This is a genomic window from Spirosoma rhododendri, assembly GCF_012849055.1.
Classification (GTDB): Bacteria; Bacteroidota; Bacteroidia; order Cytophagales; family Spirosomataceae; genus Spirosoma; species Spirosoma rhododendri.
Genome location: NZ_CP051677.1, coordinates 5,169,403 through 5,396,867, shown reverse-complemented (window position 1 = coordinate 5,396,867; position 227,465 = coordinate 5,169,403). Strand labels below are relative to the sequence as shown.

The window sequence follows — 227,465 nt, the reverse complement described above, 5'->3', positions numbered from 1 at the left end:
AATAATTCGACCATCGTTTAATTCAACGAATATACGTTCGTCGTCAAACCAAACCCGTTGCGCGGTGAATTGATCTGTGTTCATATGGCCTGTTTATTGATGAAAGAATTCTTTCCACCGTTGGGCAATGATGTCTTCATTCTCTTCGATTAAGCCCTCTGCAATTTTCAAATCTTTTGGTTTCATTCCCCTGTTGTCAATGAGCTGTACTGGGTTAACAGAGAACCGCGCTTCGCCGTCACTGTTTCGAACATGGACATGAATAGGTAAGTGATCGTTACTGTAGAAGAGAAACCGAAAACCGAAAACTCGGAAAATTTCAGGCATAAATGGGTGGGATGAAGCTATAAGTTAGCGAGCCAAAATTACACTTCTCTGTGCGCCAACCAAGCCCGTCGGCCGGAATGAGATTTTATGGACAGGATTACAGGATTTTGACGATGCCCAGCTATCAAAATTCTGTAATCCTGTCGAAAAACCTTACACGTACCGCTCGGTAATGTGCGCCGTTAGCTCGGCGGTTTCAATCAGCAGCGGATGGCGGGGCTGCGTCAGGCCAGCTTCCAGTTCGGCGATCGTGTCGCGAAACAGCAGATACACCGGCACGTTGACTGACTCTGTCTGACTTTTCTGATAAACCAGTTGCGGCCGGGCCGTACCCGAAGCTGCCAGTTCGTTGTATTGCTGCTTGGCCGCTACCCATTGGTCATCTGTCGGCCCAAATACCACCGACTGATCGGGTAGGGGTGTTTGCTTCCGGTCGGCCAGCCGCTGATCGAGGTCGGCCAGCATCCGCTTCAGGTGGGCGGTGTCTTTTCCCGTACGAATGCGTTCCCGCAGCGATTGCCGTATCAGGTAAGTAAGGGCGTCGGTCAGGTTGAGTCCGATTTCAGCCATCTGCTTGAAAATCAGCGACGACGGCGACATACCCGGAATCGTATTGGGGTCGTGGAGCAGCACATCGCCAGCGGGGGTTAGAAAACCGTCGATGCGGGCATATACGTTGATGCCCAGCCGCGTAAATACATCCGATACGGCCAGCTGAATCTTGCGATTATTCTCCAGACTGGTTTCGACCGGGATCCGCTTTTTTGTCGTGCTGAGTTTGTATTTCGACTCGAAGTCGAAGCTCGTCACGTTGTAGATTTCCGTTGGGGGCAGCGCGATCGCTACCTGATCGTCGTCCTGAATGACGCCACACGAAAACTCCTGACCGCTAATAAACTCTTCAAACAGTACTTCGTCCTCTGCATTAACGGCCGACAGAGTAATCGTGGGCAGGCCGTCGGTAAGTAGCTGATCAAGGATCTGTGCAAATTCTGCCGGGTGGCTGATGTGATCGCCCGTCTGCTCGATGACAATTGGAAAGCTGATACCCGCATCCAGACTCGTCATCTGCTGCGCCAGCGATTCTTTTTCGGCCGCCGATAGACTCGACCACTCACCGAGTTTCGACCAGCCATCGGGCTGAATAGTTGTCGTAAAAAAGCATTGCTCAACGGCCCGACAGAACTGCGCCAGGTCGTTTTCGCGCACGATAGAAACGCCGATACTTGAGCCCTGATGGGGTGCTTTTATCACGATTGGCAGACCCAGATGCGCCGTTAGCGATTGAAAAAACTGCGCTTTGTCGGTCTGTTCGTAAGCGTCGCGGTTGATCGTCGCCGTCTTTTTCTGTTGGCCATTCGCCAGCGCGATCAGCTCGTTTTGTAAAATCTTGTTGATTCCGACCGCCGAACCCGCCAGTCCCGGACCCGTGTAGGGCATCTTGTACCACTCCAGCAACCCCTGAATGGCTCCATCTTCGCAGTCAGGGCCGTGCATCGCCAGAAAGACCATGTCGAAGTGCTCACGAAACTGTTCGGGGCGAAGTTCGGGCATTGCTGCGTCGACGCGATCGACCGGCCGCGATTCGTCGTAGACCGAGAAGCCGGTTTCATCCTGCGGCAGCACATCGCGCAGGGAGTTGCCCAGCAGAAAGTCGGGCTCTACAAGCCGGAATCGGCCCCGCCCGTCGACAAACACGAGGACAGGTTCAAACAGGCCCTTATCAAGATTTGCCAGGGCGGTGCGGCCACCTGCGTACGAAACTTCCCGCTCACGCGCCGGGCCACCGAAGAAGATACCAATTTTCACAGAGTAAACAGTCAGTTGTACCAGCGCAAAGAAACAAAAAAAGCCGTCTGAAACGAGCAGACGGCTTTTTATTGCGGTGTCAGTATAACCACTTTGCCCGGCGGAGGGGAGAGAATGGTATCGAAAAGCTGGTTAAAAATAGGTTGGATATCTTCGTATCTAGTCGTCTTGACGTTAAGCACCACGACAGTCACCGAAAAATTATCTAGATTCTGCTGTTTGTATAGACTTTTATCAATGGTAATCAGTAGGTTGAAACCATTAAGCGTTAATAAGCCAAGCAGTTCCCCGTTTTTTCGTCCGGTCCAGCCCATATCACGAACAGTCTGAACCTCAGTCACACCAAGTCTGGATTTTAATCGAAAACGAAGCTTTTTCGGTACATTTTCATCCAATAGAATCTTCATCCCTTCGCTTCATTCACGATAGAAGCAAGGGCTACCTCAAGCAGCGAAACAGCTTGATCCCTTGAAACTGATGGGAAGTCATCGAGGAATTCTTCGATGGGTATGTTTCCTTCGATATGATCGATAAGCGACTGCACCGGTACGCGCGTACCGCGAAAGACGGGCGTACCACCCATCACCTCAGGGTCTATGTTGATTAGTTCCTTCGCGGTCATGGGATGAGCCGTTAAAACGCGGGTGTGATGTTGACAGCTTCTACTCTCGTGATTTCGGGTACAGCCTTCAGAATAGCTTCTTCCAGCCCGCCTTTGAACGTCATAGCCGACATGGGGCAGGAGCCGCATGAACCCATGAGTTCCAGCCGTACGGTGCCATCGTTGGTTACTTCTAAAACCTTCACGTTCCCGCCGTCTGCTGCCAGGTAAGGCCGCATGCTGTCGAGGGCGCGATCTATTTTCGTAATCAGTTCGTCTTGATTGACTACAGTCTCCATTGTGTCCTGTGATTTACCGTAAATTTATCATTCAGCGGCTACTTACGCAACCACTACACGTTTTGTCTGTTCAACAGCACTGTTGCGAATGGCGACCTGCTGCGCCAGCGCCTGCGCGGCCGACTGAAACGCTTCGCCAACGATTGGTTCGCTGGCACTGAATGCCGGCCGGCCATCGTCGCCAGCTTCGCGGATGCTCTGCACAAGCGGAATCTGCCCCAGCATCGGTACGCCAAACTGATCGGCCAGTTGCTGACCACCGCCTTTCCCGAAAATAAAATACTGATGATCGGGCAGTTCGGCGGGAGTGAAGTACGACATGTTTTCCACCACACCCAGCACCGGCACGTTGATCTGCGGTTGCTTAAACATAGCCAGCCCTTTGACGGCGTCGGCCAGCGCCACCTTCTGCGGAGTTGTCACGATGATGGCACCCGTAACCGGCACCGTCTGCACCAGCGTCAGGTGAATGTCGCCCGTGCCCGGTGGCAGGTCGATCAACAGATAATCGAGTTCACCCCAGTCGGCGTCGGAAAAGAACTGTTGCAGAGCCCGCCCCGCCATCGTACCCCGCCAGATAATTGCCTGACCCGGATCAACCAGAAAACCCATCGACATAATTTTGATGCCGAACTGCTGAATCGGCTCCATCCGGTTCTGCCCGTCGACCTGGAAAATGCGCGGCCGGATGTCTTCCGCCCCGAACATCGTCGGCATTGAAGGGCCGTAAATATCAGCGTCGATGATGCCAACTTTAGCGCCAGACTTATGCAGTGCCACGGCCAAGTTCGCCGTAACCGTCGACTTGCCCACGCCCCCTTTTCCCGATGCCACGGCGATAATATTCTTGACACCGGGCAGCGTAGGCGCATTGACACGGGTCGACGTTACATCCGACGTCATGTCGACCTGCACCGTAATCTGCGGGCCGATATGCGTATGGATGGCGTCTTCGCAGCGCTTTCGAATCACCTCCTGCAACGGGCAGGCGGGGGTAGTCAGTACAACAGTAAACCGCACGGAGTCGATACCCAGCGTAACGTCGCGCACCATGTTGAGCGAAACAATGTCGCGCTTCAGGTCGGGCTCTTCGACGGTGCTCAACGCCTGCAAAACAGCGTCTTTGTGTAAACGATAATCAGACATAACAATAGAAAAAGCAGGGCTGCTTACGCATCAGGTAGTCAGCGTGTTCAATTCGTTTTGATAACCTGCCTGTATACGCAGCAAACGGCTGCGTACGTCACTCAGTTCCGCCGACGTATCGACGCGCTCAGCCAGTTTTTCCAGTCGGGCTACCAGCTGAGTCAGGAATTGCCGGTCGGCGGTGGTTGTGCCGCCATGCAGTGGCCGATGGTCGAGTGCCTGCCGGACACGTTGCCACTCGGCGACGAACGCACGAAGTTCGGGAGTAAAGGCGCTCTCCGCAAACTTTCCAAAAATATAGTCATGCGCCTGCGCATTAGGGTGAATCAGATCGGCGTCGTAGAAACGGTAGTCCCGCAGGTCGTCCATCATCAGTTCGTAGGCGGGAAAGTAATGGACGGTGTCTCGCCAGCTAGTCAGTTCATGAGCCAGCACCCGCAGCATCGACTTACTAACCTGATTGAGCGGCAGCGTGTCGCGCGTGTGCCGCACTGGGCTAACCGTCACCACAATTCGCAGCGCCGGGTTTGCCCGGCTCAATAGTCTGACCAGCGTAGTCAGCGAGTCGCGCAGGTGGTCGATCTGGTACAGGTATTTCTCGAATAACTGCCCCGGCATCTTGTGACAATTGGCTACTACCTCGCCCGTTGCCTTGTGCCGATACACCACCGCCGACCCCAGTGTAAGCAACAGGCAATCGGCCCTACGGAGCGCATCTCCGGTCTGTTGCAGTGTCCGTACAAGCTTCGTTTCCAGCTCATCACGGCTGTGCGCCCAGAGCGACGAGTGAAAATCATAGTGAAACCAGATCCCGTCGCGTTCCAGATAGCCGCTCTCAGCAGGTGCCGTACCGCTCAGGGCCATCGTAACCAGCTTGCTGATCGATACCGGGTTGAAGATTGTACCAAACGGGTTGTTCAACACCATCAGTTTAGCGTCGAGTAATCGCTGACCCATTACATCGGCAAAGCAGGAGCCGAGCGTAACAATCCGGCTGTTCAGATCAAGCTGGCAAGGCAATGAATCGGGTGTAAGTTCGGTGTGAAACTGCATACTAATTCAACAAAAAAGCGGTCCGGTTAGGTCCGCTTTTAGAGAGTTTTATGTCGTTTAATTAGCTGATTATTAATTGGAAAGAATGGTTGACAATGCCTGCATATTGGCAGCCTCGTCGAACAGTGACAAGACGGGAACACGGAAACCGGCTACCTGCTGCGCGGTTAATTCATCTGAACCGATAACTGTTCCGACGAGGGCATATTCGCCGGTTTGAGCGTCGAGTGTGTATTGTTCCACGAACCGCTTACCGGGGTTGACGATCCAGTATTCTGCGATTCCGTTTGCTGCGTAGTCAGTGAATTTGATACCGCGATCCGTGCGGGCTGTACCCTTCGACAGTACCTCGACCACCAGATCCGGAGCCGGGAATTTCATCTGTTCGGCCGTAAACTGCGCGGCTTTTTCCTGCTTCCAGAAGCAAACGTCTGGTTCGTAGTCGTTTCGCTTCAATGTAATCAACGCCTTCTCCGACGCAACCCGCCCCAGTTTGTTTTTGATGACGTAAGCGCGTAACAGGCTGTGGATATTACCAACCGCTGTCCAGTGCCGCTCCTTGACCGGCGACTGCATGACGACGTGGCCGTTGATAAACTCGGCTTTTACATCCTCCTTGAGCCACGCATAGAACTCATTCCGCTTTCGTGATTCCTCCCGTAATGCCCGTTGCGCCTGCTCGATGAGTTGCGGCAGGTTGGGAATCTCCATCAATTGCTCCAGGTTTACCATTACGGTATGGTGTGTTTTTACTCAAATATACAAAAAAACCGACCGGCCTGCCATAAGCAAACCGGTCGGTTCAATAGGGGTGATTCGTTGTGCTTATTCAGCCGAAACGACGTCGATTTTTACCTTGTGCTTCACGTCCTTATGCAGGTCAAGCGATGCCTCGTAGGTACCCAGGTTCTTGATATCGTCGATCGTAATTTTCTTCCGGTCGATGTCGAAGCCTTTTTCGCGTAGTGCGTCGGCTACCTGCGTGTTAGTTACGCGGCCGAAGATCTTACCGCTGTCACCCGCTTTAGCTGGGATCGTCAGCGTCAGATCGCCGAGGTTATCGGCCATCGCCTGCGCGTCGTTCTTGATTTTCTCCGCTTTGTGAGCCGCCTGACGGATGTTTTCAGCAACGATCTTTTTGTTCGAATCGGTTGCCATCATGGCGTATCCCTGCGGGATAAGATAATTGCGGCCGTAACCGGGCTTCACCGTAACGGTGTCGTTCTTATAGCCCAGACCGGCGATATCGGTTTTGAGAATGATGTCCATTTTAAGAAAGTGGTTGTCGAGTTATAAAGTCGTATAGTTTTAACGTTGTAAAGCGTTTGCGTCAGCCAACTCTACAACTTTAGAACCCAATAACTTTACAACTTTATTTCAGTGAATCGCCTACGTATGGGAGGATGGCCAGGTGACGGGCGCGCTTGACGGCCTGAGCCACTTTGCGCTGGTTTTTCAGGCTGGTGCCGGTCAGACGGCGGGGCAGAATTTTGCCCTGCTCGTTGAGGAGCTTCAGCAGGAAGTTACCGTCTTTGTAGTCGATATACTTGATACCAGCTTTCTTAAAGCGGTCGTATTTTTTGCGGGTCTCGGTCTTCGAGACAGATTCGTTTTGCAGACTCATGATTACTTAGCCTCGTTTTCGGTTTGTTTTTTCTTGCCCACCAGTCCGTTGCGCTTACGGTCGTTGTAGTCAACGGCGTGCTTGTCGAGCGATACCGTCAGGTGACGGATAATGCGCTCATCACGGAGATACTCGGTGTTGAGTTTCTCGATGATCGTGCCGGGAGCCTTAAACTCGAAGAGTTGGTAGTAACCCGTGTTTTTGTGCTGAATTGGATAGGCCAGCTTACGCAGACCCATGTTCTCTTCGTGAACCAGTTCCGCGCCATTTTCGGTCAGCACATTACGGAACTTGTCAACGGCGTCCTTCATCTGAAGATCAGATAAAACGGGAGTTAAAATGAACACCGTTTCGTAATTATTGGGAAACATTGTGTAATTGGTTTGAAATGAGGGCGCAAAGGTACAACAAAAGTTATAAAGTTATAGGGTTGTATGGTTATAAAGTTGGCTGACGCCGGTATTGTATACGTCAGCCAACTTTATAACCATACAACCCTATAACTCTCCAACTCCAAACTACCGTACCGTAAACTCGCCTTCGCCGATTCGGAAGCCCTCGCAGTACACTTCGACTACGTGTTTACCTTCTGAAAAACGCTGTGCCCCCCGCCCGTATATGAAGTCGATTTCCTGCCGGTCGTTGGTGAACGTGAAGGATTGTTTGGCGGTGTAGATCGTGCCCTGTCCGTTGTAAGTGAATTCACCGGAACCCGTTGCCATGTCGGAGATGACGGCACCGTTGGGGTCCAGAATGCGCATGTACATCTCTTTCTCGTTCTGCTGAGCCAGTCCGTTGGGAGCCAGTTTTACCGCCACCTTTATTTTTTCAATGCGCTTGGCTTTGTAGCTGCCGCCGTCTTTCTCCTTGCCGCGCCGGTTGATGGCGTCTACGTTGATTGACTCGGCCCGGAGGGCGGCTGCTATCGTGACTTTCTCGTTTAATTCGCGGTTACGGGCCGAGTACGAGCTTACTGAATCGTTGAGACTCTGTCGTTCATTGCGGAGCGTACTGTTCTCGGTGCTGAGCGAGTCATTTCTGGCGACCAGAACCCCATTTTCTTCTTTCAGTCGGGCGATTTCCTGGTCTTTCTGTGCCAGCAGCGACTGGTAATTTTTGATCTTCTGATCGTATTTCTTGCTGTTGAAACTGGTGACGTTCCGCAGTTCCCGCTTGTCGATTTCAAGCTGCGCCTTCACTTTCATGAGTGAATCAACGCTACCACCCAGCCGCTGAATCTCGGCAATTTTAGCATCCAGTTCATTGGAGATCGAGTCGAGCCGGGTTTTTACGGCAAGTACTTCTTCCGTCTTGGCTGCGATAGTGGCATCCTTGTTTTTGTTGAGCTGGTGTTCCTGGTAGTAGAAGTAAAGCAGTAGTACGTTCAGAGCAGCCAGCACCAGCAGGGCAACCAACAGATAACTGCGGCTGTTGTTAGTCTGAGTTCGGGGTCTTGATTCCATAGGAAGGTTGTCAGGATAAGTAGTGAAAATATTGACATCAACAACGCTGCGAACATAGCTACTTATTGTCGTTGCGCCGATAATATACCTTAGCGGGCCAAAAACTACGGGATTCTGCGTAGTTCTCAAACCTATCTTTGCACAATAGTAACGAATGGACAGGGGCTTACCTGCCCGGAAATACGCATGATTGCAGCTAGTATACACACGATTGAGCAGGAAATAGAAGGCCGTGCCCGGCTGATTGCGGTGACGAAAACCAAACCGGTCTCGATGCTACAGGAAGCATACGACGCCGGTGCCCGGCTCTTTGGGGAGAACAAAGTGCAGGAAATGGCTGAGAAACAGCCGCAATTACCTGCCGACGTTGAATGGCATCAGATCGGGCATTTGCAGACCAACAAGGTCAAATATATTGCCCCCTTCGTAAGTCTGATTCATTCGATTGACAGTCTCAAACTGCTGGACGAGGTGAACAAGCAGGCAACTAAAAATGACCGCGTTATCGACTGCCTGCTTCAGATTCACATCGCCGACGAAGAAACTAAATTTGGTCTTCTCCCCGACGAAGCTGAGACCTTACTTCGCTCACCTGAGTTGCGGGCTATGCAGAACGTCCGGATTGTGGGGCTGATGGGGTTAGCAACGAACACCGACGACGAAACGCAAATACGGCAGGAGTTTCGCGGCTTGAAACAACTGTATGACAAACTGGCGACGCTTTCGACCGCCAACGTACAGTTCAGCGAACTATCGATGGGCATGAGTGGCGACTACCGGATTGCTGTCGAAGAGGGTAGCACGCTGGTACGCGTCGGTAGCGCTATTTTCGGTGCGAGAAGCTGATTGTCTGAACTATGATTCGTCTGATTGTTTGATTGCCCTGATTTTCTTTTTTGAAATCACAGCCTATCAGCGTAATCAGCGTCAATCATAGTTCAGACAATCCGAACAACCATAATTCAGACAATCATTATGAAGTTCTTTATTCAGGCAGGGGCAATTTTGGGTGTAGTAGGTGTTGCGCTTGGTGCGTTTGGAGCCCACGCCCTGCGGGCAATGCTGGAGTCGACGGGGCGGGCGGCTACGTTTGAAACGGCTGTTAAATACCAGTTTTACCACGCGCTGGCGCTGGTGCTGGTGGGCATACTGATACAACTGGTGGGTAGCAATCCGACAGCTGTCCGGCTGCTGGGCTGGGCGGGGTACTCGTTTCTGGGCGGGACGCTGATTTTTTCCGGTTCGCTCTACGTCCTGTGTTTCACGGGTATTACGTGGCTGGGGGCTATTACGCCACTTGGTGGTGTCGCGCTGATTGCGGGCTGGGCACTGCTACTTTGGGCTTTTTTGTAAAAAATTCTGACTATGTTGTTACCAGGCTTGGTAGAATGCGTCTGAACCCCGTAATCCGAACTAAAGACATGTCTCTCCAACCTGAAACCTATCATCTACTAATCTACATCGCAACGCTGGGCGTAACGCTACTCGCTGGGCTTTTGCTGGGTACGCTAACCAACGGTTGGCAGTACAACAAACCTCGTCCGCAGAAGGTAACGCATCGCCACTAGGGTACCGTACACACAAATCAGCCATACTTTTTCTGATTGACACGACAGGCCCGACCGTATTTTCATGGCCGGGCCTGTCGTTTTGTAGCGGTGGTTGACCGGGCAACTGTCTTTGCTTTTTCGTATCTTTGCATCCTGATTCTGAGAATAATGCAAACGAATATACAGGCCGAAACCGCTCGTCGACGGACTTTCGCCATCATCAGCCACCCCGACGCTGGTAAAACGACGCTTACCGAAAAACTGCTGCTTTTTGGTGGGGCTATACAGACGGCTGGAGCCGTCAAATCCAACAAGATCAAGAAAACGGCCACGTCCGACTTTATGGAAATCGAGAAGCAGCGCGGCATCTCGGTGGCTACGTCGGTAATGACGTTCGAGTACGACAATCTAAAGATAAACATTCTCGACACGCCCGGTCACAAAGATTTCGCGGAAGATACGTACCGTACGCTGACGGCCGTTGACAGTGTTATTCTGGTTATCGACTGCGTGAAAGGCGTCGAAGAGCAGACGGAGCGGCTCATGGAAGTGTGCCGCATGCGCGATACGCCGGTGATCATTTTCATCAATAAACTGGACCGCGAAGGGCGAAACCCGTTTGACCTCCTCGACGAATTGGAGGAGAAGCTGAACATCCGCGTTCGGCCGATGACGTGGCCGGTCAATATGGGGTCTGACTTTAAAGGTGTTTACAATCTGATCGAGAAAAAATTATATTTCTTCAAGGTCAACAAAACGAAAGTCGAAGACGACGTAATGGCCATCGAGCTGGCCGATTCGATGCTCGATAAGAAAGTGGGTGAGCGCGACGCAGCTCAGCTACGGGAAGACGTCGAACTGATCGAAGGCGTGTACGACGCGTTCGACCGGCAGGCGTATCTCGACGGTAAACTGGCCCCCGTATTTTTCGGGTCGGCGGTCAACAACTTTGGCGTGAAGGAGCTGCTCGAAGGGTTCTGCGATATTTCACCCGAACCCATCGCCCGCCCGACTGATAAGCGGGAGGTGCTGCCGGAAGAGAAAAACTTTAGCGGTTTCGTCTTTAAAATTCACGCAAACCTCGACCCGCGTCACCGCGATCGTATCGCGTTTCTGCGGATTTGTTCGGGCGTGTTTGAGCGGGGTAAATTCTACCACCATACCCGGCTCGACAAAAATGTGCGCTTCGCATCGCCGTTCAGTTTCATGGCCGATAGCAAAAGCGTAGTCGAAGAAGGTTTCCCCGGCGACGTGGTGGGGTTGTATGATACCGGCACGTTCAAAATTGGCGATACGCTGACGGAAGGGGAGGAGCTACAGTTTCAGGGTATTCCCAGCTTTTCGCCCGAAATTTTCAAAGAGCTTATCAACCTCGACCCGATGAAGGCGAAGCAGCTCGACAAGGGTATTCAGCAGTTGACCGACGAGGGCGTCGCGCAGTTGTTTACGCTTGAAGTTGGTAACCGGAAAATCGTTGGTACGGTGGGTGAGCTTCAGTTTGAAGTTATTCAGTACCGGCTCGAAAACGAATACGGGGCCAAGTGTCGCTGGGTGGGTCTGAACTACACTAAGGCTTGCTGGATTACCTCCGAAGATCCGTCGAAGCTGGCCGAGTTTATCCGGCTGAAGGGCAACCAAATTGCGTACGACAAAGACAACCGGCCGGTGTTTCTGGCCGAATCGGACTGGATGCTGCGCATGAATCAGCAGAACAACTCCGATGTACAGTTTCACCTGACCTCAGAGTTCGACATGGTTGTCTAGATAACCACTATAGATTCTGGTCTGATTTTTTAAACCACCGGCAACGAGTGGCGTTATCATAACAACGAACCTAAATCGCTCACTATGAAAACGCCACTCGTTTCGTTTGCGCTCGCGTTGCTGCTCAGTTCAGCTGCGTTGGCACAACAACCCGCGAAAAAAAGTAAGTCAACCAGCAAAACCGGCGGTACTATGTCAGAGATGGATGCAAAGCGGTCAAATCAGTCGGCTTCCAACGCTTATGACGGGCTACCCGCCGGCACAGGAACCACCATGGAACAGACACAGGCTGCCAAAACGCCAACGCAGCCCACTGCAACCGATGCCCGTAGCAGCACCATGACGGGGCCATCGTCGGTGAAAGCCCGAAAAAATCCGGCCAAGCGCGGTAACTAGGTTAAAGCAGGTTTAATAAATATCGCCCAACATTTTCAGCGATAGCCGGGTTAATACACAGATTAATCTGATTTAAACCATACACTCTAATGAAAAAGTCACTGATTGCTTTGGTCGCTGTTGTAATGATGTCGGGTGCTGCTTTTGCGCAGGATGATGCAAAAAAGGCGCACAAAGAGATGAAGAAGGAAGCTAAAGAAATGAAGAAAGACGCCAAGCGTGCCGGCGACGACACGAAGGCGGAAGCGGCCAAAGACATGAAGAAAATGCACAAAGAGATGAAGAAGGACGCCAAGAAAATGGACAAGTAGTTCTTCATGGTGCCAATACAAAAAGGGCTTCCCAATTATGGGAAGCCCTTTTTGTATTGGCACTTCTGCTGATTTATAACGCAGCCAGTGTTGATTCTTTGAAACGGTAGATCGACAGGTTTGGCTCTAGGTCGGCAAGGGATACCTGCGTGTCGGTGAGTTGCCCGTTGGCGAGGTCATATACCCAGCCGTGAACCTTGATGTCTTTGCTTTCAAACATCCGCTTCTGCACAAACGACAGCTTCATCACATTCAGGCACTGCTCCCGGACGTTGAGTTCGACCAGTTTCCGGTGCCGGGCGTCTGCGTCTTCAATCGAATCAAGTTCGTCGCGGTGAATACGATACACGTCCTGGATGTTACGCAGCCAGGTGTTCATGTACCCGTAATCTTCGTGCGATACCGATGCTTTGACGCCCCCGCAGCCATAGTGCCCACACACGATGACGTGTTTTACTTGCAGGCTCTCAACAGCGTATTGCAATACGGCCAGCGAACTGATATCGTTGTTTGGTACCAGGTTGGCAATGTTCCGGTGAATAAACACGTCGCCCGGCTTGGTGCCCATAAACGCGTCTGGCGACACCCGGCTATCAGAACAACCGATATACAGAAAATCGGGGGTCTGATTTTTAGCCATTTCAGAAAAATAGGAGGGGTCGAGATCCAATTGCTTCTGAACCCACTCTTTATTGTGACTGAATACCTGATCGTACAAGCTCATAAGTTTCTTTGATTTTTTAATCCAAAACTAACACTACTCGGTGGTATTGCGAAGTCTTTTTCTAACGGAGAACGCGCCGGATTGTTACTCAGCCGGCTATAAGTTAGGAATCGGTGACTGGTATCCCCTCGCGGATGCCAGTCGCAGTGGGCGTGGCTGATTCGCTGCTGACCGATTTGTTGGGCAAGCAAACCCGGAACGTAGTTCCTTTGCCGGGCGATGAATGCACGTCGATCGAGCCCTGATGAATTTCGATAATGCGCTTGGTGAGGGCCAGGCCGATACCATAGCCGCTGATTGTCATGGTTGAGTCGGAGCGGTAGAACGGCTCGAAGATACTCGGCAAGTCGCTGGCGGGAATACCGTAGCCCTGATCACTGACCGTCACCTGAATTTGCTGCGACAGAAACGAGATCCGCACCATGACCGAATGGTCGGGTGAATATTTACACCCATTTTCCATCAGATTCTGAAACGCAGTCTGTAGCAATGATTCATCGCCAAGGATTACCAAATCGTCTTCCTGGTTGGGCAGCTCATCGAAATCGATATTGATCTGGTAATCGGCCTTCTTGTGCGTAAGCTGGCTCTGCGCCTGCCAGAGTAACTCATCGAGCCGAACCGCGTGCTTGGGCAGGTTGGGAAAGCCTGTATTGGCGCGGGCCAGTTCGAGGAGTCCGTTTACCAGCCGAATCATATTCTGCACTTCATCGAGCAGCCCGTCGATTGCGGTTTCGTACTCGGCAACGGATCGGGGCTGGAGCCGGGTGACTTCGATTTGCCCCATCATAACCGTCAGGGGAGTCCGCAGCTCATGCGAGGCATGGGACACGAAACTTTTCTGCGACACAAACGCCTTTTCCAGCCGACTGAGTAGTTCGTTGAACGTACGGGCAAGATCGGCAAGCTCGTCGCGCTGACGACCCACTTGCAATCGTTTGTGAATATTGGTTGCCGAAATCGTGTTGGCCTGATCGATCAGTTCGGCCACGGGACGCAGGGCATCAGCGGCAAACAGATAACCGGCGATAGCAACGATGACCAGACAGAGCAAGCCTCCAAACAGCAGAATATTACGAAGTCGTTCAAGCTTGGAGAAGCCATACCGGTCGTACGCCGATGCGACCGAGATCGAAATTCGGCCACTGTTGCTGGCATTGGTATAGCGGACGCCCACCGTTTCCCGATCGCCCTGCCTGACATACGGGGTTTCCCCCAGAAGTACCTGCCGGAAGAAAGCCGGCGTGAACGCATACCGACCCGACGGCTTTCCCCGGCTGTATAAAATCTTTCCTTTATCGTCGTAGATAGTAACCTGTTCGGCAGCCAGAATAGGCAGGTCGGCTGCGGCTACTTCGCCCGCATCATTTCGCAGACGAACCGTTGTCGTTGCCAGCTCCTGAAGTCGTTTCTGAAATTCCTGCTCTCTGAACTGACTGTATAGGTAATAGACAGACACCGAAAACAGCAACAGGATAGACCCTACCAGCAAGCCGAACAGCAATGTTAGACGAACGCGGATGTTCATGAAGTGAGGCATACGGTGCTGGCGACAGAAATAGCCCCGGTGCTATTCATCTTTCAGCATGTACCCCATACCAATTACGGTATGAATCAGCTTTTGTGGAAAATCTTTGTCGATTTTCTTCCGAAGGAAGTTTACGTAGACGTCGATAACGTTGGTGCCGGTGTCGAAATGGATGTCCCACACTTTCTCGGCAATGTCGATCCGCGATACAACCCGTCCCCGATTACGCATCAGATATTCAAGCAGGCCAAACTCCTTAGCCGTCAGTTCGATCCGGCGGCTATCCCGGCGGGCAATCTTCTCGTTCAGGTCAAGCTCCAGGTCGGCTACTTTCAGCACGTTGGCCTGAATTCCGTTTTCGCTGCTGCGCTTGGTGAGCGCTCGTAGCCGGGCCATCAGTTCGCGAAACTCGAACGGTTTGACCAGATAATCATCAGCACCCGACTCGAAACCCGTCAGTTTATCGTCGACCGAGCCCATTGCTGTTAGCATCAGTACGGGTGTGTGATTCTTTTCCTGTCGTATCGACTGTACTACGTCGAAACCATTCAGCTTCGGCAGGTTTACGTCAAGTATGATAACGTCGTATGGATTACTGAGCGCCATGTTACGCCCCATCTGACCGTCGTAAGCCACGTCGACTTGGCATGACTGTTCTTCCAGACCTTTTTTTACAAACGACGCCAGCTTTGGCTCATCTTCAACGACCAGTATTTTCATAATCTAGTATAAACAATTGTGGGGCATATTACTGAAAACGCGCAGCTATCACATTAGTTTACGGCACCTTTTAACTACCTTTTAAAAACGGCGGTTAGAGACGCATACAACATGTGTATATACGTTGCGGAACAGGTACAAAAAAGCCGCTCCGAAGATCGGGGCGGCTTTCCGCTTCTATCCACACCATTTCGGGAAATAAGCCAGATAGACCTATTGTCCCGATTGTTCAACCTTCCCTTTGTAAAGGATTAATTGCTAAACTAGTCAAAGCTTCCTTAAGTTCAAAATTGATCAAAAGTCTGTATGAGTTGTAACTCCTTCGAGCTAGACTAAACAATCTATATTACTAACGCGGTGAGCGTATAGAAACGTATACCGCAACCGATTATAAATCCAGAAACTTACCGCGATAAAACGAATAGAATATGAGCGGGAAAATGAACAGCGTTAGCAGAGTAGCCGTAATCAAACCACCAATTACGACGATCGCCAGCGGGCGCGCTGTCTCCGACCCGATACCGTGCGAAAGGGCGGCTGGAATCAGGCCAATGCCGGCCATCATGGCGGTCATCACCACCGGGCGGATGCGCGAAATAACACCCTGCCTGATCGATTCGTTGAGTGACAGCCGGTTGTGCAGGTTTTTCTTGAATACCGAGATCAGGATGACGCCGTTCTGAATGCAGATACCAAACAGCGCGATAAACCCGATACCGGCCGAGATGCTGAAGTTGACGTGGGTGACGAGCAGGGCCGCGATGCCGCCGATGATGGCAAACGGTACGTTGACCAGCACCAGTCCCGCATCTTTCACGTTGCCGAACAGCACAAACAGGATAAAGAAAATGGCCAGCAGGCTGATCGGCACAACCTGCTCAAGGCGTAGCGTGGCCCGTTGCTGATTCTCAAAATCGCCCGCCCATTTAATGGTGTAACCCGGCGGCAGCTGCACGTGCTCCTGCACGTTTTGCTGCGCTTCGGCTACCGCCCCGCCCATATCGCGGCCCCGAACCGAAAACTTGACGGCTCCGTACCGCTGACTGCCTTCCCTAAAAATCAGTACCGGGCCCGTCTGCGTGTACACATTAGCGATCTCCTTGATCGGAATCATGGAATTATTCTGGGTAGGCACCATCAAGCGGCTGATCTGCTGTTCACCCGACCGGAATGGCTGCTCGTAACGAATACGCAGGTCAAACCGGCGTTCACCTTCGTAGATCTGCGTGGCCGCCTTGCCGCCGATAGCCATCTCCACAACCGCTTCGGCATCGGCCTTGTCGACGCCATACAGCGCGATCTTACGTTCGTCGAGTTCGATACGCATTTCGGGCTGACCAGTTGTACGGATAACGCCCAGATCGTCAATGCCCTGCACGCGGGCGAGCTGCTTCCTGACTTCGTAGGCTTTGTTTTCCAGAATGGTCTGATCGGGACCGTAAATCTTGACGGCAATCGAGCCTTTTACCCCCGACACAGCCTCCTCGACGTTATCCATGATGGGCTGCGAAAATCCGAAATTAACCCCCGGGAATATGCGCAGTTTATCCTGCATCTGATCAATAAGTTCTTCCTTCGTGAGCTTACTTTTCCACTCCTCCTGCGGATAAATATCAACCAGAAATTCAATGTTATAAAACCCGGTTGGGTCGGTACCGTCGTTGGGGCGACCTGTCTGGGAAATTACACCTTTTACTTCGGGAAATTGCCGAAAAATCTGCCGCATCTGAATCGTTTCCTGCACCGATTCCGGTAAGGAAATACTCATCGGCATTGTCGCCCGCACGTAGATCGAACCTTCGTTCAGTTCCGGCAAAAACTCGGTTCCCAGTAGGGGGAAGCCTGCCAGACCAACAACGACGATTAAGGCGGTTGCAATCAGGCTAGTACGCCGATGTGAAAACGTGAACGTGAAAATTCGGGTCGACCATTTCGTGATAAAATTCACGAACGGATTGTGCTTCTCGCGTACGTTTTTCTGTAGCAGAATACTGGCCAGTACGGGTACGAGCGTCAGGGTAAAAATCAGCGCACCCAGCAAGGCAAAGCCCAGTGTCCAGGCAAGGGGAGAAAATAGTTTGCCTTCAACTTTCTGGAATGAAAAGATGGGGATCAGACAGGTGATGATAATGAGTTTGGAAAAGAATATGGCCTTCCCCATTTCTGTACCCGTCCGGCGCAGTACGCCCATCTTGGCCAGCCGGTTGAACCGCGCCATACCAACCCGGTGCGCCAGTTCGTCCATCGTCACAAAAATACCCTCGACCATGACCACGGCTCCGTCTACGATGATGCCGAAGTCAATAGCACCCATGCTGAGCAGGTTGGCCGACATACCTTTGAGCCGCAGACAGATAAACGCGAACAGCAACGCCAGCGGAATCACAATCGACACGGTCAGCGTTGTGCGCCAGTCGGCCATGAACAGAAAGACGATTACCGTCACGAAAATAATCCCTTCGATCAAGTTGTGCGTAACCGTATGAGTAGAGAAGTCGATCAGGGTTTCGCGGTTGTAAAACGTGTCGATCTGCACGTCGCCGGGAAGCACCTGCTCGTTGAGGTCCGTAATTTTGGTTTTGACGCGCTGAATAACTTCGCTGGGGTTTTCGCCCTTCCGCATAATCACGATGCATTCCACTACGTCGTCGGTAGGGCCGCGCCCGGCCTGTCCCAGCCGGGGTAGGGCCGACTCCGACACCTGCGCCACATTGCCAACCATGATTGGCGTACCGTTGACGTTCTTGATGATAATGCTTTCGATATCGCGCTGATTGCGGAGCAGACCAATGCCGCGCACGACGTAAGCCTGCGAGTTTTTGTTGATCACGTCGCCCCCGACATTGACGTTTGAGGCTGCGACAGCCTTGTAAAGTTCGAGCGGGGTAATGTCGTAATCGATCAGCCGGCGGGGGTCGAGCGAGATTTCGTAGGTTTTTACTTCACCGCCGAAGCTAACGACGTCGGCCACGCCCGGCACACCTTTCAACTGCCGTTCGATCACCCAGTCCTGCAATGTTTTCAGCTCGCGCGAATTGCGGGTGGGGGAGCTGAGTGTATAGCGGAAGATTTCCCCCGTTGGGCCGTAGGGGGGCTGTACGTCGGGCCGGATGTCTTCGGGCAGTTCGATACCATTGAGCAGGTTGTTGACCTGCTGCCGGGCAAACGTATCATCGACCCCGTCATCAAAAATAATTTTAACGACGGACAGCCCGAACAACGAAGTCGACCGGATATCGGTGCGTCGCTGAACGGGGTTCAGGCCAATTTCAATGGGGATGGTTACAAATTTTTCGACCTCTTCCGCCGACCGGCCCGGCCACTGGGTAATCAGCGTGATCTGCGTGTTGGTAACGTCGGGGAAGGCTTCGATGGGCGTGTTGCGGTAACTGATAACCCCCGCTACGACCGCCAGAAATGTCAGGAAAAAGATGAAAAACTTATTCTTCAGCGAAAACGACAGAATGCCCTTGATAAACTTGTTCATGTACGGCGAAATAGGAGGGCTTAGTTACCCAGGGCGTTGTAAATCAGCAGCTGATTCCGGCTGACGACGCGGTCGCCGGGGGCCAGGCCACCCGTCAGGTACGTTTTATCGCCTACCGTGCGGTAAAGGCTTACCTCCCGGACAACGGGATTGTGCTGCCGGTCGACGGTGACGACGTAATTGCGGTTTTTGTCGAACACAACCGCCCCGGCCGGAATCGTTACCCGCTCATCTTTGCCGGCATACGTCACATTGACGTTGGCAAACATTTCGGGTTTCAGGCGGTAGTCGGCGTTATCAAGCGTTACCCGGACTTTCATGGTCTTACTGCCGGGGTCCAGCACGTTGAAAATCTTGTCGATATGGCCTTTGAACACTTTGTCAGGATACGAGATCGTCGTAATCAGAGCGGGGTCGCCTTCGTGCACGTGCGACAGGTCGGACTCATAGACGTTGGCCAGTACCCATACCCGGTCGAGGTTCGAGATAGTGAACAGATTTTCGGGATCGTCGGAGCGGAGTTCCATACCGGCCGAAGCTGATTTTTCAACAATGAACCCGCTCATCGGTGCTTTCACGACGTACGAAGACCCGCTGCCACCCAGAATCCGACGTCGCTCAGTAACCCGGTTTACTTCACCCTTGGCTGCCTGCAACTGTTCCCGACTCGCTACCAGATCGCGCTCCGAACTAAATCCGGCCTTGTTCATGCCCTCCGTTACCTGCATATTTTTCTGCGCTACGGCCAGTTCGCCACGCGCCGTCACGGCGGCCTGTTCCAGGTCGGCCAGATCTCCCGACCGGATTATGGCCAGTACCTGTCCTTTTTTGACGTAATCGCCCAGATCAACCCGCAACGCTTCGATATGACCACCCACCAGCGGAAACACCTTAACGACCTGATCCTGATTGAACGACACCTTGCCCGTCAGGCTAAGTTCGTTGTTTGTCCGCTCCAGCCGGGCCGTATCCAGTGTAGCTGAACGCAACAGATCAAGATGTTTTCTGGCTGGCCTGTTGGCTTGCTCGGGTGTGGCTGATGAGCCGCAGGCACTTAAAAAGGCCCCAAGCACCACGCAGGAGAGCCACGAACTCAACGATGAGTTTTTGGGCAATATGAATCGATAAATCGGTGAAGTTAAGCGGAGCAACATCAGTAGTGCGTTTACGGGTGGCTACCAAGCCAGCCACAAATGTGCCTAACAGTTCTTAAATATTACTTAAGCAAGAATTAAAAGTATATTAAAGGACAGGAAACACAAAAGAGCCCGCCAACTCACGTTGACGGGCTCACTATACTTCACTTGACTAATCTATTCTAGCTTGCCTTCAAGGAATCTTTAGCCTTGTCGACGCCTTCTTTCGCGCTGTCAGCCAGATCGTCTACTTTGTCGTTGTAGACCGATTTGTCTTTCTCAAACTGGTTCTGCGCGTCGCTTTTGGCCGCGTTGAACTGCGATTTCGCCTGGTCCGCGTATTGGTTAACCTGCGTCTTCGCCTGATCGGTGTACTGGTTAACCTGTGTTTTTACCTGCTCGTAGCCTTCTTTCGCCTGAGCAACGCCTTTATCCCACTGATCTTTCAGCCCTTCGCTACGCTTGTTAGCTTCATCGACCAGTTTCTCGCGTGTTTCTTTACCGCTGCGGGGGGCTGTCAACAAACCGATAACAACACCCGTAATGATACCTGTGAAAAAATCTCTCGTGCTTCTCATGATTTCCCTGCTTTGACGGTTACTAGGTTGAATCAATATTTTACCTTACGCTTCAGTTCGTCGGCAACATCTTTCGACTTAGAACCGGCCTGATCGACGAAATCATTGTACTGACTCTTGATGCTGTCAAGACCGTCTTGCAGTTGATCCTGCAAATCGCTGAAGAATGAATCTGACTCCGACGAGATACGCTTCCGCGTTTTCTTGCCGCTTTCAGGAGCCAACAAAATACCAACAACAGCACCAACGGCCAGTCCTACCAAGATTCCGGGTAACGATCTCATTTTTTTATGATTTAGTGAGTGAATAATTTCAGTCTATAAATAGATAAATTGATACCAATGTTTTTGATTTTCTGATAAAATACTGATATTCAGATGTTTATTTGGTAATTGTAGGCGATTGTTGACCAGCTACGACGAGGATAAAATTCCCCATATCTGCCTAATAATTCCTCAGTCCGCTCTACACCGCATTACGCAGGATGAGTCGGATAAATGATAAAATGTAACCTGATAAATAAGATCAGATTGTGTAGCAAAGCGGTTGGTGGGGGCCGAAAAAATAAAAATCCCTACGCTCAAATTGGCGTAGGGATTCCGTACCCACCGTAACTTGTACTTAACCTAAAGTCTAAATGCTGTTTTCGAACATAAGGTTCCGAAACTAGCTATATCTGTGTGTCGTAATTCGACAGAACAATTCGTTTTTATCAAACGCCACGCCCTTGTATAAGGCGTAGGACGATGGCAATTACTGCAATCACCAGAAGTATGTGAATCAAACCGCCAAGACCGAAACTGTTGAAACCCAAAAAGCCGAGTAACCAAATGATGATCAGCACTACGGCTATTGTGTACAACAAATTTCCCATGACGTTTCAAATTGAGTAAATCAGAAGTGTCTCGTTGCTATCTAACTAGAAAAAGTTGTGCCAGAGTATCCCTATACGTTATCCGGATAAATGGTATCCCGCATACTACTGTAAATGAGTCTATAAACAGCGTTGTGTGCCTGTTTATGGAGCTAATAGCCACATTGGGATACGTGGACGTTGTGTAGACTTTTTTCTACGGTTGTGGAATTAGTGTAGAAAAAGCACACGGCGCTAACCGCTCGGTAACAGGGCCTGGCCGGTTTGCGTATATGGACTGATGACCGAAAATTCAGTATTACTCATTATTAATGGTCGGAGAGGCTTTTATCAACGAAAAGGACGGTTAAATGACAAACCCGGCATAGAATTATAGGGGATGTAGTCAGGTTGGAAAAACAACCACACGCTAATGGTAAGTATGATGATGCGAACGAATGTCGGTCCACAACCGCTGACGACCCCTATAAAATCCGCCAATGCTGCAACGAAGCGGGTTCTGATAATAGATGACGAATCGGATATCTGTCTGCTGCTTTCGGGCTTGCTGCGCAAGCTAGGATACATTCCAACCTGTGCTCAGTTCATCGAAGAAGGTCGTCAGTGCCTGTCAACTCAACAATACGACGCGATTTTTCTGGACTTAAACCTTCCCGACGGACTGGGCTTCGACTTGCTGCCGGTGATTCGCGAAGACCAGGTGAATGCCCGTGTTATCATGATCAGCGCCTTCGACGGGCAGGCTGAACGGCGCCGTGCGGAGGAGCAGGGGGCCGACTTTTTTGTGGGCAAACCATTCACCCGGCTGTCGGTTGAGAAGGCTTTGCAAAGCACACAGGTTTAAGTATCTTTGTTGACAACGGAAAACCAGCCTGCCAATCCTGACAGGCAGTATCCGTTACCTGTTACCGGCTACATAAACCGGCGGGTTTCTCTTTCATGGAAAAAATTCTGATCGTTGACGATAATCATGATATCTGTCTGTTGCTCGAGCGGTTTCTGAGCAAACAGGGGTATAAAACAGCATCGGTTCAGCGGGGAGAAGATGGTCTGACGTTACTGCGAAAAGAGGCTTTTGAACTGGTAATCTGTGATTTCAAGCTGCCTGATATCGACGGGTTGGAAATGCTTCGCCGAATCAAGGTGCTCAATCCGGCTACGGCTGTCATCATCATCACCGGTTATTCAGACGTTCGTATCGCTGTGCAGAGTGTTAAGCATGGTGCTTACGACTACGTAACAAAGCCACTGTACCCCGATGAAATTCTGCTGACCATAAAAAGTGCCCTTGAACGGCGCGCGCAGACGCTCAAGCAGCAAACAGCGAGCGACGGCCAACCGGCTGCGCGTTCGGCTGCTAAGTCAACTAGCGGCAAGGCCAGTGCCACGACCGATGGCAAACGCTTTATCTTTGGTAAAAGCCGGGTGGCTGAACAGCTTCAGAAACACATTGACCTGATTGCCCCGACCGATATGTCGGTGATTATTACGGGTGAAACGGGTACCGGTAAGGAGTTTGTGGCCAACGCCATTCACTTGCGTAGCAAACGGGCCGACAAACCGTTTGTCGCCATTGACTGTGGCGCGTTGAGCAAGGATCTGGCGGGGAGCGAACTGTTCGGGCATGTAAAAGGGTCGTTTACCGGTGCGATGTCCGACAAGGCGGGTAGCTTTGAATACGCCAACGGAGGCACACTTTTCCTCGACGAGATCGGCAATCTGTCGTACGACAACCAGATCAAGTTGCTGCGCGTGTTACAAGAGCGTAAGATTCGCCGGATTGGTTCTAACCAGGATATAGCGGTCGATGTACGGATTATTGCCGCTACCAACGAAGACCTGCGCGACGCTGTCCGGCAGGGTCGCTTCCGGGAAGATATCTATCACCGGATCGATGAATTTGAGATTCATCTGTCGCCCCTGCGCGATAGAAAAGCTGATATCATGATCTTCGCTGATCACTTCCTCGATCTGGCCAATCGTCAGCTGGAGAAAAATATCAGCGGTTTTGACGAAGCTGCCCGCGAGAAACTGAAAGATTACTTCTGGCATGGCAACCTGCGCGAACTGCAAAACGTAATCAAACGGTCGGTGTTGCTGACGCAGGGTGATGTGATCGAAACCGACGTACTGCCGCGCGAAATCATCTCTCCTCAGTACCTGACAACGGAAGATACGGGCGTCAGCGCGCCGATGGGTGTCGATGCAGTCCGGTCGGCGGGGGCACCGAATGGCCAACCGGGGGCTAACCTTAAATCGGTTTCGGAGAATGCGGAACGGGCGGCTATCCTGAAGGTTCTGGAAAAGACCGGCTACAACAAAACGAAAGCCGCCGAGGTGTTAAACATCGATCGGAAAACGCTGTACAACAAGCTGAAAGCCTACGATATTCATCTGTAATCAGTAAAGGTTACTACCCATACGAACAAAGCCCGGCATTGGCCGGGCTTTGTTCGTATATACACATACGGTACTTCGTTAATTGATGCTGAACCCGACCGATAACATACCGACGGAGTTCTTGGCATTGCCCAGCAGGGTAGAAGCTGCTCCGCTGTTCGCGATCTTTTGCAGACCCTGACCGTAGCGGGCACCGATGAACGCCTTCCCGAAGTAGAAGTTCAAGCCACCGGCCAAGCCGTAGTCGAACCGGTTGAAGTTGTCGGCGTTGATGCCTGAAGTGCCCGTACCAAACGACCCGTTCGAGTTTACGTTGGAGTTGATCAGATAGGCAGCATACGGGCCAGCCTGTAGTTCGACGGCCTGCCCCAGCTTAAACGTGAGCAGAACGGGAAGCTCGGCGTAGTTGAGCCGGAATGTATTACGACCATTCAGGCCCAGCACATTGTAGTCGGCCGATGCGCCTTTGGTGGTGTAAAGTAATTCGGGCTGAATGGCCAGAAATTCGCCAAGGGGTGCCTGTGCAAATACGCCCAGGTGAAAGCCGATGCGTTCGTTCTTGTTTGATACGCCCTGACTGTCATAAAACAGCGAACTGGCGTTCAAACCACCCTTTACACCGATACGGGTTGTACCCTGTGCGAGTGTATCGGTATTGGTCAGACAAAGAGCACTTGTTGCGAGGAGTGTAGCTGCGATTAGCCTGGTGGAAAATTTCATAACATGGTTCGATTTACCAACCGGAAACACGTTCCGTGTGGCGTCATGCCTTGTAATATCGTGCCACAGCCAGCAGAATTACCCTTATTGACTGTCTATCAACTAACCAGAGTCTGCCCGGCACGGGTGGGCCGGGTGGCGCGGTGACTACCGATTGCGGACGGAACTCCACACAATGGGGAAGAAAAAGTAACATTACCGCAGGCCGATTGGTTGACATATAACGGGTTGCGACACACGGTGCCGAAAATCGTGCCGACCAGACTGTAAAATACCTATAGTAGCTTACCGCAGTGATGTATGATAATTAATGGGACCCATCAGTGATTGTCAAGCTGTTTCAGCTACTTTTGAGATAGGATCGCTCGAAAGCAAATGCGTTGGCTACAGATCATCGCAATAGCCTGTCTGAGAATGCCCTACCCGTAAACCGTACTTATTCTTAACTGAAACTCATGGATCGTAAAGTGACAACAATTCTGATTGCAGACGACGATCAGGACGACCGGATGTTTCTGGAGCAGGCCATGCGAAAATGTGGTTATACGCAGTCCATTCACTTCGTTAACGACGGCGAAGACCTGATGAACTACCTCAACCGTCGGGGTATCTACACCGCAGAGAACGCCCCCTGGCCGAACTTGCTTATTCTCGATCTGAACATGCCACGAAAAAATGGCTTTCAAGCGTTAAAAGAAATAAAGGAAGACAGCAACATGCGTCGGTTGCCGGTGATCGTGATGACCACATCGGCGGCTGATGAAGACGTCGCTAAATCCTATAATCTTGGTGTAAACTCCTTCGTTACCAAACCATTCCACTTCAGCAAACTGGTTGAAATGATCAGTGCATTAAAAGTTTACTGGATGGATATCGTCAGGTTACCTTAGTCAGACCAGCTTATACGATCCATCGGTTACCATTTTACTGCCTACGATGACTAATGACTCTCTGCTTGACGCACCCGTAAAACAATCAAAAATCAACGTTCTGCTCGTCGAGGACGACGAAGACGACTATATGCTGACTCGGGCATTGGTATCGTCGCGCGAGAACGCCAACATCCGGCTCGACTGGGTCGATAGCTACGAACGGGCTATCGAGATGATCCTGGCCGGGAAGCACGACGTGTACCTGATCGACTACCGGCTTGGATCGCACACGGGTATAAATCTGATCCAGGAAGCGTCGCAGATGGGATGCCGCGCGCCTATGATTTTGCTGACCGGACAGGATGACCTGACCGTCGATCAGTCGGCGCTGGAGATGGGAGCCGCCGATTACCTGGTGAAAGGTCGCATCGACGCGCAGTTGCTGGGTCGCAGCATCCGCTACGCAATCCGGCAGGCAAACGTGCTGTCGGAAGTGGCCGATAAGGAAAACAAGTACCGGTCGCTGTTTGAACGATCGATCGACGCCATTTTCGTAATCGACAACGACCTGCGGTTTCAGGATGCCAACTCCTCGGTGGAGCAGCTACTGGGTTACACCCGCGAACACCTACAGGTGATGAATCCCGCCCGGCTGTTTGCCGACCTGAACTGCCTGCGCGAGCTGCGTTTCAACGTCCGGGAGCACGGACAGATCAAAGATTTTGAAGCGATTCTGCTGACGCGGGAAGGCCGCAAGCGTATCTGTCAGGTTTCTCTCTGGGCGGTCGATGACAGCCGGGGCGGCCCGAGTGGTTCCAGGGTATCGTGCGTGACATCACGGAGCAGAAGAAAGCGCAGCATGACCTTATTCTGGCTGAAAAACTTAGCATGACCGGCAAAATTGCCCGGAGTATCGCCCACGAAGTTCGGAATCCGCTGACCAATCTAAGCCTGGCGCTGGAGCAGCTCAAAGACGAGTTGCAGACGGACGACGAATACGTGACGATGTTTACCGACATCATCGGCAGAAACGTCGATCGGATTGGGCAGCTGATCACCGAAATGTTGAATTCGTCGAAGCCGCGCGAACCGGAGCGCCGACGGCAGGATTTGAACGAGGTTGTCCGGTCGACGGTGCAGATGGTCAATGACCGGATAAAACTCAAACGGATGCGGCTGGAAACAAGCTATTCCAATGAGAACTGTCAGCTACTGCTCGATCGTGAGCAGATAAAAACGGCCATCCTGAATTTGCTGGTCAACGCGGTCGAAGCAATGGAAGAGGGCAAAGGTATTCTGACCGTCCGGACAGGGACTACGGAGGGCAATAAGGTGTTTGTGCAGATAACGGATAACGGGGGAGGTATCAGTCCCACAGTCCGGCAGCGGCTGTTCGACCCATTCTTTACGGGCAAGTCCGGTGGAATGGGACTGGGGCTGACGGCTACGCAAAACATTGTCAGTAGCCACAAGGGTACAATCGACGTAGAGAGCGAAGTTGGCGTCGGTACGACGTTCCGGCTGACGTTTCCGCGCTAGCGTCAACGCGATTAGTTTCGCCTGTAAAAAGGTCGGCCTGTTCTGAGCCGACCTTTTTTGTGGAATTATATTGTTCCCACTGAGTAATTTTTTACACACCACACAGCTACGGTACAGCGGCTGCCTGCGGGTGAAGCTACCGAATTATAAAGCAAAAAACGTGTAAATGGTTGTTATACAAAGTATTGTGATACAAATATGGGTTGTAAGGGTAGCTATATGATAGAGATGGCATAGAAATAGACCTGTTGAACGTATGATCAGTTCAGCTACGACTATGTGGACACCAACACACTTCCCGGCAGCCATGCGCTCGCTCAACCCGACGACGCGGGCAAAAGCAATCGAACTTGCCAATCAGCTGTTGGTGCAAGGTCGTATTGACAAGCAACAGGCAGTACACGACAGTGTCGCGGAGGCCCGGCGGTGGGCGCGGGAAGCGTCTCACGTATCCGACAAAGCGTTTTCAACTGCTCAGCATTCAGCCTTATGATCAATCAAGCAGCCATACACGACTCGCTGCTTCAGTGCGCTGTCCAATGTCGGGAGTTTGTTCTAAGCAACCGGCATAACGCCGATCTGTGCAGCGAAACGATCGTTCTGGGTATAGACTGCGCCGAGCTGTGCCGACAGATGTCGGTGCTCATTAGCCACAAAACAGAGAAGAGCGCTTCCGTCGCAAAACTGTGCATCCGTGCCTGTGAGAGTTTGTTGCGCCAGTTAACGTTTTCTGCTGAACCGTCGGCACAGCCGCTGATCGACAGCTGTGTGCAGGCCCGGCGGTGCTGTCAGACCGTGGTTGACCAGCATATGGTACCCGATCAGTTCGCGCCTGCAAAGTCGTCCGTCGTGTGTTACGGAATTACGCTGCCCGTCAGTGTTTATCGGGCCTAGATCAAACAAGTCGATTCGAGGCTTGTTTAATACACTATACTAAGTTTGCTACCATAGGTTATGAGCACAACAACGCAAGACCCAAAATCAATAGAGAAGGTTCTCGACCTCATCAAGGATATTCACATCGCGATGATGACAACCGTCGACGAGCAGAAGAATCTGGTTAGTCGGCCGATGGCTGTTATTCACACGGATGCAGACGGCTCGCTGTGGTTCTTTACCAAGAAATCATCTCCCAAAGTCGATCAGATCGAAGACAACGATAGCCGGGTGAACATCGCGTTTGCCGACACCGACAACTCGACGTATGTATCGGTATCGGGGACCGCAACTGAGGTAGACGACCGGGCGAAAATCAACGAATACTGGACCGCTGAAGCGAAACCTTGGTTTCCGGCGGGCAAAGAAGATCCCGAACTGACGCTGTTGAAGGTAAATACCGAGATGGCTGAATACTGGGACTCTAATTCGAGCCGTATCGTTCGTTTGTTTCAGATGGTAAGCGGAGCAATCACCGGGACACCACCCGACATGGGCGAAAACGAAAAGGTGTACAACTAGTTACTCTTCCAACGACTGGCTGTTGTTGATTATAGATCTATAAGAAGCAGGGACTTGAAATACGGTCCCTGCTTTTTTTATTCCTCTTACCAAAAATGATTGTACGACAAGTTGATACTGGCTGGCAGCTCATCAATCAGCCAGCACACGGGCTGCTGGCGTTTGACCTGGCGATGCACTGGGCTACCGACAAACGCCCTGATTTCTGGGCCGAAACATTAATTGCGCTGACCGAGCACGACGACGGACAGCCCGGCTGGTCAGGCCGGAGCCACCTTACGGCGGCTGGCACACCGCTCGATTTCAAGATTCTTGAGTACTCCGTTGAGCAGTGCCGCAACCTGATCGACGTGGCCTTGCAGAAAAGCCGCTGGAACGCGCTGATGGCGTCGATGCACACGACGTTTCTGTACCACGAAAAGCGGGGCACCGACAAAGCCCTCGACGAATTTCTCGACCAGCAAACTACCAATCAGGCGAAATGGCGAAAGGAGTACGGAGCTACCAAAAAAGCTGCCCAGTATGCGTATGACTTTGTGCAGTGGTGCGATGCGCTGTCGCTCATTCTATGTCAGCAGCAGGTACCCATGAACGGCCGCAAACTGGAAATCAGTGTGGGGCCCGATGGCTCGACGTATTTCATCAGTCAGCGCAGCGACGATACACTGTGCCTCGACCCGTGGCCATTCGCTGACGATACGTTTGCGGTACACGTGGAAACATTCATCGTTGAACAGGTCGTGTACCAGAGCGATGACGAATTGTACCGCGCCATTCAGGATGCGCCCCTTCAACGGCAGGAGTGGGTAATGAGAAAATAAATGCTGGGGGGATGCTTTTTGTCATCCTGAGCCTGCGAAGGATCTTCGCTATGAGGAAGAAAAACCGCCTGTTACCGAAGATCCTTCGCAGGCTCAGGATGACAAAAAGCATGTTCTTGATCAGAATAACCTTTCCTAGACAATCTCACACAACAAAAAGCCGCTGGCAGCATTGCCAGCGGCTTTTTGTTGTGTGATGAAAAATCTGCGCGGCCTAACTCAGGCTCAGCAGCACCGACGAACGGGCGGGAATCGTGTATTCGTGACCACCAGTAACGGGTTTCCACTCTGGGCTGAACTCGCCCGTCGAGGTGTCGACGACAACTTTCCAGTTCGATTTCTTCCGGCCGATTTTAGGCAGCATAAACGGAATATCTTCCCAATAGGCGTTCAGCACCCAGATTAGCTGCTCATCGCCAACGTCCTGCCCGTCTTCGGTTTGCTCATCGACCCGCATACCGTCGATAAACAGGGCTACGCAACGGGTGTCCGGGTTTTGCAGGTCGTGCTCGGTCATTTCTTGACCATCGGGGCGGAGGAACGAAATCTGCTCGTTACCGTAGAACTTCCGGCGGCTGAGCAGCGGCATGTCCCGACGCAGGGCGGTGAGTTGACTCGTAAAGTCGAACAGGGCCTGCTGCTTCTCGTTCCAGTCCCAGTTCATCCAGCTGATTTCGCTGTCCTGATTATAGCCGTTGTTGTTGCCGTGTTGTGTCCGGCCACACTCGTCGCCCATAACGATCATCGGCGTCCCCTGACTCAGCAGCAGTGTCGACAGGAAGTTGCGTTTCTGCCGCTCGCGCAGTTCGTTGATGGCCTGATCGTCTGTTGGGCCTTCGGCACCACAGTTCCAGCTTGCGTTGTCATTAGAACCGTCTTTGTTGTCTTCGCCGTTGGCTTCGTTGTGCTTGTCGTTGTAGCTGACCAGGTCGTTCAGCGTAAAGCCATCGTGCGCCGTAATCAGGTTGACACTGTTGGCGGGTGAGCGACCGTCGTTAGCGTACAGATCGGGCGAGCCCAGCATTCGCAGCGATACTTCGTTGGCTTTGCCTTCGTCGCCTTTCCAGAACGCCCGGAACGTGTCGCGGAACTTACCGTTCCACTCCGACCACTGCACCGGGAAGCCACCTACTTCATACGACTCGATATCCCAGGGTTCGGCAATCAGTTTGACGCGCGTCAGAATGGGGTCCTGTGCAACCGTGTCGAGGAATGACGATACCCGGCCTGCGTCTTCGTCGGAGCGAATCAGCGTGGCGGCAAGGTCGAAGCGGAAGCCGTCGACGTGCATCTCCGTCACCCAATACCGCAGGCTGTCCATAACGAGCTGAAGCGTACGGGGCTGGGTAAGATCGAAGGTGTTGCCCGTACCGGTAAAGTCACGGTAGTACTCCGGCTGCTCGGTCATTTGCCGGTAATACACCTTATTGTCGATACCCTGAAACGACAGCATCGGACCAAACTGATTTCCTTCTGCCGTATGGTTATAGACGACGTCCAGAATAACTTCGATGCCTGCTTTGTGCAGGTCTTTCACCATTTGCTTGAACTCCGTTACCTGCTGACCGTCCATACCCGACGACGAATACGTGTTCTGGGGAGCGAAGAAACCGATGGAGTTATAGCCCCAATAGCTTTCGTTGGTAAACTGGTGAATCGGCAACAGTTCGATCGCGGTGACGCCCAACTTTTTAAGGTAATCGGTGCTTTCCGGCGTACCGAGGGCGGCATACGTACCCCGAATTGACTTGTCGATGGTGGGGTGGAGGTGCGTAAAGCCTTTTACGTGCATCTCGTAAATCACCGAGCGATGCAGTGGCACATCGGGTGCTTTGTCGTCTTCCCAATCGAACGATGGGTCGATAACCACACTCTTGGCCATACCGGGGCCACTGTCTTCGGTGCTCATCACCAGATAACGGTCGTCGGCTTTGCTTTTATAGTCATACCCCAGACGGCTGTTGTCGTCATTGATCGGCGCGCTGATTGCTTTCGCGTAAGGGTCGAGCAGGAGTTTGTTAGGGTTGAAGAAATCGCCTTCTTTCGGGTTGTATGGACCATCAACCCGGTAGCCATACAACTGACCTGGTTGCAGCCCATCAACGTAGACGTGGTAGATAAGCTCGGTGTATTCCACCATCGGGATACGGGCAACCTCTGTCTCTGGCTCGGCCACGTCGTACAGGCAGACGTAGGCACCGGTTCCGTGCTCGCTGAACAACGCAAAGTTCACACCTTCACCGTCGAAGGTAGCACCGAGCGGGTAAGCTTTTCCTGGTTTTGTTGAGTAGTCGTGAGCTTGTTTTAGCTCGGCATCTTTAGCCATGTCGTGGAGTGAGTAATGAAATGAATGTCTTAACAAGTAATAAAAGAACCGGGCGTAACCAATGATTGTTTGGCTGGCCGTAAAAAACGAATCGCTGCCACGAACGAGTCGTAACAGCGATTCACTACAAAAAAAGCCCACCCCCAAGTGGGGGGGGCTTTCCGATCCCACCATTCACTACACTGTCATTGCCAGACGTGCCATCGACGAGTGGGCTGTGTCGATAGCCTGCTTCTGGCGCAGCAGCAACTCACGGGTGCTGGCTGCCAGATCGGTCTCCTGCAACACGTTGTTGTAGGTGTCGAGGGCTTCTTTATCACCCCGCTGACACTCTTCAACGGTTGCTTTATCATCGTTACTTGAGAATACTGATTTCAGATTAATCCAGGCCCGGTGCAGATCGGCAGCAACGCTCGTACCACCGTCGGGCTCGCCACCCAATGCACGGATTTCGCGGTCCAGTTCAGTCCCAAACTCGCCCCGTTGCTGAGCCTGCTTGGTGAACAAACTTTGTAGCTCGCTACCTTTTGCATTTTTGGCAGCTTCCTGATACCCTTCTTCGGCATCGTGGCTGATGGTCAACAAACGATTAAGCTGATCGAGGATTTCGCCCCGTGTTTCCTTGACATTCATAGCGTTGATTGGTTTGATTGATTAGGAAAATTAAGTGTACTGACTGGGGAAAACCCACATAGTATCAGTAACTAGCTGTGTGGGTTAATTGTCTAATAGTTCTGTAGATTAATTAGCCAACTTGCCATCTTTGGCGTCATTCTGCATTTTTTTGTTGGCAAAAACGGCAATGTCGACCCGGCGGTTCTTGCTTCTGCCCGATTCGGTCGAGTTGTCGGCAATGGGTTGTTCTTCGCCGTACCCGATTTCGTCCAACCGACCTGATGTGATATTTTGCGTTTTCAGGTAGTCGCCAACAGCGTTAGCCCGCTCACGCGACAGCTTCAGGTTGTAATCTTCAGGCCCTGTTGCGTCGGCATGCCCTTCGATCCGAATGTCGGTGTCAGGGTATTTGTTAAGCGTCTGCGCGAAATCGTCCAGCTGCCGTTTGGTGGCTGGCTTCAGCGAATACGAATTTACGTCGAACAGGATGTCGGACCCGAAGGTGATTTTGATACCCTCGCCAACCCGCTCCACCTGCGCATTCGGCAGCTCTCTCTTAAGCTCCTCGGCCTGCTTGTCCATCCGTCGCCCAATAATGGCACCGGCTGCGCCACCTACCGTTGCGCCAATGATTGCACCGATAGCCGTGTTACCCGTCTTACGACCGATAATACCGCCTACCAGAGCACCACCACCGGCACCGACAGCTCCCCCTTTCTGGGTTTTGTTCATCGGCTTACCCGACTTACAACTCGTTAGCACATTGCCCGACAGCGTACTGACGGCAAGTAACACTAACATTGGTTTTACACATGCTGATTTGAACTGACGTATCATTGTAGTGAATGGATAATTTGTAATTATTTCAGCCAAATGCTGTACCAGTATAGATGGCAGCGAGTGTATCGAGGTTTAAAACATATTGTAAGTAGTTGATAGTGAGTATTTTGTTTGGGTGTGTTTTAGTGGGTACTGTAATTTGATTATAGCTTGCGAGCGGTAGAATGACAGGCGCGTGGGCAGTCGTAGACCTAGTTATGTGGAAGGGGTTCTACAGTCTGCGAACAGATCGGCGACGGACAAACGAATTGGTCGGGCCGATCGTTAACTACGTATAGTCACGACGTTATCACCCCGTTTTTCTCCTATTTGCACTATGCACTTTTTTAAGACAGGCGCACTATTGCTGCTGGTAAGCAGTGCGCTTTTATTCGTACCTGCCGGGTGTAATCCATCGGGTGGCCCCGACCCCGTAACGCCGGTTACCAATACGCTTGTCAGCAGTACGCTGATTGGGCAGTTCACAACCGATCAGCTGCGCAGTCGCTTTACGGGGTCAAATGTTGGCTTTCAACTATTCATTCGGTACCCGATCAGCGTGTATCGCGTTACGTACACCACGACCAATACAGACGGTAAATCGATTACGGCGTCGGGTGCGCTGATGATTCCGACGGTCAACAGCACTACGGGTATTCCAATGCTGAGCATTCAGCACGGAACCATCACCAGCGACGACGGAGCACCATCCAACTACCAGTCGGGCAGCGAAGCCTACACGTTTGGGTCGGTGTTTGCCTCACAGGGGTACATCATCGCGGCCCCCGACTACATTGGGTACGGTGCATCGAAAGACCTGCCGCACACCTACGAACACCGCAACGGACTGGCGACGGCCTCGCTCGATATGCTCCGGGCTGCCCGCCAGGTGCTGACCGACAAAAGCGTCAACTGGGACAAACGACTGCTGATTGCGGGCTATTCGGAAGGCGGCTACGCGACGCTGGCGCTGCAAAAGAAAATCGAAGAAGAAACCGGTTCGGAGTTCAACCTCGTCGCGTCGAGTTGCGGGGCTGGTGCCTACGACAAACCGGCGTTTATGAAGCAGATTCTGAACAACACGACCAGCACCGATCCCAGCATCAGCCGGTTGTATTTGTGGGTACTACTTACCTACGACCGAATTTACAACCTGAACCGCCCGGCTTCTTATTACTTCAAAGAACCCTACGCTACCCGCATTGCGGCCAGCGGCTACACCGCCAATCTGGGGGGGCTGAGCTTTAACCAGGTTGTGACGGATAGTTTCAAACAGGCTATCAACAACGGTACCGATACCGACTTTATCAAGGCCGCGCAGGACAACGACATCCATGATTGGAAGCCCCGCACCAACACGCGGCTCTACCACGGCGATGCCGACGATACGGTGCTGTTTTTAAACTCGCAGAATGCTTACGACGCCATGCGCGCACGTGGGGCCACTAATGTGCAGCTTATCCGGCTCAGCGGGGCAAACCACGCGACCGGTATTCTAGGCTACATCACCGGCACCTACGATTTTTTCAGTTCGCTTCAATAGCTGACAAAGGCAAACGATTTGCTGTCAGGCGACCAGCTTGGTACGTTGATCGTTCCCTGACCACCGGTAAAACGGGCCAATTCGCGGAGTTGGCCCGTTTTTACGTTCATGAGCCGCAGCATCACAGCTTTGTCGGCGGGATGGTTCGAGCCCTGATCTTCCAGATAGCTGATAAACACAAACCACTGCCCGTCGGGTGAGGGGTGGGCAAACCAGTTGGAGTAGGCGTCGTCGGTAAGCTGTTTCGGTTGCGAACCGTCAGCGTTCATGCGCCAGATCTGCATCCGTCCCGACCGCACGGAATTGAAGTAAACAGACTTGCCGTCGGGTGAATACTCCGGGCCGTCGTCGAGGCTGGGCGAGTTGGTCAGGCGGGTTTCGGGGCCACCGGTACGGGGGATGGCGTAGATGTCAAAATTGGTTTTGCCCGCTTCGCCAGTGGATCGTTCGCCGGTGAACACCAATGTTTTCCCGTCGGGCGATACACCATGCCAGTAGGAGTGCCCGGCGGTTGTGTCGGTCAACTGTTTCGGCTGACCACCCGCCAGCGGCAGCGTCAGTATCGTCGACGTGCTGCCCTTTCCGCTGGCCTTTCTGACGTTGTTGCTGATGATGAGCGTCTGGCCGTCAAAGGTCAGGCCGTGGTCGTTGTTGCAGTTTGTCGCCGAGCCCGTATTGATCTTGGTTTTCTGGCCATCGCTGATGCGAACGCCATACAGCAATCCCTCCTGGTTGATGATGAGCCGACCGTCACGGGTCCAGTTGGGGGCTTCAAACCGGACACTGTCCTGCCGCACCACCCGACGGCTATTCGTCGCCAGATCGTAAATTTCCAGCCGACTGACGACGGGTTTCTGCGCCAGTGTAGCAGTCGTCAGACCGAGGAGCAGGGAAATGGTTTTCGGTAAATAAGTAATAAAGCGAGCAGGCATAGAGCAGAGTAGGTTAGCCCCCTCAAAAGATAGCAGCACTGACTTTATACCGGTCGTGTAGCGTGGACCGGTCCGCCAGCCACCGTGGCGCGGTGCGGTCCACGTCCGGGTGGGCGCGGAGCAACCGAAAAGCTACCGCCTGAATCTATTGCCCTAACGGGCACCAGACCTGGAGGTCCAGGCTACATTCTCTACTTCACCGTAACAATCGTGTACGCGGCCTGATTGGCCTGCCGGACGCGCCGGCCGACGAGGGTTGGAAAGCGATCGTCGTCGTGGATGAGCAACAGCCGGTCTTTGTCGATAAACGTTAGATCTTCGGCTTTGTGGTTGACGTGCAGCGGATCGCCGTTGGCGTTGCGGATTAGATGAAACGGCTTGTCGGCGAACAGATCGTTTTTCGAAATAACCCACAGATACGCATCAACCTGCCCCTTGCTTTCCAGCGACGTCAGCAGCCAAAAGCACTGCCGGGCGGGATCGTATTCCAGACTCGACAGCCCCAGCGGGCGGGGCAATTTCTGATCCGCCGTTTCGGGCTTAAAATCAGCAACAACCTTCCAGTCGTTGCTCAGCCGTATCCGATCGTTGGCAACAGAGTACGACACCGCCACAATTTTATCGACGTGCCGGAAATTGTCGTAGGCTTTACCCGCTTCACGAACGCCAAACAGCAGCTTGTTTTCCGTAGCGGCCAAGCCCTCGATTTTAAAGTACGGCAGCGAACCGGGATAGTCGCTGTCGGCGAGCGCGGCTGCCAGCGGTTGCCGTAGCGACACCGACGTACGGGCTGAATCGCCGAGTGTCAGCACGTGCGGATGCTGTTCGTCACCTTTGCGCCAAAACAGAATCGTGTTGTAGTTGTCCCAACTGCCGCCGGGTTTGACGCGGTCGAAAGCGGTGCTGAGCAGCACAAATTTGCCGTCGGGTGTCTGCGCAAAATCTTCGTATTTGGTGCCGTTGCTGAACGTGGCCTGCGGCAAATAATCGGGCAGGCGGGTAGAATCGGCCAGCGACACAAGCGACTTTGTAAACACCGACGACTGACCGGCGGGCATGTCTTTGTCGTTGGCAAAAAACAGTTTGTTACCATCGTACCATACTGCCGACGCTTCGCACCAGACGGGTTTCCCATCGACGGCGGTGCCGGGGGCGAAACAAGTCAATAGCCCTTCGCCGGTGATAGTACCAATCGTTGGGAGTTTGTGGGAAAACGGCAGGCGAATGCTCTGGCAGGCCAATGCCAGTAGCAGCAGCGCAACGGCTGTGAATCGGGTAGGGGAAATGGTCATCGTAAGTGGTGTCGCGCTGATGGCGGTAGTAGTCTGCAAATAACAACAAACCCGGCTATCGGGCCGGGTTTGTTGATGAGTGGGCAATGAAGGGCGGTTTTTGGTAAACCGAAAACCGACTACTTGTCACCCAGTTCGTATTTCATTTCGCCCCGGTCTTTCTCGACGGCCGTACGACCTTCCTTCATCCAGACTGGCATGGGCGCATCTTTCAGGAAGTAATCGAAAAACTGGTACAGCCGGATGCTCAGGTCTTTGGCGTTGTGGCGCTGCGTCAGGTTGTGGCCTTCACCGTTGTAGACCAGCATCCAGACGGGCTTGTTCAACCGGCGTAGGGCCGTGTAGAACTCGATACCCTGATACCAGGGGACGGCTCCGTCGGCGTCGTTGTGCGTCATCATCAGGGGCGTCTCGACCCGGTTAGCGAAGAACAGGGGCGAGTTTTCGATGTAATTCATCGGCTTGTCCCAGAGCGTACCACCGATGCGGCTCTGCGTTTTTTCGTACTGAAACTGCCGCACGATACCCGTTTCCCAGCGAATACCGCCGTAGGCCGAGGTCATGTTGGCAACTGGCGCACCGGCTTCGGCCGCGCGGAACAGGTTGGTGCGGGTGATGATGTAAGCCGTCTGATACCCACCCCAGCTTTGGCCCTGAATGCCCAGCCGGTCGCGGTCGACGAAGCCCTTGTCAAGCAGGCTCAGCACACCCGGCACGATGCAGTCATACGCGTTCGGCCCCGGCTGACCGGTGGTGTAAACGATGTCGGGTACGAATACCAGATAGCCGTTCGAAACGCAGTACGGGATATTGATCGTCGAGCGGCTGGGCGATGGAGCGCGGTAGTCGTTGAGCGTTTCGGCGTTGCGTTCGTAGAAGTACGTCAGCATCGGGTACTTCTTCTTCGGGTCGAAGCCTTCGGGCTTAAAGAGTAGTCCCTCCAGTTGCACACCGTTGGTGCCCAGCCATTTGACGACTTCGGCCGATCCCCAGCGAATGCTGTCCTGCTGCGGATTTACGTGGGTAAGCTGCATGGGCGATGCCAGCGTCGTATCGGTGCGGAACAGGTTGATTGGTTCCTGATAGTTACCCCGGTAGAAGGTCAGCGTACCGGCGTTCTTGGCTTTGTTCAGGCCGAAGTAGCGATGGTTGCTGTGCGTCAGCGTCGTTGGTTCGCTGGCCGCTAGGCCGTTTTTGCTTTTCAGAATCCCCGTTGATTTGTCGCTTTCCCAGATACCGGTCAGGAACAGTTCAGCTTTCGGGTCGATGGCTTTTTCAGGGGCAAAACGGCCCGGTGTGTCGTCATTATCGAGTTCGGCGTAGCGCAGTCGGATGCGATTTTTGCGGCCCCAGCTTGATGTCAGGTTCAGCGGCTTCTCGCGGCCCGTCGGGTCGATTTGCCAGATGTCGTAGCGGTCGTACAGCCAGACGTGCTTGTCGTCGGCAGTCCAGCCCGCTGATCCGTAGGCACCGGGTAGGCTAGGGGTGTCGTGCTCTTCATCGAAGAATTTGCTGGGCAGGCCCTTCGTCAGGTCGATGCGCTTCCCGGCGGCAACGTCCCACGCCCGCCAGAGCGAATCGCGCTCATCGAACCAGTAGGCATACTTCCCACCCGGCGACAGCTTGGGCTGCGATGCCTGCGCGTCGTTGGCGATGCGCTTTTTCTCGCCCGTCTGTGCGTCGATCAGGTACATATCCGTATGGCCGGGGTCCCACGACGACTGCACCTGATAGGGCAGGTCGCTCAAGCCCAGCAGGTAGCGTGCATTCACTTTCGGGTCGAACGAAACGGTCGGCACTTCGCGGCTGGCGAGGGGGATCGTTTTGCCGGACGGCAGGTCGAATACCGTCAGGAAACCGCGTTCTTTTTCTTCCTTGAGCCGCTTCTGCTGCATGGGTTGCAGGCGGGAGTCGGTCCAGCTCCAGATGTCCATTTTTACCTTTTCGTCCTCCGGCGTCAGCGTGTCCTTCGTCGGTTTTGGTGCGATGGGGGAGGTGGAGAAGTACAGCCGCTTGCCATCGTCAGAAAACTTGGGTTCGCGGTATTCGTTCACCGACCAGCCTTTGGGCAGGGCTTTGGTCATCGTGTCGGCCAGGACGCGGAACGGCGCTTCGAGGGGCGTCATCTTCGCCCGTTTACCCTTTGTGGGCGTGGCAGGCTGGAGGTTTTTATAGTAGAGTGTAAACACCTTGACGTCCGAACCCGCGCTATCGGCCGACGCCATCCACGCCAGTTGCTGCCCCGTCTTGTCAACGGTCAGACCCTTGTAAATCTTCCGTGTTGAACTCGTGTCGACCAGCGTCGTCTGCCCCGTGGCGGGGGTAAACATAAACACACCCGGCACGGGCGCGTCGCCGGTTTTCAGCGAATCAACGGCGGAGTCTTTGCTGTAAAAAATCACCCGGCCATTGTCGGCCACCGCTACGCCCGACACATAGCGCGTCGTCCGGCGGGTGCCGTCGGCCATGTTGAGCAGCACCAGATCGTCACCTTTTGGTTTGCGCGCGTTCTTCCGGGCGGTCGCCGTTGTCGATACGGGGGGCAGCGGGTTCAGCGTGTCTTTCGTGTCCCGGCGGGGCGTTGGGCGGGCCGACGCCTGTTCGCGTCCGCCTTTCTCGTCCTTACGTTCCTGCAACACCGCGACCCAGTTGCCCGCGTCCTTACCCAGCGTAAACGACTTCACGTTCGGGAGTTTGGTGATTTTGCCCGTCGCCAGCGTAAGCACTGCCATACTATCGCGGGGTAGTTCGTCGGCCTTCTTTTTCTTGAGTTTAGCCTTGCGCGTGTCGGCATAGGGAGCTTTCAGGCGCATCACCAGAAACTGATTGTCGGGCGTGAACTGCGCCATGTAGCCCCGCGCAAAGGTGTATTTGGGCGTAGCCTGACCGGCGGGTGTCACCTCCAGCCGCCCGTCGCCCTCCTGAAGGTCGACCTGATAAGCAATCCATTGGCCGTTGCCGGAGATTTTCTCAGACCGAACGCTTTGCCAGCGGTCATAGTCCGACGCGTTAAGCGGCCGTTTCTGGGCGGTCGTGAGGAAGGGAATGAGGAGTAAGGTAAAAAGAAGTCGTTGCATGAAGCGGGTTGTATTAGTTGAGCGAAACAGCCCGAAACTACGAAAAACCCCGCTTTTTGCCGAAGAATTGTTGCTGAATCGCCCGAAACGTTGCCGGAATCTATGGTTTGTTACTAAGTCTTGTCTCAAACAGCATCTTGCTGTTTGTTTTGATTAATGCATATCAAGCAAACAGCAAGATGCTGTTTGAGACAATCCAGATTTACTCCCGTACCAGCTCAGCCAGGCCAACGCCGGAGTCGGCGGCACCGTAATAGACCCAGATGCGGCCGTCGGGCCAGCGGACCCAGCCGTTGGCGAAGACCACGTTGGGGAAAAAGCCTTCTTTCTCCCACGGTAGTTCGGGCATGAGTAGGGGCTCGTCGGAACGGTCGAGGACGATGGATGGGTCGTTTTTATCGAGCAGGGCGAGGGCCAGTGAATACGCGTGGGTTGGGTCGGCACCGTGGTAGCAGACGAGCCAGCCGTCGTCGGTTAGCAGCGGTTCGGGACCGGCCCCGATTTTACCCCCTTCCCAGGCGTAACGCGGATCGGTTAGGCCGCGCCCGCCGAACAAAAACTGATGCTTACCCCAGTGAACGCCATCAGGCGACTGAGCCAGCCAGACTGACGGCTTGCCGATGTCCGACACCATCGGCCGGTGGAGCAGGTAGTACTTGCCGTTGATACGCTGCGGAAACAGGGCTACATCTTTGTTGGGCGGGGGCAAAATCATGCCCACCCGTTCAACGTCGGTGAAGTCGGTCGTGACGGCCAGCCCAACCCCCGGCCCGTGCTCCGACACCGCCGTGTAGGTGATCCAGTATTTGCCGTCGAGAAACGTGATCCGGGCGTCTTCGATACCGAATGACTCATCCATTCGGGCCGGAAACAGAAACGGCTTGTCCTCAATTGTGAAGTGAATACCATCGGTGCTACGGGCGAGCCGGAGATGGCTGAGCGAGGTCAGATACACCTTACCGTCGAGCGTAATTACACGCGGATCGTAGGGTTGAGCGGGTTCGGGGAAGTGTTTGACGGTTAACGTTGGCACACCGTCGCGGTTTTCCAGCAGCGGCACACTGATTATGCCTGATTGCGATTTTGGGGCTTCAGCCACCCGCAGCAACATAACCACTTCGTTATCAACCAGACAGGTCGCCGGATTGAAAGCGCCCAATACCTCGAAGCCTTCCATGGCGGGTCGAACATCGCTTGTTTTTAGAATTGGCTGGTCGGAAAGTCGGTGAAGTTTATAGTTTTGCATGGTAGTTGTTCCGCACGAATTGGCGCGTATAGCCGCTCAGTCAACGAAGACGGTGCTTTGTAAACCAAAAACGGCACGCTGAGTTTAATTTGTCGGGCCAACTGCCACGTTCCCCGTTGCTGCCGGGTAAAAGGCAGTGTACTATTAATTAATAACGAACCTTTTTAGCCATGAAGACCCAGCCTGCGTTTGACCGGGATGAAGACGTGCTGATGATGAATCCCGATCCGGAAACGGCCGCTTTCGAGGATGACGACGACGATGATTTCGATGGTGGAGCCGAGTTTGATGAACTTGGATCAGGTGCTACCAGCGGATACGGCGAAGACGATCTGGCCGATATCGAAGACGAAGAGTTTGACGAAAAAAATCTGGACGAAGATCTGGATGATGACGATATCGACGACGACCTGGACGACGACGATACCCTGTAGTCAACCGGACCGAAGCTGAACATCCCAGCGGTTTCGTCGTTTATCGGTTAACCAATCGAAACGAATTATGTCACCTGAGGAAAAAGACGCCACAGAACAGGAAAAGGTAGCCCCTGCATCGACGAACGACGGACCAGACGGCACTGCCCCCGATTCGGAAACTCAATCGTCAGCAGCTAGTCAGGACGGTGGTCGTACCGCACCCGGTGGGTCGCGGGCACCCAACGATCCGGCTGAAGGTGCCGAATAGTGCTCTCAGTACTTTCATTTACGCCCCCCGCTCCCAAAATGGGAGCGGGGGGGCGTGTTTTTTTTTAGCCTCTATTGGCTTGGGTAGATCGGTGGAAGCGGAAAAACTGCTTCAACTATCTGTAGACAGTCAGGCAACTATCGGGGTGAGTAACGAATGAGCGTTAGGGACTAGTTGACAGTGTTGATTACGTCTGTCGGGCAAAATTGATAAACTGCCGGGCAGAATCGGTATGGTTGATGATGAGCTGGCCGACGAATTTTGTGTCGTTAAGAAAGCACACAAAAATTCAGTACTATCATGCTACAATTCACAGTTCCAACCCGCGATCAGGTATCACCTGCAACTCAGACAGCGTTCGACGGTCTGCAAAAAATGGCTGGTTTCGTGCCCAATCTGTTTGCTGCGTTCGGTCATTCCGAAAACGCGTTGCCCCGCTATCTCGCCTATCAGAGTGCAAAAACGTCACTTAACAACAAAGAGAAAGAAGCCGTCAACCTTGTCGTTAGTGAGGTAAATGGGTGCCGTTACTGCCAGAGTGCGCATACTGCCATCGGTAAAATGAACGGCTTCTCGGAGGAAGAAACGCTCAACATTCGCGCTGGTCGCAGCACCGACCTGAAATTGAACGCCCTGGTGGTGCTGGCCAAAGATATAACTGAAAATAAAGGCCGCGTAGCAGCCGAACACCTGGAAGCGTTCTATGCGGCTGGTTATAATCAGGGTAATCTGGTGGACGTAATTTTGCAGGTGAGCGATAAAATAGCCGCTAACTACCTGCATAATCTAACCGATGTTGCGATCGACTGGCCGCTGGCGGCCGAGCTTGAAGCATCAGCGGCTTAGTACAGCGTCAGTAGCTGGACCCTGCCCCCGACCGGTAGTTCACAAGGACTGGTCGGGGGGCAGGGCCCGGCTACTGGCTTAATGAGGTTTCCTATGCTTGCCATCTACCGCGACCCCACCACCAACGGAACGATCCGACTGATCGAAAATGAAGCGGGCTTCTACCGCCAGTTTTTCGATGAAACTACTGCCGCCGATCAGGTACAGACCGGTCGGCAGCAACGGCTGCTGACGGTTGTTTGGAATACGGGAGCCGATCAGCGTGTTGTCATCGACGGTCTGGCGTATTGGTTGCCAAGCCAAACGGTGCTGCCGTTGGTCGTGAATCAGACATTTCGTTTCGAGCGGGCCGAAACCATCGTAGCCTGGCAATTCGACCGCGAGTTTTATTGCATCATCGACCACGACCGGGAAGTGTCGTGTTCAGGTTTACTGTTCTACGGTCGGCCCGAGCCGCTGTTTCTCCACCTGACAAGCAGCGAGCAGACCAAACTAGAGGCCCTGCTGGTTGTATTCAACGACGAGTTTGGTACCCGCGACACCATTCAGGGCGAAATGCTTCGGATGTTGCTCAAGCGATTGATTATCAAGATGACTCGGCTGGCAAAGACTCAGTACCTTGTAGAAACGCTATCTGATTCAGGGCTGGAACTGATTCGCCAGTATCGAATGCTGGTTGAGCAAAACTACCGCCAACAACATCAGGTGGGTTTTTACGCTGATAAACTCAACAGGTCACCTAAAACGCTTACCAACGTTTTCACGTTGCACGGACAGGATAGTCCGTTGCAAATTATCCATGACCGACTTGGACTGGAAGCGCGACGCTTGCTGACCTTCACGGACAAATCAGCCAAAGAAATTAGCTATGAGCTTGGGTTTGACGAGTTGTCGAACTTCAGCCGGTTCTTCAAAAAACTAATCGGCGTGCCGCCATCTGAATTTAAAGAGCAGTCGCGCAGGGTAGATAAGTCACCGTCGGCATTTTGATTGATTAGCCGCTACTAGTCTGTTAATCGCCCAGCACCGATAGCAGGGTCTGGCATTTGAGTTCGGTTTCCTGCCATTCGCGTTCCGGCACCGAATCTTCCGTCAGGCCTGCACCGGCATAAAGCGTCGCCAGCTTGCCTTCCAGCTTCATGCAGCGGAGGTGTACAAACAGTTGGCTCGACTGACCCTCTTCACTCATCGGGTAATTGACGGGGCCGAGAAAACCAGCGTAGAGTTCACGGTCGTGGGGTTCGTGTTGCTTAATAAAGTCCATCGCCCGGCCGCGCGGGGCACCGCAGACCGCCGAAGTTGGATGCAGCAATCGCAGCATCACCGTACTCAGCTGGGGGTAGTTTACCGCCTGTATGTCGACGGTGAAGCAGGTACTGAGGTGCATCAGGTTGCCGGCAACGATCGTTTTAGGCCCCACTTCTACGTATTCGCGCAGCCTGATCTTTTTGAAGCACTCGATGATGTATCGGCAAACCAGTGCCTGTTCTTCTATTTCTTTCTGCGACCACATAGCCTCGCCCGGACGCTTTGGTGTGCCGTCGGGCTGCGTAGCCGACTGCGTACCGGCAAGAGCCATTGTCTCGAAGATACCATCGGCCCGCTGACTGATAAGCCGTTCGGGGGTGGCGCTCAGCCAGATTTGCCCCAGCTCGGGAATAGAAACGGCGGATATAAAAGCTGTAGGGTACTTGATACAAAGCCGGTCGAACAGCGTCACGGCATCCGGCAAATCGGCGAAATCGACCTGCTTGGTCCGCGACATTACCACCTTCCGCAGGTCGCCCTGCTGAATGGCGTCGACAGCCTGCGACACACTGGCGACGTAGGCTTCGTGCTGCGTATCCGGCCGAACCGTTATTGGATTTGGGCGCGTGGCCGACCGCCTTACCGACTTGGCCAGCAACTGGCGAAACGCACGGGGTGGTTCCGCAGCATACGTCAGTTGGGCGGGGCCGTGCTCCGGGAAAACGGCCTGCACGTCGGCGCGCAGAAACAGCGACCGGGCGGGCTGATCGGGCCCCTCATCCTGACTGTCGAATCGGCTGACGACAAACCCGGCGGGCAGTTCGTCGAGATCGACTACGACGTGGGGCAGTCTTTCTTCAAACGAAACAATACTGTGTTTGTCGCGCTGATTGGGTAACCGCCACAACGCTGCCGGTAAGCCCAGGCTACGGGCGGTTTCCCAAAGGTCAAGCGTGGTGGGCTGGCTGGTTACGGAGGTATTGGTAGTTACGTCGGCCTGCATACGAAACGGTCGCCGTTAGCAGGCGACTGATAGGGTAACAGTATGTGCCGCGTTTTTGTGCGGAAACTGGTTATTTCTTACAAATACCCGCTGTAGTTTGTCAGATGAACTGGCCAGTTACGTTGTCCCCGGCAGCATCCTGCTGTCGGGGACGACGGATTCGTTCCAGATAGTAGTTGCGGCCCCGCCATATCAGATATGAATACCTTCCGTACGTATCGCCTGATACACCGGAAAGGCTGACTGCTGAAGTTTGTGCGACGAAACGGGGAGTATCGACACCGCAACATGATGACGAATGCCTATTTCCGTGCTGTACGGCGTGATACGCAGAATTTCCGCTGATGCCGAGAACGCGTCGTCCTGTAGTACCACGGCGAAATCGACGTCTGACTCGTCGTGAAAGGTGTTCCGGGTATAGGAGCCAAACAAGATCAGATCGCGGAATTGGGGTCCGTACAACTGCCGGAGAGCAACCTTCAGCTCGTGGCCGACTGTTGACGCGAGTGAATTCATAGCCAGACTATTTCAGGCAAACATACAACGATTTACACACTGATAATTGCGACGGTCAGGCGGCTGATACAGACGAGTTTACCCTGCTCATCGGTGATACGGATGTCCCAGACGTGGGTTGTGCGGCCGGTGTGGATGGGGGTGCAACGGCCATAAACCCAGCCCGACCGCACGGCCCGCAGGTGGTTGGCGTTGATTTCCAGCCCTACGGCACGTTGCTTCGTGGGATCATCGAGCAGCATCCAGGATGCCACGCTGCCCAGCGATTCGGCCAGCACGACCGATGCCCCGCCGTGCAATATGCCAAAGGGCTGATGGGTCCGCCCATCGACGGGCATCCGGGCAATCAGATAGCCTTCGCCAGCTTCGACAAACTCGATGCCGATATGCTTGGTAATCGTGTCGACATCGGCAAATTGGAGGGAACTCAGATCGAAGCCAGCTTTCATAAAGGTGGGTTTTTGCGTAGTTTTGCACCCGATTTTCGGGATTGACAAAATTACGGTCTTGCAGCAAAAAACGATCTACCTGATTCGCCACGGCGAAACCGATTTTAACCGCCGGGGTGTGGTGCAGGGCAGCGGTGTCGACTCCGATCTGAATGGGATGGGGCGGGCGCAGGCGCAGGCTTTTTTTGACACCTACCAGCACGTGCCGTTCCAGAAAATCTACATTTCTGGTCTGAAGCGCACCTTTCAAACTGCCGAGCCATTCATCAACCTCGGTATTCCCTACGAGAAGCTGACGGGCCTCAACGAGATCAGCTGGGGGATAATGGAAGGCCGTGCGCCCGGCAACAACGACGACGAATACTACCACAGCCTCACCAGCGCGTGGGCATCGGGCAACACGGCCCGCACGACCGATGGGGCGAAAGCCCGGATCAGGTGGCGGCCCGGCAGCGCGAGGCCATGGCCGTAATTCTGTCGCATACCGACGAAAACCCCGTGCTGATTGCCATGCACGGGCGTGCTATCCGGATTCTGCTTTGCTGGCTGATGGGCAGACCCCTATCAGATATGGATCAGTTCGAGCACAGCAACCTGTGTTTGTATCTGCTGCACTACGACTACGATACGCAGACCTTTACGATCGAACTGGCCAACGATACGGCGCACCTGCTGTCGCTGGCGATGCAATGATCGGCTGTCGGGGGATGTTCCTTCCCTCGACGTATATTTCCTTTCTTACCCTTATTTTTCCACTACTGTAAAAACCGACGACGATCCGGCAGGGATCGACGTACATTCGTTTTTAGACAAGAAGGGGCGCGTATAGATGGGGATGTCGAAACGAAGGGTTTACTGGGTTTGTCAGATTTTTGGCTGGACGAGTCTCATCCTGGTCGAGTATCTGGCTTATCTGTTTCAGGAAGGCTTCGACCCTAACGCTCTGTACCTCGCCATCGCCAATATCGGCTTGGGTATCTCGCTGACGCACCTGTACCGGCTGATGATCCGGCGGCTCAACTGGGTGCGGTTACCGTTTCTGCAACTGGCTCCCCGCGTACTGCTGTCGGTGTTTGTGCTGGCGCTCATCATGACTGCCGTAAACCTGCCCATCGACCGGCTGATCGTACCCACCTACTTTGTCGACGAACCCTGGATTGTCATGGGCTATATCATGACCTGGGGCAAAACCATGCTGGCCTGGGTACTCAGTTACACGGTCTACCACTACGTCGAACGGACGCGGGATGCTGAAATCGAGCAGATTCTGTTGAAAACCAGCATCCGCGATACCGAAGCCAAAGTGCTGCGGTCGCAACTGAATCCGCACTTTATGTTCAACGCGCTCAACAGTATCCGGGCGCTGGTCTACGAAAATCCGACGAAGGCGCAGCAGGGTATCACGCAGCTATCCAACCTGCTCCGCAATTCGCTGCTGGCCGACCGGCGCAAAACCGTTGAACTGCGCGAAGAAATCAAAACCGTCGAAGATTACCTGTCGCTGGAGAAAGTGCGCTACGAAGAGCGGCTGCAATCGCATATCGAACTCGACCCGCGCACGCTGTTCTGGCAGGTGCCGCCGATGATGCTGCAAACGCTGGTTGAAAACGCGATCAAGCACGGCGTCTCGAAAGCGGTCAGTGGTGGATTTGTGGACGTAACCTCGCAACTCGACAACGAAAAGCTGCATCTGGTTATCCGTAATACGGGCGTGCTGGGCGACAAGGAAGCATCCGGCGGCTTCGGACTGGCCAACACCACCCAACGGCTCGAACTGCTGTACGGCCCCGACGCCCGGTTCAGCATTGGGCAGGAAGACGACAACATCGTCCGTGCCGACATCATCATCCCCATTCAATCCGACACCATCTTCCGCCGACGGGAGGCAGTTCAGAAGGGAGTTTAAGGTTTAGCGTATAAGGTTCAAGGTTCGCCAACGTCAACTTTAAACCTTACACGTCAAGCCTTGAACGCTAAACGTTAAACCAACATTCATGAAAACACTTATCGTTGACGACGAACGGCTGGCGCGCAATGAACTCCGCCGACTGCTGGAAAACTTTCCCAAAATTCAGATCGTAGGCGAAGCGGCCAATGCCGACGAAGCCTTGCCCATGATCGACGAACTTGAGCCTGATCTGCTGTTTCTGGATATTCAGATGCCGGGCAAAAACGGGTTTGAACTGCTACAGTCTATCGAAGGGAAAGCGCCGGAAGTGGTGTTTACGACCGCTTACGACGAATACGCCATCAAAGCTTTCGAGTTCAACGCGCTCGATTACCTGCTCAAACCCGTCGAACTGGCGCGGCTGTCGGAGGCTATTCACCGCATCGAAGAAGAGCTGCACGTCGGCGAACCGGCTGCGACACCAGCCGGGCAGGGGGGCACAAAGCACTGGGCGAAGCCGATCAGGTATTCGTAAAAGACGGCGAAAAATGCTGGTTCGTCAAGCTCGGCAAGGTGCGGCTGTTTGAGTCAATGGGCAACTACGTCCGGCTGTATTTCGACGATCAGAAACCGCTGGTGCTCAAATCGCTCAATGCGCTGGAAGACCGGCTCGACCCGGCTACGTTTTTCCGCGCCAACCGCAAACACATTATCAACCTGCAATGGATCGAGAAAATCGAGCCCTGGTTCAGCGGTGGGCTATTGGTGACGCTGCGCGGGGGCGATAAAATTGAAATTAGTCGGCGGCAGGCTATTCGGTTTAAAGATTTGTTAAGTTTGTAGAGGGCCGGTCGGCGCAGCACAGCGAATCGACGGCCTTTTCTCTCTCTCGTTGATGGATAGCCGACCTCGTCGGCTGGTGTCGCTTTCTACCGACAGTATGCGTACGCTTTTTTACCTGGTACCGGGGTGTTTCCTCTTTCTGACCGCCTGTACAACTACCCCCTCCGGGCCACCCAAACTCGACCGACAGCAGTACACGCTCGACAGCCCGTATCACTGCGACACGATAACCAACAAAGGCATTGACGTATCGGTATCGTATTTTCAGCTGGCCGACGAGTCCGACGCGGGCAAGCGTATCAACGACAGCCTGAAATTGTTGAGCGTGGGCAGCGTTACGAGCTGGCTCGATAGTGCGTCGCTGGCGGGCCACCCCGATGCGCGTATGGATCTGGCGAAAGCGGGTAATCTGTTTCTGGCCGATTACCAGCAGGTGATGGCAGACATGAACGGGATGGGGGGCTGCTGGGACCTCGACACCAAGCTCGACACGCTGTATACCAGTCAGAAAGTGCTGACGGTGCGGATGGAAAATTACGCGTATACCGGTGGAGCCCACCCCAACACCAACGTAATGTTTATGAACTTCGACCGGCAGACGGGCAATGTGCTGGCGCTGACCGACATGGTTTCCGATACGACGGCGTTGCTGACGATCGTGGAACGGGCCTTCCGGAAGGATCAGGGCTTGTTGCCGCAGTACAACCTTGAAGAGCGGGGCTACTTCCTGCGCGACGGTCAATTTTTTCTGCCCGCCAACATTGGTATCGACCGCAAAGGGCTAACGTTCTATTACAACCCCTACGAAATCGCGGCCTACGCGCTCGGCCCCATCGAAGTAACGGTACCCTACGAGCAGCTGGGCGGTATTCTTAAACCCGGCTGGCACTAAATCGGGTCGATTGGTCCGACTTTGGCAGGCAGTTGGGTGGCAGAACCGTGTCCCGGATGAGCCTGCGGCCCTAACAATTCATGAAAACATGGTAGGTTTGCGGTCTGACTTACGGGATTACGGCCCGGATTCGTCAGCACCAACACCATTACCAGTAATGATGCCTACCGCGTACCACTGGCGACGAACAGTTTTGCTGTCGTCGCTACTGTTGCTACTGTTTTTTGGCTTTAAAATCGGCCGGTTCCAGTCGCTCTATTACACCTTCAATGACATGTATATCTTCATTCAGTCGTCGTGTAGCTGGCTGGATGGACGACCGGTACTGTACGAAAATATCTGGGGCTACGACAGCCGAATCCATAACAATTACATCCTGCTGCTGATTGGGCCGCTCATCTATCTGGGCGGAGTATACGGTGCTTTCGCTGTGCTGACGGGGTTGCTCCTGCTCAGTTACGGGCTGTTGCTGCGCACACTGGCCGGGCGGGGGCAGTGGTTCCTCTGGCTTGCCTTCGCCGTGCTGCTGTTCGGCCCGGTCTGGTTCTGGTTCAACGACCATCCGGGCATCGGCTGGCACCCCGAATTGCTTTATTACCCGCTGGTGCTGCTGCTTACGCTGGCCCTGTTTTACGCCGAAACAGCCTGGTACTTCTGGGTGACAGCATTGCTCATTGTGCTGGTTAAGGAAGACGGGGCGCTTATGGCCGGAACGGTTCACCTGTCTTACCTGTGCCTGACGTACCTGCGGGCAAACTCCACCCGGTCGATACTGGGCATACTGAGCAACCGACGCTTCTGGCTGACGGCCGCTGGCTGGGCGCTGGTTTTTGTGGCGGGGATGCTGTTTCTGTCGTATAAAAACCAGTCGGTAAAACCCGAACCCCGGCTGGAGCAGGCACTGACCGCGATCAGGACTGGCCTGACCGACCCGACGTTTATCCGAACCAACCTGCTGCTGCTGGGGCAAACGCTGGCGCTGTTGCTGCCGTCGATCGTGCTGCTGTGGGTCGTGATGAAACGGGCTGATTTCCGGCAGTCGGGCAGTGTATGGCTGATCTACGCGGTGGCGCAGCTGGCACTGCTGGCGTCGAACTGGGTGCAGGGCTCGACGTACTATGGGACAAATCCGCTGTTTTATCTGGTGTCGCTGACCTGGCCCCCGCGCTTCGTTCTGAACTACGCCTTTTCGGTGAGCTTCGTCGTCGCGTTCTGGCTGCTCGTCGGTGCCGATGCCCGCCCGCTGCCGCGCCAATGGGTTATCGGTCTAGCTGTCGTTCTGTTCGTAGTTCAGGTACCGATTGTCAAGCTGTCGCGCCCCGACGTCGATTACAAAACCACCCTGATCGACACGTTTACACACCGGTTCGATCCGTTTAAGGAGCGGCTGTTGCCTGCTGAAGATGTAGCTGTTGTCGAACGGCTGGTCAGGCTTATTCCGCCCCGATCCAGTGTCTTCATGTTCGATTTTCTGATTCCCTTCTTTCATCGGCATTACAACATCTGGCTGACGGGCAAGCAGTGGAAAAATGCGGATGTCGCCATCGTGCCGGTCGATGATTTTCAGGGTTTGACGACCCATTTGCCGCAGGTTATGAAACAACCGTACCGGCGCATCCGGTTACGTATGTACGAAGTGTATGTAACGCCCGCCTACGAACGATACGTAAACCAGGCCATCCATGACAATTGACGAATTTCGCGCATCACTGACGCAGGCGCAGCCACCCGCTGGTGTGTCGCCCCTGTTGGAGGCCCTCTGGTACGACGCCAACGGCGATTGGGAAGCTTCTCACAACATTGCCCAGGCGCGGGAAGGTGAGAAAAACCACGACCGGCTACACGCTTACCTGCACCGCAAGGAAGGCGACGAGTGGAACGCTGGCTATTGGTACCGTCGTGCCAAAGCCCCCGTCTTCACCGGCTCCCTCGACGATGAGTGGAAGGCGCTGGTGACGCAGTGGCTGTAGTTTTGGGAGAAGAAAGAGACACTAAGAAAGAGGATAGATGAAAGATGCTGGCGCAAACCCGCTTTTCATCTATCCTCTTGCTTATTGCCAAAAAAAAAGGCCGCTCTCCGAAGAAAGCGGCCATCGTCTGTCGATGAAAAAGTAATGCTATAATTAGGCTAACGCACTTTCGGCGGTCAGCACGGAATTGACATCGGTAAGGGGCAGGCCAAACGCTTCGGCTACACCGGCGTAGACCACTTTGCCCTCGACTACGTTCAGACCCAGTTGCAGGTCCATGTTGTCGCGGCACGCCTGCTGCCAGCCTTTGTTGGCCAGTTGCAAAGCGTAGGGGAGGGTAGCGTTGGTCAGGGCCACGGTGCTCGTGTAGGGTACCGCACCCGGCATGTTGGCTACGCAATAGTGCACCACGTCGTCGATGATGAACGTCGGATCTTCGTGCGTCGTGGGGTGGCATGTTTCGATACAACCACCCTGATCCACGGCCACGTCGACCAGCACCGTACCCGAACGCATCAGTTTCAGCATGTCGCGGGTGACGAGGTGGGGGGCTTTGGCGCCCGGAATCAGTACGGCACCGATAATCAGATCGCACTCTTTCACCATCGCCCGGATGTTGTATTCGTTCGACATCATCGTGTCGACGTTCGGGGGCATAATGTCCGACAGGTAGCGCAGACGTGGCAGGCTAACGTCCATGATCGTAACGTGAGCACCCAGACCAGCCGCCATTTTTGCCGCCTGCGTCCCGACGATACCACCGCCTAGTACAAGCACGTTGGCGGGTTTCACGCCCGGTACGCCACCCAGCAGGATACCCCGGCCTTTCAGCGGTTTCTCCAGGTATTTGGCACCTTCCTGCACCGCCATCCGGCCCGCTACTTCCGACATCGGCACCAGCAGCGGCAGGCTGCGGTCGGGCCGCTCGACGGTTTCGTAGGCCAGGCAGACAGCTCCTCTTTCCAGCATCGCATTTGTCAGTTCTTCCGACGATGCGAAGTGGAAATACGTGAACAGCAGTTGGTTTTCTTTAATCAGGTTGTATTCCGACGCAATCGGCTCCTTCACCTTCATGATCATCTCGGCAATGCCGTAGACTTCTTCGATGGTTGGCAGCATCTGCGCCCCGGATGCGATGTATTCAGCATCTTCAAAACCGCTACTTACCCCCGCGTTGACCTGCACATAAACGGTATGCCCGTACTTGCGCAGTTCTGTGACACCGGCGGGCGTCAGCGCCACGCGGTTTTCATTGTTTTTGATTTCTTTCGGAACACCAATAACCATGAGGGTAGCCAGATTGAAGTTGATTGCTATTGACAGTACAAAGGTAGGTCAGGTACTATAATTTTCTAGTTAAGGCGCCGTATTTAGGAAAAACGTGTGTTATAATGGATTTATGCAGGAAATAAGTCTGAACATTGATGCTTTACGGGCATATTGCCGTAAAATATCCCGTTGCTCATGATTGACCGTATTGACCGCCAGATTCTCGACCTGCTCCAACAGAACGCCCGCCTGACCATTCAGGAAATCGGGCAGCGCATCAACCTGTCGAAAACGCCCGTTCACGAACGGATCCGACGGCTCGAGCGCGAGGGCATCATCGACCGATACGTGACGATCCTGAACCGAAAAAAGATCGATAATTCGCTGCTTGTCTACTGTCAGGTTACGCTCGACAAACAAACCCGCGATAGCTTCGACACCTACGAAACCGCCGTAAACACACTGTCGAACGTGCTGGAGTGTAATCGCGTATCGGGTACGTTCGATTACCTGATTAAGATCGTCGCCCGAAACATGGAGGACTACAACGAATTTTACCAGGAACAGCTTTCCGTCATACCCGGTACGCTGCATATCAGCAGCTTTTTCGTCATGGCCGAAGTCAAGAATTCGACGGTCGTGCCGGTCGGGTAGGGGTGTGCGTATGGTTCCCGAATCGTCATAGGTTCCTCGCCGGTGTATCAGTAACTCAACCGGTATCAGGAATATGAGACGTTGATTCGTGAGATAACAAGTTGAGACTATGATCAACTCATAATCGGTGCAGTCGATGGGTACCCGCCGACTATCGCCTAAAACGGGCGTTTCAGCATACGGGCAAGACCGATTCACCCTCACTCCTGGCTAGCTTTGTTCTTTTTGCTCTGACGCGGCTTGTAGAGTTGGGCACGGGCATGGTTGCCAGTCGCCTTGACGTCGCGTCGATGATGGGGCGGGATAGTCGACGCCGATATGAAAGTGAAGGGCGTCCTGTTCGGCTACGGGCATCGTCCAGGGGGCGTGGATGTAGGCCGTGGGGCAAACGACCAGTTCGGGTATCCACTGTTTAATGAATACCCCCTCTGGGTCATGGGGCGAGTGGGCGGTTGACGATTATAAGACGGCCCTCAGCGGCAAACTGCTCGTGCCGGAGCCGGGCGCATTTGGGCCTGATTTTGTCATCGAAAAGATAGGGACCGGGCTTTTCGATATACCGAAGGGCAATCATAAAGGGCAGGTAGTGAAGGCATTGAACCCGCTGTCGAGTGCGGCTAAAGCGGGCCTGAAAGAGGGCGATGTTTTTACGTAGACCCTCGATCTGACACCTTTCTATGCCAGCTACGACAAACCGATACAGGTGACCGTTAACCGCAACGGGTCTTTACTATCCTTCTCGTTTCTCCCCCACGGCGAACGGGTCGAGGCCTGGAAATGAACTTTAAAAGAACCCGTCTCTCGGTAAAACGAGCGGGTTATCCTGACTGGTAAAAGCCTTCCGCCACAGGAGCATCATTAGCTGGTTTCGCTCAGCAACTGCAATCCGCGTTTTAGAAAGAGTGCTTTGTCTTTTTTTATCTCGGCTACAATCGCCTGCTGTGTATCACTGATCGTAAAATACTTTTCGGCCCACAGATTGATCTCCGTCATCACGGGCAGCAGGTCGATACCTTTCTGGGTGAGTTTATAGAGCACTTTGGCCTTGCTCTCCGGGTGGTCCAGTTTGGTGATTAACCCGCTCTCTTCCAGCATCTGAAGTCGGCTTGCCAGAATGTTGGTGGCAATTTTCTCCTCTGATTTCAGAAAGTCTCCGTAGGTACATTGTCTTGAAATCATGAGGTCTCTGATAATCAGCAGTGACCACTTATCTCCCCAAATGTCGAGCGAGGAGCTGATGGGGCAGTACGATCTTCTCTTTTTGTCTGGCATAAACTTTTTTCGTCAAATCACTTGCACTATGCAAGTAGGTGTCTACATTTGCACTTGCATAATGCAAGCAAATTTACAGAATAGACGCCGAATACACAATGGCAGACACGTTAATTTTTGAGCCTTACACCCTGAACGGGTTGACGTTATCAAATCGGATGGTGATGGCACCCATGACCCGCAGCCGCGCCAGCAACCCCGGAAACGTGGCGACCGAACTGACCGCCGAATACTACCGCCAACGGGCCACCGCAGGCCTGATTATCACGGAAGGTACGTTTATCAGCCCCGAAGCGGTGGGCGTCATCAACGTACCGGGTATCTACACCCCGGAGCAAATCGACGGCTGGAAGCTGACAACGGATGCCGTGCATCAGGCAGGAGGAACGATTTTCGCCCAGCTCTGGCACACCGGTGCGTACTCCCACCCTGACCTGCACGGGGGCGACAAGCCGCTTGCCCCGTCCGATGTCAATCCGAATCAGCAGGTGTTCACGGCCGAAGGGTTCAAGCCCTCGGAAGCACCGCAACCGATGACACAAACCGACATCGAGCGTACCATTGCCGATTTTCGGAAGGGTACCGTCAATGCGTTCAAAGCTGGTTTCGACGGCGTTGAACTGCATGGTGCCAACGGGTATCTGCTCCAGCAGTTTTTCAGCAAAAACGCCAACCAACGCACCGACGCGTATGGCGGATCGGTGGAAAACCGCGCCCGCATCCTGTTCGATATTCTGGATGAACTCGATGAGGTGATCGACCTGGGCCGCGTGGGTGTTCGGCTCAACCCATCCCTGCACGGCATCATGGGCATCTTGGTCGACGATGAAACGATTGCCCTTTACGAGTACATCGTTGGTCGACTCAACGAGTATCAACTGGCCTACGTCCACCTGATCGAACCGTTTACCGATGTATCTGGCAACCCGGATGCGGTGCCCGACGTGGCCAAACATTTCCGCAATGTCTATAACGGGACCATCATCATCAACCGGGGCTTTACTAAACAAACTGCCAACACCGTGCTGGCCGACAATGACGCTGATCTGGTCTCGTTCGGCGTACCCTTCTTGGCCAATCCTGATCTGGTGGAGCGGTTCAGAACCGATGCTCCGCTGAACGCCCCCGATCAGTCGACGTTTTACACGCCGGGCGAAAAAGGCTACACCGATTACCCCGTTCTCGACGCCGTCGCCAGCTAACGAGCATCAGCCATTTCGCTAAAAAAAGAGCACCATGAACACCTCCGGAAATACGGTATTTATCAGTGGCGGCAGTGCCGGCATCGGTCTGGCCATCGCCAAAAAATTCAGTAAAGCGGGCAACACCGTCATTATCAACGGGCGTAGTGAGGAGCGGTTGCAACAGGCACTGACCGAACTGGATCATGCCGTAGCCATCCAGGGCGATCTATCGGTGGAGGCCGACCGAATCCGGATTGCCACCCAGTTGAAAGAAGCGCACCCTGCGGTCAACATCATCGTCAACAACGCCGGTGCGGCCTTCGGATACCTGCTGAGTGAGACCACCAACGCTCACGAGAAAGCGGCTATCGAAATGAATACGAATTACTTCGCCGTCATCCATTTTACGGAACTGATGCTCCCGCATTTGCTCCGGCAGGAAGAAGCGGCCGTTGTGAACGTAACGTCGATTTCGGTGTTTGGCAGCCACAAATTTTTGCCCACCTACGGGGCCACCAAAGCCGCCCTGCACAGCTATACGGTTGCCCTGCGCTACACCTACGAAGAAAGCAAAAACGTGCAGATCTATGAACTGTACCCGCCGTTGGTGAACACCGAATTCTCGGCCGAAATAGGTGGGGCCAACGGTATTCCGCCTTCGGAAGTCGCCGACGAACTGCTGATTGGGCTGGAAAACAATCAGTTCGACGTACCCGTGGGTGATACGAAACAGTTTTTCCAAACGGCATAGTAAAGACCACACAAACCGCGTCTGAATTAATGACCACACAAACCTACGCTGCGGTTCCGACCGAGTTTATCACCGCTGAAAACGGCATTACCTACGCCTATCGCCGACTTGGCGCAAAGCAGGAAGTTCCCATCATTTATTTCGGTCACCTGGCCTCCAACCTTGACAACGCCGACCCCAGGGTGATGGACGGCATGGCCACGCAGCACGAAATTATTTCGTTCGATTACCGGGGCGTCGGCGCGACATCAGGCGACGATGCCGCATCCATTGCCGACATGGCCAAAGACAGCCTTGCCTTTATCAAGGCACTGGGCTACAACAAGGTCGATATCATGGCTTTCTCGATGGGTGGGTTCATCACGCAGGAATTGATGGCCCTGGAACCAACGTTGGTGCGTAAACTCGTGCTGGCTGGCACCGGTCCCCGTGGTGGCGAAGGTGTAAGTGATGTTGTGGGGCTTACGTACATCGATATGGCCAAGGCACTTTTCACATTCGTCGATCCCAAGTATTATTTATTTTTTACGTCGACCGATAACGGCAAGCAGGCAGCTCACGCATTCTTAGACCGCCTGAAGGAGCGCACCGAAGACCGGGATATCGAGGTAAAATTCAAGACCCTACAGGCCCAGCTTCACGCGATTCGCGACTGGGGTCATGAGCCGCCCGCCGATCTGTCGGGGTTCGACCTGCCTGTATTCATTATCAATGGTGATCACGATCGGATGGTGCCGACACCCAATTCGTACGAGTTGGCGAAACGCTTTCCGAATGCTCAACTCCACATCTACGAAGACGCCGGACACGGGGGCGTATTTCAGTTCCATGATGACTTCGTGAAGCGGTCGCTAGCCTTCTATGCGGCCTGACAGAACGGGTACGTAGCTCAGAACAAGCTATGTACCCGTTTTTTAACCACCCCCTCAACAGTGTACAATCGAACCGTCATCATGAAATCTATAGTAGCCATAGCAACCCTGGTTGCGTGGAATCTGACAACTGGTGTGAGCGTAGTTGCTCAACCGGCCGCACCCCAAAAAATAGCCACCGAGGTTAACTCGGAGGGCCACCTTTCCTCATCCATCCTGCTCTGGATGCGGACCGACAAACCCCGGCAGGCAGGCATGGACCGCTGGAAAGGGCCGCACGCAAAAATCATAGCTGCCACCAAAGGACTGGAAGAATACCGTCAGCTCCACCTGGCCGAAAACAATCCCGGCTTGTGGCCGGCCATCAACGGCGTTGAAACAACAATTCCGACGGAGCGTAAAATTGACGGGGTGGCCGATGTTACGGTAAAAAGTATTTTTTCTCCCAGAGAAGGGAAAAAACAAACTAGGCTGGCCTACAAGGATGAAATAAATCTGTTTAAGCGAACCATCCTGTACGCGGCCCTGGGCGGTTCATCGCGCTGGTACGATTTAGCTCAGCCCAAGGCGAACAGCGACGCCGGAAGCATCGTTTTTCTGCGAATGAAAGACGGCGTCAACGAAGCGGATTTTAAGGCATTTATTAACGACGAGCTGGCCCCCACATTAGCCAACATGCATGTGCTCCGTGAATTGAGAAGCAAGGCGTATCTGCCTTGGCAAGTAAAGCAGTGGAACACGCCCAATGTACTGCATGATAATCCGAAAGAGGTGCAGTTTCAGGGATCGCTGATGCTGGGTTTTGCCAGCAATAACGAGATGGATGCTTTCTTTAAAAGCGATGGTGTCAGAAAGCTGGCCGACCGACTAGCCGTTTTCTGTTCGGCGGTCCACGCGTATGAACTGACAGAAGCCATAACCTTCGTGGAGAACGGCAAAATCATCCGATAAGCCTCCGGAAAAAAAGCAACGTGATGCGGTAACGTCAGCCGCTACTAACCAGACATAAAAAGCGGTCATTTACCGGGAAAATTTACTGACAACGCACTGATAATCATGAAGCTGAAAGAAAAAAGAATACTCATCACCGGGGGGGCGTCGGGGATCGGGCTGGAAGCAGCCAGGCAGTTTTTAGCCCTCGGAGCTACCGTTATCGTCACCGGCCGAAATCAGGCCAAGCTGACCGCCGTGAAGCAGGCCTACCCCACCATCATCACGATTCAGAACGATGTGGCCAACCCGGCCGATTCCGTCGCGCTTTTCGATCAGGTGAAACAACTGGGCGGCATTGACATTCTCTACCACAATGCTGGCGTGGGCGTGCCGCCCCTGAACCTGGGCGTGGCTAATGACGGCCATCATCAGGGAGCCACCTACGAAATGGAGGTGAATTATCTGGGCGTTATCCGGCTGACAAATCTGTTTATGGACATGCTGAAATCGCGCCCGGAAAGTGCCATCATCACCACCACGTCGCTGTTGAGCCTGGTCCCCTCCATCCTCGAAGCGACGTACTCGGCCTCCAAAACGGCGTTGGCGTTCTACACAAAATCGCTACGGACGCATTTGCAGGTTATCGGCAGCTCCGTAAAGGTGTTCGAACTGATCCCCCGCTGGTCGATACGGACATGGTCGCCGACCGGCCTGACAAAAAGCTAAGTCCCGATAAGCTGGTAAGAGCCCTCATCGCCGGGTTGCAGAACGATGAATACACGATCCGGGTAGGCGACACCAAAACCGTCTATCTGATCAATCGCCTTTTCCCCAAACTGGCTTACGAGCTGGTCAATCCGAAGAAAGCCCACCAATCCCTACGATAAACCAATCAGTATGAAAGCCTTTTTTATCAGTCGTTACCAGAAGAAGGAGCCGCTACAGTTTGGGGACATGCCGGAGCCGAAATTGGGCGAAAACGACGTGCTGGTCGGTATTCACGCGACCAGTATAAATCAACTGGATGCCAAAATCAGGGACGGTGAGTTCAAACTCATCCTACCCTACAAACTGCCGCTTATTCTGGGCAACGATGTAGCCGGGGTCGTGATCCGGGTCGGGGCGCGGGTGACCATGTTTAAAGTTGGTGACGAGGTCTACGCCCGGCCCGACAAAGACCGAATCGGTACATTCACCGAATTTATCGCGCTCCACGAGGCCGATATGGCCCTCAAGCCCAAAAACAGCAGCATGGAAGAAGCGGCTTCCATACCCCTTGTCGCGCTGACGGCCTGGCAGGCACTGGTCGAATGGGGCAATCTCAAAAAAGGGCAGAAGGTGTTTATTCAGGCGGGTTCAGGGGGCGTGGGTACGATTGCCATTCAACTGGCAAAGCACCTTGGTGCCACCGTAGCCACCACAACAAGCGCGTCGAACGTTGAACTGGTGAAACGGCTGGGGGCCGATGTCGTAATCGATTACAAAACCCAGGATTTTGAAACCATCCTGAGTGGTTACGACCTTGTTTTGAATAGTCAGGACGCCAAAACGCTCGAAAAATCGCTGCGTATTTTAAAGCCGGGCGGCACGCTCATCTCGATTTCCGGCCCACCCGACCCGGCCTTTGCTGAGGAAATGGACCTGAGTTGGCCGCTTAAAATCGTGCTGACGCTATTGAGTTACAGCACCCGGAAAAAAGCCAGCCGTCTGGGCGTGAATTACTCGTTTCTGTTCATGAAAGCCAGCGGCAACCAGTTGGCCAGGATCACGGCACTGATCGAATCGAATATTATCAAGCCAGTTGTCGACAAAATTTACCCCTTCGAGTCGACCAATGAGGCTATAGCCTACGTAGAAAGCGGCCGGTCGAAAGGGAAAGTCGTCGTCAAAATAAACTAGCTGATAAAGAATTAAGTTGGCCAGCGGTTCTCATCGAACCGGTCGATTGGAGTACTACGAGCCATCACAAAGTCAACGGCTTAGGCTTTTTGGCGAACAGATTGGTTTGATACCGCTTACTCTAAGTCAGAAACACGATCAGCTTTTCGATCCCAATCGGTTCTGTTTAGGAACGGTCGTTGTTTCCAGACAGAACCGATTGGGGTAACGTTTGAGGTTGAATCACCGGATGGGTCGTCAGGTTGCCGGAGGGTCGAGGGACTAGCTACCTATCTGTGAGTTATGGCCAATAGTCTCGCAAAACGCTCATTCAAACATACATTTTCTAAACTACCCGAAAAGGCTACGTAGTTATATCTAATCTTTGCTTCTACAGATACCTATTAAATTAGTAAAGAAGCAATGACCATTACGTTTGAAGATAATGAGCGCTTTCATAAGGATTTGCACATTAGTGTACCAGAACTAAATGAAAACATTCGTGCTGATACCTACTTCTTTGTGCTCGATCAGGGGCTGCTACCTGATGAGGAAACACCAGAGAAAGTGAAGGTTGTACTCCGTTTTTTGTTGAATCATTGGCTCCAGGAAGTCGAATCGCTCGCGGAGGGGAGAGTGCGTTTCTGTTATATGATTTTTCCGATCAATACACAGGCGCTCTGAAAGTTCAACGTCAGGGATATGAAGTGATAATCCGGCTGAGCTGGAGCACGGTCCATTACTCCAGTTATCCCACATTTATTAGTCAAGTCACCATGAAAGACGAAGATTTCAATGTATGTATCGGCAGTTATACAGTTTCGATTGAGCAGTTTTTGGGAGAGATTTGCCGGGAAATAGACAAGATTAATTGAAGTGTCTCTCGTCTCATGGATGAGGGAATGGCTGACAACCCCACCTGGTTGGGCCGTAGCCTTACTTAGAAGGTAAGCCGCTCACCTCTGTAGGGCTGAGGTTGGTTAACTGGTAACGAATGGCCCCGTTTCTATGAAACACCAGTCGCCGGAGTTCGCGTCAGCATGACCCAGATTGTGAAGCGCAACCTCTGGGCAGTACTCGATACCCTGGAACATCACGAGCGTGGTGTTTCTTTACCAACTAATCCATCTACGGTCTTATGAGCTACTCACGCATTATCCAGTACTCACCTGATGCGGGCGAGCCGAGCCCAAGCGAATCGGAGTCCAAATACGCGCCGGAGAACAGCGAAAGCTTAGCGCAGACGCGCCATGATAAGGCGCCTGTGACCAGTAGCCCCGGCGAGGAGCCCTACACCGGCAGCCATGCTGATAACTACCAGCCCGAAGCGGTGCCCAGCCGCAACGTACCCGATGACGGTCCTAGCGGGGAAAACACAGCGAATGAGGGCGAAAACGGTGGGGGGCTGTGGACGAGTGGCGGGCAGATAACTACCGGCACGCCCTACCATGACGAAGATTGATTTAGTCATCCGACTGGATAATGAGGTAGTAGCCTTCCGGCCGGTAGGGCGAATCAACTGGCGGCCCTGCGGAAAGGTCGTATGGGTAGGTCCTGTACAATCAACAGGCCCCATGTATCAGGCAAGAGAATGCGGTAGTTACGTCTGAATTGAAGACGCTGACTAACTACTTATTCATTTACAATGCAGTAAGTGGCCCCAAGGTATCGTTGCGCAATACGCTTGCCATCTCACTAATCGCTCACATCTCGATCAGGCTGCGCTATGAGACAAAAGAGTGACCTAATTGGCTACAGCTACCCGGCTAGACCGCCCTCTCCTGCGCTAGCCGATCAAGCCAGTTCGTTGTAGTTTGGCTCGTGCTGTGGGCCAGGTCTAAGCACTGCTGAAAATAATCCAGCGACCGTCGGCACTGGTCGAGTAGCCGGGTTCGGTAGGGCTCCCGCAGTACCGTAGCCTGTATCTGCTGGTAGCGTTGCTGAGTAACCAGCAGGGCGTTTTCCAGTCGAGTCGTGTGCTGATGCTGGTAGTGTCGCTGCTGGTGCAACCAGCCAGCAAGCCATGCCCGGTGAGCAAATTGCTGGTCTGCTGACCGGTCCAGCAGATCTGGAACCGGCTGGCGTAGTATGTCAGGCAGTCGGTTGGCAGCCGTAACTCCATCAGCGGTATGCTCAGCAGTGGCCGAGGTGACAAACCGACTCGCCATGTCAATGAGCGCTCGTTGAATTGACGGCTCTGCGCTGCCAATTAAATGACCGGCAATGCTAAACACGTAGTGTTCTAGCTGCTGATTGATTTCCTGGGGCGAACGCTTAGCCATAAACGAGTAGTAAGCGAGCAACGCTGTTTTTGTATACAGTCAATTAACTGAGGTGGCTTACTAATGCCCCCAATCCATTACCAATTTGTCAGCGTGCCAATCGATATAATTGGTACCTTGTTGACATAGTACAGCAAGTATATCGCTTCTTCTGGTAATCGTGTGTAGGTATGGACTCTTTTTTGTCAGATGGTCAGCCATCACCCTCGAAGCAGGCCAAGGACAACTGGATAGTACAGAAGTGGATGGTGGCTGTCGACACATTTTACGATTACTATATCCAGCTGGGTATCTACGCCAACACCTACTACGCCCAGGAGTCGATGGGTCTTCACCCCGCGGCTTACATCGGGCAGTGTTCAATTGATCAACTGGAGGAATTGTTAGCTAGCATGCAGCAACTGCTCGACGAACTAGCGCAAGATTTACCTGATTCCGGTCAGGCAAGGGCTCAATGGACTGAGGCAAAGCTGTTAGAGCACATCCAGTTGTTAACTCAACTCAATCAGCAAGCGCAGGCGGTTTGTTATTTGGCTGGTCAACCAGCTACTTAAGTGGTTTGTCCTACTCCATCAGTTTGACCAACCCTCATGGTTATCAACTTATCAACCCTGGGGCCGGTACACTAACCACGTTTTTTGTAGACAACCTCAGCAAACGCTCGATTTACTGGACTTGTCATTGACTAACATGTACCCGAGCGTATGTTATACCTCGATCACATCGCCGTGGGTATGCTGCATGATCTGGCGGAGGGCCAGGCGGGCAATGGCAAAAGCGCTAAGTGCCAGTTCGGAAACGATCGGACTGCCGAACAGCTTCTGGACTGTCCGGCCAACCCACAACCGCCGACTAAAGCGGCCTGACCATTCGCGCTGATACGTCGTTTCAAGGGCCGAACGGGTCAGCTGACCGACCAGAAACGCATGGGTTAGCTGACTGACGAGTTTGGCGCCGTGTATCGCCATCGCCATACCGTTGCCGCAGAGGGGGGTAATCAGTCCGGCCGAATCACCCGCCATCAGAATATGGTTGTCGACGGCCTGCTTGGGGGCAAACGAAATATCATTGATAACCTCGGGCCGTTCGTACAGATGCGTCGCGTCGGACAGGACGGCTTTTAGCTGCGGATTTTTGTACAGCACTGCCTGTTCCATCGCCGGAATGCTGCCGTACCGACGCAGATTTTCGCGCGTTGTCAGGTAACAGACGCAGTAGGCGTCGTTCTCAATAGCCGACATGCCGCAGTACCCATCGGCGAAGTTGTGCAGGGCAATGCGGTTGCGCGGGAAATCCATCCGGACGTGGTACTTGACCCCCACGTAGGGTGCAGGCTGCCGCACAAACGCGCGATCGAGCACTTTGTCGAGCCGGGTGCGCTTGCCGAAAGTACCAATCACCTGACGGCACCGGATTACTTGCCCGTCGCTGAGCGTGACCACGAATCGATCGGTCGCAAACTGCACATCATCGACCGACAGACCCGTCAGGAACGATACACCCGCCCGCTGCCCCAGTTGGTACAGCGTGTAGTCGAGCTGGTAGCGGCTGATGCCGAAGCCGCCGAGATCGAGCGGAGCCGTTAACTGCCTGCCCGATGGCGACGAAACAACAAATTCGCTGATCGAAGCAGCCCCAAGCCGGGTCAGATCGACGCCCAGCGATTCGATATAATCCCGCACTTCGTTGGACACGTACTCGCCACAGACCTTGTGAAAAGGGTATGTTTTGCGTTCGACCAACGTCACCTGATGCCCGCATCGCGCTAGTTCGAGCGCCGATATGAGCCCCGCCAGCCCACCACCCACTACAACTACATCCGGATCAGTCATTCGTCACTTGCTTGTCTGTTCACTGCGTGAATGGTTCCCTGCATAGGACAACCGAAGCTGGCCTTTGGTTTTCTGAAAAGGAGTTTACATTTGCTACATGACTTATGATATGAACGAGTTGCTGGATCGCTGGCAAAAAAATCATGCGACGTATATGGCTGCTTATCAGTCGGGCCGTACGTCGTATGTTGACCATCTGCTGCCGCAAACAGCCATAGAACTGTCTGTGTATCAGGTGTTGGAAATGCTTCACAAACGGCTGGGCAATGATACGCTCCGCCGGGCACTCGACCCCTATCAAACCATTGCCAGTCCTGTAAGTAATCAGCCCGACAGCTCGTGGCTGAAGAAAAGCAACATGGTGGGCGTCAACGTCCGGACGATCAGCTCGTTCTGGCGCGTGATCGGTTACGCGCTTACGCTGCCCGCTGCCCACGACAGTATTCATCTGCTGCCCATCTGGGAGCCGGGGGTGGTCGGCAGCCTGTACGGCATGGTTAGCTGGCAGATCAACCCCGAATTTTTCGACGTCGACCTGGCCCGTTACGTGCCGGGGCTGGATACGGTGGAGAAGCAACTGCGCGTGGTAATCAATCTGTTGCACGCGATGGGGCGCACCGTTGGGATGGACGTGATTCCGCATACCGACCGCTTCTCGGAGATGGTGCTGGCCTGCCCGTCGCTCTTCGAGTGGGTCCGGCGCGACGGTTCGACCCTGGCCGATCATGGCAGCATGGTGTACCGCTACGTCGAGGAGTCGATCTGGCAGTTTCTGCGGTCGGCGGGCGCGGCTGATGGCTCACAGATTCTGTTTGCCCGCGACGTGTTTTTCTCCACCGACCTGTCGACACTGACCGACGATCAGCGGCTGCGCATTTTGTTCGGTTACCCGCAGGATCATGGCGGGCGGCTGCGTCGGCGTATTCAACTTATCCGCCACCTTACCGCTCAGGGTTTTGAAACGCTGCCGATGACGATGGCCCCGCCGTACCGGGGGCTGCACATCGACGCCGATGACTTTACCATCGATGAGTACGGACAAACCTGGTATCAGTACGCGTTCAATAAGCCCGAGGCCATGTCGCGCGTGTTTGGCCCGCTGGCCCGGTACCGGTTCTATGAATCGAAGAACGATAATCGGGACTGGGAGCTTGCTTTCGACCGCCCCAATTACCCCGCCTGGCAGTATATCAGCCGGAAAGTGGCCGACTGCCAGAAAGCCTACGGGTTCGATTTTATGCGGGGCGATATGGCTCACGTGCAGATGCAGCCGCAGGGCGCGCCAACCGACCTCACCGGTGATCTACGCTATTACGATCCGCTGCGCGCGATCAAGCACTACGTACAGGAAACGGGTGTGCCGTATTTTGGCTTCTTCGCCGAAACTTTCCTGGCGCCCCCGGCGTGATGGGCTACGGTGATGAAGACGACCACCTCGACGCGATCGATGCCGACTCGACGCTGGGCGATTTGCAGTCGATGGTTGTGACCGACCCCGAATTCAGCCAACAGCTCAGCCGGTATTACCAGTTGCTGAAAACGCGCCGGTTTGCGCCCAATTTCACGGTGATGACCGCCGACAAAGACGACCCGCGCTTCGACGAATTCTACCGGACCGGCAACCTGTTCCGGTATTTCACGGCCCTGTTTCTGACCGATATGCCGAGTTACGTTGGGCTGGGCTTTGAAACGCGTAACCTGCACCTGGAGCGTGGAGCCAACGAAGAGTATTCAAAGCTGTACGTGTTCCAGATCGGCGACGACCGCCAACCCGACAAGGTGACGCACGGGCCGTATGAGTGGGGGCAAAACGCCGATCAGTTCGAGGCTATCAGCCAGATGCGCGCTTTCGCCGAGTTGATATGGCCCGCCATCGTTGGGCGCGAAACGAAGTGGCTACTGGCTCCAGGTGAATCAGATGTGCTGGTCTGGACCCACGCGGAGCCGACCGGGTACACGTTTGCGGTGTCGCTAACGGGCGAATTGCCGGAGGTAATACCGGGGCTGGTTCCTGCCGGTAATGCCATATTTTCCGGGGCGGGATACCGGGTCTGGCTGGCGGAGTAAGTAGCTGATTGACTGCTTGTCAAGCCAATTAATCAAGAAATTCAGGCGGTTACTCCTGTTGGTGGGTAGGGTTTGAAAAATTGTGTAGATTTACTGCTCGCACCCGGCGGTTTCGCCAGCGCGAGCAGTAAAACCCAAACTTCATGATAACCACGAATCCGGTAGCTTACCGCGTACGAATGCTGGCGACCTGGCTGTTTGCCATCGGCCTGACCGGCATTCTGCTAGGGTATCAGACAACCTTACTGACTGATCCAACGCCCAGTCAGCCGGAAGAACTGATGCTATGGCTGACCAGCCGGGGTATGCTTGTTCTGACCATGATCTGCGGTTTTCTGGGGGCTGGCAGTTACCAGCGGTTGCTGGCGCGTCGGCCGCGTCGCGCAAAGTTGATTATCGCCTGCTGGCTGACGGGCCTGGGTGCGCTGGCTGTTGGGTATTACCTGCTCACGGGCGACACGACTTTTCTGAGCCTGACCGTAGCCGGTGTTATGCTGGTGAGTATGATGGCCGTGCGGGCCCGCTGGGCACTGCTGGTTCTGATGATATTGGTGCTGAATCTGCCCGGTCAGGTAGGGCGCTGGATACAGGCCAACCGCAACTATCCCATGCCTGTTTCGGAAGAAGTGAATCTGTACGAAGCCAACCAGCGTGCGCTGCGGCACGAGCGGGCCGTGGTGACCCAGTACTGGCTCGAAAGCAATTACGCCCCACTGGTGCGGTACTACGCGTCAGTATGGCCCGAGCAGTGGCTCGAACAAAGCAGCCGCTGGTCGCTGCTAATCGGGTCGGTACTGCTGGGAATGGGTATCCGGCGCTGGCTTCGCCTGCTCACCCGGCACCTGAATACAGTGCTGGTCAGCGTTGTCGGGCTGTGTACGCTCACCACGTTTCTGGAAATAACCTCGGGTCGGGTTTATACCACAACGCTCCAGCGTTACGCCGACAGCTACCGCTACCCCGGCTATTACGTGTTCGACGTACCCGACGCTCTTTACCTGACGGTTGCCGATCTGGCCTGTCTGAACATGGCCCTGCTGGTCAGTATCGGGCTGTGGCTGTTTTTCCGGCTACCATTACCCAACTGGATACCGCTGCGCCGTCCGGCCCTGTAGGTTACAACCACCGGTGAAAGGCCAGAAATAAGGCGTAGGCCAGCCCGATGGCGGCCGGTACGGTGAGGAGCCACGCAACGGCAATATTTCGCAGCGTGCCGTAATTCAGATTTTTCGTACCACCCGACGCGACCATTGCCCCGGCTACCCCGCTCGACAGCACGTGGGTGGTACTGACGGGTAAACCGGCCAGCGTACTCAGCCCAATCGTGCTGGCCGCAACCAATTCGGCGGTAGCGCCTTCGGCATATGTCAGGTGTTCGTTGCCGATCCGTTCGCCGATGGTCGTTACAATGCGTCGCCAGCCGATCATTGTTCCCAGTCCCAGCGACAGCGAAATAGCTACCAGTACCCAAATGGGCGCAAAATCGGTAGCCTTATCCAATTGCCTGATCTGTTCATTCAGCCGTGCCCGAACGTCCGCCGGTAGGGCCGTATTTGATTCGTCGGTAATCGTTTTCAACTGAGTGGTCAGGTGCTGAAATTCCCGCCGGAGCGCGTACTGTTCCCGTGTTTGCTGCCCCTGATGCTGCCGTACCTGCTGGCGTAGCTGGCTGGTGGCCCGTTCGGCCTGCGTCAGGCGGGTGGCCTGTGTGGGTGTCGATGGGCGGGTTTGGTGGAGCAGTTGTTCCGTGTTCAGTAGCAGCGTGTTAAGTTGCGTGGGCGACGTGTCTGGATTTAGCGCGAAGCGGGCGGGCAGGAACGTGATCAGGACCAGCATCAGCAGGCCGACGCCTTTCTGACCATCGTTGCTGCCGTGAAAAAAGCTGACCAGCGTACAGGTCGTCACCAGTAGCAGCCGGATGGGAAGGGGCGGGTGTTCGTGGTCGTGGCTGGGGGCACGAAACAACAGGCTGTTTTTCAGCACTTTCTTTTCCCCGTAGAGCAGCAGCAACGAGCCGACGAAGCCGATGATAGGCGACAGTAGCAGCGACAGACCAATTTCCTTCGCCTGCGCCCAGTTAACATTGCCACCGTAGTACGTCGAAAAGCCCAGACTCGCGCCGATCAGCGCGCCAATCAGCGTGTGCGAACTCGATAGGGGCAGTCCGACGTACCAGGTGCTGAGGTTCCAGATAATCGACGCCATCAGAACGGCCAGAACCAGACTGGCTCCCACGTGTACCGGCAACCGGATAAACGCATCGAGTGGCACCAGTTTGAGCAGGCTCATCGCCACCGCCGTACCAATGACGAATACGCCGATGAAATTCCAGAACCCCGACCAGATGATGGCGACGGTTGGCTTGAGCGTGTTGGTATAGATAACCGTCGCGACGGCGTTGGCCGTGTCGTGGAAGCCGTTGATGACTTCAAAGCCGAGCACGGCCAGCACGCAGATACAAAACAGGGTAAACGATAAACCGCTCAGCGTGACCGCACCAACGAACGGCAGCGTGGTATCCAGCAACAGACAAAGCATACGGGCATGGGGTCGTACAAGGGGTAAACGCAACCGCTTGAGTCGGGAACGCCGACCGGATGTTGGGTAAACCCGATTCGATGGGCCCTGTCGGCTCGCAGCGCGTTATCAAATTGTTACGCCGGGCCGTCGTTGCCGATGCGTTGGATGCTGACCGTTGTCGTGACGTACAAATGGCGATACGGGCGCGAATTCCTCGTAAGTTTGCGGCCGGGCCGGAGGGGGCCCGCTGAACTATGAAATCGCACTACGCTTCGTGGCTTATCGCCGGACTGTTTCTTACGCAAGTTGCCTGTCAGTCGGGGCAGAAAGATAAAACGCAGACCGCCGATTCGGCCGCTGTAACGGGTAAAGTAGACCCTGCCGTCGACTATGTCCCTGAAGCCATGCCGACTCGTCTGGCCGATCTGGGCCTGACCCGCGACAGTCACTGGCGGGGTGTCAACCTCGGGGACCCCTTTACAGCGGTAGCCGAACACGAACACGAAAAGCCGTTCGAACAGGACGCCAACCATGTCGGGTACACGGTCGAGTTCAAAAACCTGGAATCAGCGGATATGCTGTATTACCAGAAGGACAGCAAGGTATCGGGTATCGACGTTGACCTGTTTCTGAATAACAAATCGGCGGTAGATACTTACGCGAAAGAGCTGACGCCTTACTTCACCACCCGCTATGGCCAGCCTAAAACCGAAAATAACGTTACAACCTGGAACGGCTCCGACGGGGCGCAGGTAACACTGAAAGATGTTTCAAAAGGCAAGGACTACGGCTTGAAAATCAAATTCCGCCCCATCTCGACGGTGCAATAGTATGGATTGTGAGGGGCGGTAGAGAAGAAAACCAGCTCACGATCATGAAGAAGCCAACCTGCACAACTGCGAACACCAGACAAACTTGTCCTGATGGTGGGGTGTGAAAGGTAAAATCTACCCCGTCGACAACGGCTCCCATCACCGAGGGAATCACCATACCACCCTATGCAGGGGGAAGGCTGTAACTTGGCAACTGACTAGCTACACGCAGAATTGAGGGGCCTGAAAGAGGTCAGTAACATCAGGCTTCACCCCTTTTTATGTTCGGGTCAATAGTCTCTGAAATAGCATTTTCCAGGGAATGCTACACATCTACGATTACGATAAGGAAAAAAACGCAGCATTCAGTCCTCGTCATGGGCCTTACGGAAAGTTATTGCAGCGGTGAGTGCAACTCTGTGACGGGCAGGATTAACTTGCACTATCCGAATAACCTGTACTTCTATGACTGCTGGCCAACAGCCCGTCAATTCTTCGTCAGATCAACTGCAACAACCTGACCCCACCTTTGCCCTGCAAGCTGCTGGGATAGGTACCTGGGATCTGGATATTACTAACCAGCGAGTCTGGTGGGATGAGCGCTGTAAGCAGCTCTACGGCTTCGACAAAGACGATGTCGTGCCTTACGATCAGGTGCTTTCATATATGCATTCGGAAGACCGATCTCAAGTCGATACAGCCGTTCAATGGGCGCTAAATCCAAAATCCGAAGGATACTATGATGTTCGATTTCGGACCATTGGAGCCGCAGATGGACGTCTGCGATGGTTACACTGCCGGGGACGGGCTTTCTTTAATAACCAACAGATAGCCTACCGCTTTTCGGGCATTGCCCAGGATATTACTGAACTAATGCTGACCCGTCAGGAGGCAGATGAAAGCGAGCTAAAACTACAATCCGTACTTAATCAAGCTCCTGCCGCCATCGCCATTAGTATGCTGGTAGGCCCCGATTTAATCGTTACTGCGCCTAACCAAACCTTTATGGATACGGTGGGCAAGGGAAACGATATTGCTGGTAAGTCGCTACGAACACTCATGCCGGAGCTGGAAAGCCAGCCATTCCTGCAACTCTTCGACTGGATATTTGCGTCTGGCGAGTCCTTTCATAGCGTTGCTCAACCGGTGCGGATCGTTCAGGAAGGAGAGGAGAAAAATTACTTTTTCAACGTGGCGTTCTCCCCACTCCGCAACCCGCAGGGTGAAATATATGCGATTCTAGGCCTCTCTTTCGATGTCACTCAGCAGGTCCAGGATCGCCAGACGATCGAAGACAGCGAAGAACGCTACCGATTGCTATCAGAGCAACTGGAAGAGCAAGTCCAACAACGAACTGAAGAGTTAGCGGCTTCCAACGAAGAACTGGTTGCGGGCAACGAAGAATATGCGGCCATCAACGAAGAATTAGAAGAAGCAAACAGCTTGCTGGTTCGTTCCAATAATAATCTGCAAACATTCGCTTACGTGGCCAGCCACGACTTACAGGAGCCCCTGCGTAAAATTCAGCAGTTCGGTGATTTATTAAAAACGCGCTTTGTCGAATCAGTGGGTGGAGACGAGCTGGTTTACGTCGAGCGAATGCAGATAGCCGCTAGTCGGATGTCGACGTTGATAAAGGATTTGCTGGACTTTTCCCGGATTACCACTCGGCGCAATCAGGAGGGGGTGGTTCAACTAAGTGTTGTTATTGAGGATGTACTGTCTACACTCGACGTAACAGTCGCCGAGACGGGGGCCCAAATCCAGGTCGATGCGTTACCCGACGTGTTGGGTGATGCAACTCAGTTTCGGCAGTTATTCCAAAATTTGCTTAGTAACGCCCTCAAATTCCGCCGTTCAGATGTGCCTTCGCATATTCGTGTTACCAGTCGAGTACTAGCAGCCGATGAACTACCTCCGACCGTCAAGCCAACTCGCCGGGCAACCGACTATTATCTGATTACCGTAGCTGATAACGGTATCGGTTTCGATGAAAAATATTTAGACCGCATCTTCCAGGTCTTTCAGCGGCTGCACGGCCGGAGCCAGTATGCCGGTACGGGTGTAGGATTGGCCATCTGTGAAAAGGTCGTTACGAATCACGGGGGCGTAATCACGGCTACCAGCCAACCTAACCAGGGCGCTACGTTCATGATTTATTTGCCAGCCCACATATAATCGGTTGCTATGTTATTGTCATAAGCCGTAAGACAGTTTAACAAATTTGTCTTACAGCTTAATTTTTGCGTCTTACATTCTTGCTCACACGGTGGATCGTGGAGCCGGTCTGCCGGTGCGGGTGGCGGGCTTTCCATCGTCGGCTAGCGAAAGACTACGAAGTAAAAGAGTCTCACGCTGAAGCTATTATCTATTGGACGATGATTCGGCTGATGTCCGGAAAAATTCGTGACACACAATCCCGGACAACCTCTTAAGGGGAGCAGCCCAGGTCACAACTGCCAGCGGCCCCACTCGATAGTCAGAATCAGATCGGCCATTTAACCAGGATAGTTGAGGGCATTGCTACTTGCTTACCGGAGCAGGGTAAAACGTCAGTATGGCAACGGCTTTTTGGTTAGATCAACTTTCTTCCCCTTTGTCGCTAAGCCAAATACCCTGGCTGTATAACTGCCAGCATTCTTGACCTGCCATAAGCGGCTCCGTAATGCTGGCGGTTAACTACATCAATTGCGTGCAGCCCCGCCACTGCGGCAAATTAGTCAAGGTTTTGGTCTTGAGCTTATTACCACCGCACCTGCCCGTCACCGGTGACGATCCATTTTTCGGTGACCAACTTTTCGAGGGCGAACGGACCGCGCGCGTGAAGTTTTTGTGTGGAAATACCGATCTCCGCGCCCAGCCCAAATACACCACCATCGGTGAAACGCGTCGACGCATTGGCGTAGACAGCAGCCGCGTCAACTTCGCGCAGGAACTGATCGATCAGCGATTGGTTTTGCGATACAATAGCTTCCGAATGCCGCGACGAATACGCCTGAATGTGCGACAAGGCTTCGTCGAGTCCGTCGACGAGCTTGATAGCCAGCTTGTAATCCAGAAATTCACGCCCGAAATCGTCGGGTTGTGCGTGCTGTAGTTGTTCGTAACCCGCATCGTACAGGATCGCGTACGACGACTCATCGGCAAACACCTCCACGTTCCACTTCCGTAGATCGTCGATCAGCATCGGCAGAAACTGACCCGCAATCACCGTATCGACCAGCATACAATCCAGGCTGTTGCAGACCGACGGGCGCGACACCCGGCCGTTGATAACGATGGCAGCCGCTTTGGTGAGATCGGCTGTAGCTTCGACGTATGCGTGGCAAACGCCCGCGCCGGTTTCAATCGTTGGCACCAGCGAGTTTTTGCGGACAAACTGAATCAGGGATTCCGACCCGCGCGGAATAATAATGTCGACGTAGCGAGTTGCCGTTAGCAGTTCGCCGACGACGGCCCGGTCGGGTGGGAGCAGGGTAACGGCGGCTGTCGGTACGTCGAACTCGGCCAGCACCGATTGAATCAGACCGACGAGGTAGCGGTTGGAGAAGTCGGCTTCTTTGCCGCCTTTCAGCACGCACGCATTCCCCGACCGCAGACAAAGCGACGCTACGTCGATAGTGACGTTGGGTCGGGCTTCGTAAATCACACCCACTACGCCCAGCGGTACCGCAATTTTTTTGAGTTGCAGCCCCTGTTCAATCGTCCGGTCGATGAGTACTTCCCCCGCCGGGTCGGGCAGTACGGCAACGTCGCGCAGACTCGTGGCCAGCCCGTCGATACGCGCATCGGTCAGTTTGAGCCGGTCGTATTTCGGATCGGATTCGGGCATCCGGTCGAGGTCTTTCTGGTTCTCGGCCAGGATGTCGATTTTGTGGGCAAGCAGTACGTCGGCCAGGCGGTTGAGCAGGTCGGTTTTACGGGCCGGGCTAAGCCGCCGGACGGCCGCAGCCGCCTGTTGCGTTGCCTGTAGGAGTGGGGTAATAGGAGTCATAGAATTACAAAAGTACAATATCGCTGGCATTGGCGACGTCGACGTTCTGCTGATTCAACTGTTGCTGAAGCTGTTCCGACGAAATCCGTGCCCGCGCTACGGCGACTGCCACCTGTTGCTCGTCCAGAATCTCGACCATTTCGCCAGCCGCAAACTCGCCCAGAATGGCGCGTACCCCCACGGCCAGCAGGCTCCGGCGCTGGGTCAGTGCCCGCACGGCCCCCATGTCTACCTGAAGCCGCCCGACCACCAGCGAGCCACTCGCCAGCCAGCGGTTGCGGGCGCTCATCGCCGTTTCGCTGGCGGGAAATTCGGTGCCCGTTTCACCCGCCAATGCCCGGCGCAAACTGTCGGGTTCACTCAGCCCGAAGATGACCACCCGAATACCCATGCGCGTCGCCAGTTTGGCAAACGTCAGCTTCGACGCCATACCGCCCAGGCCCAACGACGATTTGTCGGTGCGAACTACGCCGAACACCTGCTCGTCAAACCGCTCGACCCGCCGGATAATCTGGTTGTTGGCGTCGAGCAGCCCACCCACCGACGTGCAAAGCATCAGTACCTCGGCCCCGAAACCAACGGCGATTAGCGTGGCCAGTTCGTCGTTATCGGAAAATTTCAGCTCGCGGCTGCTCACCACGTCGTTCTCGTTGGCAATCGGAATCAGGCCGTTGGCCCAGAGCTCTTCGTAGGTTTGTTTGAGTTGCAGAAACTGATCCCGATTGGCGAAGTGCTGCCGTTCGCACAGGCTCTGGGCGATATGAACACCGTAGATCGAGAAGAAACGCGAATACTGGTTCAGCAGCAGCAGATTGCCCACGGCGGCAGCGGCTTTGCGCTGCGTGATGTCGCCCCGATAGTCGCGGATGAGGGCTTTTCCGGCTCCCACTGCCCCCGACGATACCAGCACGATGCGGTAGTGGGGGTGGAGCGCGGCCACCTGCCGGGCAATGTCGACCATGACCGGTTCGTTGGGCTCGCCGGAGGGACGGGTGATCGACGCCGTGCCGAATTTCAGGACAAGTACGGGTTTACTCATGCCCGCAAAGATAAGATTCCGGCAACAGCATCCGGCCCGTTAATCGCCCGGATGGTTGCGAAACAGATGCTCGACCAGCGGCTCGGTGAAGCGGGCCTTTTTTCGCATGGCTGCTTTAAGCCGTTTGTGGTAATCGGCTTTCGGGATTTCGATAGCCCCGTACCGACGCACGTTATCGTTGATAAACTGGGTGTCGAGTAGTTCGTAGCGTTGTTGCCGCAGCGTCATAATCAGGTAATGAAACGCCACTTTCGACGCGTCGCTGACCCGGTGAAACATCGATTCGCCGAAGAAAGCCGCACCCAGCGATACGCCGTACAACCCACCTACCAGTTCGTCGTTCTGGTACGTTTCCACGCTGTGGGCCAGTCCCATGCGGTGCAGTTCGGTATACGCCTGGATGATTTCGTCGGAGATCCAGGTGCTGTCGTCGGCGGAGCGGGGGAAGGAGCAGTTCCGCATGACCTGTTCGAAATTCGTATCAAACCGCACCTCGAAGCGCTCCTGATTTAGCGTTGGTCGCAGCGACTTCGCCGGTTTGTAGGTATCGATGGGGATGATGGCGCGCGGGTCGGGGGCATACCAATAGAGCGTTCCGTCGGCGTCGGCCATCGGAAAAATACCGTTGATGTACCCGTAAATCAATTCGTCGGCCGTCAGCTTGCTCATTATCGCGGGAGATAGCCCTCCTGACAAATATAGAAAAAATGCTGAGTTTACATTGTTACGGCTGGATCAAGTTTTGTAACCCATTTGGTATATTGCATCGATTACGTCCACCTGTCAACTCATATGATCAAACGTTTTACTGTTCGTTCCAAATCCCTCTGTCTGTTCACGTTAGCCTTACTTTATGCACTGACCAGCTACGCCCAGAAAGGCGACCGTGCAAAAACCGGCGATTCCGCGCCGGTCGTGAAATTCGGGCAGGCAGCGCCCGCTGATTTCTCCAGTGCGTCGATGGATTCGGCTGGTGCCGTCGTGCTGTACAAATACGGCGAAGTCCGGTTCGACGTCATTTCGGATCAGCTGTGGCTTATCACGACCCACCACGTCCGAACCCGGATCAACAAAAAGTCAGCCTACGATCTGGCGACCATCGAACTGCCGGTCCGGCGGGGGAAGGCCGGTCAGCACGAGCACATCAACTATTTTGAAGGCTACACCTATAACCTGGTCAATGGGCAGGTCGAAGAAACCAAACTACCCAGAGCCGGGCATTTTACCGACCGCGCCGACGATGCGTACCAAATCGAAAAATACACGCTGTCGAACGTGCGGGAGGGTTCGATCATCGAGTACAAGTACGAACTGCGCACCCCGTTTGCGATCAGTCATACGCCCCGCACCTGGTATTTTCAGCAGAGCATTCCCGTGAAGTGGAGCGAGTACCGGATTACCATTCCTAACTACTTCTACTACAACATCATTCAGACGGGCTACCTGCCGATCGCCGTCAACGAGCACAACGAAGGCAGCATGACGCTGATTCCGGGCGAACACCAGATTGGCTATGTAGCGTATCGTTTCGCGGTCAAAGATGCCCCCGCCTTCCGCGACGAAGCGTACATTACCACCGACGAAGATTACCTGTCGAAGATCGATTTTGAGATGGCGCGGTACATTTTGCCCGGCAATCATCAGCAAACGTTCTCGCTCAACTGGACTGACCTGGACAACACGCTGCTGGGCGACGCGTCGTTTGGGGGGCAACTGAAGCGGGGCGGGTTCATGCGCGAAACGGCGCAGACGATAATCCGCGACCATGCTGATACGCTGGCCCGCGTTACGGCGGCCTACGACTTTATCCGGAAGCGGATGAAGTGGAACAACAAAACGTCGATCTGGTCGAACAACGTTAAAACGGTTTATGAAGCGGGCAAAGGCGACGCGGCCGACATCAACCTGCTGTTGATTGCGATGTTGCGGGAGATGAACCTCGACGCCAATCCGGTTATTCTCAGCACGCGCTCCCACGGGCGCATCGATGAGTCGTTTGCGCTGCTGAAAAAATTCAATTACGTCGTGGCGCATGTGTGGGTGGGCAACAAAGACCTGCTGCTCGATGCCACCGACAGCCACCTGATACCGGGTATGCTGACGCGCGACTGCCTGAACGGACAGGGACGGCTGATTCACCCCCAGAAAGCCCGGTTTATTGCGCTTAACCTCGCCGAACGATCCGTCGAAACGGTTACCGCCAGGCTGTCGATCAGCGAGGAGGGAGACGTTAGTGGTGCCGTGCAGATGCTGACGGGTGGACACGCGGGCTGGGAAACCCGGCGCGAAATTGCGACGAATGGGCGTACCAAATACAACGACGAACTGCGCAAGGAACGTCCCGGCTGGCAGTTCGACTCCGTATCTGTCGATAATAGCCGGGCTGGTACGACGGCCGTCGTCACCAGTTGCACCGTGGCCATTGCCAATGCCTGTTCGCAGGCGGGCGACCGGCTATATTTTCGCCCCATGCTGACTGAAGGGCACCATCAGAATCCGTTCAAGGGCACTGAGCGGCTGTATCCGGTCGATTTTGGCGTGCTGGTCGACGAAACCTTCACCGCTACCTACACGCTGCCAGCGGGCTACAAGGTAGAGGAACTGCCCAAACGGGCGCTGGTGGTGATGCCCAACAACGGTGGCCGCTACGCCTTCGACATTAGCGTCAACGAGCGCAACGAACTACAGGTGCTGAGTCGGCTGGCGCTGCGGCAGCCCGTTTACCCGGCTGTGGAATACGAAGCACTCCGCGAGCTATTTGCGCTCATGGTGGCCAAACAGGCTGAGCAGGTTGTTTTGAAACGCACGACCACAGCCGCCAAATGATCGCCATGAAATACACCCTGATCGGCCTGCTCTGCCTGGGCGGTAAGCTGGCCTGCGCACAGTCGGAATACCAGAGCAGTACGCTACCTGATGCACTCCGGGAGAACGCTCATAGCGTCGTCCGGCGACACGAAACCCAGTTTATCGTCAAATCGCCGGGGGAGGCCACCAAACGCGTTCGCCGGGTCGTGACAGTGCTCGACGAACAGGGCGACGATCAGGCCGTACAGGTGGCGGGCTACGACAAGCTGTCGGCCATTGATGAGTTTACCGGTGCATTGTACGATGCCAGCGGGACGCTGATTCGCAAGCTGAAAAAAGCGGACATTGCCGATCAGAGTTCACAGTCGACGCAGGGCTTTTACGACGATCAGCGGTATCGGTCGGCTTCGTTTCCCAAACAGCCGGGCTACCCCTACACGGTGGAGTTTGTGCTTGAAACGACGGAGAAAAACCTGATGCTGTACCCGACCTGGATACCGCAGAACGACGAGCATCTGAGCGTCGAACAGGCTACGTTTACGGTGCAGATGCCCAAAGGACTGACGCTGCGCCACAAAGCCGTGAACATCTCCGCACCGGTATCCGTCAGCACCACTTCCGACGGGCGGCAGTCGTTTACCTGGACGCTGGCCAACCTGCCCGCCCTGGTACTCGAACCGCTGTCGCCCCCGGCGCGTGAGCAGCTGCCCATCGTGTACACGGCCCCGTCGGCTTTCGACGTACAGCGGTATTCGGGCAACCTGTCGACCTGGCGCGATTTGGGCCGGTTCTACCACACGCTCAACGCCGGTCGGGATCAACTGCCCGAAGCGGTGCAGCAGGAGGTTGTTGACCTGGTGAAAAGCGAACCGACGACGGCGGGCAAAGTAGCCAGAATCTACCGCCATTTGCAGGATCATACCCGCTACGTCAGCATTCAGTTGGGCATCGGCGGCTGGCAGACTATCGACGCGGCCAGCGTGGCCAAAAGCCATTACGGCGACTGCAAAGCCCTGACCAACTACATGAAAGCTATGCTGACTGTAGCGGGTATACCGGCTTATCCGGTGCTGGTGCGGGCGGGTGAGAACGAATCCGACGCGCGAATCGACTTCCCCAGTTTTCAGTTCAACCACGTGGTGCTGTGCGTCCCCAACGGGCGCGACACGACCTTTCTGGAATGCACCAACAACCTGATGCCGCCGGGCTACATGAGCGATTTCACCGGCAACCGCCACGGGCTCCTGGTACTACCCGACGGGGGGCGTATCATCCAGATGCCCGTTTACCGACCGGCCGACAACCGGCAGCAGCGGCAGATTCAGGTCACGATCGGCAGCGACGGCACCGCAACGGCGGCTGTACGAACCCACTACACCGGCTTGCAGCACGACACTTACGCGCAGGCCATGCACGCCCTAAGCCACGACGAACAGCGTAACTGGCTTATCAAACGAATATCGATTCCGTCGTTTGAACTGGGTGCGTTTGGCTACAAAGCGGAAGTCGGCCCCCTGCCCGCCGTTACCGAAAACCTGTCGCTGACGGCCCGGCAGTGGGCTAAGACGAGCGGGAGCCGGTTGTTTTTACCACTAAATCTGCTGTCGGCCCAGACGACCGTTCCCCCGACGCTGAGTACCCCCCGCCGGACCCCACTGGTGATGAACACCAACTACGATTACGAAGACACCGACACAGTGGTGTACCAGGTACCGGAGGGCTACGCGCCGGAGTTCAAGCTCGACCCGACCGTGATCGAATCGGCCTTCGGGCGGTATTCGGCGCAGGTCGCCGTCGAGGGAAAAAAGGTCACCTACATTCGCCGGATGAGTATGCACGGCGGGCGTTACCCGGCTACCACCTACACCGACTGGGTGGCGTTTCGCCGGAAAGTGGCCCGTGCCGACCGCGCGCAGCTGGTGTTTGTGAAAAGCAATTAAACCAAACCCTTTTGCCCCTGTCGAACGTTTACCACGAAACGATTCACGTACATCATGAAGAAAGTACTTATCCTGAGCCTGCTGGCTCTGCCGCTGCTGCTGGCCAGTTGCGGTCTTAACAAACAGATTTCGCAGGCTAAAACCCTCGGTGACTGCCGCTACAGCATAAACTCCGTCGACAGCATTTATCTGGCGGGTATCAACGTAAAAAGCCTTCGCAAGCTTGAAGACCTCGACCCGGTGAAATACCCCCGGCTGGCGGCCGGTCTGCTGACGCGCAATGTACCCCTCGACGCTAAGCTGAACCTGCAAATCACCAACCCGACTAACCGCGTGGCTGGTATCAATCAGCTGGAATACAAGATTTTGCTGGCCGGGCAGGAGCTGTTCAATGGCTTCCTGAACCAGCGGATCGAAGTGCAACCCGGCGGGGGCAGAACCGTTGTGCCGGTGCGGCTCAACACCAACGCCTACCAACTGCTGACCGACGCCAAAACCCGCGATGCGTTTACGCAACTGGTGCAGAATATGGCGGGGTCGAGCAATACGCAGCCGTCGAAGCTGACGATCCGGATCAAGCCAACGCTCGATCTGGGTAGCAAGCAGATTAATTACCCCGGCTATATCACGATCGATCAGGACGTGACGAACAAAATCCTGACGGGTCGCTAGATGCGCAGAAACTGGCTGTTCCGACAGAATCGCCAGCTATGGGTAATATAACACTGGCCCCGGCTTTTAGAGTCGGGGCTTTTTTGTGCCCGTCTGTTGCTGAACTGACTAACTATGCGCCGACTTCTTTCCGTTCTTCTGCTGCTGAGCGTAGCTACACCCATGCTGGCCCAGAACCGCATCCAGCTCACCCACTCCGAAGCCGACAAACGCGTTACCGTCATGGTCGACGGCAAGCCGTTTACAGCCTATATATACCCCGGCCCGGATGTCCTGAAAAAGCCGGTGCTGTACCCGATTCGGTCGGCGGGGGGGCATTTCATTACGCGGGGCTGGCCAATGGACCCCCGGCCCGGTGAACGCGTCGACCACCCGCACCATGTGGGTATGTGGTTCAACTACGGCGACGTCAACGGGCACGACTTCTGGAACAATTCGACCGCTATCGGACCGGAGCACAAAGGGCCATTTGGTACCGTCGTGCATACGGGCGTCAAGTCGATGAAGAGCGGCAAAGACAACGCCGAACTGACCGTCACGGCCGACTGGCTCGATAAAGACGGCAAACGAATGCTCGAAGAAACGACGATGTATGTCTTCCGGGGAAACGCCAACAGCCGCACCATCGACCGCCTGACGACGCTCAAGGCCGACGGGCAGGACGTGGTTTTCAAAGACAACAAAGAAGGCATGATTGCACTACGCATGGCCCGGCAACTCGAACAGCCGTCGACCAAGCCCGAACTGTTTACCGACGCGCAGGGTGTACAAACGAAAGTGCCGGTGATGAACAACGACGGGGTAACGGGTATGTATCGCAGCAGTGAAGGCGTCGAAGGCGATGCTGTCTGGGGGACGCGCGGCAAGTGGATGGCCCTGTCGGGAACGGTTGAGAACGAGCCTGTCACGGTAACGCTGCTCGATCACCCCAAAAACGTCGATTACCCGACGTACTGGCACGCCCGTGGCTACGGTTTGTTTGCCGCCAACCCGCTGGGCCGGTCGGTCATGAGCAGCGGCAAAGAACCCGCGCTGAACTACACACTGCCCGCCGGAAAGTCAGTTACGTTTCGCCACCGGTTGCTGATTCAGTCGGGCAAACCCGACGACGACTACAACAAGCAGATGACAGACTTTGCGCGTTAAGGGTGTATCATCAACGACAAAACCCGGTTACAATACGTAGCCGGGTTTTGTCTTTTTTGGGGAAACGGAAAACAGTCGCTGCCAAAACCGGGCAGACGTGTATCGTGGATTTATCCAATTCAGGTTTAATTCAGATGTATCAGTGCTGACCGGTAAACGCGGCTGTTCTGCGTAGTCAGCCAGGTACGAAGCGTCGCGCTATCGTCGGTGGCCCGGTTGAATTCCGCGTCTATTTGCCGGAGCAGAAAAAAGAGCTGGTGCACGTGCTGCCATTGCCGGGCCAGGATCTGTGCATCGTCGGTGGCGCGCGGGGTAGTGTGAACACTCTGCGTAAGCTGTCGCAGGCTCATCTTGAGGTGATAGCGCAGCACCATCAACCGACCCGCCATGCGGGTTTCGGCCGGAAACCGTTCGAGATGCGCTATACACCGGCCAAGTACGTTGTTGCGCTGCTGAAGCTGATCCGACACAACCATCCAGGCGTGTTCAGCTTTCATTGATTCGTAGCTAGCTGTTTTCTGACTCATAGTACAGTACGGATTATAAACAAATATATAATTTACTGCCTAAAAAATTTGCCTACTGTCAATATTGTAAAATTTTAATTTGTCTATCAACTAATAGGCCAATGATTAGAGTTGTGAAAAAGAACAAGGTTTAACGGAGATTTATTGTTTTTCGATGGCTCATAAGCCGACCTCATTGATACATCAATGGTTGAGTAAACAATCGTACGGGCTAACCGTAAACTGATAGACGTATATAGTGTCGGCCACCAAAAACCGTAACTTGCGGTATGGACCCGATGTACAAAGTGCTGATTGTCTGCACCAGCCACACCCTATACCCGCGAAAGTCGCATAAAACAGGACTTTGGCTGAGTGAGGTGACCCACTTCTGCGATGAACTGACCGACCGAAACCTGCCGTTCGATATAGCCAGTCCGGCGGGAGGAAGCATTCCCATCGACGAAAAAAGCGTCGACCGGCGCGACACGACCAACGAAAAATGGTCGCACAACCCGGTGTTTCAGCAAAAAATGGCGAATTCGATACCGCTGAGCGATATCGACCCCAAGCAGTACCAGATTCTGTATCTGGCCGGTGGGCACGGCAGCCTGTGGGATTTTCCGCAAAACGAAGCGTTGCAGGCTATCACACGGCAGATTTACGAACGCGGAGGTATGGTAGCGGCCGTGGGTCACGGTGTGAGCGGGCTGCTCAACGTGACCCTGTCTGACGGTACGTCGCTGATTGAGAACCGGCAGGTTACCGGTTTTGCCAATGTAGAAGAGAAGATTGCCCGGCTCGACGATCAGGTGCCGTTTCTGCTCGAAGATAAATTGCGGGAGAAAACCAGCCTGTACAGCAAAGGACTGATTCCGTTTCTGACCCACATCGAAGTCGACGACCGGCTCGTCACGGGCCAGAACCCCCTCTCGGCCCGCAAGGTAGGGCGGAAGGTGCTGGAGGAAATGTATGAGAAATAGTTTAACGTTTAGGGCTCAATGTTTAAGGTTCATCCGCCGGACAAACCTTAAACATTGAGCCCTAAACGTTAAACCCAAACCCTAAACTGCTACGTGGGGGAATACTTCGCGGAGCGTTAGTAGCTCCTGGTCTTTGTCCGACACAATGGGATTTTTGACGCCCCAGTCAATATTGAGGTCGGGGTCGTTCCAGATAATGCCCGACTCCGACGCCTTATTATATACGTTGGTGCATTTGTACGTGAAGATGCTGTCTTCCAGCGCTACAAAACCATGCCCGAAGCCTTCAGGAATGTAGGCCATGTTGGCTAGCTTGGCGTCTAGCAAAAACGTTTCGTACTTGCCGAAGGTGGGGGAATCAGGGCGCAGGTCGACGGCGATGTCGAGTACCTGTCCGCTTGCTACCCGCACCAGTTTACCCTGTGCGAAGGGCTCATTCTGCATGTGCAACCCCCGCAGTACGCCCTTTACCGAGAACGACTGATTATCCTGCACGAAATCCATGGGTAGACCCAGTGAAGCAAACAGGGGCTTGTTGTACGACTCGAAAAAGTAACCGCGCTCGTCTTCAAATACGCGGGGAATCAGTTCAATCAGGCCCTCGATGGCAGTGTGCCGAACTTGCATAAGCAAAAAGTGTACGTCGCGTACCGGTTTGATAAAGAGTTGTTACTGGACAAAACTACGAAAAAGTACGCAGGCCGTGCCATCCTGTCTACCTTTGCGGGACATTCACGCAGCATTCTGCCGCCCCGTTTTCTATGACGTTCGACGAACTGAGCCATCAGATTTTCAAAAAACAGTCGTATCTGTGCGTTGGCCTCGATACTGACCCGCGTAAACTGCCCGCCCACCTACTGACCGAGCCTGACCCGGTTTTTGCCTTCAACAAAGCCATTATCGATGCAACGGCCGATTTCGCCGTCGCCTACAAGCCCAACATCGCGTTCTACGAAGCGCAGGGGCCGCGCGGGTGGGAGAGTCTACAAAAAACGCTCGAGTATATTCCCGGCGACTGCTTCACCATCGCCGACGCCAAACGGGGTGATATTGGTAATACCTCGGGCCTGTATGCGCGCGCTTTCTTCGACCCCTCAGCTGCTGGCCTTGACTTCGACTCAATAACGGTTGCGCCCTACATGGGGCAGGATTCGGTCGAACCCTTTCTGGAGTACCCCGGCAAATGGGTGATTCTGCTGGCGCTGACTTCTAATGCGGGCAGTGCTGATTTTCAGCGGTTGCCGACCACGCCCGATGGCGACGTTGAACTGTTTGAAGCCGTTATGCAGACGGCAAAGACCTGGGCCGGGGCCGATCGGATGATGTTTGTCGTGGGTGCCACCCAATCGACGGTGTTCAGCCGAATCCGCGAGTTGACCCCCGACCATTTTCTGCTGGTGCCGGGTGTTGGGGCACAGGGGGGAAGCCTGGCTGATGTTTCGAAATGCGGATTGACCGAATCGGGCGGGTTGCTGGTCAATGCGTCGCGGAGTATCCTATATGCGTCCGACGGAACCGATTTTGCCGATAAGGCACGGGCCGAAGCGCAGGCGCTGCAAACGGAAATGGCAACTTACCTGGGGCAGTACTGCTCACGCGCATGACCAACTTCACCATCGCAGTAGCCGCCAGCGCCGACGTGCCGGAATTGAATCAACTGGTCAACAGCGCGTACCGGGGCGATTCGTCGCGACAGGGCTGGACGACCGAGGCCGACCTGCTCGACGGGCAGCGTACCAGCGAGGCCGATCTACTGGATTTATTATCAAAGCCGGCAGGCCAAATTCTGACCTACCGCGTCGGGGGAAAACTGCTGGGTTGCGTTTATCTCGAACAGACGGGGAAAAAAGGGTATCTGGGTATGCTGACCGTAGCGCCCGACGTACAAACGGCCGGTATCGGCAAGCGGCTGCTGGCGGAGGCCGAAGCGGTCGGACGAGCGGCTGGTTGCCAGACGATTACGATGACTGTACTGACGCAACGACACGAGCTTATCGCTTGGTACGAACGGCGCGGTTACCAGTCGACCGGCGTAACAAAACCGTTTCCCGACGACCCACGCTTCGGTCTCCCCAAACAGCCACTGACGTTTGTTTTCCTGAGCAAATCACTGGTCTGAACATAGCCTAAATCATTGTCAGATATGAACAATCTGTCAGGTGATGCAGTTAGTTATGACTGATTAATCAAACAGGTTGACTAAACCCTGCTAGCGCCGGATTGTCTTAGTCACGTTACCAATGTTTAACCTAATCACGATAAGACTATGAAAACGATTCATGCTTCCGCCCTGCTTGTTCTGCTAACCGTACTGACATTGGTGCAATCGGTGCAGGCACAGGAACGTCGGAGATGGAGGCCGCAGGCCAAGGGAGCCGCTATCGGCGGGGCCATTGGCGGAGCGGCCGGTGCCATCATCAATAAGCGCAACCGGCTGGTCGGTGGGCTGATCGGTGGCGCGGTAGGTGGTGCCGCCGGGTACGCTATCGGTAAGCGCAAAGACAACAAGAATAAGCAGGAAGCGGCCCGTATTGCAGCCGCCAACCAGGCTATGGCCGAGCAGCGTGCCCGCGAGGAAGCTGCTAATGCCGCTGCGGAACGCGAACGTATTGCCGCCCGCGAAAAACCGAAGCACGGGCTGGGTGTAGCGTCTACGGTTCCGGTGGCCATCGCTGCTGTCCCCGCTACGCTGGCGTCATCGACGCAGGTCATTCCGGCTTCGTTCCTGCCCAACCCCACGTATGGGCAGGCCGACACGCCTTATGCGTCGTCGCAGTACCTGCGCCGTAGCTGGTAATTTTTGTTGGTTCAAGGTTTGTGCCGGGCCGCCGGGCGGTTCAACGTTCAAGGTCAGGCCCGATGGCCAATCTCACATGTTGAACTGCCCGGCGGCCCGGCACAAACCTTAAACTAAATAGTCACCATTCAACCAACACAGTTATGAAAACGATGATTTATGCCCTGGGAATCGGGGCAATGCTAACGGGCTGTGCCAAGCAGGAAGAACCCGCTAATGTTCAGTCGCTGAATCAGCAGTTTATCGGTGCCTGGAACAGCCGGGATGCCAGCAAAGTGACCGGATTTCTAGCCGATGATGTTGACTTCGTACAGGGCGAGGTGCATTACAAGGGCAAAGCCGAAGTAACGGACAAGTGGGTCAATGCCACGATGGCTACTACGAAAGATCTGAAGACGAGTGTAGTCAGTTCGGCCAACGATACGCAAACGGCCTACGAAGCCGGTACGTTCTCGGTAGACGTGTTGCCACAGGGGGCCGGTGAAAAGGCAGGGTATGGCGAAGGCAACTATATGCTGCTTTGGAAAAAAGCCACCGACGGCACCTGGAAACTCAGCTACGCCCAGCTCGAAGACCTGCCAGTCCAGGTGAAGCAGTAATTTTTTGGGTTCAACGTTTGTGGTTCAAGGTTGTTCAGAAACCGGTTTTGTCATCCCGACGACAGGAGGGGTCTTCGCTAACAAGCGGTTTTTAATGCATTCGCTGAAGATCCCTCCTGTCGTCGGGATGACAAAAAAACTATCTCATGTATTCCTGAACAAGGTTTAGGGTTATCCCAACGGTCAACCTTAAACCTTGAACCACAAACGTTGAACTATACTTCAAACGAGTCGTGTTCGCCACGCACGATCTCAACGGCGCGGTCAATCAGTTCGTCGTCGACGCCGTCGATAAGCAGATTGTCGTTGGCTACGTCGCTGACGATGGTGATTGTCGACAGGTTGATGCTGGGGTCGAGTTGCTGGAAAGCATCGCGAAACTGCTGTTCGATTTGACGATCCTGTATCTTGTTGGCTTCGTCTTCCAGCTGACGACCGATATTTTCGTTACTAGCGTCCTGATTCATAGTTGACATGGCTACTGTTGTGGCTCTGGTTTTGTCCAGAATCAACTGGGCAGTGCAGTTAGGTTAATTAATTGCGTTGTACAGAACGGCTAAATAACGGAACCGCTACCCCAAAAAAAAGCCGGTTACGTACTTTTGTCGGCCCGTAGCTACATTTCTTCCCAGCCAGCCTTGGCCCTTTTCCTGCCGGTCAGCCCACGTACAGGTAGTAAATTCTACGGGTTTGCCAGCGCCCAGGCGACCTGAAACAACAGTGTCGCCCGTTTCTGAAGCACATCGTACCGGATTTTTTTTGCCGTATCCGTAGGGCGGTGGTAATCGCTGTGTTCGCCGTTGCTGAACAGCAGTGCCGGTATACCGGCCAGCGCGAAATTGTACTGATCGGAACGCTGAAAATGATTGTCTGGATCGTCGACTGCATCGTACCCGCCCTGATTAAGCTGTAAGCCAACCGTCTGCGCGTTGACAGTTTCGACAATCTGCTTTAGCCCATTCCCGTTGCTATCCGTAATGACGTAGCAGTAATCCGGCGCATTACGATGTGCCGCGTCGACCCGGCCAATCATATCAGCATTAAGGTTGTACAGGATTCGCCTGGGGTCGACGGGGGAGTGATTGATGAAATAGGCCGATCCGAGCAGGCCGTCTTCTTCACCAGAAAACAACATAAACAGCACTGTTCGCCGACTTCGGATACCTAACTGCGCCAGACTGTCGAAAACGGCCGCTACCCCCAGCACAGCCGCCGTACCCGACGCATTGTCATCGGCACCGTGGAAGATGCGCCCACCCGACGCACCCAGGTGGTCGTAGTGAGCCGACAAAACAATAATCTCCCGCTTCAGATCAGTTCCCGGAATCACTCCGCCCACGTTGATGCCAAACAAGGCCCGGCTGCTGTCGCGACGGGACATGGGGCGATTGACTAATTCGGCTTGTTTTTCGGTCGGTACGTAGGCGCGATCGGAATGCAAACCGGATGGTGGGCCGTACGTGGCTATTGGTTTGATCGTGATCGGGAATGTTTGCCGGTGAGATAGGCGCGTTGAATCGATCGGGAACGGGGCAAACAGATGGCACGTACGGATGGCATACGTGCAATAGGCTACGGCTTTGTGCTGGCCAATCGTGCCCGTTTTTCGACCCAGTAAACTATCGGATGCCAGGGTGTAGACGTGTTTCCGAAGCACCGAATCAGACACGGTTACCCGGCTTACAAAGGACTGAGATAGGGAAGGGGTTTGTCCGACTACGATACAAAGCAGAAGAAACACTAAAAAACGAAGCAACGAAACGGGCATGAAGCGCAGGTTAGGGCTTGCAAAATAAGCCCTAAGCCCGTACTTTTGACTTAGATTTAGCCTGATGCACCGTTCGTATCAACTAAAGCTGAGTAAGTTGGTCCCGTAGCTCAGCTGGATAGAGCATCTGCCTTCTAAGCAGACGGTCAAGCGTTCGAATCGCTTCGGGGTCACAACAAAACAGCCGGTCAGCGCATTGCTGACCGGCTGTTTTGTTTTCAAAGAAACGGGCTTACGCTAACGCGTCTTCGACGCTGGATTTCGCCCGTTTGTAAGCTCCTTTTACTGAATCGCCCGCTGAACTCAGCGCGCTTTTGGCGTCGTATTCGGCTTTTGCGGCTTTGAGTTTATATTTGGCTTTGTTGTAGGGGCTCACTGATACGGCCGACGGCTTATAGCGCGACAACGCCCAGATACCACCGACGATGATAATGCCAGCCGCGACGGCCAGCGTAACGGCCTGCTTCTTCTTCTCGGCGTCTTCGTCTTTTGGCATCATGTCGCTACGGACGCTCGCTGCAACAACCGTGTCGGGTAGCACGTGCGCCATCGCCACGCGGGCTTTGTTCATCCAGCCCGCCACGACGTGATCTTTTCCCGCCATCAGGGCTTCGTAGCCATCTTTCGCAACCTGCGCCGGGTCGGCCGTTTTGTTCGGATCGGCACCTTTGGCGTTTTCGGCCCCGGCGATTTTAAAGAAGTTAGTATTGGTTGCGCCCGGCATCAGCACCGTCACCGTCACGTTGGTGTCTTTCAGCTCGTTGCGGATAGCTTCGCTGAACGACTTGATAAACGCTTTCGTCGCGCCATAGACCGCCATCATCGGGTTGGGCGATACCGATACTTCCGAGCCCAGCATGAGAATTTTGCCCTCATTGCGGTCGACCATGTCGCGCAGGTACAGCTTGGTCAGGTGCATCAGCGCGACGGCGTTGACTTGTACCACGTTCAGCTCTTTCTGAATATCGGTTTCCGTAGCAAACAGACCGTACTCGCCAAAACCCGCGTCGTTGACCAACACGTCGATCTGTACGTTTTTGCCGGTCGTTTCGGCGTAAATCTGATTGGGAGCGTCGGGGTCGGTAAGGTCCTTGTTGATGATTGTCGTCTGCGTTCCGTACTGATTGTTGAGGTTGTACGCGTGCTGATTGAGCGCTTCTTCATCACGACCAACCAGAATCAGGTTATAGCCGTCTTTGGCAAACAGGCGGGTCAGTTCGCGACCGATACCGCTACTGGCACCGGTAATCAGGGCAGTTTTTTCGTTCATTGTTGAGTTGGTTTAATGTTTATGGTTTAAGGTTCGAGGTTGGGCGATCATGGCGACACAAAGGGCATAAGCGATAACGTTAAACCTTAAACATCGAACCTTAAACGAGACTGCGTCATGGTTTCAGAATTACTTTCGTACAATCGTCCTGCTTGGTTTTGAAGATGTCGTAGCCGCGCGAAATTTCGGCGAGGGGCAGCACGTGCGATACGATGTCGTCGAGCACGACCTTGCCTTCCACGACGAGGTTGAGCAACTGATCGATATTCTTGTGAACCTGTGACTGTCCGTACCGTAGCGTCAGGCCCTTGTCGAAGATGCGGCCCAGCGGGTAATTGTCGAACGGGGTTCCGTAAACGCCCACCACCGACACGATACCACCCCGGCGCACGGCCCGCAGGCAGGTTTCCAGCACGGTGTCTGTTCCTTTTTCCAGATTGAGTGCTGCTTTGGCTTTGCCGAGAATTGTACGCTCGGCCTCCATGCCCACCGCATCGACGCAGAGGTCGGCCCCGCGTCCTTCGGTCATACTGCGGATAGCCTCCACCACGTCGACCTCGTGCGGATTCAACGTTTCAACCTTGTTGACGCGCCGGGCACGTTCGAGCCGGTATTCGACCGGGTCGATGGCGATAACGCGTTTGGCCCCTTGCAACCAGGCCGATTTCTGGGCCATCAGCCCCACCGGTCCCGACCCGAAAATGGCGACCGTTTCCCCACCTTTCAGTTCGCCCCATTCAATAGAGCTCCAGCCGGTCGGGAAAATGTCGGTCAGAAACAGTACCTGTTCGTCTTTCAGACCGTCGGGCACGTGCCGCAGCCCGTAGTCGGCGAAGGGCACCCGGACGTATTCGGCCTGCCCACCGTTGTAGCCGCCGTACAGGTCGGAATAGCCAAACAGGCCACCACCTTTCTCGGTCAGCAGGCCACCGTCAGGGCCGTAGAATTCGGGGTTGGAATGCTCGCAGTGCATTTGTAGCTGGTGCTGGCAGAAGAAGCACTGCCCGCAGGCAACGGTAAACGGCACAACGACGCGGTCGCCTTTCTTGAAATTGGTTACGTCCGAACCAACTTCTTCAACGATGCCCATAAACTCGTGGCCGAGTACTTCTTCGCGAAGCTGGGGCAAAAAGCCGTCGTAGATGTGCAGGTCAGACCCGCAGATGGCCGTAGAGGTCACGCGCAACAGAACGTCGCGCGAGTGTTCAATTTTAGGGTCTTCCGTCTGTTGGTAACGGATGTCGCCCGGTTTGTGAAATACGGCTGCTTTCATCGGGGTTGGGTTCAGGTAAGGGTTACTGTCTGATGTCTAACCCAGCCCGGCAAGCATGGTTTACAAATAGTAAGTAAATGGGTAGTTTTTGTAGAGTAATAACCGGTATTTGACTTGTGGTAGATTTATCAAGCCACGGAGATCATTTTCGAGTTAACCGTTTAAAACGGTCCTCGTATGTGGTGGATATACGCGTTGCTGTCGGCCCTGTTTGCTGCGCTGACGGCCATTCTGGCGAAAGTGGGCATCAAGGGCGTCAACACGGACCTGGCAACGGCCATCCGTACAGTCGTAATTCTGGTCGTAGCGTGGGGGCTGGTGTTCTGGCGGGGTGGTATCGAAACGCTGCCAACCCTGACGCGGCAAAACTGGCTTTTCTTGGCACTGTCGGGCGTGGCGACGGGCCTGTCGTGGATCTGTTACTTCAAAGCACTGCAACTGGGCAAGGTGTCGCAGGTGGCCCCGGTCGATAAACTCAGCGTCGCCATTGCGATCATCCTGTCGGTGCTGTTTCTGGGCGAGGTGCTGACCTGGAAAACGGCTCTCGGCGCTACCCTGATTATCGGCGGCACACTCGTGCTGATTCTGTAAGGTACGCGCTTACGAATTGCTGCCAATCGTCATTTACTATCCACTGATGCAGCTAGTTCAGCGAAGGGAATCTCAGTTTTGACGCCCATATCAGCAACGGGCCACGATTGAATCACCGTTCGGACGGGGATGCCCAGTTGCTGAATGGCCCGGTATAATCCGGTCTGCCGGGTACTGATTCGGGTCGGTTTACCGGTTTTGGGAATCCATACCAGATCGTCCTGAAATAAAAGCTGCTCGCTGGGGAAGTAGTAAATCAGGTAATCGCTGGTGTGGGCCGACTGGCTGCCGATGTGGTAGATGTCCATGCTGAATTGCCCGTCGGTGATAGTTTTTCGGGCACCAACGGCTTCCAGTTTGAGCGGTTTCGGGGCCATTGCCAGACTGTCGGGCTTGAGCCGGTGCGGAGCCTGAACGAGGTAGGTTACGTAATCATCGTTGCCGGGGCTGCACAGAATTGTCGCGCCCTTGTGCACGAATGGGCGCACCCCGCCGAGATAGTGGGGGTGATGATGCCCGAACACGAAATAACGGATTGGCTTGTCGGGGATCAACTGGTGGGCCTGCTGAATAATCAATTCCCCGTTTTCACTGTTCAGCGGAGCTTCGGCAACCAGCACAAAATCCGTGAACTCAACCAGCATGACCCGGTCGTCGGTGTGGGGCAGCGTAACGAAGTAAACGTGGTCGCTGTACTTTTCCGACCGGGCGGTGGCAACCGGCGTCGGGGTCATGTCGAGCCTGTAATCAGCGGGTGTGTCGAGCAGCGTAGGTGCCTGATCCGTTACTATCGACTGGGTGAGCCTGACCTGATCGCGCACCTTCCCGTTGACTTTATCGACGATAACCCGGGTCGGCTGCTGACTCGGTCCGACTGCCGCGTAATCCTGGTACGTCAGGGTCGTCAGTACATCGCCCAGCATATCGTCGGGAGCCAGCAATGTCGCCCGGTCGAGCAAGCCGTCAGCCCGCCGGATGAACAGGCTAATCACCGTCTGATTGATGGTTGTGCGGTAGCAGGTTGCCTGGTTGGTGCTCGATGCGGAGTCGGGCCGGAGGTGGTGCTGATACGCGTACTCGATCAGCCGGATGGGGGAGTAGCGGGCAGCCGTCAGGGGGTGTTCGTCCAGCATCGCCCGACTGACGGAGGTTAGCTTGTCGTCGCCGTGCTTAACCAGTAGCGTCTGCGTATCGGCCTGCGTTTTGGTGAAGGACGTCCTGTTGCGGGTGGTGTTGCGCAGCGTGTCGATCTGCCGGAAGTTCGTCGCGTTGACCCAAATCGTACCGGACGCCTGATAGGGCGTTTGTTGCCACGGTTCGGCACTGTGTTCCAGTTCGTTGCGCTGCTCCTGATACGACAACTGCACGAACCGGTTTTGCAGCGGTTTCACCTGATTATTCCAGCAGATCAGGAGTGGGTCGGAAGCGACGGCGGGTGCTGAATCAATGGGCAGCAAGAACCAGCTAAACAGCAGACAGATGACAAATGGCATACGAGAAAGGGACGCTACGGTGTGTCGTGTAAAGCTATATCAGACAGCGGGTTTGTCCTAAAAAACCGCGTCGACCGTGTGCAATCTGTAGCCCGTTTGGCTCAATGAGGTATGTCATTCCCCAGCACCGGCCACCCGGCTCCGTGGGAATGACGGGAAAGCTGGTTCGGCAAATACTGATACCATCAACGGTGACCATAACCTGATTGAACTGAACCGGTTTCCACCCGTACCTGAGCACAACTAGCCGACCCGATGGGCGCACCAAAAACAAATGACCCGCCGAACCGGATTAGGTAAGCATGAAGCAGAACGAGTGGAAAGCACTGGCGGCAGAGTGCATCGGTACGGCGCTGCTGCTTTTAGGCGGACTATCGGCGGTGATTTTCGATTTCGGTACCGGAAGTCCCGTTGCCAACTGGTTGCCCGATCCATTCTGGCGTCGCGTACTGACGGGTTTTCTATTCGGGTCGACCGGTTGTCTGATTACGCTGTCGCCCCTCGGCCGAGTGAGCGGGGCGCACCTGAACCCGGCCGTGACGTTGGCTTTTTTTGGTCGCGGCCTGATGCCGTGGCGCGGATTGCTGGGGTATGTGCTGGCGCAGGTAGCCGGGGCGGTACTGGGGCGTGGGTGTTGGCGGCCATCTGGGGCGCAATGGGCGCGAGTCAGCGGGAGGGCGTTACCGTGCCGGGGGGCAACTTGCCCGCTGCTTTTTGGGGTGAAGTGTTGTCGACGTTTTTGCTGGTCAGCACCATTCTGTTGTTTACCGCCCATGACCGACTAAAACCATACACCCCGTATACGATTCCGATCTTGTTTGCCGTACTCGTCGGACTGGAAGCCCCGCTGTCGGGGTGCAGTGCCAACCCCGCCCGCAGCTTTGGCCCTGCGCTGATAACGGGTATTTGGACCGATCAGTGGCTATACTGGCTGGCTCCATTTACGGGTACGGCACTGGCACTGCTGTTGTTTGCCTTGCCGATTCTCAACTGGCTCCGCAACGACATCGCCAAGCTCTATCATTTTGCCCACGACGAAACGGGTTTCCTGCGCGGTCAGGAAAAGCCAGCGGGGGTGTAATTGCCACTTGTTGACTCGTTAACTGGTTTTTAACCCATTGATGAATTTTGATAGATTGTTGATAATGAGCGATTTGACTATAGGGCGTGCTCAGTGTCTTCCCTTATGAATCAACAAGCGCTCCGGGCGACTGTTATACGTTGACAAAGCGAATTTAACCAACTCAACGTACCACGACAATGGCTAAAACTGGCGCTGACCTGCTGGTCGAACGATTACTGGAATGGGGTGTCGACACTGTATTCAGCCTGCCCGGCGACGGTATCAACGGCATCTACGAATCATTGCGGACGCACGAAGGTAAGATCAGGCTGATTCAGGTGCGGCACGAAGAAGCGGCTGCGTTCATGGCCTGCGGTTACGCCAAATTCACCGGTAAGCTGGGCGTCTGCATTGCGACGTCGGGCTGTGGGGGTATCCACCTGATGAACGGCCTGTACGACGCCAAATACGACGGGCAACCCGTGCTGGCTATCACCGGCGGCACGGCCCACGACATCAGCGGCACCTTCTACCAGCAGGACCTCGATCTGGTTAAAGTCTTTACCGATCTGGCCGCCTACAACGAACGGGTGATGGGTCCCGACCACGTCGTGAACGTACTCGATCAGGCCGTTAGGACGGCACTTGGTCAGCGTACCGTAACGCATATTTCGTTTCCCAAAGATTTTCAGGACTGGACCGTCAGCGACGATACGCGGTCGCCGTCCAACGTGCCCGACCACAGTAGTGCCACGAAAACGGTTTACTCGGTAGCACCGTCAGTGGATCAGCTACGGCTGGCGGCCGAGGTTATCAATGCTGGCGAGAAGGTAGTGATTATGGCTGGCCGGGGGGCACTTGGCGCGCGTGAGGAAGTAATTCAACTCGCGGAAGCTGTGGGTGGTCCGATCGTGAAAGCCCTGCTCGGCAAGGGCGTCGTGCCCGACGATAGCCCCTACACGACGGGTGGGCTGGGCCTGCTCGGGACGGCCCCGTCGCAGGATGCGCTGGAGGAGTGCGACACGCTGGTTATGATCGGGACGCACTTCCCGTACTTTGAGTTTTATCCCAAACCCGGACAGGCCCGCACCGTGCAGATCGACCTCGACGCGTCGCATATTGGGTCGCGCACACCCGTCGAAGTGGGGCTACTCGGCGACTGTAAAACGGTGTTACAGGTGCTGCTGCCCTTGATTCAACGCAAAACCGACCGGAGTTTTCTGGAGAAAGCGCAGGAGCGGATGGGCTACTGGCGCGAGTTGCTGACGCAGCGCGGTACGCAGGATACGATGCCGATGAAGCCGCAGGTTATTCCGCACAACGTTAGCCCGTTGCTGGCTGATAACGCCATTGTTACCTGCGACTGCGGCAACAACACGACCTGGGTGGCCCGGCATATTCAGATGAAAGAGAACATGCTCTTTTCAACGTCTGGCCTCCTGGCGACGATGGCGTCTGGTTTTCCCTATGCCATTGCCGCGTCGGTCGCGTATCCGAATCGGCAGGTAGTGGCCATGGTGGGCGATGGTGGTTTTACGATGCTGATGGGCGAACTGGCAACGGCCGTCAAATACAAGCTGCCGATCAAGCTGTTTATTTTCCATAACAACTCCTACGGGCAGATCAAGTGGGAGCAGATCGTGATGGAAGGGAACCCCGAATACGGCGTCGAACTGCAATCCATCGACTACGCGCAGTACGCCCGTGCCTGTGGCGCTACCGGCTTTACAATCAGCGAGCCCGTTGATGCCGAGCGTATTATTCGCGAAGCCATGGCTCACGATGGCCCCGTTTTGATTGATTGTATCGTAGACCAGAACGAGCCGCCCATGCCGGGAAAAATCACGACCGAACAGGCGATAGAGTTCACGAAAGCGATGATTAAAGGCGAAGCCGACCGGGGTAGCATCATCAAAAACTTCATCCGTAACCAAGTGAAGGAAGCCGTCGCCACCAAAGGCCGCAGCCTGATCGACCTTATTCCGGGTACGTAAGCAAAGCACGGTAACTGCTTATACAGTCAATGCCGCTCCATAAGCAAGAGCGGCATTGACTGTGTACGGCCAATCCTACATGGTTGCCACTTTCCGTTTGTTTTTGGGGAGAACCGGCGTAGTGGCGGGCGGATGCCGGTGGTGCGTAGCCTGTTCGTAGGCATAGCAAAGCCGAACGAGTGTCGGTTCACTAAACGGCCGTCCGAAGAACTGCAAGCCTGCCGGTAAGTCGTTGTACGTAAAGCCCATCGGTACCGTGAAGGCTGGAAAGCCAGTAGGGGGCGACAGCGCATTGTTATTCGTGCCAGAGGGCGTATTCAGGTCGCCGATCAGCCGGGGCGGGTAGCTGAACGACGGATATACCAGCGCGTCGACGCCCGTTGAGTCCATCGCACGAAGCAGTAGCTGCCGCAGTCGTGCCCGTAACGCCATGTTTTTTGCCCAGCCTTTATGCGCTTCCGGAGATAGCGTATCGGCGTCGGCATCGAGCAGCGTCTTTTCGATAGATGGGTGGAACTGCCTTGATTTGATAATCGACCGCAGCGACTTATGGGGTGCGTTAGGCCCCAGATTAGCCAGATACAGGTTGAAATCGCGCCGGAGTTGCGGAATGGTGTCGAACGACTTATTGATCGTGTCCAGCTCCGGAACCCGTACCGAGTCGATAACGATAGCGCCGGCCATCCGCAGTTCATCCAGTGCTTTGTTGAAAAGTGCGTACACCTGCGGATCCGCGTTTTTGGGTGTAACCAACTGGCGAAACACACCGATTCTGGCTCCTTTCAACCCGTTTTTATCCAGAAATTGCCGATACGAAGCCGGAACGTTTCCCTTGCTTCGTTGGGTCACGGTGTCGGCCTGGTCGTAACCTGCGATCACGTCGAGTAGTCGAACGGCATCGTCGACGGTCCGGCAGATTGGCCCACCTGTGTCGTTGGTCATGGCGAGCGGGGCAATGCCATCCCGACTGACCAAGCCCAGCGTTGGCCGAAACCCCACCAGGCTCTGATGCGACGAAGGCCCTCGAATAGAACTGCCCGTATCGGTGCCTAACCCGATGGTGCCAAAATCGGCAGCTACTGCTGCTGCGGTTCCCCCGCTCGACCCGGCCGTTGTTCGGCGCGTGTCGTACGGATTATGGGAATAGCCGGGCAAAATCGAACTTACTGAAAAATGCCCCGATGTGGCAAATTCGGCCAGATTCGACTTGGCAATGATGATGGCCCCCGCATCCCGAATTCGCTTGATAACAAACGCATCGCGGGGTGGTACCGACGTCTTCATCGCCAGTGTCCCGTTGGTAGTGGGCATATCCGCCGTGTTGTAATTGTCTTTTACAATCACCGGAATCCCGTGGAGCGGCCCCACAAATTTACCTGTCGCTTTGTAGAGTGAATCGAGCCGGCGGGCTTCGATCAGCGCCTTCGGATTGACCATGATCAGCGCGTTGATAAAAGGCCCCTGTTTGTCGTAAGCCTCGATCCGGTCGAGATAAAGCTGAACCAACTGAACCGCCGTGAGCTTACCCGCCTGCATGGCTGTATGCAACTGCTCGACGGTGGCTTCGCGCAATTGCTTTGGCTTAAACGATTGCCCGTAACAGACGACAGAAAAAGTAACGAACAGAGCGATCAGTACTCGTTTTTTCATTCGGTAGGTACCACAGGCAGGGGTAAGTGTAGGGGCTGTACTAGCGCCTGTGGTAACCAAGATAAGCTATAGGACCAATGAATAAACTGATTTACAGGAAAAATGCAATACAATATTCGTTGATGATAGTCTGAGGCAAACTATTCACTTGTTAAGAAATCTCTGTTGTGTAAAACGGCCTACCGCGTATGCCATTTGGGCTGGTCGAGCGGGAGTCGTCGACCGTCGAAGTTGACGGGGAGGGGGCCGTAGTGCTTCACCAGATAATCGAGGATTGGCTTTTCGGTTTCGCCCAGATCCCACAGCTTTTGCGTGCGCTGCATCCAGCGGATACGCTCAATCCACTTGTCGCGGTCGAAGTGGCTTTGCAGCACCAGTTTGCTGTTGTGGCAAACGGTACATTGCCCTTTCACCAAAACCATGTTATCGTCGACGGCCAGCCCGGTTTCCGCATCGACCACCACGCCTTGCGGGTTGACGGCCGTAGCGGCTGTCGGAAGCGTTTCGGCGGTTACAGGCCCGGTTTCTTTCCTGGCCGTAGCTGGGCGGTGCATGACGCGTGTTTTGGGAGATGCCTTTTTCGCCGGAACCGGTTGCTGGGCAACCGGTTGCCGGGCCACCCACGCGCATAATAGCCATATGCACAGACTAGCGATTAGCCAGCGGTAGTTCGGGTTTGTTGATAGCTTATACATGACTTAGTTGAAAGAATATCTTGTCTCAAACAGCATCTTGCTGTTTGTTGCCGGTACAGTTACGCAAACAGCAGGATGCTGTTTGAGACAATTCGCGGTAGTCAGGACTTACACCACCTTTACCGCGATACGATGGCAGGCGTTGTTGATGTAGCCTTCGGGGTTCCACTGCGGCATGACCATTGGTTGCGATACGCCTTTGTCGTCGGTGGCCCGCGCCCACACTTCGTAGTAACCTTGCGTCGGGAAGCTCACGTCGGCGGTCCAGTGTTGCCACGCCAGGCGGTTTTTGGGCGCTTTCAGTTCCGCCTTCTGCCATGTTTCGCCGAAGTCGATCGAGACGTGCAGCTCCTTCGCGACCCGGTCGCCCGCCCACGCATGGCCCCGCAGCGACAGCTTCTGACCCATTGGTAGCTCTATGCCTGTCTGCGGAAACGTAATCACCGACTTGATGGGCATCGACTCGATAATCTTGAACTGATCGGCCGGTGGGTCAACGCCCGGTTGGACGGGATGGATGGGAACCCGGTAGCTTTTGCCGGTCATCTTGGCCCCGTCGTGGACTTTGTTGCGGACGGCTATCGTGTGCAGCCATTTCCCCGATACCGACGCGGGCCAGCCGCCAACGACCAGCCGTAGCGGGTAGCCGTGAACGAGCGGAATATCCTGCCCGTTCATGGCCCAGGCGATGAGCGTTTCGTCTTCGAGGGCTTTCGCGATGGGTACACCCCGCGAAATAACGGGTTGTTTTGGGTCGCGACTCAGGTGCAGGTCCTGCCCATAGTAGCCGATGTACACGGCCGTGTCGGTGATACCGGCGTCGGCCAACAGATCTTTCAGCCGGACGCCCGTCCATTCGGCACAGCTAACGCCCCCTTCGGTCCACTGATTACCGGCGGTTTTAGGAAAGTACCCGGCCCGGCCGTTGCCCCCGCATTCGAGCACCAGCTGGTAGGTGTAGGGTTTGAACTTGGTTTTGAGGTCGGCTAGCGTGTACGTTTTCGGCGCTTTTACAGACTCGCCGTTGATGGTCAGTGTCCAGTTTTTTACGTCGATCGATTCGGGAATCAGGCCGTTGTTCCGAATAAACATCTTGTCGGCGGGCGTCACCGCATCGTCGAGCAGATAGGCTGGCGTTTCTACATTCCACGGCTTGTCGTTCAGCACCACCATGTTCTTGTTTTTGGTGGCCATGGGGTCGATTTGCCCGTCGAATACCAGCGGTAAGTAATGCTTCGGCAGCCGGTCGGCGAAGACGATATTTGTGCCTAACAAACTTGTCAGCGTTGCCAGCGATGATGTTTTCAGAAAGCCCCGCCGGTTAAACAGCGCAGATTTGGGTTGAGTACGATCCATGTGAAATGAAGCAAAAGGGTTATGCAATTTACTTGAGATAGCAGAAAGACACTAGCTGAAAGACGGTATCATCGGCCCTGTTTTCTCCTATCGCACATCGTTCTTCGTTCTAAAATGCCAGAATCGCCCAGAGTGAAGCGGCTGAAATGAGCCCCCACAGCAGAATACCCTGTGCCAGCGGTTGCCAGCCCACCGCCCGGATGACTTTGCCCGATAAGCCCGCACCGATCAGAAATAGCGTCAGCGTCAGGCCGATGTGCGCCAGCTTCACCAGTACGTCGGCTACGGGCTGAATGGCGGGGAGATAGGTATGCACAATCATCGCCAGCACGAACAGGCCGATGAAGTAGGGGATGCTGATTCGGCCCTTGCCGGTTTTGAAAAGGGTCGCTGTACCGAGCGCAACGGGGATAATCCAGAGTGCCCGCGCCAGCTTGACGGTCGTCGCCACCTGCACCGCTTCCGGGCCGAACCGGGCAGCCGCCCCAACCACCGAACTCGTGTCGTGAATAGCCAGCGCGCACCACAGCCCGAATTGCTGCTGCGTCAGGTGCAGCCACTGCCCGATGGCGGGAAAAACCAGCAGCGCAACCGAATTGAGAATGAAAATGGTACCCAACGCAACGGACAACTGCTTTTCGTTTGCCCGTACCACCGGCGACAGCGCGGCAATGGCACTCCCGCCACAAATAGCCGTACCAGCCGCAATCAGGTGGGCCGTCACCCGGTCGATTTTCAGCCAGCGGCCCAGCAAAATCCCGACGGTCAGGGTGCCGGTTATAGACGCAACGGTAAACAGAACGCCTTCTTTACCCGCCTGTACGGCACTGTGTACGTCCATGCCGAAGCCCAGCCCGACCACCGACGCCTGCAAGAGCCAATGCGTGGCTTTACCATTAAGATGAATGTATGGATGACCGACGAACTGCGCGATAAGTAGACCAAGCAGCAGCGCCAGCGGGGGCGGCATCAGGGGTGTCAGGCAGAGAAGCACGGCCCCGAAAAATAGTAGTTGACGGGTGGTAAAACGGTGGTCGAGCAGCCGCTGCGCCTGTTGCTGCCAGGGGCGTGGGCGGGCGGTGTCGGTGGGTGGGTGCGCGGTGTTCATAGCCTGTACTATTTGTCGGCTACAAAGGTGCAAGGTGCGGTCGTGCCGGGCCAATCACGGCTACTGATACCCGATTACCGACGGTTATGCAGGTTGTTACGGTGTGGGTAGAAATGGCTATTCCCGGCGTTTGCCAGCTATGAACTCCCGGCAATCTCCCCCATGTTCGACGCCGTTATCGACATAATCGGTGTGAATCCGTTCGTAGCCGTACCCGACGATATACTGACTACCATCTTTGTTCAGTCGGGCAAAACCAGCGGAGCTATCCCCGTTGCCGGGCTACTCAACGGCCGACCGTATACCCAGACGCTTGTCCGCTACAAGGGACTTTGGCGGCTGTACATCAACACAATGATGTTGAAGCAATCGCCCCGGCGCGTGGGCGAAACGATTACGCTTACAATAGCCTACGACCCGATAGATCGAACCATAGCGGCACATCCGAAATGGGTGGAAGCATTGGCTGATAACCCCGAAGCACGCACCGTTTACGACGCCATGAGTCCGTCTCGACAGCAGGAGATGCTGCGCTATTTTGCCAAACTAAAGTCGGAAGAGCGCGTACTGGCCAACGTGGCAAAGGCTATCGGGTTTCTGTTGGGAAAGAACAGGTTCGTCGGCCGCGACAAACCCTGAAATCAGTAAGGCGACACACTCACTGACGTAGTATGCCTGGCCCGACTTTGGGAACAAAACTGTAGTACGTCGAACAGGTTGGTGTAAAGCCATCTATTATGAAAACCTGGTTGACCGTGCCGGTTAACGTAGTATATTGGGCTATAAACGAATACGGTATGTCTGTTCTGGAACAAATCGACGCGAAAGTCAGCCAGCTATCCCCCGAACTTCAGGCAGAGGTTTTGGATTTTGTAGAATTTTTGAATTACAAAAAAGCAAAAGATCAGCCGGTGAAAACTGACCCCACGCCCCAACTACCGAATAAGTTTGGTGCTGGAAAGGGATTAATTACATACATCGCAGAGGATTTTGACGCTCCACTAGATGATATGGAGGAATACATGCGATGAATCTACTACTGGATACGCACGTTGTCATCAGGTACATAACTGGCGACGAAAGTCTGCCGGAGCGCTGGCGCGAAATGACACACGTGTTAGCATATCAACAGCTGCCACTTCACCACCGCGACCCTTTTGATCGCATGTTGATTGCACAAGCGCAAGTCGAGCAATTAACAGTTATGACGCAGGACGCTAACTTTCCGCTTTACGACGTCGTGCTATTCCGATAGAGTTCCGATCATACCTAGTATAGTCGGGCCAGACACACTCGCTGATGTAGTGTGCCTGACCCGATTGAAGAAATAAGATTACTGCTCAAAATAAAATCCCGCGTTGAGGTCGCTGAGCAGGTCGGGGTGGGTGGGTTCCCAGCCCAGTTGGTCCCGCGTTTTCTGGTTCGATGTAGGGCAGTCCATGCTGGCAAAGTGCGCCATCCAACCGAAATGACTGGCTGCTTCATCGGGGTCTACGGACACAACGGGCACATTCAGGCGTTCGCCAATCAGTGCTGCAATTTGGCGGAATGTCAACCCTGTTTCGGCCGTTCCGTTGTAGCGGCTACCCGCCGTCCCGTTTTCCAATACCAACCGATACAAGCGGGCTGCGTCGAGCCGGTGTACGCCGGGCCAGCGGTTTGTACCATCGCCAATGTAGGCTGAAACACCTTTGTTGCGGGCAATGGTGATGAGCGCCGAAATAAAGCCGTGGTCATCGCCGGGACCGTGTACCGACGGAGCCAACCGGATCACCGACGTTCGGACGCCCAACGCTGTCTGTGCTATGGTAGCCGCTTCTGACAGGCGAACCGGCGAGGTTGAGGCATCGTCTTCCGTAATCAGATCACCGTTGCCGGGCTTTATTCCCAGTAAACCGCCCGTGGTGATGAGCGGGCGATCTGAACCCGCGAGTGTTTCGCCGAACGCTTCGATGACTCGCTTATCCGCAGCGGCTGCCGCGGCAAAGTTGGCGAAGTCGTGAGTGAAGGCGGTATGGATAACGGCATCGGCCGCATCGGCTCCGCGCGTCAGTCCGGTGATATCGTCGAGACTACCCATAAACGGTTCGCCCCCCGCTTCGGTAAGGGCTTTGGCCGACGACTCGGAGCGGACCAGACCAACGACCTGATGCCCGGCCCCGATTAATTCCCGAACAATAGCGGAGCCGACAAACCCGGAGGCTCCCGTAAGAAAAACACGCATGATAAGTTGAGATAATGATTGCTGACCTGGGTGGAACTTGTTACTTTCCGGTAGCAAAATTGCCGCAGTCAGTGGCTCCAATGCGAGGACATTTGTCACAAAAGCAGGCGCCGAGATCGAAGCGGACGTTTGCACCATCTGGCGCGATTTGCCGTTTACGCTGCAACCGGTTTAACCAACTTATGAATCAGCTCGATCTGTACCTACGCTCGAAAGGCCAGTTTACCGACGATGATCTGCTGCGCATACAAGCCTGCGCCACACCAGTATCCGTACGAAAGCGTCAGTCGCTGCTGTGTGCAGGCGATGTGTGTCGTCATAAGCTGTTTGTGCTCAGTGGGTTGCTGCGGGTCTACCGGGTTAGCAAAGACGGAGCGGAGTCAGTCATGCGGTTTGCCGCCGAAAGTCAGTGGGCAATCGACCCGGAAAGCTATGTCAACGAGACGCCGTCACACTGCTACATTGAGGCACTGGAAGATACGACCCTGCTGCTGTGGACGAAGGAAACCATGAACGAGCTGTTCGCGGCTATTCCTACGTTCAGGCAACTGTCGGACCGGGTGCGGGAGGAAAGTCACAACGAGAGCTTACAGCGAATTTTCGCCAACATCAGCTACACGGCCGAAGAGAAATATGACGCGTTTGTGGCCGAGCAGCCCGCCGTTCTCCGACGCGTACCGTTGCACATGGTGGCGTCGTATCTGGGTGTGACGCGGGAAACGCTGAGTCGTGTCCGGCAGAAGCATCACCAACTCCGGTAGTGCCTCACCGCCGGGCGTACTGCTGCCGGGTGAAACGCATAAACGTATCGGCCAGCCCCTCGCCGACGCCCTGCAACTGAATCGAATAAAAGTCGCGCCGAATGGTCAGGGCCGCTACGTCCAGTACGCGCAGGGTGCCGCTTTTTAGCTCGTCCTGGACCGCGAAAATCGAAATGAACGCCATACTGTCTGAGCTGCTCAGGTACGATTTTATGCCCTCCGTACTACCCAGTTGCAGGCCCAGCTTCAAATCTGTCAGGCGGAGGCCCGCTCCGCGCAGCGCGTGTTCAACCACTTCCAGCGACCCCGACCCGCGTTCGCGCAGTACAATCGGCACCGTCTTTAGTTCGTCCAGCGAAATCTCGTCGCGGCTGGCCAGCGGATGGTCAGCGCGGCAGACGAGCACCAGCTCATCCTTTACAAAGGGCGTGTAGCGAATGTCGCTGTGGTGCGTCCGCCCTTCCACCAGCCCCAGGTCAATATCATTGTTTAAAAGGGCCTGCTCGATCTGGTCGGTATTGCCGCTCAGCAGCGACAGCGTCACGTCGGGCGACTGTTCCTGAAACCGCGCCAGCACCGCCGGAATCACATATTGGGCAATGGTCGAACTGGCGCCCAGCCGCAGCCGCCCACCGGGTTGCCCCTTCATCGCGTTGAGGTCGAACTCGATCTGCCGATACACCCCCATAATCGTTTCGGCATGGCGCAGCAGCACGTTTCCCGCCGTGGTGAGGCTGATCTGATTCCCCCGCCGGTCGAACAGCGCCATACCCAGTTGACTCTCCAGTTCCTGAATGTGCTTGGTGATGGCGGGCTGGGTCACAAATAGTTCAGCGGCTGCTTTGGTAAAACTCAGCCGCTTGGCAACGGTATAAAAAACGGTCAGGCGAAAATCGAACATGTGGCAAGTTACAGAGAGCGAGGGATTCGAACTCGCAGTACCATTACGGCTACTCCAGCAGCGTGAAAATAGTGCGTTGGTTCACGGCGTGCTATTCGCGAAATACTATCACGGCTTAACTTCGTGAAAAATACAAAATCTATGACGATGATACAGACTATCGACGCAGCCGAACAGACGTGGGAAACCGTAACCGAAGGCGTTGAGAAAACGATGTTACGTAGTTTGCCGGGTGAAAAACGGACGCTGATTCGCATTGGCGCCGGGCGGGCCTTCCCCGTTCATGCCCACTCTGTTCCGGATGAGGTGTTCGTGGTCGATGGTGTGTATGTCGATCCGCAGGTAGAGAATGGACGCGAATTTGGGCCGGGCGCTTACCTGTATTACCCCGTCGGGACGGAGCACCACGCCACCAGCCCCAGCGGCTGCACGATTCTGGTCTGGAACGCCAACCGGTAGCTGGTTTTGCTTGTCATTCCGAGGTACGAGGAATCTTCGGATATTAGTGTAAACCGTTTGCTACCGAAGGTTCCTCGTACCTCGGAATGACAAAAATTAATGACTATGGAGCCAGTCTGTAGCTACTTCGCGATCATAAACAGCCCGGCGGCACCGATAAGGTAAACGATCAGCACCACGAACGAGTCGAGACCCATCCGGGCGATCTGGCGTTTCGGGCGAAACAGGGCACCGTAGATGTACGGTACCGTAACGAGTATGCCCAGCCCCGTCAGGTAAATGTCGCTTTTCTGGGCGGTGGGCAGCACGGGCTTGCCCGAAATGATCGTTGCCAGTGCCAGCAGGACGGGTAAAAAGGCGTTGCCACCGAATATGTCGCTGATGGCCAGCGTGTAATCTTTGTTTTTGATAGACGCGAGGCCCGTCGAGACTTCGGGTAGGGAGGTGGCCGCTGCCAGCACCGTGGCGCCGAAAATAACGCCGTCCATACCCAGCTTTTTCGACATCGCACCGCCACTTTCTTCCAGCGCAACCCCACCTGCCAGCGTTGCCAGCGCGGCAATGCCAAACAGCAGTACCGTTTTTCCCGTGCTACGTTTGTCGGTGTCCGACTGCCCCTTGCCGGGTGTGGTAGTGGGGGAACTGGCTTGCCAGGCTAGCCCGTTGTGCGACTTACCTACGAGCCAGACGCCCACCATCCAGACCCCAATCAGCAGGATACTGACCGGGGTAAGTCGGGCGAAAACAAGATCGTCGGGAAGCTGATGGCCTATCACAACCAGCGTGAGCATGGCGATGACAAGGGCGGCTTCCAGCACCGGCGTCAGCGACGATTGCTTGCTCGTCAGCGTATCCTGTTTGCCCACGCCGAAGGCATCCAGCAGCACCAGCACCACCGTTTGCAGGGCAATGCCACCCAGAATATTCCCCACCGCCAGTTCAATTTTGTTGCTCAGGGCAGCACTGACGGTAATAGCAATTTCGGGCAGGTTGGTCACGACAGCCAGTACGATGGTGCCGCCCAGTGCTTCGCCCAATTTAAAGCGTTTGTCGAGTGTGTCGGTGGTATCGGAAAGTGATGTACCGGCCCACCAGACAACGGCTGCGGCTACGACAAAAATGAGCAGTAGAACGAGTAGAGAGAGCGATTCGAACATAAGTGGCCGCGGGGAGCCAGCCGGAAATGCGTACAGCGCGACTAGTAGACGGTTCTAGTGATAACGCCGGAATCGGGCAGTGGGTTACGCCGGTACTACTGTCAACAAGCCAGAACAGCCGGGACAGGAGGCAGGCGTATGATTTTCTAGGGTGCGATCCATACTCGACCGTTTACGAATATGATTGTAGTGGGTTGCTTGTCAGGGATTTATATTTGATAGCAGGTGGTCTGGGGTTCAGGCCAGCCGCAACTTCCTCTTAAAACAACTCATGTTATGCGCTACAAACTTCCTGTATTGCCGTTTTTGCTGGCTGGGTGCGTTCTCTCCAGTTGCCAGGATCACCAGCTTACCGCCCCCATCCAGCCGACAGTGACTACACTGGTCAGGGGGCTGGTGGGTCCGATTGGGGTAGAAACCGACGCCAGTGGGCGGGTCTTTGTGAGCGAACAGGGAACGGGTAACAATGACGGTCGCGTATCGGAAATTGCGCCGGACGGTACGATACGGCCTGTGGTTACGGGCCTGTACTCGTTCAGACGCCCCGACAACGAGCTGGATGCAACCGACCACCTGCTTGCCGCCGATGGGATGCTGTACATCCTGAACGCGAAGGGGCTGTACACGATTAGTCTTGCTTCAATCAACGCTGGTAATGCGTCGGTTGCCGCAAGTAGTCTAACTCCGGAAAATATTCAGCAGTTTGTGATCGACTACAACTTCGCGCAGGACACGGGCGAATCGCACCTGTACAACATGACTCTGGGCCCCGATGGCGCACTGTATTTCGCCGACGCAGCCGCAAATGCGGTCATCAGGCGGTCGAAAACCGGGCAATTGAGTGTTGTGACGGCGGTGCCGGGCATCCCCAACCCAACTCCTGTTGGCCCACCGGTTATCCAGTCGGTTCCGACGGGGATTACCTACGATAGCCGACAGTTTGCCATGAGTACCTTGCTGGGTTTTCCCTTCCCGGCTGGCAAGGCGATGATCTACCGTATGGACCTCGGGGGTAACACCACCGTGTTCCAGCAAACGTTCAACAGTCTGGTCGATATTGAGAACGACGGAATCGGTAATTATCTGGTGCTCGAATTTGGTACGTTCGGGGCGCAGGGATTCACGCCAAAGACGGGCCGGTTATTACGGGCAAAAGGCTCCAGCAGCGACGTGATTCTGGATAACCTCAATATGCCGACCGACCTGAAAGTGGCCGACAATCACACCGCTTACCTACTGAGCATGGGCGACGGAACGCTGTCGAAAATCACGTTTTAAATACGGTATACGGTTTACAGTTGGCGTCATCACGCACCGGTCGCCCAGCGGGGAATTACCACCGTAAACCGTATACCGAAAACTGTACACCTACACAGATAACGTCTTCATGTACTCAGCATCGTTTTTCATGCTGACCAATACCTCACCGGGGTATTCTTCCTGCTCGACGATGTAATACTTCATGCCGTTTTCCATCGCGACGCGCAGCGTCTTTTTGAAGTCGACGGCTCCTTTGCCGAGGTCGTTCTGCACGGGTTTGCCATCCACTTTCTTGTAATCCTTGATGTGGCAGAGTTCGTAGCGCTTGCCGTACTTTTTCAGGTGCGCTTCGGTGTCCTGACCCGCTACGTCGATCCAGCACAGGTCCAGCTCGAACATCACGTTCTTGGGGTCGGTATTGGCCAGCAGGTACTCCTGCGGAATCTTGCCGTCGAGTGGTTTGAACGAGTAGTCGTGGTTGTGATAGCCGAATTTCATCCCGCTTTTTCGGGCCATTTCGCCAACGACGTTGAACCGGTCGGCAATGCGTTTCCAGTCGTCGAACGACTTCTGCGGGCCGATGTACGGGCAGAGGATATAGGTCAGGCCCGCGCCTTTCGCCATATCGAAGCTTTTTTGCAGTTCGCTGTCGTTGTCTTTCTGCTGGCCGTAGTTGAAGTGCGTGCTGACCATATTGACGCCGATGTCCTTGAGGAATGACTTCATCTCAGCGGGCGTCATGCCCCACAGAAAGCCCTGCTGACCGCTGTAGCTTTCAAACTGTTTATAGCCCATCTGAGCCAGCTGCGTCATCACGCCTTTGGGGTCTTTGCCGATAACGTCGCGTACGCTGTATAGCTGTACGCCGAATGGACTGATGGTTTTAGCAGGAGCACCAGCCAGTAGGCTGGTTTGGCTGAGGGTAAGAGCGCCAGCGGTCAGCAGGGCTGACTGCCGGATAAAATCGCGTCGTTGCATGATAAAAGTTGAGAATACTGAGGTAAAACGCGAATGTAAAGCTTTTCTACCGCTGAACGACTGTTTAGAAATTCACCGGCAAGGTCAGTACATTCGTTCGCGAAAAGCCTTTAAGGAGTCAGAAAACCGATAACACACCGAAAGCCGGTGCCTTCTTAACACAAGCTCCTATGTTTGTTTCAACCCGATTTCTGCTGACCGTACTAACCGGTGGCTTACTGATGATGAATAGCTGTTCCCCCAAGAAAGATGCTGAGCAAAAGGCCGGTATCGAAAAAGCGTCGTTCGGAACCCTGTCGGATGGGCAGGCCGTCGATCTGTACACCCTGCACAACGCGGCCGGTATGACCGCCAAAATTTCTACGTACGGCGGTGCCATCGTGTCGCTGACGGCCCCCGATAAGGAGGGCAAGTTTGAGGAAGTGACGCTGGGAATGGATTCGCTGGCGGGTTACGAAAAAGGCGTTCCGTTCTTTGGGGCGCTGATCGGCCGCTACGGCAACCGGATTGCGAAGGGGAAATTTACGCTCGACGGTAAGGCGTATACGCTGCCAACCAACAACGGCCCCAACAGTCTGCATGGTGGCGCGAAAGGCTTCGACAAACGCGTTTGGGCGGCTACGCCCATCGATGGCGACGAACCGGCGCTGAAACTGACCTACGTATCGAAGGATGGTGAAGAAGGTTACCCCGGCGCGCTGAGTGTGGAAGTGACCTATACGCTGCAAAAAGACAACGCGCTGAAGATCGACTACAAAGCCACGACCGATAAGCCGACCGTCGTAAACCTGACCAACCATACGTATTTCAACCTGACGGGTGGTGTGAAGCGCGATATCCTCGATCATGTCGTAACGATCTACGCCGACAAATTTATCCCCGTCAGCAAAGACCTGATCCCGACCGGGCAGCTGCAACCCGTAGCCGGTACACCCTTCGACTTTACCCAGCCCCGCGTCATCGGCAAGAGCATCAACGACTCGACCGACGTGCAGATCAAAAATGGCGGTGGCTACGACCACGCCTGGGTGCTGACCGACAGCAGCAAGACAATGAAAAAGGTGGCTACCGTGATGGAGCCAACGAGCGGCCGGGTGATGGAGGTGCAGTCGACCGAACCGGCGGTGCAGTTCTACACCGGCAACTTCCTCGACGGTACGCTGGAAGGACGGGGTGTAACGTTTAAAAAACGCTTTGCCCTTTGCCTCGAAACCGAGCATTATCCTGATTCGCCGAACCAGCCCAACTTCCCTTCGACGGTGCTGCGGCCGGGTCAGACATACCAGACCACGACGATCTATACTTTCTCGGCTAAATAAGGTCGAAGTGCCTGTAAGACAGCGATTTTGTTAAGATGCTGTTAAACCCGGCACAATGTTCCAACCAGGCCGGGGGCTTGTCCGTTTACCCGGAAATCGGGGGCGGCAAGCCCCGGCCGTTTCGTTACTAAACTGTCTGCCACCTTATGCCGATCGAATCATGAAAACTGTCGTTGGTGTCGTCATTGCGGTCATAATGGTGTTGCTGTCAGCCTACAGCGGCTTTGCTCAGGGCAAGTTTTCGCTGTCGGTCAGCGGGGCCCCAACGTACAGTTATTTAAAAGCTAAACAGACGTTTTTACTGCCAGGTAACAGTAACGGGAATATAATTCCTGTTGACGTTTCCAGTCGGATAACTGGTCGGGGGTATACGGTTGGGGTGATGGGTAAGTATGAATTTGTGCCACGCTGGTCGGTGTCGACAGGTGTCTGGATGAGTTATACCCGGACGGATATGCCAAGTGTTGAGACAAATACACCCAGTGTAGACTTTATTGTTGGTCAGACTCGTGGGCGTAATGTTCAGGTACCGGTACTGGTCAATTTTCAATCATCGACCCGGCGACTGTCGCCCTATTTCTCGGCAGGAGCTTTACTGAGTTTTCGGTCAACAAACTACCTGAACATTGGCAACGATCAGGAGATACGGATTAAGACGGGTAAACATGCCGTGACGGTCGTGCCAACCGTCGGGGTGGGGGCTATTTACCGAATGAGCAATCACCTGTCGCTGGCCGTTCAGCCAACGTTCAATTATTACCTGCCACAAGGTACGTATTCGTCGTATTTTTCGGGCCGGGCCAGTCTGCAAACGCAGGTGTTTTATACGTTTTAAGCAATGTCGATAGTTCGATTCTTATTGTTTTTACCGCTGCTGTTTCTCTCGATTAGCGGTCAGGCGCAGAAAAAACCGTCTTTCCGGGTTATCGCGTTCTACACCGCAAAAAACGATCAGGCGCACATCAGCTTCGTGCATGAAGCCAACCGCTGGTTTCCGAAAATGGCAGCACAGCACGGCTTTCAGTACGATTCAACCAGCGACTGGACTAACCTGAACGCCAATTTCCTGTCGCGCTATCAGGTCGTGCTGTTTCTCGACACGCGTCCCGACGACCCGGCGCAGCGGGCGGCATTTCAGCAATACATGGAGCGGGGCGGGGGCTGGATGGGCTTTCACTTTTCCGCCTTTGCCCTGACACCATCGACTTATCCGCAGAACTGGAACTGGTACCACGACACGTTTTTGGGCTCGGGTCAGTACGGCAGCAACACCTGGCGACCGACCTCGGCCATTCTGCGCGTCGAAGACCCGAAGCATCCCGCTACGCGCCACCTGCCGCGAACGTTTAAAGCGTCGCCGAATGAATGGTATCGCTGGCAGAACGACCTGCGGAAGAACTCTGACATCGACATTCTGCTGGCTGTCGATTCAACGAGCTTTCCGCTTGGTACTGGTCCCAAACCGCACGAAATCTGGCACAGCGGCTACTACCCCGTCGTCTGGACGAACAAGCGGTACCGCATGCTGTACCTCAACATGGGCCACAACGACATCGACTACGAACACGGTACCAATCAGGAGCTATCGTCGACCTTTAGCAGTCCCGAGCAGAACCAGCTAATTCTGGATGGGTTGCTGTGGTTGGGAGCGAGGTCGCACTAGTCCTGACTGCTGTGGTCGCTGATGATGAACCACTGACCTTTTAGTTTGCGCCACAACAGCGTGAAATGGCCGTCTGCATTGCCGACCTGCGGGCGGGTCAGGTGGTAGGCGCCGATGACGTAAGCGATGTTTGGGGCCGGAAAGTCGATCTGGAGAATGTCGAATTTAAGCTGGCCCATAGCCGCCCGGCTGGGATAGCGTTTTTTGTAGTTGGCGAGCGTGGCTTTGTAACCGTAGGTGATGCCCGCTTTGCCCACAAACGTCAGCGAATCCGAACGCCAGTAGCCATTCATAAACCGCTCAGTCCGGCCGCTGTTCCAGTCGACAGTTTGCTGTTTCAGGATCAGCAGAATGGCCCGGCGATCTTTATCGGCGGAGGTTTCTTTTTGCTGGGCAAAGCCGGGCAGCGTGAGTAACAGAAGTACGAGAACGGACAGGTAGCGCATAGTAACTGGTTTTCGGTAAAACTACAGTACCAACGCGTTTGCCAAACAGGTGACGGCCCGTTTGCCGGGAAAAGTGCCCATTTTGCCCACATTTTCGCGTAGTTTAGTGCATTGTTAGCGCGTGTAGCGCACAGGTCCAGGCTACGCAACTGCGCCAGTCACCGTAAACTGTAAACCGAAAACCGTATACTGCTCCACTATGAAAGCGATCCTCTGCCAGCAGTATGGCCCGCCCGAAACGCTTACGCTAGCTGACCTGCCCGACCGGCAACCCGGTGCCGGACAGGTGCTGATCGATGTAGAAGCCTGCGGGGTCAACTTTCCGGATACGCTCATCATTGAAGGGAAATACCAGATCAAACCGCCTATGCCGTTTGCGCCGGGGGGTGAAGTGGCTGGGCGCGTAGTGGCTGTGGGGGAGGGGGTTACCCGGTTTAAGACCGGTGACCACGTCTTTGCTATGACTGGTTACGGTGGTTTTGCCGAACAGGTCGTGGCCGATGCCAATGCTACGCTGCCCATGCCCGATGGGATGGATTTCGTCACGGCCGCGTCGACGATGTATACCTACGGCACGTCGTACCACGCGCTGAAAGACCGGGCCAATCTCCAGCCCGGCGAAACGCTGTTGGTGCTGGGTGCTGCCGGGGGCGTTGGGCTGGCGGCTGTGCAACTGGGTGTGCTGATGGGTGCCCGGGTCATCGCGGCTGCGTCGACCGACGAGAAACTGGCCGTTTGCCGCCAGCTGGGGGCATCGGAAACAATCAATTACACCACCGAAGACCTGCGTGAGCGTGTCAAAGAACTGACCGCTGGCAAGGGTGTCGACGTCGTGTACGACCCCGTGGGTGATCGCTTTGCCGAACCGGCCATCCGGTCGCTGGCGTGGCGGGGACGGTACCTGGTCGTCGGTTTTGCAGGGGGCAGTATTCCGAGCATCCCGCTGAATCTGGCGCTGCTCAAAGGAGCGGCCATCGTAGGCGTGTTCTGGGGGCGTTTGCCCAGCGTGAGCCGAAACTGAGCATGCAGAATTTTAGTCAGTTGCTTCGCTGGATTACGGACGGGCAGCTGAAACAGCATATTTACAAACAGTATTCCTTAACCGAGGCCCCTGCCGCCCTCCGCGATCTGCTCGATCGGACGGTGATTGGCAAGGCGGTCGTTGTCATTGATAAACCATGAGACTTGAAAATCGGGTTGCCATCATTACCGGAGCCGCACGCGGTATCGGGCGCGGAGCCGCCGAACGGTTCTGCCAGGAAGGAGCCACCGTTATCATCTGGGACGTGCTGCCCGACGGTGAAGCCACCGCCCGCGAGCTGACCCAACAGGGCTATCGCTGCGATTTTATGACCGTCAGTACCACCGACGTGCCCGCTATCGAAGCGGCTGCCCGCGACGTGATCGATCGCTACGGCCGCATCGACATACTCATCAACAACGCGGGTATCACGCGCGACAAAAGCCTGCTCAAAATGTCGTACGGCGAATGGCAACAGGTGATCGACGTGAACCTGACGGGGGTGTTCAACTGCACGAAAGTCGTAGCACCCTATATGGTCGAGCAGCAGTACGGCCGGATCATCTGCACCTCGTCGATCAACGGCGTACACGGCGCGTTTGGGCAAACCAACTACGCAGCCGCCAAAGCGGGCATTATCGGCATGGTACGGTCGTGGGCGAAAGAACTGGGACCGAAAGGCATCACGGCCAACGCTGTTGCGCCCGGCTTTATCCAGACCGCCATGACCGACGCTATGCCGGAAGATGTGAAAGCCAAAGCCATCGCCACGATTCCTGCCCGGCGCATCGGTCAGCCCGCCGACATCGCCAACGCATACCTGTTCCTGGCGTCCGACGAGTCATCCTTCGTCAACGGTCACGTGCTGGCCGTCAATGGTGGGCAGGCGATCTGACGATAGTTTAAGGTTTAGGGTTTAACGTTCAAGGTTGCGCTGGGTACTGCGACGACCTTGAATCACAAACCTTGAACGTTAAACCTTAAACGTTGAACCAACTCATGAACCCCATTCGCAAATTCTATCAGGACTACAAGCCGTACATCTTTTCGGATGGCTGGTACTATGTCTTTATTCTGGTCTTTATCTTGTTGCTGTTTATTTTCTTTAGCTAGATGGCTGCATTACCGGCCGTTCTGGCCATTATCAATCCGCTGTCGGGTACGGCCTCTCCGGGAGCTAAAGCGCGGCTGAGCGACTACATCATACGGCAGGCCGAAGCGACCAGCTATGTGCCCGAACTGATTGTGACGGAAGGGCCCGGCCACGCAACCGAACTCGCCACCGATGCCGTAAGGCGGGGTATCACCCGCGTCCTGGCCGTGGGGGGCGACGGCACTATCAACGAAACGGCCCGCGCCCTGCGGCAATCAAATACCGCCCTCGGTATCGTACCGATTGGGTCGGGAAACGGGCTGGCCCGGCATCTGGGCGTACCGCTCGACCCGCAGCGTGCCGTGCGGGCCGCCCTCAGCGGTCGGCCCGTCGTGATCGACAGCGCGACGATCAACGATCACCCATTTTTCTGCACGGCGGGATTTGGCTTCGAAGCCTATGTGGCCCATGCCTTCGCCCGGCAACCGGTGCGCGGCTTGCCGACGTACATTCGCACCTCGTTCGATGCGTTTCTGCGCTACAGGCCGGAGCGGTATGTGGTCGATGGGGCGGAGAAAGAGCTGTTTTCCATGACGTTTGCCAACGCCGGGCAGTTTGGCAACAACGCCTGGATGGCACCCACCGCCAACATCGCTGATGGGCGGCTGGAGCAGTGCGAAGTGCGTCCGTTTCCGATGCAGGCGGGGGGGATACTGGCGTGGCGGCTTTTCAACAAAAGCATCAATCAGTCGCCCTACTGGCGCGGCACGAGTATCAAACACGCGACGGTGCAGGCCGACCGCCCGTTGCTCATCCACGCCGACGGCGAACCGCTCACCCTGCCCGATGGCCGCGCCGACATCCGTATCCTGCCCGGTAGCCTGCTGGTGCTGCTGTGAGCACATTACCAGCAATCTGACTATGTAACCCCCCACCGTATGATCCATATCTACTGTTTTGTTAGCCGTTCGTATCGGCTGTGTATGTTGCTGTTGCTGGCCTGCGTGACTCTCGCCGAAGCACAGGTAAATCAAGTCCCGACGATTCAGTGGCAGCAACTGCTTGGTTCGTCGCGAGGATCAAGCCCATATCAGGCACGGGTAGTTCGCGCCAGTAGTGACGGTTTTGCTGTTCTACACGGAAAGGTGATTCGCCTGAACGAGTCAGGTAATACGATCTGGGAGACTACGCTACCCAACCCACCCGAATACCCCGGTTATTCTACTATCACGACCCACATTGCCGCAGCGCCCGACGGGGGTTTTGGCGTGCTGGCCTACAATCGGTTTAAGTGGTCGTTGTTTCGCCTAAACGCAGACGGCAGTATTCGCTGGAATAAATCATTTGTTGAGAGCACAGAAACATCGACTTCGGCAACACGGGAGTTTTACTCGCTGATTTGCACGGCTGACGGTGGGTTTCTGGCCGTCTCCACCATGGGCTATTCACGAAGTTCGTTCGGAACGGACTTGTATAAGTTTGACGCGGATGGAAATAATACGATAAAGAGTGATGTCGACATACCTGCCGGAAACGAGCCACGGACTTATTCCGACGCAAAACAAATTGTACAGATGCCAGACGGTACGTACATACTGGTCGGCAAGGCTAACGGAGCCTCCTCTTCACCAGCCGACTGGGTAGTTAAACTGAACTCCCAACTGGCCGTGATCTGGCAGAAAAATAAGGGTGGTCGTGGCTTGGACAACGTCATTATAAGCCCCTATGATAACACCGCCACGATTGCTGTTGGCTCGACTACGGTAGCTGAAACGCGAACGGTTAGAATCAGTACGAATGGCGATTTGGCTGAGGATAGCCCCCTGTCTAATCGAGTAAATTTCACCACCTCATTTCTGGTTGCCGGTAACAACCCGGCCAGCCATACCACCGCTGATGTCGTCAATGAGCGGCAGGGAGATATTCGGATGCAGACGGTTGTGGGTAAAGATTTGGCCTACCAGCAAAAGCTGGGCGGTTCCGGTACCGAAACCGTTACAGGGGTTGTTGCGGGGGCTGATGGTGGCTTTTTAGTGATCGGAACCACCACATCAACCGATGGCGATATACAGGGAAAAACGAACACGGACGCAGTGGTCTGGCTTGTCAAAGTAGGGCCGATTTCAAACGACATATATTCGGTTAAGTCGGGCAACTGGAACGACCCCACCGTCTGGTCCTGCAACTGTATACCCGCCAGCTACAGCGACGTGACGATCAAAGACCCGCACATCATTACCCTCGACTCGACCATGCCGATGGCGATCTGTCAGAATCTGGAAATTATCGGTACGTTTTCGATGCAGGGCGGTTCGCTGTCGATAAATGGCACGCTACTTACGCTGGACGGTGATAACCTGACGACGAATTAGCCAACCTATCGGCGTATAGCGGGAATCGTTATGTAACTGTTTTGCATATGAGTGGCGAGTAGTTTCATATGTACGTGAAGGTACGCTAATTTTATCAACAAATTATTGCTGTTCAGGCACGTGTTGTAGCAGGATAGGCACATTTGTTGACCGAAAGAAAGGTGGAGAATTTGTGTACTGAGGGATGAGGGTAGACGAGAAGCAACTACGATTGCTTAGGATGATGGACGAGATCGATAATCACGCCATTATTCTGCTGGACGAACAGGGCAATATTGAAACCTGGAACAAGGGAGCTGAGAAAATAAAAGGGTATACGGCCAGTGAGATCGTTGGCCGGAATTTTCGGGTTTTTTATCCCGAAGCTGATTGCCAGGCTGGCTTGCCCGCTCAACTGCTGGCCGAAGCCGCAGCCACGGGCAAAGTGTATCACGAAGGCTGGCGGCTCCGGCAGGACAAAACCCGGTTCTGGGGGGCCGTCACAATCACCGCTTCGCGTAACGAACAGGGCCAGCTGATCGGATTTGCCAAGATTACCCGCGACCTGAGCGAGCGGATGGCAGCTGAAACGACAATCCGACTGCACGCCCAGGACCTCGAAACGCGGAATAAAGAACTGGAACAGTTCGTCTACATCGCGTCGCATGATTTGCAGGAGCCGCTGCTAAACGTGGGTAATTTTGTCGAGTTGCTCCAGCTCGAATATGCCGATAGCTTCGATGATGGAGCCAGGCTATATCTGGACATTATCAACCAGAGTACCTACCGGATGCGTAACCTGATCAAGGGGTTGCTGGATTATGCCCGGATCGGGCGGGAGAAAACGTTTGTCGCGACCGATTGCCAGGAGCTGGTCGACTTTGTGAAGGAGGACCTTACGGCGAAGCTGGCCCTGACGGCGGGAACGCTGCGGTACAGCCAGCTGCCCCAGGTGATGGTCTACCCGACAGAACTACGGCAGCTGTTTCAGAACCTGATTTGCAACGCCCTCAAATTTACGAAACCGGGCCAGCCGCCGGTCGTGACGGTCGCGGCCGAGATGCGGGGTAAGTACTGGCAGTTTTCCGTCAACGATAACGGCATAGGGATCGAGCCAGCCTACCGGGAGAAAATTTTCAAAATTTTTCAGCGGCTGCACACCCGCGAAACCTACGAAGGCAACGGCATTGGCCTGGCTCACAGCAAAAAAATTGTGGAGATGCACGGCGGAGAACTGTGGGTCGAGTCGGTGCTGGGTGCGGGTAGCACGTTTTTCTTCACCATTCCTGTGCATCAGTCAGGCCATCCAACTAATCAGACAGCATGAAAAAATTCACCGATCTGAACAGCATTCTGCTGGTCGACGACGATAAGTTTACCAACCTCGTACACACCAAGGTAATCGAGCGTACCAAGTTGGGCGTGTCCGTAAAGGCGATCAACAACGTCACCGACGCGATCGCTTTTCTGACGCAGGAGAAGGCAGCCACCGATCAGCCGAATATTATCTTTCTGGATATTAATATGCCCGGTCTGACTGGCTGGGATTTTATGGCACTCTACGATCAGCTTGACGAGCGCCACAAGGCCAACGTGATTGTGGTTATGCTTACTACCTCGCTCAACCCCGACGACTACCAGCGGGCTAAACTCAACGGGCACATCGTTGATTTTCTGCACAAACCACTCCGACCTGATATGCTGCTTGACGTTGCCAGCCGGTATTTCCATGCTGAAGATGCTGTGGGCGAGTAGCAGGTTTACCGCACCGGGACCGGGCCTGCCCGTTCGGTTCGTGAAGTCAGTGACGAACAGGTACTAGCGCGGTTGGGTCGTCGCTGGTTTTCTGCGCGCAGACCGCCGATGTTGGCGTATTTTCCGCCGATAAGCCCGATATTTGCCCGCCAACACTATCCCGACGGTGGGCAGGCAGTCGCCCGGCGTCTTTCGCATAATGTCTCAGAAAAAAGTAGTTCTTGCCTTTAGCGGGGGTCTCGATACCTCCTTCTGCGTTAAATACCTGACCGAAGACCGAGGTATGGAAGTATATTCCGTGCTGGTCGATACGGGCGGTTTTTCGGACGATGAGCTGAAAGCCATCGAAGAACGGGCCTACTCGCTGGGCGTGAAGTCGCACACGACGATCTCCAAAACCGACGATTACTACCAACAGTGTCTGAAGTTTCTGGTGTTTGGCAACGTCCTGAAAAACAACACCTATCCGCTGAGCGTCAGTGCCGAACGGATTTTTCAGGCTATCGCTGCGGCTGAATATGCCCGCGAAATCGGCGCGTCGGCCATTGCCCACGGCAGCACCGGTGCCGGTAACGATCAGGTGCGCTTCGATATGGCGTTTCGGATTATCGCACCCGATGCCGAGGTGATCACGCCCATCCGCGATTTGAAACTGTCGCGCGAAGCGGAGATTGAGTACCTCAAGGCAAAAGGAGTCGATCAGGAGTGGCACAAAGCGGCCTATTCGATCAACAAAGGGTTGTGGGGAACATCGGTAGGTGGTAAAGAAACGCTGACCTCCGATCAGTTTCTGCCCGAGTCGGCCTGGCCAACGCAGGTGACGAAGACCGAACCCGAAACCGTCGAGCTAACATTCGAACACGGCGAAATCAAAGGGATCAACGGTGAAAAATACAGCAATCCCGTCGATGCCATCCGCAAGCTGACAGAAATGGCTGGGCCATTCGGCATTGGCCGCGATATCCACGTGGGCGATACCATCATCGGTATCAAAGGACGCGTCGGTTTCGAGGCACCGGCTCCACTGATTCTGATCAAGGCGCACCACCTGCTCGAAAAGCACGTGCTGGGCAAGTGGCAACTGTACTGGAAAGAGCAGCTGGCCAACTGGTACGGCACGATGCTGCACGAAGGGCAGTTTATGGACCCCGTCATGCGCAACATCGAGGTGTTCCTGAATGACACGCAGGCCCACGTAACGGGCAAGGTTCGGGTAATGCTGGCTCCGTACCGCTTTCAGGTACTCGGCATCGAATCGGACCACGATCTGATGTCGGCCAAGTTTGGGTCGTACGGTGAGATGAACAATGCCTGGACCGGCGACGACGTGCGCGGCTTCTCGAAAGTGGCGTCGAATCAGGTCATGATCTACGAAAAAATTAGTGAACATAACGGTTGATGCCAGCCCACTGGGCATCGGATTCTACCACCGGCAGGCGCAAACGGGCGTCAGCCGGGTGGTGGAAAAACTGGTAGCGGGCCTGCACCGGGATCCCTCGGTGCGGCTGACGCTGGCGGCTCCGACGCACCTGAGCGGCACCATGCGCTATGCGGACACCACCTTTGGCGCACAGGCTCCCCCGTTTGTAAACCGGCCGGTCGAACAACGACTGGCGCGGGTTGAAAACGGACTGCTCAGTCCCTTCGTGTGGAACAGTATGCCGTCGAAACTGATTCGGGAAGGGTTCTACCGGATGCGTCGACAACTGGACATGGAAACGGCCCGGTTCGATGAGCGTCAGTTTGCCGAACAGGCCATTTACCACTCGCCTTTCTACGCCATACCACCCGAAATCGGGGCCAGTAAACGCATCAAAAAGCTGCTGACGGTACACGACCTGATTCCGGTGCGGCACCCGGAGTGGTTTCCCGATGGTGAGCGGGCCGTTCGTCAGGTGCTCGAAACGCTGCCGCCCGATGCCTTCGTAACGACCGTTTCGGAAGCGACGAAGGTCGATTTTTGCGAGTACACCGGCTTCGACCCCGCCCGGGTTACGCCGATTCGGCTGGCTGCGTCGCCCGACCTGTTTTATCCCGCAACCGACGAATCGCGGCAGCAGGCCGTCCGGCAGAAGCTGGGGCTGGGCGATGGACCTTATTTGCTGAGCCTGGCAACGCTGGAACCGCGCAAAAATATCGATCACCTGCTACGTTGTTTCGTAAACCTGGTCGAAGCGGGCGAACTGCCCGATGAACTGAATCTGGTGCTGGTGGGGGCGAAAGGGTGGAAGCTCGACGCCCTGCTGGCGGAAATCGCCCGGCACGATCGCATTCGCAACCGGCTGGTATTCACGGGATTCGTTGCCGACGACGACCTGGCCCCGCTCTACACCGGTGCGCTGGCGTTTGTTTATCCGTCGCTCTACGAAGGGTTTGGGTTGCCACCGCTGGAAGCCATGCAGTGCGGCCTGCCGGTAATTACGTCCAACGTATCGTCGCTGCCCGAAGTGGTGGGCGATGCCGCGTTGCTGGTGCCGCCTACCGATGCGGCTGCGCTGTCGCAGGCGTTGCTGACGGTGGTCAATTCCGCGACTGTCAGGGCCGATTTGTCGGCCCGGTCGCTGGCGCGGGCACGGCTGTTTTCCTGGGAGAAGTTTAGTCAAGAACACATAGCGCTGTACAAAACCATAGCATGACGACATTCAACATTGGTATCGTGGGCGGGGCTGGCTATACGGGGGGCGAACTCCTGCGTATTCTGCTCAACCACCCGTTTGTAACGATCACATTCGTCCATAGCAACAGTCAGGCGGGGAAACCCATCTGGACGACGCACACCGATTTGCTGGGCGATACCGACCTGACTTTTACCGGCGAGGACCTGAACGGGCTTCTGGCCGACGATAGTCTCGACGCCGTTTTCCTGTGCATGGGCCACGGGGCATCGCAGACGTTTATGACCGAGTACGACGTGTCGGACGACATTACGATCGTCGACCTGAGCACCGACTTCCGCGATGAGCACGACGACTTCGTGTATGGCCTGCCCGAACTGCAACGCGACCGTATCCGGGAAGCGACGCGGGTAGCGAATCCGGGCTGTTTCGCCACGAGTATTCAGTTGGCCCTGCTGCCGCTGGCCAAAGCCGGTAAGCTCACCGATGCCGTGCAGGTCAGCGCCATCACGGGCAGCACCGGTGCCGGGCAGGCCCTCGTGCCGACAACGGGCTTTACCTGGCGCAACAACAACGTATCGATCTACAAGGCGTTTACCCATCAGCACCTCGCGGAGATTCGGCAGAGCCTGAATCAGTTTGATCCCGATTTTAAAGCCGCCATCAACTTCGTACCCTACCGGGGCGACTTCACGCGCGGAATCATGGCGAATGTGCATACGCCGTTTGCCGGTACGATTGAAGAGGCAAAAGAGTTGTACAAAAGCTTTTACGCCGAACATCCGTTCACGCACGTCAGCGATGCCCCTATCGACATCAAGCAGGTTGTGAACACCAACAAATGCCTGCTGCATCTGGAGCTTCACGACGGGCAACTGCTCATCACGAGCGTGATCGATAACCTGACGAAAGGAGCCGCCGGGCAGGCCGTGCAGAACTTCAATCTGGTAACGGGCTTACCCGAGGATACGGGATTGCGGTTGAAAGCCGTCGCGTTTTAAATGAAAAGGCCAGCCTGATGGGCTGGCCTTTTTAATGACCAAGTGTTCGTGAACAAGTAGCTGTCTCACGTACATGTAGCGTGTAACAAAAAAGGGTTTTTGGGTTGATGAAGTGAGTTTTTCTTCCTTACTTTTTGGCGTCATTTTACCACGACCAACCACAATCAACTACGTTCCTTTTATGCACTCATTTACACGACTACTCAATCTGGTTGTCATTGTTTCACTGCTTGGGCTGGCTGCCTGCCAACGGCCTTCACCAGCGTTATTCATGCCCGAACGGCACGTAGCCGCAGCCCGCCTTGCAGCGACGCCATCGGCCGAGCCGGTAGCAGCAAAAGCGGCTGAAACTGTCGCTCCGGCAACTCCCGTAGCGGTCGTGGAGGAACCCGTCACTGTGCTGGCTACGACAACGACTGACGTAAGGCCTTACCAACGGCTGAACATCGAGGGCCGTCACAACCTGACAAAAGCAGCCCTTCCGCAACCGGAGGTCAGGCGGGCGGTTACCTCCATCGATAAAGCATCGCGAAAAGAGTTGAAGCGACAGTGGCGGCAGCGGATGCGTCAGTCGGGCAGCACCGTTAGCGGGCTGGCGATCGCGTCGCTGGTGTGTGGTATTCTGGCCTTTTTCCTGTTGGGTATCGTACTGGGTATCCTGGCCATTATTTTCGGGGGCGTTGCGCTATCGAAAATTCGGAAAAACCCGGAGGTGTCCGGGCGGGGTATGGCCGTTGCGGGGATGATACTGGGCATTGTGGCTACCGTTGTCACCGTGATTTTCCTGGCCAGCCGATAAGTAATAAACTGCTATTCATTAAGTAGATGCAATGCCCCGAAATTGATTTCGGGGCATTGCATTTTAGAATTTACGGCACCACCGGCCAACCGGTCTTGTCCCAGCGTAATTCGCGGATCAGTAGTTTAGACTTGCCCTTGTCGGCTGCATCGTAGCCGTGGTAGATCAGGTAATCGGCGTTGTTGACCGTGTACACGGCATTATGGCCAACCCCCTGCCAGTTGGCATCGCCCTGCAACACCGGCGTACCACCGCCCTGCTTCATCTGTTTGCCGGATTGGTCGAGGTAAGGGCCGGTGATTTTTTTGGACCGCCCCACCCATATTTTGTACGTGCTGTTGACGCCCCGGCAGCAGTAATCGACCGATACAAACAGGTAATGATAGCCGTTGTGTTTGAACAGAAATGGGGCTTCGATGGCACCGTTCCCCGCGTTACGAACGCCGGTCGAGTCGGTGCGGGGGCGGCTGGCGATCGTGTGCAGGTTGGCGTTCGCGGCTGGGGCGGTCAGGCTATCGTTGAGTCGTACGAGCTGAATGCCACTCCAGAACGAACCGAATGTCAGCCAGCCCTGCTTTTCGTCGTCAACAAACAGGTTGGGGTCGATGGCGTTCCAGTTGTCTTGGCCCGGCACCGACTGAATCACCAGCCCCCGGTCGGCCCAGTGGTAGTTCGGGTCTGCCGGGTGCAGCGTTGTATTGGTCGCCAGCCCAATCGCCGACGAATTTTTACCGAACACCGACGACGAATAGTAGAGGTAATACAGGCCGTTGTGGTACGAAATATCGGGTGCCCAGAGGTCGTTGGGCCGCGTGGCGGGGTTGGCCTGTAGAGTCCAGGCGGGGGGCGTATCAAATACGGGCTTCTCCGCTTTCCAATGCTGCCGATCCGGCGACGACCACAGGCGAAGGCCCCGGCCTGTCGCGAAAACATAGTACGTACTGTCCTGCCGAATCATGACCGGATCGTGAACGGAAATCAGCGGGGGTGTCTGCGCGCGGCCGGTAGCCAGACAGGCAACGAGCAGGCAGAGCACAGGGAGAAAGGAACGCATCGGCAAAAGCAGTAGTTTTCGAGTCGAAAAGCGGTTTTGCCAAGCTGTCTAACCAAAACCGAGTACCGTAAACCGACACCGTTTTGCCTGCTACCATCCTCCTCATCGACGACGAACCCCGCCTGCGCAGTTTATTGGCCCGTATCCTGAGCCTGGAAGAGTACAGGGTGCTGGAAGCGGAGGACGCCCGCAGTGGCCTGAAAACCCTCGAACGCGAAACGGTTGAGCTGGTCATCAGCGATGTCAAGCTGCCCGACAAAAACGGAATTGCCCTCGCGGAAGAAATCAAAAAGCGGTACCCGGCCACCGAAATTATCGTTTTGACCGCTTACGGAACCATCGCCGATGGGGTGACGGCCATCAAAAACGGCGCGTTCGATTACATCGTCAAAGGCGACGACAACGAGAAAATAATCCCGCTCGTGAGCCGGGCTGTCGAGAAAGCGCAGTTGCAGTTCAGGATTCAGCGGCTGGAAGCGCAGGTCAACAAGCAGTACAGTTTCGACCCCATCGTGGGGCAGTCGCGGGTCATTCAGCAGGCCGTCGACCTCGCCCGTCGCGTTGCCGTGACCGATACGACGGTGCTGCTGATGGGCGAAACCGGTACGGGAAAAGAAGTGTTTGCGCGAGCGATTCACGGTGGTAGCCCCCGCCGGAAAGGCCCGTTTGTCGCGATAAACTGCGGAGCGCTGGGTAAAGATATTCTGGAAAGCGAACTGTTTGGCCACCGCGCCGGTGCCTTTACCGGTGCCAGTCGTGACCAGAAAGGGCTGTTTGCGGAAGCAGACAAGGGAACGATTTTTCTGGATGAAATCGGGGAGATGCCGCTCGATTTACAGGCCAAGCTGCTGCGCGTGCTGGAAACGCACGAGTTTCTGCGCGTTGGCGATACCAGACCTACCCATACCGACGTGCGCGTTGTGGCGGCCACGAACCGGCATCTGGCGCAGGAAGCCGAGGTGGGCCATTTCCGGCTCGATTTATACTATCGACTATCGGTATTCAGCATTGACCTGCCCCCCCTGCGTGAGCGGCTCGGCGACGTTCCCGTACTGGCCGAGCAGTTTGCCCGGCAGGAAGCCGCCAAGATTGGTCGGCGCGACGTTCGGCTGAGCGATGGGTTTGTGCAGCGGCTGAAACAGCACTACTGGAAAGGCAACATCCGCGAGCTAAAAAACATCATCGAACGGGCCGTTATCCTGTCGGACTCATCGGAGCTGACGCCTGATCTGCTGCCCTACGACATGCAGACGGGAGCAGCCGCAGAGCCGTCGAACGATGCTGACACGTTCGACCTTGCCACGCGTGAACGGCAACTGATTCGCCGGGCACTGCGCCATACCAACGGCAACAAAACCGAAGCCGCCCGTCTGCTCGGTATCGGCCTGACGAGCCTGTACCGCAAACTGGCCGAAATGGACGCCGATACGCCGACGTCCTGACGTCCTATCCAAATTGACACCCTATCAAAACGGCAAGCCGACCCTACCAAAATGGAAAGGTCGGCTTGCCGTTTTTGGTGCTGGCTGAACAATCAAGAGATATAACTAACTGTTAGTCTGAACGTTGCCTACAATCTATTGAGCCTGTCTCGCTCTGGTCTATTTCTTGGCATGGGTAGTCCGACAACTTGATGTACCACTGTTTATGGCAACCCTGCTGCTTCTTATTGTGTCGGCCCTGCTTTGTTTCGTGGCCTTTTACAAAACCATCGACTGGTTCGAAAAAATATGATTACTCTCCTCTTCGTCGTAGCCCTGCTGGTGTTTGCCTACATGCTCTACGTGCTCATCAAACCGGAAAAATTCTAGTGTCAAAGAGCGAAAGAATGAAAGAGCGAAAGAGCGAAAGCTCATGCGCTGGCTCTTCGTTCGCTCTTTCACTCATTCACTCTTTCGCTCTTTAAAAACGATATGACTTCCGAATGGATTGGGATATTCGCCATGTACGGCCTGACCGTGCTGCTGGCCATCCCGCTGGGCAAGTACATCGCGAACGTGTTCGCCGGAAAGCCCAACCGCACCGGCGGACCGGTATTTGATTTTATGCGGCCGCTCGAACGGCTGATTTACCGGCTCGGCGGCATCGACGAAACGCAGGAGATGAGCTGGAAAGCCAGCCTTGTCGCCCTGCTGACGATCAACGCTGTGTGGCTGGTGTACGCGTTTTCGCTCCTGCTGACGCAGGGAAGCCTGCCGCTCAACCCCGACGGGAACCCGTCGATGACGCCTGACCTGGCATTCAACACCGCGATCAGCTTCCTGGTCAACTGCGATTTGCAGCACTACTCCGGCGAATCGGGGGCCACGTATCTGACGCAGATCGGGGTGTTCAACTTCCTGATGTTTATGTCGGCCGCAACCGGTATTGCCGCGCTGATTCTGATTGTCCGGTCGTTTCTGCCCAAAAGCGTCGATACGGTCGGTAATTTTTACGTCTACTTCGTCAAATCGATCACACGGATTCTGCTGCCGTTCTCGCTGCTGCTATCTATCGTGCTGGTATTCAACGGGACACCCGCCAGCTTCGACGGTAAAGACAGCGTCGTGACTATGCAGGGCGATACGGTTGGCGTGTCGCGGGGGCCGGCGGCTGCGCTGATCGGTATCAAACACATCGGGACCAACGGTGGGGGTTACTTCGGGGCCAACTCGGCGCATCCGCTCGAAAACCCCAACTACCTGACCAACATGGCCGAGATGATCGCGCAGGTGATTCTGCCGATTGCGATGATCTTCGCGCTGGGTTTCCTGATAAACCGGAAAAAATTCGCCTGGATGATCTACGGCGTAATGACGGTTGGGATGCTGATGCTGCTCGTACCGACGCTCATCAGCGAACTGCACGGCAACCCCGCCATTGCCCGCATGGGTGTTGCCCAGCCGACGGGCGCGATGGAAGGCAAAGAGGTTCGTTTCGGACCGCTGGCGTCGGGCTACTGGAGCATCGTCACGACAATCATCTCGACGGGTTCGGTCAACTCCATGCACGATTCATCAATGCCGGTGTCGGGAATGATGCAACTGCTGGGTATGATGACCGGCGCCTTCTACGGCGGCTGTGGCGTCGGTATCCTGAACTTCTATTACTTCCTGATTATCGCGGTCTTTATTTCGGGCCTGATGGTAGGCCGGACACCGGAGTTCTTCGGTCGAAAAGTCGAAGCGCGGGAGATCAAGATCGCGTCGATTGTCGCGCTGGTCAGTACGCTGCTCGTCAAGGGTGGCACGGCACTGGCGGCCTGGCTGTTCGTCAACTACCCCAACGCTGATTGGGCGGTGAAGCCGTCGGCTTGGCTGAATAACCCCGGCTACCACGGTTTTTCGGAGATGCTCTACGAGTTCACGTCGGCCAACGCCAACAACGGCTCCGGCTTTGAAGGACTGGGCGACAACAACTTTTTCTGGAACTATGCTACGGGTATCGTGCTGCTGCTGGGTCGTTTCCTGCCAATCATCGGCCCCGTCGCGATTGCGGGTCTGCTGGCCCGGAAGAAGTACGTGCCTGAATCGAGCGGTACGCTGCCAACCGACAACGGTACATTCGGGCTGATGGTCTTCGCAGTTATCATGATCATCACCGCGCTGTCGTTCTTCCCCGCTCTCACGCTGGGTCCGCTGGCCGAGTATTTCAGCCTGAAGTGATGCGCTGGGCGATAATGGTCAGTACATCGGCCAATGTCATCGGCTTGGAAGGCTGCACGTTTTCTTCCGAACCGACGTGCTGGTGAAAAGGAAACGTTTCGATTTGCTCGTAGTGAAGAGCGTTATCCCAACGGTGAATCAACACATTGTCAGCCGTTTGCCATTGATAGCCGTAGCGGTAATGATTGTCAGGTTTATGCAGCTTCTCGAAAATAGACAGCGAACTGCCATTCCGGAACAGAATGCGCGCTTTGCGAAAACTAACGACACTATTTTCTTCCTGAGCGGTGATGATCCAACTGCTAATCAGATCTGGATACGGTTCAATGGCTGCTTCCATCAGCTAAGTACTTGCAGTTCGTCAGTGTAGCCCTGAACCATTTCAATGCTTAATTCCCACTCCATGTCGTCATCTTCTTTCTCGATGATGCCGAATTTGGATAGATGCGAATCCGTTTTGTCGACCACGCGACGACGAAACTCAATGAAGTCCATACCGTACTTCTGCTGGTAGTAATCGATGCGACTCTGATAATACGCCATCTTCTGTTCGACGGCATGACGAAGTTGAATACGCGTAAAATCAAACACACTCCGATAGCCCAGCGATTGGGCAAGGTTGTCGAGCCGATCTGTTGCAAGAGGAGCCGTCATAACAAACTCTGTTTTTTCAAAGATAACCAAAATGACAACCAGCCAATCAACTTTCGGGTACCAGCCGCTGGGCGATAATGGTCAGTCGTTTTTCAATACCTCGCAGCTCGATCAACTCCGCCCGCCAATCCATGATGTCGTCTTCGCGTTCAAACAAACCAACCTGTGTCACCTCGTTGAAACGCTTGTCGAACTCCTCATAGCGCATGCCGTATTTCGCTTCAAACGCGTCGATGCGGTCGCTGCACACTTTGAGTTCACGCAGCAATTCTTCCTGCATCTTTTTGATCGTGTAATCGGTGCTCGATGAGTAACCCGCCTTCTGAAAGACCTGCTCGATAGAAGCCTGTTCGACCGTCATAACAAACTCTGTTTTTTAGTAAAGATAACCAAAATGGCAAATCAATCTTCCCCGTCACTGTTCCAGGGCGCACTCGTTCGAACGGCCATCCGGGAGTCATTCGTCAAGTTAAATCCGGCTATTCTCATCAAGAATCCGGTTATGTTCACCGTCGAAATCGGCACGCTGATTATGGTGCTGGTAACGGTCTACATCGGTGTGTCGGGCGATCAGACGCAGGGGTCGCTGGGCTACAACATCACGATCACGTTTATTCTGCTGCTGACGCTGCTGTTTGCCAACTTCGCCGAAGCCATCGCCGAAGCGCGGGGTAAGGCGCAGGCCGAATCGCTCCGCAAAACCCGACAGGAAACTCCGGCCAAAGTGATCCGGGCGGTGGGGAATATGTACACCAACGAGATACAGACGATCTCGTCGGCCCAACTCAAAAAAGGCGACGTCTTTGTCTGCGAACCGGGTGATATCATCCCCTCGGACGGGGAAATCATCGAAGGGCTGGCTACCATCGACGAATCGGCCATTACGGGCGAATCGGCACCGGTTATTCGCGAAGCGGGGGGCGACAAATCGTCGGTGACGGGCGGTACGAAAGTGCTGTCGGACTATATTAAAGTGCAGGTGACGACGCAGCCGGGGGAATCGTTTCTCGACAAGATGATTGCACTGGTCGAAGGTGCGTCGCGGCAGAAGACACCGAATGAAATTGCCCTGACGATTCTGCTGGCCGGTTTTACGCTGATTTTCATCATCGTCTGCGTCGCTCTAAAACCCTTCGCCGATTACGCTAACACACCCATTACCATCGCGGCCCTGATTTCGCTGTTCGTCTGCCTGATTCCGACCACCATCGGCGGGCTGCTGTCGGCTATCGGTATCGCGGGGATGGACCGCGCACTGCGGGCCAACGTCATTGCCAAGTCGGGCCGGGCGGTGGAAACGGCGGGCGACATCGACACGCTGCTGCTCGACAAAACGGGTACGATCACGATTGGTAATCGCAAAGCGACGAATTTTTACCCGGCACCGGGTATCAAGCAGGCCGATATGGTGCGCATTGCCGCCCTGAGTTCGCTGGCCGACGAAACGCCCGAAGGTAAGTCGATTGTGGAACTGGCCGGATCGGATGTGACGCGGCACCTGAACACGACGGGGTCTAAACTCATCAAGTTCACGGCTGAAACCCGCTCGTCGGGTATTGATCTGGCTACCGGCGAACGCATTCGCAAAGGAGCAACCGACTCGATCCGTACTATTGTGGAACGGGTGGGAAATCACTTCCCGCCAGAGACTGACGCGAAAGCAAAGGAGATTGCAGCTAACGGTGGAACGCCACTGGTCGTGACGGAAAACGAGGAGGTGAAAGGTGTCGTCGAGTTGCAGGATATCATCAAACCCGGCATCGCTGAACGCTTCGACCGTCTGCGGAAAATGGGCGTCAAGACGGTGATGGTAACGGGCGACAACCCGCTGACCGCCAAGTTTATCGCCGAAAAAGCAGGTGTCGACGACTTCATTGCCGAAGCCAAGCCGGAAGATAAGATGCAGTACATCCGCCACGAACAGACGGGTGGTAAGCTCGTCGCGATGATGGGCGACGGTACCAACGACGCCCCCGCTCTGGCCCAGGCCGACGTGGGTGTGGCGATGAACTCCGGTACGCAGGCCGCCAAGGAAGCCGGTAACATGGTCGATCTTGACAACGACCCGACGAAACTGATCGAGGTAGTCGAAATTGGGAAGCAGTTGCTGATCACACGCGGTACACTGACGACGTTCAGTATCGCTAACGACGTCGCCAAGTACTTTGCTATCGTTCCGGCCCTGTTCATCACGTCGATTCCGGCCTTGCAGGCACTGAACATCATGCGGTTGCACAGTGCCGAGTCGGCCATCCTGTCGGCGGTGATTTTCAACGCGATCATCATCCCGATGCTGATTCCGCTGGCCCTGCGTGGGGTTGAATACAAGCCCATCGGTGCGTCGGCCCTGCTGCGCCGGAACCTGCTGCTCTACGGCGTTGGTGGCGTCATTGCCCCCTTCATCGGTATTAAACTGATCGATCTGCTGGTCGGGGTGTTTGGGTAGACCTCACGGCAGCGGCCGTTGACCTCACCCCCATCCCCTCTCCTAAAACAGGAGAGGGGTAACTATCAGAAAATTTACGTTCGAATACTTTGTAAAGAAGTAAGCAAAATAAAACTTCCGAGCCTGCCCCCCTCTCCTGTTTAGGAGAGGGGCCGGGGGTGAGGTCAATCCCATGAAAACGAATCTTATTCCCGCTATCCGCCTGACGGTGGTCATGCTTATTCTGACATCCGTTATCTATCCGCTCGTGGTGGCGGGTATTGCCAAACTTGCACCCGGTGGTGGTAAAGGCGTTACGGTCGAAGCCAACGGTAAAGTGGTTGGTTACGCGCTCGTCGGGCAGAAATTTACCGACGATAAGTATTTCAATTCGCGCCCGTCGGCGGTTGAGTACAACGCGGCTGGCTCGGCTGGCTCGAACAAAGCACCCTCGAACCCCGACTACCTGAAAGCCGTTGAGGCCCGTATCGACACGTTTATGGTGCACAACCCGACGGTGAAAAAAGCGGATATCCCCGCCGAACTCGTGACGGCGTCCGGCTCCGGCCTCGACCCCGATTTGTCGCCTGAAGCGGCTAAAATTCAGATTGCCCGGGTTGCGAAAGTACGCGGTATATCGGCAGAGCGGCTTACCCAACTGGTCGATGAACACACCCACGGCCCATTGTTTGGCGTGTTTGGCCCGTCGACGGTGAATGTGCTAAAACTAAACGTCGCGCTGGACGCGCTCAAATAACGAAACGTACCGGTGATGCCGGTGAACCACCGGACTCACCGGGGTAAATCGGGAATCAATGCGTAGTGAGTTAATTGGTCTGGCCCTGTTGTTTGGCGCGGCCGTTGGCCTGTCGATCCTGATAGGTCGGTATCTGAGCCGGGTATTCGGGCATGAGCGCAGTCTGCTGGACTGGCTGGCCCCGGTTGAACGAACCCTGTTCCGGCTAATCGGCGTCGACCCCGGCGTGTCGATGCGCTGGTCGCAGTACCTGGGGGCGGTGGGGGTAACAAGTGTGGTCTGGCTCGTACTGGCTGTGGGGCTGCTGATGACACAGGCCCGGATTCCGGTCTGGAATCAGCAGAACATCCCGTCGATGGAATGGACGCTGGCGCTGAACACAGCGATCAGTTTTCTGACCAGCACCAACCTCCAGCACTATTCAGGCGAAACCGGCGCGACGTATTTTTCGCAGATGGTTGTGCTGATGTTTCTGCAATTTGTATCGGCGGCAACTAGTCTGGCAGTAGGGGTGGCACTGGTGCGGTCGTTACGGGCCGAGTCCGGCACGAGCCCCGGCAACTTTTATGGCGATCTGATGCGCTCCCTCACGCGGGTGCTGCTGCCCTTATCGCTGCTGGTCGCTATCGGGCTGGTGTTTGCCGGGGTACCCATGACGTTTGCGCCCTACGACACCGTGCAGACGTTGCAGGGCGACACCGTAACCGTTGCGCGCGGACCTGTGGCGGCTATGCTGCCGATCAAGCATTTGGGGTCGAACGGGGGCGGGTTCTTCGGGGCCAACACGGCGCACCCGTTCGAGAATCCGACGATGGCGACGTATTGCCTGCACCTGATTACCGTGTTTCTGCTGCCGATGGCATTTGTCTGCTTCGTTGGTTTCTACCTGAACCGGCGCAAGCTGGGCGTTATCATCTTCACGCTCATGACCGGGTGCTGGCTTATGCTGACCATTCCAATCATGCAGCAGGAGTGGGCGGGTAACCCGGCCATCAGTGCGCTGGGTATCAATCAGTCAGCGGGTAGTCTGGAAGGGAAAGAAATGCGGTTTGGTACCTTGGCATCGGCGTTCTGGTGCGGGGTTAATATCGTGATTCCGGCGGGGGCGCTTACCTCGATGCACGACAGCTACACGGCCCTGTCGGGGTTGTTTATGCTGCTGGGTATGCAGATCGATGCGTTCTACGGCGGAGTCGGAACGGGGTTTATGTACCTGTTTCTGTACATCATCATCGCCATTTTTATCGGTAGCCTGATGATCGGTCGCACACCCGAACTGCTGGGCAAAAAAGTTGGCCAAATCGAAATTCAGCTGGCAACGGGTATCATTGTCGCGCAGCCGCTGTTGTATCTGGGGCTGACGGCCGTTGCCGTACTGGTTGCCCACCAATCGCCCGACGGCGGGGTGTCGCTGGGCTGGCTTAGCAGCCGGAACGCCGGCCCGGTCGGTTACCACTGTTTTACGACGATGTTGTACGAGTACGTATCGTCGGTGGCGGGGAATGGATCGGGCTTCGAGGGGCTGGGCGACAACACTCCGTTCTGGAACCTGACGACTGCGCTCGCTATGCTGCTGGGGCGGTTCATCCCGATTGTCGGAACGTTGCTGATTGGTGCGCTGCTCTACGAAAAGCGGTTTGTGCCGCCCTCGCCAGGTACGTTGCCCACCGAGTCATACACGTTCGGTGCGCTGCTGTTTATCGTCATCGTCATCATCGGTGCACTGTGTTTCTTTCCTGCCCTGGCCATCGGCCCCATTGCCGAATACCTGACACAGACGAAGTAAGTTTAGTTTTTTAGTGAGTAAGTGAATACAACAAAACCAACGTGTCCGTCGCTGTGCGGACCATCAACCATGAAACGTATTGCCCAATTTTTCTCCCTTGCTGCCGTACCGTTGCTGACGGTGTCGGCCATTGCCCAGACCACCGATACCACGCTTACGTCGGCGGTTACATCAGCCGCCACCACAGCCGCGCCCAATGCTGGCCTGACGCTGTCGGGCTATGTTGAAGCGTATTACAGTTACGACTTTACGGCCCCAAAAACCGATCAGGAGCGGCCCGGCTTTCTGTACAACCACAAACGAAATCGGGAAGTCAACGTCAATCTGGCGTTTCTGAAAGCTGCCTATGCCGGGGAGCGCGTCCGGGCGAATCTGGCGTTGCAGGTTGGTACCTACGCGCAGTACAATTACGCGGCTGAACAGGGCCTGCTCAAAAACGTGTTTGAAGCCAACGCCGGGGTGAAACTGTCGAAAAGCCGCGATCTGTGGCTCGATGCGGGTATCTTCTCGTCGCATATCGGTTTTGAGAGTGCTATCTCGAAAGACTGCTGGACACTGACGCGTAGTATACTGGCCGAAAACTCACCCTACTACCTGTCGGGGGCCAAAGTGACCTACAACACCGGAACGCCGGACCGACCTAACGGCAAATGGACGTTTGTTGTATCGGTGCTCAACGGCTGGCAGCGCATTGCCAAACTGCCGGGTTACAGCGGTATGGCGATCAGCACGCAGGTACAGTACCGCCCCTCGTCGATGCTGACATTGAACTGGAGTAGCTTCCTCGGCTCCGACCGGCCCGATTCGCTCCGGCAGGGTCGGTTCTTCAACAACCTGTACGCGATTATCAACCCAGCGGGTAAATTCGGCGTTATCCTCGGTTTCGACATCGGTGCGGATCGCAAGCCCGTGGTGCAAACGGGGTCTGATGTACGGCAGGATGGGGGCGGCAGTTACGTCTGGTACTCGCCCGTGGTGATTGCCCGCTACAAAACCTCGGACCGCAGCTATATCAATGGCCGGGTGGAATATTACGACGACAAAAACGGGGTAATCATCGCTACGGGTACCCCGAACGGCTTCAAAACGTTCGGCTATTCCCTGGGCTACGACTATGGGATTCTGCCCAATGCGCTACTGAGAATAGAAGGGAAGCTATACGACAGTAAAGACGCGATTTTTTCCGCCAGCAACGGTCTGAGCAAAACAAACACCTCATTAACAACAAGTTTAGCGATTAGCTTTTAGTGAATGAGTGTGTAGCCTGGACCGGCCCGCGCCGGCGGCCACCGCGCCTGCGGGCCGGTCCAGGCTACACCGCCGTAAACCGTATACCGAATACTTTAAACTGACATGCTTCCCGACGAACGCGACCAATCGGCTGACAACTTCCTCCGGCTCATTCAGGAGTCGCGACGGGGTAAATTCAAGGTATACATCGGCATGAGTGCGGGCGTCGGAAAATCGTACCGGATGCTACAGGAGGCTCATGCCCTGCTGCGGGGTGGTATCGACGTGCAGATTGGCTATATCGAAACGCACAACCGCGCCGAAACGCACGCCCTGCTGGATGGGTTGCCCATCGTGCCGCGCCGAAAGCTGTTTTACAAAGGCCGCGAACTGGACGAAATGGATGTGCAGGCGGTCGTGAACCGGCACCCCGAACTGGTCATTGTCGATGAGCTGGCGCATACCAACATTCCCGGTTCGAAAAATGAAAAACGCTGGCAGGACGTCCTCGAAATCCTCGACGCCGGTATCAATGTCATCAGCGCGGTAAATATTCAGCACATCGAAAGTCTGTACGACGAGGTGCAGGCCATCACGGGCGTCGACGTGACTGAGCGCGTGCCGGACCGGGTACTTCAAACCGCCGATGAAGTAGTAAACATCGACCTGACTGCCGACGAGCTGATTACGCGGCTGAAAGAAGGTAAGATTTACGACCCCGGCAAGGTGCAGATGGCCCTTGCCAACTTCTTCCAGACGGAGAAGATTCTGCAACTGCGCGAGTTGGCCCTGCGCGAAGTAGCGTCGGCAGTAGAGCGGAAAATCGATACGATTCTGCCCCCCGGCACCCAGCCCAAAAACGAACGGTTTCTGGCGGCTGTCAGCAGCAATCACCAGACCGCCCGGCGCGTCATCCGCAAGACGGCCCGGCTGGCGGCTTACTACAATTCGCGCTGGTTTGTGCTCTACGTACAAACCCCGTCGGAGAGCGCCGACCGCATCAAACTCGACGTGCAGCGACACCTCATCAACAACCTCAAGCTGGCCACCGAACTGGGTGCCGAAGTGATTCAGGTCAAAAGTGATAACATCTTTATCAGCATTATCGAAGAAGTCAACCGGCGCAACGTAACGACAGTATGCATCGGTAAGCCGCATTTTAGCCTGATTCAGATAATTTTGCGCACCAATGCCTTCAACCAGCTACTCAACAAACTCGCCGACTCCGACACAGACCTGATAATACTTTCCTGATCAAAGAGCGAAAGAATGAAAGAGTGAAAGAGCGAAAAGCCGGATCACTTTTTCGCTCTTTCACTCTTTCATTCTTTCGCTCTTTGCCCCATGTCCCTCAAAGCCAAAATATCGACTGCGCTGGTCTTTGTCTTCGTCATTCTGCTGACGTTGGGTGGCCTGAGTATGTATTACCTCAACCAACTGGCCGACGACTCGCAGGCTATTTTGAAGGATAATTACATCTCGCTCGAATACGTCAGCAGTATGCAGAAAGCACTGGCCAACCGGGCCGATCCCGACGCGCTGACTACCTTCGAAAGAAACCTGAAAAAGCAGGAAACCAACATCACCGAAGCGGGCGAACAAACGCCGACCGATGCACTCCGGCGGGAGTTCGACCGGTTGAAAGCGAGGCCGACCGATTCGATGCTGGTGCCGCGTGTGCAGCAGCACCTGTTCCAGATCGACGACCTCAACCGGCAGGCTATCGTGCGAAAAAGCGACACTGCCAAGCGAACCGCCAAGGAAGCCCTCGGCTGGGTAGCGGTTGTCGGTACGTTTAGTTTCCTGATTCTGTTTTCGTTTATCGTCAACTTCCCCGGCTACATCGCCGATCCGCTGCGCGAGCTGACGCGCGGTATCCGGCAGATTACCAGCCGCAACTTCGAGGAGCGGCTCCGGTTCAAGTCGAGCGACGAGTTTGGCGAACTGGCGCGGTCGTTCAACTCGATGGCCCAGAAACTCGACGAATACGAACACTCGAATCTGGCGCGGGTGCTGTTCGAGAAAAAACGCATCGACACGCTGATCGAAGTCCTGAACGACGGCATTATCGGGCTGGATGAAAACCGGCGGATCCTGTTTATCAACCCCGTTGCCGAGCGGCTGCTGGGTGTGCAGCGGGAGCGGCTCGTCGGCCGGTACGCCCCCGACGTAGCTACCACCAACGATCTGCTGCGTACCCTTATTCAGGGGCTTGTCGACGGCTTTGAAGCAACCAATGCCGACGAACATAACGTGGCAACGGGCGATACGATGCTGAAAATTTACGATCCGGGCACGAACGGAAAAGGGCGCGAAAGTTACTTCACCCGGCAGGTTAGCCCCGTGGAAGTACCGCGCACCGGCGAAACCGAACCAACGCTGGCGGGGTATGTGATCGTGCTGAAAAACGTGACCTCCTACAAAGAACTCGACCTGGCCAAAACTAACTTCATCGCCACCGTTTCGCACGAACTGAAAACGCCACTGTCGAGCATAAAAATGAGCCTTAAACTGCTGGACGACAGTAGGGTGGGGGCGATGAACGAAGAGCAGACCAGCCTGATCGGTAACGTACGCGCCGACACAGACCGGCTCCTCAACCTGACCGGCGAACTGCTCAATATGGCGCAGGTTGAATCGGGGCAGATTCAGTTGCAGGTACGGCCCGTTGGCCCGGCTACACTCATTCAGACGGCCATCGGCGCACTGCGGATGTCGGCCGATCAGAAAAACGTTCGCTTCAGTGAATGGCTTGCCCCGAACCTGCCGTCTGTTCTGGCCGACCCCGACAAAGCATCGTGGGTGCTGATTAATTTCTTGTCGAACGCAGTGCGGCACAGCCCGCCCGACAACCGCATCGACGTGTCGGTGAAGCCCCTGGGCGACCGGGTGGAGTTTCGGGTGCGCGACCACGGGGCAGGTATCCGGCCCGAGCACCGCGACCGCATCTTCGACCGCTATTTCCGCGCCCCCGGTACCAACGGGCAGGCCAGTGGTACGGGGCTGGGACTGGCCATTTCCAGCGAGTTTATTGCCGCCATGAACGGACAGATCGGGCTTGACGACAGCGTCACCGACGGAGCCGCGTTCTATTTTCTGCTACCGGTAGCGTAAACAGACCGGCACAAATGGCGGGTTTGGTGCCGATTGCGTAGTTTGCGGGTATGCTCGATTCGTATTCCCCTGTGCCGTCGGCCAACGGCTGGCAACTTACCACCGACCGGCTGCTGCTACACCAGCTTACCATCGCCGATGCACCGTTTATGCTGGCGTTGCTCAACAGCCCGCCCTGGCTGCGCTTCATCGGCGACCGAAACGTGTATACCCTCGAAGCCGCCGAACAGTATATTCAGCACGGGGCCATGCGGAGCTACGAGCAGTACGGCTTCGGTACGTACCGGGTGAGTCTGCGCGAAACGGGCGACGCCATCGGCACCTGTGGCCTGCACCGGCGCACCGGCCTCCCCGACGTTGATCTTGGCTTCGCCTTTCTACCCGGTTTCAACGGTAAGGGCTACGGCTTTGAATCTGCATCGGCCGTGCTCTCCTATGCCGCCAACGAGCTAAACCTCTCCCGCCTGACGGCCTTCTGCGACCCCGACAACCGGGCGTCTGTCGCGCTGATCGAAAAGCTGGGTTTTGTCTATGAAAAGCGTATTCAGTACGGTCAGAAAGAGAGTCTGCTGTACGGCAAGTGCATAGGCTGAGACAGCAAGACATACAACTAATATTCGTACCAGTCGCCCCACCACTTTTGCAGGCTGCGCCGGATTTCGGCTTCGCGGGCGTTCTGCCCCGGTTCGTAGAGTTTGTGGCCTTTCAGATCGTCGGGTAGGAAGTTCTGCTGGGCGAAATTGCCTTCGTAAGCATGGGCGTACTGGTATTCTTTGCCGTAGCCGATCTGCTTCATCAGCTTCGTGGGGGCGTTACGCAGGTGCAGCGGTACGGGCAGATGCGCCGTCTGCTCGGCCAGCGCAATAGCGTCGTCGATCGCGACATAACTGGCGTTGCTCTTGGGCGACGTAGCCAGATAAACCGCTACCTGCGACAGGATAATCCGGCCTTCGGGCATCCCGATTGCCCGAATCGCCTGCACCGCTTCCGATGCCATAATCATCGCCGTCGGGTTGGCGTTGCCGATGTCTTCCGATGCCAGAATCAGCATCCGCCGGGCGATGAAAACTGGGTCTTCACCGGCTACAATCATCCGGGCCATCCAGTACAGAGCCGCGTTGGGGTCGGAGCCGCGCAATGACTTGATAAACGCCGAAATAATGTCGTAGTGCTGCTCACCGGATTTGTCGTAGCGGGCGATGTTCTGCTGCGCGACGCTCGTCACCCCTTCGTCGGTAATTACCAGCGGATCGCTCGACACGTGGGCCGACGCTACCAGATCTAGCAGATTGAGCAGCTTCCGCCCGTCGCCCCCCGACAGCCGTAGCAGGGCGTCGTAGGATTCGACCCGGATCTGCTTCGATTGCAGAAAACGGTCCTCCGCAATTGCCCGGTCGACGAGTTGGACGAGTTCGTCGCGGCTGAGGGCTTCCAGGATGTAAACCTGCGAGCGCGACAGCAGAGCCGAGTTGACTTCAAACGACGGGTTCTCGGTCGTTGCGCCGATCAGCGTGATCTGTCCTTTCTCGACCGCCCCCAGCAGTGCGTCCTGCTGCCCTTTGTTGAAGCGGTGAATCTCGTCGATAAAGACGACCGGCGGAAACATGCCGGTGGGGCGGCTCAGCACGTCGCGGATTTCCTTGACCCCCGAATTGATCGCACTGAGGGCGATGAAGGGCCGCTTGACGGCTTCAGCCAGCAGCAGGGCCAGCGTGGTTTTGCCCACCCCCGGCGGTCCCCACAGAATCATGGACGGCAGACGCCCGGCATCGACGGCCCGGCGCAGTGCGCCACCGGGACCAATCAGTTTGCGTTGACCAATAACATCATCGAGGGTGCGCGGGCGAACCCGTTCGGGCAGGGGTGTTGAGTCGGTATTCATCCAGCGAATTTACCAGAATCCGGCGGGGCCTGCAAAAGACAAAGCCCGCTACCGTCGTGGGCGACAGTAGCGGGCTTTCGGTAAAAAGGGCGGAATAATCAGTACAATCAGAGCGATACCGTCTCGGGGGTGATCTGCCGCTTGAGGTTGCTCATCGCACCAAAAATCAGGTTGTAAACCGACTGAATGTTGATGTGCATGAGGGCCGAAATTTCCTCATTGCTCATGTTTTGGAAGTACCGCAGATGAACCGCTTCGCGCTGCCGCCGGGGTAGTTTGTCCAGAGCCTGATGCAGGCAGTTGTTCATAAACGAATCTTCCTCGTGGCTGATGAGCAGGTTTTCGTGCGACGGATCAGCGCCGGGCAGCATGTCGCCCACCCGACGTCCGTTCGTGATTTCATCCTGACTAACCAGCTTCTGCTCGGCGGTCAGGTGGCGAACCAGTTTGCGCTTGATCGACGCCATCAGATAGAACCGTACCGACGTGGTCGGGCCAATAGTAGTGCGGTGTTTCCAGAGTTCAACGAAAAGGTCGTGGATGCAATCTTTAATCAAGGCGCGGTCGGTAGCGAAGTGAGCGCAGTAATGATAAAGCGCCTGAACGTAGTTTTCGTATAACCGGGCAAACGCGTTTTCGTCGCCATCGCGAAACATGTTCCAAAGAGTTTCGTCGCTGGGTCCTGACTGATTACGAGAGCGAGCCATGGGGCGTTAAGGAAAGGAGAAGGAGTTAGAATTAGCTAGGCGTCTGTAAACATACCGATAATTAATTAGATTTAATACAGCATTTTGAAAAAAATTTGAATAGTCTCACCCGGTAATTTGTAGCTGGGTAAATGAGAACCGGTTTCCGTCAAATAAAGCTAAGTCGCTAAGCTTTAACGATGGGATAACCAGTAAGGCCATGAAACTGAGCGTCATAAACGGAGCGGCCAGCGTACTGCCCAGCGCCTGCTTGGCGTAATTATCGAGGGCTGAATACTGCGCGGCCACATCGTAGCCATCTGCATCGGTCATCAATCCAGCCACGGGCAGGGGTAGTAGCTGCCCCTGTTCGGACGCATCAGCAGAGACGGCTGATAAACCGCCCTGCGCGTTGATAACCAGGTTAATCGCGCGGCAAAGGCTCTCGTCGTCGCAGCCGACGGCCGTGATATTGTGCGAATCGTGCCCTACCGACGACGCGATGGCCCCCTGTGTCAATCCGAAGTTTTTGATGAACCCCACTGACGGAGGGGCGTCTTTGTATCGATTGACAACCACCAGTTTCAGCACATCCTGCCCAATGTTCGGTACGACTTTTCCGTCGACTATTGTGCTCTCAACCAGGAGTTCATTCGTTACCAACTGACCGTCGAGCGCTTCGATGACACGAATTTGCGTTGCGCCTGCTTCCGCCAGCACTGCCAGTTGATCGGGCGTTTTGGGGGAGCAGCTGAATTGGTTGACGTGTTCGCTGCGTAGATCGGGAATGTGCGAAAACCCGTTTTCGGCCACCGTTTCGCCATCGATGACGGTACGTAGTATACGAAAGTCGGTTGTTGAGTCGACAACGATGAAGTCGGCTGGGTCGCCCTCGCGCAACAAGCCGACGGGTAGCCGGTAGTGCAGCACCGGATTCAGGCAGGCGGCCCGCAGCACGTTCCAGAGCGAATGCCCCTGCGCCAGTGCCCGCCGAACCAGTTGGTCGATGTGGCCCATTGCCAGCGTGTCGGGGTGTTTGTCGTCGGAGCAGAACATGATCTGGGTAGGAAACTCAGCCAGCAGCGGAATCAGCGTGTCGAAGTTGCGGGCTGCGCTGCCTTCCCGAATCAGAATCTGCATCCCCCGGCGGGCTTTATCGAGTCCCTCTTCGTAGGTAAAGCACTCATGGTCGGTGGTGATTCCTGCGTCTGTATATTGCTGGGCGGCATCGCCGGTCAGGCCGGGGGCGTGGCCGTCGATGGGTTTGTTGAACGCTTTCGCCAGCGCGATCTTGGCCATCATGTCGGCGTCGCCGTTGAGCACCCCCGGAAAATTCATCACCTCGGCCAGATAGCCAATTTCTTTCAGCCCGAGCAGGTAGCGCACGTCGTTGGGGGTGATGGTCGCCCCGGCCGTTTCGAACGGTGTCGCCGGTACGCAGGAGGGGGCACCAAACATGAATTTGAACGGCACCCGTTTCCCTTCCGCAATCATATATTCGACCCCAGCCACGCCCAGCACATTACCGATCTCATGCGGGTCCGACACGGTCGCGACGGTGCCATGCACGACGGCCAGCCGGGCAAACTGCGGGGGTGTCAGCAGTGAACTCTCAACGTGTACGTGGGCATCGACGAAGCCGGGCAGCACATACGGTTCGCCCGGCCGTTCGGGACCCAGTTGGTCGATGCGGTCGATACGGCCGTTGGACACGCTGATGCGGGCATAGGTGATTTTCTGGTCAAACAGGTTTAACAGGTTGGCTTCCAGCATGGGTCAGATTCGGATAAAGAGTCGGCGATTGTACATCCACCGGAGGATCAGGTAAAAAACGGCCAGCGTCAGTGCACCGGTCAGCAGGGGCTCGTAGGCCGCACCCAGCACCTGAAACGGCGCGCGGCCGAAGTGAATGTGAAACGAGTCGATAATAAACCGATCGATCAGGTGTACAAGGATGTAGATGGCGATGGAGTTCATGCCGACCACAATTAGTGGCTTTAGCCGAAATCCCCACACGTCGATGAGCCCGTAGAAACCAGCCAGCAGCCAGCAGCACAAGCCTCCGCTGAACAGCACCCAAGCCGGGGTCCAGATGCGTTTGACGACGGGGCAGATACCCAGTAGCTGAAGAATCAGGCCGCCGATGATGCCGATAAGTCCCGCAAAAATCAGCTGGCGCAAAAGCTTGTTCGGTGCCCACTTCAGCCGGAGCCATCGGCCCACCTGCAAGCCTAGTACCATCGTTGCCAGCGTCGGGATGAAGCTCAGCGTCGCGTAGCCGCCCCCGTTGAACCGAAACGGACTTTCGCGCGGAAACAGGTTCAGAAACCAGGTGTCGAACGCCCAGGCGAGGTTGCTGTTTTTGTTGAAATGCGCCATTCGTCCAGTAAAGTGTTCCGGCCAGTCGGGCGGAACGCCAACGGCGGCATAGTCGAAGGCAGAATTGGGGGCGGGATACAGCACAAACGCCAGCCAGTAGCCGACCAGAATCAACCCAAACGCCAGCCATGTTTGCCGGGTTGAGGCTCGACCCAGCAGAAACAGCAACGGATACCCCAGCCCGATCTGCGTAAGGGTGTCTTCAAATGTAAAATACGTTTGCTCCTGATGCGTCGAGCGGAGAAAAATGCCCAGCAGAATCAGGATCAGCGACCGGCGCAGGGCGTGCCAGAACTGACTGCCGAACGATTCGCCCCGGTTGGCACGACTGGCCACGGAGTAGGGCAGGGCTACCCCCACCAGAAACGAAAATGACGGCTGAATGAGGTCGTGCAACGTGCAACCCACCCACTCGACGTGGCTTTGCTGCCGCGCCAGAAACGCCCAGATCGTGCTGTGCGGTAGTGCTTCATGGACCGCCTGAAACTGAAGCAACTCAGCGGTCATCAACGTCATGACGAAGCCCCGATAGGCATCCATCGACATCAATCGGTCGGGCAGCACACCGGCAGTGGCTTCGGGCGAACGGGGAATCATGAAAGGTTGAGAGTAAGGACCGTCAAAACTTGGGATTGAGGGGCAGAATAGCAAGTTTTTGCCAGGATTACAGGATTAACAGGATTTGATGGCCATAGTGGTGTCGGTGGTGTCGGGTCTGGAACGCCAGTCCGCCCCGACACCACCGACACCATGTGAATCCGCGATCATCCGTCAGGATCCGCGTACCCGTAAATCCTGTAATCCTGTCAACAAAACGCGATTAGCGGTATATTTCGGCGGTATTGGTCTCTTTACCACAAAAACAAGTTTTGGCATGTCAGCCCGCGTATTGAAAGTTCACCCCGCCGATAACGTCATTGTCGCCCTGCGCGACCTGTCGGCCGGGGAATCTATTGAGTTTGACCAACAGATTTATACCCTGCCGTATGCGGTGGGAGCCAAGCATAAATTCGTGACGGAAGACCGCCAGCCCGGCGACCCCATCACGATGTACGGGGTGCTGGTGGGTAAGGCTATGCAGCCCATCCGGCGCGGTGAACCCATCACCACCTTCAACCTGAAACACAGTGCTGACCGTTACGGGATCGACAAAAAACAGCCCTACACCTACCAGCCGCCCAACGTGTCGCGCTGGCAGAACCGCACCTTCATGGGCTACCACCGGGCCGATGGCAGCGTCGGTACGCGCAATTACTGGCTGGTAGTGCCGCTGGTGTTCTGCGAAAATCGTAACGTGCTGATTCTGAAGGATGCGTTTGAGCGCGAACTTGGCTACGCTCAGCCCGAAACCTACCGCGAGCAGGTCCACGAGCTGCTGAGTCTGTACAAGGCGGGCGATCTGGACGTTATTAAAAAGATGCAGCCGTTCGTCGATGAATCGCAGAATAAAACGCTGCACAACGCGCCGGCCGAGAAACGCCCGTTCAAAAACGTCGACGGCATCAAGTTCCTGACCCACGAAATGGGCTGTGGCGGCACCCGGCAGGACTCCGGTGCGCTGGGTGCGCTGATTGCGGGATTTATCAACAACCCCAATGTGGCCGGGGCAACGATCCTGAGCCTGGGGTGCCAGCACTTGCAGGCCGACATCGTTGAGCAGGAAATCCGGCGGCACAACCCCAAATTCGATAAGCCGCTGCTCATTTTCGAACAGCAGGCCGGAACGGAGTACGCGCTGATGGCGCAGGCCGTTAAAGAAACGTTTCTGGGGCTGACCCAAATCAACAAAATCGAGCGGCAACCGGCTCCGCTCAGTGCGCTGACGGTGGGCCTGAAATGCGGTGGCTCCGACGGTTTTTCGGGTATCTCGGCCAACCCTGCGCTGGGCCAACTGTCGGATACGATAGCGGCACTGGGCGGCAAAACAGTACTGGCCGAATTCCCCGAACTGAACGGTGTTGAGCAGGAACTCATAAACCGCACCGTCGACCCGGCCGACGCGGAGAAATTTATCAACCTGATGGGTACGTACTCGGCGCAGGCTGAAGCCGTCGGGTCGGGTTTCGATATGAACCCCTCGCCCGGCAACATCAAAGACGGCCTGATTACCGACGCGATCAAGTCGGCGGGGGCGGCTAAGAAAGGCGGCAACTCGCCCGTTGTCGACGTACTCGACTACACCGAACCGGCTGTCCGGCCCGGTCTGAGTCTGCTCTGCACCCCCGGCAACGACGTGGAGGCCACAACGGGCATGGCGGGGTCGGGTACCAACGTCATCCTGTTTACGACGGGTCTCGGCACACCAACCGGCAACCCGATCTGCCCGGTCGTGAAAGTATCGACCAACACGAAGCTGAAAAACCGGATGCCCGACGTGATCGACTTCGACTGCGGCCCCATCATCGACGGCGAACAGACCATCGACCAAAGCGCCGATGACCTGCTGGAGTACATCATCCGGCTGGCATCGGGCGACGAAATTACCAAAGCCGAGCAACTCGGTCAGGACGACTTCATCCCCTGGAAGCGGGGCGTTTCACTCTAAATTTTGAATGATTGAGTGATAGAATGATTGAATGAAAAACGCTTGCTTCAGCCTATTCAATCATTCTATCACTCAATCATTCTGTCATTGCTTATGTTCTCTCTACAAAATAAAGTTGCCATCGTGACGGGTGGGGCCAGCGGGATCGGGCTGGCGATTACGCAGGCGTTCGCCAAGGCGGGGGCTACGGTGCATATTCTCGAACTCAACGAACAGCTCGCCCGGCAGGTAGCCGAGTCGATCAACAGCGAGGGCGGGCGGGCCGAAGCCCACACCGTCGATGTGTCGGATCAGGCGCAGGTCGTGGACGTGATTGGGCAGATTGCCAGCGCCGGAGCGATCAATATACTGGTCAACAATGCGGGGGTGGCGCACGTCGGGAAAGCCGATACGACGTCCGAAGCCGACTTTGACCGGATTTTTCGGATCAACGTCAAGGGCGTGTACAACTGCCTGTACGCGACGATTCCGCACCTGAAAGCGGCCGGGGGCGGGGTTATCCTGAACATGGCGTCGGTGGCGTCGTCGGTGGGGATTCCCGACCGGTTTGCCTATTCAATGAGCAAAGGGGCGGTGCTGACGATGACCTTATCCGTGGCGAAAGACTATCTGGCCGACAATATTCGCTGTAACTGTATCTCGCCCGCACGGGTGCACACGCCGTTTGTGGACGGTTTTCTGGCGAAAAACTACCCCGGTCAGGAAGAAGAAATGTTTGTCAAACTGTCGAAGACGCAGCCCATCGGTCGCATGGCGCAGCCGAAGGAAGTGGGCGCACTGGCCCTATATCTGTGCTCCGACGAAGCTGGTTTCGTCACCGGCTGCGATTATCCCCTCGACGGCGGCTTCATCCGGCTGAATAATTAAGCGGAAAGCGGTGAGACAAACAAAGAAAGATTAGTTTGCAATAACCTCTTTGTTTTTTGTCTCACCGTTCTCTGTTCCACCCATGGTTATCCGGTTCGCTACTCCCGACGATGCGGCTGCCTTGCTGGCTATATACGGGCCATACGTCACAGATTCCATTATCTCGTTTGAGTACGACGTGCCAACCGTCGCGGAGTTTCGCGGGCGGATCGAAGCCATTCAGCAACAGTTTCCGTATCTGGTAGCCGAGGTCGACGGGCGGGTGCTAGGCTACGCTTACGCGTCGCGGCACATGGACCGGATGGCGTATCAATGGTCGGTCAACACGTCGGTGTACGTTCACCCGGACGGGCACCGGCAAGGTATTGCCCGGCAGCTGTACACCCGGCTGCTCGATCTGCTTCGTCAGCAGGGTTATCACAACGCATACGCTGGCATCACGTTGCCCAACCCCGCCAGCGAAGCCTTTCACGCGTCTATGGGTTTCACCCCGGTCGGTACGTACCGCAACATTGGTTACAAGTTTGGCGCGTGGCACGACGTAATCTGGCTGTCGCTGCTGTTGCAACCCTATCAAAACGATCCAGCTCCGCCAGTTTCCATCGGTAAACTGGCCGACTCTGGCAACGGCTAGCGGTTGATGTATTGCACGGTAAACGACGAGCCGGACAGCGTGATTTTTGACACCGCTCCGTAGTCCAGATTGAGCCGGTAGGCGTTTTGCAGGGGCAGTTCCAGAAAGAAACACAGCAGCGCCCGGATGATCCCACCGTGCGACACAATCAGCACCGGCCGGCTGTTGCCGGTCTGGATTAGGGGCAGGATACACTCCCGCCAAAACGCCTTTACCCGCACCGAAACGTCGTTGAAATTTTCCCCGTTGGGCGTTGGGATGGTTACGAAGTCTGCCCGCCAGGTGGTTAGTGCGTCGTGGTCGATATCGGTCCAGGGTACCATTTCCCAGTCGCCGAAGAAAAATTCTTTCAGCCGGTCGTCGCAGCGAATCAGCGGGCGGTGAGCGTCGGCGAGAGCTGTCTGGCCCGGCGCCGTTTCGATGGCACTGCCCGTTGTCAGGGATTGGGCCAGATCGTCGGCCAGTCGGCGGCAGCGGGAGAGGGGCGAGGTAAAAATAATAGCCGGAGCCGGGGGCAGGTGTCTTGACAGCTGATCGCGCTGTTCAGCATACGAATCGCTCAACGCTACGTCGGTTTGTCCGTAGGCGACGCTGCGCCCAACTGCCACTTCGGTGTGGCGAACCAGGTAAATGTCCAAGCAGGTTTACGGTTTGATGTGTAACGTTTAAGGTTGCTGCTCCCTGCTTGACAAGCGGATTAAGATGTGAGGGCAGCACTTTAAACTTTAGACTATAAACCTCAAACCTCACAAAGTGTCTTTGGCCGCGTTTAAGTAGACGGATTTTTTCAGGTAGTCGTCGTTGGGCGCGTAGACAAACAGGCACGAACCATCTTTTACGGCCAGAATAATCGGCTTCGACAGCGCGTACGGTACCGCCGGGCACCCTTCGCTCCAGCCCAGCCGCCCTTTCAGCCGGACAGTATCCTCACAAACGTAATTGGCCCCGTGCAACACGATGTTCCGGTCCTGCACGTTGGTATTGAATCCCTTTTCCAGCCCCTTCAATTGCAGCGACAGGCCGTGTTTGCCCATGTACGTACCCAGCGTGCGGTAAAAACCCAGACTGGTTTGCCAGGAAGAGGGCGTATTGGAAAAACGATCAGGTACCAGACCACCGGAGTTGCGGCCGTGGGCTACGTAGGTGTTGAACAGTAGTTTATGCGCTTTCAGGTCGATAACGTACAGCCGTTTTTGGGTCGACGGCTGGCTCATGTCGGCGATGGTCAGCACGGGGTGATGGTTGCCGAGGTTCCGGCGACCCGTGAGCGCGTACTCGAAAACGGCCTGGGCCAGCCCGGCCTGTTCCAGCCCCAGCTCGTTATACAGCGGATTGTCGGGAAGGGCCGGTGAGGTAACGGCGGTAATTCGTGCTGGCTGATCGGTGGTGGAAGCCGGTGCTGAACTACAGGCGTAGGCTAGTCCGGTAATCAGTAAAAAAGCAACAGCGCGTAGAAACGTGGACATAGACAGGACGAGCGGCCGACGAATGCACCAAACGGGTGCGTTGTCGGTTTAGCATGACGAAACTACACCTTTTTAAGCAGCTATCCGCCATGTCGACGTATGAAGAATCGGTGCGCGCTGAACTGATTCAGTGGCAGCAAAATATGCAGCGCAACCCGTCGGCGTTTGGCCGGGTATCGTCGGCGCTACAGCGACGAATCAATCGGCTGATTCCCCGCCGGGTGCATCAGGTTGTCACGGCGGCTATCAAACAAATGACCCGGGCCATGCTGTTTGGTGCCGAAGCCCTGAATCGCCCGGCCGTTGAGGATCAGACGTTGCCGCAGCGCGAAACGAGCGTTGTGGCTCGTATCGACTTTTACAAACGGACGGGCGCGGCCGAAGGGGGCATTACCGGGGCGGGCGGCCTGCTGCTCGGCCTGGCCGACTTTCCGCTGCTGATGAGCCTGAAAATGAAGCTGCTCTTTGAGATTGCTGCGCGCTACGGCTACACCACCCGCGACTACCGCGAACGGGTGTTTATGCTCTACGTGTTTCAGCTGGCGTTTTCGAGTCAGGAACGTCGGCAGTTCGTGTATCAGCACATCGCTGACTGGCCCACTCACAGCGCCCAACTGCCCGACGACATCAATCAGTTCGACTGGCTGACGTTCCAGCAGGAATACCGCGACTATATCGATCTGGTAAAAATGGCGCAGCTGATTCCCGGTATCGGTGCTGCCGTGGGTATCGTCGCCAATTACCGCCTGATCGATCAGCTAGGCCACACCGCCATGAACGCCTACCGCATGCGCTGGCAAGCTGAGGGAAAGCTGTGAGCGGGTTTAAGGTTTAACGTCTTAGGTTTAAAGTTATCTGACTGCCAAAACCTTAAACATTGAACTCTAAACCTTAAACCCAAAACCTAAAACCCAACCACCGCCTGCACCTGTAAGCCTAGTTCGAGCGATGGGCTGGTGGTGGTTGATCCACCGAACCGGCCGATGGTGTAGGCGAGGGTGGGCTGCACGATCAGGGCATACCGGTTGCTGAGCTGGCAAAAACCACCCGCCCCAAGCTGGGCTGAAAACAATGGATTGATCGAGTTGCGGACGCGTAGCTGCTGTGTAGGTTCGCCCGTGCGGGTGGCTGTCAGGCGAGTGGTGAGTGGGAAATCGGTGAGCAGGGCCAGCGTAAAATAAGGTGACAGCGGCTTGGGCGACGACTTGAAATTGATGGCTACCGGCAAGCGTACCGATCGGTAGGTTACCCGCGTTGAACCTTCACCGGCAGCGGGTAATCGTTGCTGGCGCATCCCCGATTGCTGGTAGAGCAAACCCGCACTGACCGTCCAGCCGGGGGCGTAGGTGTAGCGCAGCGATACGCCCGCGACGAAGCCCGGTGCACTTCGCTGACCCGCCAGATGAACCGGCTCGACAACCTGACCGTCGCTGTCGGGGTAGAGCGTTTGGCGCGCGTAGTTGGTCGTGGTATAGGTCGGAGCGACGGTAGCCGACAGGGCCAGATTGCGTTGTCCAACAGCTGCCGATGCGATCAGCAACTGACCGCTAAGCACTGCGCACGAAAGCCAGTTAAAAAGCCTCATCAGGTGAAGTAAGCCAAAAAAGGGACGCCGACTCATAGCCAGCATCCCTTTTTGTGTTCGTGGTTCGCGATTAATTGCTGTCGGGAGCAGTGTCTGTGGCAACTGCTAATTACAAACCACCTACTGCTAAGTATCAGAACAAAAGGAATTTAACAAGTCACAGAGAACGTAGCTACAAACTGATAGTAAACTGCTGCTTAGTCGTCAATCGAATGGCTGCGTTCTCTGTGACTCTGTGTTGAGCCACTTTTTCAACCCTATTTCATATCCTGTTTCAGCGTCGTGACGCGTTCCAGGTGCCCCTTGATAACCGATGCCGTTTGGGTAGCAAACGATTTAAGGTCAGGGTCTTTCAGGTCTTTCGACGCCTTCTCAAACAGGTCCATGTCATCTTCATGGTCGTCGGCCATCATATCGACAAACTTCTTGTCGAACTCCTTACCCGACAGCTTGGCCAGTTCATCGATGTGCTTTTGCTGCTCTTCACCCATCGTGCTGGGCAGGTTGATGTTTTTGCTGGTGGCAATGCTTTTCAGCTCGTCGTTCGCTTTCGTGTGATCTTTCACCAGCATGGCACCGAAGTCTTTAACGGCCTGGCTCATGCCTTTTTCTTCGGCCATTTTACCGGCGGCTACTTCCAGCATACCACCGCTGGCGGCTTTGACGGCAAATTCGGCCCCGTCTTCCGACACGGACGTCATTTTGTCGTCAACTTTTTTCTCGTTCATTTCCTCCGCCCGTTCGGTGCTGTCTTTCTTCTCGCTTCCGCACGATTGTACGGTCAGGCCACTGGCTACCAGGAAGGCCAACAGGACTATCTTTTTCATTGCTTCGCTTTTTGTTGAGTTTGAGTGAATACCACTACAAGAACTGTGAGTGAATCGCAATGTTTAAAGCACCCGATCGGGGTACCCTCAGAAACGATCTGTCAGGCTTTCGCCTGCCTGGGCTGCGCGACCGATGTCACCAGCCGACCCAGGGTAAGCCCCTGACCCACGATGGAGAACAAAACCAGGCAGTAACAGCTCGCCAGAATAACTTCCTTATAGTCAGAATCGGGTAGCGACAGCGCCAGGGCGATGGAAATGCCACCCCGCAGACCAGCCCACGTCAGAATCCGCAGGCTGCCGGGCGTTTGTTGTTCCCGCCGAAACTGAAGCAGAAACGGCAGCGCGATGCTCAGCCCGCGTGCCAGCACCATCAGCGGAATGGAGAGCAGCCCAATGAGCAGGTAGTCAGACAGGACGGGCAGCACAATGATCTGCAACCCGATCATCACGAAGAGAATCGTATTGAGCATCTCATCGATCAGGTGCCAGAACCGGTTGAGGTACGCTTTGGGCGAGTTCTGGTCTTTGGAGCCCGACAGGCGGGTGCCCAGCAGCAGACCGGCTGCTACTTCCGCCAGCGGTACCGATGCGTGTACTGCCGTCGTGAAAACCGACAATACCATGACCAGCGCCAGCGACAGGAGCACTACGGTCTGAAAATCGTCGGTCGCTTTGATCAGGCGATACGCCACGTAGCCCATCGCCAGCCCGAGACTGATACCGCCGATAACTTCACGGGCGAACAGCAGCAGCGCATCGGAAAACCGGAAATCGACGTTCGGGTCGGCCACTTCCTGTAATGACACAAACAGTACCAGCCCCACACCATCATTGATGAGCGATTCGCCGGTGATGATCGTTTCCAGCCGATGCGGAATGGGCGACTGCCGCAAAACCGCCCCTACCGCAACCGGGTCGGTGGGCGAGATCAGTGCCCCGAACATAAAGCAGAAAATAAGCGGCATGTCGATGCTCAGGGCTCTGGTGAGAAACAGAAACCCGAACGCAAACAAAACCGTCGACAGAATAACGCCGACCGTGCCCATAACGAGCACCGGCTTGAACTGCGCTTTCAGGTCGTTGAAATCTACCTGAAGGGCAGCGGCAAACAACAGAAAGCCCAGCATGATTTCCAGCAGTGTGCGGGAAAAGTCGATACGTTCGGTGAGGTCGCGCAGCAGTGCAGCGAAACTCGCCGACAGGCTACCCAGTACCAGCGACAGGATCGTGATGACCGACGCCAGTACCACGATGCCGATAGTACCGGGCAACCGGATAAAGCGAAGGTTGATGTACGATAAAAGTGCACCGAGGGCCACCAGAATGCTGATGGCGGTATAATTGTCCATAAATCAAGTAGTTAGGCTACGATGAGGAATGCGTAGCTGGCAGCTGACATAAGTAGTAACTGCACGATGTCGACTGTGGTTTGGCATTGTGAGGGCAAACGGCGTACTATTCACGGGCGGTCTGCTATCTTGCGGCTTTCGTTTTTTCTGCTTCGTCAATGCTTTTTCTACTGCTGAGCATCGTTCTTTCGGTACTGCTGCTCCTGAATTTTCGGTTGTTTCCCCGCTACGACATCAACACGTTCCAGGCGATCGTTTTCAACTACCCGGTCTGTTTCCTGACGGGCTGGCTGCTGATGCCAGCGGGCGAATCCACGCCGGGCCAGTCGTTCAGCATCGATCTGCACCAAACCTGGACCTGGATGGCGTTTGCGCTGGGCGTGGGCTTTATCGTGACGTTCCTGCTGGCGGGTGCGTCGACCCAGCGAATGGGCATCACCGTGACCTCGCTGGCGAATAATCTGTCGCTCGTGATTCCGGTCTGCTTTAGTTTGTTTGTATTCAGCAGTGGCAACGCGGCACGCTTCGATGCGCTGAATTACATCGGGCTGGTGCTGGCTATCGTAGCTGTCGGGCTGAGCACGTACCGACCATCCGCGCCGGTGGCTGCTACCGAAGGGCCTGCCCCTGACAGCAGTCCCAAAACCCGCCGATCGCTGGGGGCGGTGTTGCTGCCCGTCGCCGTATTTCTGTGCTACGGGGCCACAAATACGACGATCAACTACATGAACATCAACTACATACCATCGGCCGATAAGACCGTGCAGGTTACGCTGACGATGGTGCTGGGGGCTATTGTTGCCGGGGCCGTTATGCTGCTGATCCGGCTGGTACGTGGGCAGGAGACGTTGCAGCTGCGCAGTCTGGTTGGTGCCGTAACGCTGGGTATTCCCAACTTCCTGAGTTTTTACACCCTGCTGCTGGCGTTATCGGCGTTCGGCGGTAACGGCGCGCTGGTTTACCCGATTTATAACATTGGCGTTATTCTGGTAGCGTCAGCGGTGGCGGGGCTTTTCTTCCAAGAAAAATTAAGCACGGCCAACCGCGTAGGACTCGGACTGGCCGTGCTGGCTATTGGGTTGCTGTCGTGGCAGCAGTTTGTGTAGACGGATTATTTGGGCAATGCGGCCGTACTGTCAGCTATTCGCTTGGCTTCTTCCTTGTCCCGCTTCTTGAAATAGCCCCGTAGCAGGAAGTTGTTCTGGGCCGCTTTCAGGTCTTCGTTTAGCAGCTTAGTGCCCGTGTTGAGGTTGCGCAGCGTGATGCGCAGGTTGGTGGCCGTTTCCTGGTCGGTCAGCAACACGCCCAGCGGACTGTTGTTGTTATTTAGTTTCTCCGACGCCCGGTTCAGGTTCTGCGATGCTTCGCCTAGTGTACCCACGGTTTTATCGGCATTGCTGGCTACGTTTTCCAGCTTGCTGGCCGACCGGCTTAGCCGCCGAAATACTGTCGTATCCGTAACGAGTTCGTTAGCCAGTGTGCCTTTGGTGTTCAGTTTGGCGGCAAAGCGCGATACCGAACTGGTGATCGATGCGGTATTGACCGACGCTTTTTCCAGATTCGCCATCGCCATTTTGAAGTTGTTGGCCACCAGCGAGTCGGTCAGTACCGCACCGACGGTGCCTTTGCCGCGCCGGATATTGCCGACCAGGGCTTTGAAATCCTGCGTGACCCGCACGAGGTTGCGGTTGTTTTCCTGCAACGTTTCCAGAATCTGATCGGAACTGAGCGCGGCTACGGTCTGGAGACGATCGCCCTCTTCGATTTCGGGGTGACTGATGGTGCCGCCCGTAATCACAACGATCTTGTTGCCGATCAGTCCGTCGGAGCCGATCGTCGCTTTGGCGTCTTTGCGGATGTACTGCTGCGAACTCTGCTCAACGTCCATGTCGACTTCAACCTGGGAGTTACCGAAGAAGCTGATTCGCTTAACGGTGCCTATTTTGACCCCCGAAAACCAGACGTTGTTACCGGCTTTCAGACCGCTGATGTCGTTGAAAACGGCCATGATCCGAACGCTTCGGGTGAAGCGCTTCTGCTGACCGCCCAGTACAAATACCCCGGCGACGAAGATGATTAGCCCCACCAGAACAAAAATACCGACAGTGACCGAGCGTTTGGTTGATTCTGAACTCATTCCAGTTGATGCGTAGTAAAGATTGGTGGACAGCGCGCTGCGATCCGGCAGAGAGAAAACTGCCGGGGTGGGCGGCAGGTTTAATTCACGAAGTTATAATTGTAAAACTGCTGCACCCGCTTGTCGGGGTCGGCAAACACCTGATCGAACGTGCCGACGCGCTCAAACTTACCGTCGAGCAGCATCGCTACCCGGTCGCCGGTCGCTTTAGCGCAGGTCAGGTCGTGGGTGATGATGATGGACGTGGCTTTGTAGCGGTCTTTCACTTCGTTGATGAGGTTGTTGATATCAAGGCACGTAATCGGGTCCAGACCGGCGGTAGGCTCGTCATACAGCATGATTTCGGGTTTGAGAATCAGCGTCCGGGCAATGCCGATCCGCTTCCGCTGCCCCCCGATAGTTCGGACGGCATCTGATTGATCGTCTGCGACAGACCCACATCATCAAGTGCTTCTTCGACGGCCCGGTCAATGTCGGCCCGGCTCAGGTTGCGCACGTTGCGAACCAGCGGGAACTCCAGATTTTCGCGGATGCTCATACTGTCGTAGAGCGCGCTGTTCTGAAACGAAAAGCCAACTTTCTGCCGAAACTGATCCAACTCACGCCCTTTCAGACTCTCGACCTCCTGCCCCAGCACCGATACAAAGCCCGAATCGGGTTTGAGTAGCCCGACCAGTATCTTAATCAGTACCGATTTTCCCGTTCCCGACCGACCCAGCACCACGACGTTTTCACCCTGATCTACCGTCAGATCGACGCCCTGCAATACGTGCAGGTTGCCAAACGACTTCCGCAGGTTTTTTATAACGATGACTGGTTCGGAGGACATAAAATCAATGGCAGAATGATGGAATGACAGAATGATTGAATGAAGTATTGATTGAATGCATTGGTTGCGTCAGCCTATTCAACCATTCAGTCATTCTATCATTCACTCATTAAACTCAGCTTCCCCGCAGGGCACCGATGATTTGCAGGGCAAGGAGTTCTTCAATAAATATCAAAAACATCGACGTCACAACGGCGGAATTGGCGGCTTTGCCAACGCCTTCGGTGCCTTTCGAGGAGTGAAAACCTTTGTAAGCACCAACCATACCGATCGTGAAGCCGAAGACGATGGACTTGAACAGCGATGCGAAAATGTCGAGGAACGTAACGGCGCCGAACACTTCCTGCATGAACGACGAAAAGCTCGTTTGTTCGTTGGCGCTAACGTTGATAAACGCACCGATCAGTGCCACAAAAATGGTGTAGAACGTCAGAATCGGAATTGTGAACGACGTGGCGATCACGCGGCTGACGACCAGAAACTTGAACGGGTCGGTGCCCGACACTTCCATGGCGTCGATCTGTTCGGTAACGTTCATCGACCCCAGTTCAGCCCCGATACTCGACCCTACTTTACCAGCGGCAATCAGGGCCGTAACCAGCGGCCCCAGCGCCCGCACAATCGCAATGGCGATCAGGGAAGGAAGCCACGACGTAGCCCCAAACTCCGACAGCGACGGCCGCGACTGATTGGTAAACACGATACCGGTAATGAAACCCGTAGTCGATATCAGCAGCAGCGAACGGTAGCCAACCTCGTAGCACTGCCGGATAATCTCGCCAAACTCGTAAGGCGGCAGCAGGGCTTCCCGAAAGAACCGCCCGACGAAAGACGCTACGTCAGACAGGGCAAGGAATAGACGGGTCAGCCGCCCCGGCTCAGCAGGTTTCTCTGTGGGCGGTGCGGGAGTCTGTTTCGTATCGGATAGCATTCAGGAGCGAGATAAGCAAACCAAAAGCGGGTAAGATGGTAAACCAATTTGACTGCCCGGAAGTTTGCCCCCGCAAATATAATGGGGAGTGATTGAATGATAGAGTGACTGAGTGATTGAATAAACCGGCCAAAACCAGTCAATCATTCTATCATTCGATCAATCAACTGCTAGGCTGTCTGCGGCAGAGGTGTCAGGAACGATAAGTAATCGTTGGGGCGCGACATCACTTCTTTGTAGACCAGCACCCGGAACAGGTAATAGCGGGTTTCGCGCGGGAGCGTCATGCTGTAATAATCGGCCTGACTGTTGCGCCGGAGCTGATTTTTCAGATGGCCCGGCCCGGCATTATACGCAGCCGCCACCAGCGACCATGACCCCAGCTGAGTATACAGGTCGCGCAGGTATTTGCAGGCGGCTTCGGTGGCTTTCTTCGCGTTGAACCGCTCGTCGACCCCTTTGCCAACTTTCAGTCCTAGTGCCCGCGCCGTACCGGGCATCAATTGCCAGTAACCAGCCGCGCCCGCGTGTGAAACGGCGCGCGGTTGCAGGTCGCTCTCGGCCATCGGCACGTACCGAAAATCGTCGGGAATGTCGTACTTGGCCATGATCGGTTCGATGATTGGGAAGAAGGCATCGGCGCGTTCACGGAGGGCGTCGAGACTGCGGGCCTGCGGGCGAAACAGCGTAAAAACGTGCTTCCAGCGGCTGACAACTTCGGTCTGATGAAACGGCATACACTCGCCACAGAAATCGACGTCGAGCAGGGGGAGTTCGGGTTTGCCGAGAAGCGGTTTGAGCCGGGAAGCCGTGGCATCGGCCGGAACAATTTGGCTGGCCGGAACCAGGTTTGGGGGGAGGATGGGGCCCGCCGTTAGCTTGGCGGCAATGGTAAGCGACGGGCGCAGGGCGGCCATCAGTACCGATAATCCAACTCGTTTAAGCAAAACATATTCTGGATGGTAACGGGAACTTAACGACGAAAGCGTCCGGTTTAGTGCCATGACCGTCAGACGAATAGCCGTTGAACGGGGTTCACACAGCCTGTGTCAAGCCCCAAAATCCCCCTGACGTGTTCTATTCCCAACATATGACAACTCCCGAAAAATCGACGATAACCCTCGAATATTGCCCCAAATGCGGCTGGCTGATGCGCTCAGCCTGGATGGCGCAGGAACTGCTGACGACCTTCACCGACGACGTGCATGGGGTGCTGCTACAGCCCTCGGAAGTGAGTGGCCGTTTCTCGGTGCGGGTCGATGAACAGGTTATTTTTGACCGTAAAACTGTCGGCCGTTTCCCCGAAATCAAAGAGTTGAAGCAGCTCGTTCGTGATGTGGTGGCACCCGAAAAATCACTGGGCCATTCCGACCGCAAGACGGACTGATCTGTCCAAAATCAGTCGTCGATAAAGAGTTCGAGCAGGGCGTAGCTGAGGGTTTTTCCGTGCGTGTCCATGGTCAGCGACGTCGTTACCCCGCCGGTCAGTGCCCGCTGGCAGACGAAGTGAAGCGCGGGCAGATTCGGCAGTTCATACCGCGTAATCGGCCCGGCGACGATCGCCTGCAAATGCGTTTGCACGACCTCGGCCGTTACGCGATCGCGCAGGAGCGGATAGTCGGCGGGGTCGTACGGAATCAGCGACAGAGTCAGCGTATTGCCTTTGTCGCCCGCCCGGCTGTGGGCGATGTCATACAGTTTGATGCTCATGCGGTTATCAGCGTAATCTGAGGGTTTACCCGGCTGCGGTCGAGCAAGGTCGATACAATCCCGACGACTTCGTGTACGTATTTGCGGGCACCACCGCCACCCGCCGGGCCGTTGGTGTACAGGGCTTCGACTTCTTCGCCGACCTGTGCCGCCTGCTGCGCGGTCGTCGCCCGGCCCGCCACCCGCAGCCGAATCTCGTAGGGGTCGGGAGGCTGATTGAAATTGGTACGGTGAACGGACGTGCTACCGATGTAGTCGATACGCAGGTCGCTGAACCGGTCCTGTAGCCGCTCCTGCATGATGCTACCCGCCAGTTGAGCACGGCCCAGCGCATTCGCGCCAGCGTAGGAAATTTCGCCCTCGCCGATAAAACCACCGTCGTAACCCACGCTGACCTTCAGCGTATCAGGGCGGCTGTTTCCCCGCCCGCCTGTCGCGCTGATCTGGTCGGGGCCGGTTTCCGTCAGGCGGACCTGCGTAAAATCGGCTACCACGTCAGGTGTAATGTATTGGCTGGGGTCCATCACTTCGTAAAGCAGTTGCTCCTTCGCCGTTGCCAGACTCAGGCGACCACCCGTGCCGGTCACTTTACCGAAAACAGCCATACCGTCGGCCGTGACATCCACGAAAGGATGGCCTAGTTTCGCCATGTCAGGCACGTCTTTCCGGTCCAGGCCCGGATCAGCAAAGTAGCCGCCCGTCAGTTGCCCGGCACACTCCATGAGATGGCCTATCACCGTAGCCTGGCCAAGCTGGTCCCAGTCCGTCAGCGACCAGCCGAACGTATGCACCAGCGGGGCTACAAACAGCGATGGATCGGCTACCCGGCCGGTAATGATGATCTGCGCGTCGGTCGCCAGAGCGGGCAGTATGGCGTCGGTGCCGAGGTAGGCGTTTGCCGATAACAACGGCCCCGACGCTCGTAGCGGCTGGCCGGTTTCCAGTGCTGTTTCGTCGCCCGAAAGCTGATCAAACACGTCGTCGCCGGTCAGGACAGCAACGGTTACCGAAAGGCCCAGCCGCCGGGCGATGGCGGCAATTTTCTCGGCCGCTGCCAGCGGATTAGCCGCCCCCATATTGGTGATGAGCCGGACTTTATTGGCCAGCAACAGGGGCAACAGCCCTTCCATCCGCCGTTCGAGCAACGGGTCGTAACCCTGCGTAGGGTCGTGGCGTTTGCGTTTCTGCGCCAGCGCGATGGTACGTTCGGCCAGACATTCCAGCACCAGATAATCCAGTTGCCCGTACTGGGTTAGTATCAGGGCAGGTTCCAGGCGGTCGCCGGAAAAACCGGCGGCACAGCCAATGCGAATGCGCTGTTTCATAGATGAATAGAGCCGGTAAGTAGTGCTACGATGGTCATAACGATTGTCGTGCCGAACGCCCATTTGAGCGTAAACCGCTGATGGTCGCCCAGATCGACCTCGGCCAAGCCAACCAGTAGAAACGTGGACGCGGTGAGTGGACTAAGCGGGAAGCCGACGGTCATCTGACCTAACAAAGCCGCCCGCCCAATTTCGAGCGGATTGATACCAAACTGCGCGGCCGACTGACTAACGATGGGAATGACACCGAAGTAGTAAGCATCGGGCGTGAAGAGCAGGCTGGCGGGCATACTCGTAATGGCCGTCAGCGTCGGTATCCAGGCGGCATGATGCGCCGGAATAGCCGACACGAGCGAGCCTGCCATCGCGTCGATCATCTTGGAGCCGGTCAGGATACCCGAGAACACCCCGGCGGCAAAGATCATGCTCGACACCATGAAGATGTTGTTGCCGTGGGCGCGTAACACCTGCTGCTGTTCGGTCAGTTTCGGGTAATTAATCAGCAGTGCCAGCGCACTCGCCGTAACAAACAGGGCCGGGGCTGGCACCCAGCCTTTCATCAGCGTAAGAATCAGGCCGATGGTCAGTATGGCGTTGAGCCAGACCAGTTTAGGTCGCCGAAGCTGCCGCTGCGTGTCGGTCAGGTTATCGTGGTGAACAAACGTCAGGGCGTTGACGCCGAGTCGTTTGCGCTCCTTCAGACCAAACCAGTACGCTACGGCCAGCACCCAGACGATCCCTGCCAGAATAGCCGGAATGTTGGGCGCAATAAGTTGAGCGGCATCGGTTTTAAGCGTGGAAATGGCCCGCGCCGACGTGCCCGACCAGGGGACCAGGTGCAGCGGCCCGACGCTCAGAGCCACGATGCCCGGCAGAATCAGCCGATTGATCCGCAACTGCCGATAGATGGGCAGAAAGGCCGACATCACGATCATAAACGTAGCCGTACCGTCGCCGTCGAGGTGCACGATCATCGTCAGAATGGCCGTGCCGACGATGACTTTGAGCGGGTCGCCCTGTACGTAACGAATGATGGCGGCAATGACCGGATCGAACAGCCCGGCGTCGAGCATGGTGGCGAAATACAATACGGCGAACATCAGCAGAATACCCGTCGGGGCTACCTGCTTGATACCGGCCAGAATCATCTCGCCCAGTTCCTTTGGTGAAAACCCGGCCAGAACCCCCATCGCCAGCGGTACCAGTACCAGCGCGGTGTTGACCGATAACCGTTTGGAAATGATTAGCAGCAGGAAAATGGCGATGGTCGCAAAACCAAGCAGGGCAAGTAGCGGATTAGCAGGTTCCATAGGGCATCGAGAGGCAGCGAACCGATAGACAGCACAGCACAAGGCGTAATTGGGCGGGCACAGGCATCGGAGTTGGAGGATTACTCGCTAAGCAAAGTAAAAAGGAGCCGTTGCCTACCTTTACGCCAATGGGTTGTGCGCGAAAACCGGAACATGATCGGGCTGGAAACCGCACCCTGCCAACGACAAACTGACTACCAATGCCTTTACGCTCGCAGGACTGGTTCGGCCGCACCGGAAAAGACGGCTTCATTTACCGCGCCTGGATGAAAAATCAGGGCTTTCCGCACCACGAATTTGAAGGAAAGCCCGTCATCGGAATCTGCAATACCTGGTCGGAACTGACGCCCTGCAACGCCCACTTCCGCGAACTGGCCGAAGCCATCAAGCGGGGTGTCTGGGAAGCAGGCGGCTTTCCGCTCGAATTCCCGGTGATGTCGCTGGGTGAGTGCCAGATCAAACCCACAGCCATGCTGTTTCGCAACCTGGCCAGTATGGACGTCGAAGAAAGTATCCGGGGCAACTCGCTCGACGGCGTGATCCTGATGTGCGGCTGTGACAAAACGACCCCGTCGCTGGTGATGGGCGCGTGTAGCGTCGACATTCCCACGATGGTTGTGTCGGGCGGGCCGATGCTGGCCGGTCGTTTTCAGGGACGTAAGATCGGTACGAGCGACCTGTGGCGGTTTGCCGAAGCCTTCAAAATGGGCGAGATGAGTCAGGCTGAGTTTGTGGCGGCTGAAGCGGGGATGGCCCGTTCGCAGGGGCACTGCGCCGTCATGGGAACGGCCTCTACGATGGCCGCCATGGTCGAATCGCTGGGACTGGCCCTGCCCGACAATGCCACGATCCCCGCTGCCGATTCGCGCCGGAAAGTGCTGGCCCACCTGACGGGTGCGCGCATGGTCGAGCTGGTACGCGAAGGCGTAACACCGTCGCAGCTACTGACGCGCAAGGCGTTTGAAAATGCGATTATGATCAACGCGGCCCTCGGCGGATCGACCAACTTTATTCTGCACCTGACGGCTATCGCGGGGCGCGTCGGTATCGAGCTGTCGCTGGACGATTTCGACCGGCTTTCGGCCCAAATCCCCCTGCTGACCAACCTGCAACCATCGGGTGAACATTTCGTAGAAGACCTGTTCTACGCCGGTGGCCTGCCCGCCGTGATCCGCGAACTGGAGAATTTCATCCATACCGACGCGCTGACAGTCAACGGCCATACCATCGGTGAAAACTGCGCCGACGCGCAATGCTATGACCCGGCTGTGATTGGTAGCGTTACAAAGCCGTTCAAACCGGAGTCGGGCATTGCTGTGCTGCGGGGCAACCTGTGCCCGAACGGGGCCGTGCTGAAACCGTCGGCGGCAACGCCCGCGCTCATGCAGCATACGGGCCGGGCGGTGGTGTTTGAAAACATCGACGATTACAAAGCCCGCATCGACGACCCCGCGCTCGACGTCGACCCCGATTGTGTGCTGGTGCTGAAAAACGTAGGGCCGAAGGGCTATCCGGGTATGCCCGAAGTGGGGAATATGCAGCTCCCCGCCAAAATTCTCGCGCTGGGTGTTCACGACATGGTTCGTATCTCCGACGGGCGGATGAGTGGTACGGGCTTCGGCACGGTGGTGCTGCACGTGTCGCCCGAATCGGCGGTTGGCGGCAACCTCGCCCTGGTGCAAAACGGCGATCAGATTACGCTCGACGTAACAAACCGCAGCCTGCATCTGCATGTATCGGACGAGGAACTGGCCGAGCGTCAGTCGCAATTTATCGCGCCTGATCTGGGCTACGGGCGGGGCTACGTGAACCTGTACATTCAGCACGTCACGCAGGCGCACGAAGGGGCCGACTTCGACTTTCTAAAAGGAGGCTCCGGCAGCATCGTTCGGCGCGATAGTCATTAATTTATTGACAGGATTACAGCCGGGCCGCCGGGCGGATTGACATGATTTTATAGAAGTGAGAAATCCTGTCAATCCGCCCGGCGGCCCGGCTGTAATCCTGTCAATAGAAGCTTTGTTGTCAATTGGCAGTAGTATGGTTGCTAAAAAGCAGTTACTTTTACTTAACTAGTTGAACCTATGGCTGCGATCCCCCGACAACAACAAAGCAGTTACCAACCCAGGCGCGCGTCTGGCTTTACGATCATTGAGCAGGCGCAGCAACGGGTTGGTACGCAACAGGCCGACCAACTGGCAAATCTGCTGGGTCTGACGTTTAAAGAACTAGCCCTTGTTCTTCAGATCGCCGAACGGACCCTGCATCGCTTTCGGAGCGAGGGACTACTGGATAGCCCATCGTCGGAGCGGTTGCTGTTGCTGGAAAATCTGGCCGCCCACGGGCTACTGGTGTTCGACGGGCGGACCGATGCGCTGGCCAACTGGTTACGCTACCCATTACGGGAGTTGAAAAATCAGCCACCACTTGCGTTGCTGAACACAATCAGTGGCTTTACGCTGGTTGACGACGTGCTGACCCGCATCGAATACGGAGTGTACGCCTGATGCTGGTTTATCGCTTATACAAAAGTGCGTACATCAATGATCCGCTGTCGGCCGAAGGCGCGCGCCGGGCTGGTGGGCGGTGGAATCCGAAGGGGGTTCCCATTCTGTATACGTCGGCCACGCCCGAACTGGCCCTACTGGAAATCATTGCGCACCTGAATCCGGCTTTTGTCCCCGCTTTTCAGTTGCTGGTATTGGAAATCCCAGACGGCCACCGGGCCGTGTCGATAACCGATCTACCGGTGGACTGGCAGGCCGAAACAGAGGTTGAATCAGTACAAGCCTATCTGGCTGACTGGCTGTCGACACCCAACGAGTTGACCGTGTCTGTGCCGTCTGCCATCGTCAGCCGGTCCCGCAATTATCTCATTCACATACTACATCCCGATTTTCGTACTGCCGTGCGGATCATTGAAAACATACCGTTTGCTATCGATACCCGCCTGTTATCGTAATCCTGTCCAGAAAAGTTACCGCTTTGCAACCTGGGCGCGGATACGGCTCAGCGAGGGGCCTTTGATACCCAGGTACGACGAAATATGGCCCAGCGATACGCGATTCAGAATGTCGGGGTGGTTATCGAGCAGGTCGATGTACCGTTCTTCGGCCGTCTGGGTCAGTAAACTTTCCGACCGACTCTGGTTGATCATGAAGTACTGCTCGGCCAATAACCGGCCGAAGTGCTCCCAGCCGTGAGATTGCGTGTAAAGCTGTAACAAACGATCATAGTCGATCACCAGTAGTTCGCAATCTTCGAGGGCTTCGATCAGGTAGGGGCAGGTTGTCTGGGTGAGCAGGCCCTTCAACGACGTCAGGAACGTGTGCTCTGCCAGAAAATACATGTTGTGTTCCTGATCGGTACGCGGGTCGACGTAGTACACCCGGAAGAGGCCTTTTAAAACAAAGCCAAGCTGCCGGCAGACGGAATTGGTAAACGTAAACAGGTCAGGGCGGGCCATGTGACGAACCTGCCAGAAAGGATCCGCCAGTTGCCTGTCGGCTTCGGACAGACCCGCAAATTGATAAAGGTGCTGGTGCAACACGGCTTGTTGAGCAGAAGTCATGTCAGGGAAAAGAATAGGGCTCGACGCTTTTTAACATAGGTGAAAAAACGGGCGGATAGGCGGCTTTACCTTTGAACCATCAATTTAACATAACACAAGCTAAACAGAGTTATGAAAATCGCACGTAAAGCGTCTGCACACTGGGCTGGTGCAGGCAAAGATGGCAAAGGTTCGCTGACAACTGACAGCACTGTTTTAAATAAAACTCAATATTCGTTCAACACTCGTTTTGAAGATGGTGTTGGTACGAATCCTGAAGAACTGGTTGCTGCTGCCCACGCTGGCTGTTTCGCCATGCAACTGGCCTTCAATATTCAGCAGGCTGGCTTTACGGCCGATACGCTGGACGTTCAGTGCACGATCACGCTGGAGGACGGAGCGATCACCAGCTCGAAGCTGAAACTCGACGCTGCGGTTCCGGGTCTCGACAAAGCGAAGTTCGACGAACTGGTTGACCACGCTGAACACAACTGCCCGATTTCGAAACTGTTCAACGCCGAAATCAGCGTTGAATCGACACTTGCTTAATCTACCGTAACCTGTGATAATAGCCTTTGATTTGGTGCCCGAGCATTGGGGAGTAGACTAGGCGGTCGAGGAGATAATGCCCGGCATCAAATCAGAAATTTACCCCCGTATCTAAGTGGTTAGCCTGAAGCGGATGGAGTTTACTCCGTCCGCTTTTTTTGTGCCCTACCGTACTGAATCTGCCCCATTGGATAAGGCCGGTATACGACGGGCTTGGCCCACAGCGTATTGAGAAATACCTTTGTCGCTTATTGTCTCGATCTGTGCTGTTGATTCGTTTCCTACTGTTTGCCCAACTGCTGATCGGCTGGGTGCTCCTTACCCCGCAGTCGGCCGATGCGGCTACTCTTGCCCATCGCCCACCACACGAACGCTCGCACGGGCGTACCGCGCCGAAAAAACGGGTTACTCACTCTGCCCTTCGCAAACCGGTACTCGGTAAGAACCGTAAGCAGCCCGGTCGGGGTAAACTCATTGTCAGGCGACAAACGGTCAAACTAAAAACAAAGAAAGGGCGTGTCGCCACCCGGATTCCAGCCCGACGAATCAGCAAATCAAAATCGTTGCGGGGAACGGTTTACTACCTGGCATCGGGCCACGGCGGCCCCGATCCGGGCGCGATCGGGCGGTATGGCCGGTTTCGGTTGGCCGAAGATGAATATGCCTACGACGTAACGATGCGGCTGGCGCAACTCCTTAAACAACAGGGGGCAACCGTGTACATGATGGTGCGCGACCCCAACGATGGCATCCGCAACGATGCCGTGCTGAAACTGGATAATGACGAGGTGTCGTATTCGGGGCAGCGCATTCCGCTGAATCAGCTCGCCCGGCTGAACCAGACAACGTCGGCCGTGAATCGGCTGTATGCCAGGCACAAAGGGGCGTATCAGCGGCTGGTAACGATCCACGTCGACAGTCGAAGCCGGGGGCAGATGATCGACGTATTTTTCTACCACCATGCCAACAGTGCCGTGGGCAAACGGTTAGCGGATCGTATTCATAAGCGATTTGCATCGAATTACCGGCGCTACCGGCCCAGTCGCCCGTACGTGGGTAATGTCAGCACGCGTAGCGAGTTGTACGTGGTGCGGAAAAGTCAGGCCCCAACGGTGTTTATCGAACTGGGGAATATCCAGAACCGACAGGACCAGAAACGATTTCTGCTGGCCAGCAACCGGCAGGCACTGGCTACCTGGCTGGCGCAGGGACTGCTGGACGACCACAACGCACAGTAAAACCCGGCCCCGCGTGGCTTAGTTGCCTGGGCGGTCTAAGCCAAGCCGTTTAGTTGAATTGATTGTGTTGTTCCCAACAGCATCCTGCTGTCGGAGCCGCGATAGCGGCTAAACTAGCCAACCGCACTTAGCCTACGGCTCCGACAGCAGGATGCTGTCGAGGACAACATAACAACTACGTTTCTTTTCTATGCTGACGAATGAATCGACGGCCGTGTCCCGGACGGCAATCATCACCGGGGCGGGTACCGGCATTGGTTTCGCCATCGCGCAGGCACTGGCCCGGCAGAGAACGCAGGTGCTGCTCAACGATTTTGACGCGGCATCGGCCGAAAACGCTGCGGAAACGATCCGGCAGGCGGGGGGCGTCTGTGAAGCCTGCCCCGGCGATGCATCGGACGTGGCTTTCGTGCAGCACATGGTCGATACCGCTGTCGACCGGTTCGGGTCGGTTGATATGGCGATAGCGAACGCGGGTATCACGGTTTTCGGTGATATTTTCACGACCACCCCGGAAGCCTTTCAGAAAATTGTTGATCTCAATCTGCGGGGTAGCTTTTTTCTGGCGCAGCGGGCGGCCATGCAGATGCGCAAACAGGCGAACACGTTGCGGGAGCGCGGGGGGCGTGTGCTGTTTATATCGTCGGTGGTGGGGCATATCGGTCATCCCGGCTTACCCGTCTACAGCATGACCAAAGCGGGACTGGAGATGCTGGTAAAGCAACTCGTTATCGACTTTTCGCCCCTCGGTATCACCGTTAACGCGATTGCGCCCGGTGCCACGCTGACCGAACGCACGCTCGACGATCCGGATTATATCCCCATCTGGTCGCGGATTACGCCGATGGGTCGGCCTGGCACGGTCGAGGATATTGCCAATGCCGCACTGTTTCTGCTGTCGCCCGCATCGGGTCAGATCACCGGGCAGAGTCTGGTAGTCGACGGAGGCTGGTCGAGCGTAGGTATTCCTCCGGTTTAAGGAGCGGTTAGGGAGGGTATCAATACTCAATAATCTGCCAGAAAATCCTTTTCCTAAATTCGTCTTAAATACGTTGTTAATCAGGTGTTTATACGGTGTTCGTGTGTGCTGGGAAGCGTTACTTTTGGGCTTTCCTTCCTCTACGAACCATGAACCGCTATTGTCTGACACTACTGTTGAGCCTGCCGCTTTGCCGGGTGATGGCTCAGGAATTTCCCGCCCATTTTTCGATGCCTGTCGAACTGGCGCAAGGCTTCGCTAAGCCCGATGGGCAGAACCCACTTTACCTGCTGACGCTACAGGCGGTGCCGCAGGTGACGCTCGTTCCCAAACGGCTTCGGCTGGGGGCTGTGCTGGGCGGCTTCTACCCGGCTACGCAGGTCGGTGTGCTGGCAGGCCCCCGGCTGACGCTGAAACTGCTGGAAGGGGGTACTATCCTGACGGCAACATCCTTCAACGTGCATCTGCTGGGTGAATACCTCTGGGCCACCGGCCCCGAAAACGGGCGTCGGCTGGTAGGGGGCGGGATCGGGCTGGGCAGTTCCGACCTGATAACCGTTGCGTTCAAACTGCACCGCGATCTCAGTCAGTCGTCGACCTGGTTTCAGGTGGCCATCGGCTACAATCTGGTGAAACCCCGCGCCCCGGTGCTGTGATGCAGTGGCCGACACAATGGGCCATTCGGCAAAATAGCTTACCCTTCCACTTCATAACCAACACCCAATCATGGCAAAAACAGCACTAGTAATCAGCGGGGGCGGCTCGAAAGGGGCGTTTGCCGTAGGCGCATTGTCGTACATACACACCCACGTGCGTCCCATCGATCAGTTCGATATTTACTGCGGCACCAGCACCGGGTCGCTGATTGTTCCGCTGGCGGCTATCGGCGAGCTGGATCTGCTCAAGCAGATTTACACCACAACCACCGAAGATCAGGTCCTGAACATCGGCGGCATCCTCAACCTGCTCCGGCAGGTGTCGCTCCACGACGCGTCGCCATTGAAGCATCTGATTGAAACCGTCGTGACGGCTGATCGGTATAATCGGTTGAAAAACAGCAATAAGCCGGTGTTTCTGGCTACGGTCTGCCTGCAAACGGAGCGCCTTACTTACTTCGCCACGCAGCCCGCCAACACCACACCCAACTACGACGTCCGTGCGATTCAGTCAGCGACCGACTTGCAGCGGGCCATGCTGGCGTCGTCGTGCCAGCCGGTATTTATGCAGCCCGTCGAATGGCGCCCGGGCAGCGTTCCGGTGCGGCAATATTCCGATGGGGGTGTGCGTGAACTGACGCCTTTCCAGGCGGCTGTTGACGGTGGAGCCGAGGTCATCATCTCGATCACCAACAGTCCGGTGCAGACGCCCGCCGACAATCAGCTGATCACGAGCGCACTGGGTATGCTGGGCCGGACGCTCGATCTGTTTTCGGAGGACGTCAACAACAACGACTACCGCCTGACCCGGCTATATAGTCAGACCAGCGTGTACCTGCAAAGCATCAGGCAGACCCTGCTGGCTCAGGGGGTATCGTCGGCCCTGATCGACGCTGCGTTTTCAAAGGGTACTAACCCGATAGCGGGTACGGCCCTGCGCCAGCTGATCGATATTCGCCCGGTCGACAAACTGGCGGAAGGCGGTCCCGGCGGTCTCACCTTCGACCCCGCCCTGATGCAGCAGATGTTCCAGAAAGGCATCACGGCCGCACAAGCCGCTTTCCCCCCGGTGCCGGTGGTGGCTTGATGTGAAAGAGCGAAAGAGTGATGGCGCCGGATGGTCGCTCTTTCACTCTTTTGCTCTTTCACTCTTTGAATTTCTCCCCAATGTAATCAGTACCACCCCGGCAAGGGCGATGAGCGCGCCGATGAGTGACTGGGTCGAGAAGAGTTCACCGGCGAAAAGCGAACCGAGCAGCATCGCCACGACGGGGTTAACGAATGCGTAGGTCGACAGTAACTGGGGTGGGGCATTACGGGCTAACCACGAATAAGCCGAGAAGCCGATGATGCTACCGAAAATGACCAGGTAGAGCATCGATCCGATGGCTTTGGGTGGGGCTACCAAGAGACTCCAGGGGGTTACCGGCTCAACAAGCAGGCTGATCCCCAGTAACACAAACCCACCCACTAGCATCTGTATACCGCTCGACAAGGCACCGCTGGGCAACGTCAGGCGGGGTGTCAGTAGTGTGCCGATGGCCCACGAAAAGTTACCGGCCACGACGAGTGATGACCCGATCAGGTTGGCCTGTGCTCCGCCCATCGACTGAAGCCGGTCGGGTTTTATCAGGAAGAATACGCCGATGAGTCCAAGCAGTAGTCCCATCAACGCCAGGTTAGTAGGGCGCTGCCGACCGAAGGAAATCCAGTTGAGACTAAGCAGAAAGACGGGTAGCATGCCCCCTAGCAGAGCCGCCACGCCCGTCGGGATGTACTGAATGCCCACCGTCAGGCAACCATTTGATATAGTCAGCAGCAGTACGCCGATGATCGATGCCGACCGCCATTCGGCGCGGGTAGCACGCGGGGTACCCGTCAGCCGGGCGTAGCTGTACAGAATCGTACCCGCAACGATATACCGCATCGACGCCATATAGAGCGGGGGCATCCGCTCGGTCATGAAGTGAATAAACAGGTACGTCGATCCCCACAGAATGTACACAGCCAGCAGGGCCGACCAGAGGGTTACGCGATTGGGAGATGGACTAAGTTGAGTAGAGGTTGCCTGCATCGGATAACGGGTAATACCCGGCTAACAGCCTTATCACCACTTTCTATCCAGCACGCGTAATTTTTTTGCGATAGTAGGTCATGTACATGTAGCCTGTAGTTGCGTAGCCTGGACCGGCCCGCGCCACGGTGGCCGCCGGCGCGGCTCCAGGTCCGGGTGGGCGCGGTAGCGACCAACAAAGCTGCCGCTGTAAACAGTTGCCCTGACGGGCACCCGGACGTGGATCGCACCGCGCCACGGTGGCCGGCGCACCGGTCCAGTCTACACTTCTACACAACTCAATAAAACACCTCGGTTTGGCGGGCCTGTAGCTGCTGAATCTGTGGCGCATACGGACTGCTCATCGCTTCCGAACCGAACAGTGGATTGCTGCCCAGATAGACCCGCTTGAGTGTCTTGATCGAGTTGAGCACCGTCGGAAACTCCTGTATGTTGTTGTTGTTCAGATCGAGTTCGGAGAGGGCGGGCAGGTCGGCCAGGATGGGCGGGGCTACCGTAATCCAGTTGTAACCCAGGTTGAGTACGCGCAGCGTGCGCAGTTGGCTGAACGTGGCCGGTAGCTGACTGATGCGGTTGTGGTGGGCGTATAGCTGCTGAAGGTGCCGTAGTCGCGCCAGTGCGGACGGTAACTCGGTCAGGTCATTGTGCGACAGAGCCAGTTGTTCGAGCCGTTTGAGTTTGCCCAGTTGCTTCGGCAGGGCCGTCAATTTGTTGTAATACAGATCAAGTACCGTCAGATGGCGCAACCGCTTTACCGACGATGGCAACGTGTTCAGGCCCGCGTTGTACAGATTCAGGTCGGTGAGCCGACGCAGGCGATGCAGCGGTTTGGTATTGAACTCGTTCAGGTTGTTGTTGCCCATCCACAGACTTTCCAGTCGCCGGTTCAGTCGCACCGATGCCGGAATGCGCGTGAGCAAATTGCCCTGAAGTGTAAGCGCCCTGAGGTGGGTGTTTTTGGTGAAGAAGACGCTGTCGTCGGGAATGGCATTGTGAAGCACAGTCAGCCGACGGAGCCGGGGTAGGTCGGCTGTCAGGCGGGCCGGTAACTGAGTCAGCGCATTGCGCGATAGGTCGAGTTCTTCAAGATTTGGGAAGCGGTACACTTCGTCGGGAATGCGGGTCAGGTCAAGCTGGTTGAGGGCTACTACTTTGACGGTGTCGGGGCGGGTTGTTTGCCGGGCGGCAGCCAGCGAGTTGATAACCCCCGGCCCCCGGTGAACGGTACGCTTGGGTTTGGGCGTACCCACCTGCGTGTAGTGCTGCTGCCAGAAACCGGCTTTTGTTTTCAGCGGAAACGGATTCGCTGCATACCAGTCGGCTATCAGGCTAAGTAATGCTATTTCCTGTTCGCTGGTCAGCGTATCGCTCGAAAACTGGCAGAATACCCGGTCGTAGGTCCCGTCGGGATTCACGAACTCCTGCGTTTCTACCCCAATGCCCTGTACGGGGATTCGTTTCTTTCGTGCGTCCATGAATCGGTAAAAGCGTTGGCTCAGCGCATTTACCGTATCGAAATACTGTCTCGGCCGACCCGTAAAAACTGCCTTCGGGCGCTCTTTTTCCGTTTTGGCGAGTGCCTGTGGGTAGCGTTGCCGTAAGTCGTGGGGGGAGACGCCCAGCCGGATTGTATCGCGTAGTAGCGCAATGCGATCCTGTGCCTGACCAACGTCGATCAACACCAGCAGCAACAGGCAAAGTAGTATCGATTTCATAGCACAACGAAAAGTTTAGTTCCAAGATGCTGTTGCCTGCGGATTTCCACAACTTATCAGAAAAAGAAACCTGAATACGTGTGGAACGTAGTGAGTATACGGCGTTCGATCAAAGATTAATCGCTATTTAATTGGTATTGAAAGGGTCTTAAATTTTGATGTAAAAAATTGATTTTCAGCGAGTTGTTTCAATGAATTTTGTTTTTGTTCAACAAGTTTTCCTGGCGGAACCTCGTCATCAGTGGGTCGCTACAAACATTTAATTTCAAAAGGCTTTTGTCAACGTAATGAGCACTTGTGCTTACCAATTTACTCAATGTTAATCACTGAAATCGTATATGGAATTCGCCGAGAAATTTCTACCAACCGCCGGGCTCGTGGGCATACTGCCGATGATCACCTGGTTTTCGATGCTTGTTGCCTTTTACGCCTTTGTTGGCAACGTCATTTTTGCGGTTATGAGCCGAAGCAGTGTCGCGCCTGAGCATCGCGTGTCCCGTAATTACACGGCAATTATCGCGGCCATAGCAGGTATTTCGTATTTCCTGATTCAGGACTACTACAAAGACATGCTTCATGAACTGGCCGCCATCGATAATGAAGAAGCGCGGGGCGCGTTGCTTCGAACGTCTTACAATGCCATCGGGCAATTACGGTACATGGACTGGCTCATCACAACCCCGCTGCTGCTGCTGAAAATGACGGCTATGCTCAAAGTGCATTACCGCAAGTATCGGGGGCTGATCAATATGCTGCTGCTGGCCGACGTGTTTATGATTGTAACGGGCTATATCGGTGAGCAGCAACTGACGCCCGACAACGAAATTCTTGTCGCGCCCAAACTGATCTGGGGAGCAATTTCGACGATTGGCTACGTCGTCGTCGTGTATATTCTCTACAAGATCTGGCGTGACTGTAGTACGGAATCACATGTGAAGGAGCCGGAGCGCTGGGCTTACAAGGTGATGGGAATTATGGTTGTGACGTTCTGGGGCGTGTACCCGATCGGCTACATTCTGACGGCCGTTACCAACATCGACACCAACTGGATTCACCTTTCGTTTTCCATCGCCGACATAATCAATAAAGTTGGCGTAGGCGCCATCGCTTATCAGGCAGCCGATGCCATACTGGAAGAACGGCTGCCCATGGAAAGTACCGCGCCATACCGCTCGGTTAGCTAACAGTGATTTTTCAGTTAACAAAAACGGCGTTAGTAAGAAACCGACGCCGTTTTTGTTAACTGAAAAATCACTGTTAGCTCTTTCTGCCACCAACTGCCGATGCGGGCTGCCTGGCGATTACTTCTTTGACGGCCTTTGGGTAGGGCACGAAAAAAGCCGGAGCAGTGCCCCGGCTTTTGTACTTTGTATAGACTGTAACTAAGGTTACATATCGGCTACCTGCTTACGGATTTCGTCCTGCGTCTTGCCGGTTTTTTCTTTCAGTTTGCCCCACATTTCGTCTTCCTTACCATCGGCATAGGTAAGATCGTCGTCGGTCAGGTCGGCATAAGCCTGTTTGATTTTACCTTTCAATTGATCCCAAAGGCCGCTTGCTGTTGTCTCGTTCATGGTCGTAGTGTTTTATGAATGACTGGCCAGTCGTTCGACTGACTGCATGATTATAACTATGCCGGGACGGAATTGTTTTGAGCGATGTGAGATGTAACTGAATTTGCTTCCCGGTTGATGCCATACAGTATTCCCGCCGATGAGGTGGTGTAACCGACGAAGTACAGCCCCCGCAGATCGGGCTCGGCAAACCAAAGGCGTTTGGGATAGCCCCGTTCGTTGAGTATCCGCCGGGACAGGTCAGCCCCGAGCAAGTCGCCAAGACCGGGCCGGTAGCCCGTAGCCAGCACGATAGCATCGAAGGGGAGCTCCTGCCCGTCGGCGAACGTGACGGTGCGGGCGTTGACCTGCTCAATCGCGGGCACAACCCTGATCTCGCCCGACTTGATTTTATCGATAGTGCCGACGTCGATAACCGGAATTTTGCCCCGGCGTATGTCGTACGAAGCAGGATGCGTCGGCTTGCCGAGGCCGTAGGGCGACAGGTCGCCGATTGTCAGTCGCTGCGACACACCCGACACCAGATCGTAGAACCAGTTGGGGAAGCGACTCATGAAAATAGCTGTCGGCTGGGTGGGTCGCCCAAATGAATCCCGCTGGGCGACGTTTACTGGGCCGCGCACCGAGATAACCGGCCGGGCACCGTAGTCGAGCAGGTCGAGCGCGAGTTCAGCACCCGTATTGCCCATACCGACAACGAGCACGTTTTCGTCGCGGAAGGGTGCGCCGTTGCGGTACTCGTAACTGTGCCATACAATACCCCGGAAGTTGCGCTGACCGGGCAGGTCGGGAATGTTGGGTACGCGGTTGTAGCCCGCTGCCACTACGACACGTTCGGCGGTAAACGTATCGGTCTGCGTCTGCACGATCCAGCCCGCCGTGGCCTGCCGGATACTGACGACCCGCTGATTGAACTGCGGCTGTATCTTGAAATGAGCCGCGTACTGCTCCAGATATTCGACCACCTGTAGGCGCGACGGATACGTGGGGTAGCTGGCCGGGAACGGGAAATGGGGGAGGGCGGAGTATTCTTTAACCGTGTGCAACTGTAGCCGGTCGTAATGCTGCCGCCAGCTGTAGCCCACGTACTCACTGGCTTCAATAATCGTGAACGGCAGATTCCGGTGGGCCAGTTCTCCCGCCACCGCCAGCCCCGCCGGTCCCGCTCCGATGATGAGGGTGTGCATTTTTATAGAGTTTTAAAGTTATAGAGTTGGATAGTTATAAAGTTGCTACCGCGTCAGCCCATCCGGCATTAGCCAGTATGCGCCTGCAACTATACAACTCTATAACTATACAACTTTAAAACTTTATTTTACCCGCGTCCAGACCTGGGTTTTGCCGAGCAGGGAGATACCGACGTAGCCGCGCACGTTGAGGGTGTTGGGGTCGGTGAGTGTCATTTTGCAGTTGTATTCCTTACCGTCTTCGGGGTTGTAAATCTTACCGTCGCTCCAGACGTTGTCGCCGTCGTATTTGAAATTGTACATCAGCGGCATGTTCATCATTGGCCGCGACCGTTTCGAGGGATCGGTGTTTTTCTCGTCGGTGCGGGGCTTACCGGTAGTCGGATCGTTGGGTTGTCCCAGCCAGACCAGTTTGCCAAAATAGGTGCCGCCTTTCTTGTAGATTTCGACGTGACCTTTCTTGGTGCCGTTAAGCCAGGTGCCCAACACGGCGTCGGGGTTATCGGCTTTGGGAGCGAAGCTGGTCAGCGATGTGAGCAGGAAAGCGAGTGCAACGAAGGGCAGGATGAAGCGTCGTCCGTTCATAGAAATAAACATTGGTTTTTTTGTACTAAACGCAAATATGTAGCCTGTGATTACACGGACGCGGAATCTAGCCGGAAATTTTGCGGTTCGTACTTCATAGTTTCCGGTTTTCAGTATACAGTTTACGGTGGTCCGCCGAAAATCGTGTTCTGAAACCGAAAACTGAAAACCGTATACCGAAAACCAGCGAAGTTATGTTTCGACTTGATCCAGGCCGCCATTACCCGACCGAAACCGAATCGCGGGTTATCATCCGTTTTCAGGATTGCGACCCCCTGCAACACCTCAACAACGCCAAGTACTTCGATTACTATTTCAACGCCCGCGAAGATCAGGTAGCCAAACTCTACGATTTCAATCCCGGTCAGATGTTCCACGAATTGCGGACGAGCTGGGTCGTGTATCAGCATCAGATCGCGTACATCCGGCCCGCGCTGGTCAGTGAGTGGATTCGGATATCGTCGCGGCTGATTTACCATAACGACGATACCACCGTTACGGAGTTTTACATGACCGACGACGCCCGGACGCACCTCAAAAACGTGCTCTGGACCGTCTCGAAATATGTCAGCGTCGAAACGGGCAAACGCGTACCCCATGAGCCGGTCATTCAGGATTTCCTGAAAGCTACGGAGCTACCCAACGTCGATTACCCGCATATCGCTTTCAACGACCGCATCAAAGCCATCAAGCAGCAGGTGTTGAGTGGCGTGGTGGTGTAGAGGGGTTGGGGTTTTCCCTCACGGCAGCGGCCGACCGTCCCAACCCCTCTCCCAAAACGGGAGAGGGGCTTCTGCTTACTCCGAGTCATGGCTGGGTGTTGATAGTAGAGTAGGATTTGAATCAATACACAAGCTGCGTATAGAAAAAAGCCCCTCTCCCGTTTTGGGAGAGGGGTTGGGACGGTCGGCCGCTGCCGTGAGGGTATCCAGCCACATGCCGCTCATCATATGTCCCGCAAGCCCTGCCTGTTTTTGTCGTATTTTGCGGGGAAACTCATTCTAACCCGCCTTATGTTACGTCATCAACAACTTGCCTTAACGGGACTGTGGCTGGGCGTGGCGGCTGTCTCGGTCGTTGCACAGCCAGCCCCGTCTAAAATGACCCGCGTTTCTATGCATCAGAATCCCTTTTTGCAGCCGTACACGACACCCCATCAGACGGCTCCCTTTGACAAAATTACCACCGACGATTACATGCCAGCCCTGAAAGAAGGGCTGAAGCAGGCTCGCAAAGAAGTCGACGCCATTACGAAGAATAAGGCCGAACCCACGTTCGAGAATACCATTCTGGCGCTCGAACGTTCCGGCGACCTGCTGGGTAAAGTGACGTCGGTGCTGTTCAACCTCAACAGTGCCGAAACCACGCCCGATCTGCAAAAAATCGTGAAAGAAGCGTCGCCGTTATTGACCGAATACGGTAATGACGTGACGTTGAATCAGAAGCTGTTCGCCCGTATCAAGTCAGTATATGACCAGCGGGCCAGTCTGAAACTCGATCCGGAAAGCAGTATGCTGCTCGAAAAGGCGTACAAACGCTTTGCCCGCAACGGGGCCAATCTGGACGATAAAGGCAAAGAGCGGCTGCGGACAATCGATAAGGAACTGTCACAACTGTCGCTTCAGTTCGGCGAAAACGTGCTGAACGAAACCAACGAGTTCTCGATGGTCGTTACCGATCCGAGCGAACTGGCGGGCCTGCCCGACTACGCGCTCGAAGCGGCCAAAGCGACGGCGAAACAGCAGGGTAAAGAAGGCGAATCCACGCCGGGCTACGTTTTCACCCTACAGGCTCCCAGCTACGGGCCGTTTATGCAGTACGTCGACAAGCGGGAACTGCGTAAAAAGCTGTACATGGCGTTTAACGGGCGCGGTTTCCACGGCGACAAAAACGACAACCAGGACATCATCAAAAAGATAGTTGACCTGCGCTACGAACGGGCCAATCTGCTTGGTTATCAGACCCACGCCGACTTTGTGCTGGAAGAAAGCATGGCTGGTTCGCGGGCCAAGGTGCAGAGCTTCCTCGATGAACTGGTTGGCTACGCGCGCCCGGCCGCCGAGAAGCAGCTTGCCGAACTAACGACTTACGCCAAAGCCCACGGCTTCGCGGAAGACAAGCTACAGGCGTGGGACAACAGCTACTATGCCGAGAAGCTGAAGAAGGAAAAATACGACCTCGACGACGAAACGCTGAAGCCGTATTTCAAACTCGACAACGTGCTCGACGGTGCGTTTATGGTCGCCAATAAGCTATACGGTATCACGTTCAAGGAGCGCAAAGACATCCCGGTTTATAATCCCGAAGTCCGCACCTTCGACGTGTTCGACAAAGACGGTAAGTTTGTGTCGGTGTTCTACGGCGATTATTTCCCCCGCACCGGGAAGCGCAGCGGTGCCTGGATGAACGACATTCAGGGGCAGAAAATCGAGAACAACCAGAACATCCGCCCGCAGATCGTCAACGTCTGCAACTTCACGAAGCCAACCGAGAGTAAGCCCTCGCTACTGACGTTCAGCGAAGTAACGACGCTGTTTCACGAGTTCGGCCACGGGCTGCACGGGATGCTGGCTAACGGTACGTACGAAAGCCTGAGCGGTACTAACGTACCCCGCGACTTTGTTGAGTTGCCTTCGCAGGTGATGGAAAACTGGTGCTATGACCCCGAAGCGCTGAAACTGTTCGCCAAACATTACCAGACCGATGAAGTGATTCCGAACGAGCTGATCGAGAAGATCCGCGCCAGCCAGAACTTTCTGGCGGGTCTGGCGAATATGCGGCAACTGCGGTTTGGTCTGGTGGACATGTATTACCACGGGCAGAAGCCGACCGGCGAAAGCATCACGGACGTCGAAAGCCGGGTCGATTCAGTCGCGAATCTGTTCCCACGCGTCGATGGCGTAGCGTTCAGCCCGGCCTTCTCGCACATCTTCGCGGGCGGTTATTCGGCGGGTTACTACAGCTACAAATGGAGCGAAGTACTCGACGCCGACGCCTTCGAGTTTTTCAAGGAGAAAGGTGGGCTGGACAACAAAGCCGCTGCCGACAGCTTCCGCAAAAACGTACTGGAAAAAGGCGGCAGCGAACGCCCGATGGAACTCTACAAGAAGTTCCGGGGTCGCGAACCGTCGCCCAAAGCCATGCTTCGCCGGAGCGGATTGATTCTGTAACATCCGCTTCGCGTAACCCAAACGAGGTGCCTGAAAAGGCACCTCGTTTGCTGTAAAATAGATCACACTTTCTCAACGCCTATGAGTCAACGTTTCCTTGTCCTTCTACTGCTACTTTTTTCACTAACTGCTCAGGCGCAGGACGCATCGCTGTTTAAGCCCGACTCGGTGCGTACGGCTATCGAAGCGACGCGGATCAACGGTACGCTGCGCGTCGATGGGCGGCTCAACGAAGCCGACTGGCAGCTGGCTAAACCGTCGCCCCGCTTCACGCAGATCGAGCCGTTTCAGGGGGCAAAGCCCAATAACCGGACCGACGTTCGGGTGCTATATAACCGGCAGTACCTGTACTTCGGTATCGTTGCCCACGATTCGCTGGGGCGACGGGCAATCCGGGCCACCGACTTTCGGCGGGACTTCGATACGGAATCCCACGATCAGGTGGGGCTGTCGTTTGATGGCTTCAACGACCGGCGTAACGCGATGGCGTTGCTGACGAACCCGTACGGCGTGCAGCGTGACCTGCTGGCCTTCGACGACCTTTATTATGATGTCGACTGGGATGGACTATGGCGGGTGCGAACGGCGCGGACCGATTCGGGCTGGGTGGCCGAAATCGCCATTCCGTGGCAGACCCTGCGCTACCCCGGCACCACTGACACCCTACAGAACTGGGGGTTTAACCTGTATCGCAATCGCCGACTGACCAATGAGATTACCGCGCTTTCGCCGTATCCGCGTTCGTTTAGTTCATTGCGGATGGAGTATGCCGGGCTACTGAAGAAACTGCAACCGCCCCCGCCCCGGCCCAATATCCGCATTCAGCCCTACCTACTGGCGTCGTATGACCGCTACCAGAATTTCGACCCCGGCATACGGCCTGAAGCGGCACGTGTGAAAGTGGGTGGTGAGCTGAAATGGGCCATCAGCCCCAACGCTGTTCTTGACCTGACAACGAATACCGACTTCGCGCAGGCCGATGCCGATCGGGAGGTGAATAACGTCACGCGCTTCTCGGTTTTCTTCCCCGAACGGCGGCAGTTTTTTCTCGAAAATGCGTCGTTGTTTGGCGTGGGAGCCCGGCCGGGCGACGACGGATCAGGTGGAAGCATGCGGATTCAGCCGTTTTTCAGTCGCCGGATTGGGCTGGACGATTCCGGAAACCCGATCCCGATTGACACCGGTGGGCGGTTTGTGTACCGTTCGCTACGTCGTAACTACGGGGCTATGCTGATTCGTCAGCGTGGTGTCGATGATACACCCGCAACCAATTTTTTCGTTGGCCGCTACTCGCAGAATTTCGGCAGACAGAACCGCTTCGGTGCCCTGATGACCGTCCGCAACCGACCCGACGGCACAAATATTGTCAGTGCCGTCGATGGGTTTTTCCGGCTGGGCGAAGCGCATTCGGTCAACACGATGGCCATTCACTCGGCTACGACGTCAACCGGGCAGCAGGGGTTCGCGGGCTTTGCCCAGTATCAGTACACCAGTAATCAGTTTAAAATCTGGTGGACGGAGTCGGTTGTCACGGCGACATTCAACCCGGAAGTCGGGTTTGTATCACGCAACGACGTTGTCGGGACGACGCCCGGCGTAAACTGGTACTACCGAGGTAATAAATTACCATTCCGGCGCTGGATTCGGGCGTTTGAACCGGGTTTCCTGCCCGAAATTTACCATCAGGCATCGACCGGTCAACTGATCGAGCGTCAGTTTACCCTGTTTCCGTTCTGGCTGAATCTGCAAAATGGAGGCTTTATTGGCTACGGCTTCAGCCCGACGCTGCAACGGCTGACGGACGCGTTCGAGCCGCTGGGTATCACCATTCCGGCGGGGGAATACCGCTACACCCGGCACCTGCTGTTTCTACAAACCGATCCGTCGAAGAAGATCAATGCGTTTGCGCAGGGCGAGTGGGGGACGTATTTCGATGGGTCGCTGCAATCGTTTACGGGGCAGCTTCAGTTTGCCCCCATCCCGCACCTATCGTTTATGAGCCGGATCAACGTAAACCGATTCCGGGAGGTGGGCGATGCCAACGTTAGTGCGACGGTGAATCTGTACGCGCTGGAGGGGCGGCTGGCGCTCAACCCCCGGCTGCAACTGATCGGCTTCTACCAGAAAAATTCGGAAAGCAGCTCCAGCAATTATAACATCCGGCTGTCGTGGGAGTACCAGCCGCTGTCGTTTTTGTATCTGGTGCTCAACCATCGCAATACGGCCACGACCTTGCCCAGCCTGAACCGGATCGAAGACCACGCCATTGCTAAGTTGAGTTACCTGCGGCAGCTATGAATAAGTTTAAGGGTTAATGTTCAATGTTTAAAGTTCTAGAGCAGTAGCCAACTTTAAACATTGAACATTAACCCTTAAACTTATTATCCCTGCTTCGTCAGCTGAATGTTCATTACCAGACGAACATCGTCACTGAGAACAACGCCACCAGCTTCGGTAATGCCATCCCAGGTCAGGTCAAATTCTTTCCGTTTGATGGTGCCGGTTACCTCAAAACCTGCTTTGGTCTGCCCGTAGAAATCGCCCATCTGACCGCCGTATTCAGCTTTCAAAGTGACGGGTTTCGTAACGCCGTGCAGGGTCAGGTTGCCGCGCAGATCGTACGTGTCGTCGCCGGTTTTGGTCATGCCGGTCGATTCAAACGATAGCTTTGGGAACTGCTCCGCGTCGAAGAACTCACCCGATTTCAGGTGGCCGTCGCGCTGTTCGTTGCCCGTGCTGATGCTGTTGATGTCGGCCGAGAACTGAATCTGGGCGTCTTCAAAATCGTCACCGGCCATTTCAACCGTGCCTTCGTACTGGCTGAACGATCCCGTGACGGTCGACACCATCAGGTGTTTTACTTTAAACTGAACTTCTGAATGCAGGGGGTCGATGACCCATTTGGTGGCTGCTTGTGCTTCCATGGCGTTGTATTGGTTAAATGACTACAGGTATATTTAATGTATATACATGTAATATGGGCGAATGGTTCAGAAGCGCTGTATAAAGTTTTCAGTACGTGAACATGGCCGAGAAATAGGCGCTTTTGCTACCTCAGCAGCGCGCGCAGGGCCGTTTCATCGCGGAAGCCGATTTGCCGGTCAACGAGTTTGCCGTTACGGAAAAGCAGCAGCGTGGGTAGTTCATCGACCTGATAAGCCGTCATAAATGCCTTTTCGGTGTCGGCGTTGACTTTAATGATTGTCGCTTGGCCGGTCAATTCCTGTTGCAGCTTCTCGACGGTTGGGGCCATTTTCTTGCACGGGCCGCACCAGGGCGCGTAAACGTCGACCATCACGAGCGGTTGCTTCCGAATCAGGCTGTCGAAACGGGCGGTGGGCCACTCCGCCTGCGCTGTCGAGCGGGCTACACCAGCTACCGGCATCATTTTCGATGACCATTTCAGGTAACCGCCACGCAGTTCGTGCACATCCGTATACCCCAGTTGGCGCAGCTTTTCGACGGCCCCTTTGCTGCGCCCGCCCGACAGGCAGTAGACGAACACGGGTTTTGTCTTGTCGAGCTGGCTGAGTGCCTGCGTAAAGTCGGGGCGCTGCGAGTTGATGTTGACCGCGTCGGGCAAATGCCCGTCCGCAAACTCAGCGGGTGTCCGTACATCGATTAATTGTGCCTGTGGGCTCTGCGTCAACTGCGTGGCGAAGGTGTCGACGGAAACGGTTTGTGCCTGACTGAAGCAGGCAATGCAGGACAGAATCAGCAGATGAATGTAGCGCATAGAGGAAGTAATTGGCTGTTGGTAGTCAGAATGTACCGTTGAAACGTACCGGTTTATGACCGTTGACATTGGTCAATAAACCTTGAACGGTTTACCAAAAATAAGCACTTTTGCCCCCCGGTTTTTGTTTTATTTACAGACTAAATCACCTACAAATGCCCAACTGGTTTCTCGGAAAAATCCGTTATCAGCAGCCTATCGACGACGCGACCGTCGGGACGCGCAACGAAGAGTTTATCAAGCAAAAGAACGTCACGGAAGCGTATCTGGTCGACGCCGTTAGTTATACCGACGCCGAAGGTCGGCTTTATCAGGAGATCGCTGCCAACACGCCGGAGTTTGAGATTACCAACATCTCGCGCATGAAACTGGCCGACGTTCTGATGATCGAAGACGGCGGGGAGACGTGGTTCAAGGTGAAGGCCCTGTTCATCATGGACGACGAAAAAACCGGCAAGCAGAAGAAAACGCCGAGCGTGATGCTGGTCAATGCCGAAACGCCGAAGCAAGCTTACGAGCGCGTGGAAGTCAGTTTGAAATCGTCGCTCGACCCGTTTGAGATCACCGACGTCAATATCACCAAGATTCTGGACATCTTCCCGTATAACGAAGAAGAGCAGCGTAACCTGCGCCCGCTCGCCGAAGTCGTCAGCGAACAGGAGTAGTTTCTTTACACAGAATTATAGGATTCTATCAAAGAGGTCGGACTTCCAAGCCCGACCTCTTTTGTTGTCATTAGACAGCCTACAAACGAGTGACGCTTACTTTACGTCGTCCGGACTGTCCGACTTGCCGTACATGTTCCGGCGGAACTCCGCCGATGCTTTGTAGGGTGCCTTGCGCGCCCGCTGAATGGAACCCAGCGGACGGTGGGCTGCCAGCCCGTGCCAGGGGCTGAAATACATTTTGTCGTCTACCACAGCCGCCTTTTCGTCGGTCCATCCTTCCTGCGGAGCAATCGTCAGCTTACCAACCGTGAGGTAAGGGCTTTCTTCTTCCGGCCATTCCACCGACGCATCTTCCACCGGCATTTTTTCGATATCGGTCGATAGCTGTACCCCTAGTTCCCACTCGCCACCGTTGGTGGCGAAAAAGTCCTGCAAAAGATGGCGCAGAGCGTCGTCGTCGTGGTCGATATCGATGGGCTGGTCTTTGAGGGCCGTCAGGTTGGGGGTGACCGGCGTCAGCGAAAACTTGGCCATATACTCACCGTAGAGGAAAGCCCCCTGCGAGTAATACGTGTCGCCCATTGGGTGGGTGGCCAGTTGTCCGCCCATACCAGCCATCACACCGGTGTCGGAGCCGACGGCTTCGCCGATGGTACGCAGCACTTTAGAAAAACCTTCCTTAAACCCTTCCGCCTTGTTGGTCAGGGCGTCGAACCGCTTGAGGCCGCTCAGAAAATCTTTCAGTTTTTGCGGGAAGATCGGGCTATTTACCAGAATAAAGTCCTGGGTTGTCGACTCGTCGGCACCGGGCAGATGCTCACCTTCTACGCCCGCTACTTTGATGGAAATACCACGGGGTGTCGATACGCTGTCGGGCAGTACGTCGCCCGGCTGGGTCGAAATGCGCGCTACAATCGAGTACGTGCCCGGTTTGGCGAAAAAGCCCTGCGCCAGGTAATCGGGCAGGTTGTCGAACACCTCCAGTTTACCCTTCAGCAACGCGTGGCTTTTGGCGTGTACACTGCGAATGGCGTGCCCCTGCGATTGATACGTTTTCTGCTGGATTTCGGCCATCGTGTCGATAATCTCCTGGATGGTTTCGGCCTCGTCGGGCGCAGGTTGCTCATACGAAGGGTCGTAGCGTAAGGGCTTGAAATTAGCGGGCGCTTGTGTCATTGGTTATTGAGTTTCTTATAAAAACCCGTCATATCATCCAATGTTTGGCTTTTCGTTACAACCGGGAACAGCGGGGTTCGGCCAATAACTGTACCACTATACGTAACACGCTGATTACGTTGGCATGGGCATAAAAAAACGGGTAGGCAAACTACTATTGGACTACCCGTTTCACCTGACTTTTCTGATTCTGCTTACAGTGCAGCGCGTCGCTTCACGCCCCTCGAATCGATAACATCGACCGTTTTGACCTGCGGACTAATCGGCAGCGACCGGCCCGACTGCGACAGAAACGAGTTGCCGTAGCTGAGTTCGACCTTTTGTTTTTTGCCGTCGGCGTAGGTCAGCAGGGCCGATGCATCAGTTGGTTTGAGCCGGACGGTGGGGGCGGGTTTGCTGTTCTGGAATACGCACAGCCGACCCCGGTTCTGCGACGCGACCAATAGCTGACGGCCCCGCGCGTCGGTGAGTTGCGCCAGCCCCTTGGCGTCGCCGGGGACGTAGAAGCCGCTTTTGGCGATGGATTGGGGTGCAAAGCCACCGGCACCGTCGCCCCGGAGCCATAGGCCGTTCAGGGCATCGTACCGGCCAACCAGTACTTCGCCACCGTAATCGTTACCAACCAGCATCAGATCCAGATTCCCGTCGCGATCGACGTCCTGCGCCACCATGCCGAAGATCGGGCCAAGCTGGGCGAGGTCGGGGAGGGGGTGGATGGTAAAGGTGCCGTTGCCCTTGTTTTCGACGTAGGCCGACTTCAGGTAATTGGCTTCGAGCACCGTCGCTTTTTCGCGTTCTTCGGGCGTCAGCAGCTTGTCGATACTGGCCTGCGTAAAGTCTTTGTACAGCGGAAACCGCTTCCGCATCACGATCATCTGCTTGATGAGATCGTCGCGACCGTGCAGCGTAAACTCCCGGCTGACGCCGTTTTCGTCGGGAATAAACAGCGTCGGGATAGCGTCGTAGAAACCGTTGTTGTCGAAGTCGCCCGCGTACATCCGCACCGGTTCGCGCTCCGACGCCCGCATCCGCGCGTTCAGGCCCAGGTTCCCCGCCACGTAATCGATGTCGCCATCGCGGTCGAAATCACCCGCGACCAGACTGTTCCACCAGCCCGTTTGCCCGGTGAGATCGGTTTTCAGGGCTTCCAGCTTTTTACCGGTCTGGTTTTTCAGGATGGTCAGCGGCATAAACTCCCCGGCCAGCATCAGATCGGGCCAGCCGTCGTTGTCGGCGTCGGTCCAGAGCGCGTCGCAGACCAGCCCGGCATTGACCAGCGCGGGGGCAACGGCTTTGGTTACGTCGGTAAAGCGGGGCTGACCGGGTTTGGAATCGTTGCGCAGCAGACAGCTCGACACCGGTTTCGGGTAATGATCGGGTTCAATACGCCCGCCAACGAACAGATCAAGATCACCGTCGCGGTCGAAGTCAACGGCTTTCACGCACGACTTGCTGACGGTGTTCGTCGGTAGCGCATTCACCGTCAGGCTGAACTTGCCTTTGCCGTCGTTGAGATACAGCCGATCCTGAAAAGTAGCCGAGTTGGGCTGCCCTTCCACGCTGCCGCTGGCAATGTATAGGTCGGTGTCGCCGTCGCCGTCGGCATCGAACAGCAGCGTACCCATGTCTTCCTGCGCCTTGTCTTTGGCGTTGCCTGATCCGCCGTACATCGTCCCGGCAATGGCGGGTTCGGGTAGCAAATCCTGCTCGGCAAACGTCGGCTTGCCATTGCGAAGGGTTTGCACCAGAAAATGTCCTTTGTTGAGCCGCGAGCCACCGATAAAAATATCGTCCAGCCCGTCGCCATTGACGTCGCCCACCGACACGGCTGGCCCGAACTGCGAGAGTTTGTGGGGCAGCAGTTTCTGCGTGTTGAAGTCGATATAGTCGGGTTCGTTGTGTCGGTACGCGATGTTCAGCGAGTCGGTAACGTCGGTGAACAGGCTGGCGGGTTGGGCGGTCGGCACGTAGGGATCGCGGGCGTTGCGGACATCGACGGTCAGCACCTGATTAACCGGCACGTTGCGTAGTACCTGCTGATGCTGCGGAGCGCCGTTCAGCCCCGGCCAGATAATCCGTACTTCATCGACCGTTTTCACGTCGCCCAGCCCGAAGTGCGCCACCGCTTCGACCGTCGACAGGTAGCCCCGGTACGGACTGTGTTCGTAGACCTGTTGCGCCTTGTTTTTGCCGTAGTGCAGTTCGACAATCGCGCCCAGACCCATGCGGTTTTGTCCCTCACCGACGAACTTCATCCGCAGGTAATTGGCTTTTTCGCGCTTACTCTCGACCAGATTGTTGCGGTAGACGAAGGCCGAGTCGTTGATGTTATTGACCACGTAATCGACATCGCCATCGTTGTCGAGGTCGCCGTAGGCCGCGCCGTTGGAGAACGACGGCGTTTTCAGCCCCCACTTCTCGGTCACGTCCTCAAACGTCGGCACGCCCGACTCGCCCCGGTTGCGGAAGGCGTAATTGCTGATTTTGATGACCGGAATCTGCGCCAGCAGAAAATCTTTCGGCGCAACCGACGAACTCTGCGCCCGGAACGAGGTAAAGTCGCGGTCGGTAACGTCTTTCGGAAAGCCGTTGGTAATCAGCAGGTCGCGGTGGCCGTCGTTGTCGAAATCGAGTAGGCTGGGGGTCCAGCTCCAGTCGGTTTCGGCGACATCGCTGAACAGGCTCACCTCGCTGAACACCGGGTGCGTGCCGCCCGAATCGGTGCGGGCCATACCCTGATTCAGTTGCAGCGTGTTACGAACGAACTGGTACGTGTGCTTGTACTGATCATTGTTGAGATAGGTCTGGTAGTTGTTCGGCCCGACAAGCATTTTCTTGCGGTAGTTGTCGCGCGGCAGCATATCCACCGCCATAATATCGACCAGCCCGTCGTTGTTGATGTCGGCAATATCGTTGCCCATAGCCGAGCCGCTCGTGTGCTTCACGTATTCGGGAGCGCGATCGGTAAACGTCCCGTTCTTGTTGTTGATCCAGAGCAGGTCGTCGCTGAGGTAGTCGTTCGTCACGTAGACGTCTTTCCAGCCGTCGCGATTGATGTCGGAAATGTTGATGCCGAGTCCATAGCCTTCGATCTGAATACCAGCCGGTTTCGAGACATTGGTAAAGACTGGGTGGCCCAGCGTAGGGTTCGGGTCGTTGCGGTAGAGCCGGTCGGTGGTGATGGATGAGCCGTCGGTCAGGCGGGCGCGGTAGGCGTTGGGGTACTCCTCGATGGTGTTGGTCAACACGTAGAGGTCGAGGTCGCCGTCGTTGTCGTAGTCGAAGAAAGCCGCGTTGGTTGTGTGGCCGTCGTCGGCAATACCGTATTCTTTCGCCATCTCGCGGAACACTGGCGGCTGCCCGTTTTTCGCCCCCTGATTGACAAACAGCATGTTCTCCCGCCGGGCAGCTACCTTACTCACCGTCGCACCGACGTAGATGTCGAGCCAGCCGTCGTTGTTGATGTCGACCAGCGCGACGCCCGAACACCATTTGCCACCCCCGCCGACGCCCGCCGTTTTGGTGATGTCGTCGAATTTAAACTCGCCCTTGTTCAGGTACAGCCGGTTTTCGACCTGATTGCCGGTAAAGAAAATATCGGCCAGCCCGTCGTTGTTGAAGTCGCCAATGGCCGTGCCGCCCCCGTTGTAAATGTACTCGAAGTCGATGATGTTCATCGTGTCGTTGTCCACGATGCGATTGGCAAACGTAATACCGGTGTCTTCGGCGGGAAGCTGCGTAAACAGCGGTTTGTCGCAACTGGTCAGCAGGAGGGTAAGCAGAACGAGCAGGGCAGTGGGTTTCACAGAAACGAAGAGTCAGGTTACTGATAAATCGTGATGAACGCAGCCAGAACGGGTATTTCTAACAGATCGTAGCTGACAAAAATACGCTTCAGCAAAGATAAATCATAACGATTGGGAGGGCCGAAGGTGCGGTCTTACTGAATTTGCTGAACAGCAAAAAGCCTGGCCCGGTGGCTGTTTAAGCCACTGAGACCAGGCCATCATATAGCTGCCTGCTGCGTTACGCTGCTTCGGGTGGTGCGGGAGCCGCCACCGGCTCGTTGACCCATCTCCGTACGTTGGTCGCACTGGCCCCTTTAGGTGTCATCTTGATCTCAAACGTGACCTTGTCGTTTTGCTGGATTGAATCAATCAGCTCGTTCTGGTGCACAAACACGCTTTGCTGGCTCTGGCCGTCCTGAATGAAGCCGTAGCCCTTCGATGAGTCGAAGCGAGTTACCGTTCCCCGGCGCGTAAGATCTTCCGGTGGCTCGGCTCCCCGCCGGGCTACACTGATAGCGATATCTTCCTGCGCTACCGTACTGCGACGCTGTGGGTTCGGTGGGGTGTTGGTGATGTTGCCATACTCGTCAACATACGCCATCATCTGATCGAGACCCTGCCCTTTGCTGGCATTCGCCTTCCGGTCTTCGCGCTTTTCCTGTTTATCCTGCTTTTTCTTCTGCCGTTGTTTTTCTTTTTCTCGTTTACTGAAGGTCTCGCTTGATGCGCCCATAGTTAGTTGGTTACTAGTGTGTAAAATGAATAGTCCCGGCCAGTGTAGTACCACCATACGCAATCTGATCCTGTACAAAGGCAGGCAAACCGTATGCGTGAATCAACACTACTGAGCCGGACTGAAATCAATCGGTAGCAAATCGGAACAAGCCTGTTTGCCTGAAACAGGTGCCGGATACGAAAGAAGCTGGGGGGTGATTTCCTAATTAGTAACTGAGCCGCACGCGTATAAGTTCTCTTGTCATCTATGTCGTTTCAGACTGCGGGATGGGCTGTCATTGCTTGGCAGTTTTCGCCTTCCGACGCGTCCATTTTTGCGGATCGACCAGCGGTTCGGGGTAGTTCCGGCCCAGCGTAACGCCCCATTCCGCCAGTTCGTCGGGATTGTTGAGCGAAAGGAGTTGCAGTTTATCGGCTGGGACAGCCGCCAGCTCGGGGCACCACAGCCTGACGTACTCGCCCTTCGCGTCGTACTTCGTCGCCTGGGTGTAGATGTTGAAATACCGGTCGTTGCGCGGGTCAGCCCCCACTTTGGCGACCAGATTCCAGTTGCCCCAGTTGCTAGCCGGGTCATAGTCGATGAGCCGGCTTTCCATGTACGCGGCCCCCCACGGCCACCACACGCTCAGGTCGGGTTTGCCGTCGCGGGTGATGAGCAGGCTGGCGACGTTCTGTCGGGCGCGGTTGGATAGGTAGCCTGTCGCGTTGAGTTCGCGCATGGCCGCGTCCACGAAGGGGATGCCCGTTTGCCCGGCGGCCCATTTTGCAAACAGGTCCTTATCTTTTACCCAGCCTTCCGTAGATACCTTGCGCGGACCTTTTGCTTGGAATAGTAGCGCACCCTGCTTAGCTGCCTGAAACCGGAAGTAATCCCGCCAGATCAGCTCGAACACGAGCCAATAGGTCGACACGTTCTTTTTGCGTTCCTGCTCGTAGCGTTTCACTTCCCAGTACACGTGCCGGGGCGACAGACAGCCGTTGGCCAGCCAGGCTGAAAACTTGCTTGAATAATCTTCGCCCAGTAACTGATTGCGGGTGTACTTGTAATTGCGCAACTGATCGCGGGTCCAGAAATAGTCGTTCAGCCGCGCCAGTGCTTCCGTTTCGCCACCGGTAAACTGGATAGCCGCCCGCTTGTCGATGCTGGGTTTTGTCATGCCCAGACTGGCAAAGGTCGGTAGCTTTCCCACCGTCACATCTGTCGGCAGGGGGCTGATGGTTGGTTCGGGTAACGCCTGCCGGACGTGGGCTTCTTTTTCACAGCCTTTCCGAAAGTCACGGTAGGCGTCGGGTAGTTCGGAAACGTCGAACGGCAGATCATCGATGTGATACAGCGACAACATCCAGAACAGCCGCAGGTCGACGCCGTCCGATTTGAGCCGCTTGTCGAGTTGCTGCTCCAGGTCGATTTCTTCGGTGGTGGCTTCCTGACCGGCGTAGACGGCCGTTGCCTGCTGCTCCTGCGCCAGTTTCGCAATCTCTTCGACCGGATCGCCGATCCGAATCAGCAAGTCGCTACCCCGTTTGCGGAGCGATTCGCGCAGATCATGCAGCGATTCGAGCAGAAACCGGACGCGGTGTGGACCGGCTTTGGGTACGTCGATGTCGGGAAGCGGGGCAACGGATTTGGGGTCGAATACGAAAACGGGCAGAACGATGTCGGCGTCTTCGTAGGCGCGGTACAGCCCTTCGTTGTCGTGCAGGCGCAGGTCGTTGCGAAACCAGTAGATGATTGTTTTCTTCATGCAGCGCGGCCCCGCCCGTTGTCGGATCGGGGTCGTGCTGCTACAAACGGCTTGTGTTGGTTGAAGGTTAGACGGGTGCTAGCTGGCTACCAGCGACAAGGATTTGTCGGGAACTGTCGCCGGTTGACGCAAGCGGTTGGCAATGGCCGTAACTCCTTCGCGGTAGCTGGTTGGCTGCATACCGAACGCCCGCTCAAATTTGTCGGAGTTGAATACGTAATCGCGGTCGTACTGGTAAAATACCTCCGCTACGTTTTTCATGAATGGCATAAACAGACCCAGTAGCTGCGTCACGGTTTTGGACACGGTCAGGTAGCGGTCGGGTACGCCAAACACGTCGGCGGCCAGGCTGATGTACTCGCGTCCGGTCAGCGCGGGGGCGGTGGGCAGGTGCCAGATCTGGTTGTCGCTGTCCGGCTGCTGCCCCAGCAAATACATCGCTTTGCCGATGTCGGGCAGGTAGAGATAGCTGTGCCGCTTATCGACCCGGCCGAGCCACTGCGCCCGCTGCCCGTTGGCAAACTTGTCGAGAACGGTGGAGTCGTAGAAACTGCTGGCACCGCTGCCGTAAAAGTCCGGGCAGCGCGCAATGCTAGCCCGCAGGTTTCCGGCCCTGACCTCGTCCATTAGCGTCGTCGCTGTCTGGGCCTGCACCTCGCCTTTGGGACTCATCGGATTGTAGGGCGTCGTTTCGGTCATCGGCCCGTCGACCAGTCCGTACATGTACACATTGTCCAGAAAAATCAGCCGGGCCTGATTGGCTTTGGCGACATCGATGGCGTTGCGAACGATGGTTGGCCACTGCTGCCGCCAGACATTGCTGTCGTAGGGCAGGCCGGGGCAGAGGTACAGCACGGTAGCGCCCTTCGTGGCCCGTGCTAGTTCGTCGTAGTTGAGCAGGTCGGCGGGTTGCCAGCTTACGTTGGGCGCGTCGGTGGTAATGGGTCGGCGGCTGATGAGCCGAACGGGTAGTTTGGCGTTGATTAATTCGCGGGTCAGTGCGCCGGATGCGTGTCCACCGGCTCCTAAGATCGTATGCATGACGGTATCGGTTTGGCTTGTGATTGATGTGACAAAGGTGCCGCCGGGCCGGGTGCCGAAACGATAACAAAAGATAAGGAATGCGCTTACCGCGGCCGGATGCGGTTGCGGATACGGCTCATGCTGACCGGCGTAATACCCAGGTAGTTGGCGATGTAGTGTTGTGGCACGCGCCGAAGCAGTTCTCTGTGTGGCCCTTCCAGCAGGGCCAGGTACCGCTCTTCGGGGCTGAGCAACAGCAGGCCCGCCATCCGTTCTTCCAGCGCGACCATCAGGTACTCGGCCAACAACCGCCCGAATCGTTGCCAGCCGCTGCACGTGTCGAATAGACTATGCAGCACGGCGTAGGGAAAGCTGATGCAGGTGGTAGGGGTGAGGGCTTCGATGGTGACCGGCGAAGGATGGCCCGTTACGCAGCTCATGTAGGCCCCGGTAAGCTGGTGTTCAAAGAAGAAATACGTCGTTCGCTCCTCGCCGTCTTTTGTGTAGAATTGCCGTAGTGCCCCGTCGAGTACCATCCCGATCCGGTCGGCTACGATGCCCTGTTGGGCGAATGGTTGCTGCTTTTTCAGGGTCACGAGCGTCAGGTGCGGCACCAGCCGATTCCATTCTTCGTCGGACAGCGTAGTAAACTGACTGATCTGTTGACGAAGCTGAACGGTGGCCTGAGCAAGCGTATACATAACGGTGACGGGTTTGGTCGGGAAAACTAACACGATACCGGTTTTGTCGTACAGGATTTCGAGCTTTTATGCGTACTAGTTGCAAATCTTGACAGGTAATTCTACTTTTGATCTGTCTATGAAACGCGCTCTTTTTCAATTGTTCAACGTCCTGATGGCCTGCGTCGTGCTGCTGAGCAGTACCGGCTTTGGCCTGGTTGAGCATACGTGTCAGATGCGCGGCAAGAAAAAGACGGTCGTCGTTGCGTTCAGCGCACAGACACCCGCAAAAGCCTGCGCCAGCGATGCCCAGGCTGCACCGACCGGCCAGACGATGGTCAAAAAAACCGACTGCTGCGACGATGACTTGTCGTATGACAACGTCGAAACGTCATCGTCGCTGAGTCAGCTGATCGCGCACTTCGTTAAGGTCGTTGCCGAAGCGGTTGTGACGGGTGCCGTTGCGCTCGTCAGGCACCTGCTGGGCTGGCTTTTCGACCAGCAAAGCGCCCTCGCCAGTGCGTTTCATTCCCCACCGGTTGCCCTCTCCGGGCGTGATATCCTCACGTTCGTGCAGACCCTGCTGATCTGATTGGTTCGATTCGTCAAGTCCGGCCTGTATTCCCGCGATGCAGCCGCTCTTCTGTTTCGTTTACCAATTTGATTCTTCATGCACTATCTTTTTCTGGGGCTGATGCTGGCGGTGTCCCTGCCGGTTCTGGCGCAGTCCGATACACTTTCCAATCAATCAAATCAACACACCGACACGCTGCGAACGGTCGTGATGCTACGCGGCACAGTTGGCGAAACGGTCGATACTAAACGCGTACCGCTCGTCGGGGCTAACGTCTACTGGCTCGGCACGACGGTTGGGGCAGCGACGGACTCGCTGGGGCGGTTTGCCCTGCCGGTGGTCGATTCGGTTCGGCGGCTGGCTATCAGCTACGTTGGTTACCAAGCCGATACATTAACGATTGCCGACCCAACAAGGCCCATAACGGCAACGCTGCGGGCGGAACGGACACTGGCAGCCGTAACCGTTTCGGGGTCGCCGGGGCAGGTCGACCGGATCAACCCCATTCAGACCGAGCTTATTACGCAGCGAACCCTCGCCAAAGCCGCCTGCTGCAACCTGTCGGAGAGTTTCGAGACGAATGCGTCGGTGAGCGTGTCGTTTGCCGATGCCGTGACGGGGGCCAAGCAGATTCAGTTTCTGGGGCTGGGCGGGCAGTATGTGCAAACCAACGTCGAGAATATTCCGACCATTCGCGGACTGGCGACGACCTTTGGGCTGAACTACATTCCCGGCACCTGGATCACGAGCATCGACGTTGGTAAGGGGGCGGGGTCGGTGGTAAACGGCTACGAGAGCATGAGCGGGCAGATGAACATCGAACTGCAAAAGCCCGACTCGCCCGATCGCCTGTTTCTCAACGGTTACGCCAACAGCTTCGGGCGCTTTGAAGGAAACGTTAACTGGTCGCAGCCGATTAACAAGAAGTGGAGTGTCGGGGTGCTGGGCCACGCCAGCACGCAGCGGGCGGAACTCGATCAGAACGGGGACGGCTTCCGCGATCTGCCGCTTTACACCCAGCTCAACGCGATCAACCGCTACAAGTATAGTAGCGACCGGTTTATGGCGCAGTTTGGCGTGAAAGCCCTGTACGACGACCGCGATGGGGGCCAGCTATCGCGGTACGGCCCGACGCGTTACGACTTCGGCAACACGACCAAACGGCTCGAATTCTTCTCAAAAACGGCCATTCTGTTCCCCGACAAGCCGTACAAAGGGCTGGGCCTGATTCTAAACGGACTGACCCACGACCAAACGGCTAACTTCGGTTTCCGGCCATATTCGGGGCAGCAGCGCACGTTCTACGCCAACCTGATTTACCAGAACATCATTGGCAACACCAACCACACCTACAAAGCGGGGCTGAGTTACCTGCTCGATGATTACCGCGAGTCGCTGGCCCCGATTCAGATGAGCCGGACTGAGTCGGTGCCGGGCGTGTTTGCCGAATACACCTACACCGACTCGGATAAGCTGACGCTGGTGCTGGGCGGCCGATTCGATTACCACAACCTGTTCGGCGCGCAGCTAACACCCCGCGCCCACCTCAAATACAACCTCAACGACCACCTGACGTTGCGGGCGTCGGGGGGAAGGGGCTTTCGAGTGCCGAACCTGCTGATCGAGAACTTCGGCTACTTCGTCAGTTCGCGCGCCATCATCAACGACGCGACGCTGCAACCCGAAATCTCGTGGAACTACGGCCTGAGCCTGAGTCAGGATTTTCAGCTGCTGGGTATGAAATCATCGTTCGTGGCCGACTTTCACCGCACGACGTTTGAGAATCAGCTGATCGTTGATGTCGATCATCCCCGCGAAATTTACTTCTACAACCTGAGTAGTCAGGGGCGGGGTGGGCAGTCATACGCCAACAGTTTTCAGGCCGAACTAAACATACAGCCCGCCCGCCGGTTCGATGTCAAGTTGGCGTACCGGTTGTTCGACGTGCAGCAGACGATGGGCGGACCGTTCGGCGAGTCGCGGCTGCTGCCCAAGATGATGGTATCGCGCGACCGGGTGCTGCTGAATGCCGGCTATGCACTGCCGTTCGACAAATGGAAGTTCGACGCGACGCTGCAATGGAACGGTCCCCGCCGGATTCCGTACCTACGCGAAGGTTATGTCCACACCAGCTACGAAAATATGCCTACGGCCTATTCGCCCGGTTTCGCGACGTTGTACGCGCAGGTCAGCCGGGCGTTTCGTAGCGGGTTTGAGCTGTATCTGGGCGGTGAAAACCTAACCGGCTTCCGGCAAACCGACCCAATAATAAGCCCCAACGACCCGTTCAGCACCAGTTTCGATGCTGGTTCGCGCGTGTGGGGACCCATCACGGGGGCTATGGTGTACGTCGGCTTCCGCTTCAAACCCCAACGCTGATGACCACGCTGACAATCCGAAACATGGTGTGCAACCGCTGCAAACGGGTCGTACGCGACGAACTTGAAGCGATGGGCCTGACAGTGGGCCGGGTCGAACTGGGCGAAGTCGAGATCGGCGAACTGCCCCCGTCTGTAACGATGGACGATATCCGGCGTGTATTGCAGGATAATGAATTCGACCTTGTCGACGACCGGCGGCAGTCGCTGGTGGAGCATACGAAAGTCTTGCTCATCAACGAAATTCAGCATCTCAAAGGCGAACGCCTGCCGACCGAAAACATCTCGACCTTTCTGGAGCGTAAGCTGGGCTACGAATACTCGTACCTGAGCAGTCTGTTCTCCGCCAGCGAAGGGCAGAACGTCGAGAAATACGTGATCGCGCTGAAGATCGAGAAAGTAAAGGAATGGCTGCGGTACGGCGAACTGACGCTGAGCGAAATGGCATGGCGGTTAGGCTACAGCAGCGTGCAGCACCTGTCGAACCAGTTCCGGCAGGTCGTCGGCCAAACGCCGGGCCAATTCCGCAAAGCCGCGCAGGTCAACCGACGCAGCCTCGATACGCTGTAGCCCAGTAAATGTAGCCTGGACGTCCACGTCCGGGTGCCCGTCAGGGCAACTACGCAGGCGGCAGCTGCTTGGTCGCTATCGCGCCCACTCGGACGTGGACGTCCAAGCTACAGTTTGTCGTCTGCGCCTTCTAGGTGTGGACGGTCGCGAAGTAGCCAAAATGCCACCGCCCTGAATGGTTGCCTTGGAGCGTCCACCAGACCTAGACCCACGCGTTGGCCGGTCCAAGCTACATGGTCCAGTTGATAACGTCCCGGAATTCTGTAAAAACGGAATTCGTTGTAGCGGGTTATTTTAACAGATCAACGTTGGTCATTAAAACTACCTGACAGCATGGAAGCTATGCAACACGAACACACCCACACCGACACTTGCTTTGATTGCGCTGAAACCTGCGAGCGCTGCGTGACAGCTCTGCTCGAAATGGGCGAGGAAGACAGCAAAGGCCACGACCTGACCGCCTGCATCAAACTCTGCCGCGACTGTGCTGACATCTGCACGCTCTGTGGCCGACTGGAAGCCCGTGGTTCGCAGTTTATGAAGTCGTATATGACCGTCTGCGCCGAAGCTTGTGAAGCGTGCGCGGCCGAGTGCGAAAAACACGCCGATCACGTGGCCCACTGCAAAGCCTGCGCCGAAGCCTGTCGCAAGTGTGCCGAAGAGTGCCGCGCGATGGCAGCATAAAACAGGTTTACGGTTTACAGTTTTCGGTGGTTAGGTGGAATCTCCGATCACCCGTCCCGCATCCGTCCTCACTTTCCATCTGAGAGAAGCCCCTCTCCCGTTTTGGGAGAGGGGTGGGGGGTGAGGGTAATTTACAAATACAACCTATGAAAAACGTTTTCTCAATTCTCCTCTTACTAGCCGTAGCCCCGTTCGCTCAGGCCCAGCACGACCACCATGCCGGGATGAACATGAGCATGGCTAAAGACACCACTATGCCAGGCGAATCCATGCCGGGCATGAATATGCATGGTGCTAACCACGGCCTGACGATGGACACGACGATGGGCAAATCCATGCCGGGCATGACCCATTCGCTGTCCCGGAATCTGCCGATGAACCGCAACGGGTCGGGAACGTCGTGGCACCCCGACAACACACCGATGTATGCCTATATGACGCCAACCACACCGAAAGGCTGGTCGTATATGATGCACTACGCGATCTACCTACGCTACACGGGGCAGAACAGCAACAACCCCGATGGTCGTGGACGGGCGAAGCAGTTCGGCGCACCCAACTGGTTTATGGGGATGGCGCAGCGCAAAGTGGGTCGGAAGGGCTTGTTTCAGGCGCGGGCTATGTTCTCGTTCGACGCGCTGACGGTCGGGAACGGGGGTATCCGCTGTTGTTTCAAACCGGGGAAAGCTACGAAGGGCGGCCCCTGATTGATAAGCAGCACCCACACGATATCGTATCGGAACTGTCGGTTAGCTACAGTCATTCGTTTAACCGCGATATGGACCTGTACGGCTACCTGGGCTACCCCGGCGAACCCACCATTGGCCCGCCCGTATTTATGCACCGCATTTCAGCTTTCGGCATATCCGACGCTCCGCTGAGCCACCACTGGCAGGATGCCACGCACATCACATTCGGCGTCGCGACGGTAGGTTTCCGTTACAAATGGGCGAAGCTCGAAGCGTCGACGTTCAAGGGGCGTGAACCCGATGAGAACCGCTACAATTTCGATCGGCCCCGCTTCGATAGTTACTCGTACCGCCTGTCGGTTAATCCGTCGCCGTCGCTGGCGTTTCAGTTTTCGCAGGGATTCATCAAAAGCCCGGAAGTATTGCACGGCGATGAAGACGTGTTCCGTACGACGGCGTCTGTGCTGCACAGCAAAGGGCTGGGTCCGCAGAGCTATATCACCTCAGCCTTCGTTTTCGGGCTGAACGGACACCCCGGCGAAGCCCACACATCCGGTCGGCCGGAGAACTCGTTTCTGGCGGAAAGCAGCCTGCAACTGAATAAAGTCAATTTCTTTGGCCGCTATGAAAACGTCGGTAAATCGGCGGAAGAGCTGGTGCTGCTAGGAGTTGGCAATTCGCCGACGCCCGATGCTTTCCGCAGCAATCCTGTGCTAACCATCAACAGCCTGACGCTGGGTATGAACTACCGCATCGTGCAATACAAAAATACCGACCTGGTGTTGGGGGCGCAGACGACGCTGAGTATGCCGGATCAATTGTTGCAGTCGGTATACGGAAAAATGCCCGTTTCCGGCGAAATTTACCTGCGTCTATCGCCGAGCCTGATGACGATGGCGTCGATGCGGGGCATGCACAAAATGAACGGCCGCTCCATGAATGGAATGCACCATTGATATAAAAATTGCGTTTAACGTATATCAGGCAAGGCTTGGCCTGCCATCAATATGAATGTTAAACATTGAACTTTAACCGTTAAACTTACTGTCCAATGATTCGTAACCTGTTTCTGACCGTTCTTACATCGCTGATGTTGTTCAGCATCACGTTTGCCGGCCCCCGCGACGACAAAGACAAAGAAGTAAAGATCAAAACGTCGGCCGTATGCGGTATGTGCAAAGCGCGTATCGAGCGGAATCTGGCGTTTGAGAAAGGCGTCAAAGAAGCGAGTCTCGATGTGAAATCGAAAGTCGTCACGATCAAATACAACCCCGCGAAAACCGACGTAGCCAAACTAAAGGCTAACATCAGCAAAACGGGGTACGATGCCGAGGACGTAGTGGCTGATGAAGCAGGCTACAACAAACTACCCAGCTGCTGCAAAAAAGACAGCGAAATGAGCCATCAATAAAGTTGTACAGCACAAATAAGAAAGCGGCTGGTTCTTCCGAACCAGCCGCTTTCTTATTTGTAGCGCGTGTGATGTCAGGTCTGGGAAATGCTAATACGCTTTCAGGCCGTTGTCGAGGAATTTGATGAAGTCATCCGGCTCGTAATCGGCCCCTTGCGGCTGCACCAGTTCCTTGCCGTCGTTGCCAAGCAGCACGTAGTAAGGCTGCGAATTGGTGTTGAATCGGCTGGCCTGTAGATCGCTCCACTGATTGCCAATCGTTTTGATCGTTTTGCCACTGTAGCTCGACACACGCTGCTCAGTGGCGGGCAGTTCAGTTTTGTCGTCGACATACAGCTGAATCAATACGTAGTCATCGCGCAGGCGTTTCAGCACGTCTGGCTTGGGCCATACGGCCATTTCCATCTTCCGGCAGTTGACGCAGGCATGACCCGTAAAGTCGATCATAACCGGCTTGTTCATTTTCTTGGCGTAAGCCATCCCTTCGTCGTAATCGAAAAAAGCGTTCAGGCCCAGCGGAGCTTCAAACAGATCACCATACTTCTTGGCTGGCGTAGTGCCCGTTTCAGCGACCGGCGCAGCGAGCAGCGACCGGGTGTATAGATCAAAATCCTGCGTTTGCTGGGGGGGTAGAAAGGCCGAAACCGATTGCAGTGGAGCGCCCCAGAGACCCGGAATCAGGTAGAGCGCAAAGGCCAGCGAAACGATTGATAGAAACAGCCGGGGCACCGAAATACTGGTCAGCTCACTATCGTGCGAGAAGCGCAGTTTACCCAGCAGGTAAAAGCCCAGCATGCCGAAGATAATGACCCAAAGCACGATGAACACCTCCCGGTCGAACCATTCCCAGTGGTAGGCCAGGTCGACGTTGGAGAGGAATTTCAGGGCCAGTGCCAGCTCCAGAAAGCCCAGTACCACTTTCACCGAGTTGAGCCAGCTACCCGACTTCGGCAGTGACGTCATCCAGGAGGGGAACAGCGAAAACAGCGTGAACGGCAGCGCCAGGGCCAGCGCGAAGCCAAACATGCCAATTGCCGGACCGAGTAGTTCGCCCATCGAAGCCGCCTGAACGAGCAGCGTACCGATGATTGGGCCGGTACAGGAGAAACTCACCAGCGCCAGCGTGGCGGCCATGAAGAAAATGCCTATCAGACCGCCCTGATCGGCTTTAGCGTCCATTTTGTTGGCCCAGCTTGTCGGGAGCATGAGTTCAAACGCGCCGAAAAACGACGCGGCAAAGACGACCAGCAGCAGGAAAAAGGCAAAGTTGAAAATACCGTTGGTCGACAGGTCGTTCAGCGCATCGGCACCGAAAATTACCGTAATCAACAGGCCCAGCGCCACGTAAATGACAATGATCGACGCGCCGTACAGCAGCGCGTTGCGAATGCCCTTCGCCCGTGTGCCCGACTGCTTGGTGAAGAAGCTAATGGTCATGGGCAACAGCGGAAAAATACAGGGCATGAAAATAGCCGCGAAGCCACCGACTAGCCCGGCTAGAAACGTTACCCACAGCGAATCTTTCACCGGTTCAGGCGTTGCCCCGACGGTTGGCACGTCGGCGGGAGCAACGGTACTCGCTGCCGTGTCGATGGTTGCAGCCTGCGGAGTAACGACGGTACTGCTGGTGGGTGCAACGGCGGGCGTCTGCTCAACGGGCGTAAACTCGATATCGGCCGTCGAAACGGTATCCTGCGCCAGAAGTGGCACTGCGGCAAACAGGCTGATAACCAGCCAGAGAAGCGCCAGCCACGCCCGGCTCCCGGCTAGTATCCGAGGGTAATGCATAGTGGTAATGACTTATTTTACGGGGATACTGAACGCAACTTCATCGGGCGGCAAACACTTGTGGTCGTTACAACTCATGTATTCCAGTTTGCCCTTTACCGTAACGGGTCCGTTGCCTTTCAGCTTGACCTTTTGCTGGAAAATCACCGAATTCTCGAAATAGCTCACCTCCATATCGAAGGTCTTCTCCAGTTTGGTGATCGGTTTCGGCTCCTGCGTTTTGCTGACCAGCGCGTAAGCTGGTGACGAATCGAAGGTGAACGACGTTTTGATCGGCCCGCCTTCCTTTACGTTCTGCGAATAGATGTGCCAGCCTTTGTCCATCGTAGCTTTCAAAAAGACAACGGCTTCGGTTGGGCTCGTCTTTTTGGCGGCATAACTCCAGTGAACCGGGTTAATAATCTGCGCCTTCGCCGACACGGTTGCCAGCAGGACGAGGCTGGCCAGAACAAATTTTTTCATGGGGGTGAATAACGGCTCCAAAGGCCATCTGATGAATAGTATACGCTCTTAACCTCTATCAGCCTATATAACGTTCGATTTGGGGCTGATAATCGTCTGACTCCGGCTTTTTCTTCGGGATCCTGAAATAGGTTCATAGCGCCGACCGCAACCTGAAATTCGCGCGAACGCACGGCTATCTTTTCGACAGGTTCAGCAGCAGGCTTTGCAAATCCTGGTTAATTGACCGTACCGACGATTGCAATTGGTTGAGCATATTGGCCCGCGTGTGGAGGTCGTCGGCCCGGTAGGCTCCGCCCGTTCCAAAGTACAACGCCTGGTCGCTGGCCGACGTGCCGGGCAACACATAATCGAGCCACCGCTGCCGCACATTGTAAGCGATGACGTGCTGACTGCTGTTACTGAAGGCTTTCTCGTGAAGCACATACCATACCACCGGCGGATAAGCGGTCGACTGATCTTTTGCCAGCCAGATGTCGGTCAGCAGGTTACGGGCGTGCTGAAACGGTATGCGCCGGTCCGACGAAAAAGCGGCCACACCGCCAAGCCCGGCGCTGACCAGACCACCACTGATAGCAACCGCTTTGTTGGCATTGTCGCCCGCGATGAGTGCCGTTGCAACGGTTGTAATGGCACCGACCACAACCGAGCCGATCGTCAGGCGACGAACACGCTTGGTATCTGCCTGATCGAGGTACGTAGCCAGCTGATCGGCGCGTTCGCCTTCGCAATCAAGCTCAGCGGCCACGCTGGATACCTGTGTCTGGGCCAGCAGCAACCGGGTTTGTATTTGCTGCCGGAGCCGGTCGGCTTCCTGCGTTGTCACCTGCGTGGTTAGTTGCCGGAGCAGTGGAATGATCGCAACGGCATTAGCGATCAGCAGATCGTGGCGGGAGAACTGCTGCGTGAGCGCCGGACTGACGGCCAGAACGGAGTCGAGATTGGCGATCGGGCGGGTCGACGCATCGTACGTGTACGCCAACGGCGGATCGCAGTAGGTACTCGTCGCTCCCGTCTGATTGATTCGGAGCGTAGCCGATGAACAGGCGACCGATAGGGCAGGCAGCAGCAGTAAAGCAAGGCGTGATAGCGGGTGGGTCATGGGCAGAAAAACGACTGAAACGTGGAACGGCCGGGAGTTGCAAACCTACATCGTTCCAAACAAAATCAGTTGGAAACGGTCATGTTATGCATAGCTTGCGGCTACCTTATGACGTACGAAAATACCCTTGCCTTCGCCCGGCACCTCGATCAGACCGACGCGCTGGCTCCGTTCCGGGATCGTTTTTTTATTCCCCAGCGCGACGGGCGCGACCTGATCTACCTGTGTGGTAACTCGCTCGGTCTGCAACCGAAAGCCGCCCGGCAGGCGCTGAATCATGAACTCGATACGTGGCAGAACCTCGGCGTAGAAGGCTGGTTTGAACAGGCCGACGAACGCGAGCGGGAAGGAGCGGGGCGACCCTGGCTGAACTACCACGAGAGCTGCAAACAGGCACTGGCCGAGATCGTTGGTGCAACTGCCGCCGAGGTATGCCCCATGAATGCGCTGACAGTGAACATCCATCTGCTGCTGGCGTCGTTCTACCAGCCTACGGCGACAAAATACAAGATCCTGACCATCAAAGGCGATTTTCCGTCGGATCAGTACGCGCTTGAAACGCACGTGAAGCACCGGGGTTTTTCGCCCGCCGACGCAATCATTGAAGTGGCTCCGCAGGATGACCAGTTGATTCACACGACCGATATTCAGCGGGCTATTGCGGAGCATGCCGACGAACTGGCGGTGATCTGGCTCAGTGGCCTGAATTACTACACCGGGCAGGTTTATAACATGGCTGCCCTGGCGGCAACGGCGCAGCAGCACTGCATTCCGATCGGGCTTGACCTGGCTCACGCTATTGGCAATGTGCCGGTGCGCCTGCACGACTGGGGCGTCGACTTCGCCACCTGGTGCTCGTACAAATACCTCAACAGCGGTCCGGGGGAATTTCGGGGGTGTTTGTTCACGAAAAGCACCACGATCAAAACCTGCCCCGGCTGGCAGGGTGGTGGGGCTACCGCGAAGACGAACGCTTCAGGATGACGCCCGGATTCGTTCCGGCCCCCGGTGCCGACGGCTGGCAAGTCAGTACGCCACCTATCCCGGCGCTGGCGCTGCACCGGGCTGCGCTCAGTGTTACGGCCGAAGCGGGGCTGACGGCCATGCGGCAGAAGAGCGAGCATCTGACGGGCTTTCTAGCCTACATCATTTCGCAGTACGACGCTATTCAGCAACTGACGCCCGATGAATTTAGTCAGCGTGGGTGCCAATTGTCGTTGCTCGTGCGAAAGCAGGGGAAAGCCTTGTTCGATCACCTCACCCACGACGGAATCATCGGCGACTGGCGCGAACCCGATTGTATCCGGCTTGCCCCGACTCCGCTCTACAATTCGTTCGAAGACGTCTGGCGGGTGGGGCAGTCCCTAAAGCGGTTTTTCAGCCCGGTCAGCTAATTCCGCTTCGACCAGCATCCCGACTCCTTTGTAAATCCGGCGCATGGAGTTCTCTATCTGACTCCAGCCCTCTTCAGTACTTAAATCGATGTCGAGAATACTGCGCTTTTGCTGACTCATAAACACCAGAAATGACATGGCACACGTGATGATGGCGGTGAATGGCCGGGCATTCTGAGCGCTCTTTGCGTTCAGGACAGCCGCAATCTGATCGATAGCCTGCCGGAGCATACCGTTTCGCTCATTCGTCAGCGGGTTTTTTGCCAGCTCGTTGCCCATCAGATCAGCCCGCAGAAACTCCAGCATGTAGCCGTCATTTCGCAGAGTCCGGTATTCCCGCAGCGTATGTTCACAGACCGTATCCATGATCTCGGCAATCGACATACGTTTCAGGGCCTCGACGTCGTAGGAGAAGTGGGGCCGGGGCGTTGTTTTGCGTAGATAATACGCCTGGAGCAACCCCTCCATACCGCCGAAATAACGGTATATCAGAATTTTGGTGATGCCCGATTGCCGGGAAACTCGGTTGACACCCACCTGATCGAGGCCATCTTCGGTAATAATCTGCTCGACAGCGTCGAGTAGACGCTGCTCCGTTCTAGTACGATCACGTTGCATAGATAGGTCAATGAAGTTACGTTCATATACTTAATAGGCACAAAGTTGGTATAGCAAGCTCGTATGGCAAATTAAATTTAGGCAGCAGGTAAGTATAATTACTTATTGTGGCGCTTGAGTAATGTCGGGCTGGCTAAAACGCACATTGCGCTTCAACCCGTCCAGCTTGGTTCGTTTAACTGCCGATCGCCGGAAAATTTCGCGGAATACGTCCTCCGTAATCTCTTCCCAATCGGTGCGGCTGAACTGCGCCAGATCAGGGTGCGGATCGAAAGCGGGCGTCTTGTGGGGCGGGAAAAGCGGTTCCAGGGGCATACATCCTGGCAGATGTCGCAGCCAAAAATCCAGTTATCGAACTGCCCCTGCACCTCCGTCGGGATAGCGTCTTTCAGCTCGATCGTGAAATAGGATATGCATTTGCTGCCGTCGACCACGTAGGGCCCGACGATAGCGTTGGTGGGGCAGGCGTCCAGGCAGCGGGTGCAGGTACCGCAGTAGTCGGTGATGGGGCCGTCGGGTTCCAGTTCAAGGTCCAGAATCAGTTCGCCGATAAAAAAGAACGAGCCGATCTGCCTGTTTATCAGGTTGCTGTGTTTGCCAACCCAGCCCGTTCCCGATCGTTGCGCCCAGGCTTTGTCCATGACCGGTGCCGAATCAACAAAAGCGCGTCCGCCGACTTCGCCGATAACGTCACCGATATACGTCATCAGCTCTTTCAGCTTGTCTTTAAGCACAAAGTGGTAGTCGGTGCCGTAGGCGTACTTCGATAGCTTGTAGTCGTCGGGTTGCTGGGGAAGGGGTTCGGCGGGGTAGTAGTTGAGCAGCACCGTTACTACCGACTTGGCCCCGTCGACAAGCAGACGCGGATCGAGCCGTTTGTCGAAATGATTGGCCATGTAGTTCATCTGTCCGTGCATGCCGTTCTTCAGCCAGCTTTCGAGCCGGGGGCTTCCTCTTCCAGAAAGTCGGCCTTCGCGACGCCACAGAAGTCGAAGCCAAGCTCGATTGCCTTGACCTTGATCAGCTGTGTATGGCGTTGTACGGACGAATGCATAATCGATAGGACGAACTTTCGGCATAACACCAACCGGCAGCCAAAAATTCGAGACCCCGCGCTGACCGCCTGACCGGCGTACCGACATATTGGCAGATGTATCGATTTTGGCCGATCTTTTGTACACTGGTCTCCATGAATTTCTGGAAGCGAAACAGATACTCAACCATGACCAATCCCGAACAAACGGACGAGCAGTCCATCCCCAATACACAGCAGCCTGACAACCTGACCAACGACGAGCTAAGCAGCGACGAAGCCGTAACCGTCAACGGTGGCGAAGCCGCTGAAACCACTGGCGCGTCTGACAAAACGTCGGCCGAAATGGCTGAACTGAAAGACAAATACCTGCGGCTCTACGCCGACTTTGAGAACTTCCGTCGCCGGACAGCCCGCGAAAAGCTGGATATGATTAACAGCGCCAACGAAGGGCTGATGAAGTCGCTCCTGCCCGTCATCGACGATTTCGAACGGGCCATGCAATCGATGAACGCCACCGACGATGGTACCGCCGTGAAGCAGGGTGTCGACCTGATTTATACCAAACTGACCAAAACACTGGAAAGTAAGGGCCTGAAACCGATGACGGTGAAAGGCGAACCCTTCGACGCCGATCTGCACGAATCGATCACGCAGTTTCCGGCCCCCAGCCCCGATCTGAAGGGTAAGGTCATCGACGAAGTAGAAAAAGGGTACTATCTCGGCGACCGGGTTCTCCGCTTCGCCAAGGTGATTGTGGGTAATTAATGGCGAAAGAGTGAAAGAGTGAAAGAGCGAAAGCTGTCTATGTCGGCAATCGCTCTTTCGCTCTTTCATTCTTTCACTCTTTATAATATTATGGCAACGAAGCGCGACTATTACGAAGTTCTGGGGGTCGATAAGAACGTCTCGGCAGACGACCTGAAAAAGGCGTACCGCAAGATGGCGATCCAGTTTCACCCGGATAAAAACCCGGACGATCCGTCGGCCGAGGAAAAGTTTAAAGAGGCTGCCGAAGCCTACGACGTTCTGAACGATCCGCAGAAAAAAGCGCGTTACGACCAGTTTGGGCACGCCGGTATGGGCGGTGCGGCCAGCGGTGGCTACGGTGCCGGTGGGCCATCGATGGACGATATTTTCAGCCAGTTTGGCGATGTGTTCGGCGACGATTCTCCGTTCGGCAGCTTCTTCCGGGGCGGTCAGGGGGCGGTGGGCAGCGGCAGCGCGTCCGGCGCGGGTCTGACCTGCGTATCAAGCTGAAACTGAACTTGCAGGAGGTTGCCAACGGCGTCGAGAAAAAGATCAAGGTAAAGCGGCACGTCACCTGTACGACCTGTGGCGGCAACGGTTCCAAAAACGGCACCGCCGTGCAAACCTGCTCGACCTGTAGCGGTACCGGACAGACCCGTAAGGTTGTTAACACGATGCTCGGTCAGATGGTGTCGACCAGCACTTGCCCGACCTGTAACGGCGAAGGCAAGCTCGTCACCGACCGTTGCGACGTTTGCTTCGGCGAAGGTCGCGTGTTGCAGGAAGATGTTATTCCGCTCAAAATTCCGGCGGGTGTTGCCGAAGGCATTCAGCTATCGGTGGGTGGTAAAGGCAACGTGCCGCCCCGTGGTGGTGTTGCCGGTGATCTGCTGATCGTTGTGGAGGAAGAGGAGGATGCCGACCTCAAGCGCGATGGCAACAACGTCGTGTTTGATTTGTACGTCAACTTCGTGGATGCCGCCATTGGTACCAGCGTTGAAGTGCCAACTATCGACGGTAAGGCCCGGATTACGCTCGAACCCGGTACGCAGAGCGGCAAGATTTTGCGGCTGAAAGGAAAGGGTATCAAAGAGCTGAACGGCTACGGCCGGGGCGACGAGCTGGTACACGTCAACGTCTGGACACCCAAACAGCTGTCGTCGGACGAGCGGACGATGCTGGAAAAACTGCGCAACTCGCCGAATTTCCAGCCCAAGCCGAACAAGAACGAAAAGGGCTTCTTCGACAAGATGAAAGACTTTTTTCACGGTTGAATCAAGAACCTGATAAGCCAGTAAATGCGAAGGAGCCCCAGTACGGGGCTTTTTTGCTGTTGGGTAGTTTGTGTCGTAAAATCGCTTCCTTGCCTGTTATCACTTAGTATTGCCGCATGAAAACCCTTGTCTGTACAACCCCCGGTCAGCTCGACTACCGCACCGATGTTATGCCCGCCCCACAGCCTGGCCACGCGCTCGTTCGCATTCGGCGCATCGGCATCTGCGGCACCGATTTGCACGCCTTCGACGGATCGCAGCCGTATTTCAGCTATCCCCGCGTGCTGGGTCATGAACTGGCGGGTGAACTGATATCGGTCGATGGGGATACGGATTGCCGGGTGGGCGAAACGGTGACGATCATGCCATACTTTCACTGCGGCTACTGCGTGGCTTGCCGGGCGGGGAAAACCAACTGCTGCGAACGGCTACAGGTGGCGGGGGTGCATATCGACGGGGGCATGACCGAGTACCTCACCGTACCGACCTATGCGCTGCTGCCCGGCAACGGGCTAAGTCTCGATCAGCTGGCGCTGGTGGAGCCGCTGGCGATTGGCGCGCACGGCATTCGGCGGGCGGACATCCAACCCGGCGAACACGTGCTGGTGATGGGAGCGGGGCCGATCGGGCTGGGGGTGATGACCTTTGCCAAACTGGCCGGGGCCACCGTGACGGCCCTCGATCTGGCCGACAACCGGCTGGCTTTCTGCCGGGACCGGCTGGGCATTCCCCACACGGTAAACGCCCGCGCCGACGATACAATGGAACAGATTCGGGCGATCACCGGGGGCGACATGCCCACCGTTGTGATCGACGCGACGGGGAGCCTACGGGCTATCGAACAGGGGTTTTCGTACCTGGCGCATGGCGGTCGGTATGTGCTGGTGGGGTTGCAGAAAGGTACGATCAGCATTAGCCACCCGGAGTTTCATAAGCGCGAAGCCACCCTGATGAGTAGCCGCAACGCCACCCGCGCTGATTTTGAACAGGTAATGAATGCGCTGAAAACGGGGGCCGTCGATGCCGACGCGTTTATCACCCACCGCGTCGATTTTGATGAAGTAGCCGCCACGTTTACCGGCTGGCTCGACCCTTCGGCCGGGGTGATCAAGGCAATGGTCAGTCTGTCGTAGACGGGCAAACCTTTGGGTATTCTACTGGTTAAGTTGGCTAAGCCGGGATGCCCGGTACGCAACGTCAACTAAACCCAATACAGCAATGGCAACTCAAAAAATTCACGAACGCGACGACGTTAGCCCGACCGAGGGCGAGCATAAATACGGCGACGTCCAGTTTGCTGACCCGACTAACAAAAAGTACCCGATCGATACGCCGGAGCATGTCCGGGCGGCATGGTCATATATAAACCACGAAAAGAACGCTGATAAGTACCAGCCCGGCGAAGTGGAACAAATCAAGGCCCGCATCAGGAAAGCGGCAAAACAACACGGCGTCGACATCGAAACAGATTAGGTTTCAGCACTAGCCGCACAAGCTCTGACAGGCTGTTAAAAAAGCTCTTCAACACAGAGGCACAGAGCGCACAGAAAGTATAAAACTCTGTGTTCTCTGTGCCTCTGTGTTGAAAAACTATGACTACTCTTCGTTCTTCAGCGACTGCATGTCGATGATGTACCGGAAGCGAACATCCTCAGACTTGATTTTATCATACGCATCGTTGATATCCTGCATCTGAATCATCTGTACTTCCGGACGAATGTCGTGTTGGGCGCAGAAATCAAGAATTTCCTGTGTTTCGGCTACCCCGCCAATCAGCGATGCGCCTACGCTCAGCGACCTCTTAGCGACATTCATGTTGTTGGTAGCTTTCGCGTAAGGAGCCAGCAAACCAACCGTAACGATAGAACCCCGACGCTTCAGCAGCGGGATGTATGGGTTGATATCGAACTCGTCGGGGATGGTGCAGAGCAGAAACTCGTAGGTGTTTTCGTGCTCGGTCATTGCGTCTTTATCGGTCGAAATCAGCACATCCGACGCGCCGAGGGCCAGGGCGGCTTCCCGCTTATCTTCTTTCGTCGTGATCGCCGTTACCGTCGCGCCCATCGCTTTCGCAATCTGCACGGCCATGTGGCCCAGCCCACCGATGCCGATGACGCCCACACGGTCGCCCGGTTTAACGCCCCAGTGCTTCAATGGCGAGTAGGTGGTAATGCCCGCGCAGAGGATTGGGGCGGCCACTGATGGGTCGATATTGTCGGGAATGCTGAGGACAAACTTCTCTTTGACAACGATATTGGTCGAATAGCCGCCGTAGGTGTTGAAGTCCGACCCGTCGGGTTTCCAGTAGCCGTTGTACGTCGCCGTCCAGCCCACCGGCCCTTCACAAAACTGCTCTTCGCCTTCCTTGCAGGGGTTGCAGTGCTGGCACGAATCGACCATACAGCCCACACCAACGATATCGCCGACTTTGAATTTCGTAACGTCGACACCCGTTTGTACCACCTTACCCACTACCTCGTGGCCCGGTACGCAGGGGTACAGCGTGTTGCCCCAGTCGTTGGCGACCTGATGCACGTCGGAGTGGCATACACCACAGTACAGCACATCGATCAATACTTCGTCGGCTTTGGGGGATGACGATCGAATTCCATTTCTTTCAGCGTTTTACCGCCGATCAGTGCGCCTGAGGCACCGTAGCCCTTTGTTTTAATGCCCTGTTGTGTTTCCGTAGCAACCATGACGTCGAGTTAATTTGTAGAATTGATTGGGTACAATTTCATGTATTAACTCGAATTAAGTGACCGGGTTTGTGAGGTCAGCTACATTTTTAAGGAAACCAATCTATCGGGAATTGGCTAATTGCAACAGTGTCGGTGCTGCTGTTCAACTGGTGGTCAGGCGGTAACGAACCAACCTGTTTTGGCACGATGGACTTACCGCGCTACTTCGATTTTGTACTTCTTTCCCTTCATTTTTTCCTGACTGATTCGGGTCAGCAGTGCCGATACCTTCGTGGTCTTGACGGCGGCAAACGACATGAAATCCTGCACGTCGATACGCCCTAGCTCGCCTTTTTCGAGGGCTCCCTTCTGGGTGAAAAAGCCGACGATATCGACTTTGTTGAGTTTGTTTTTCCGACCGCCACTGATGTACAGCGTCTGAAACTCGGGCGGGGCAGGTAGCGCAAGTTTACCGTCGGATAGCCGGAACTCAGGCAGGTTGTCGGGTAGGTAAGCGGGGTAAGGTTCGTCGGAATGCAATAGCAGGTATACCGTTCCCGACGCGTGCATCCGGGCGGTGCGGCCGTTCCGGTGAACAAACTCCGGCTCGTTGGGCGGCAGATGATAATGAATCACGAACTTCATTTCGGGGATATCCAGTCCACGCGCGGCCAGATCGGTCGTAATCAGATAGCGCACACTGCCATTCCGAAACAGAATCAGGGCGCGTTCGCGGTCGTCCTGCTCCATGCCGCCGTGGTAAGCGCGGGCATAAATGCCCCGGTCGCCCAGCAGGGTACAGGTCCGGTCGGCGGTTTCGCGGTGGTTGCAGAAGATCAGGGCGGGTTCAGAATCGAGCGTACAAAGCAAACTGGTCAGGGCGTCGATTTTGTCTTTGTCCGGCGTATAAACCACTTCCATCGTCAGCGCGCGCGTGGCTGTCTCGTCGGCGGTAAACGTAAGCGTCGTGGGCGACTGAAGCCGCACAAAACCGGGAATGCTGATGCCCGCCGTGGCCGATACCAGCACCCGTCGGCGGAGGTTACGCAGCCCGTCGATGATAAAGGCCATCTCATCCTGAAAACCCAGCGTCAGCGACTTATCGAACTCGTCCAGAATCAGCGTATGTATACCGTCGAGCGCAAACGACCGGCGGGTAATGTGGTCGGCGATGCGGCCGGGCGTACCGATCAGTACGGCTGGTGGGTTGCTCAGGTTACGAATTTCGGTATCGACCGGATGCCCGCCGTAGCAGACGTTGACCTTGTAGCCCGTCGCCATCTTTTTCCAGACCTGCTCAATTTGAATCGCCAGCTCGCGCGACGGTACCAGAATCAGGCACTGCACGGTCGGGCTGTCGGGGGTAAGCAACTGAAGCAGCGGCAGCAGAAACGCTACGGTTTTACCCGAGCCGGTCGGTGCCACCAGAAATGTATCGGTTTTGCCCGGAATGGCAGTCAGAGCGGCTTCCTGCATGGGGTTCAGGGCCGTAATACCCAGACTGGTCAATAGCCGGTCGTGTTGTTGTGTCGCACTCATGCCCCAAAAGTACGCCAAATAGCCGGGGACACCGTCGTCGGTTCCGCCAGCCGACTGTCGTAGACGAGTTAAAAAACGGTATCTACCTCCCGGGTCTGTGTAGACACAGGCCTAAGAATTTTACGTCAACCGAATAATAGTTGTCGTAAACGTGAAATAGTCGTCCCCGGCAGCTTCCAGCTGTCGGAGTCGCGTAAGCGGCTAATCAAGCAATCGCATTTAGCCTGCGGCTCCGACAGCTGGAAGCTGTCGGGGACAACGTAATCACGCAATGCACCAGTTGGCGCAACCGAGCTAGAAACTAACCGTGTCTGGGTTAAGGCCTGAGCCACCGATGTACGGCAACTGATTAATTGTCTGCACATCAGCGTCGGTCAGCGTAAAGTCCAGTACGTCCAGATTTTCGCGGATGCGGTGGGGCGTTACTGATTTGGGTAGTGGGAGCGTACCGGTTTGCAGACACCACCGGATACACACCTGCGCCACCGATTTGCCGTAGTTGGCCGCAATACCGGTCAGTGTTTCATCCGTCAGCATCTTACCCGTTCCCAATGGCGACCATGCCTGCACCAGGATATTGTGGTCGTTGCAGTAATCAACCGTTTCAGTTTGCATGAATCCGGGGTGATATTCAATCTGATTGACCATCGGCGTAACGGTCGCCGTTTTGGCCAGCGCGTCGAGGTGATGGGGCAGGAAATTACTGACACCAATGGCCTTGATACGCCCGTCGTTGTACAGTTTTTCGAATGCCCGCCACGTCTCGGCGTTGATCGTCTGCCAGTCGCTGAACTGCTTTCCGTTGGAGGGCCAGTGAATCAGGTACAGGTCGAGGTAGTCGAGTCCGAGTTTGCCCATCGACTCATCGAACGCCTTCAGAGTCGTGTCGTAGCCGCGCTGCGTGTTCCAGAGTTTGGTCGTGATAAACAGCTCCGACCGGTCGATGCCGCTATCGGCGATGGCCTGCCCGATACTGGCTTCATTGCCATAAGCAGCCGCCGTGTCGATATGGCGGTACCCCGCTTCGAGCGCGGCTTTCACAGAACTGATTGCGGTATCGCCATCGGGTGTTTGCCAGGTGCCGAAACCAATTTGGGGAATCGTAACGCCATTGCTGAGCGTGTACGTGGGGATGGATGTATTCATAACGAGTGAGTTAGTTTGTATGGCTTCAAAAAGAATCTGTCTACCTCTAAATCCCCGGAAGGGCAGGGCTGTTAAGTGCTGGTCCGTTTACCCCCCAGCCCCCTGAAGGGGGAGAAGTTCATTCGCGGAATGCTCCCCCTTCAGGGGGCTGGGGGGTAAACGGACCGAAGGAGATTTGGCTATTGTCAAGACCAGTTTAAAAGCTTAACAGCCCTTCCTTGGAGGGGATTTAGGGATAATCAAAAGCTACTCCGATGAGTCGGTTGGAGTGGGGGTCCCTACAACGTCTTCATATCGATCACGAAGCGGTACCGTACGTCGCCTTTCAGCATCCGTTCGTAAGCCGTTTCGATGTCTTTCATGTCGATCAGTTCGATGTCCGATGTGATGTTGTGCTCGGCGCAGTAGTCGAGCATTTCCTGCGTTTCGGGCAGGCCGCCGATCATCGAACCCGCCAGACTCTTGCGGCCCGGAATCAGGCTGAACGCAACGATCTGCGACGGAGTTGGTGGTGCACCCACGCAGATGTGTACGCCGTCGGTTTTCAGCATACCCAGGTACATGTTGTAGTCGTGCGAGGCCGATACCGAGTCGATGATGAAATCGAAATAGCCCTGCACACCTTTGAGTTGCTCCGGGTCTTTGGTCACCACGAACTTGTGCGCACCCAGCCGTTTGGCGTCATCTTCCTTGCCCGGCGACGTGCTGAGTACCGTTACTTCGGCACCAAACGACGCGGCAAATTTCACGGCCATGTGGCCCAGCCCGCCCAGACCCAGCACGGCTACTTTGTGGCCTTCGCCTACTTTCCAGTGGCGTAGTGGCGAGTAGGTCGTGATACCGGCGCAGAGCAGCGGGGCAACAGCCGCCAGATCGAGCCGCTCATCGACGTGCAGGACGAACGCTTCATCGACGACGATAAAGTTAGAGTACCCGCCGTAAGTCGGTGTTTTGTGGTCCTGCTCGGTACCGTTGTACGTTTGCGAATGGCCGTTGAGGCAGTACTGCTCCAGTCCGTCGGAACAGTTTTCGCAGTGGCGGCACGAATCGACCAGACAGCCGACACCCGCCAGATCGCCCACTTTGAACTTACTGACTTCGCTGCCGACGGCTGTTACGCGACCCACAATTTCGTGGCCGGGTACCATCGGGAAAATTGATCCGCCCCATTCGTCGCGAACCTGGTGGAGGTCGGAGTGGCACACGCCACAGTAGAGGATATCGAATTGTACATCGTGCGGGCCGGGTTCGCGCCGGTCAAAATTAAAGGGACCCAGTGGCGTTTTGGGGTCCTGTGCGGCATAGCCTTTTGCGGCAATCATACGTGGTTGGGTAATTGTGTATAAACAAATTATCAACCCCGTTTTTCCACGAAGTGTTCGTCTGTTTCCCTCCGTGGCGCCGGTCCCGAACGGGCTATGCCCATCAAAAAACGGTTTCTCGACCGAAGCGAACCACCAGTCTGTTTGCTAATCGGTACGCCAGGATAAATCATACAACCGTTCGATCAATTTGTTGATTAGCAAGCGGTTAAGGCTTTTAACGTTGCTCAACAAATAGCACTAACCGGTCATTCTCAGATGGAAACTAACCCAAACAAAGCCTTGTGGGAAAAAGGTGATTTTACCAAACTCGCTGAACTGATGCGAAAAAGCGGGGAAACGTTCGTGGCGACCCTGGGCATTACGCCAACGATGCACGTGCTTGACCTCGGCTGTGGCGACGGAACAACGGCCCTGCCCGAAGCCCGGCTTGGTGCCACGGTGCTGGGTGTCGACATTGCCCGGAATCTGGTCGCTGCGGGTAACGAACGCGTGAAAGCGGAGGGGCTGACCAACTGCACCTTTCAGGAGGGCGACGCCACCGACCTGCACGCGCTGGCCGATGCCTCGTTTGACCTGGTGGTCAGTATGTTCGGAGCCATGTTTGCCCCCAAACCAGTCGACGTTGCGCGGGAAATGGTGCGGGTAACCAAACCGGGTGGCCGCATCGTGATGGGTAACTGGATACCCGGCGACCCAACGCTGGTGGCGCAGATGCTGAAAATTAGTGCGGCCTACTCACCACCGCCACCGGACGGATTTATCAGCCCGATGCTATGGGGTTCGGAAGCCAATGTTGTTGAGCGATTCGGGCAGGCAGGTATACCCAGCGGGAATATCCGTTGCGAGAAAGACACGTTCATCTTCGACGCACCGATGCCACCGTCCGATTTCATTTACCGGTTTAGAAACTACTACGGCCCCAGCATGAACGCGTTCGACGCGGCCGAAAAGAACGGCCGGGTAGACGAACTACAGCAGGAATTAACCGATCTCTTCGCCCGTCAAAACCAGAGTACTGACCCAAACCATACCACGATACCCGCTGCCTTTCTGCGGGTGACAGTAACGCGCTGACCCGACGCTATTTGGCCGCAAAGTCCCGATTCCGACGTTGACAACGGCCGGAATCGGGACTTTGCATTGGTCAGAAACGTAAACGTTCCGGTCGAATCCTACCAATCAGCAGTGACTGGCTCCGGTTCGCTGATGGGCGCAGGAGCCGTATTGTCGTGCAGAATCCGCCGACGATGATTAATCCCCCAGCTGGCCATTTCTTCGATGATTTTTTCCAGCGTCCGGCCGTAGTCGGTCAGCCTGTACGATACCGTTACGGGCTTGGTGTCGTGTACCGTCCGGATTACCAGTTCGTTGTCTTCCAGCTCCTTCAACACCTGCGAGAGCATTTTGGCACCGATGCCATCGACAATGCGCTGCAACTCGCCGAAGCGGCATTCGCCCAGAAAATTTAGTGAGCTGATGACGGCAATGCGCCATTTGCCGCTGACCAGATCAAGCGTGTCGTAGATAGCACGAAGTTGCTCGTGGCAGTGGGGCGTAAATCGAAACTCGTCGGTCTTTTTCTGGTTCATGGGCAGGGTACTTTCTCAGGGGAAACTACTTTCGTTTTGGAAACTACTTTCAAAAGTAAATCAAAGGTAGGTCATTTGTACTAGCAATGTGCGGCCGTTGATTGATGACAGAGCGCACAACTTGATTGTAGGTATTAAAACGAATAGAACCATGATTCTTGTAACCGGAGCTACCGGCCATCTGGGCGGTGCCGTTGTTGATTTTCTGCTTAAAAAAGTAGCTGCCGATCAGGTAGCCGTACTGGTACGGGATGCTGCCAAAGCCGCTGACCTGGCCGAAAAAGGGGTTAGTGTCCGTGTCGGCAATTACCACGACAAAGCGTCGATGGTGCAGGCGTTTCAGGGCGTCGATACGTTGTTGCTTGTCTCGACCAGCGATCTGGACGACCGGGTTGGGCAACACCTCAACGTAATCAATGCCGCGAAGGAAGCGGGCGTAACGCGGGTAGTCTACACGGGCGTAACGATGCAGAACATCGACCAGTCGCCGTTGAAAGACTTCATGGGTGAGCACTTTGAAACCGAAGAAAACCTGAAGAAATCGGGCCTGACGTACACCTTCCTGCGCAACAGCCTGTATGCCGATGTACTGCCGATGTTCTTCGGTCCCGGTGTGCTGGAAACGGGTATTTTCCTGCCAGCAGGGCAGGGGCGCGTGCCGTATGCTACCCGCGAAAACATGGCCGAAGCAGCCGCCAACGTGCTTGCCGGCGACGGACACGACAACCAGACCTACGAGCTTGTCAACACGGAAAGCTGGTCGATGGACGATGCGGCTGCCATCCTGTCGGAACTGGCTGGTAAAAGCATCACCTACACCGACGCGCCAAACGACGTGTATACCAATGTCCTGACGAACGCAGGCGTACCGGAAGGTGCGATCGGGTTCACAATCGGTTTTGCCAATGCCATTGGTAAGAACGATTTCGACCTGCCCGGCGATACACTGACGCAACTGCTCGGCCGGAAACCGGCGTCACTGCGCGACTACCTGCAAACCACGTATTTCGGTGGTAAGTAACGGGTAGCGCACCCAACCGGGTTGTGTATCGGCCCCGCTGTTCAGATCGATGAACGGCGGGGCCGATTTGTGGTTACCTGAATTTACCCCGTTCAGCTGAATACCGGCAAGCTTAATTAAACGACTGCCGAAATTCGACGGGCGACTGACTGGTTTTGCTTTTAAACAGCTTACTGAACGACTGCGGGTGCTCGAAACCCAGCGCGTACGCAATCTCGTTGACCGACAGATCGGTGGTCGATAACTGCGCTTTAGCCCGCTCGATGAGTTTGTTGTGAATGTGCTGCTGCGTGCTTTGGCCGGTCAGGGTTTTGAGCAGGCCGCTCAGGTAGTTGGGCGACACGTTGAGCGCATCCGCCACGTACTGCACCGTCGGCAGGCCGGTTTCGATGAGCAATTCGCGGGCAAAATAAGCATCTAACGTGCTTTCAAGCCGGTCGAGTAGCTTGTTGTTCGTCAGGCTGCGGGTGATAAACTGCCGTTTGTAGAATCGCTCGGCGTACTTGAGCAGCACTTCCAGTTGCGCCACGATAATGTCGCGGCTCAGCGTGTCGATAGCCGACTGGTACTCCTGTTGAATACTGCGAATGATGCCCACCATCGTTTCTTCTTCCTTGTCAGACAGAAACAGCGCTTCATGCACTGCGTAGTCGAAGTAGTCATAGTGCCGGATGGTCCGGGCGAGGGGCGTGTTCCACAAAAAATCCGGGTGAATGAGCATAATCCAGCCCGACGATTTTACGGGGTTAGCCCCCGCCGGTCGATCCGACGCCGGTGCCGGTTCAATGCTGAATACCTGCCCCGGTGCGATAAAAAACAGTACACCTTCGTCGAAATCGTAGGTCTGCTGCCCATATTTCATCTTGCTGTGCGGGTTCCGTTTCAGGGCAATGGAATAGAAATCGAGCACCAGACTAACCGGCTCACAGTCATACGATTTGTCGAGCTGATCGAGATTGATCACGCTAATGAGCGGGTGTTCCGGCCGGGGCAGTTCCCGAACCTGATGGTACTCACTGATGGTGCTGATACGACGCGGCTGCATGGTAGTTAGGCGCTATTTTTTGTGATGCTATTGCTTGTCATCCCGACGTTAGGACCGGGCCGCCGGAGCGGGGATCTTCGGTAAGAACAAATGAAACTACCTGTCAGCGGAGATCCCCGCTCCGGCGGCCCGGTCCTAACGTCGGGATGACAAAAAAATGAAATAATAAGCACTACGACCGGTTGTAAGCGGCTGCGAAGTCGGCGGCAAAATCGTCAAACGTAACGCGCCCAAACGTGGGTTTGTTGCGGTTGTAATCGGCCTGCAACCGACCACTGTGGAGACTGCCGTACAGCTCGACCATGCCCTCGGCGAGATTCGCGGGCAGACCGGCGGCCGTCAGACCTGCCAGCGTTTCGTCGTCGCTGATGAGTACCCATTGCAGGTCCGGCCTGCCGATAGCCGCGCCCAGTTTGGCGGCTGCTTCGTTGCCCGTTATTTCGTCACTGCCGACGTACCGGATTTTCCGGTGTTCGGCGGGCTGTTCAATTTCGTCGGCGATAGCAGCTGCAATGTCGAGCGGGGAAACCATCGGGATCAGGTCGTCGGCTCCGTAGTTGGCCGCGATACGTCCGGTGTATTTGATCTGCCCGATGATGCCGAACAGGTTGTAGTAGAACGAGGTCGGGCGGATGTGCGTGATGGCGACGTCGGTCAGTTCGTTCAGTATGGTTTCGCTGTCGTGCGACCCGACGATAAAGCCGGTACCATGGTCGAGATCGGCACCGAAGCTGCTCAGGTAAATGGCCCGTTTGACGCCCGCCTGCCGGATCGCCTGCGCGTAGGCCGTGGCTGTGTTGCGGTAAAACGGCAGCGGTTCAATGGTTGGGTCGTGGAAGTACGCGGGCGGGGTCATGCAGTACACGAGGTCGGCCCCGGCGAAGGTTTTAGTCAGAAAATCAGCGTCTTGCACCGAGCCGATGGCGGCTGCCGCACCGATGGCTTCGATGTCGGTCTGCCGGTCGGCACTGCTGCTGATAACCGTGACGCTATGCTCATTTTGCACGAGCTGTTGCGTGAGGGGCTTGCTGATATGGCCCAGCGAACCGGTGATAACGATGTTCATGGCGTTGCTTTTTGTTTTTGCAAAGGTCTGCCTTCTGCGCCCGGCTGGCGTAGCCGAATCTACGGTTGTCCTAACTGGATCACGGGTTTGCTCCGTCTAATTATCAATCACCGCACCAGACTAAACAGCCGGGCAAGCCCCTCGTTCAACGACGCCGGTTTGCGGCCCAACAGGGTTTCCAGATCAGGGGTTACGATATCTTCCTGCCCGTTGGCAATGTCGGTGATGAAGCCGGTGATGCGCCGAGCCATGACGTCGGGCAGGCCGCGCCCGATGAGTTGCGCTTCGAAAGCGGCTGGCTCAACGGGGGTGTAGGTAACCGGCCTGCCCGACAGGTCGGTGAGGGCCGCAGCGATGTCGTGGAACGAATACGTTTCCCGGTTGGTAAGCTGGTAGGTTACGCTACCTTCGGGTGGCCGGACCAGAGCGTTGGCCATCGCTTCGCCCATGTCACTCCGCAGGGCAAACGACACCCGACCCTGCCCCGCCGGTACAACGATGCCGCGCTCGAAAACGGCATTGCCCCCAATGAACTGCGGAATGGCGTCCATGTACAGGATGTTTCGAAACAGCGTGTACGTCAGGCCGCTGGCTTTGATGTAATCTTCCGTCTGGAAATGCCCGTCCATCAGCCGATTCACCAGCGTCGTGCGGTCTTTGAGGGCACGGCTTGTGTAGGCAATGCGCTGCACACCCGCCCGTTTGGCCGCGTTGACCACGTTCTGGTGCTGCTGCACGCGCTTTTCTTCATCGGTGCCCGCTACCAGCAGTACCGTGTCGATGCCCTGCATCGCCCGGTCGAGCGAGGCCGTATCGTCGTAGGTACCCACGCGCAGACTTACGCCCAGTTCGCGCAGGGGAGCGGCTTTCTGCTCGTCGCGCACGAAGGCCGCAAGCTGGCTGGCAGGTACTTGTTTCAGTAGGTGGTCGATGACGGCCCCGCCCAGTTGGCCGGTGGCTCCCGTTATTAGTATCATGGTATTCGCTGGTTTGGCTGGTACAAAGGTCCGCCCTTCCCACACCCCCGCCGTAGCCAGATTTACGATTGTTGTAGCCGAATCAATGGTCGTGACCAGTAAATCGGTAAGTAATTTTACTCTGGGTTGCTGGTGGCTGTTTGCGAGCGGATAGGCTAGCTTGCGCGGGGTAGCCGGACAGGTTTATTGGTTTGTCATGCTTGAAAAACGCAGAGATAATCTGCACTTTTGTGTTATCCTTCAATTTCGTCTATGAATAATGCAGAAAATGGCCGCTATGTTGACACGCTGGTGCTCCAGGCCCTTCGGCAGGACGATGAGAAGGCATTGCAGTTTTTGTTTACCACCTACTACAATCCGCTATTCCGGGCCGGGGTGAAATGGTCGCACGACAGCGCCCTCACCGAAGAAGCTATTCAGGGCGTTTTTCAGGACCTGTGGCAGTACCGGCAGACGTTGGGCGACGTAAGCTCGTTCGAGGCTTACCTCAAAGGATCACTGAAAAAGCGGCTGGCGAAGGCCGCTGCTCAGGGGCAACGCACAGCGACCGAACCCCTGACCGACGATTACCTGCCGGTTACGTCGTACGAAGATATTCTGGTGGCGCAGGAGGAAGACGATTCCCGGCGCACCCGGCTGGTGCAGGCCATGAACGAACTGACCACCCGGCAGAAAGAGATTGTCACCCTCAAATACTTTGAAGAACTGTCGTACAAAGAAATTGCGGAGCAGACCGGCCTGCAAATCGACAGTATCTACAAGACCCTGCACGAAGCCCTGAAACGGCTCAAAACTGTGCTGAAACCCATCTGATCGGGCAAGTATAAATTTTCTGCAAAATTTTTTGAAAAAACCGGGAAGATTCTGGCTGTTGGGTTCCTCTGTATGAGTGAATACCAACCGACGTTATCCTGTGAAACCGATTTATCCGCTTGCTACCGACGACCTGCTGACCAACGAAGGCTTTCTGAATTATTACTTTCAGAAAAACGAAGCCGACGTTTGGGAGTGGGACGAATTTCTGGAAGATCACCCCGATCAGCAGCCCACCGTCGATGCGGCCGTGGCCATTCTGGACCGGCTTTCGCTGAAATGGTCGGAAGTGCACATCCGGCAGCAATTTCTCCAGATGCAGGACCGGCTGGTTTCAGCCACGACCGCAGAACCCGAGCCGGTTGTTCGCCCGCTGCATACGTCCATCAACTGGAGCCGCTGGGGGCTGGGGCTGGCGGCATCAGTAGCGCTGATTTTAGGCATCTGGGCCTACAGCCGCACAGCAGTCTCCGAGTCGCTGTATGATCGGCAGGTCAGCCAGAAGGCCCTCATCGAACGGGTGAACCCGGCCAACGAACCGATGCGCGTCGACCTGCCCGATGGGAGTTCGGTCCGGCTGGCCCGCAACAGTCGGCTGAGTTACCCGGCGCAGTTTGCGGGGGCCGTTCGGGAGGTGTATCTCGATGGCGACGGCTTTTTCGACATCACCCGCAATCCCAAGCAGCCCTTTCTGGTCCATGCCGGGGAGGTAGTCACGAAGGTGCTGGGCACCAGCTTTCTGGTCAAAACGAGTACGGCCAGCGATGCGGTGGAGGTAGTTGTCAGGACGGGTAAAGTATCGGTTTACCGCGAAACAGACAGTAATCGCCCCGCCCTCGCCAAAAAATTACAGGGCGTTATCATCACACCCAATCAGCAACTTATCTACAACCGGCAGGCCGACAGTTTCGCCAAAAACATCGTCAGCCAGCCGCTCTTGATTCAGCCCGAAACTGCGGCCGACTTCACGTTTCAGAATACCCCGGCGGCTACGGTTTTCGAGCGGATCGAACGGGCCTACGGTATCCCGATTCTGTACGATGCGGCCCTGATGCGCGACTGCCCCGTTACGGCATCGCTGGCCGACGAGTCGCTTTACGGTAAACTCGATCTGATCTGTCGGGCCATCGAAGCGCAGTACGAAGCCGTCGACGGGCAGATTATCGTGAGCGGGAAAGGTTGCCGCTAAACGCAGTCAGTGAAAAAAAACGGCAGTTCTGCGCCAACAGAACTGCCGAAAGTAAGTGCCCCGGAACCGAGCGCCAACTCTGTTGCGGGGGAATGTTGCCCACTTTTCAGTGGACGCCAGGTTCTCGTTGCCACAACTTAAACCCGTTAAATCTATGTATTTTTTCTCTACGAGGCAGCCCTTACTGCTCAAACTCATGAAATTGAGCTGTGCCCAGTTTCTCCTTGTGATCCTCTTTTCCGGGCTGACCTACGCTACCGAAATCCGGGCGCAGGAAGTGCTGGCCCGCCCCGTAACCTTCCAGTGCCAGAACCAGCAGCTCGACCGGGTACTGGCCCAGCTTGAAACACTCACGCAGGTAAAATTCATTTTTAGCTCCCGGCTGATTCAGAGCGACCGGCTCGTGACACTCAATGCCCGGCAGGAAACGCTCTCCAACGTGCTGAAGCTGCTGCTGCAACCCATGCGCCTGACCTACGAAATCAGCGGCAACAAAATCATCCTGAACCGTTCGGCCGATGCAGGCCCAAACGTACCCAGCCCCGCCGGTATGGAAAAACAGACCGGAAAGGTGACCGACGAGCGGGGCGAAGCGATGCCGGGCGTTAGCGTGGTGGTGAAAGGCACCCAGCGCGGCACCGCCACCAGCCCCGAAGGCACGTTCAGTATCGACGCTAACATCGGCGAAACGCTGATTTTCTCGTACATCGGCTACGTCAGCCGGGAGGTTGCCATCGAAAACAACAACCCCCTCACGGTATCGCTCAAACAGTCGGAAGCCAACCTGTCGGAAGTGGTCGTCGTGGGGTCGCGCTTTGCCCAGCCCCGCACCGACGTCGACCGGCCCGTAGCTATTGATGTGATCAGTGCCAAAGAACTGCAATCGTCGGGACAGGTCGATCTGGGGCAGACGATTACGTTTGCGGCTCCGTCGTTCAACGCCGTTAAGTTCGGTATCAATGATGCCGCCCCCTTCGTCGATCCGGCTACGCTGCGCGGCCTCGGCCCCGATCAGGTGCTGGTATTGGTCAATAACAAACGTCGGCACAAGGTATCGTTCGTCAGTATCAACGACGGCGTGGGTAAAGGGCAGGTCGGTACCGACATCAACGTGGTGCCCTCGCTGTCGCTGAAGCGGGTGGAAGTCCTGCGCGATGGGGCCGCAGCTCAGTACGGTTCCGACGCCATTGCCGGGGTTATCAACCTTGAACTTAACGACGCGGCAAAGGGCGGAGCCATCAACGTATTTACCGGTATCGGCTACTCGAAGCCCAACCTGGACGTAACCGGGCAGATTCCACCGACGCTCATCACCGACGGAGCCACCTATAACCTGAATGCCAATTTCGGCCTGAAGCTGGCACAAAAAGGGTTTGTCAACACCACCGTAACCTACGCACATACCGATGGCTACGACCGGTCGGGTACGTACAAATCGTCGGCGGGTTATTACGTCAAAGACCCCGTGCAGGACGCCCAACTGGTGAAACAAAACAACATCGACCTGAACCGGGCCGTGCTGGGGTCGGCCCGCAATACCACTTACGGCATTTTTATCAACGCTGGTCTGCCGGTGGGCAAAAACTGGCAGCTATACGGTTTCGGCGGCTACACCCACAAACACGTCGTAACGGGTGTGTTCACCCGCGCCCCAACGAACACGCGCCGGTCGGACCTGACGATTTTTCCGAACGGCTACAACCCCGAAGCCCCCGCGAATTTGCAGGACGTCTCGCTGACGGCCGGCCTGAAAGGAAAACTCGGTGAGTGGAACGCGGATTTCAGCGTGTCGCAGGGCATGAATCAGGTTGACTGGTACGTGCGCAATACGGTGAACCCGAGCCTGGGCGCTCAGTCGCCGACCTCGTTTTACGTGGGGCAGACCCGCAACACGCAGTCGCTCTTCAACGCCGATGTGGCCCGCACTTACCGGCAGGGCAGCTACCCGAATTTCAACCTGGGGGCCGGTACCGAGATCCGCTATGAAACCTACCGCCTGCGCTCGGGCGACCCGGCGTCCTACGAAGCGGGGCCGCTGCGCCTGACGAAAGACATCGGTTCGTTGGGTCGGGAAGGGTTCAGCAACTGGGCTGCCGGGCAGTGGGGCCGGACCAACGTTGGGGTGTACGTAGAAGGCGAAAGCGACCTGACCGCCAAGCTGCTGGTGGGCGCGGCTGCCCGGTTTGAGAACTACAGCGACTTCGGTTCCAACATGTCGTACAAAATCAATTCGCGCTACAAAATTGCCGAGCCGTTTGCCGTGCGGGCGTCATTCAGCCGGGGCTTCCGCGCCCCGTCGGTCACGCAGGCCTACTACAGTAACTACGTCAACATCTCGTTCGACAACGCGGGCAATTCGATCATCAACCCCATTATCCCGGCTGAGTCGGCACTGGCTGAACTGCTGGGTATCGACGGGCTGAAGCAGGAAATCTCGCGCGACTACTCGGCGGGGATCACCTCGAAAATCGGGCAGTATTTCACGTTGACCGCCGACCTCTACCAGATCGATGTCGATAACCGCATCATGCTGTCGGGCAACATCGACGTGTCGAAGATTCCGCAGTTCGTGGCGGCTGGCTTCCCGCAAACGGCTAACGTATTTGTCAACGCCATCGACACCCGCACCCGTGGTTTCGAGCTGGTCACGACCTACAACCGGCCATTGACGACGAAAAGTAAAATCGGCATCAACCTGGCGTATTCGTCGATGAACACGAGCCTGCGCGCCAACCGTAAAACGGCGACGGGCATCGAAGTAGCCGATCAGGTGGCGACCCTGTACATCACCGATGGTCTGCCGCGAGACAAATTTATCGGTACGGTCAACTACGACTACGGCAAATTCGGCCTGATGGTGCGCGGCTCGCGCTTCGGGCAGGTATCGGACCCGCTGGCTACGCTGGCCGTGAAACCAACCGATGTCAGCGCGCCGACCTATCAGGTGTTCAGCGCCAGAACGTTGTTCGACGCGTCGGTGACGTTCCGCCCCGTTCGGAAGCTGTCTGTTATCGGCATGGTCAACAACGTTTTCGACGTATACCCCGATCTGCTTCAGGTGCCCCAAACGAATAGTGAAGTCGTTTTCTCGCGCCGGACCAACCAGTTCGGTATGCAGGGCCGCTTCCTGAATTTGACGGTGAACTACGCTTTTTAAGGGGTTGGCGTTGACCTCGGACAATGACCTCACCCCCGGCCCCTCTACTAAAACAGGAGAGGGGTGACTAGCCCCTTCGGTTTCTATCGATCAACTAGGTGTGACCATCGACATCATCATAAAACGAATACCAGTTAGTCTTTAAAACCTCCCCTCTCCTGTTTTAGGAGAGGGGCCGGGGGTGAGGTCAGCCGCCAGCGGGAGATCAACGCCACACAATTTTTAGTACACCTTATTTGATTCCTACTCGAACTCAACCACTCATGAATACAACCCAACAGAACAACCTTTCTAGTGTCGACGTGCTGATTGTCGGCAGTGGCAGTGCGGCTTTGTGTGCGGGCATATCAGCCCTCGAAAACGGAGCCAGCGTGCTGATCGTCGAGAAAGCCGATGAAGCGGAGTGGGGTGGCAACAGCCGGTACACCGCCGGGGCCATGCGCTTCGCCTTCGATTCGGCCGACGAGATTCGCCCGCTCATCCGCGACAAGAGCGACGAACGGCTACCCATCACCGATTTCGGCAGTTACCCGAAAAGCCAGTTTCTGGCCGATCTGCAACATTTCAATCTGGGCGAACCACCCACCGAACTCCAACGGTTTCTGGTCGACGAAAGCCTGTCGGTGATGCAGTGGCTGGCGAGTCATAACGTCCGGTTCGACCCCAGCTACGCCCGGCAAAGTTTTCTGAAAGACGGGCGACATACGTTCTGGGGCGGCCTGGCCCTCGATGTGGAAGGTGAAGGCGATGGGCTGGTGCGGGCCGAACGGGCCGAGTTTGAGCGGCTGGGCGGCACGATCCTGTACAACTGCGCGGCTGAGGAAATCGACGTGCAGGATGGCGAGATTCAGGGCGTGCTGTGCAATCGGGATGGGGTTACGACCTGGATTCCGTGCCGCGCCGTGGTGCTGGCCTGCGGTGGGTTTGAAGCCAGCAAAGAACTCAGAACGAAGTTTCTGGGCGAAGAATGGGCCGACGCTAAAGTGCGCGGCACCCGCCACAACACGGGCAAAGGACTGGAACTGGCGTCCCGTCTGGGAGCCGGGCTGCGCGGTAATTTCGGCGGTTGCCACGCTGTACCGATGGACAAGCACATGCCCGATTACGGCAACACCGACCTGCCCCACAACGAGCGCAAGCACTACCGGAAAATCTCGTACCTGTACGGCCTGATGCTCAACGCCGATGGGCAACGCTTTGTCGATGAGGGCCTTGATATGCGCAACTACACTTACGCCCAGTTTGGTAAAGCTATCATCGAACAACCCGGCAACGTGGCCTGGCAACTGTTCGACGCCAGTGCCGAGCCGTACCTCTATGCCGACTACCGCTTCCGATTTACGAGCATGGTCGAAGCCGATACCCTGCCCGGCCTGATTGCCAAACTCGACGGTATCGATCAGGCAACCGCTTTGGCTACCGTCGACGCCTACAACAAGGCTACCGAAGTCAGCCGCGACGTACCGTTTGACCCTACCCGCAAAGACGGCAAACGCACCGAAGGACTTTCGCCCGAAAAAACCAACTGGGCCAACCCCCTCGCGACCCCGCCGTTTCGGGCTTATCCCGTCACCTGCGGCATTACGTTCACCTACGGCGGGTTAGCCGTTAATCAGAACGGGGAAGTGCTGACGCCCGACGAAGAACCCATTCCCGGCCTGTTTGCCTGTGGCGAAATGGTTGGGGGCGTTTTCTTTCATGGCTACCCCGGCGGTTCGGGTCTCACTTCCGGGGCGGTGTTTGGGCGGCACGCGGGGCAGTCGGCAGCGCAGTTTAGTGTACACGAATCATCCACATTGAACCAATGAACCGTTTCGCTCTGATTCTGATCGGGTTGGCCTATGCGCTGACCAGTCCGCTGGCTTCGCTGGCGCAGTCTTCTCCCGCACCCGCCAACGCCATCCCGTGCGTGTTCATGCGCGGGGGCACATCGCGGGGGCCGTTTCTGGACCTGCGCGACCTGCCCCGCAACCGCGCCCAGCGCGACTCGATTATTCTGCGGATTATGGGGTCGCCCGATGCGCGGCAGATCGACGGGCTTGGCGGGGCCGAAACTGTGACAAGCAAAGTTGTGATGGCGCAACCTTCGACCCGCCCCGGTATCGACGTCGATTACCTGTTCGCGCAGGTCGATCTGGAAAATCCGCTGGTCGACACGCTGCCGCCCTGTGGCAACATGATGGCGGGGGTGGGGCCGTTTGCCATTGAAAAAGGCTGGGTGAAAGCGACCAGCCCCGAAACGAAGGTGATGATCTACAACATCAACACCAACTCCGTGATTGAAGAGGTGATACAGACGCCCAACGGCCGGGTGCAATACAGCGGCAACGCGCATATCGATGGTGTGCCCGGTACAGCCGCCCCCGTGCTGATGAACCTCTTCGATCAGGTCGGCGGTAAAACCAAGAAACTCCTACCAACCGGTCAGCGAAAAGAGAAAATCGATGGGCTGGACGTGTCGATTCTGGACGCGGGCACGGTGATGGTGCTGCTCCGGGCCGATGCCTTGGGCCTGACCGGGGGGGAAGACGAAGCCTTTTTCAAGAACAACAAAGCCCTGATGGAACGGCTGGAGCGCATTCGCCGGGAAGCGGGTAAGCGGGCCGGACTGGGCGACGTATCGAACAGCGTACTGCCTAAGATCGGAATTCTGTCGAAGGCGCAGGGGGCGGACCATAACATCCGGTCGCGCTACCTGACTCCGCACGCCCTGCACCCCAGCCACGCCGTAACGGGGGCTATCTGCATCGGCACGGCTCTGAAAATTGGCAATACGGTAGCGAGTGAAGTAGGCCGGGAAAACGGTAAACCTACCGAACTGGTCGTGATCGAGCACCCGTCGGGCGTGATTGAAATCAATATCGAACTCGACGGGCAGGGCGATCAGATTCAGGTACGTAAAGTTGGCACCATGCGGACGGCCCGTAAGCTCATGCAGGGGTATGTCTTTTACTAGCCGCGCCGACCGATACGGAGTGAGCCGGGCCGTGCAGTACATGCTCCTCAGCACGTTCTGCTTCACGGCCATGCAGTCGCTGGTGAAGCTGCTGCCGCAGTTCGGCTACGCGCAGCACATCTTTTTTCGGTCGGTGATTGGCTGGGGACTGAGCGTGGGCTGCCTGCTGTGGGCGGGAGTGTCGCTGCGGGGCCGCAACCAGACCATGCTGGTGGTACGGGGGTTGGTGGGGTCGCTGTCGATGTTTTCGTTTTTCTACATCCTCACCCACATTCCGTTTGGGTCGGCGGTGGCGTTCAAATACCTGTCGCCCATTGCCACGGCGGGGTTTGCGGTGGTGATGCTGGGCGAAAAGGTGGCGCGTCGGCAATGGCTGTTCTACGGCATCACGTTCGTGGGGGTGTTGCTGCTGAAAGGCTTCGATCCGCGCATCAGCCTCTTCGACATGGGCATCGGGCTGCTGTCGGCGGTGTCGGGCGGGTTGCTGGCCGTCATCATCCGGCGCATCGGCGACGACGATCATCCGCTGGTCATTCTGCACTACTTTATGGCCATTTCGGCCGGGCTGGGCGGGGTCATCATGCTACCCGACTGGCAGACGCCCACGTTGGCTGATACCGGGTGGCTACTGCTGACCGGGCTGGTGGGCTTCTGGGCGCAGAACCTGATGACCAAAGCCATTCAGGCCCCCACCGAAGCGGTTAGTTTTCTGGCCATTATCCGCTATTCGGAAGTCATTTTCGCCCTCATCATCGGCTACGTCGTTTTCGATGAGGGCTACACCCGGCAAAGTATTCTGGGTATCATCCTGGTGTTTACGGGGCTGCTGCTCTCGTTTCGCCGACGGCAAAAACAAACTATCCCTACTAAACCTCAACCTGTTACCTCATGAAGAAACGTTATCAGCTTATTCTGGTCTTCGTCGTTTTTGCGATCATCACCTACCTCGACCGCAACTCGATTTCCTCCGTTGGCGACGACATTACCCGCGAACTTGGGCTGTCGGATCAGCAGTGGGGCCTGATCCTGTCGGCGTTTTCGCTGGCCTACGGTGCCTTTGAAATTCCCACCGGTCTGCTCGTCGACAAGGTGGGACCGCGCAAAACCCTGTTCCGTATCGTGCTGTGGTGGTCGGTGTTTACCCTGCTGACGGGCCTGGCAACGGGCTTCTATTTTCTGCTGATCGTCCGGTTTCTATTCGGCGCGGGCGAAGCGGGGGCGTTCCCAACGGTATCGGTGGCCATTGCCCGCTGGTTTCCATCAATTGAGCGGGGCCGAATTCAGTCGATTGTCTGGATGGGTAGCCGGATGGGGGGCGCAATGGCACCGATCATGTCGATCCAACTGGCCGAGAGCTTCGGCTGGCGCGGAGTGTTCTACCTGTTCGGCGGGCTGGGCCTGATGTGGGCGGCTTACTGGTTCTGGTGGTTTCGCGACGAACCCCGCGACATCAGAGGCATTCAGGCCGATGAGGTAGAACTGATCGAAAGCGGCCGGAGCATCAAGCACACATCGCACAAACTGCTGGCGTGGAAAACCGTGTTCGGCAACTCCAGCATCTGGGCCTTGATGGGCATGTACCACTGCCTGCTCTACGGCGCGTATTTTTATATGTCGTGGATGCCCAAATACCTGCAAAACGGGCGCGGTATTCCCAAGTCGCAGCTCGGCTGGATGGTGTCGCTGCCGTTTGTGCTGGGCATGGCGGGATGCCTGATCGGCGGCTTTGCGTCCGATTATTTCGTCAAAAAACGGGGTATAACCTTCGGGCGTCGTTACGTCGGGATGTTCGGGCTGGTGATGGCGGGTATCTGTATGATTGCCGGTTCGCTGATCCCTGACACCAGCATAGCCATCATTTTTCTGGGGCTGGGACTAGCCTTTAAAGACTTCACCCTGCCCGTAGCGTGGTCGGCCGCAACCGACATCGGCGGTCAGCATGCCGGGGCCGTATCGGGCACGATGGGTCTGGCCGGGCAACTGGGATCGGCCATTATGGCAACGGCTTTTGGCT

The 227,465-nt window shown here is 55.5% G+C and carries 223 protein-coding genes, 1 tRNA gene and 7 pseudogenes (2 of these 231 only partly in view); 126 read left to right on the top strand and 105 right to left on the bottom strand.

Annotated features, from left to right (window positions below):
• The 13 genes from HH216_RS22645 to HH216_RS22585 all read right to left on the bottom strand — a co-directional run.
• On the bottom strand, positions 1–84 hold the beginning of the coding sequence (locus HH216_RS22645; protein ID WP_169552927.1) for a DUF2442 domain-containing protein. 156 nt of this gene lie to the left of the window's left edge; only the first 84 of its 240 coding nucleotides appear in the window; its start codon is at positions 82–84; its stop codon lies off the left edge, out of view.
• A 9-nt stretch (positions 85–93) separates the two neighbouring features.
• Positions 94–327, bottom strand: coding sequence for a DUF4160 domain-containing protein (locus HH216_RS22640; protein WP_169552926.1), 234 nt, complete (start codon positions 325–327; stop codon positions 94–96).
• Between the two features lie 153 nt (positions 328–480).
• On the bottom strand, positions 481–2,136 hold the full coding sequence (locus HH216_RS22635; protein WP_169552925.1) for a D-alanine--D-alanine ligase family protein: 1,656 nt from the start codon (positions 2,134–2,136) through the stop codon (positions 481–483).
• Between the two features lie 68 nt (positions 2,137–2,204).
• Positions 2,205–2,543, bottom strand: a complete 339-nt coding sequence (locus HH216_RS22630; RefSeq protein WP_169552924.1) for a DUF5615 family PIN-like protein — start codon at positions 2,541–2,543, stop codon at positions 2,205–2,207.
• Positions 2,540–2,758 (bottom strand): DUF433 domain-containing protein, encoded by a 219-nt coding sequence (locus tag HH216_RS22625; RefSeq protein WP_169552923.1) that lies wholly within the window; start codon positions 2,756–2,758, stop codon positions 2,540–2,542. Before HH216_RS22625 ends, HH216_RS22630 begins: the two co-directional genes overlap by 4 nt.
• An 11-nt stretch (positions 2,759–2,769) precedes the next feature.
• The gene (locus HH216_RS22620) at positions 2,770–3,036 is read right to left on the bottom strand and encodes a NifU family protein (protein ID WP_169552922.1); all 267 of its coding nucleotides are present in this window, start codon (positions 3,034–3,036) and stop codon (positions 2,770–2,772) included.
• Between the two features lie 42 nt (positions 3,037–3,078).
• Positions 3,079–4,182 (bottom strand): Mrp/NBP35 family ATP-binding protein, encoded by a 1,104-nt coding sequence (locus tag HH216_RS22615; RefSeq protein ID WP_169552921.1) that lies wholly within the window; start codon positions 4,180–4,182, stop codon positions 3,079–3,081.
• 30 nt (positions 4,183–4,212) lie between these two features.
• Positions 4,213–5,235 carry a GSCFA domain-containing protein gene (locus HH216_RS22610; RefSeq protein WP_169552920.1) on the bottom strand — a complete coding sequence of 341 codons (1,023 nt, stop codon included), beginning with the start codon at positions 5,233–5,235 and terminating at the stop codon, positions 4,213–4,215.
• Positions 5,236–5,307: 72 nt separating this feature from the next.
• Positions 5,308–5,967: a Uma2 family endonuclease gene (locus tag HH216_RS22605; protein WP_254448571.1), complete on the bottom strand. Its 660-nt coding sequence runs from the start codon at positions 5,965–5,967 to the stop codon at positions 5,308–5,310.
• A 93-nt stretch (positions 5,968–6,060) separates the two neighbouring features.
• Positions 6,061–6,504 carry a 50S ribosomal protein L9 gene (gene rplI / locus HH216_RS22600; RefSeq protein WP_169552919.1) on the bottom strand — a complete coding sequence of 148 codons (444 nt, stop codon included), beginning with the start codon at positions 6,502–6,504 and terminating at the stop codon, positions 6,061–6,063.
• Positions 6,505–6,607: 103 nt separating this feature from the next.
• Positions 6,608–6,859: a 30S ribosomal protein S18 gene (rpsR, locus tag HH216_RS22595; RefSeq protein ID WP_106139615.1), complete on the bottom strand. Its 252-nt coding sequence runs from the start codon at positions 6,857–6,859 to the stop codon at positions 6,608–6,610.
• Between the two features lie 2 nt (positions 6,860–6,861).
• The gene (gene rpsF / locus HH216_RS22590; RefSeq protein ID WP_169552918.1) at positions 6,862–7,230 is read right to left on the bottom strand and encodes a 30S ribosomal protein S6; all 369 of its coding nucleotides are present in this window, start codon (positions 7,228–7,230) and stop codon (positions 6,862–6,864) included.
• A gap of 147 nt (positions 7,231–7,377) precedes the next feature.
• Entirely contained in the window at positions 7,378–8,322 is a 945-nt protein-coding gene (locus HH216_RS22585) for a hypothetical protein (RefSeq protein WP_169552917.1), read from the bottom strand.
• Between the two features lie 186 nt (positions 8,323–8,508).
• Between HH216_RS22585 and HH216_RS22580 the strand changes: the two genes are divergently transcribed.
• The 6 genes from HH216_RS22580 (at position 8,509) to HH216_RS22555 (ending at position 12,343) form a co-directional block, all read left to right on the top strand.
• The gene (locus tag HH216_RS22580; RefSeq protein WP_174842726.1) at positions 8,509–9,168 is read left to right on the top strand and encodes a YggS family pyridoxal phosphate-dependent enzyme; all 660 of its coding nucleotides are present in this window, start codon (positions 8,509–8,511) and stop codon (positions 9,166–9,168) included.
• Between the two features lie 129 nt (positions 9,169–9,297).
• A complete protein-coding gene (locus HH216_RS22575) occupies positions 9,298–9,675 on the top strand; it encodes a DUF423 domain-containing protein (RefSeq protein WP_169552916.1) in 378 nt (125 codons plus the stop codon).
• A 68-nt stretch (positions 9,676–9,743) separates the two neighbouring features.
• Positions 9,744–9,890, top strand: coding sequence for a hypothetical protein (locus HH216_RS22570; RefSeq protein ID WP_169552915.1), 147 nt, complete (start codon positions 9,744–9,746; stop codon positions 9,888–9,890).
• Between the two features lie 150 nt (positions 9,891–10,040).
• Positions 10,041–11,636: a peptide chain release factor 3 gene (locus HH216_RS22565; protein WP_169552914.1), complete on the top strand. Its 1,596-nt coding sequence runs from the start codon at positions 10,041–10,043 to the stop codon at positions 11,634–11,636.
• 84 nt (positions 11,637–11,720) lie between these two features.
• The gene (locus HH216_RS22560; protein WP_169552913.1) at positions 11,721–12,032 is read left to right on the top strand and encodes a hypothetical protein; all 312 of its coding nucleotides are present in this window, start codon (positions 11,721–11,723) and stop codon (positions 12,030–12,032) included.
• Positions 12,033–12,121: 89 nt separating this feature from the next.
• Positions 12,122–12,343, top strand: coding sequence for a hypothetical protein (locus tag HH216_RS22555; RefSeq protein ID WP_169552912.1), 222 nt, complete (start codon positions 12,122–12,124; stop codon positions 12,341–12,343).
• A gap of 73 nt (positions 12,344–12,416) precedes the next feature.
• Here the strand turns inward: HH216_RS22555 and HH216_RS22550 are convergent, their stop codons facing one another.
• From HH216_RS22550 to HH216_RS22515, 8 genes are all read right to left on the bottom strand, one after another.
• Positions 12,417–13,067: a carbonic anhydrase gene (locus HH216_RS22550; protein WP_169552911.1), complete on the bottom strand. Its 651-nt coding sequence runs from the start codon at positions 13,065–13,067 to the stop codon at positions 12,417–12,419.
• Positions 13,068–13,170: 103 nt separating this feature from the next.
• The gene (locus HH216_RS22545) at positions 13,171–14,595 is read right to left on the bottom strand and encodes a sensor histidine kinase (protein ID WP_169553486.1); all 1,425 of its coding nucleotides are present in this window, start codon (positions 14,593–14,595) and stop codon (positions 13,171–13,173) included.
• Between the two features lie 42 nt (positions 14,596–14,637).
• Positions 14,638–15,315: a response regulator gene (locus HH216_RS22540; RefSeq protein ID WP_169552910.1), complete on the bottom strand. Its 678-nt coding sequence runs from the start codon at positions 15,313–15,315 to the stop codon at positions 14,638–14,640.
• Positions 15,316–15,703: 388 nt separating this feature from the next.
• A complete protein-coding gene (locus HH216_RS22535) occupies positions 15,704–18,802 on the bottom strand; it encodes an efflux RND transporter permease subunit (RefSeq protein WP_169552909.1) in 3,099 nt (1,032 codons plus the stop codon).
• Positions 18,803–18,822: 20 nt separating this feature from the next.
• Positions 18,823–19,791 carry an efflux RND transporter periplasmic adaptor subunit gene (locus tag HH216_RS22530; protein ID WP_254448570.1) on the bottom strand — a complete coding sequence of 323 codons (969 nt, stop codon included), beginning with the start codon at positions 19,789–19,791 and terminating at the stop codon, positions 18,823–18,825.
• A gap of 329 nt (positions 19,792–20,120) precedes the next feature.
• Positions 20,121–20,516, bottom strand: coding sequence for a YtxH domain-containing protein (locus tag HH216_RS22525; RefSeq protein ID WP_169552907.1), 396 nt, complete (start codon positions 20,514–20,516; stop codon positions 20,121–20,123).
• Between the two features lie 32 nt (positions 20,517–20,548).
• A complete protein-coding gene (locus HH216_RS22520) occupies positions 20,549–20,800 on the bottom strand; it encodes a YtxH domain-containing protein (RefSeq protein ID WP_169552906.1) in 252 nt (83 codons plus the stop codon).
• Positions 20,801–21,228: 428 nt separating this feature from the next.
• Entirely contained in the window at positions 21,229–21,390 is a 162-nt protein-coding gene (locus tag HH216_RS22515; protein WP_169552905.1) for a lmo0937 family membrane protein, read from the bottom strand.
• A 412-nt stretch (positions 21,391–21,802) separates the two neighbouring features.
• Here HH216_RS22515 and HH216_RS22510 point away from each other — a divergent pair, with 412 nt between their 5' ends.
• Complete coding sequence (locus HH216_RS22510; RefSeq protein WP_254448569.1) at positions 21,803–22,234, top strand: response regulator transcription factor; 432 nt, start codon at positions 21,803–21,805, stop codon at positions 22,232–22,234.
• 95 nt (positions 22,235–22,329) lie between these two features.
• Positions 22,330–23,790, top strand: a complete 1,461-nt coding sequence (locus HH216_RS22505) for a sigma-54-dependent transcriptional regulator (protein ID WP_169552904.1) — start codon at positions 22,330–22,332, stop codon at positions 23,788–23,790.
• Positions 23,791–23,868: 78 nt separating this feature from the next.
• On the opposite strand, the gene HH216_RS22500 is transcribed toward HH216_RS22505, so the two are convergent.
• Positions 23,869–24,510, bottom strand: coding sequence for a porin family protein (locus HH216_RS22500; RefSeq protein WP_169552903.1), 642 nt, complete (start codon positions 24,508–24,510; stop codon positions 23,869–23,871).
• A 455-nt stretch (positions 24,511–24,965) separates the two neighbouring features.
• Between HH216_RS22500 and HH216_RS22495 the strand changes: the two genes are divergently transcribed.
• The 7 genes from HH216_RS22495 to HH216_RS22470 all read left to right on the top strand — a co-directional run bounded on the left by HH216_RS22495 (position 24,966) and on the right by HH216_RS22470 (position 29,200).
• A complete protein-coding gene (locus HH216_RS22495; protein ID WP_169552902.1) occupies positions 24,966–25,400 on the top strand; it encodes a response regulator in 435 nt (144 codons plus the stop codon).
• Positions 25,401–25,446: 46 nt separating this feature from the next.
• Positions 25,447–26,274 (top strand): PAS domain S-box protein, encoded by an 828-nt coding sequence (locus HH216_RS26785; RefSeq protein WP_332871433.1) that lies wholly within the window; start codon positions 25,447–25,449, stop codon positions 26,272–26,274.
• A complete protein-coding gene (locus HH216_RS26780) occupies positions 26,271–26,921 on the top strand; it encodes a two-component system sensor histidine kinase NtrB (RefSeq protein WP_332871432.1) in 651 nt (216 codons plus the stop codon). The genes HH216_RS26785 and HH216_RS26780 overlap by 4 nt, the downstream gene beginning before the upstream one ends.
• 277 nt (positions 26,922–27,198) lie before the next feature.
• Positions 27,199–27,414, top strand: coding sequence for a DUF2188 domain-containing protein (locus HH216_RS22485; RefSeq protein WP_169552901.1), 216 nt, complete (start codon positions 27,199–27,201; stop codon positions 27,412–27,414).
• Positions 27,411–27,815 carry a hypothetical protein gene (locus HH216_RS22480; RefSeq protein ID WP_169552900.1) on the top strand — a complete coding sequence of 135 codons (405 nt, stop codon included), beginning with the start codon at positions 27,411–27,413 and terminating at the stop codon, positions 27,813–27,815. Before HH216_RS22485 ends, HH216_RS22480 begins: the two co-directional genes overlap by 4 nt.
• Before the next feature lie 60 nt (positions 27,816–27,875).
• Positions 27,876–28,379: a pyridoxamine 5'-phosphate oxidase family protein gene (locus HH216_RS22475; RefSeq protein WP_169552899.1), complete on the top strand. Its 504-nt coding sequence runs from the start codon at positions 27,876–27,878 to the stop codon at positions 28,377–28,379.
• A 95-nt stretch (positions 28,380–28,474) separates the two neighbouring features.
• Positions 28,475–29,200: a DUF3891 family protein gene (locus tag HH216_RS22470; protein WP_169552898.1), complete on the top strand. Its 726-nt coding sequence runs from the start codon at positions 28,475–28,477 to the stop codon at positions 29,198–29,200.
• Between the two features lie 214 nt (positions 29,201–29,414).
• On the opposite strand, the gene glgX is transcribed toward HH216_RS22470, so the two are convergent.
• The 3 genes from glgX to HH216_RS22455 all read right to left on the bottom strand — a co-directional run bounded on the left by glgX (position 29,415) and on the right by HH216_RS22455 (position 32,942).
• Positions 29,415–31,526 carry a glycogen debranching protein GlgX gene (gene glgX / locus HH216_RS22465; RefSeq protein WP_169552897.1) on the bottom strand — a complete coding sequence of 704 codons (2,112 nt, stop codon included), beginning with the start codon at positions 31,524–31,526 and terminating at the stop codon, positions 29,415–29,417.
• A gap of 177 nt (positions 31,527–31,703) precedes the next feature.
• Positions 31,704–32,159, bottom strand: coding sequence for a ferritin-like domain-containing protein (locus HH216_RS22460; RefSeq protein WP_169552896.1), 456 nt, complete (start codon positions 32,157–32,159; stop codon positions 31,704–31,706).
• A 108-nt stretch (positions 32,160–32,267) separates the two neighbouring features.
• The gene (locus HH216_RS22455; RefSeq protein WP_254448568.1) at positions 32,268–32,942 is read right to left on the bottom strand and encodes an OmpA family protein; all 675 of its coding nucleotides are present in this window, start codon (positions 32,940–32,942) and stop codon (positions 32,268–32,270) included.
• A gap of 355 nt (positions 32,943–33,297) precedes the next feature.
• On the opposite strand from HH216_RS22455, the gene HH216_RS22450 reads away from it, so the two are divergent.
• The gene (locus tag HH216_RS22450; RefSeq protein WP_169552894.1) at positions 33,298–34,503 is read left to right on the top strand and encodes an alpha/beta hydrolase family protein; all 1,206 of its coding nucleotides are present in this window, start codon (positions 33,298–33,300) and stop codon (positions 34,501–34,503) included.
• On the opposite strand, the gene HH216_RS22445 is transcribed toward HH216_RS22450, so the two are convergent.
• The 4 genes from HH216_RS22445 to HH216_RS22430 form a co-directional block, all read right to left on the bottom strand.
• A complete protein-coding gene (locus HH216_RS22445; protein ID WP_169552893.1) occupies positions 34,497–35,435 on the bottom strand; it encodes a TolB family protein in 939 nt (312 codons plus the stop codon). The genes HH216_RS22450 and HH216_RS22445 overlap by 7 nt on opposite strands.
• Before the next feature lie 191 nt (positions 35,436–35,626).
• Positions 35,627–36,727, bottom strand: coding sequence for a hypothetical protein (locus HH216_RS22440; protein WP_169552892.1), 1,101 nt, complete (start codon positions 36,725–36,727; stop codon positions 35,627–35,629).
• A gap of 119 nt (positions 36,728–36,846) precedes the next feature.
• Positions 36,847–39,804: a S9 family peptidase gene (locus HH216_RS22435; RefSeq protein WP_169552891.1), complete on the bottom strand. Its 2,958-nt coding sequence runs from the start codon at positions 39,802–39,804 to the stop codon at positions 36,847–36,849.
• A gap of 202 nt (positions 39,805–40,006) precedes the next feature.
• Positions 40,007–41,050 (bottom strand): glycoside hydrolase family 130 protein, encoded by a 1,044-nt coding sequence (locus HH216_RS22430; protein ID WP_169552890.1) that lies wholly within the window; start codon positions 41,048–41,050, stop codon positions 40,007–40,009.
• Between the two features lie 170 nt (positions 41,051–41,220).
• Between HH216_RS22430 and HH216_RS22425 the strand changes: the two genes are divergently transcribed.
• The 4 genes from HH216_RS22425 (at position 41,221) to HH216_RS22410 (ending at position 43,570) form a co-directional block, all read left to right on the top strand.
• Complete coding sequence (locus tag HH216_RS22425) at positions 41,221–41,484, top strand: adhesin (RefSeq protein ID WP_169552889.1); 264 nt, start codon at positions 41,221–41,223, stop codon at positions 41,482–41,484.
• 67 nt (positions 41,485–41,551) lie between these two features.
• The gene (locus tag HH216_RS22420) at positions 41,552–41,734 is read left to right on the top strand and encodes a hypothetical protein (RefSeq protein WP_169552888.1); all 183 of its coding nucleotides are present in this window, start codon (positions 41,552–41,554) and stop codon (positions 41,732–41,734) included.
• 300 nt (positions 41,735–42,034) lie between these two features.
• On the top strand, positions 42,035–42,580 hold the full coding sequence (locus HH216_RS22415) for a carboxymuconolactone decarboxylase family protein (protein WP_169552887.1): 546 nt from the start codon (positions 42,035–42,037) through the stop codon (positions 42,578–42,580).
• Positions 42,581–42,673: 93 nt separating this feature from the next.
• Positions 42,674–43,570 carry a helix-turn-helix domain-containing protein gene (locus tag HH216_RS22410; protein ID WP_169552886.1) on the top strand — a complete coding sequence of 299 codons (897 nt, stop codon included), beginning with the start codon at positions 42,674–42,676 and terminating at the stop codon, positions 43,568–43,570.
• Positions 43,571–43,592: 22 nt separating this feature from the next.
• On the opposite strand, the gene HH216_RS22405 is transcribed toward HH216_RS22410, so the two are convergent.
• From HH216_RS22405 to HH216_RS22395, 3 genes are all read right to left on the bottom strand, one after another.
• Positions 43,593–44,831: a chorismate-binding protein gene (locus HH216_RS22405; protein ID WP_169552885.1), complete on the bottom strand. Its 1,239-nt coding sequence runs from the start codon at positions 44,829–44,831 to the stop codon at positions 43,593–43,595.
• A gap of 192 nt (positions 44,832–45,023) precedes the next feature.
• Complete coding sequence (locus tag HH216_RS22400) at positions 45,024–45,347, bottom strand: nucleotidyltransferase domain-containing protein (RefSeq protein ID WP_169552884.1); 324 nt, start codon at positions 45,345–45,347, stop codon at positions 45,024–45,026.
• Positions 45,348–45,379: 32 nt separating this feature from the next.
• Positions 45,380–45,796, bottom strand: coding sequence for a hotdog fold thioesterase (locus tag HH216_RS22395; RefSeq protein ID WP_169552883.1), 417 nt, complete (start codon positions 45,794–45,796; stop codon positions 45,380–45,382).
• Positions 45,797–45,854: 58 nt separating this feature from the next.
• Here HH216_RS22395 and HH216_RS22390 point away from each other — a divergent pair.
• The 6 genes and pseudogenes from HH216_RS22390 (at position 45,855) to HH216_RS22365 (ending at position 51,389) form a co-directional block, all read left to right on the top strand.
• Positions 45,855–46,489 (top strand): annotated as a pseudogene (locus HH216_RS22390) (histidine phosphatase family protein).
• Positions 46,490–46,631: 142 nt separating this feature from the next.
• Positions 46,632–47,702: a sensor histidine kinase gene (locus HH216_RS22385; protein WP_169552882.1), complete on the top strand. Its 1,071-nt coding sequence runs from the start codon at positions 46,632–46,634 to the stop codon at positions 47,700–47,702.
• Positions 47,703–47,790: 88 nt separating this feature from the next.
• Positions 47,791–48,527: pseudogene (locus tag HH216_RS22380) on the top strand (LytR/AlgR family response regulator transcription factor).
• A 97-nt stretch (positions 48,528–48,624) separates the two neighbouring features.
• Positions 48,625–49,419: a DUF3298 and DUF4163 domain-containing protein gene (locus tag HH216_RS22375; RefSeq protein ID WP_169552881.1), complete on the top strand. Its 795-nt coding sequence runs from the start codon at positions 48,625–48,627 to the stop codon at positions 49,417–49,419.
• A 157-nt stretch (positions 49,420–49,576) separates the two neighbouring features.
• Positions 49,577–51,112, top strand: coding sequence for a hypothetical protein (locus tag HH216_RS22370; protein ID WP_254448567.1), 1,536 nt, complete (start codon positions 49,577–49,579; stop codon positions 51,110–51,112).
• Positions 51,102–51,389: a hypothetical protein gene (locus tag HH216_RS22365; protein ID WP_169552880.1), complete on the top strand. Its 288-nt coding sequence runs from the start codon at positions 51,102–51,104 to the stop codon at positions 51,387–51,389. The genes HH216_RS22370 and HH216_RS22365 overlap by 11 nt, the downstream gene beginning before the upstream one ends.
• A 153-nt stretch (positions 51,390–51,542) precedes the next feature.
• On the opposite strand, the gene ald is transcribed toward HH216_RS22365, so the two are convergent.
• Positions 51,543–52,676, bottom strand: a complete 1,134-nt coding sequence (gene ald, locus HH216_RS22360) for an alanine dehydrogenase (protein WP_169552879.1) — start codon at positions 52,674–52,676, stop codon at positions 51,543–51,545.
• 177 nt (positions 52,677–52,853) lie between these two features.
• On the opposite strand from ald, the gene HH216_RS22355 reads away from it, so the two are divergent.
• On the top strand, positions 52,854–53,312 hold the full coding sequence (locus HH216_RS22355) for an Lrp/AsnC family transcriptional regulator (protein ID WP_169552878.1): 459 nt from the start codon (positions 52,854–52,856) through the stop codon (positions 53,310–53,312).
• Positions 53,313–53,522: 210 nt separating this feature from the next.
• Here HH216_RS22355 and HH216_RS22350 read toward each other — a convergent pair whose 3' ends face one another.
• Positions 53,523–53,708: an FAD-binding domain-containing protein gene (locus HH216_RS22350; RefSeq protein WP_254448859.1), complete on the bottom strand. Its 186-nt coding sequence runs from the start codon at positions 53,706–53,708 to the stop codon at positions 53,523–53,525.
• 19 nt (positions 53,709–53,727) lie between these two features.
• Here HH216_RS22350 and HH216_RS22345 point away from each other — a divergent pair, with 19 nt between their 5' ends.
• A complete protein-coding gene (locus HH216_RS22345; RefSeq protein WP_169552877.1) occupies positions 53,728–53,967 on the top strand; it encodes a PDZ domain-containing protein in 240 nt (79 codons plus the stop codon).
• 203 nt (positions 53,968–54,170) lie between these two features.
• Here the strand turns inward: HH216_RS22345 and HH216_RS22340 are convergent, their stop codons facing one another.
• A complete protein-coding gene (locus tag HH216_RS22340; RefSeq protein WP_254448566.1) occupies positions 54,171–54,491 on the bottom strand; it encodes a winged helix-turn-helix transcriptional regulator in 321 nt (106 codons plus the stop codon).
• 191 nt (positions 54,492–54,682) lie between these two features.
• Between HH216_RS22340 and HH216_RS22335 the strand changes: the two genes are divergently transcribed.
• The 9 genes from HH216_RS22335 to HH216_RS22300 all read left to right on the top strand — a co-directional run bounded on the left by HH216_RS22335 (position 54,683) and on the right by HH216_RS22300 (position 61,664).
• A complete protein-coding gene (locus tag HH216_RS22335) occupies positions 54,683–55,786 on the top strand; it encodes an alkene reductase (protein WP_169552875.1) in 1,104 nt (367 codons plus the stop codon).
• Positions 55,787–55,820: 34 nt separating this feature from the next.
• The gene (locus tag HH216_RS22330; protein WP_169552874.1) at positions 55,821–56,519 is read left to right on the top strand and encodes an SDR family oxidoreductase; all 699 of its coding nucleotides are present in this window, start codon (positions 55,821–55,823) and stop codon (positions 56,517–56,519) included.
• A 29-nt stretch (positions 56,520–56,548) separates the two neighbouring features.
• Positions 56,549–57,391, top strand: coding sequence for an alpha/beta fold hydrolase (locus HH216_RS22325; RefSeq protein ID WP_169552873.1), 843 nt, complete (start codon positions 56,549–56,551; stop codon positions 57,389–57,391).
• An 81-nt stretch (positions 57,392–57,472) separates the two neighbouring features.
• Complete coding sequence (locus tag HH216_RS22320) at positions 57,473–58,342, top strand: strictosidine synthase (RefSeq protein WP_217371881.1); 870 nt, start codon at positions 57,473–57,475, stop codon at positions 58,340–58,342.
• 105 nt (positions 58,343–58,447) lie between these two features.
• On the top strand, positions 58,448–59,050 hold the full coding sequence (locus HH216_RS22315; protein WP_217371880.1) for an SDR family NAD(P)-dependent oxidoreductase: 603 nt from the start codon (positions 58,448–58,450) through the stop codon (positions 59,048–59,050).
• A complete protein-coding gene (locus tag HH216_RS25605) occupies positions 59,020–59,211 on the top strand; it encodes a hypothetical protein (protein ID WP_217371879.1) in 192 nt (63 codons plus the stop codon). The genes HH216_RS22315 and HH216_RS25605 overlap by 31 nt, the downstream gene beginning before the upstream one ends.
• Before the next feature lie 10 nt (positions 59,212–59,221).
• Positions 59,222–60,223, top strand: a complete 1,002-nt coding sequence (locus HH216_RS22310; RefSeq protein WP_169552872.1) for an NADP-dependent oxidoreductase — start codon at positions 59,222–59,224, stop codon at positions 60,221–60,223.
• A 402-nt stretch (positions 60,224–60,625) separates the two neighbouring features.
• On the top strand, positions 60,626–60,886 hold the full coding sequence (locus HH216_RS22305) for a hypothetical protein (RefSeq protein ID WP_169552871.1): 261 nt from the start codon (positions 60,626–60,628) through the stop codon (positions 60,884–60,886).
• A gap of 454 nt (positions 60,887–61,340) precedes the next feature.
• A complete protein-coding gene (locus HH216_RS22300) occupies positions 61,341–61,664 on the top strand; it encodes a hypothetical protein (protein WP_169552870.1) in 324 nt (107 codons plus the stop codon).
• Positions 61,665–61,968: 304 nt separating this feature from the next.
• Here the strand turns inward: HH216_RS22300 and HH216_RS22295 are convergent, their stop codons facing one another.
• Complete coding sequence (locus HH216_RS22295; protein WP_169552869.1) at positions 61,969–62,484, bottom strand: hypothetical protein; 516 nt, start codon at positions 62,482–62,484, stop codon at positions 61,969–61,971.
• 170 nt (positions 62,485–62,654) lie between these two features.
• Between HH216_RS22295 and HH216_RS22290 the strand changes: the two genes are divergently transcribed.
• Positions 62,655–63,038 carry a hypothetical protein gene (locus HH216_RS22290; protein ID WP_169552868.1) on the top strand — a complete coding sequence of 128 codons (384 nt, stop codon included), beginning with the start codon at positions 62,655–62,657 and terminating at the stop codon, positions 63,036–63,038.
• 153 nt (positions 63,039–63,191) lie between these two features.
• Here HH216_RS22290 and HH216_RS22285 read toward each other — a convergent pair whose 3' ends face one another.
• Positions 63,192–64,316 (bottom strand): NAD(P)/FAD-dependent oxidoreductase, encoded by a 1,125-nt coding sequence (locus HH216_RS22285; RefSeq protein WP_169552867.1) that lies wholly within the window; start codon positions 64,314–64,316, stop codon positions 63,192–63,194.
• A 97-nt stretch (positions 64,317–64,413) separates the two neighbouring features.
• Here HH216_RS22285 and HH216_RS26970 point away from each other — a divergent pair, with 97 nt between their 5' ends.
• The 3 genes from HH216_RS26970 to HH216_RS22275 all read left to right on the top strand — a co-directional run bounded on the left by HH216_RS26970 (position 64,414) and on the right by HH216_RS22275 (position 67,498).
• A complete protein-coding gene (locus tag HH216_RS26970) occupies positions 64,414–65,724 on the top strand; it encodes an alpha-amylase family protein (RefSeq protein WP_408641749.1) in 1,311 nt (436 codons plus the stop codon).
• Positions 65,724–66,383, top strand: coding sequence for a hypothetical protein (locus HH216_RS26965; RefSeq protein ID WP_408641748.1), 660 nt, complete (start codon positions 65,724–65,726; stop codon positions 66,381–66,383). The genes HH216_RS26970 and HH216_RS26965 overlap by 1 nt, the downstream gene beginning before the upstream one ends.
• Before the next feature lie 143 nt (positions 66,384–66,526).
• Positions 66,527–67,498, top strand: a complete 972-nt coding sequence (locus HH216_RS22275; protein WP_169552866.1) for a hypothetical protein — start codon at positions 66,527–66,529, stop codon at positions 67,496–67,498.
• 1 nt (position 67,499) lies between these two features.
• Here HH216_RS22275 and HH216_RS22270 read toward each other — a convergent pair whose 3' ends face one another.
• Entirely contained in the window at positions 67,500–68,921 is a 1,422-nt protein-coding gene (locus HH216_RS22270) for an inorganic phosphate transporter (protein WP_169552865.1), read from the bottom strand.
• 236 nt (positions 68,922–69,157) lie between these two features.
• On the opposite strand from HH216_RS22270, the gene HH216_RS22265 reads away from it, so the two are divergent.
• Both HH216_RS22265 and HH216_RS22260 read left to right on the top strand, forming a co-directional pair.
• On the top strand, positions 69,158–69,733 hold the full coding sequence (locus HH216_RS22265) for a hypothetical protein (RefSeq protein ID WP_169552864.1): 576 nt from the start codon (positions 69,158–69,160) through the stop codon (positions 69,731–69,733).
• 447 nt (positions 69,734–70,180) lie between these two features.
• Positions 70,181–71,893: a PAS domain-containing sensor histidine kinase gene (locus HH216_RS22260; protein ID WP_169552863.1), complete on the top strand. Its 1,713-nt coding sequence runs from the start codon at positions 70,181–70,183 to the stop codon at positions 71,891–71,893.
• Between the two features lie 565 nt (positions 71,894–72,458).
• Here HH216_RS22260 and HH216_RS22255 read toward each other — a convergent pair.
• The 3 genes from HH216_RS22255 to aat are packed head-to-tail and all read right to left on the bottom strand — an operon-like array spanning position 72,459 to position 75,417.
• Positions 72,459–73,709, bottom strand: coding sequence for a glutamate-5-semialdehyde dehydrogenase (locus tag HH216_RS22255; protein ID WP_169552862.1), 1,251 nt, complete (start codon positions 73,707–73,709; stop codon positions 72,459–72,461).
• A gap of 4 nt (positions 73,710–73,713) precedes the next feature.
• Positions 73,714–74,748: a glutamate 5-kinase gene (gene proB, locus HH216_RS22250; RefSeq protein ID WP_169552861.1), complete on the bottom strand. Its 1,035-nt coding sequence runs from the start codon at positions 74,746–74,748 to the stop codon at positions 73,714–73,716.
• Positions 74,749–74,787: 39 nt separating this feature from the next.
• The gene (gene aat, locus HH216_RS22245) at positions 74,788–75,417 is read right to left on the bottom strand and encodes a leucyl/phenylalanyl-tRNA--protein transferase (protein WP_169552860.1); all 630 of its coding nucleotides are present in this window, start codon (positions 75,415–75,417) and stop codon (positions 74,788–74,790) included.
• A gap of 123 nt (positions 75,418–75,540) precedes the next feature.
• Here aat and HH216_RS22240 point away from each other — a divergent pair, with 123 nt between their 5' ends.
• The 4 genes from HH216_RS22240 (at position 75,541) to HH216_RS22225 (ending at position 81,314) form a co-directional block, all read left to right on the top strand.
• Positions 75,541–77,574: a transglutaminase domain-containing protein gene (locus HH216_RS22240; RefSeq protein ID WP_169552859.1), complete on the top strand. Its 2,034-nt coding sequence runs from the start codon at positions 75,541–75,543 to the stop codon at positions 77,572–77,574.
• A 5-nt stretch (positions 77,575–77,579) separates the two neighbouring features.
• Complete coding sequence (locus HH216_RS22235; protein ID WP_169552858.1) at positions 77,580–79,496, top strand: DUF3857 domain-containing transglutaminase family protein; 1,917 nt, start codon at positions 77,580–77,582, stop codon at positions 79,494–79,496.
• 54 nt (positions 79,497–79,550) lie between these two features.
• Complete coding sequence (locus tag HH216_RS22230; RefSeq protein WP_169552857.1) at positions 79,551–80,168, top strand: hypothetical protein; 618 nt, start codon at positions 79,551–79,553, stop codon at positions 80,166–80,168.
• A 114-nt stretch (positions 80,169–80,282) separates the two neighbouring features.
• Positions 80,283–81,314 (top strand): DUF6807 domain-containing protein, encoded by a 1,032-nt coding sequence (locus HH216_RS22225; protein WP_169552856.1) that lies wholly within the window; start codon positions 80,283–80,285, stop codon positions 81,312–81,314.
• 125 nt (positions 81,315–81,439) lie between these two features.
• Here HH216_RS22225 and HH216_RS22220 read toward each other — a convergent pair whose 3' ends face one another.
• On the bottom strand, positions 81,440–81,841 hold the full coding sequence (locus tag HH216_RS22220; RefSeq protein ID WP_169552855.1) for a hypothetical protein: 402 nt from the start codon (positions 81,839–81,841) through the stop codon (positions 81,440–81,442).
• A gap of 269 nt (positions 81,842–82,110) precedes the next feature.
• Here HH216_RS22220 and HH216_RS22215 point away from each other — a divergent pair, with 269 nt between their 5' ends.
• Positions 82,111–82,803 carry a type 1 glutamine amidotransferase domain-containing protein gene (locus HH216_RS22215; protein ID WP_169552854.1) on the top strand — a complete coding sequence of 231 codons (693 nt, stop codon included), beginning with the start codon at positions 82,111–82,113 and terminating at the stop codon, positions 82,801–82,803.
• An 81-nt stretch (positions 82,804–82,884) separates the two neighbouring features.
• Here the strand turns inward: HH216_RS22215 and rfbC are convergent, their stop codons facing one another.
• Complete coding sequence (rfbC, locus tag HH216_RS22210; protein WP_169552853.1) at positions 82,885–83,430, bottom strand: dTDP-4-dehydrorhamnose 3,5-epimerase; 546 nt, start codon at positions 83,428–83,430, stop codon at positions 82,885–82,887.
• Positions 83,431–83,564: 134 nt separating this feature from the next.
• Here rfbC and pyrF point away from each other — a divergent pair, with 134 nt between their 5' ends.
• The 4 genes from pyrF (at position 83,565) to HH216_RS22190 (ending at position 86,199) form a co-directional block, all read left to right on the top strand.
• On the top strand, positions 83,565–84,407 hold the full coding sequence (gene pyrF, locus HH216_RS22205) for an orotidine-5'-phosphate decarboxylase (protein ID WP_169552852.1): 843 nt from the start codon (positions 83,565–83,567) through the stop codon (positions 84,405–84,407).
• The gene (locus HH216_RS22200; protein ID WP_169552851.1) at positions 84,404–84,922 is read left to right on the top strand and encodes a GNAT family N-acetyltransferase; all 519 of its coding nucleotides are present in this window, start codon (positions 84,404–84,406) and stop codon (positions 84,920–84,922) included. Before pyrF ends, HH216_RS22200 begins: the two co-directional genes overlap by 4 nt.
• A 147-nt stretch (positions 84,923–85,069) precedes the next feature.
• Positions 85,070–85,600 carry a YMGG-like glycine zipper-containing protein gene (locus HH216_RS22195; protein ID WP_169552850.1) on the top strand — a complete coding sequence of 177 codons (531 nt, stop codon included), beginning with the start codon at positions 85,070–85,072 and terminating at the stop codon, positions 85,598–85,600.
• A gap of 143 nt (positions 85,601–85,743) precedes the next feature.
• The gene (locus tag HH216_RS22190) at positions 85,744–86,199 is read left to right on the top strand and encodes a YybH family protein (RefSeq protein WP_169552849.1); all 456 of its coding nucleotides are present in this window, start codon (positions 85,744–85,746) and stop codon (positions 86,197–86,199) included.
• A 215-nt stretch (positions 86,200–86,414) separates the two neighbouring features.
• Here HH216_RS22190 and HH216_RS22185 read toward each other — a convergent pair whose 3' ends face one another.
• Both HH216_RS22185 and HH216_RS22180 read right to left on the bottom strand, forming a co-directional pair.
• Complete coding sequence (locus HH216_RS22185) at positions 86,415–86,666, bottom strand: hypothetical protein (protein WP_169552848.1); 252 nt, start codon at positions 86,664–86,666, stop codon at positions 86,415–86,417.
• A 215-nt stretch (positions 86,667–86,881) separates the two neighbouring features.
• Positions 86,882–87,856 (bottom strand): M28 family peptidase, encoded by a 975-nt coding sequence (locus HH216_RS22180; protein ID WP_169552847.1) that lies wholly within the window; start codon positions 87,854–87,856, stop codon positions 86,882–86,884.
• A gap of 210 nt (positions 87,857–88,066) precedes the next feature.
• Here HH216_RS22180 and HH216_RS22175 point away from each other — a divergent pair.
• Positions 88,067–88,140: transfer RNA gene (locus tag HH216_RS22175), tRNA-Arg, on the top strand.
• Positions 88,141–88,199: 59 nt separating this feature from the next.
• On the opposite strand, the gene HH216_RS22170 is transcribed toward HH216_RS22175, so the two are convergent.
• Together HH216_RS22170 and HH216_RS22165 are read right to left on the bottom strand one after the other, a co-directional pair.
• The gene (locus HH216_RS22170; RefSeq protein WP_169552846.1) at positions 88,200–89,237 is read right to left on the bottom strand and encodes an SDR family NAD(P)-dependent oxidoreductase; all 1,038 of its coding nucleotides are present in this window, start codon (positions 89,235–89,237) and stop codon (positions 88,200–88,202) included.
• Between the two features lie 115 nt (positions 89,238–89,352).
• On the bottom strand, positions 89,353–90,510 hold the full coding sequence (locus HH216_RS22165) for a zinc-dependent alcohol dehydrogenase (protein WP_169552845.1): 1,158 nt from the start codon (positions 90,508–90,510) through the stop codon (positions 89,353–89,355).
• A gap of 177 nt (positions 90,511–90,687) precedes the next feature.
• On the opposite strand from HH216_RS22165, the gene HH216_RS22160 reads away from it, so the two are divergent.
• Positions 90,688–91,101 carry an EamA family transporter gene (locus tag HH216_RS22160; RefSeq protein ID WP_169552844.1) on the top strand — a complete coding sequence of 138 codons (414 nt, stop codon included), beginning with the start codon at positions 90,688–90,690 and terminating at the stop codon, positions 91,099–91,101.
• A 29-nt stretch (positions 91,102–91,130) separates the two neighbouring features.
• Here HH216_RS22160 and HH216_RS22155 read toward each other — a convergent pair whose 3' ends face one another.
• Positions 91,131–92,594 carry an MBL fold metallo-hydrolase gene (locus tag HH216_RS22155; protein ID WP_169552843.1) on the bottom strand — a complete coding sequence of 488 codons (1,464 nt, stop codon included), beginning with the start codon at positions 92,592–92,594 and terminating at the stop codon, positions 91,131–91,133.
• Between the two features lie 302 nt (positions 92,595–92,896).
• On the opposite strand from HH216_RS22155, the pseudogene HH216_RS22150 reads away from it, so the two are divergent.
• Positions 92,897–93,675: pseudogene (locus HH216_RS22150) on the top strand (MIP/aquaporin family protein).
• Positions 93,676–93,854: 179 nt separating this feature from the next.
• Positions 93,855–95,651 (top strand): thiamine pyrophosphate-dependent enzyme, encoded by a 1,797-nt coding sequence (locus tag HH216_RS22145; protein ID WP_169552841.1) that lies wholly within the window; start codon positions 93,855–93,857, stop codon positions 95,649–95,651.
• Between the two features lie 75 nt (positions 95,652–95,726).
• Here HH216_RS22145 and HH216_RS22140 read toward each other — a convergent pair whose 3' ends face one another.
• From HH216_RS22140 to HH216_RS22125, 4 genes are all read right to left on the bottom strand, one after another.
• Complete coding sequence (locus HH216_RS22140; RefSeq protein ID WP_169552840.1) at positions 95,727–97,301, bottom strand: amidase family protein; 1,575 nt, start codon at positions 97,299–97,301, stop codon at positions 95,727–95,729.
• Between the two features lie 179 nt (positions 97,302–97,480).
• On the bottom strand, positions 97,481–97,996 hold the full coding sequence (locus HH216_RS22135; protein ID WP_169552839.1) for a hypothetical protein: 516 nt from the start codon (positions 97,994–97,996) through the stop codon (positions 97,481–97,483).
• Between the two features lie 108 nt (positions 97,997–98,104).
• The gene (locus HH216_RS22130) at positions 98,105–99,352 is read right to left on the bottom strand and encodes a sulfite oxidase (RefSeq protein ID WP_169552838.1); all 1,248 of its coding nucleotides are present in this window, start codon (positions 99,350–99,352) and stop codon (positions 98,105–98,107) included.
• Positions 99,353–99,461: 109 nt separating this feature from the next.
• A complete protein-coding gene (locus HH216_RS22125; protein WP_169552837.1) occupies positions 99,462–100,460 on the bottom strand; it encodes a YeiH family protein in 999 nt (332 codons plus the stop codon).
• Positions 100,461–100,622: 162 nt separating this feature from the next.
• On the opposite strand from HH216_RS22125, the gene HH216_RS22120 reads away from it, so the two are divergent.
• The 3 genes from HH216_RS22120 (at position 100,623) to HH216_RS26775 (ending at position 101,715) form a co-directional block, all read left to right on the top strand.
• Entirely contained in the window at positions 100,623–101,099 is a 477-nt protein-coding gene (locus tag HH216_RS22120) for a YdeI/OmpD-associated family protein (RefSeq protein ID WP_169552836.1), read from the top strand.
• Positions 101,100–101,257: 158 nt separating this feature from the next.
• Entirely contained in the window at positions 101,258–101,491 is a 234-nt protein-coding gene (gene vapB, locus HH216_RS22115; protein WP_169552835.1) for a type II toxin-antitoxin system VapB family antitoxin, read from the top strand.
• The gene (locus HH216_RS26775) at positions 101,488–101,715 is read left to right on the top strand and encodes a type II toxin-antitoxin system VapC family toxin (RefSeq protein WP_169552834.1); all 228 of its coding nucleotides are present in this window, start codon (positions 101,488–101,490) and stop codon (positions 101,713–101,715) included. The genes vapB and HH216_RS26775 overlap by 4 nt, the downstream gene beginning before the upstream one ends.
• Before the next feature lie 78 nt (positions 101,716–101,793).
• Here the strand turns inward: HH216_RS26775 and HH216_RS22105 are convergent, their stop codons facing one another.
• Positions 101,794–102,684, bottom strand: coding sequence for an SDR family oxidoreductase (locus HH216_RS22105; RefSeq protein WP_169552833.1), 891 nt, complete (start codon positions 102,682–102,684; stop codon positions 101,794–101,796).
• A 182-nt stretch (positions 102,685–102,866) separates the two neighbouring features.
• On the opposite strand from HH216_RS22105, the gene HH216_RS22100 reads away from it, so the two are divergent.
• Positions 102,867–103,445 (top strand): Crp/Fnr family transcriptional regulator, encoded by a 579-nt coding sequence (locus HH216_RS22100; RefSeq protein WP_169552832.1) that lies wholly within the window; start codon positions 102,867–102,869, stop codon positions 103,443–103,445.
• A gap of 4 nt (positions 103,446–103,449) precedes the next feature.
• On the opposite strand, the gene HH216_RS22095 is transcribed toward HH216_RS22100, so the two are convergent.
• Positions 103,450–104,346 carry a LysR family transcriptional regulator gene (locus tag HH216_RS22095; protein ID WP_169552831.1) on the bottom strand — a complete coding sequence of 299 codons (897 nt, stop codon included), beginning with the start codon at positions 104,344–104,346 and terminating at the stop codon, positions 103,450–103,452.
• A 141-nt stretch (positions 104,347–104,487) separates the two neighbouring features.
• On the opposite strand from HH216_RS22095, the gene HH216_RS22090 reads away from it, so the two are divergent.
• The gene (locus HH216_RS22090) at positions 104,488–104,805 is read left to right on the top strand and encodes a cupin domain-containing protein (protein ID WP_169552830.1); all 318 of its coding nucleotides are present in this window, start codon (positions 104,488–104,490) and stop codon (positions 104,803–104,805) included.
• A 122-nt stretch (positions 104,806–104,927) separates the two neighbouring features.
• Here HH216_RS22090 and HH216_RS22085 read toward each other — a convergent pair whose 3' ends face one another.
• On the bottom strand, positions 104,928–105,962 hold the full coding sequence (locus HH216_RS22085; protein ID WP_169552829.1) for a sodium:calcium antiporter: 1,035 nt from the start codon (positions 105,960–105,962) through the stop codon (positions 104,928–104,930).
• 276 nt (positions 105,963–106,238) lie between these two features.
• Here HH216_RS22085 and HH216_RS22080 point away from each other — a divergent pair, with 276 nt between their 5' ends.
• On the top strand, positions 106,239–107,240 hold the full coding sequence (locus HH216_RS22080) for a ScyD/ScyE family protein (RefSeq protein ID WP_169552828.1): 1,002 nt from the start codon (positions 106,239–106,241) through the stop codon (positions 107,238–107,240).
• A gap of 90 nt (positions 107,241–107,330) precedes the next feature.
• Here HH216_RS22080 and HH216_RS22075 read toward each other — a convergent pair whose 3' ends face one another.
• The gene (locus tag HH216_RS22075; RefSeq protein WP_169552827.1) at positions 107,331–108,200 is read right to left on the bottom strand and encodes a sugar phosphate isomerase/epimerase family protein; all 870 of its coding nucleotides are present in this window, start codon (positions 108,198–108,200) and stop codon (positions 107,331–107,333) included.
• A gap of 170 nt (positions 108,201–108,370) precedes the next feature.
• Between HH216_RS22075 and HH216_RS22070 the strand changes: the two genes are divergently transcribed.
• The 3 genes from HH216_RS22070 to HH216_RS22060 all read left to right on the top strand — a co-directional run bounded on the left by HH216_RS22070 (position 108,371) and on the right by HH216_RS22060 (position 111,182).
• A complete protein-coding gene (locus tag HH216_RS22070; RefSeq protein ID WP_169552826.1) occupies positions 108,371–109,519 on the top strand; it encodes an aldose epimerase family protein in 1,149 nt (382 codons plus the stop codon).
• 160 nt (positions 109,520–109,679) lie between these two features.
• Positions 109,680–110,354 (top strand): outer membrane beta-barrel protein, encoded by a 675-nt coding sequence (locus tag HH216_RS22065; protein ID WP_169552825.1) that lies wholly within the window; start codon positions 109,680–109,682, stop codon positions 110,352–110,354.
• Between the two features lie 3 nt (positions 110,355–110,357).
• On the top strand, positions 110,358–111,182 hold the full coding sequence (locus tag HH216_RS22060; protein ID WP_169552824.1) for a ThuA domain-containing protein: 825 nt from the start codon (positions 110,358–110,360) through the stop codon (positions 111,180–111,182).
• Here HH216_RS22060 and HH216_RS22055 read toward each other — a convergent pair.
• The gene (locus HH216_RS22055; protein ID WP_169552823.1) at positions 111,179–111,628 is read right to left on the bottom strand and encodes a YybH family protein; all 450 of its coding nucleotides are present in this window, start codon (positions 111,626–111,628) and stop codon (positions 111,179–111,181) included. The genes HH216_RS22060 and HH216_RS22055 overlap by 4 nt on opposite strands.
• Before the next feature lie 199 nt (positions 111,629–111,827).
• Here HH216_RS22055 and HH216_RS22050 point away from each other — a divergent pair.
• The 10 genes and pseudogenes from HH216_RS22050 to HH216_RS25600 all read left to right on the top strand — a co-directional run bounded on the left by HH216_RS22050 (position 111,828) and on the right by HH216_RS25600 (position 122,263).
• Positions 111,828–112,810, top strand: a pseudogene (locus HH216_RS22050) (NADPH:quinone oxidoreductase family protein).
• Positions 112,807–113,544: a 3-oxoacyl-ACP reductase FabG gene (gene fabG / locus HH216_RS22045; RefSeq protein ID WP_169552822.1), complete on the top strand. Its 738-nt coding sequence runs from the start codon at positions 112,807–112,809 to the stop codon at positions 113,542–113,544. Before HH216_RS22050 ends, fabG begins: the two are co-directional and overlap by 4 nt.
• A 218-nt stretch (positions 113,545–113,762) precedes the next feature.
• Entirely contained in the window at positions 113,763–114,641 is an 879-nt protein-coding gene (locus HH216_RS22040; RefSeq protein ID WP_169552821.1) for a diacylglycerol/lipid kinase family protein, read from the top strand.
• Between the two features lie 39 nt (positions 114,642–114,680).
• Positions 114,681–116,114: a hypothetical protein gene (locus HH216_RS22035; RefSeq protein WP_169552820.1), complete on the top strand. Its 1,434-nt coding sequence runs from the start codon at positions 114,681–114,683 to the stop codon at positions 116,112–116,114.
• 220 nt (positions 116,115–116,334) lie between these two features.
• Entirely contained in the window at positions 116,335–117,420 is a 1,086-nt protein-coding gene (locus HH216_RS22030) for a sensor histidine kinase (protein WP_217371878.1), read from the top strand.
• Positions 117,417–117,848, top strand: a complete 432-nt coding sequence (locus HH216_RS22025; RefSeq protein ID WP_169552818.1) for a response regulator — start codon at positions 117,417–117,419, stop codon at positions 117,846–117,848. The genes HH216_RS22030 and HH216_RS22025 overlap by 4 nt, the downstream gene beginning before the upstream one ends.
• A gap of 199 nt (positions 117,849–118,047) precedes the next feature.
• Positions 118,048–119,247: an argininosuccinate synthase gene (argG, locus tag HH216_RS22020; RefSeq protein WP_169552817.1), complete on the top strand. Its 1,200-nt coding sequence runs from the start codon at positions 118,048–118,050 to the stop codon at positions 119,245–119,247.
• Positions 119,231–120,484, top strand: coding sequence for a glycosyltransferase family 4 protein (locus HH216_RS22015; protein ID WP_169552816.1), 1,254 nt, complete (start codon positions 119,231–119,233; stop codon positions 120,482–120,484). The genes argG and HH216_RS22015 overlap by 17 nt, the downstream gene beginning before the upstream one ends.
• A complete protein-coding gene (argC, locus tag HH216_RS22010; protein ID WP_169552815.1) occupies positions 120,481–121,464 on the top strand; it encodes an N-acetyl-gamma-glutamyl-phosphate reductase in 984 nt (327 codons plus the stop codon). Before HH216_RS22015 ends, argC begins: the two co-directional genes overlap by 4 nt.
• 181 nt (positions 121,465–121,645) lie before the next feature.
• Positions 121,646–122,263, top strand: a complete 618-nt coding sequence (locus tag HH216_RS25600) for a DUF4190 domain-containing protein (protein ID WP_217371877.1) — start codon at positions 121,646–121,648, stop codon at positions 122,261–122,263.
• 70 nt (positions 122,264–122,333) lie between these two features.
• On the opposite strand, the gene HH216_RS22000 is transcribed toward HH216_RS25600, so the two are convergent.
• On the bottom strand, positions 122,334–123,317 hold the full coding sequence (locus HH216_RS22000; protein ID WP_169552814.1) for an arabinan endo-1,5-alpha-L-arabinosidase: 984 nt from the start codon (positions 123,315–123,317) through the stop codon (positions 122,334–122,336).
• 83 nt (positions 123,318–123,400) lie between these two features.
• On the opposite strand from HH216_RS22000, the gene HH216_RS21995 reads away from it, so the two are divergent.
• The 3 genes from HH216_RS21995 to kdpA (HH216_RS21985) all read left to right on the top strand — a co-directional run bounded on the left by HH216_RS21995 (position 123,401) and on the right by kdpA (HH216_RS21985) (position 126,961).
• Positions 123,401–124,759, top strand: coding sequence for a sigma-54-dependent transcriptional regulator (locus HH216_RS21995; protein WP_169552813.1), 1,359 nt, complete (start codon positions 123,401–123,403; stop codon positions 124,757–124,759).
• Between the two features lie 288 nt (positions 124,760–125,047).
• Positions 125,048–125,128, top strand: coding sequence for a potassium-transporting ATPase subunit F (locus HH216_RS26960; RefSeq protein ID WP_169553480.1), 81 nt, complete (start codon positions 125,048–125,050; stop codon positions 125,126–125,128).
• Positions 125,129–125,230: 102 nt separating this feature from the next.
• A complete protein-coding gene (kdpA, locus tag HH216_RS21985) occupies positions 125,231–126,961 on the top strand; it encodes a potassium-transporting ATPase subunit KdpA (RefSeq protein ID WP_169552812.1) in 1,731 nt (576 codons plus the stop codon).
• Here kdpA (HH216_RS21985) and HH216_RS21980 read toward each other — a convergent pair.
• From HH216_RS21980 to HH216_RS21970, 3 genes are read right to left on the bottom strand one after another with little or no spacing between them, the layout of a single operon-like run.
• Positions 126,948–127,301, bottom strand: a complete 354-nt coding sequence (locus tag HH216_RS21980) for a toxin-antitoxin system TumE family protein (RefSeq protein WP_169552811.1) — start codon at positions 127,299–127,301, stop codon at positions 126,948–126,950. The two genes, kdpA (HH216_RS21985) and HH216_RS21980, sit on opposite strands and share 14 nt — an antisense overlap.
• The gene (locus HH216_RS21975; protein ID WP_169552810.1) at positions 127,301–127,615 is read right to left on the bottom strand and encodes a hypothetical protein; all 315 of its coding nucleotides are present in this window, start codon (positions 127,613–127,615) and stop codon (positions 127,301–127,303) included. The genes HH216_RS21980 and HH216_RS21975 overlap by 1 nt, the downstream gene beginning before the upstream one ends.
• Before the next feature lie 46 nt (positions 127,616–127,661).
• A complete protein-coding gene (locus tag HH216_RS21970) occupies positions 127,662–127,976 on the bottom strand; it encodes a hypothetical protein (RefSeq protein ID WP_169552809.1) in 315 nt (104 codons plus the stop codon).
• A gap of 33 nt (positions 127,977–128,009) precedes the next feature.
• Here HH216_RS21970 and kdpB point away from each other — a divergent pair, with 33 nt between their 5' ends.
• From kdpB to HH216_RS21935, 7 genes are all read left to right on the top strand, one after another.
• Entirely contained in the window at positions 128,010–130,061 is a 2,052-nt protein-coding gene (gene kdpB / locus HH216_RS21965; RefSeq protein ID WP_169552808.1) for a potassium-transporting ATPase subunit KdpB, read from the top strand.
• A gap of 172 nt (positions 130,062–130,233) precedes the next feature.
• Positions 130,234–130,797 carry a K(+)-transporting ATPase subunit C gene (locus HH216_RS21960; protein WP_169552807.1) on the top strand — a complete coding sequence of 188 codons (564 nt, stop codon included), beginning with the start codon at positions 130,234–130,236 and terminating at the stop codon, positions 130,795–130,797.
• 58 nt (positions 130,798–130,855) lie between these two features.
• The gene (kdpA, locus tag HH216_RS21955; RefSeq protein WP_169552806.1) at positions 130,856–132,583 is read left to right on the top strand and encodes a potassium-transporting ATPase subunit KdpA; all 1,728 of its coding nucleotides are present in this window, start codon (positions 130,856–130,858) and stop codon (positions 132,581–132,583) included.
• 69 nt (positions 132,584–132,652) lie between these two features.
• Entirely contained in the window at positions 132,653–133,831 is a 1,179-nt protein-coding gene (locus tag HH216_RS21950) for a porin (protein ID WP_169552805.1), read from the top strand.
• A gap of 105 nt (positions 133,832–133,936) precedes the next feature.
• The gene (locus HH216_RS21945; protein WP_169552804.1) at positions 133,937–135,067 is read left to right on the top strand and encodes a sensor protein KdpD; all 1,131 of its coding nucleotides are present in this window, start codon (positions 133,937–133,939) and stop codon (positions 135,065–135,067) included.
• A 90-nt stretch (positions 135,068–135,157) separates the two neighbouring features.
• Entirely contained in the window at positions 135,158–136,927 is a 1,770-nt protein-coding gene (locus HH216_RS21940) for an ATP-binding protein (protein WP_169552803.1), read from the top strand.
• Between the two features lie 50 nt (positions 136,928–136,977).
• On the top strand, positions 136,978–137,520 hold the full coding sequence (locus HH216_RS21935; protein WP_169552802.1) for a GNAT family N-acetyltransferase: 543 nt from the start codon (positions 136,978–136,980) through the stop codon (positions 137,518–137,520).
• Between the two features lie 17 nt (positions 137,521–137,537).
• On the opposite strand, the gene HH216_RS21930 is transcribed toward HH216_RS21935, so the two are convergent.
• From HH216_RS21930 to HH216_RS21915, 4 genes are all read right to left on the bottom strand, one after another.
• A complete protein-coding gene (locus HH216_RS21930; protein ID WP_169552801.1) occupies positions 137,538–138,809 on the bottom strand; it encodes a replication-associated recombination protein A in 1,272 nt (423 codons plus the stop codon).
• Between the two features lie 107 nt (positions 138,810–138,916).
• A complete protein-coding gene (locus HH216_RS21925) occupies positions 138,917–139,516 on the bottom strand; it encodes an RNA polymerase sigma factor (RefSeq protein WP_169552800.1) in 600 nt (199 codons plus the stop codon).
• A gap of 105 nt (positions 139,517–139,621) precedes the next feature.
• Positions 139,622–141,268 carry an adenine deaminase gene (gene ade, locus HH216_RS21920; RefSeq protein WP_169552799.1) on the bottom strand — a complete coding sequence of 549 codons (1,647 nt, stop codon included), beginning with the start codon at positions 141,266–141,268 and terminating at the stop codon, positions 139,622–139,624.
• Positions 141,269–141,271: 3 nt separating this feature from the next.
• Positions 141,272–142,414 (bottom strand): acyltransferase family protein, encoded by a 1,143-nt coding sequence (locus HH216_RS21915; RefSeq protein ID WP_169553479.1) that lies wholly within the window; start codon positions 142,412–142,414, stop codon positions 141,272–141,274.
• Between the two features lie 334 nt (positions 142,415–142,748).
• Here HH216_RS21915 and HH216_RS21910 point away from each other — a divergent pair, with 334 nt between their 5' ends.
• The 3 genes from HH216_RS21910 to HH216_RS21900 all read left to right on the top strand — a co-directional run bounded on the left by HH216_RS21910 (position 142,749) and on the right by HH216_RS21900 (position 145,920).
• Positions 142,749–144,419 (top strand): UxaA family hydrolase, encoded by a 1,671-nt coding sequence (locus HH216_RS21910; protein WP_169552798.1) that lies wholly within the window; start codon positions 142,749–142,751, stop codon positions 144,417–144,419.
• A gap of 93 nt (positions 144,420–144,512) precedes the next feature.
• The gene (locus HH216_RS21905; RefSeq protein ID WP_169552797.1) at positions 144,513–145,286 is read left to right on the top strand and encodes an SDR family NAD(P)-dependent oxidoreductase; all 774 of its coding nucleotides are present in this window, start codon (positions 144,513–144,515) and stop codon (positions 145,284–145,286) included.
• 82 nt (positions 145,287–145,368) lie between these two features.
• Positions 145,369–145,920, top strand: a complete 552-nt coding sequence (locus HH216_RS21900; RefSeq protein WP_169552796.1) for an arsinothricin resistance N-acetyltransferase ArsN1 family B — start codon at positions 145,369–145,371, stop codon at positions 145,918–145,920.
• Here the strand turns inward: HH216_RS21900 and cobC are convergent.
• Both cobC and HH216_RS21890 read right to left on the bottom strand, forming a co-directional pair.
• Positions 145,917–146,558 (bottom strand): alpha-ribazole phosphatase family protein, encoded by a 642-nt coding sequence (cobC, locus tag HH216_RS21895; protein ID WP_169552795.1) that lies wholly within the window; start codon positions 146,556–146,558, stop codon positions 145,917–145,919. The two genes, HH216_RS21900 and cobC, sit on opposite strands and share 4 nt — an antisense overlap.
• A gap of 108 nt (positions 146,559–146,666) precedes the next feature.
• Positions 146,667–147,386 carry a murein L,D-transpeptidase catalytic domain family protein gene (locus tag HH216_RS21890; RefSeq protein ID WP_169552794.1) on the bottom strand — a complete coding sequence of 240 codons (720 nt, stop codon included), beginning with the start codon at positions 147,384–147,386 and terminating at the stop codon, positions 146,667–146,669.
• Between the two features lie 89 nt (positions 147,387–147,475).
• Here HH216_RS21890 and HH216_RS21885 point away from each other — a divergent pair, with 89 nt between their 5' ends.
• On the top strand, positions 147,476–148,204 hold the full coding sequence (locus HH216_RS21885; protein ID WP_169552793.1) for an EcsC family protein: 729 nt from the start codon (positions 147,476–147,478) through the stop codon (positions 148,202–148,204).
• Positions 148,205–148,290: 86 nt separating this feature from the next.
• Here the strand turns inward: HH216_RS21885 and HH216_RS21880 are convergent, their stop codons facing one another.
• The 3 genes from HH216_RS21880 to HH216_RS21870 all read right to left on the bottom strand — a co-directional run bounded on the left by HH216_RS21880 (position 148,291) and on the right by HH216_RS21870 (position 151,150).
• Positions 148,291–148,971, bottom strand: a complete 681-nt coding sequence (locus HH216_RS21880) for an outer membrane beta-barrel protein (protein WP_169552792.1) — start codon at positions 148,969–148,971, stop codon at positions 148,291–148,293.
• 257 nt (positions 148,972–149,228) lie between these two features.
• Entirely contained in the window at positions 149,229–149,798 is a 570-nt protein-coding gene (locus HH216_RS21875; RefSeq protein ID WP_169552791.1) for a DUF4142 domain-containing protein, read from the bottom strand.
• A 101-nt stretch (positions 149,799–149,899) separates the two neighbouring features.
• Positions 149,900–151,150 carry a cation:proton antiporter gene (locus tag HH216_RS21870; protein WP_169552790.1) on the bottom strand — a complete coding sequence of 417 codons (1,251 nt, stop codon included), beginning with the start codon at positions 151,148–151,150 and terminating at the stop codon, positions 149,900–149,902.
• Positions 151,151–151,308: 158 nt separating this feature from the next.
• Here HH216_RS21870 and HH216_RS21865 point away from each other — a divergent pair, with 158 nt between their 5' ends.
• Positions 151,309–152,256: an EamA/RhaT family transporter gene (locus tag HH216_RS21865; RefSeq protein WP_169552789.1), complete on the top strand. Its 948-nt coding sequence runs from the start codon at positions 151,309–151,311 to the stop codon at positions 152,254–152,256.
• Positions 152,257–152,261: 5 nt separating this feature from the next.
• On the opposite strand, the gene HH216_RS21860 is transcribed toward HH216_RS21865, so the two are convergent.
• From HH216_RS21860 to HH216_RS21845, 4 genes and pseudogenes are all read right to left on the bottom strand, one after another.
• Positions 152,262–153,287: an MlaD family protein gene (locus HH216_RS21860; RefSeq protein ID WP_169552788.1), complete on the bottom strand. Its 1,026-nt coding sequence runs from the start codon at positions 153,285–153,287 to the stop codon at positions 152,262–152,264.
• 80 nt (positions 153,288–153,367) lie between these two features.
• Positions 153,368–154,116: pseudogene (locus HH216_RS21855) on the bottom strand (ABC transporter ATP-binding protein).
• 115 nt (positions 154,117–154,231) lie between these two features.
• Entirely contained in the window at positions 154,232–155,047 is an 816-nt protein-coding gene (locus HH216_RS21850) for an MlaE family ABC transporter permease (protein WP_169552787.1), read from the bottom strand.
• A gap of 170 nt (positions 155,048–155,217) precedes the next feature.
• Positions 155,218–155,994, bottom strand: a complete 777-nt coding sequence (locus HH216_RS21845) for a lytic transglycosylase domain-containing protein (protein ID WP_332871431.1) — start codon at positions 155,992–155,994, stop codon at positions 155,218–155,220.
• A gap of 143 nt (positions 155,995–156,137) precedes the next feature.
• Between HH216_RS21845 and HH216_RS21840 the strand changes: the two genes are divergently transcribed.
• Entirely contained in the window at positions 156,138–156,434 is a 297-nt protein-coding gene (locus HH216_RS21840) for a SelT/SelW/SelH family protein (protein ID WP_169552786.1), read from the top strand.
• An 11-nt stretch (positions 156,435–156,445) separates the two neighbouring features.
• On the opposite strand, the gene HH216_RS21835 is transcribed toward HH216_RS21840, so the two are convergent.
• Genes HH216_RS21835 through HH216_RS21825 form a run of 3 tightly spaced genes read right to left on the bottom strand, consistent with a single transcriptional unit; the run spans position 156,446 to position 159,392 of the window.
• Complete coding sequence (locus tag HH216_RS21835) at positions 156,446–156,757, bottom strand: AtuA-related protein (RefSeq protein ID WP_169552785.1); 312 nt, start codon at positions 156,755–156,757, stop codon at positions 156,446–156,448.
• Positions 156,754–158,082, bottom strand: a complete 1,329-nt coding sequence (locus tag HH216_RS21830) for an acyclic terpene utilization AtuA family protein (protein ID WP_169552784.1) — start codon at positions 158,080–158,082, stop codon at positions 156,754–156,756. The genes HH216_RS21835 and HH216_RS21830 overlap by 4 nt, the downstream gene beginning before the upstream one ends.
• Positions 158,079–159,392, bottom strand: a complete 1,314-nt coding sequence (locus HH216_RS21825; RefSeq protein WP_169552783.1) for a CitMHS family transporter — start codon at positions 159,390–159,392, stop codon at positions 158,079–158,081. Before HH216_RS21825 ends, HH216_RS21830 begins: the two co-directional genes overlap by 4 nt.
• Positions 159,393–159,592: 200 nt before the next feature.
• Between HH216_RS21825 and HH216_RS21820 the strand changes: the two genes are divergently transcribed.
• From HH216_RS21820 to HH216_RS21810, 3 genes are all read left to right on the top strand, one after another.
• The gene (locus HH216_RS21820) at positions 159,593–161,299 is read left to right on the top strand and encodes an IlvD/Edd family dehydratase (RefSeq protein ID WP_169552782.1); all 1,707 of its coding nucleotides are present in this window, start codon (positions 159,593–159,595) and stop codon (positions 161,297–161,299) included.
• Between the two features lie 177 nt (positions 161,300–161,476).
• A complete protein-coding gene (gene parS / locus HH216_RS21815; protein WP_169552781.1) occupies positions 161,477–161,899 on the top strand; it encodes a type II RES/Xre toxin-antitoxin system antitoxin in 423 nt (140 codons plus the stop codon).
• On the top strand, positions 161,899–162,354 hold the full coding sequence (locus HH216_RS21810) for an RES family NAD+ phosphorylase (RefSeq protein ID WP_169552780.1): 456 nt from the start codon (positions 161,899–161,901) through the stop codon (positions 162,352–162,354). The genes parS and HH216_RS21810 overlap by 1 nt, the downstream gene beginning before the upstream one ends.
• Positions 162,355–162,369: 15 nt before the next feature.
• On the opposite strand, the gene HH216_RS21805 is transcribed toward HH216_RS21810, so the two are convergent.
• The gene (locus tag HH216_RS21805; RefSeq protein ID WP_169552779.1) at positions 162,370–162,963 is read right to left on the bottom strand and encodes a Crp/Fnr family transcriptional regulator; all 594 of its coding nucleotides are present in this window, start codon (positions 162,961–162,963) and stop codon (positions 162,370–162,372) included.
• Positions 162,964–163,074: 111 nt separating this feature from the next.
• On the opposite strand from HH216_RS21805, the gene HH216_RS21800 reads away from it, so the two are divergent.
• From HH216_RS21800 to HH216_RS21780, 5 genes are all read left to right on the top strand, one after another.
• On the top strand, positions 163,075–163,491 hold the full coding sequence (locus HH216_RS21800; protein WP_169552778.1) for an OsmC family protein: 417 nt from the start codon (positions 163,075–163,077) through the stop codon (positions 163,489–163,491).
• Between the two features lie 263 nt (positions 163,492–163,754).
• Positions 163,755–164,729 (top strand): N-acetylmuramoyl-L-alanine amidase family protein, encoded by a 975-nt coding sequence (locus HH216_RS21795; protein ID WP_408641745.1) that lies wholly within the window; start codon positions 163,755–163,757, stop codon positions 164,727–164,729.
• Positions 164,730–164,919: 190 nt separating this feature from the next.
• On the top strand, positions 164,920–165,708 hold the full coding sequence (locus HH216_RS21790) for an SDR family NAD(P)-dependent oxidoreductase (RefSeq protein ID WP_169552777.1): 789 nt from the start codon (positions 164,920–164,922) through the stop codon (positions 165,706–165,708).
• Between the two features lie 149 nt (positions 165,709–165,857).
• On the top strand, positions 165,858–166,364 hold the full coding sequence (locus HH216_RS21785) for a hypothetical protein (protein ID WP_169552776.1): 507 nt from the start codon (positions 165,858–165,860) through the stop codon (positions 166,362–166,364).
• 70 nt (positions 166,365–166,434) lie between these two features.
• Positions 166,435–167,451, top strand: a complete 1,017-nt coding sequence (locus tag HH216_RS21780) for a patatin-like phospholipase family protein (RefSeq protein ID WP_169552775.1) — start codon at positions 166,435–166,437, stop codon at positions 167,449–167,451.
• Between the two features lie 42 nt (positions 167,452–167,493).
• Here HH216_RS21780 and HH216_RS21775 read toward each other — a convergent pair whose 3' ends face one another.
• Positions 167,494–168,438: an EamA family transporter gene (locus tag HH216_RS21775; RefSeq protein WP_169552774.1), complete on the bottom strand. Its 945-nt coding sequence runs from the start codon at positions 168,436–168,438 to the stop codon at positions 167,494–167,496.
• A 278-nt stretch (positions 168,439–168,716) separates the two neighbouring features.
• A complete protein-coding gene (locus tag HH216_RS21770; RefSeq protein WP_169552773.1) occupies positions 168,717–170,153 on the bottom strand; it encodes a leucine-rich repeat domain-containing protein in 1,437 nt (478 codons plus the stop codon).
• 338 nt (positions 170,154–170,491) lie between these two features.
• Between HH216_RS21770 and HH216_RS21765 the strand changes: the two genes are divergently transcribed.
• A complete protein-coding gene (locus HH216_RS21765) occupies positions 170,492–171,337 on the top strand; it encodes a bacteriorhodopsin (protein WP_169552772.1) in 846 nt (281 codons plus the stop codon).
• Positions 171,338–171,541: 204 nt separating this feature from the next.
• On the opposite strand, the gene HH216_RS21760 is transcribed toward HH216_RS21765, so the two are convergent.
• The 3 genes from HH216_RS21760 to HH216_RS21750 all read right to left on the bottom strand — a co-directional run bounded on the left by HH216_RS21760 (position 171,542) and on the right by HH216_RS21750 (position 173,511).
• The gene (locus HH216_RS21760; RefSeq protein ID WP_169552771.1) at positions 171,542–171,727 is read right to left on the bottom strand and encodes a CsbD family protein; all 186 of its coding nucleotides are present in this window, start codon (positions 171,725–171,727) and stop codon (positions 171,542–171,544) included.
• A 56-nt stretch (positions 171,728–171,783) separates the two neighbouring features.
• A complete protein-coding gene (locus HH216_RS21755; RefSeq protein ID WP_169552770.1) occupies positions 171,784–172,914 on the bottom strand; it encodes a flavin-containing monooxygenase in 1,131 nt (376 codons plus the stop codon).
• Between the two features lie 123 nt (positions 172,915–173,037).
• Complete coding sequence (locus HH216_RS21750; RefSeq protein ID WP_408641744.1) at positions 173,038–173,511, bottom strand: DUF2147 domain-containing protein; 474 nt, start codon at positions 173,509–173,511, stop codon at positions 173,038–173,040.
• 182 nt (positions 173,512–173,693) lie between these two features.
• Between HH216_RS21750 and HH216_RS21745 the strand changes: the two genes are divergently transcribed.
• The 3 genes from HH216_RS21745 to HH216_RS21735 all read left to right on the top strand — a co-directional run bounded on the left by HH216_RS21745 (position 173,694) and on the right by HH216_RS21735 (position 178,967).
• A complete protein-coding gene (locus HH216_RS21745; protein WP_169552769.1) occupies positions 173,694–174,221 on the top strand; it encodes an acyl-CoA thioesterase in 528 nt (175 codons plus the stop codon).
• 393 nt (positions 174,222–174,614) lie between these two features.
• Entirely contained in the window at positions 174,615–176,669 is a 2,055-nt protein-coding gene (locus tag HH216_RS21740; RefSeq protein WP_169553475.1) for a M3 family metallopeptidase, read from the top strand.
• An 81-nt stretch (positions 176,670–176,750) separates the two neighbouring features.
• Entirely contained in the window at positions 176,751–178,967 is a 2,217-nt protein-coding gene (locus HH216_RS21735; RefSeq protein ID WP_169552768.1) for a carbohydrate binding family 9 domain-containing protein, read from the top strand.
• A gap of 83 nt (positions 178,968–179,050) precedes the next feature.
• Here the strand turns inward: HH216_RS21735 and HH216_RS21730 are convergent, their stop codons facing one another.
• Together HH216_RS21730 and trxA are read right to left on the bottom strand one after the other, a co-directional pair.
• Complete coding sequence (locus HH216_RS21730) at positions 179,051–179,593, bottom strand: YceI family protein (RefSeq protein ID WP_169552767.1); 543 nt, start codon at positions 179,591–179,593, stop codon at positions 179,051–179,053.
• Positions 179,594–179,718: 125 nt separating this feature from the next.
• The gene (trxA, locus tag HH216_RS21725) at positions 179,719–180,405 is read right to left on the bottom strand and encodes a thioredoxin (protein ID WP_169552766.1); all 687 of its coding nucleotides are present in this window, start codon (positions 180,403–180,405) and stop codon (positions 179,719–179,721) included.
• Positions 180,406–180,560: 155 nt separating this feature from the next.
• Between trxA and HH216_RS21720 the strand changes: the two genes are divergently transcribed.
• Positions 180,561–181,070, top strand: a complete 510-nt coding sequence (locus HH216_RS21720; RefSeq protein ID WP_169552765.1) for a DUF4494 domain-containing protein — start codon at positions 180,561–180,563, stop codon at positions 181,068–181,070.
• A 96-nt stretch (positions 181,071–181,166) separates the two neighbouring features.
• On the opposite strand, the gene HH216_RS21715 is transcribed toward HH216_RS21720, so the two are convergent.
• The 6 genes from HH216_RS21715 to HH216_RS21690 form a co-directional block, all read right to left on the bottom strand.
• Positions 181,167–182,249: a catalase family protein gene (locus HH216_RS21715; protein WP_169552764.1), complete on the bottom strand. Its 1,083-nt coding sequence runs from the start codon at positions 182,247–182,249 to the stop codon at positions 181,167–181,169.
• Between the two features lie 194 nt (positions 182,250–182,443).
• Complete coding sequence (locus HH216_RS21710) at positions 182,444–186,055, bottom strand: FG-GAP-like repeat-containing protein (RefSeq protein ID WP_169552763.1); 3,612 nt, start codon at positions 186,053–186,055, stop codon at positions 182,444–182,446.
• A gap of 220 nt (positions 186,056–186,275) precedes the next feature.
• Positions 186,276–186,770, bottom strand: coding sequence for a cold-shock protein (locus tag HH216_RS21705; RefSeq protein ID WP_169552762.1), 495 nt, complete (start codon positions 186,768–186,770; stop codon positions 186,276–186,278).
• 277 nt (positions 186,771–187,047) lie between these two features.
• A complete protein-coding gene (locus HH216_RS21700; RefSeq protein WP_169552761.1) occupies positions 187,048–188,517 on the bottom strand; it encodes a DASH family cryptochrome in 1,470 nt (489 codons plus the stop codon).
• Between the two features lie 78 nt (positions 188,518–188,595).
• Entirely contained in the window at positions 188,596–189,558 is a 963-nt protein-coding gene (locus tag HH216_RS21695) for an NAD-dependent epimerase/dehydratase family protein (RefSeq protein ID WP_169552760.1), read from the bottom strand.
• An 86-nt stretch (positions 189,559–189,644) separates the two neighbouring features.
• Positions 189,645–190,241 (bottom strand): Crp/Fnr family transcriptional regulator, encoded by a 597-nt coding sequence (locus HH216_RS21690; protein WP_169552759.1) that lies wholly within the window; start codon positions 190,239–190,241, stop codon positions 189,645–189,647.
• Positions 190,242–190,359: 118 nt separating this feature from the next.
• Between HH216_RS21690 and HH216_RS21685 the strand changes: the two genes are divergently transcribed.
• From HH216_RS21685 to HH216_RS21660, 7 genes are all read left to right on the top strand, one after another.
• On the top strand, positions 190,360–190,812 hold the full coding sequence (locus tag HH216_RS21685) for an HYC_CC_PP family protein (RefSeq protein WP_169552758.1): 453 nt from the start codon (positions 190,360–190,362) through the stop codon (positions 190,810–190,812).
• A gap of 78 nt (positions 190,813–190,890) precedes the next feature.
• Positions 190,891–193,173, top strand: a complete 2,283-nt coding sequence (locus HH216_RS21680; RefSeq protein WP_169552757.1) for a TonB-dependent receptor — start codon at positions 190,891–190,893, stop codon at positions 193,171–193,173.
• Positions 193,173–193,742, top strand: a complete 570-nt coding sequence (locus tag HH216_RS21675) for a helix-turn-helix domain-containing protein (RefSeq protein ID WP_169552756.1) — start codon at positions 193,173–193,175, stop codon at positions 193,740–193,742. The genes HH216_RS21680 and HH216_RS21675 overlap by 1 nt, the downstream gene beginning before the upstream one ends.
• A 333-nt stretch (positions 193,743–194,075) precedes the next feature.
• The gene (locus HH216_RS21670; protein ID WP_169552755.1) at positions 194,076–194,426 is read left to right on the top strand and encodes a four-helix bundle copper-binding protein; all 351 of its coding nucleotides are present in this window, start codon (positions 194,076–194,078) and stop codon (positions 194,424–194,426) included.
• 146 nt (positions 194,427–194,572) lie between these two features.
• Positions 194,573–195,133: a hypothetical protein gene (locus tag HH216_RS26305; protein WP_254448563.1), complete on the top strand. Its 561-nt coding sequence runs from the start codon at positions 194,573–194,575 to the stop codon at positions 195,131–195,133.
• Complete coding sequence (locus HH216_RS21665) at positions 195,094–196,071, top strand: hypothetical protein (protein WP_254448562.1); 978 nt, start codon at positions 195,094–195,096, stop codon at positions 196,069–196,071. The genes HH216_RS26305 and HH216_RS21665 overlap by 40 nt, the downstream gene beginning before the upstream one ends.
• 95 nt (positions 196,072–196,166) lie before the next feature.
• Positions 196,167–196,526: a heavy-metal-associated domain-containing protein gene (locus tag HH216_RS21660; protein WP_169552754.1), complete on the top strand. Its 360-nt coding sequence runs from the start codon at positions 196,167–196,169 to the stop codon at positions 196,524–196,526.
• A 90-nt stretch (positions 196,527–196,616) separates the two neighbouring features.
• Here the strand turns inward: HH216_RS21660 and HH216_RS21655 are convergent, their stop codons facing one another.
• The 3 genes from HH216_RS21655 to HH216_RS21645 all read right to left on the bottom strand — a co-directional run bounded on the left by HH216_RS21655 (position 196,617) and on the right by HH216_RS21645 (position 199,878).
• On the bottom strand, positions 196,617–198,314 hold the full coding sequence (locus tag HH216_RS21655) for a protein-disulfide reductase DsbD family protein (RefSeq protein WP_169552753.1): 1,698 nt from the start codon (positions 198,312–198,314) through the stop codon (positions 196,617–196,619).
• A gap of 12 nt (positions 198,315–198,326) precedes the next feature.
• On the bottom strand, positions 198,327–198,776 hold the full coding sequence (locus HH216_RS21650; RefSeq protein ID WP_169552752.1) for a protein-disulfide reductase DsbD domain-containing protein: 450 nt from the start codon (positions 198,774–198,776) through the stop codon (positions 198,327–198,329).
• A 175-nt stretch (positions 198,777–198,951) separates the two neighbouring features.
• Positions 198,952–199,878 (bottom strand): hypothetical protein, encoded by a 927-nt coding sequence (locus HH216_RS21645; RefSeq protein ID WP_254448561.1) that lies wholly within the window; start codon positions 199,876–199,878, stop codon positions 198,952–198,954.
• Positions 199,879–199,986: 108 nt separating this feature from the next.
• Between HH216_RS21645 and kynU the strand changes: the two genes are divergently transcribed.
• Entirely contained in the window at positions 199,987–200,862 is an 876-nt protein-coding gene (gene kynU, locus HH216_RS21640; RefSeq protein WP_254448560.1) for a kynureninase, read from the top strand.
• Positions 200,859–201,272 carry a kynureninase/PvdN C-terminal domain-containing protein gene (locus HH216_RS26300; protein ID WP_254448559.1) on the top strand — a complete coding sequence of 138 codons (414 nt, stop codon included), beginning with the start codon at positions 200,859–200,861 and terminating at the stop codon, positions 201,270–201,272. Before kynU ends, HH216_RS26300 begins: the two co-directional genes overlap by 4 nt.
• Here HH216_RS26300 and HH216_RS21635 read toward each other — a convergent pair.
• On the bottom strand, positions 201,243–201,890 hold the full coding sequence (locus HH216_RS21635; protein WP_169552751.1) for a TetR/AcrR family transcriptional regulator: 648 nt from the start codon (positions 201,888–201,890) through the stop codon (positions 201,243–201,245). The two genes, HH216_RS26300 and HH216_RS21635, sit on opposite strands and share 30 nt — an antisense overlap.
• A 102-nt stretch (positions 201,891–201,992) precedes the next feature.
• Positions 201,993–202,944, bottom strand: a pseudogene (gene queG / locus HH216_RS21630) (tRNA epoxyqueuosine(34) reductase QueG).
• Between the two features lie 168 nt (positions 202,945–203,112).
• Here queG and HH216_RS21625 point away from each other — a divergent pair.
• The 4 genes and pseudogenes from HH216_RS21625 (at position 203,113) to HH216_RS21610 (ending at position 206,420) form a co-directional block, all read left to right on the top strand.
• Positions 203,113–203,691 carry a nucleotide exchange factor GrpE gene (locus tag HH216_RS21625; protein WP_169552750.1) on the top strand — a complete coding sequence of 193 codons (579 nt, stop codon included), beginning with the start codon at positions 203,113–203,115 and terminating at the stop codon, positions 203,689–203,691.
• Between the two features lie 90 nt (positions 203,692–203,781).
• A pseudogene (gene dnaJ / locus HH216_RS21620) lies at positions 203,782–204,947 on the top strand (molecular chaperone DnaJ).
• 116 nt (positions 204,948–205,063) lie between these two features.
• Entirely contained in the window at positions 205,064–206,080 is a 1,017-nt protein-coding gene (locus HH216_RS21615; protein WP_169552749.1) for a zinc-binding alcohol dehydrogenase family protein, read from the top strand.
• An 85-nt stretch (positions 206,081–206,165) separates the two neighbouring features.
• Positions 206,166–206,420, top strand: coding sequence for a DUF6582 domain-containing protein (locus tag HH216_RS21610; protein ID WP_169552748.1), 255 nt, complete (start codon positions 206,166–206,168; stop codon positions 206,418–206,420).
• A 123-nt stretch (positions 206,421–206,543) separates the two neighbouring features.
• Here the strand turns inward: HH216_RS21610 and HH216_RS21605 are convergent, their stop codons facing one another.
• The 5 genes from HH216_RS21605 to HH216_RS21590 form a co-directional block, all read right to left on the bottom strand.
• Positions 206,544–207,512, bottom strand: a complete 969-nt coding sequence (locus HH216_RS21605; protein WP_269808122.1) for an NAD(P)-dependent alcohol dehydrogenase — start codon at positions 207,510–207,512, stop codon at positions 206,544–206,546.
• A gap of 5 nt (positions 207,513–207,517) precedes the next feature.
• Entirely contained in the window at positions 207,518–207,646 is a 129-nt protein-coding gene (locus HH216_RS26505) for a hypothetical protein (RefSeq protein ID WP_269808120.1), read from the bottom strand.
• Positions 207,647–207,841: 195 nt separating this feature from the next.
• A complete protein-coding gene (locus tag HH216_RS21600) occupies positions 207,842–209,167 on the bottom strand; it encodes a DEAD/DEAH box helicase (RefSeq protein WP_169552747.1) in 1,326 nt (441 codons plus the stop codon).
• Between the two features lie 294 nt (positions 209,168–209,461).
• Entirely contained in the window at positions 209,462–210,313 is an 852-nt protein-coding gene (locus HH216_RS21595; RefSeq protein WP_169552746.1) for an aldo/keto reductase, read from the bottom strand.
• 278 nt (positions 210,314–210,591) lie between these two features.
• On the bottom strand, positions 210,592–211,635 hold the full coding sequence (locus HH216_RS21590) for an NAD(P)-dependent alcohol dehydrogenase (protein WP_169552745.1): 1,044 nt from the start codon (positions 211,633–211,635) through the stop codon (positions 210,592–210,594).
• A gap of 258 nt (positions 211,636–211,893) precedes the next feature.
• Between HH216_RS21590 and HH216_RS21585 the strand changes: the two genes are divergently transcribed.
• Positions 211,894–212,712: a class I SAM-dependent methyltransferase gene (locus tag HH216_RS21585; protein WP_169552744.1), complete on the top strand. Its 819-nt coding sequence runs from the start codon at positions 211,894–211,896 to the stop codon at positions 212,710–212,712.
• Positions 212,713–212,810: 98 nt separating this feature from the next.
• Here HH216_RS21585 and HH216_RS21580 read toward each other — a convergent pair whose 3' ends face one another.
• The gene (locus HH216_RS21580) at positions 212,811–213,227 is read right to left on the bottom strand and encodes a winged helix-turn-helix transcriptional regulator (protein ID WP_169552743.1); all 417 of its coding nucleotides are present in this window, start codon (positions 213,225–213,227) and stop codon (positions 212,811–212,813) included.
• 151 nt (positions 213,228–213,378) lie between these two features.
• Between HH216_RS21580 and HH216_RS21575 the strand changes: the two genes are divergently transcribed.
• Positions 213,379–214,248, top strand: a complete 870-nt coding sequence (locus HH216_RS21575; protein ID WP_169552742.1) for an SDR family oxidoreductase — start codon at positions 213,379–213,381, stop codon at positions 214,246–214,248.
• 112 nt (positions 214,249–214,360) lie between these two features.
• Here HH216_RS21575 and HH216_RS21570 read toward each other — a convergent pair whose 3' ends face one another.
• The 3 genes from HH216_RS21570 to HH216_RS21560 all read right to left on the bottom strand — a co-directional run bounded on the left by HH216_RS21570 (position 214,361) and on the right by HH216_RS21560 (position 217,336).
• Complete coding sequence (locus tag HH216_RS21570) at positions 214,361–215,293, bottom strand: helix-turn-helix domain-containing protein (RefSeq protein ID WP_169552741.1); 933 nt, start codon at positions 215,291–215,293, stop codon at positions 214,361–214,363.
• Positions 215,294–215,465: 172 nt separating this feature from the next.
• Complete coding sequence (locus tag HH216_RS21565) at positions 215,466–216,359, bottom strand: NAD(P)H-binding protein (protein ID WP_169552740.1); 894 nt, start codon at positions 216,357–216,359, stop codon at positions 215,466–215,468.
• A gap of 107 nt (positions 216,360–216,466) precedes the next feature.
• Positions 216,467–217,336 (bottom strand): SDR family oxidoreductase, encoded by an 870-nt coding sequence (locus HH216_RS21560; protein WP_169552739.1) that lies wholly within the window; start codon positions 217,334–217,336, stop codon positions 216,467–216,469.
• 252 nt (positions 217,337–217,588) lie between these two features.
• Between HH216_RS21560 and HH216_RS21555 the strand changes: the two genes are divergently transcribed.
• The 7 genes from HH216_RS21555 to HH216_RS21525 form a co-directional block, all read left to right on the top strand.
• On the top strand, positions 217,589–218,149 hold the full coding sequence (locus tag HH216_RS21555; RefSeq protein ID WP_169552738.1) for an RNA polymerase sigma factor: 561 nt from the start codon (positions 217,589–217,591) through the stop codon (positions 218,147–218,149).
• Positions 218,150–218,249: 100 nt separating this feature from the next.
• Positions 218,250–219,338: a FecR family protein gene (locus tag HH216_RS21550; protein ID WP_169552737.1), complete on the top strand. Its 1,089-nt coding sequence runs from the start codon at positions 218,250–218,252 to the stop codon at positions 219,336–219,338.
• A 196-nt stretch (positions 219,339–219,534) separates the two neighbouring features.
• Positions 219,535–222,495 carry a TonB-dependent receptor gene (locus HH216_RS21545; RefSeq protein ID WP_169552736.1) on the top strand — a complete coding sequence of 987 codons (2,961 nt, stop codon included), beginning with the start codon at positions 219,535–219,537 and terminating at the stop codon, positions 222,493–222,495.
• A 263-nt stretch (positions 222,496–222,758) separates the two neighbouring features.
• Positions 222,759–224,303, top strand: a complete 1,545-nt coding sequence (gene tcuA, locus HH216_RS21540; RefSeq protein ID WP_169552735.1) for an FAD-dependent tricarballylate dehydrogenase TcuA — start codon at positions 222,759–222,761, stop codon at positions 224,301–224,303.
• Positions 224,300–225,451 (top strand): 2-methylaconitate cis-trans isomerase PrpF family protein, encoded by a 1,152-nt coding sequence (locus HH216_RS21535; RefSeq protein ID WP_169552734.1) that lies wholly within the window; start codon positions 224,300–224,302, stop codon positions 225,449–225,451. Before tcuA ends, HH216_RS21535 begins: the two co-directional genes overlap by 4 nt.
• Positions 225,438–226,343: a DMT family transporter gene (locus tag HH216_RS21530; protein WP_169552733.1), complete on the top strand. Its 906-nt coding sequence runs from the start codon at positions 225,438–225,440 to the stop codon at positions 226,341–226,343. Before HH216_RS21535 ends, HH216_RS21530 begins: the two co-directional genes overlap by 14 nt.
• Positions 226,340–227,465: the 5' portion of an MFS transporter gene (locus tag HH216_RS21525; RefSeq protein ID WP_169552732.1), read on the top strand. Its footprint extends 155 nt past the window's final position; only the first 1,126 of its 1,281 coding nucleotides appear in the window; it begins with the start codon at positions 226,340–226,342; its stop codon lies off the right edge, out of view. The genes HH216_RS21530 and HH216_RS21525 overlap by 4 nt, the downstream gene beginning before the upstream one ends.

Bases quoted from the DNA above. Each gene is read 5' to 3' on its own strand.
- HH216_RS22640 (WP_169552926.1), bottom strand. From the start codon at position 327: ATGCCTGAAATTTTCCGAGTTTTCGGTTTTCGGTTTCTCTTCTACAGT.
- HH216_RS22630 (WP_169552924.1), bottom strand. From the start codon at position 2,543: ATGAAGATTCTATTGGATGAAAATGTACCGAAAAAGCTTCGTTTTCGA.
- HH216_RS22625 (WP_169552923.1), bottom strand. From the start codon at position 2,758: ATGACCGCGAAGGAACTAATCAACATAGACCCTGAGGTGATGGGTGGT.
- HH216_RS22620 (WP_169552922.1), bottom strand. From the start codon at position 3,036: ATGGAGACTGTAGTCAATCAAGACGAACTGATTACGAAAATAGATCGC.
- HH216_RS22615 (WP_169552921.1), bottom strand. From the start codon at position 4,182: ATGTCTGATTATCGTTTACACAAAGACGCTGTTTTGCAGGCGTTGAGC.
- HH216_RS22610 (WP_169552920.1), bottom strand. From the start codon at position 5,235: ATGCAGTTTCACACCGAACTTACACCCGATTCATTGCCTTGCCAGCTT.
- HH216_RS22605 (WP_254448571.1), bottom strand. From the start codon at position 5,967: ATGGTAAACCTGGAGCAATTGATGGAGATTCCCAACCTGCCGCAACTC.
- rplI (WP_169552919.1), bottom strand. From the start codon at position 6,504: ATGGACATCATTCTCAAAACCGATATCGCCGGTCTGGGCTATAAGAAC.
- rpsR (WP_106139615.1), bottom strand. From the start codon at position 6,859: ATGAGTCTGCAAAACGAATCTGTCTCGAAGACCGAGACCCGCAAAAAA.
- rpsF (WP_169552918.1), bottom strand. From the start codon at position 7,230: ATGTTTCCCAATAATTACGAAACGGTGTTCATTTTAACTCCCGTTTTA.
- HH216_RS22585 (WP_169552917.1), bottom strand. From the start codon at position 8,322: ATGGAATCAAGACCCCGAACTCAGACTAACAACAGCCGCAGTTATCTG.
- HH216_RS22580 (WP_174842726.1), top strand. From the start codon at position 8,509: ATGATTGCAGCTAGTATACACACGATTGAGCAGGAAATAGAAGGCCGT.
- HH216_RS22575 (WP_169552916.1), top strand. From the start codon at position 9,298: ATGAAGTTCTTTATTCAGGCAGGGGCAATTTTGGGTGTAGTAGGTGTT.
- HH216_RS22570 (WP_169552915.1), top strand. From the start codon at position 9,744: ATGTCTCTCCAACCTGAAACCTATCATCTACTAATCTACATCGCAACG.
- HH216_RS22565 (WP_169552914.1), top strand. From the start codon at position 10,041: ATGCAAACGAATATACAGGCCGAAACCGCTCGTCGACGGACTTTCGCC.
- HH216_RS22560 (WP_169552913.1), top strand. From the start codon at position 11,721: ATGAAAACGCCACTCGTTTCGTTTGCGCTCGCGTTGCTGCTCAGTTCA.
- HH216_RS22555 (WP_169552912.1), top strand. From the start codon at position 12,122: ATGAAAAAGTCACTGATTGCTTTGGTCGCTGTTGTAATGATGTCGGGT.
- HH216_RS22550 (WP_169552911.1), bottom strand. From the start codon at position 13,067: ATGAGCTTGTACGATCAGGTATTCAGTCACAATAAAGAGTGGGTTCAG.
- HH216_RS22545 (WP_169553486.1), bottom strand. From the start codon at position 14,595: ATGAACATCCGCGTTCGTCTAACATTGCTGTTCGGCTTGCTGGTAGGG.
- HH216_RS22540 (WP_169552910.1), bottom strand. From the start codon at position 15,315: ATGAAAATACTGGTCGTTGAAGATGAGCCAAAGCTGGCGTCGTTTGTA.
- HH216_RS22535 (WP_169552909.1), bottom strand. From the start codon at position 18,802: ATGAACAAGTTTATCAAGGGCATTCTGTCGTTTTCGCTGAAGAATAAG.
- HH216_RS22525 (WP_169552907.1), bottom strand. From the start codon at position 20,516: ATGAGAAGCACGAGAGATTTTTTCACAGGTATCATTACGGGTGTTGTT.
- HH216_RS22520 (WP_169552906.1), bottom strand. From the start codon at position 20,800: ATGAGATCGTTACCCGGAATCTTGGTAGGACTGGCCGTTGGTGCTGTT.
- HH216_RS22515 (WP_169552905.1), bottom strand. From the start codon at position 21,390: ATGGGAAATTTGTTGTACACAATAGCCGTAGTGCTGATCATCATTTGG.
- HH216_RS22510 (WP_254448569.1), top strand. From the start codon at position 21,803: ATGGTAAGTATGATGATGCGAACGAATGTCGGTCCACAACCGCTGACG.
- HH216_RS22505 (WP_169552904.1), top strand. From the start codon at position 22,330: ATGGAAAAAATTCTGATCGTTGACGATAATCATGATATCTGTCTGTTG.
- HH216_RS22500 (WP_169552903.1), bottom strand. From the start codon at position 24,510: ATGAAATTTTCCACCAGGCTAATCGCAGCTACACTCCTCGCAACAAGT.
- HH216_RS22495 (WP_169552902.1), top strand. From the start codon at position 24,966: ATGGATCGTAAAGTGACAACAATTCTGATTGCAGACGACGATCAGGAC.
- HH216_RS26785 (WP_332871433.1), top strand. From the start codon at position 25,447: ATGACTAATGACTCTCTGCTTGACGCACCCGTAAAACAATCAAAAATC.
- HH216_RS26780 (WP_332871432.1), top strand. From the start codon at position 26,271: ATGACCGGCAAAATTGCCCGGAGTATCGCCCACGAAGTTCGGAATCCG.
- HH216_RS22485 (WP_169552901.1), top strand. From the start codon at position 27,199: ATGTGGACACCAACACACTTCCCGGCAGCCATGCGCTCGCTCAACCCG.
- HH216_RS22480 (WP_169552900.1), top strand. From the start codon at position 27,411: ATGATCAATCAAGCAGCCATACACGACTCGCTGCTTCAGTGCGCTGTC.
- HH216_RS22475 (WP_169552899.1), top strand. From the start codon at position 27,876: ATGAGCACAACAACGCAAGACCCAAAATCAATAGAGAAGGTTCTCGAC.
- HH216_RS22470 (WP_169552898.1), top strand. From the start codon at position 28,475: ATGATTGTACGACAAGTTGATACTGGCTGGCAGCTCATCAATCAGCCA.
- glgX (WP_169552897.1), bottom strand. From the start codon at position 31,526: ATGGCTAAAGATGCCGAGCTAAAACAAGCTCACGACTACTCAACAAAA.
- HH216_RS22460 (WP_169552896.1), bottom strand. From the start codon at position 32,159: ATGAATGTCAAGGAAACACGGGGCGAAATCCTCGATCAGCTTAATCGT.
- HH216_RS22455 (WP_254448568.1), bottom strand. From the start codon at position 32,942: ATGTTAGTGTTACTTGCCGTCAGTACGCTGTCGGGCAATGTGCTAACG.
- HH216_RS22450 (WP_169552894.1), top strand. From the start codon at position 33,298: ATGCACTTTTTTAAGACAGGCGCACTATTGCTGCTGGTAAGCAGTGCG.
- HH216_RS22445 (WP_169552893.1), bottom strand. From the start codon at position 35,435: ATGCCTGCTCGCTTTATTACTTATTTACCGAAAACCATTTCCCTGCTC.
- HH216_RS22440 (WP_169552892.1), bottom strand. From the start codon at position 36,727: ATGACCATTTCCCCTACCCGATTCACAGCCGTTGCGCTGCTGCTACTG.
- HH216_RS22435 (WP_169552891.1), bottom strand. From the start codon at position 39,804: ATGCAACGACTTCTTTTTACCTTACTCCTCATTCCCTTCCTCACGACC.
- HH216_RS22430 (WP_169552890.1), bottom strand. From the start codon at position 41,050: ATGCAAAACTATAAACTTCACCGACTTTCCGACCAGCCAATTCTAAAA.
- HH216_RS22425 (WP_169552889.1), top strand. From the start codon at position 41,221: ATGAAGACCCAGCCTGCGTTTGACCGGGATGAAGACGTGCTGATGATG.
- HH216_RS22420 (WP_169552888.1), top strand. From the start codon at position 41,552: ATGTCACCTGAGGAAAAAGACGCCACAGAACAGGAAAAGGTAGCCCCT.
- HH216_RS22415 (WP_169552887.1), top strand. From the start codon at position 42,035: ATGCTACAATTCACAGTTCCAACCCGCGATCAGGTATCACCTGCAACT.
- HH216_RS22410 (WP_169552886.1), top strand. From the start codon at position 42,674: ATGCTTGCCATCTACCGCGACCCCACCACCAACGGAACGATCCGACTG.
- HH216_RS22405 (WP_169552885.1), bottom strand. From the start codon at position 44,831: ATGCAGGCCGACGTAACTACCAATACCTCCGTAACCAGCCAGCCCACC.
- HH216_RS22400 (WP_169552884.1), bottom strand. From the start codon at position 45,347: ATGAATTCACTCGCGTCAACAGTCGGCCACGAGCTGAAGGTTGCTCTC.
- HH216_RS22395 (WP_169552883.1), bottom strand. From the start codon at position 45,796: ATGAAAGCTGGCTTCGATCTGAGTTCCCTCCAATTTGCCGATGTCGAC.
- HH216_RS22385 (WP_169552882.1), top strand. From the start codon at position 46,632: ATGTCGAAACGAAGGGTTTACTGGGTTTGTCAGATTTTTGGCTGGACG.
- HH216_RS22375 (WP_169552881.1), top strand. From the start codon at position 48,625: ATGCGTACGCTTTTTTACCTGGTACCGGGGTGTTTCCTCTTTCTGACC.
- HH216_RS22370 (WP_254448567.1), top strand. From the start codon at position 49,577: ATGATGCCTACCGCGTACCACTGGCGACGAACAGTTTTGCTGTCGTCG.
- HH216_RS22365 (WP_169552880.1), top strand. From the start codon at position 51,102: ATGACAATTGACGAATTTCGCGCATCACTGACGCAGGCGCAGCCACCC.
- ald (WP_169552879.1), bottom strand. From the start codon at position 52,676: ATGGTTATTGGTGTTCCGAAAGAAATCAAAAACAATGAAAACCGCGTG.
- HH216_RS22355 (WP_169552878.1), top strand. From the start codon at position 52,854: ATGATTGACCGTATTGACCGCCAGATTCTCGACCTGCTCCAACAGAAC.
- HH216_RS22345 (WP_169552877.1), top strand. From the start codon at position 53,728: ATGAATACCCCCTCTGGGTCATGGGGCGAGTGGGCGGTTGACGATTAT.
- HH216_RS22340 (WP_254448566.1), bottom strand. From the start codon at position 54,491: ATGATTTCAAGACAATGTACCTACGGAGACTTTCTGAAATCAGAGGAG.
- HH216_RS22335 (WP_169552875.1), top strand. From the start codon at position 54,683: ATGGCAGACACGTTAATTTTTGAGCCTTACACCCTGAACGGGTTGACG.
- HH216_RS22330 (WP_169552874.1), top strand. From the start codon at position 55,821: ATGAACACCTCCGGAAATACGGTATTTATCAGTGGCGGCAGTGCCGGC.
- HH216_RS22325 (WP_169552873.1), top strand. From the start codon at position 56,549: ATGACCACACAAACCTACGCTGCGGTTCCGACCGAGTTTATCACCGCT.
- HH216_RS22320 (WP_217371881.1), top strand. From the start codon at position 57,473: ATGAAATCTATAGTAGCCATAGCAACCCTGGTTGCGTGGAATCTGACA.
- HH216_RS22315 (WP_217371880.1), top strand. From the start codon at position 58,448: ATGAAGCTGAAAGAAAAAAGAATACTCATCACCGGGGGGGCGTCGGGG.
- HH216_RS25605 (WP_217371879.1), top strand. From the start codon at position 59,020: ATGGTCGCCGACCGGCCTGACAAAAAGCTAAGTCCCGATAAGCTGGTA.
- HH216_RS22310 (WP_169552872.1), top strand. From the start codon at position 59,222: ATGAAAGCCTTTTTTATCAGTCGTTACCAGAAGAAGGAGCCGCTACAG.
- HH216_RS22305 (WP_169552871.1), top strand. From the start codon at position 60,626: ATGACCATTACGTTTGAAGATAATGAGCGCTTTCATAAGGATTTGCAC.
- HH216_RS22300 (WP_169552870.1), top strand. From the start codon at position 61,341: ATGAGCTACTCACGCATTATCCAGTACTCACCTGATGCGGGCGAGCCG.
- HH216_RS22295 (WP_169552869.1), bottom strand. From the start codon at position 62,484: ATGGCTAAGCGTTCGCCCCAGGAAATCAATCAGCAGCTAGAACACTAC.
- HH216_RS22290 (WP_169552868.1), top strand. From the start codon at position 62,655: ATGGACTCTTTTTTGTCAGATGGTCAGCCATCACCCTCGAAGCAGGCC.
- HH216_RS22285 (WP_169552867.1), bottom strand. From the start codon at position 64,316: ATGACTGATCCGGATGTAGTTGTAGTGGGTGGTGGGCTGGCGGGGCTC.
- HH216_RS26970 (WP_408641749.1), top strand. From the start codon at position 64,414: ATGACTTATGATATGAACGAGTTGCTGGATCGCTGGCAAAAAAATCAT.
- HH216_RS26965 (WP_408641748.1), top strand. From the start codon at position 65,724: ATGGGCTACGGTGATGAAGACGACCACCTCGACGCGATCGATGCCGAC.
- HH216_RS22275 (WP_169552866.1), top strand. From the start codon at position 66,527: ATGATAACCACGAATCCGGTAGCTTACCGCGTACGAATGCTGGCGACC.
- HH216_RS22270 (WP_169552865.1), bottom strand. From the start codon at position 68,921: ATGCTTTGTCTGTTGCTGGATACCACGCTGCCGTTCGTTGGTGCGGTC.
- HH216_RS22265 (WP_169552864.1), top strand. From the start codon at position 69,158: ATGAAATCGCACTACGCTTCGTGGCTTATCGCCGGACTGTTTCTTACG.
- HH216_RS22260 (WP_169552863.1), top strand. From the start codon at position 70,181: ATGACTGCTGGCCAACAGCCCGTCAATTCTTCGTCAGATCAACTGCAA.
- HH216_RS22255 (WP_169552862.1), bottom strand. From the start codon at position 73,709: ATGACTCCTATTACCCCACTCCTACAGGCAACGCAACAGGCGGCTGCG.
- proB (WP_169552861.1), bottom strand. From the start codon at position 74,748: ATGAGTAAACCCGTACTTGTCCTGAAATTCGGCACGGCGTCGATCACC.
- aat (WP_169552860.1), bottom strand. From the start codon at position 75,417: ATGAGCAAGCTGACGGCCGACGAATTGATTTACGGGTACATCAACGGT.
- HH216_RS22240 (WP_169552859.1), top strand. From the start codon at position 75,541: ATGATCAAACGTTTTACTGTTCGTTCCAAATCCCTCTGTCTGTTCACG.
- HH216_RS22235 (WP_169552858.1), top strand. From the start codon at position 77,580: ATGAAATACACCCTGATCGGCCTGCTCTGCCTGGGCGGTAAGCTGGCC.
- HH216_RS22230 (WP_169552857.1), top strand. From the start codon at position 79,551: ATGAAGAAAGTACTTATCCTGAGCCTGCTGGCTCTGCCGCTGCTGCTG.
- HH216_RS22225 (WP_169552856.1), top strand. From the start codon at position 80,283: ATGCGCCGACTTCTTTCCGTTCTTCTGCTGCTGAGCGTAGCTACACCC.
- HH216_RS22220 (WP_169552855.1), bottom strand. From the start codon at position 81,841: ATGAGTCAGAAAACAGCTAGCTACGAATCAATGAAAGCTGAACACGCC.
- HH216_RS22215 (WP_169552854.1), top strand. From the start codon at position 82,111: ATGGACCCGATGTACAAAGTGCTGATTGTCTGCACCAGCCACACCCTA.
- rfbC (WP_169552853.1), bottom strand. From the start codon at position 83,430: ATGCAAGTTCGGCACACTGCCATCGAGGGCCTGATTGAACTGATTCCC.
- pyrF (WP_169552852.1), top strand. From the start codon at position 83,565: ATGACGTTCGACGAACTGAGCCATCAGATTTTCAAAAAACAGTCGTAT.
- HH216_RS22200 (WP_169552851.1), top strand. From the start codon at position 84,404: ATGACCAACTTCACCATCGCAGTAGCCGCCAGCGCCGACGTGCCGGAA.
- HH216_RS22195 (WP_169552850.1), top strand. From the start codon at position 85,070: ATGAAAACGATTCATGCTTCCGCCCTGCTTGTTCTGCTAACCGTACTG.
- HH216_RS22190 (WP_169552849.1), top strand. From the start codon at position 85,744: ATGAAAACGATGATTTATGCCCTGGGAATCGGGGCAATGCTAACGGGC.
- HH216_RS22185 (WP_169552848.1), bottom strand. From the start codon at position 86,666: ATGAATCAGGACGCTAGTAACGAAAATATCGGTCGTCAGCTGGAAGAC.
- HH216_RS22170 (WP_169552846.1), bottom strand. From the start codon at position 89,237: ATGAACGAAAAAACTGCCCTGATTACCGGTGCCAGTAGCGGTATCGGT.
- HH216_RS22165 (WP_169552845.1), bottom strand. From the start codon at position 90,510: ATGAAAGCAGCCGTATTTCACAAACCGGGCGACATCCGTTACCAACAG.
- HH216_RS22160 (WP_169552844.1), top strand. From the start codon at position 90,688: ATGTGGTGGATATACGCGTTGCTGTCGGCCCTGTTTGCTGCGCTGACG.
- HH216_RS22155 (WP_169552843.1), bottom strand. From the start codon at position 92,594: ATGCCATTTGTCATCTGTCTGCTGTTTAGCTGGTTCTTGCTGCCCATT.
- HH216_RS22145 (WP_169552841.1), top strand. From the start codon at position 93,855: ATGGCTAAAACTGGCGCTGACCTGCTGGTCGAACGATTACTGGAATGG.
- HH216_RS22140 (WP_169552840.1), bottom strand. From the start codon at position 97,301: ATGAAAAAACGAGTACTGATCGCTCTGTTCGTTACTTTTTCTGTCGTC.
- HH216_RS22135 (WP_169552839.1), bottom strand. From the start codon at position 97,996: ATGTATAAGCTATCAACAAACCCGAACTACCGCTGGCTAATCGCTAGT.
- HH216_RS22130 (WP_169552838.1), bottom strand. From the start codon at position 99,352: ATGGATCGTACTCAACCCAAATCTGCGCTGTTTAACCGGCGGGGCTTT.
- HH216_RS22125 (WP_169552837.1), bottom strand. From the start codon at position 100,460: ATGAACACCGCGCACCCACCCACCGACACCGCCCGCCCACGCCCCTGG.
- HH216_RS22120 (WP_169552836.1), top strand. From the start codon at position 100,623: ATGTTCGACGCCGTTATCGACATAATCGGTGTGAATCCGTTCGTAGCC.
- vapB (WP_169552835.1), top strand. From the start codon at position 101,258: ATGTCTGTTCTGGAACAAATCGACGCGAAAGTCAGCCAGCTATCCCCC.
- HH216_RS26775 (WP_169552834.1), top strand. From the start codon at position 101,488: ATGAATCTACTACTGGATACGCACGTTGTCATCAGGTACATAACTGGC.
- HH216_RS22105 (WP_169552833.1), bottom strand. From the start codon at position 102,684: ATGCGTGTTTTTCTTACGGGAGCCTCCGGGTTTGTCGGCTCCGCTATT.
- HH216_RS22100 (WP_169552832.1), top strand. From the start codon at position 102,867: ATGAATCAGCTCGATCTGTACCTACGCTCGAAAGGCCAGTTTACCGAC.
- HH216_RS22095 (WP_169552831.1), bottom strand. From the start codon at position 104,346: ATGTTCGATTTTCGCCTGACCGTTTTTTATACCGTTGCCAAGCGGCTG.
- HH216_RS22090 (WP_169552830.1), top strand. From the start codon at position 104,488: ATGACGATGATACAGACTATCGACGCAGCCGAACAGACGTGGGAAACC.
- HH216_RS22085 (WP_169552829.1), bottom strand. From the start codon at position 105,962: ATGTTCGAATCGCTCTCTCTACTCGTTCTACTGCTCATTTTTGTCGTA.
- HH216_RS22080 (WP_169552828.1), top strand. From the start codon at position 106,239: ATGCGCTACAAACTTCCTGTATTGCCGTTTTTGCTGGCTGGGTGCGTT.
- HH216_RS22075 (WP_169552827.1), bottom strand. From the start codon at position 108,200: ATGCAACGACGCGATTTTATCCGGCAGTCAGCCCTGCTGACCGCTGGC.
- HH216_RS22070 (WP_169552826.1), top strand. From the start codon at position 108,371: ATGTTTGTTTCAACCCGATTTCTGCTGACCGTACTAACCGGTGGCTTA.
- HH216_RS22065 (WP_169552825.1), top strand. From the start codon at position 109,680: ATGAAAACTGTCGTTGGTGTCGTCATTGCGGTCATAATGGTGTTGCTG.
- HH216_RS22060 (WP_169552824.1), top strand. From the start codon at position 110,358: ATGTCGATAGTTCGATTCTTATTGTTTTTACCGCTGCTGTTTCTCTCG.
- HH216_RS22055 (WP_169552823.1), bottom strand. From the start codon at position 111,628: ATGCGCTACCTGTCCGTTCTCGTACTTCTGTTACTCACGCTGCCCGGC.
- fabG (WP_169552822.1), top strand. From the start codon at position 112,807: ATGAGACTTGAAAATCGGGTTGCCATCATTACCGGAGCCGCACGCGGT.
- HH216_RS22040 (WP_169552821.1), top strand. From the start codon at position 113,763: ATGGCTGCATTACCGGCCGTTCTGGCCATTATCAATCCGCTGTCGGGT.
- HH216_RS22035 (WP_169552820.1), top strand. From the start codon at position 114,681: ATGATCCATATCTACTGTTTTGTTAGCCGTTCGTATCGGCTGTGTATG.
- HH216_RS22030 (WP_217371878.1), top strand. From the start codon at position 116,335: ATGATGGACGAGATCGATAATCACGCCATTATTCTGCTGGACGAACAG.
- HH216_RS22025 (WP_169552818.1), top strand. From the start codon at position 117,417: ATGAAAAAATTCACCGATCTGAACAGCATTCTGCTGGTCGACGACGAT.
- argG (WP_169552817.1), top strand. From the start codon at position 118,048: ATGTCTCAGAAAAAAGTAGTTCTTGCCTTTAGCGGGGGTCTCGATACC.
- argC (WP_169552815.1), top strand. From the start codon at position 120,481: ATGACGACATTCAACATTGGTATCGTGGGCGGGGCTGGCTATACGGGG.
- HH216_RS25600 (WP_217371877.1), top strand. From the start codon at position 121,646: ATGCACTCATTTACACGACTACTCAATCTGGTTGTCATTGTTTCACTG.
- HH216_RS22000 (WP_169552814.1), bottom strand. From the start codon at position 123,317: ATGCGTTCCTTTCTCCCTGTGCTCTGCCTGCTCGTTGCCTGTCTGGCT.
- HH216_RS26960 (WP_169553480.1), top strand. From the start codon at position 125,048: ATGATTACTCTCCTCTTCGTCGTAGCCCTGCTGGTGTTTGCCTACATG.
- kdpA (WP_169552812.1), top strand. From the start codon at position 125,231: ATGACTTCCGAATGGATTGGGATATTCGCCATGTACGGCCTGACCGTG.
- HH216_RS21980 (WP_169552811.1), bottom strand. From the start codon at position 127,301: ATGGAAGCAGCCATTGAACCGTATCCAGATCTGATTAGCAGTTGGATC.
- HH216_RS21975 (WP_169552810.1), bottom strand. From the start codon at position 127,615: ATGACGGCTCCTCTTGCAACAGATCGGCTCGACAACCTTGCCCAATCG.
- HH216_RS21970 (WP_169552809.1), bottom strand. From the start codon at position 127,976: ATGACGGTCGAACAGGCTTCTATCGAGCAGGTCTTTCAGAAGGCGGGT.
- kdpB (WP_169552808.1), top strand. From the start codon at position 128,010: ATGGCAAATCAATCTTCCCCGTCACTGTTCCAGGGCGCACTCGTTCGA.
- HH216_RS21960 (WP_169552807.1), top strand. From the start codon at position 130,234: ATGAAAACGAATCTTATTCCCGCTATCCGCCTGACGGTGGTCATGCTT.
- kdpA (WP_169552806.1), top strand. From the start codon at position 130,856: ATGCGTAGTGAGTTAATTGGTCTGGCCCTGTTGTTTGGCGCGGCCGTT.
- HH216_RS21950 (WP_169552805.1), top strand. From the start codon at position 132,653: ATGAAACGTATTGCCCAATTTTTCTCCCTTGCTGCCGTACCGTTGCTG.
- HH216_RS21945 (WP_169552804.1), top strand. From the start codon at position 133,937: ATGCTTCCCGACGAACGCGACCAATCGGCTGACAACTTCCTCCGGCTC.
- HH216_RS21940 (WP_169552803.1), top strand. From the start codon at position 135,158: ATGTCCCTCAAAGCCAAAATATCGACTGCGCTGGTCTTTGTCTTCGTC.
- HH216_RS21935 (WP_169552802.1), top strand. From the start codon at position 136,978: ATGCTCGATTCGTATTCCCCTGTGCCGTCGGCCAACGGCTGGCAACTT.
- HH216_RS21930 (WP_169552801.1), bottom strand. From the start codon at position 138,809: ATGAATACCGACTCAACACCCCTGCCCGAACGGGTTCGCCCGCGCACC.
- HH216_RS21925 (WP_169552800.1), bottom strand. From the start codon at position 139,516: ATGGCTCGCTCTCGTAATCAGTCAGGACCCAGCGACGAAACTCTTTGG.
- ade (WP_169552799.1), bottom strand. From the start codon at position 141,268: ATGCTGGAAGCCAACCTGTTAAACCTGTTTGACCAGAAAATCACCTAT.
- HH216_RS21915 (WP_169553479.1), bottom strand. From the start codon at position 142,414: ATGGATGCCTATCGGGGCTTCGTCATGACGTTGATGACCGCTGAGTTG.
- HH216_RS21910 (WP_169552798.1), top strand. From the start codon at position 142,749: ATGTCAGCCCGCGTATTGAAAGTTCACCCCGCCGATAACGTCATTGTC.
- HH216_RS21905 (WP_169552797.1), top strand. From the start codon at position 144,513: ATGTTCTCTCTACAAAATAAAGTTGCCATCGTGACGGGTGGGGCCAGC.
- HH216_RS21900 (WP_169552796.1), top strand. From the start codon at position 145,369: ATGGTTATCCGGTTCGCTACTCCCGACGATGCGGCTGCCTTGCTGGCT.
- HH216_RS21890 (WP_169552794.1), bottom strand. From the start codon at position 147,386: ATGTCCACGTTTCTACGCGCTGTTGCTTTTTTACTGATTACCGGACTA.
- HH216_RS21885 (WP_169552793.1), top strand. From the start codon at position 147,476: ATGTCGACGTATGAAGAATCGGTGCGCGCTGAACTGATTCAGTGGCAG.
- HH216_RS21880 (WP_169552792.1), bottom strand. From the start codon at position 148,971: ATGAGGCTTTTTAACTGGCTTTCGTGCGCAGTGCTTAGCGGTCAGTTG.
- HH216_RS21875 (WP_169552791.1), bottom strand. From the start codon at position 149,798: ATGAAAAAGATAGTCCTGTTGGCCTTCCTGGTAGCCAGTGGCCTGACC.
- HH216_RS21870 (WP_169552790.1), bottom strand. From the start codon at position 151,150: ATGGACAATTATACCGCCATCAGCATTCTGGTGGCCCTCGGTGCACTT.
- HH216_RS21865 (WP_169552789.1), top strand. From the start codon at position 151,309: ATGCTTTTTCTACTGCTGAGCATCGTTCTTTCGGTACTGCTGCTCCTG.
- HH216_RS21860 (WP_169552788.1), bottom strand. From the start codon at position 153,287: ATGAGTTCAGAATCAACCAAACGCTCGGTCACTGTCGGTATTTTTGTT.
- HH216_RS21850 (WP_169552787.1), bottom strand. From the start codon at position 155,047: ATGCTATCCGATACGAAACAGACTCCCGCACCGCCCACAGAGAAACCT.
- HH216_RS21840 (WP_169552786.1), top strand. From the start codon at position 156,138: ATGACAACTCCCGAAAAATCGACGATAACCCTCGAATATTGCCCCAAA.
- HH216_RS21835 (WP_169552785.1), bottom strand. From the start codon at position 156,757: ATGAGCATCAAACTGTATGACATCGCCCACAGCCGGGCGGGCGACAAA.
- HH216_RS21830 (WP_169552784.1), bottom strand. From the start codon at position 158,082: ATGAAACAGCGCATTCGCATTGGCTGTGCCGCCGGTTTTTCCGGCGAC.
- HH216_RS21825 (WP_169552783.1), bottom strand. From the start codon at position 159,392: ATGGAACCTGCTAATCCGCTACTTGCCCTGCTTGGTTTTGCGACCATC.
- HH216_RS21820 (WP_169552782.1), top strand. From the start codon at position 159,593: ATGCCTTTACGCTCGCAGGACTGGTTCGGCCGCACCGGAAAAGACGGC.
- parS (WP_169552781.1), top strand. From the start codon at position 161,477: ATGGCTGCGATCCCCCGACAACAACAAAGCAGTTACCAACCCAGGCGC.
- HH216_RS21810 (WP_169552780.1), top strand. From the start codon at position 161,899: ATGCTGGTTTATCGCTTATACAAAAGTGCGTACATCAATGATCCGCTG.
- HH216_RS21805 (WP_169552779.1), bottom strand. From the start codon at position 162,963: ATGACTTCTGCTCAACAAGCCGTGTTGCACCAGCACCTTTATCAATTT.
- HH216_RS21800 (WP_169552778.1), top strand. From the start codon at position 163,075: ATGAAAATCGCACGTAAAGCGTCTGCACACTGGGCTGGTGCAGGCAAA.
- HH216_RS21790 (WP_169552777.1), top strand. From the start codon at position 164,920: ATGCTGACGAATGAATCGACGGCCGTGTCCCGGACGGCAATCATCACC.
- HH216_RS21785 (WP_169552776.1), top strand. From the start codon at position 165,858: ATGAACCGCTATTGTCTGACACTACTGTTGAGCCTGCCGCTTTGCCGG.
- HH216_RS21780 (WP_169552775.1), top strand. From the start codon at position 166,435: ATGGCAAAAACAGCACTAGTAATCAGCGGGGGCGGCTCGAAAGGGGCG.
- HH216_RS21775 (WP_169552774.1), bottom strand. From the start codon at position 168,438: ATGCAGGCAACCTCTACTCAACTTAGTCCATCTCCCAATCGCGTAACC.
- HH216_RS21770 (WP_169552773.1), bottom strand. From the start codon at position 170,153: ATGAAATCGATACTACTTTGCCTGTTGCTGCTGGTGTTGATCGACGTT.
- HH216_RS21765 (WP_169552772.1), top strand. From the start codon at position 170,492: ATGGAATTCGCCGAGAAATTTCTACCAACCGCCGGGCTCGTGGGCATA.
- HH216_RS21760 (WP_169552771.1), bottom strand. From the start codon at position 171,727: ATGAACGAGACAACAGCAAGCGGCCTTTGGGATCAATTGAAAGGTAAA.
- HH216_RS21755 (WP_169552770.1), bottom strand. From the start codon at position 172,914: ATGCACACCCTCATCATCGGAGCGGGACCGGCGGGGCTGGCGGTGGCG.
- HH216_RS21750 (WP_408641744.1), bottom strand. From the start codon at position 173,511: ATGTTTATTTCTATGAACGGACGACGCTTCATCCTGCCCTTCGTTGCA.
- HH216_RS21745 (WP_169552769.1), top strand. From the start codon at position 173,694: ATGTTTCGACTTGATCCAGGCCGCCATTACCCGACCGAAACCGAATCG.
- HH216_RS21740 (WP_169553475.1), top strand. From the start codon at position 174,615: ATGCATCAGAATCCCTTTTTGCAGCCGTACACGACACCCCATCAGACG.
- HH216_RS21735 (WP_169552768.1), top strand. From the start codon at position 176,751: ATGAGTCAACGTTTCCTTGTCCTTCTACTGCTACTTTTTTCACTAACT.
- HH216_RS21730 (WP_169552767.1), bottom strand. From the start codon at position 179,593: ATGGAAGCACAAGCAGCCACCAAATGGGTCATCGACCCCCTGCATTCA.
- trxA (WP_169552766.1), bottom strand. From the start codon at position 180,405: ATGCGCTACATTCATCTGCTGATTCTGTCCTGCATTGCCTGCTTCAGT.
- HH216_RS21720 (WP_169552765.1), top strand. From the start codon at position 180,561: ATGCCCAACTGGTTTCTCGGAAAAATCCGTTATCAGCAGCCTATCGAC.
- HH216_RS21715 (WP_169552764.1), bottom strand. From the start codon at position 182,249: ATGACACAAGCGCCCGCTAATTTCAAGCCCTTACGCTACGACCCTTCG.
- HH216_RS21705 (WP_169552762.1), bottom strand. From the start codon at position 186,770: ATGGGCGCATCAAGCGAGACCTTCAGTAAACGAGAAAAAGAAAAACAA.
- HH216_RS21700 (WP_169552761.1), bottom strand. From the start codon at position 188,517: ATGAAGAAAACAATCATCTACTGGTTTCGCAACGACCTGCGCCTGCAC.
- HH216_RS21695 (WP_169552760.1), bottom strand. From the start codon at position 189,558: ATGCATACGATCTTAGGAGCCGGTGGACACGCATCCGGCGCACTGACC.
- HH216_RS21690 (WP_169552759.1), bottom strand. From the start codon at position 190,241: ATGTATACGCTTGCTCAGGCCACCGTTCAGCTTCGTCAACAGATCAGT.
- HH216_RS21685 (WP_169552758.1), top strand. From the start codon at position 190,360: ATGAAACGCGCTCTTTTTCAATTGTTCAACGTCCTGATGGCCTGCGTC.
- HH216_RS21680 (WP_169552757.1), top strand. From the start codon at position 190,891: ATGCACTATCTTTTTCTGGGGCTGATGCTGGCGGTGTCCCTGCCGGTT.
- HH216_RS21675 (WP_169552756.1), top strand. From the start codon at position 193,173: ATGACCACGCTGACAATCCGAAACATGGTGTGCAACCGCTGCAAACGG.
- HH216_RS21670 (WP_169552755.1), top strand. From the start codon at position 194,076: ATGGAAGCTATGCAACACGAACACACCCACACCGACACTTGCTTTGAT.
- HH216_RS26305 (WP_254448563.1), top strand. From the start codon at position 194,573: ATGAAAAACGTTTTCTCAATTCTCCTCTTACTAGCCGTAGCCCCGTTC.
- HH216_RS21660 (WP_169552754.1), top strand. From the start codon at position 196,167: ATGATTCGTAACCTGTTTCTGACCGTTCTTACATCGCTGATGTTGTTC.
- HH216_RS21655 (WP_169552753.1), bottom strand. From the start codon at position 198,314: ATGCATTACCCTCGGATACTAGCCGGGAGCCGGGCGTGGCTGGCGCTT.
- HH216_RS21650 (WP_169552752.1), bottom strand. From the start codon at position 198,776: ATGAAAAAATTTGTTCTGGCCAGCCTCGTCCTGCTGGCAACCGTGTCG.
- HH216_RS21645 (WP_254448561.1), bottom strand. From the start codon at position 199,878: ATGACCCACCCGCTATCACGCCTTGCTTTACTGCTGCTGCCTGCCCTA.
- kynU (WP_254448560.1), top strand. From the start codon at position 199,987: ATGACGTACGAAAATACCCTTGCCTTCGCCCGGCACCTCGATCAGACC.
- HH216_RS26300 (WP_254448559.1), top strand. From the start codon at position 200,859: ATGACGCCCGGATTCGTTCCGGCCCCCGGTGCCGACGGCTGGCAAGTC.
- HH216_RS21635 (WP_169552751.1), bottom strand. From the start codon at position 201,890: ATGCAACGTGATCGTACTAGAACGGAGCAGCGTCTACTCGACGCTGTC.
- HH216_RS21625 (WP_169552750.1), top strand. From the start codon at position 203,113: ATGACCAATCCCGAACAAACGGACGAGCAGTCCATCCCCAATACACAG.
- HH216_RS21615 (WP_169552749.1), top strand. From the start codon at position 205,064: ATGAAAACCCTTGTCTGTACAACCCCCGGTCAGCTCGACTACCGCACC.
- HH216_RS21610 (WP_169552748.1), top strand. From the start codon at position 206,166: ATGGCAACTCAAAAAATTCACGAACGCGACGACGTTAGCCCGACCGAG.
- HH216_RS26505 (WP_269808120.1), bottom strand. From the start codon at position 207,646: ATGGTTGCTACGGAAACACAACAGGGCATTAAAACAAAGGGCTACGGT.
- HH216_RS21600 (WP_169552747.1), bottom strand. From the start codon at position 209,167: ATGAGTGCGACACAACAACACGACCGGCTATTGACCAGTCTGGGTATT.
- HH216_RS21595 (WP_169552746.1), bottom strand. From the start codon at position 210,313: ATGAATACATCCATCCCCACGTACACGCTCAGCAATGGCGTTACGATT.
- HH216_RS21590 (WP_169552745.1), bottom strand. From the start codon at position 211,635: ATGATTGCCGCAAAAGGCTATGCCGCACAGGACCCCAAAACGCCACTG.
- HH216_RS21585 (WP_169552744.1), top strand. From the start codon at position 211,894: ATGGAAACTAACCCAAACAAAGCCTTGTGGGAAAAAGGTGATTTTACC.
- HH216_RS21580 (WP_169552743.1), bottom strand. From the start codon at position 213,227: ATGAACCAGAAAAAGACCGACGAGTTTCGATTTACGCCCCACTGCCAC.
- HH216_RS21575 (WP_169552742.1), top strand. From the start codon at position 213,379: ATGATTCTTGTAACCGGAGCTACCGGCCATCTGGGCGGTGCCGTTGTT.
- HH216_RS21570 (WP_169552741.1), bottom strand. From the start codon at position 215,293: ATGCAGCCGCGTCGTATCAGCACCATCAGTGAGTACCATCAGGTTCGG.
- HH216_RS21565 (WP_169552740.1), bottom strand. From the start codon at position 216,359: ATGAACATCGTTATCACCGGTTCGCTGGGCCATATCAGCAAGCCCCTC.
- HH216_RS21560 (WP_169552739.1), bottom strand. From the start codon at position 217,336: ATGATACTAATAACGGGAGCCACCGGCCAACTGGGCGGGGCCGTCATC.
- HH216_RS21555 (WP_169552738.1), top strand. From the start codon at position 217,589: ATGAATAATGCAGAAAATGGCCGCTATGTTGACACGCTGGTGCTCCAG.
- HH216_RS21545 (WP_169552736.1), top strand. From the start codon at position 219,535: ATGAAATTGAGCTGTGCCCAGTTTCTCCTTGTGATCCTCTTTTCCGGG.
- tcuA (WP_169552735.1), top strand. From the start codon at position 222,759: ATGAATACAACCCAACAGAACAACCTTTCTAGTGTCGACGTGCTGATT.
- HH216_RS21535 (WP_169552734.1), top strand. From the start codon at position 224,300: ATGAACCGTTTCGCTCTGATTCTGATCGGGTTGGCCTATGCGCTGACC.
- HH216_RS21530 (WP_169552733.1), top strand. From the start codon at position 225,438: ATGTCTTTTACTAGCCGCGCCGACCGATACGGAGTGAGCCGGGCCGTG.